General features: G+C 70.9%; 199 protein-coding genes, 6 tRNA genes and 16 pseudogenes (1 of these 221 running past the window's edge). 102 read left to right on the top strand and 119 right to left on the bottom strand.

The annotated features are described in order from the left end of the window. Together ACWZEH_RS18460 and ACWZEH_RS18455 are read right to left on the bottom strand one after the other, a co-directional pair. Positions 1-98, bottom strand: the beginning of a protein-coding gene (locus tag ACWZEH_RS18460; protein ID WP_456199673.1) for a TIGR03943 family putative permease subunit. It extends 643 nt beyond the left edge of the window; only the first 98 of its 741 coding nucleotides appear in the window; the start codon lies at positions 96-98; its stop codon lies off the left edge, out of view. Between the two features lie 29 nt (positions 99-127). Next, on the bottom strand, positions 128-1,162 hold the full coding sequence (locus ACWZEH_RS18455; RefSeq protein WP_456192282.1) for a permease: 1,035 nt from the start codon (positions 1,160-1,162) through the stop codon (positions 128-130). Between the two features lie 227 nt (positions 1,163-1,389). Between ACWZEH_RS18455 and ACWZEH_RS18450 the strand changes: the two genes are divergently transcribed. Continuing rightward, positions 1,390-3,378 (top strand): potassium channel family protein, encoded by a 1,989-nt coding sequence (locus ACWZEH_RS18450; protein WP_456199672.1) that lies wholly within the window; start codon positions 1,390-1,392, stop codon positions 3,376-3,378. Between the two features lie 54 nt (positions 3,379-3,432). On the opposite strand, the gene ACWZEH_RS18445 is transcribed toward ACWZEH_RS18450, so the two are convergent. Beyond that, entirely contained in the window at positions 3,433-5,337 is a 1,905-nt protein-coding gene (locus tag ACWZEH_RS18445; RefSeq protein WP_456192281.1) for a S9 family peptidase, read from the bottom strand. Between the two features lie 156 nt (positions 5,338-5,493). On the opposite strand from ACWZEH_RS18445, the gene ACWZEH_RS18440 reads away from it, so the two are divergent. Next, on the top strand, positions 5,494-6,306 hold the full coding sequence (locus ACWZEH_RS18440) for an SURF1 family protein (RefSeq protein WP_456192280.1): 813 nt from the start codon (positions 5,494-5,496) through the stop codon (positions 6,304-6,306). 47 nt (positions 6,307-6,353) lie between these two features. Here the strand turns inward: ACWZEH_RS18440 and ACWZEH_RS18435 are convergent, their stop codons facing one another. The 10 genes and pseudogenes from ACWZEH_RS18435 to ACWZEH_RS18390 all read right to left on the bottom strand — a co-directional run bounded on the left by ACWZEH_RS18435 (position 6,354) and on the right by ACWZEH_RS18390 (position 15,519). Continuing rightward, complete coding sequence (locus ACWZEH_RS18435; protein ID WP_456192279.1) at positions 6,354-7,910, bottom strand: hypothetical protein; 1,557 nt, start codon at positions 7,908-7,910, stop codon at positions 6,354-6,356. Next, on the bottom strand, positions 7,907-8,581 hold the full coding sequence (locus ACWZEH_RS18430) for a SigE family RNA polymerase sigma factor (RefSeq protein ID WP_384012879.1): 675 nt from the start codon (positions 8,579-8,581) through the stop codon (positions 7,907-7,909). The genes ACWZEH_RS18435 and ACWZEH_RS18430 overlap by 4 nt, the downstream gene beginning before the upstream one ends. Before the next feature lie 411 nt (positions 8,582-8,992). After that, the gene (locus ACWZEH_RS18425) at positions 8,993-10,054 is read right to left on the bottom strand and encodes an aspartate-semialdehyde dehydrogenase (RefSeq protein WP_456192278.1); all 1,062 of its coding nucleotides are present in this window, start codon (positions 10,052-10,054) and stop codon (positions 8,993-8,995) included. Continuing rightward, positions 10,054-11,331 carry an aspartate kinase gene (locus ACWZEH_RS18420; RefSeq protein ID WP_257850657.1) on the bottom strand — a complete coding sequence of 426 codons (1,278 nt, stop codon included), beginning with the start codon at positions 11,329-11,331 and terminating at the stop codon, positions 10,054-10,056. The genes ACWZEH_RS18425 and ACWZEH_RS18420 overlap by 1 nt, the downstream gene beginning before the upstream one ends. Positions 11,332-11,584: 253 nt before the next feature. Next, a complete protein-coding gene (locus ACWZEH_RS18415) occupies positions 11,585-11,974 on the bottom strand; it encodes a hypothetical protein (RefSeq protein ID WP_456192277.1) in 390 nt (129 codons plus the stop codon). After that, a complete protein-coding gene (locus tag ACWZEH_RS18410) occupies positions 11,971-12,771 on the bottom strand; it encodes a hypothetical protein (protein WP_456192276.1) in 801 nt (266 codons plus the stop codon). Before ACWZEH_RS18410 ends, ACWZEH_RS18415 begins: the two co-directional genes overlap by 4 nt. Before the next feature lie 877 nt (positions 12,772-13,648). Next, positions 13,649-13,863: pseudogene (locus tag ACWZEH_RS18405) on the bottom strand (signal peptidase I); the annotation flags it as partial. 3 nt (positions 13,864-13,866) lie between these two features. Next, positions 13,867-14,526 carry a DUF5063 domain-containing protein gene (locus ACWZEH_RS18400; RefSeq protein WP_456192275.1) on the bottom strand — a complete coding sequence of 220 codons (660 nt, stop codon included), beginning with the start codon at positions 14,524-14,526 and terminating at the stop codon, positions 13,867-13,869. Next, entirely contained in the window at positions 14,519-15,118 is a 600-nt protein-coding gene (gene recR, locus ACWZEH_RS18395) for a recombination mediator RecR (RefSeq protein ID WP_456192274.1), read from the bottom strand. Before recR ends, ACWZEH_RS18400 begins: the two co-directional genes overlap by 8 nt. Before the next feature lie 59 nt (positions 15,119-15,177). After that, positions 15,178-15,519 carry a YbaB/EbfC family nucleoid-associated protein gene (locus ACWZEH_RS18390; RefSeq protein WP_456192273.1) on the bottom strand — a complete coding sequence of 114 codons (342 nt, stop codon included), beginning with the start codon at positions 15,517-15,519 and terminating at the stop codon, positions 15,178-15,180. 345 nt (positions 15,520-15,864) lie between these two features. Between ACWZEH_RS18390 and ACWZEH_RS18385 the strand changes: the two genes are divergently transcribed. Further along, positions 15,865-16,617 (top strand): SLATT domain-containing protein, encoded by a 753-nt coding sequence (locus tag ACWZEH_RS18385; RefSeq protein WP_456192272.1) that lies wholly within the window; start codon positions 15,865-15,867, stop codon positions 16,615-16,617. Positions 16,618-16,663: 46 nt separating this feature from the next. Here the strand turns inward: ACWZEH_RS18385 and ACWZEH_RS18380 are convergent, their stop codons facing one another. From ACWZEH_RS18380 to ACWZEH_RS18365, 4 genes are all read right to left on the bottom strand, one after another. After that, positions 16,664-18,163, bottom strand: coding sequence for a substrate-binding domain-containing protein (locus ACWZEH_RS18380; RefSeq protein WP_456199671.1), 1,500 nt, complete (start codon positions 18,161-18,163; stop codon positions 16,664-16,666). Positions 18,164-18,358: 195 nt separating this feature from the next. Continuing rightward, on the bottom strand, positions 18,359-20,302 hold the full coding sequence (locus tag ACWZEH_RS18375; RefSeq protein WP_456192271.1) for a serine/threonine-protein kinase: 1,944 nt from the start codon (positions 20,300-20,302) through the stop codon (positions 18,359-18,361). A gap of 77 nt (positions 20,303-20,379) precedes the next feature. Then, a complete protein-coding gene (locus ACWZEH_RS18370) occupies positions 20,380-20,871 on the bottom strand; it encodes a MarR family winged helix-turn-helix transcriptional regulator (RefSeq protein ID WP_456192270.1) in 492 nt (163 codons plus the stop codon). Beyond that, complete coding sequence (locus ACWZEH_RS18365; RefSeq protein WP_456192269.1) at positions 20,868-21,473, bottom strand: type 1 glutamine amidotransferase family protein; 606 nt, start codon at positions 21,471-21,473, stop codon at positions 20,868-20,870. The genes ACWZEH_RS18370 and ACWZEH_RS18365 overlap by 4 nt, the downstream gene beginning before the upstream one ends. Positions 21,474-21,635: 162 nt before the next feature. On the opposite strand from ACWZEH_RS18365, the gene ACWZEH_RS18360 reads away from it, so the two are divergent. From ACWZEH_RS18360 to ACWZEH_RS18350, 3 genes are all read left to right on the top strand, one after another. Then, positions 21,636-22,991 carry an aspartate aminotransferase family protein gene (locus ACWZEH_RS18360; protein WP_456192268.1) on the top strand — a complete coding sequence of 452 codons (1,356 nt, stop codon included), beginning with the start codon at positions 21,636-21,638 and terminating at the stop codon, positions 22,989-22,991. 139 nt (positions 22,992-23,130) lie between these two features. Next, the gene (locus ACWZEH_RS18355) at positions 23,131-23,838 is read left to right on the top strand and encodes a GntR family transcriptional regulator (RefSeq protein ID WP_456192267.1); all 708 of its coding nucleotides are present in this window, start codon (positions 23,131-23,133) and stop codon (positions 23,836-23,838) included. A gap of 185 nt (positions 23,839-24,023) precedes the next feature. Next, on the top strand, positions 24,024-24,674 hold the full coding sequence (locus tag ACWZEH_RS18350; RefSeq protein ID WP_456192266.1) for a hypothetical protein: 651 nt from the start codon (positions 24,024-24,026) through the stop codon (positions 24,672-24,674). A 110-nt stretch (positions 24,675-24,784) separates the two neighbouring features. Here ACWZEH_RS18350 and ACWZEH_RS18345 read toward each other — a convergent pair whose 3' ends face one another. Beyond that, complete coding sequence (locus ACWZEH_RS18345) at positions 24,785-26,068, bottom strand: adenylosuccinate synthase (RefSeq protein WP_456192265.1); 1,284 nt, start codon at positions 26,066-26,068, stop codon at positions 24,785-24,787. A 186-nt stretch (positions 26,069-26,254) separates the two neighbouring features. Here ACWZEH_RS18345 and ACWZEH_RS18340 point away from each other — a divergent pair, with 186 nt between their 5' ends. Continuing rightward, positions 26,255-27,142 (top strand): diacylglycerol kinase family protein, encoded by an 888-nt coding sequence (locus tag ACWZEH_RS18340; RefSeq protein WP_456192264.1) that lies wholly within the window; start codon positions 26,255-26,257, stop codon positions 27,140-27,142. 13 nt (positions 27,143-27,155) lie between these two features. Here the strand turns inward: ACWZEH_RS18340 and ACWZEH_RS18335 are convergent. Next, positions 27,156-27,744: pseudogene (locus tag ACWZEH_RS18335) on the bottom strand (Uma2 family endonuclease). Between the two features lie 252 nt (positions 27,745-27,996). After that, complete coding sequence (locus ACWZEH_RS18330) at positions 27,997-28,500, bottom strand: GbsR/MarR family transcriptional regulator (protein ID WP_456192263.1); 504 nt, start codon at positions 28,498-28,500, stop codon at positions 27,997-27,999. Between the two features lie 162 nt (positions 28,501-28,662). On the opposite strand from ACWZEH_RS18330, the gene ACWZEH_RS18325 reads away from it, so the two are divergent. Together ACWZEH_RS18325 and ACWZEH_RS18320 are read left to right on the top strand one after the other, a co-directional pair. Then, complete coding sequence (locus ACWZEH_RS18325) at positions 28,663-29,685, top strand: ABC transporter ATP-binding protein (RefSeq protein WP_456192262.1); 1,023 nt, start codon at positions 28,663-28,665, stop codon at positions 29,683-29,685. Beyond that, the gene (locus ACWZEH_RS18320) at positions 29,682-31,343 is read left to right on the top strand and encodes an ABC transporter permease (protein ID WP_456192261.1); all 1,662 of its coding nucleotides are present in this window, start codon (positions 29,682-29,684) and stop codon (positions 31,341-31,343) included. Before ACWZEH_RS18325 ends, ACWZEH_RS18320 begins: the two co-directional genes overlap by 4 nt. 63 nt (positions 31,344-31,406) lie before the next feature. Here the strand turns inward: ACWZEH_RS18320 and ACWZEH_RS18315 are convergent, their stop codons facing one another. From ACWZEH_RS18315 to ACWZEH_RS18270, 10 genes are all read right to left on the bottom strand, one after another. Then, a complete protein-coding gene (locus tag ACWZEH_RS18315; protein ID WP_456192260.1) occupies positions 31,407-32,627 on the bottom strand; it encodes a cytochrome P450 in 1,221 nt (406 codons plus the stop codon). Positions 32,628-32,724: 97 nt separating this feature from the next. After that, positions 32,725-33,384, bottom strand: a complete 660-nt coding sequence (locus ACWZEH_RS18310; protein ID WP_456199669.1) for a response regulator — start codon at positions 33,382-33,384, stop codon at positions 32,725-32,727. 83 nt (positions 33,385-33,467) lie between these two features. Next, positions 33,468-34,835 (bottom strand): sensor histidine kinase, encoded by a 1,368-nt coding sequence (locus ACWZEH_RS18305; RefSeq protein WP_456192259.1) that lies wholly within the window; start codon positions 34,833-34,835, stop codon positions 33,468-33,470. 166 nt (positions 34,836-35,001) lie between these two features. Beyond that, positions 35,002-35,664, bottom strand: coding sequence for a response regulator (locus ACWZEH_RS18300; protein WP_456192258.1), 663 nt, complete (start codon positions 35,662-35,664; stop codon positions 35,002-35,004). Continuing rightward, entirely contained in the window at positions 35,661-37,031 is a 1,371-nt protein-coding gene (locus tag ACWZEH_RS18295) for a sensor histidine kinase (RefSeq protein WP_456199667.1), read from the bottom strand. Before ACWZEH_RS18295 ends, ACWZEH_RS18300 begins: the two co-directional genes overlap by 4 nt. 10 nt (positions 37,032-37,041) lie before the next feature. Further along, entirely contained in the window at positions 37,042-38,256 is a 1,215-nt protein-coding gene (locus ACWZEH_RS18290) for an acyltransferase family protein (protein WP_456192257.1), read from the bottom strand. Beyond that, positions 38,249-39,229: an alpha/beta hydrolase gene (locus ACWZEH_RS18285; RefSeq protein ID WP_456192256.1), complete on the bottom strand. Its 981-nt coding sequence runs from the start codon at positions 39,227-39,229 to the stop codon at positions 38,249-38,251. Before ACWZEH_RS18285 ends, ACWZEH_RS18290 begins: the two co-directional genes overlap by 8 nt. 175 nt (positions 39,230-39,404) lie before the next feature. After that, positions 39,405-40,313, bottom strand: coding sequence for an alpha/beta hydrolase (locus ACWZEH_RS18280; protein WP_456192255.1), 909 nt, complete (start codon positions 40,311-40,313; stop codon positions 39,405-39,407). Positions 40,314-40,517: 204 nt separating this feature from the next. Continuing rightward, positions 40,518-41,816: a kynureninase gene (gene kynU, locus ACWZEH_RS18275; RefSeq protein WP_456192254.1), complete on the bottom strand. Its 1,299-nt coding sequence runs from the start codon at positions 41,814-41,816 to the stop codon at positions 40,518-40,520. Beyond that, positions 41,809-42,639 (bottom strand): tryptophan 2,3-dioxygenase family protein, encoded by an 831-nt coding sequence (locus ACWZEH_RS18270; RefSeq protein ID WP_456192253.1) that lies wholly within the window; start codon positions 42,637-42,639, stop codon positions 41,809-41,811. Before ACWZEH_RS18270 ends, kynU begins: the two co-directional genes overlap by 8 nt. 314 nt (positions 42,640-42,953) lie before the next feature. On the opposite strand from ACWZEH_RS18270, the gene ACWZEH_RS18265 reads away from it, so the two are divergent. Then, complete coding sequence (locus tag ACWZEH_RS18265; RefSeq protein ID WP_456192252.1) at positions 42,954-44,111, top strand: PP2C family protein-serine/threonine phosphatase; 1,158 nt, start codon at positions 42,954-42,956, stop codon at positions 44,109-44,111. Beyond that, the gene (locus ACWZEH_RS18260; RefSeq protein ID WP_456192251.1) at positions 44,108-44,530 is read left to right on the top strand and encodes a DUF3151 domain-containing protein; all 423 of its coding nucleotides are present in this window, start codon (positions 44,108-44,110) and stop codon (positions 44,528-44,530) included. The genes ACWZEH_RS18265 and ACWZEH_RS18260 overlap by 4 nt, the downstream gene beginning before the upstream one ends. Here ACWZEH_RS18260 and ACWZEH_RS18255 read toward each other — a convergent pair. The 8 genes from ACWZEH_RS18255 to ACWZEH_RS18220 form a co-directional block, all read right to left on the bottom strand. After that, a complete protein-coding gene (locus ACWZEH_RS18255) occupies positions 44,527-46,089 on the bottom strand; it encodes an MFS transporter (RefSeq protein ID WP_456192250.1) in 1,563 nt (520 codons plus the stop codon). The two genes, ACWZEH_RS18260 and ACWZEH_RS18255, sit on opposite strands and share 4 nt — an antisense overlap. Before the next feature lie 69 nt (positions 46,090-46,158). Beyond that, complete coding sequence (gene fbaA, locus ACWZEH_RS18250; RefSeq protein ID WP_456192249.1) at positions 46,159-47,190, bottom strand: class II fructose-bisphosphate aldolase; 1,032 nt, start codon at positions 47,188-47,190, stop codon at positions 46,159-46,161. Between the two features lie 205 nt (positions 47,191-47,395). After that, entirely contained in the window at positions 47,396-47,944 is a 549-nt protein-coding gene (pyrE, locus tag ACWZEH_RS18245; protein ID WP_332429511.1) for an orotate phosphoribosyltransferase, read from the bottom strand. A 58-nt stretch (positions 47,945-48,002) separates the two neighbouring features. Further along, the gene (locus ACWZEH_RS18240; protein WP_456192248.1) at positions 48,003-48,803 is read right to left on the bottom strand and encodes an aldose epimerase family protein; all 801 of its coding nucleotides are present in this window, start codon (positions 48,801-48,803) and stop codon (positions 48,003-48,005) included. A 71-nt stretch (positions 48,804-48,874) separates the two neighbouring features. After that, on the bottom strand, positions 48,875-49,819 hold the full coding sequence (locus tag ACWZEH_RS18235) for an SRPBCC domain-containing protein (RefSeq protein WP_456192247.1): 945 nt from the start codon (positions 49,817-49,819) through the stop codon (positions 48,875-48,877). 112 nt (positions 49,820-49,931) lie between these two features. Further along, positions 49,932-51,659 (bottom strand): polyamine aminopropyltransferase, encoded by a 1,728-nt coding sequence (locus tag ACWZEH_RS18230; protein ID WP_456192246.1) that lies wholly within the window; start codon positions 51,657-51,659, stop codon positions 49,932-49,934. Positions 51,660-51,820: 161 nt separating this feature from the next. Further along, entirely contained in the window at positions 51,821-52,339 is a 519-nt protein-coding gene (locus ACWZEH_RS18225) for a DUF2617 family protein (RefSeq protein ID WP_456192245.1), read from the bottom strand. A 374-nt stretch (positions 52,340-52,713) separates the two neighbouring features. Continuing rightward, the gene (locus ACWZEH_RS18220; RefSeq protein WP_456192244.1) at positions 52,714-52,971 is read right to left on the bottom strand and encodes a hypothetical protein; all 258 of its coding nucleotides are present in this window, start codon (positions 52,969-52,971) and stop codon (positions 52,714-52,716) included. 139 nt (positions 52,972-53,110) lie between these two features. Here ACWZEH_RS18220 and ACWZEH_RS18215 point away from each other — a divergent pair, with 139 nt between their 5' ends. After that, complete coding sequence (locus ACWZEH_RS18215; RefSeq protein ID WP_456192243.1) at positions 53,111-54,301, top strand: pyridoxal phosphate-dependent aminotransferase; 1,191 nt, start codon at positions 53,111-53,113, stop codon at positions 54,299-54,301. 87 nt (positions 54,302-54,388) lie between these two features. Here the strand turns inward: ACWZEH_RS18215 and ACWZEH_RS18210 are convergent, their stop codons facing one another. From ACWZEH_RS18210 to ACWZEH_RS18200, 3 genes are all read right to left on the bottom strand, one after another. Continuing rightward, positions 54,389-55,135, bottom strand: a complete 747-nt coding sequence (locus ACWZEH_RS18210) for a UPF0158 family protein (RefSeq protein WP_456192242.1) — start codon at positions 55,133-55,135, stop codon at positions 54,389-54,391. A gap of 121 nt (positions 55,136-55,256) precedes the next feature. Then, complete coding sequence (locus tag ACWZEH_RS18205; RefSeq protein WP_456192241.1) at positions 55,257-57,350, bottom strand: hypothetical protein; 2,094 nt, start codon at positions 57,348-57,350, stop codon at positions 55,257-55,259. A gap of 321 nt (positions 57,351-57,671) precedes the next feature. Further along, positions 57,672-58,226 (bottom strand): Uma2 family endonuclease, encoded by a 555-nt coding sequence (locus ACWZEH_RS18200; RefSeq protein ID WP_456192240.1) that lies wholly within the window; start codon positions 58,224-58,226, stop codon positions 57,672-57,674. Between the two features lie 172 nt (positions 58,227-58,398). Here ACWZEH_RS18200 and ACWZEH_RS18195 point away from each other — a divergent pair. Together ACWZEH_RS18195 and ACWZEH_RS18190 are read left to right on the top strand one after the other, a co-directional pair. Continuing rightward, positions 58,399-58,836: pseudogene (locus tag ACWZEH_RS18195) on the top strand (aminotransferase class I/II-fold pyridoxal phosphate-dependent enzyme); the annotation flags it as partial. A gap of 421 nt (positions 58,837-59,257) precedes the next feature. Further along, positions 59,258-60,436, top strand: coding sequence for a serine hydrolase domain-containing protein (locus ACWZEH_RS18190; RefSeq protein ID WP_456192239.1), 1,179 nt, complete (start codon positions 59,258-59,260; stop codon positions 60,434-60,436). A gap of 107 nt (positions 60,437-60,543) precedes the next feature. Here ACWZEH_RS18190 and ACWZEH_RS18185 read toward each other — a convergent pair whose 3' ends face one another. From ACWZEH_RS18185 to ACWZEH_RS18170, 4 genes are all read right to left on the bottom strand, one after another. Next, positions 60,544-61,071 carry a YbjN domain-containing protein gene (locus ACWZEH_RS18185; protein ID WP_456192238.1) on the bottom strand — a complete coding sequence of 176 codons (528 nt, stop codon included), beginning with the start codon at positions 61,069-61,071 and terminating at the stop codon, positions 60,544-60,546. A gap of 173 nt (positions 61,072-61,244) precedes the next feature. Continuing rightward, on the bottom strand, positions 61,245-63,842 hold the full coding sequence (gene clpB / locus ACWZEH_RS18180; protein ID WP_456192237.1) for an ATP-dependent chaperone ClpB: 2,598 nt from the start codon (positions 63,840-63,842) through the stop codon (positions 61,245-61,247). 716 nt (positions 63,843-64,558) lie between these two features. Beyond that, on the bottom strand, positions 64,559-64,894 hold the full coding sequence (locus ACWZEH_RS18175) for a Rieske (2Fe-2S) protein (protein ID WP_042163890.1): 336 nt from the start codon (positions 64,892-64,894) through the stop codon (positions 64,559-64,561). 3 nt (positions 64,895-64,897) lie between these two features. After that, positions 64,898-65,044, bottom strand: coding sequence for a hypothetical protein (locus ACWZEH_RS18170; protein WP_456192236.1), 147 nt, complete (start codon positions 65,042-65,044; stop codon positions 64,898-64,900). A gap of 162 nt (positions 65,045-65,206) precedes the next feature. Between ACWZEH_RS18170 and ACWZEH_RS18165 the strand changes: the two genes are divergently transcribed. Together ACWZEH_RS18165 and ACWZEH_RS18160 are read left to right on the top strand one after the other, a co-directional pair. Next, complete coding sequence (locus ACWZEH_RS18165) at positions 65,207-66,208, top strand: helix-turn-helix transcriptional regulator (protein ID WP_456192235.1); 1,002 nt, start codon at positions 65,207-65,209, stop codon at positions 66,206-66,208. Next, the gene (locus ACWZEH_RS18160; protein ID WP_456192234.1) at positions 66,205-67,182 is read left to right on the top strand and encodes a helix-turn-helix transcriptional regulator; all 978 of its coding nucleotides are present in this window, start codon (positions 66,205-66,207) and stop codon (positions 67,180-67,182) included. Before ACWZEH_RS18165 ends, ACWZEH_RS18160 begins: the two co-directional genes overlap by 4 nt. Here the strand turns inward: ACWZEH_RS18160 and ACWZEH_RS18155 are convergent. Next, a complete protein-coding gene (locus ACWZEH_RS18155; protein ID WP_456192233.1) occupies positions 67,145-68,194 on the bottom strand; it encodes a helix-turn-helix transcriptional regulator in 1,050 nt (349 codons plus the stop codon). The two genes, ACWZEH_RS18160 and ACWZEH_RS18155, sit on opposite strands and share 38 nt — an antisense overlap. Positions 68,195-68,478: 284 nt before the next feature. Here ACWZEH_RS18155 and ACWZEH_RS18150 point away from each other — a divergent pair, with 284 nt between their 5' ends. The 6 genes from ACWZEH_RS18150 (at position 68,479) to ACWZEH_RS18125 (ending at position 72,707) form a co-directional block, all read left to right on the top strand. Beyond that, positions 68,479-68,901, top strand: a complete 423-nt coding sequence (locus tag ACWZEH_RS18150) for a helix-turn-helix domain-containing protein (protein WP_456192232.1) — start codon at positions 68,479-68,481, stop codon at positions 68,899-68,901. A gap of 69 nt (positions 68,902-68,970) precedes the next feature. After that, a complete protein-coding gene (locus ACWZEH_RS18145; protein WP_456192231.1) occupies positions 68,971-69,396 on the top strand; it encodes a hypothetical protein in 426 nt (141 codons plus the stop codon). A 63-nt stretch (positions 69,397-69,459) separates the two neighbouring features. Further along, the gene (locus ACWZEH_RS18140) at positions 69,460-69,726 is read left to right on the top strand and encodes a hypothetical protein (RefSeq protein ID WP_456192230.1); all 267 of its coding nucleotides are present in this window, start codon (positions 69,460-69,462) and stop codon (positions 69,724-69,726) included. Next, complete coding sequence (locus ACWZEH_RS18135) at positions 69,719-70,636, top strand: ABC transporter ATP-binding protein (protein WP_456192229.1); 918 nt, start codon at positions 69,719-69,721, stop codon at positions 70,634-70,636. Before ACWZEH_RS18140 ends, ACWZEH_RS18135 begins: the two co-directional genes overlap by 8 nt. Positions 70,637-70,644: 8 nt before the next feature. After that, on the top strand, positions 70,645-71,529 hold the full coding sequence (locus tag ACWZEH_RS18130; protein WP_456192228.1) for a hypothetical protein: 885 nt from the start codon (positions 70,645-70,647) through the stop codon (positions 71,527-71,529). A gap of 14 nt (positions 71,530-71,543) precedes the next feature. Continuing rightward, positions 71,544-72,707 carry a DUF418 domain-containing protein gene (locus tag ACWZEH_RS18125; protein ID WP_456192227.1) on the top strand — a complete coding sequence of 388 codons (1,164 nt, stop codon included), beginning with the start codon at positions 71,544-71,546 and terminating at the stop codon, positions 72,705-72,707. Between the two features lie 91 nt (positions 72,708-72,798). On the opposite strand, the gene ACWZEH_RS18120 is transcribed toward ACWZEH_RS18125, so the two are convergent. The 5 genes from ACWZEH_RS18120 to dnaK form a co-directional block, all read right to left on the bottom strand. Then, positions 72,799-73,905 (bottom strand): sugar ABC transporter substrate-binding protein, encoded by a 1,107-nt coding sequence (locus ACWZEH_RS18120; protein WP_456192226.1) that lies wholly within the window; start codon positions 73,903-73,905, stop codon positions 72,799-72,801. Between the two features lie 421 nt (positions 73,906-74,326). Next, entirely contained in the window at positions 74,327-74,779 is a 453-nt protein-coding gene (locus ACWZEH_RS18115; protein ID WP_384013994.1) for a heat shock protein transcriptional repressor HspR, read from the bottom strand. A gap of 5 nt (positions 74,780-74,784) precedes the next feature. Next, positions 74,785-75,984, bottom strand: coding sequence for a molecular chaperone DnaJ (gene dnaJ / locus ACWZEH_RS18110; protein WP_456192225.1), 1,200 nt, complete (start codon positions 75,982-75,984; stop codon positions 74,785-74,787). Between the two features lie 108 nt (positions 75,985-76,092). After that, positions 76,093-76,764, bottom strand: a complete 672-nt coding sequence (gene grpE / locus ACWZEH_RS18105) for a nucleotide exchange factor GrpE (protein WP_456192224.1) — start codon at positions 76,762-76,764, stop codon at positions 76,093-76,095. Then, positions 76,761-78,614 (bottom strand): molecular chaperone DnaK, encoded by a 1,854-nt coding sequence (dnaK, locus tag ACWZEH_RS18100; RefSeq protein WP_456192223.1) that lies wholly within the window; start codon positions 78,612-78,614, stop codon positions 76,761-76,763. The genes grpE and dnaK overlap by 4 nt, the downstream gene beginning before the upstream one ends. 591 nt (positions 78,615-79,205) lie before the next feature. Between dnaK and ACWZEH_RS18095 the strand changes: the two genes are divergently transcribed. The 3 genes from ACWZEH_RS18095 to ACWZEH_RS18085 all read left to right on the top strand — a co-directional run bounded on the left by ACWZEH_RS18095 (position 79,206) and on the right by ACWZEH_RS18085 (position 84,534). Next, a complete protein-coding gene (locus ACWZEH_RS18095) occupies positions 79,206-81,536 on the top strand; it encodes a (Fe-S)-binding protein (RefSeq protein WP_456192222.1) in 2,331 nt (776 codons plus the stop codon). A gap of 370 nt (positions 81,537-81,906) precedes the next feature. Beyond that, positions 81,907-83,358, top strand: coding sequence for an FG-GAP-like repeat-containing protein (locus tag ACWZEH_RS18090; protein ID WP_456192221.1), 1,452 nt, complete (start codon positions 81,907-81,909; stop codon positions 83,356-83,358). Between the two features lie 93 nt (positions 83,359-83,451). After that, complete coding sequence (locus tag ACWZEH_RS18085) at positions 83,452-84,534, top strand: Yip1 family protein (protein WP_456192219.1); 1,083 nt, start codon at positions 83,452-83,454, stop codon at positions 84,532-84,534. 96 nt (positions 84,535-84,630) lie between these two features. Here ACWZEH_RS18085 and ACWZEH_RS18080 read toward each other — a convergent pair whose 3' ends face one another. Both ACWZEH_RS18080 and dcd read right to left on the bottom strand, forming a co-directional pair. Further along, positions 84,631-85,128 (bottom strand): phosphoribosyltransferase, encoded by a 498-nt coding sequence (locus ACWZEH_RS18080; RefSeq protein WP_456192217.1) that lies wholly within the window; start codon positions 85,126-85,128, stop codon positions 84,631-84,633. Then, positions 85,125-85,700, bottom strand: a complete 576-nt coding sequence (dcd, locus tag ACWZEH_RS18075) for a dCTP deaminase (protein WP_456192216.1) — start codon at positions 85,698-85,700, stop codon at positions 85,125-85,127. Before dcd ends, ACWZEH_RS18080 begins: the two co-directional genes overlap by 4 nt. 568 nt (positions 85,701-86,268) lie before the next feature. Between dcd and ACWZEH_RS18070 the strand changes: the two genes are divergently transcribed. Next, positions 86,269-86,342 (top strand) — tRNA-Gly (locus ACWZEH_RS18070). 146 nt (positions 86,343-86,488) lie between these two features. Here ACWZEH_RS18070 and ACWZEH_RS18065 read toward each other — a convergent pair. After that, positions 86,489-87,049 (bottom strand): hypothetical protein, encoded by a 561-nt coding sequence (locus ACWZEH_RS18065; protein WP_456192215.1) that lies wholly within the window; start codon positions 87,047-87,049, stop codon positions 86,489-86,491. 69 nt (positions 87,050-87,118) lie between these two features. Here ACWZEH_RS18065 and ACWZEH_RS18060 point away from each other — a divergent pair, with 69 nt between their 5' ends. From ACWZEH_RS18060 to ACWZEH_RS18045, 4 genes and pseudogenes are all read left to right on the top strand, one after another. Beyond that, on the top strand, positions 87,119-87,349 hold the full coding sequence (locus ACWZEH_RS18060) for a hypothetical protein (RefSeq protein WP_456192213.1): 231 nt from the start codon (positions 87,119-87,121) through the stop codon (positions 87,347-87,349). A gap of 24 nt (positions 87,350-87,373) precedes the next feature. Beyond that, positions 87,374-88,207 carry an NsdA family TPR-like regulatory protein gene (locus tag ACWZEH_RS18055; protein ID WP_456192212.1) on the top strand — a complete coding sequence of 278 codons (834 nt, stop codon included), beginning with the start codon at positions 87,374-87,376 and terminating at the stop codon, positions 88,205-88,207. 2 nt (positions 88,208-88,209) lie between these two features. Then, positions 88,210-88,530, top strand: coding sequence for a 4a-hydroxytetrahydrobiopterin dehydratase (locus ACWZEH_RS18050; protein ID WP_456192211.1), 321 nt, complete (start codon positions 88,210-88,212; stop codon positions 88,528-88,530). 113 nt (positions 88,531-88,643) lie between these two features. Further along, positions 88,644-89,769, top strand: a pseudogene (locus ACWZEH_RS18045) (IS30 family transposase). A gap of 16 nt (positions 89,770-89,785) precedes the next feature. Here ACWZEH_RS18045 and ACWZEH_RS18040 read toward each other — a convergent pair. The 4 genes and pseudogenes from ACWZEH_RS18040 to ACWZEH_RS18025 all read right to left on the bottom strand — a co-directional run. Then, positions 89,786-90,184 (bottom strand): PIN domain-containing protein, encoded by a 399-nt coding sequence (locus ACWZEH_RS18040; protein ID WP_456192210.1) that lies wholly within the window; start codon positions 90,182-90,184, stop codon positions 89,786-89,788. Next, entirely contained in the window at positions 90,181-90,462 is a 282-nt protein-coding gene (locus ACWZEH_RS18035; protein WP_456192209.1) for a hypothetical protein, read from the bottom strand. Before ACWZEH_RS18035 ends, ACWZEH_RS18040 begins: the two co-directional genes overlap by 4 nt. A 413-nt stretch (positions 90,463-90,875) precedes the next feature. Beyond that, a pseudogene (locus tag ACWZEH_RS18030) lies at positions 90,876-91,688 on the bottom strand (hypothetical protein). 38 nt (positions 91,689-91,726) lie between these two features. Further along, positions 91,727-91,899: pseudogene (locus tag ACWZEH_RS18025) on the bottom strand (excisionase family DNA-binding protein); the annotation flags it as partial. A gap of 512 nt (positions 91,900-92,411) precedes the next feature. Here ACWZEH_RS18025 and ACWZEH_RS18020 point away from each other — a divergent pair. Further along, positions 92,412-93,020 (top strand): hypothetical protein, encoded by a 609-nt coding sequence (locus ACWZEH_RS18020; protein WP_456192208.1) that lies wholly within the window; start codon positions 92,412-92,414, stop codon positions 93,018-93,020. Positions 93,021-93,056: 36 nt separating this feature from the next. Here the strand turns inward: ACWZEH_RS18020 and ACWZEH_RS18015 are convergent, their stop codons facing one another. Together ACWZEH_RS18015 and ACWZEH_RS18010 are read right to left on the bottom strand one after the other, a co-directional pair. Then, the gene (locus ACWZEH_RS18015; RefSeq protein ID WP_456192207.1) at positions 93,057-93,896 is read right to left on the bottom strand and encodes an IS5 family transposase; all 840 of its coding nucleotides are present in this window, start codon (positions 93,894-93,896) and stop codon (positions 93,057-93,059) included. A 351-nt stretch (positions 93,897-94,247) separates the two neighbouring features. After that, positions 94,248-94,847: pseudogene (locus tag ACWZEH_RS18010) on the bottom strand (transposase family protein); the annotation flags it as partial. A gap of 124 nt (positions 94,848-94,971) precedes the next feature. Here ACWZEH_RS18010 and ACWZEH_RS18005 point away from each other — a divergent pair. The 5 genes and pseudogenes from ACWZEH_RS18005 to ACWZEH_RS17985 form a co-directional block, all read left to right on the top strand. Then, positions 94,972-95,112, top strand: a pseudogene (locus ACWZEH_RS18005) (Uma2 family endonuclease); the annotation flags it as partial. A gap of 108 nt (positions 95,113-95,220) precedes the next feature. Then, positions 95,221-95,882 (top strand): annotated as a pseudogene (locus ACWZEH_RS18000) (helix-turn-helix domain-containing protein); the annotation flags it as partial. 98 nt (positions 95,883-95,980) lie between these two features. Then, a complete protein-coding gene (locus ACWZEH_RS17995; RefSeq protein ID WP_456192206.1) occupies positions 95,981-98,194 on the top strand; it encodes an MMPL family transporter in 2,214 nt (737 codons plus the stop codon). A gap of 5 nt (positions 98,195-98,199) precedes the next feature. Continuing rightward, positions 98,200-99,414 (top strand): sensor histidine kinase, encoded by a 1,215-nt coding sequence (locus ACWZEH_RS17990; protein ID WP_456192205.1) that lies wholly within the window; start codon positions 98,200-98,202, stop codon positions 99,412-99,414. Positions 99,415-99,434: 20 nt separating this feature from the next. Further along, the gene (locus tag ACWZEH_RS17985) at positions 99,435-100,094 is read left to right on the top strand and encodes a response regulator (RefSeq protein ID WP_456192204.1); all 660 of its coding nucleotides are present in this window, start codon (positions 99,435-99,437) and stop codon (positions 100,092-100,094) included. A gap of 209 nt (positions 100,095-100,303) precedes the next feature. Here the strand turns inward: ACWZEH_RS17985 and ACWZEH_RS17980 are convergent, their stop codons facing one another. Both ACWZEH_RS17980 and ACWZEH_RS17975 read right to left on the bottom strand, forming a co-directional pair. Then, on the bottom strand, positions 100,304-101,299 hold the full coding sequence (locus ACWZEH_RS17980) for an AfsR/SARP family transcriptional regulator (protein WP_456192203.1): 996 nt from the start codon (positions 101,297-101,299) through the stop codon (positions 100,304-100,306). A 137-nt stretch (positions 101,300-101,436) separates the two neighbouring features. Further along, positions 101,437-101,784: a hypothetical protein gene (locus tag ACWZEH_RS17975; RefSeq protein ID WP_456192202.1), complete on the bottom strand. Its 348-nt coding sequence runs from the start codon at positions 101,782-101,784 to the stop codon at positions 101,437-101,439. 151 nt (positions 101,785-101,935) lie between these two features. On the opposite strand from ACWZEH_RS17975, the pseudogene ACWZEH_RS17970 reads away from it, so the two are divergent. Next, a pseudogene (locus ACWZEH_RS17970) lies at positions 101,936-102,292 on the top strand (PIN domain-containing protein); the annotation flags it as partial. Between the two features lie 897 nt (positions 102,293-103,189). On the opposite strand, the gene ACWZEH_RS17965 reads toward ACWZEH_RS17970, so the two are convergent. The 3 genes from ACWZEH_RS17965 to ACWZEH_RS17955 all read right to left on the bottom strand — a co-directional run bounded on the left by ACWZEH_RS17965 (position 103,190) and on the right by ACWZEH_RS17955 (position 104,563). After that, complete coding sequence (locus ACWZEH_RS17965; RefSeq protein ID WP_456192201.1) at positions 103,190-103,600, bottom strand: PIN domain-containing protein; 411 nt, start codon at positions 103,598-103,600, stop codon at positions 103,190-103,192. Next, on the bottom strand, positions 103,597-103,818 hold the full coding sequence (locus ACWZEH_RS17960; RefSeq protein ID WP_456192200.1) for a type II toxin-antitoxin system VapB family antitoxin: 222 nt from the start codon (positions 103,816-103,818) through the stop codon (positions 103,597-103,599). The genes ACWZEH_RS17965 and ACWZEH_RS17960 overlap by 4 nt, the downstream gene beginning before the upstream one ends. Before the next feature lie 409 nt (positions 103,819-104,227). Next, entirely contained in the window at positions 104,228-104,563 is a 336-nt protein-coding gene (locus tag ACWZEH_RS17955; RefSeq protein ID WP_456192199.1) for a hypothetical protein, read from the bottom strand. A gap of 314 nt (positions 104,564-104,877) precedes the next feature. Here ACWZEH_RS17955 and ACWZEH_RS17950 point away from each other — a divergent pair, with 314 nt between their 5' ends. Continuing rightward, complete coding sequence (locus tag ACWZEH_RS17950) at positions 104,878-105,711, top strand: PIG-L family deacetylase (RefSeq protein ID WP_456192198.1); 834 nt, start codon at positions 104,878-104,880, stop codon at positions 105,709-105,711. Positions 105,712-106,353: 642 nt separating this feature from the next. Here the strand turns inward: ACWZEH_RS17950 and ACWZEH_RS17945 are convergent. Both ACWZEH_RS17945 and ACWZEH_RS17940 read right to left on the bottom strand, forming a co-directional pair. Next, on the bottom strand, positions 106,354-107,163 hold the full coding sequence (locus tag ACWZEH_RS17945) for a formate/nitrite transporter family protein (RefSeq protein ID WP_456192197.1): 810 nt from the start codon (positions 107,161-107,163) through the stop codon (positions 106,354-106,356). A 513-nt stretch (positions 107,164-107,676) separates the two neighbouring features. Further along, positions 107,677-108,555: a sigma-70 family RNA polymerase sigma factor gene (locus ACWZEH_RS17940; protein WP_456192196.1), complete on the bottom strand. Its 879-nt coding sequence runs from the start codon at positions 108,553-108,555 to the stop codon at positions 107,677-107,679. 85 nt (positions 108,556-108,640) lie between these two features. Between ACWZEH_RS17940 and ACWZEH_RS17935 the strand changes: the two genes are divergently transcribed. Further along, positions 108,641-109,090, top strand: a complete 450-nt coding sequence (locus ACWZEH_RS17935) for a carboxymuconolactone decarboxylase family protein (protein ID WP_456192195.1) — start codon at positions 108,641-108,643, stop codon at positions 109,088-109,090. A gap of 328 nt (positions 109,091-109,418) precedes the next feature. Here the strand turns inward: ACWZEH_RS17935 and ACWZEH_RS17930 are convergent, their stop codons facing one another. Then, on the bottom strand, positions 109,419-109,598 hold the full coding sequence (locus tag ACWZEH_RS17930; RefSeq protein WP_456192194.1) for a hypothetical protein: 180 nt from the start codon (positions 109,596-109,598) through the stop codon (positions 109,419-109,421). 12 nt (positions 109,599-109,610) lie between these two features. Here ACWZEH_RS17930 and ACWZEH_RS35955 point away from each other — a divergent pair. Further along, positions 109,611-110,195, top strand: a pseudogene (locus ACWZEH_RS35955) (SCO4651 family lipoprotein); the annotation flags it as partial. Between the two features lie 159 nt (positions 110,196-110,354). On the opposite strand, the pseudogene ACWZEH_RS17925 reads toward ACWZEH_RS35955, so the two are convergent. From ACWZEH_RS17925 to ACWZEH_RS17905, 5 genes and pseudogenes are all read right to left on the bottom strand, one after another. Beyond that, positions 110,355-110,666, bottom strand: a pseudogene (locus ACWZEH_RS17925) (DUF4396 domain-containing protein); the annotation flags it as partial. 287 nt (positions 110,667-110,953) lie between these two features. Beyond that, entirely contained in the window at positions 110,954-111,214 is a 261-nt protein-coding gene (locus tag ACWZEH_RS17920; RefSeq protein ID WP_456192193.1) for a hypothetical protein, read from the bottom strand. Positions 111,215-111,454: 240 nt separating this feature from the next. Next, positions 111,455-112,021 carry a DM13 domain-containing protein gene (locus ACWZEH_RS17915; RefSeq protein ID WP_456192192.1) on the bottom strand — a complete coding sequence of 189 codons (567 nt, stop codon included), beginning with the start codon at positions 112,019-112,021 and terminating at the stop codon, positions 111,455-111,457. Positions 112,022-112,466: 445 nt separating this feature from the next. Then, positions 112,467-113,573 carry an acyltransferase family protein gene (locus ACWZEH_RS17910; RefSeq protein ID WP_456192191.1) on the bottom strand — a complete coding sequence of 369 codons (1,107 nt, stop codon included), beginning with the start codon at positions 113,571-113,573 and terminating at the stop codon, positions 112,467-112,469. Positions 113,574-113,700: 127 nt separating this feature from the next. Next, positions 113,701-113,850 (bottom strand): hypothetical protein, encoded by a 150-nt coding sequence (locus ACWZEH_RS17905; protein WP_456192190.1) that lies wholly within the window; start codon positions 113,848-113,850, stop codon positions 113,701-113,703. 77 nt (positions 113,851-113,927) lie between these two features. Between ACWZEH_RS17905 and ACWZEH_RS17900 the strand changes: the two genes are divergently transcribed. The 4 genes and pseudogenes from ACWZEH_RS17900 (at position 113,928) to ACWZEH_RS17885 (ending at position 116,219) form a co-directional block, all read left to right on the top strand. Continuing rightward, entirely contained in the window at positions 113,928-114,638 is a 711-nt protein-coding gene (locus ACWZEH_RS17900) for a hypothetical protein (RefSeq protein ID WP_456192189.1), read from the top strand. A 31-nt stretch (positions 114,639-114,669) separates the two neighbouring features. Beyond that, on the top strand, positions 114,670-114,834 hold the full coding sequence (locus tag ACWZEH_RS17895) for a hypothetical protein (RefSeq protein ID WP_456192188.1): 165 nt from the start codon (positions 114,670-114,672) through the stop codon (positions 114,832-114,834). Then, positions 114,824-115,747: a YihY/virulence factor BrkB family protein gene (locus ACWZEH_RS17890; RefSeq protein ID WP_456192187.1), complete on the top strand. Its 924-nt coding sequence runs from the start codon at positions 114,824-114,826 to the stop codon at positions 115,745-115,747. The genes ACWZEH_RS17895 and ACWZEH_RS17890 overlap by 11 nt, the downstream gene beginning before the upstream one ends. A 246-nt stretch (positions 115,748-115,993) precedes the next feature. Continuing rightward, positions 115,994-116,219: pseudogene (locus tag ACWZEH_RS17885) on the top strand (hypothetical protein). 53 nt (positions 116,220-116,272) lie between these two features. Here the strand turns inward: ACWZEH_RS17885 and ACWZEH_RS17880 are convergent. Next, positions 116,273-116,674 carry a RidA family protein gene (locus ACWZEH_RS17880; protein WP_456192186.1) on the bottom strand — a complete coding sequence of 134 codons (402 nt, stop codon included), beginning with the start codon at positions 116,672-116,674 and terminating at the stop codon, positions 116,273-116,275. Positions 116,675-116,789: 115 nt separating this feature from the next. Between ACWZEH_RS17880 and ACWZEH_RS17875 the strand changes: the two genes are divergently transcribed. Beyond that, on the top strand, positions 116,790-117,170 hold the full coding sequence (locus ACWZEH_RS17875; RefSeq protein ID WP_456192185.1) for a winged helix-turn-helix transcriptional regulator: 381 nt from the start codon (positions 116,790-116,792) through the stop codon (positions 117,168-117,170). Positions 117,171-117,295: 125 nt separating this feature from the next. Here the strand turns inward: ACWZEH_RS17875 and ACWZEH_RS17870 are convergent, their stop codons facing one another. Genes ACWZEH_RS17870 through ACWZEH_RS17860 form a run of 3 tightly spaced genes read right to left on the bottom strand, consistent with a single transcriptional unit; the run spans position 117,296 to position 120,773 of the window. Further along, positions 117,296-117,646, bottom strand: coding sequence for an SCO4225 family membrane protein (locus ACWZEH_RS17870; RefSeq protein ID WP_456192184.1), 351 nt, complete (start codon positions 117,644-117,646; stop codon positions 117,296-117,298). 38 nt (positions 117,647-117,684) lie between these two features. Next, complete coding sequence (locus ACWZEH_RS17865; protein WP_456192183.1) at positions 117,685-118,368, bottom strand: response regulator; 684 nt, start codon at positions 118,366-118,368, stop codon at positions 117,685-117,687. Continuing rightward, positions 118,365-120,773: a sensor histidine kinase gene (locus tag ACWZEH_RS17860; RefSeq protein WP_456192182.1), complete on the bottom strand. Its 2,409-nt coding sequence runs from the start codon at positions 120,771-120,773 to the stop codon at positions 118,365-118,367. The genes ACWZEH_RS17865 and ACWZEH_RS17860 overlap by 4 nt, the downstream gene beginning before the upstream one ends. 361 nt (positions 120,774-121,134) lie before the next feature. Between ACWZEH_RS17860 and ACWZEH_RS17855 the strand changes: the two genes are divergently transcribed. Then, positions 121,135-121,581, top strand: a complete 447-nt coding sequence (locus ACWZEH_RS17855) for a DUF5707 domain-containing protein (RefSeq protein ID WP_456192180.1) — start codon at positions 121,135-121,137, stop codon at positions 121,579-121,581. A gap of 122 nt (positions 121,582-121,703) precedes the next feature. Here the strand turns inward: ACWZEH_RS17855 and ACWZEH_RS17850 are convergent, their stop codons facing one another. Continuing rightward, positions 121,704-122,417, bottom strand: a complete 714-nt coding sequence (locus ACWZEH_RS17850) for an AAA family ATPase (protein WP_456192178.1) — start codon at positions 122,415-122,417, stop codon at positions 121,704-121,706. Positions 122,418-122,499: 82 nt separating this feature from the next. Here ACWZEH_RS17850 and ACWZEH_RS17845 point away from each other — a divergent pair, with 82 nt between their 5' ends. Then, positions 122,500-122,721: a hypothetical protein gene (locus ACWZEH_RS17845; RefSeq protein ID WP_384014417.1), complete on the top strand. Its 222-nt coding sequence runs from the start codon at positions 122,500-122,502 to the stop codon at positions 122,719-122,721. Positions 122,722-123,229: 508 nt separating this feature from the next. Continuing rightward, a pseudogene (locus ACWZEH_RS17840) lies at positions 123,230-123,881 on the top strand (MMPL family transporter); the annotation flags it as partial. A gap of 67 nt (positions 123,882-123,948) precedes the next feature. Here the strand turns inward: ACWZEH_RS17840 and ACWZEH_RS17835 are convergent. From ACWZEH_RS17835 to ACWZEH_RS17825, 3 genes are all read right to left on the bottom strand, one after another. Next, the gene (locus ACWZEH_RS17835; protein WP_456192177.1) at positions 123,949-125,883 is read right to left on the bottom strand and encodes a copper resistance CopC/CopD family protein; all 1,935 of its coding nucleotides are present in this window, start codon (positions 125,881-125,883) and stop codon (positions 123,949-123,951) included. 218 nt (positions 125,884-126,101) lie between these two features. Beyond that, a complete protein-coding gene (locus ACWZEH_RS17830) occupies positions 126,102-126,740 on the bottom strand; it encodes a GNAT family N-acetyltransferase (RefSeq protein WP_456192176.1) in 639 nt (212 codons plus the stop codon). Further along, positions 126,733-129,033, bottom strand: a complete 2,301-nt coding sequence (locus ACWZEH_RS17825; RefSeq protein WP_456199666.1) for a penicillin acylase family protein — start codon at positions 129,031-129,033, stop codon at positions 126,733-126,735. Before ACWZEH_RS17825 ends, ACWZEH_RS17830 begins: the two co-directional genes overlap by 8 nt. Positions 129,034-129,109: 76 nt before the next feature. On the opposite strand from ACWZEH_RS17825, the gene ACWZEH_RS17820 reads away from it, so the two are divergent. The 3 genes from ACWZEH_RS17820 (at position 129,110) to ACWZEH_RS17810 (ending at position 131,081) form a co-directional block, all read left to right on the top strand. Beyond that, positions 129,110-129,856, top strand: a complete 747-nt coding sequence (locus tag ACWZEH_RS17820; RefSeq protein ID WP_456192175.1) for a siderophore-interacting protein — start codon at positions 129,110-129,112, stop codon at positions 129,854-129,856. A gap of 100 nt (positions 129,857-129,956) precedes the next feature. Then, positions 129,957-130,253 carry a type II toxin-antitoxin system VapB family antitoxin gene (locus ACWZEH_RS17815; RefSeq protein ID WP_042163385.1) on the top strand — a complete coding sequence of 99 codons (297 nt, stop codon included), beginning with the start codon at positions 129,957-129,959 and terminating at the stop codon, positions 130,251-130,253. Between the two features lie 207 nt (positions 130,254-130,460). After that, positions 130,461-131,081 carry a LytR C-terminal domain-containing protein gene (locus ACWZEH_RS17810; RefSeq protein ID WP_456199664.1) on the top strand — a complete coding sequence of 207 codons (621 nt, stop codon included), beginning with the start codon at positions 130,461-130,463 and terminating at the stop codon, positions 131,079-131,081. A 147-nt stretch (positions 131,082-131,228) separates the two neighbouring features. On the opposite strand, the gene upp is transcribed toward ACWZEH_RS17810, so the two are convergent. Next, positions 131,229-131,864: a uracil phosphoribosyltransferase gene (upp, locus tag ACWZEH_RS17805; RefSeq protein ID WP_042163381.1), complete on the bottom strand. Its 636-nt coding sequence runs from the start codon at positions 131,862-131,864 to the stop codon at positions 131,229-131,231. A gap of 136 nt (positions 131,865-132,000) precedes the next feature. Here upp and ACWZEH_RS17800 point away from each other — a divergent pair, with 136 nt between their 5' ends. The 8 genes from ACWZEH_RS17800 (at position 132,001) to ACWZEH_RS17765 (ending at position 136,724) form a co-directional block, all read left to right on the top strand. After that, on the top strand, positions 132,001-132,297 hold the full coding sequence (locus ACWZEH_RS17800; protein WP_456200030.1) for a hypothetical protein: 297 nt from the start codon (positions 132,001-132,003) through the stop codon (positions 132,295-132,297). 375 nt (positions 132,298-132,672) lie between these two features. Beyond that, complete coding sequence (locus ACWZEH_RS17795; RefSeq protein WP_456192174.1) at positions 132,673-133,215, top strand: tRNA adenosine deaminase-associated protein; 543 nt, start codon at positions 132,673-132,675, stop codon at positions 133,213-133,215. A 47-nt stretch (positions 133,216-133,262) separates the two neighbouring features. Further along, positions 133,263-133,694: a tRNA adenosine(34) deaminase TadA gene (tadA, locus tag ACWZEH_RS17790; RefSeq protein ID WP_456199663.1), complete on the top strand. Its 432-nt coding sequence runs from the start codon at positions 133,263-133,265 to the stop codon at positions 133,692-133,694. Between the two features lie 67 nt (positions 133,695-133,761). Further along, positions 133,762-133,846, top strand: a tRNA-Ser gene (locus ACWZEH_RS17785). A 123-nt stretch (positions 133,847-133,969) separates the two neighbouring features. After that, the gene (locus tag ACWZEH_RS17780; RefSeq protein WP_456192173.1) at positions 133,970-134,149 is read left to right on the top strand and encodes a hypothetical protein; all 180 of its coding nucleotides are present in this window, start codon (positions 133,970-133,972) and stop codon (positions 134,147-134,149) included. Then, complete coding sequence (locus ACWZEH_RS17775) at positions 134,146-134,439, top strand: Dabb family protein (protein WP_456192172.1); 294 nt, start codon at positions 134,146-134,148, stop codon at positions 134,437-134,439. Before ACWZEH_RS17780 ends, ACWZEH_RS17775 begins: the two co-directional genes overlap by 4 nt. A 168-nt stretch (positions 134,440-134,607) precedes the next feature. After that, positions 134,608-135,546, top strand: a complete 939-nt coding sequence (locus ACWZEH_RS17770; RefSeq protein ID WP_456192171.1) for an RNA polymerase sigma factor SigF — start codon at positions 134,608-134,610, stop codon at positions 135,544-135,546. Between the two features lie 245 nt (positions 135,547-135,791). Beyond that, the gene (locus ACWZEH_RS17765; protein WP_456192170.1) at positions 135,792-136,724 is read left to right on the top strand and encodes an RNA polymerase sigma factor SigF; all 933 of its coding nucleotides are present in this window, start codon (positions 135,792-135,794) and stop codon (positions 136,722-136,724) included. 169 nt (positions 136,725-136,893) lie between these two features. Here the strand turns inward: ACWZEH_RS17765 and ACWZEH_RS17760 are convergent, their stop codons facing one another. Beyond that, positions 136,894-137,091: a hypothetical protein gene (locus tag ACWZEH_RS17760; RefSeq protein ID WP_456192169.1), complete on the bottom strand. Its 198-nt coding sequence runs from the start codon at positions 137,089-137,091 to the stop codon at positions 136,894-136,896. A gap of 278 nt (positions 137,092-137,369) precedes the next feature. Here ACWZEH_RS17760 and ACWZEH_RS17755 point away from each other — a divergent pair, with 278 nt between their 5' ends. From ACWZEH_RS17755 to ACWZEH_RS17745, 3 genes and pseudogenes are all read left to right on the top strand, one after another. After that, positions 137,370-137,894: a MarR family winged helix-turn-helix transcriptional regulator gene (locus ACWZEH_RS17755; RefSeq protein WP_456192168.1), complete on the top strand. Its 525-nt coding sequence runs from the start codon at positions 137,370-137,372 to the stop codon at positions 137,892-137,894. A 96-nt stretch (positions 137,895-137,990) separates the two neighbouring features. Further along, positions 137,991-139,526, top strand: a pseudogene (locus tag ACWZEH_RS17750) (MDR family MFS transporter); the annotation flags it as partial. 273 nt (positions 139,527-139,799) lie between these two features. Then, positions 139,800-140,270: a PPOX class F420-dependent oxidoreductase gene (locus tag ACWZEH_RS17745; protein ID WP_456192167.1), complete on the top strand. Its 471-nt coding sequence runs from the start codon at positions 139,800-139,802 to the stop codon at positions 140,268-140,270. A 73-nt stretch (positions 140,271-140,343) separates the two neighbouring features. Here ACWZEH_RS17745 and ACWZEH_RS17740 read toward each other — a convergent pair whose 3' ends face one another. The 6 genes from ACWZEH_RS17740 to ACWZEH_RS17715 all read right to left on the bottom strand — a co-directional run bounded on the left by ACWZEH_RS17740 (position 140,344) and on the right by ACWZEH_RS17715 (position 148,694). Continuing rightward, entirely contained in the window at positions 140,344-142,626 is a 2,283-nt protein-coding gene (locus ACWZEH_RS17740; RefSeq protein WP_456192166.1) for an ArnT family glycosyltransferase, read from the bottom strand. Continuing rightward, the gene (locus ACWZEH_RS17735; RefSeq protein ID WP_456192165.1) at positions 142,623-144,113 is read right to left on the bottom strand and encodes a bifunctional glycosyltransferase family 2/GtrA family protein; all 1,491 of its coding nucleotides are present in this window, start codon (positions 144,111-144,113) and stop codon (positions 142,623-142,625) included. The genes ACWZEH_RS17740 and ACWZEH_RS17735 overlap by 4 nt, the downstream gene beginning before the upstream one ends. Before the next feature lie 14 nt (positions 144,114-144,127). Beyond that, entirely contained in the window at positions 144,128-145,807 is a 1,680-nt protein-coding gene (locus tag ACWZEH_RS17730; protein ID WP_456192164.1) for a HAMP domain-containing sensor histidine kinase, read from the bottom strand. Continuing rightward, a complete protein-coding gene (locus ACWZEH_RS17725) occupies positions 145,804-146,544 on the bottom strand; it encodes a response regulator transcription factor (RefSeq protein WP_456192163.1) in 741 nt (246 codons plus the stop codon). The genes ACWZEH_RS17730 and ACWZEH_RS17725 overlap by 4 nt, the downstream gene beginning before the upstream one ends. 90 nt (positions 146,545-146,634) lie before the next feature. Further along, entirely contained in the window at positions 146,635-147,651 is a 1,017-nt protein-coding gene (locus tag ACWZEH_RS17720) for an amidohydrolase family protein (RefSeq protein ID WP_456192162.1), read from the bottom strand. A 116-nt stretch (positions 147,652-147,767) separates the two neighbouring features. Next, positions 147,768-148,694, bottom strand: coding sequence for a DUF2797 domain-containing protein (locus tag ACWZEH_RS17715; protein ID WP_456192161.1), 927 nt, complete (start codon positions 148,692-148,694; stop codon positions 147,768-147,770). A gap of 188 nt (positions 148,695-148,882) precedes the next feature. Between ACWZEH_RS17715 and ACWZEH_RS17710 the strand changes: the two genes are divergently transcribed. Further along, positions 148,883-149,317, top strand: coding sequence for a DUF7144 family membrane protein (locus ACWZEH_RS17710; protein ID WP_456192160.1), 435 nt, complete (start codon positions 148,883-148,885; stop codon positions 149,315-149,317). Between the two features lie 30 nt (positions 149,318-149,347). Next, positions 149,348-149,893 (top strand): potassium channel family protein, encoded by a 546-nt coding sequence (locus ACWZEH_RS17705; protein ID WP_456192159.1) that lies wholly within the window; start codon positions 149,348-149,350, stop codon positions 149,891-149,893. 67 nt (positions 149,894-149,960) lie between these two features. Here ACWZEH_RS17705 and ACWZEH_RS17700 read toward each other — a convergent pair. Then, positions 149,961-150,033, bottom strand: a tRNA-Arg gene (locus ACWZEH_RS17700). Between the two features lie 188 nt (positions 150,034-150,221). Beyond that, positions 150,222-150,312: transfer RNA gene (locus tag ACWZEH_RS17695), tRNA-Ser, on the bottom strand. A 394-nt stretch (positions 150,313-150,706) separates the two neighbouring features. Here ACWZEH_RS17695 and ACWZEH_RS17690 point away from each other — a divergent pair. Next, on the top strand, positions 150,707-155,332 hold the full coding sequence (locus ACWZEH_RS17690) for a PAS domain-containing protein (RefSeq protein ID WP_456192158.1): 4,626 nt from the start codon (positions 150,707-150,709) through the stop codon (positions 155,330-155,332). Between the two features lie 136 nt (positions 155,333-155,468). Here ACWZEH_RS17690 and ACWZEH_RS17685 read toward each other — a convergent pair whose 3' ends face one another. The 3 genes from ACWZEH_RS17685 to ACWZEH_RS17675 form a co-directional block, all read right to left on the bottom strand. Then, a complete protein-coding gene (locus ACWZEH_RS17685; protein ID WP_456199661.1) occupies positions 155,469-157,124 on the bottom strand; it encodes a long-chain fatty acid--CoA ligase in 1,656 nt (551 codons plus the stop codon). A 136-nt stretch (positions 157,125-157,260) separates the two neighbouring features. After that, positions 157,261-157,821, bottom strand: coding sequence for a SigE family RNA polymerase sigma factor (locus ACWZEH_RS17680; protein WP_456192157.1), 561 nt, complete (start codon positions 157,819-157,821; stop codon positions 157,261-157,263). Positions 157,822-158,497: 676 nt separating this feature from the next. Further along, a complete protein-coding gene (locus tag ACWZEH_RS17675) occupies positions 158,498-158,821 on the bottom strand; it encodes a hypothetical protein (RefSeq protein WP_456192156.1) in 324 nt (107 codons plus the stop codon). Between the two features lie 359 nt (positions 158,822-159,180). Here ACWZEH_RS17675 and ACWZEH_RS17670 point away from each other — a divergent pair, with 359 nt between their 5' ends. From ACWZEH_RS17670 to ACWZEH_RS17650, 5 genes are all read left to right on the top strand, one after another. Then, positions 159,181-160,071, top strand: a complete 891-nt coding sequence (locus tag ACWZEH_RS17670; RefSeq protein WP_456192155.1) for a bifunctional DNA primase/polymerase — start codon at positions 159,181-159,183, stop codon at positions 160,069-160,071. A 555-nt stretch (positions 160,072-160,626) separates the two neighbouring features. Continuing rightward, on the top strand, positions 160,627-161,178 hold the full coding sequence (locus ACWZEH_RS17665) for a DinB family protein (protein ID WP_456199659.1): 552 nt from the start codon (positions 160,627-160,629) through the stop codon (positions 161,176-161,178). 336 nt (positions 161,179-161,514) lie between these two features. Beyond that, the gene (locus tag ACWZEH_RS17660; RefSeq protein WP_456192153.1) at positions 161,515-161,715 is read left to right on the top strand and encodes a hypothetical protein; all 201 of its coding nucleotides are present in this window, start codon (positions 161,515-161,517) and stop codon (positions 161,713-161,715) included. A gap of 189 nt (positions 161,716-161,904) precedes the next feature. Further along, the gene (locus tag ACWZEH_RS17655; protein ID WP_456199657.1) at positions 161,905-162,336 is read left to right on the top strand and encodes an NUDIX hydrolase; all 432 of its coding nucleotides are present in this window, start codon (positions 161,905-161,907) and stop codon (positions 162,334-162,336) included. An 11-nt stretch (positions 162,337-162,347) separates the two neighbouring features. Continuing rightward, on the top strand, positions 162,348-162,770 hold the full coding sequence (locus ACWZEH_RS17650) for a hypothetical protein (RefSeq protein WP_456192152.1): 423 nt from the start codon (positions 162,348-162,350) through the stop codon (positions 162,768-162,770). Between the two features lie 1,256 nt (positions 162,771-164,026). On the opposite strand, the gene ACWZEH_RS17645 is transcribed toward ACWZEH_RS17650, so the two are convergent. Continuing rightward, positions 164,027-164,113 (bottom strand) — tRNA-Ser (locus ACWZEH_RS17645). Between the two features lie 65 nt (positions 164,114-164,178). Then, a complete protein-coding gene (locus ACWZEH_RS17640; protein ID WP_456192151.1) occupies positions 164,179-165,750 on the bottom strand; it encodes a S1C family serine protease in 1,572 nt (523 codons plus the stop codon). Between the two features lie 297 nt (positions 165,751-166,047). Here ACWZEH_RS17640 and ACWZEH_RS17635 point away from each other — a divergent pair, with 297 nt between their 5' ends. The 3 genes from ACWZEH_RS17635 (at position 166,048) to ACWZEH_RS17625 (ending at position 168,930) form a co-directional block, all read left to right on the top strand. Next, complete coding sequence (locus ACWZEH_RS17635; RefSeq protein ID WP_456192150.1) at positions 166,048-166,875, top strand: glycerophosphodiester phosphodiesterase; 828 nt, start codon at positions 166,048-166,050, stop codon at positions 166,873-166,875. Positions 166,876-167,057: 182 nt separating this feature from the next. Then, positions 167,058-167,705, top strand: a complete 648-nt coding sequence (locus ACWZEH_RS17630; RefSeq protein ID WP_456192149.1) for an ATP-binding protein — start codon at positions 167,058-167,060, stop codon at positions 167,703-167,705. Between the two features lie 235 nt (positions 167,706-167,940). Next, positions 167,941-168,930 carry a DUF5926 family protein gene (locus ACWZEH_RS17625; RefSeq protein ID WP_456192148.1) on the top strand — a complete coding sequence of 330 codons (990 nt, stop codon included), beginning with the start codon at positions 167,941-167,943 and terminating at the stop codon, positions 168,928-168,930. Between the two features lie 471 nt (positions 168,931-169,401). On the opposite strand, the gene ACWZEH_RS17620 is transcribed toward ACWZEH_RS17625, so the two are convergent. Then, positions 169,402-170,067 (bottom strand): bifunctional DNA primase/polymerase, encoded by a 666-nt coding sequence (locus ACWZEH_RS17620; RefSeq protein WP_456192147.1) that lies wholly within the window; start codon positions 170,065-170,067, stop codon positions 169,402-169,404. Positions 170,068-170,595: 528 nt separating this feature from the next. Between ACWZEH_RS17620 and ACWZEH_RS17615 the strand changes: the two genes are divergently transcribed. Both ACWZEH_RS17615 and ACWZEH_RS17610 read left to right on the top strand, forming a co-directional pair. Further along, positions 170,596-172,146, top strand: a complete 1,551-nt coding sequence (locus ACWZEH_RS17615) for a PP2C family protein-serine/threonine phosphatase (RefSeq protein ID WP_456192146.1) — start codon at positions 170,596-170,598, stop codon at positions 172,144-172,146. Positions 172,147-172,471: 325 nt separating this feature from the next. Beyond that, a complete protein-coding gene (locus ACWZEH_RS17610) occupies positions 172,472-173,983 on the top strand; it encodes an aminopeptidase P family protein (RefSeq protein WP_456192144.1) in 1,512 nt (503 codons plus the stop codon). 166 nt (positions 173,984-174,149) lie between these two features. On the opposite strand, the gene ACWZEH_RS17605 is transcribed toward ACWZEH_RS17610, so the two are convergent. Further along, positions 174,150-174,614, bottom strand: a complete 465-nt coding sequence (locus tag ACWZEH_RS17605) for an ATP-binding protein (RefSeq protein WP_456192142.1) — start codon at positions 174,612-174,614, stop codon at positions 174,150-174,152. 220 nt (positions 174,615-174,834) lie between these two features. On the opposite strand from ACWZEH_RS17605, the gene ACWZEH_RS17600 reads away from it, so the two are divergent. From ACWZEH_RS17600 to ACWZEH_RS17560, 9 genes are all read left to right on the top strand, one after another. Continuing rightward, complete coding sequence (locus ACWZEH_RS17600; RefSeq protein ID WP_456192141.1) at positions 174,835-175,719, top strand: hypothetical protein; 885 nt, start codon at positions 174,835-174,837, stop codon at positions 175,717-175,719. Positions 175,720-175,966: 247 nt separating this feature from the next. Next, positions 175,967-176,719, top strand: a complete 753-nt coding sequence (locus ACWZEH_RS17595; protein WP_456192140.1) for a YcnI family copper-binding membrane protein — start codon at positions 175,967-175,969, stop codon at positions 176,717-176,719. A gap of 92 nt (positions 176,720-176,811) precedes the next feature. Next, entirely contained in the window at positions 176,812-177,468 is a 657-nt protein-coding gene (locus tag ACWZEH_RS17590) for an SCO family protein (protein WP_456192139.1), read from the top strand. Between the two features lie 80 nt (positions 177,469-177,548). After that, on the top strand, positions 177,549-177,992 hold the full coding sequence (locus tag ACWZEH_RS17585) for a copper chaperone PCu(A)C (protein ID WP_456192138.1): 444 nt from the start codon (positions 177,549-177,551) through the stop codon (positions 177,990-177,992). A gap of 13 nt (positions 177,993-178,005) precedes the next feature. Continuing rightward, a complete protein-coding gene (locus tag ACWZEH_RS17580; protein ID WP_456192137.1) occupies positions 178,006-180,084 on the top strand; it encodes a copper resistance CopC/CopD family protein in 2,079 nt (692 codons plus the stop codon). Positions 180,085-180,090: 6 nt separating this feature from the next. Continuing rightward, complete coding sequence (gene efeB / locus ACWZEH_RS17575; RefSeq protein ID WP_456192136.1) at positions 180,091-181,395, top strand: iron uptake transporter deferrochelatase/peroxidase subunit; 1,305 nt, start codon at positions 180,091-180,093, stop codon at positions 181,393-181,395. A gap of 93 nt (positions 181,396-181,488) precedes the next feature. Next, positions 181,489-182,421, top strand: coding sequence for a prephenate dehydratase (pheA, locus tag ACWZEH_RS17570; RefSeq protein WP_456192135.1), 933 nt, complete (start codon positions 181,489-181,491; stop codon positions 182,419-182,421). Between the two features lie 646 nt (positions 182,422-183,067). Beyond that, positions 183,068-184,345: a serine--tRNA ligase gene (gene serS, locus ACWZEH_RS17565; protein ID WP_456192134.1), complete on the top strand. Its 1,278-nt coding sequence runs from the start codon at positions 183,068-183,070 to the stop codon at positions 184,343-184,345. Then, positions 184,342-185,154: an HAD family hydrolase gene (locus ACWZEH_RS17560; protein ID WP_456192133.1), complete on the top strand. Its 813-nt coding sequence runs from the start codon at positions 184,342-184,344 to the stop codon at positions 185,152-185,154. The genes serS and ACWZEH_RS17560 overlap by 4 nt, the downstream gene beginning before the upstream one ends. Positions 185,155-185,200: 46 nt before the next feature. Here ACWZEH_RS17560 and ACWZEH_RS17555 read toward each other — a convergent pair. The 6 genes from ACWZEH_RS17555 to ACWZEH_RS17530 all read right to left on the bottom strand — a co-directional run bounded on the left by ACWZEH_RS17555 (position 185,201) and on the right by ACWZEH_RS17530 (position 189,651). Beyond that, positions 185,201-185,285, bottom strand: a tRNA-Ser gene (locus ACWZEH_RS17555). A gap of 320 nt (positions 185,286-185,605) precedes the next feature. Next, the gene (locus ACWZEH_RS17550; protein WP_456192132.1) at positions 185,606-185,938 is read right to left on the bottom strand and encodes an SGM_3592 family protein; all 333 of its coding nucleotides are present in this window, start codon (positions 185,936-185,938) and stop codon (positions 185,606-185,608) included. A 96-nt stretch (positions 185,939-186,034) separates the two neighbouring features. Further along, complete coding sequence (locus ACWZEH_RS17545) at positions 186,035-186,754, bottom strand: ABC transporter permease subunit (RefSeq protein WP_456192131.1); 720 nt, start codon at positions 186,752-186,754, stop codon at positions 186,035-186,037. Positions 186,755-186,765: 11 nt separating this feature from the next. Next, positions 186,766-187,677 carry an ABC transporter ATP-binding protein gene (locus ACWZEH_RS17540; protein WP_456192130.1) on the bottom strand — a complete coding sequence of 304 codons (912 nt, stop codon included), beginning with the start codon at positions 187,675-187,677 and terminating at the stop codon, positions 186,766-186,768. Next, on the bottom strand, positions 187,674-188,591 hold the full coding sequence (locus ACWZEH_RS17535) for an ABC transporter permease (protein ID WP_456192129.1): 918 nt from the start codon (positions 188,589-188,591) through the stop codon (positions 187,674-187,676). Before ACWZEH_RS17535 ends, ACWZEH_RS17540 begins: the two co-directional genes overlap by 4 nt. Beyond that, positions 188,581-189,651 (bottom strand): ABC transporter ATP-binding protein, encoded by a 1,071-nt coding sequence (locus ACWZEH_RS17530; protein WP_456199655.1) that lies wholly within the window; start codon positions 189,649-189,651, stop codon positions 188,581-188,583. Before ACWZEH_RS17530 ends, ACWZEH_RS17535 begins: the two co-directional genes overlap by 11 nt. Positions 189,652-189,928: 277 nt before the next feature. Here ACWZEH_RS17530 and ACWZEH_RS17525 point away from each other — a divergent pair, with 277 nt between their 5' ends. The 6 genes from ACWZEH_RS17525 (at position 189,929) to ACWZEH_RS17500 (ending at position 196,250) form a co-directional block, all read left to right on the top strand. Next, positions 189,929-191,698 (top strand): SDR family oxidoreductase, encoded by a 1,770-nt coding sequence (locus ACWZEH_RS17525; protein WP_456199653.1) that lies wholly within the window; start codon positions 189,929-189,931, stop codon positions 191,696-191,698. A 200-nt stretch (positions 191,699-191,898) separates the two neighbouring features. After that, on the top strand, positions 191,899-192,483 hold the full coding sequence (locus ACWZEH_RS17520) for an RNA 2'-phosphotransferase (protein WP_456192128.1): 585 nt from the start codon (positions 191,899-191,901) through the stop codon (positions 192,481-192,483). A gap of 8 nt (positions 192,484-192,491) precedes the next feature. Further along, a complete protein-coding gene (locus ACWZEH_RS17515; protein WP_456192127.1) occupies positions 192,492-192,938 on the top strand; it encodes a hypothetical protein in 447 nt (148 codons plus the stop codon). Positions 192,939-193,478: 540 nt separating this feature from the next. Continuing rightward, entirely contained in the window at positions 193,479-194,351 is an 873-nt protein-coding gene (locus ACWZEH_RS17510) for a DUF72 domain-containing protein (RefSeq protein ID WP_456192126.1), read from the top strand. Positions 194,352-194,361: 10 nt separating this feature from the next. After that, a complete protein-coding gene (locus ACWZEH_RS17505) occupies positions 194,362-195,258 on the top strand; it encodes an LLM class flavin-dependent oxidoreductase (protein ID WP_456192125.1) in 897 nt (298 codons plus the stop codon). A gap of 65 nt (positions 195,259-195,323) precedes the next feature. Then, the gene (locus ACWZEH_RS17500; protein WP_456199651.1) at positions 195,324-196,250 is read left to right on the top strand and encodes an HAD family hydrolase; all 927 of its coding nucleotides are present in this window, start codon (positions 195,324-195,326) and stop codon (positions 196,248-196,250) included. 88 nt (positions 196,251-196,338) lie between these two features. Here the strand turns inward: ACWZEH_RS17500 and ACWZEH_RS17495 are convergent, their stop codons facing one another. The 5 genes from ACWZEH_RS17495 to hisC form a co-directional block, all read right to left on the bottom strand. Beyond that, positions 196,339-197,403 (bottom strand): M23 family metallopeptidase, encoded by a 1,065-nt coding sequence (locus tag ACWZEH_RS17495; protein WP_456192124.1) that lies wholly within the window; start codon positions 197,401-197,403, stop codon positions 196,339-196,341. Between the two features lie 202 nt (positions 197,404-197,605). Then, positions 197,606-201,157: a thiol reductant ABC exporter subunit CydD gene (gene cydD, locus ACWZEH_RS17490; RefSeq protein ID WP_456192123.1), complete on the bottom strand. Its 3,552-nt coding sequence runs from the start codon at positions 201,155-201,157 to the stop codon at positions 197,606-197,608. Between the two features lie 12 nt (positions 201,158-201,169). Continuing rightward, entirely contained in the window at positions 201,170-202,174 is a 1,005-nt protein-coding gene (gene cydB / locus ACWZEH_RS17485) for a cytochrome d ubiquinol oxidase subunit II (RefSeq protein WP_456192122.1), read from the bottom strand. 21 nt (positions 202,175-202,195) lie between these two features. Further along, positions 202,196-203,701, bottom strand: a complete 1,506-nt coding sequence (locus tag ACWZEH_RS17480) for a cytochrome ubiquinol oxidase subunit I (RefSeq protein WP_456192121.1) — start codon at positions 203,699-203,701, stop codon at positions 202,196-202,198. Positions 203,702-203,962: 261 nt separating this feature from the next. After that, entirely contained in the window at positions 203,963-205,042 is a 1,080-nt protein-coding gene (gene hisC, locus ACWZEH_RS17475) for a histidinol-phosphate transaminase (RefSeq protein ID WP_456192120.1), read from the bottom strand. A 571-nt stretch (positions 205,043-205,613) separates the two neighbouring features. Between hisC and ACWZEH_RS17470 the strand changes: the two genes are divergently transcribed. The 3 genes from ACWZEH_RS17470 to ACWZEH_RS17460 all read left to right on the top strand — a co-directional run bounded on the left by ACWZEH_RS17470 (position 205,614) and on the right by ACWZEH_RS17460 (position 209,260). Beyond that, positions 205,614-206,726, top strand: coding sequence for a LacI family DNA-binding transcriptional regulator (locus ACWZEH_RS17470; protein ID WP_456192119.1), 1,113 nt, complete (start codon positions 205,614-205,616; stop codon positions 206,724-206,726). 404 nt (positions 206,727-207,130) lie between these two features. Further along, positions 207,131-208,222 carry a metallophosphoesterase gene (locus ACWZEH_RS17465; RefSeq protein WP_456199650.1) on the top strand — a complete coding sequence of 364 codons (1,092 nt, stop codon included), beginning with the start codon at positions 207,131-207,133 and terminating at the stop codon, positions 208,220-208,222. A gap of 183 nt (positions 208,223-208,405) precedes the next feature. Further along, a complete protein-coding gene (locus tag ACWZEH_RS17460; protein ID WP_456192118.1) occupies positions 208,406-209,260 on the top strand; it encodes a hypothetical protein in 855 nt (284 codons plus the stop codon). Between the two features lie 228 nt (positions 209,261-209,488). Here ACWZEH_RS17460 and ACWZEH_RS17455 read toward each other — a convergent pair whose 3' ends face one another. Both ACWZEH_RS17455 and thiC read right to left on the bottom strand, forming a co-directional pair. Continuing rightward, positions 209,489-211,000 carry a VWA domain-containing protein gene (locus ACWZEH_RS17455; RefSeq protein ID WP_456192117.1) on the bottom strand — a complete coding sequence of 504 codons (1,512 nt, stop codon included), beginning with the start codon at positions 210,998-211,000 and terminating at the stop codon, positions 209,489-209,491. A 130-nt stretch (positions 211,001-211,130) separates the two neighbouring features. After that, positions 211,131-212,945, bottom strand: coding sequence for a phosphomethylpyrimidine synthase ThiC (thiC, locus tag ACWZEH_RS17450; protein WP_456192116.1), 1,815 nt, complete (start codon positions 212,943-212,945; stop codon positions 211,131-211,133). Between the two features lie 256 nt (positions 212,946-213,201). On the opposite strand from thiC, the gene ACWZEH_RS17445 reads away from it, so the two are divergent. After that, a complete protein-coding gene (locus tag ACWZEH_RS17445) occupies positions 213,202-214,956 on the top strand; it encodes a YibE/F family protein (RefSeq protein WP_456192115.1) in 1,755 nt (584 codons plus the stop codon). Between the two features lie 129 nt (positions 214,957-215,085). On the opposite strand, the gene ACWZEH_RS17440 is transcribed toward ACWZEH_RS17445, so the two are convergent. The 4 genes from ACWZEH_RS17440 to ACWZEH_RS17425 form a co-directional block, all read right to left on the bottom strand. Then, positions 215,086-215,520: an SsgA family sporulation/cell division regulator gene (locus ACWZEH_RS17440; RefSeq protein ID WP_042163260.1), complete on the bottom strand. Its 435-nt coding sequence runs from the start codon at positions 215,518-215,520 to the stop codon at positions 215,086-215,088. Positions 215,521-215,618: 98 nt separating this feature from the next. Beyond that, on the bottom strand, positions 215,619-216,344 hold the full coding sequence (locus ACWZEH_RS17435; protein WP_456199648.1) for an IclR family transcriptional regulator: 726 nt from the start codon (positions 216,342-216,344) through the stop codon (positions 215,619-215,621). Positions 216,345-216,646: 302 nt separating this feature from the next. Next, positions 216,647-216,859 (bottom strand): DUF5326 family protein, encoded by a 213-nt coding sequence (locus ACWZEH_RS17430; RefSeq protein ID WP_456192114.1) that lies wholly within the window; start codon positions 216,857-216,859, stop codon positions 216,647-216,649. A 150-nt stretch (positions 216,860-217,009) separates the two neighbouring features. Then, positions 217,010-217,327, bottom strand: coding sequence for a cupin domain-containing protein (locus ACWZEH_RS17425; protein ID WP_042163256.1), 318 nt, complete (start codon positions 217,325-217,327; stop codon positions 217,010-217,012). Between the two features lie 59 nt (positions 217,328-217,386). On the opposite strand from ACWZEH_RS17425, the gene ACWZEH_RS17420 reads away from it, so the two are divergent. From ACWZEH_RS17420 to ACWZEH_RS17395, 6 genes are all read left to right on the top strand, one after another. Next, the gene (locus tag ACWZEH_RS17420) at positions 217,387-217,764 is read left to right on the top strand and encodes a phage holin family protein (protein WP_456192113.1); all 378 of its coding nucleotides are present in this window, start codon (positions 217,387-217,389) and stop codon (positions 217,762-217,764) included. Between the two features lie 5 nt (positions 217,765-217,769). Further along, complete coding sequence (locus ACWZEH_RS17415) at positions 217,770-218,261, top strand: low molecular weight protein-tyrosine-phosphatase (RefSeq protein ID WP_456192112.1); 492 nt, start codon at positions 217,770-217,772, stop codon at positions 218,259-218,261. After that, the gene (locus ACWZEH_RS17410) at positions 218,258-219,430 is read left to right on the top strand and encodes a cystathionine gamma-lyase (RefSeq protein ID WP_456192111.1); all 1,173 of its coding nucleotides are present in this window, start codon (positions 218,258-218,260) and stop codon (positions 219,428-219,430) included. Before ACWZEH_RS17415 ends, ACWZEH_RS17410 begins: the two co-directional genes overlap by 4 nt. 224 nt (positions 219,431-219,654) lie before the next feature. Further along, positions 219,655-220,560, top strand: a complete 906-nt coding sequence (locus tag ACWZEH_RS17405; RefSeq protein ID WP_456192110.1) for a LysR family transcriptional regulator — start codon at positions 219,655-219,657, stop codon at positions 220,558-220,560. Positions 220,561-220,647: 87 nt separating this feature from the next. Further along, entirely contained in the window at positions 220,648-221,130 is a 483-nt protein-coding gene (locus ACWZEH_RS17400; protein ID WP_456192109.1) for an NUDIX domain-containing protein, read from the top strand. 153 nt (positions 221,131-221,283) lie between these two features. Further along, on the top strand, positions 221,284-222,156 hold the full coding sequence (locus ACWZEH_RS17395) for a GNAT family N-acetyltransferase (RefSeq protein WP_456192108.1): 873 nt from the start codon (positions 221,284-221,286) through the stop codon (positions 222,154-222,156). A 71-nt stretch (positions 222,157-222,227) separates the two neighbouring features. On the opposite strand, the pseudogene ACWZEH_RS17390 reads toward ACWZEH_RS17395, so the two are convergent. Together ACWZEH_RS17390 and ACWZEH_RS17385 are read right to left on the bottom strand one after the other, a co-directional pair. Then, positions 222,228-222,592: pseudogene (locus ACWZEH_RS17390) on the bottom strand (GlcG/HbpS family heme-binding protein). A 223-nt stretch (positions 222,593-222,815) separates the two neighbouring features. Beyond that, positions 222,816-224,024, bottom strand: a complete 1,209-nt coding sequence (locus ACWZEH_RS17385; protein WP_456192107.1) for an MFS transporter — start codon at positions 224,022-224,024, stop codon at positions 222,816-222,818. A 142-nt stretch (positions 224,025-224,166) separates the two neighbouring features. On the opposite strand from ACWZEH_RS17385, the gene ACWZEH_RS17380 reads away from it, so the two are divergent. Both ACWZEH_RS17380 and ACWZEH_RS17375 read left to right on the top strand, forming a co-directional pair. Beyond that, complete coding sequence (locus ACWZEH_RS17380; protein WP_456192106.1) at positions 224,167-224,631, top strand: MarR family winged helix-turn-helix transcriptional regulator; 465 nt, start codon at positions 224,167-224,169, stop codon at positions 224,629-224,631. Positions 224,632-224,676: 45 nt separating this feature from the next. Then, the gene (locus ACWZEH_RS17375; protein WP_456192105.1) at positions 224,677-225,129 is read left to right on the top strand and encodes a GNAT family N-acetyltransferase; all 453 of its coding nucleotides are present in this window, start codon (positions 224,677-224,679) and stop codon (positions 225,127-225,129) included. Between the two features lie 100 nt (positions 225,130-225,229). Here the strand turns inward: ACWZEH_RS17375 and ACWZEH_RS17370 are convergent, their stop codons facing one another. Continuing rightward, positions 225,230-226,615 carry a serine hydrolase domain-containing protein gene (locus ACWZEH_RS17370; RefSeq protein ID WP_456192104.1) on the bottom strand — a complete coding sequence of 462 codons (1,386 nt, stop codon included), beginning with the start codon at positions 226,613-226,615 and terminating at the stop codon, positions 225,230-225,232. Positions 226,616-226,706: 91 nt separating this feature from the next. Continuing rightward, a complete protein-coding gene (locus tag ACWZEH_RS17365; RefSeq protein ID WP_456192103.1) occupies positions 226,707-227,477 on the bottom strand; it encodes a methyltransferase domain-containing protein in 771 nt (256 codons plus the stop codon). Between the last annotated feature and the right edge of the window lie 20 nt (positions 227,478-227,497).

The raw sequence follows: 227,497 nt of genomic DNA, 5'->3' as shown, positions 1-227,497 counted from the left end.
CCCGCCTTCACGTAGCGCAGATGGAGGTCGGTCAGCCCGGCGTGCAGCACGGTCGCGCCCAGGAGGAACAGCAGGGCCGCCTGCGCCTGCCGGTTCAGGTTCAGGTTCGGGTGGTGACGCCACCGGTTCACAGCAGCACCGCTCCCGTCAGGACCGAGACCGCGATCGCCAGGACGAGGGTCGCCGGGGCGAAGCGCAGGGCGAAGCCGCGGCCGAACGTGCCGGCCTGCATGGCGAAGAGTTTGAGGTCGACCATGGGGCCCACCACGAGGAAGGTGAGCCGGGCCGTCAGCGAGAACTGGGTCAGGGACGCGGCGACGAACGCGTCCGCCTCCGAGCAGATCGACAGCAGGACGGCCAGCGCGGCCAGGACCAGTACCGACAGCACGGGGTGGTCGGCCGCCCGTTGCAGCCAGGCGGCCGGGACGACCGCCTTCAGGGTCGCCGCGGCCATCGCGCCGACCACCAGGAAGCCGCCGGCGTGCATCACGTCGTGCCGGACCGACCCCCAGAACGCCGCGCCCCGGCTCTGCCCCTCGTAGGACGAACGGGACGGCGGGCGCAGCCAGTCCGCGCGGCCGTGGCGCTGCCAGAGCCAGCCCATCAGACAGGCCACCAGCAGGCTCGCCACGAACCGGGCGAGGACCATCATGGGATCGTCCGGGAAGGCGACCGCCGTCGCCGTCAGCACGATCGGGTTGATCGCGGGGGCGGACAGCAGGAACGCCAGCGCCGCCGCCGGGGCCACTCCCCTGCGCACCAGCGCCCCCGCCACCGGGACGGACGCGCACTCGCAGCCGGGAAGCACCGCGCCCGCCGCGCCCGCGACCGGGACCGCCAGGGCCGGGCGCTTCGGCAGGGCGCGGGCGAAGAAGGACGGCGGGACGAAGACCGCGATCGCCGCGGACAGCAGGACGCCGAGCACCAGGAAGGGCAGCGCCTGGATCATCACCGCCACGAACACCGTCGTCCAGCTCTGCATCACCGGAGCACCCAGGGCGCGGCGGATCGGGTCCTGGAACATCACGGCACAGAGCAGGAACAGGACGAGGAGGAGAGGGGAGTCGAGGTGCCGGGACTCCTCGGCCGTCCCACCGCCGCCGTCACCGGGCCCCGTGTCGCCGTCGGCCCCCCTGCGGGGAGCCGGCTTGGTCATGGCCACGGGCCGGGTACCTCCGGACTCGCGCGCGGGAGCGGGGACGTCGGCGGGGCGGGGCGCGCGTCCCCCTCCCATGGATACGGAGCGGGGGGCGGGCCCGTTCAGCATCGTCCGGCACGGTTCGGCACCGGTCGTCGTGCGCCCCTGGAACCGCCTGCGTGTATACGGCAGTCTTTCCTCTCGTGGTGATCCTCCCGAATCAGACCCCGCCGGGCGTTCCCCCCGCGCACATGCTGGTGTGCGGTGACGACGGGCTCGCGCACCGGCTCGCCGCCGAGCTCCGGGGCGTCTACGGCGAACAGGTCACCCTCGTCGTACCACCCTCCGGACTCCGGGTACGGGAACCGGTGGTGGGGCGGGCCCGCGCCGCGTCCGCCGCGCTGCTCGACCGGTTCGTGAACGCCACCGTCAACCGCACGGGCACGGGCGGCGGTTCGGACGGCCCGTTTGACGAACGGCTGGTCGAGGCCGCCGAACCCACCGACGCGGTACTCGCCGAAGTGGGCGTCGCACAGGCCGCCGCGCTGGCCCTGGTCTACGACGACGACGAGACCAACATCCGCGCCGCCCTCAACGCCCGCAGGATCAATCCCAGGATCCGCCTCGTCCTGCGCCTGTACAACCGGCGTCTGGGCCGGCACATCGAGGACCTGCTCGACCAGGCCGCGGAGTTGTCCGGCGTCGACACGCAGGGGCGTGGGCACCCCAGGGGCGACGCCTCCACCACCGTGCTGTCCGACGCCGACACGGCCGCTCCCGCCCTGGTCGCCACCGCGCTCGTCGGCACCAGCAAGATCGTCGACACCGACGGGCTGATGCTGCGCGCGGTGGAACGCCGGCCCCCGCGGCCCGGCGAGGTCGCCGACCCCGGCCTGTGCACGCTGGCGTTGCTGTCCGCGACGAGCAACGACCCGGCCGGCTCGGACGGTTCGGAGGACAGCGGCGACCAGGGGCCGCAGATGCTGCCCGACGCGGCGGCCGTCGCGGCGGCGACCGGCCGCGGCACGATGGTGCTGGAGCAGGTCTCGTACTCCGGGCCGCCGCTGCCCGCCGTACGGGCCGGGGTGCCGCCGTTCGCCTCGCTGTTCTCGCAGCGGCTGCGGTGGTCGCTGGCGGGGCTCGCGGCGGCCGTGGTGGTCCTGGCGGTCGTGCTGGCCCTGGTCACGGGCGACCACCCGCTGCACGCCACCTACGTCACCCTGCTCGACCTCTTCGCGATCAACGAGCCCGCGCACAACCAGTCCATGGGCCGGCAGGTACTGCAGCTGCTCACCGGACTGGTCGGGTTGCTGCTGCTGCCGGTGATGCTGGCGGCCGTCCTGGAGGCGCTGGGCACCTTCCGCATCGTGTCGGCGCTGCGGAAGCCGCCGCGCGGGCTGAGCCGGCACGTGGTGCTGCTCGGCCTCGGCAAGATCGGTACGCGGGTGCTGACCCGGCTGCGCGAACTGCACATCCCCGTCGTGTGCGTCGAGGCCGACCCGGAGGCGCGGGGGATGGCCACGGCACGGCGGCTGGGCGTGCCGGTGGTGCTCGGGGACGTCACGCAGGAGGGCGTGCTGGAGGCCGCGAAGATCCACCGGGCCGACGCGTTCCTCGCGCTCACCAGCGTCGGCACCACCAACCTGGAGGCCGTGCTGTACGCGCGGGCCGTGCGCGCCGACCTGCGGGTCGTCCTGCGGCTGTACGACGACGAGTTCGCGACGGCCGTGTACCGCACGCTGCGGGCCGCGCACCCCGACGCGGTGACCCGCAGCCGCAGCGTCTCCCACCTGGCCGCACCCGCCTTCGCCGGGGCGATGATGGGCCGGCAGATCCTGGGGGCCATCCCGGTCGAGCGGCGGGTGCTGCTGTTCGCCGCGCTGACCGTGGGCGGGCATCCGCAGCTGGAGGGGAAGACGGTCGGCGAGGCGTTCCGGGCCGGGGCGTGGCGGGTGCTGGCCCTGGACACGGCGGCGACCCGGTCGGCGCCGGGCGCGGGCGGGAACGGCGCCGGCCATGGCCCCGGGAACGCGGCGGGCCCCGGAGCCGGGACCGGGAACGCGACCGGCGGCACCCCGGCGGCCGGTGAGCCGTCGGGGCCGTCGGGGCCGTCGGGACTGGTGTGGGACCTGCCCGACACGTACGTCCTGCGGAACGAGGACCGGGTGGTGCTGGGCGCCACCCGGCGGGGGCTGGCGGAACTGCTCGGGCGCAGGGGGAGGGAACGGTCGGGAAGGTGACCCGCCGGTGCTCCGGGCGGCCGGAGCACCGGGACACACCGGCGCCGGAATCCCTCAGCCCTGCTTCCCCTCCCCCTTCGCCGTCCCCGTCCCCGTCCCCGTCCCCGTCCCCAAGTGCCTTTCCGCGAAGTCCAGTTCCATGCGGACCTGCTTGATCCGCTCGTCGACCACCAGGGAGCCGTGTCCCGCGTCGTAGCGGTAGACCTCGTGGGGGGCCTCGCGGGACTGGAGGCGGTGGACGTAGTTCTCGATCTGCCGGATCGGGCAGCGCGGGTCGTTCACCCCGGCCGAGATGTAGACCGGCGCCTTCACCCGGTCGACGTAGGTGATCGGGGAGGACGCCTCGAACCGCTCGGGCACCTCCTCGGGCGTGCCGCCGAGCAGCGTGCGGTCCATCGCCTTCAGCGCCTCCATCTCGTCGTGGTACGCCGTGACGTAGTCGGCGACCGGGACCACCGCGATGCCCAGCGTCCACGCGTCGGGCTGGACGCCCAGGCCGAGCAGGGTGAGGTAGCCGCCCCAGGATCCGCCGGTGAGGATCAGGCGGTCCGGGTCCGCGAGGCCCGAGCCGATCGCCCACTCGCGGACCGCGGCGATGTCCTCCAGCTCGATCAGTCCGACCCGGTGCTTCAGCGCGTCGGTCCAGGCACGGCCGTAACCCGTGGAGCCCCGGTAGTTGACGCGGACCACCGCGTACCCGTGGTCGACCCAGGCGGCGGGGCCGGCGGCGAAGGAGTCGCTGTCGTGCCAGGTGGGACCGCCGTGGATGTCGAAGACGGTGGGCAGCGGGCCGGTCGTGCCCCCGGGCTTCTGGACCAGGGCGTGGATCCGGCCGCCGGGGCCCTCCACCCAGACGTCCTGGACCGGCACCGATCCGGGCGAGCGCATCCCCGGCGGGTCCAGGACGGTCCCGCCGCTGGTGGAGCGGACCGCCGACGGCTGGGCCGACGACGACCACAGGTACTCCACGCTGCCGTCCGGCCGGGCCGTCGCGCCCGAGACGGTGCCGGGCGGGGTGTCGATCTCCACCAGCTCCGGGCCCGCCAGGTCGTAGCGGAACAGCTCGCTGCGGGCCTCGAAGCTGTGCGCGACGAGCAGACCCGTACCGTCCGGGAACCACTCGGCACTCACGTCGCCCGGCAGCTCCAGGGAGAGGTCCGTCTCCTCCCCCGTGGCCACGTCCCACACCAGGGGCTCCCAGCGGCCGCGCCGCTGATGACCGATGAGCAGACGCGTGTCACCGTCGACGGGGGCGAAGCCCAGCACCTCCAGACCCAGCTCCTCGGTACCACCCCTGGTGTCGTCCAGTTCGGCGACCGTGGTGCCGTCGGGGCGCAGCACACGCAGCGCGGAGTGCATCGCGTCGCCGTGCTCGGTGTGCTCGACGGCGATCAGCGAACCGTCGTGCGAGAGGTCCCCGACGCCCGCCGACTCACGGTGCCGGTAGATCTCCACCGGCGCCGCGGCCGCGTCACCCGCCCGCACCAGGTGGATCGTCGTACCGTCCTCGTCCGTGGAACGGCCCACGACGGCCGTGCTCCCGTCCCGGCCGAGAGCGAGACCGGCCGGGTAGGAGGCGTCCAGCCCCGGAGCGGCGAGCTCGTCCGGACCGCCCGCGAACGGCTGGCGGCGCCAGACGCCGAACTCGTCGCCGTCCTTGTCGTCGAACCACCAGATCCACTCGCCGTCCGGCGAGAGCACGCCGTCCGTGGTGCCGTTGGGCCGGTCCGTCACCTGGCGCTGCCCGCCGGTCGACCGGTCCCAGGCATACAGCTCGTACGTCCCCGTCGCGTTCGACACGAACAGGGAACGGTCGGGGGCGTCCTCCGCCCAGTCGGGCAGGGACACCCGCGGCGCCCGGAAGCGCTTCTCCCAGTCGGGCATCCGCTCGCCCTGATGTACTTGCTCGGTCCGGTCCGTCCGCCGCGCCGGTGCGCCGGACCCGTTGCTCTCAGTCATGGCCCCATACTGCCCGCCCCGGCGGGGTTCGCGCCGCCGAGGCCCCCGACCTGTGGACAACCGGGATCCCCAGCCTGTGGACAACCGGCGCGACCACGGGCCTGTGAGGCGGCCCCCGCGGGCCGGTTCCCGGGCGCGGCACCGTACGGTGGGGGTGTGTACCGGTTTCTGCTGACGCCCCGATGGTGGGGGATCAACGTCTTCGTGCTGCTCGCCGTCCCCTTCTGCATTTTCATGGGGTCATGGCAGCTGGGCCGGTTCGAGGACCGCGTCGAGAACCACCGCGGCGCCGAGGAACAGGTCGCCTCCAGCCGGCAGGAGGAGGCCCGGCGGCTGGACACGCTGCTGCCGGTGACCAAGGTGACCTCCGGCAAGCAGGCCACCGCGAGCGGCCGCTACGAGGAACAGCTCCTCGTGCCCGACCGCGACCTCGACGGCGAGCCCGGCCACTACGTCCTGACGCTGCTGCACACCGACACCGGCAAGGTGCTGCCCGTCGTGCGGGGCTGGCTGCCCGGCGACCCGGACCCGGCCGGCACGCCCGCGCCGCCGGACGGCGAGGTCACCGTCACCGGGGCGCTCCAGGCGTCCGAGACACCCGGCAGCAACGGCGTGGGCGCCCTCGGCGGACTTCCCGAGGGACAGACCGGCGCGATCAGCTCCGCGTCCCTGGTGAACCTGGTGCCCCACGACGTGTACGACGCGTGGATCACCCTCAACGAGGGCGACTCGGGGATGCGCGCGGTGCCCGCGGTCGCGCCCGGCGGTACCGGGCTGGACCTCAAGGCCTTCCAGAACCTCGGTTACACCGCCGAGTGGTTCGCCTTCGTGGGCTTCGTGATCTTCATGTGGTTCCGTCTGGTGCGCCGCGAGGCGGAACTGGTCCGGGACACGGAACTGGGCCTGGTCCCGGACGAGCAGCCCGCGCAGGACCAGAAGCAGGACCAGCCGAGCCCGTCAGGGGTGTGACGGGCCGGCCTCGTCGGCCCGCCGTCGCCGTCGGCCCGCCGTCGCCGTCAGCCCGCCGTGGTCGGGAGCAGTCCCGTCCAGTAGACGGTTCCCGCGCAGGCGTTGGCCACCGTGGCGCTCCCCGTGCCCGCTCCGCCCGCCGGGGTGTACGTCACGGTCACGCTGCCCTCGGTCGTGCCGTCCTCCGTGAGGAGCTGGGTCTCGGTACCCGTGTCGCCGCCCGTGGACGTGCTGGCGCCGGCCGTCGGGTTCCCGGACGGGCTGGGGTCGGGCGAGGGGCCGCCGCTGCCGCCGTTGTCGCCGCCCCCGCCGTTGGTGGGGCAGGGTTCGGAGGGCACCCAGGCGAACTTCACGTCGTACGCCCCACCCGGCTCGAGCACCAGCCGCCCGGCCTCCAGGGACGGGTCCGGCAGGCCCGCCGCCGCGTCCCCGGCCGTGTGCCGGGCCGGGCCCACCTTGGCGGCGTCGGCCGCGCCCAGCGGCGTCACGCTCAGGCTTCCCGGACCGACGACCGTACAGCCGGCGGTGGACACGTTGGCCACCCGGAAGGAGCCGTAGACCGCGCCGGTGGAGTCGGGGGCGTCGCTGCTCGCGACGGCCGGGCCGAGCTGCGCGTCCGTGCAGGCGGGTGACCCCGCGGCGGTGCTCGCCGAGGGGCCGGCCCCCTCCGTCACGCCCGTACTCGCCCGGGGGCCGGTGTCCTTCTCCTCGTCCTTCTCGTCGTCCTTCCGGTCACCCTCGACCCGGTCCGAGGTGCCACCCGCGGTGGTCTCGCCCCCGCCGGGGCCCTCGCCCTCGCCGGTACCGCCCTGTGTCTGCGAGGCATGGCCCACGGCGGACGGGTTGGCGTCGGGGCCGGTGGAGCTGGAGATGTGCACGAGAGCCGGTACCGCCGTGCCGACGAAGAGGGCGGCGGCCGCCGCGCCGACGAGGATCTGCCGCTTGCGCGCCCGGCGGGCCGGGACCGCGCGCCGCAGGTAGTCCAGCGAGCCCTCGCTCGGCTCCACCACGCGCACCGAGCTGTGCAGCAGGCTGCGCAGCTCCAGCTCGTCCGGGCCGAGCCGGTCGAGGCCCTGCTCGTCCGGGCCGGCGTTGGCGTCGTTCACAGTTCCGTTCCCCGTGTGCGATTGCTTCGACTGCCGCCCGGGCGGCGACACCGGCCCACGCAGCACGCGCGGACCGTCCCCGCCGGACGAACCCGGGCCGTCGGCTCCGCTCACGCCCCCGGCCGGGGACGCGCCCCGGGAGCCAAACGCACCGCCGGAACCGGACGCACCGTCGGGCCGGGAGGTGTCCTCGGCCGCGGGCGCCCCAGCCGCAGGTGCCTCGGACGCACCCTCCTCGGGCTCGCGCTCCCCGGCCGTACGCACGTCGGTCTCCCTGCCCCCGGTCCGCCCTTCCCGAGGTTCCCGTTCCTCGGGTTCCCGTTCCTCGGGTTCCCGTTCCTCGGGTTCCCGTTCCTCGGGTTCCCTCTCGTCGCCCTCGGGCTCGCGCTGCCCGTCCCCGGGGGCGCGCTCGGGCGTACCTTCCTCCGCCCCACGCCCCTGCGGCTCGCGCTCCTCACCCCGCACGTCCTCGCCGCGGGCGTCCTTCCCGCCGCTCATACCGGCGTCTCCATGGCCACCCGCAGCGCCGCGATCCCGCGCGAGCCGTACGCCTTCACCGAGCCCAGCGAGATGCCGAGCGTCGCCGCGACCTGAGCCTCGGTCATGTCGGCGAAGTAGCGCAGCACCAGCACCTCGCGCTGACGGCGCTGGAGCCCCTTCATCGCCTTGATGAGGGAGTCGCGTTCCAGCAGGTCGTACGCTCCCTCCTCCGCACTCGCCATGTCGGGCATGGGCTTGGAGAGCAGCTTCAGGCCGAGGATGCGGCGGCGCAGCGCGGAACGGGAGAGGTTGACGACCGTCTGACGCAGATACGCCAGGGTCTTCTCCGGGTCCCGGACGCGTTTGCGGGCGGAATGGACGCGGATGAACGCCTCCTGGACGACGTCCTCGCAGGAGGCGGTGTCGTCGAGGAGGAGCGCGGCGAGGCCCAGCAGCGAGCGGTAGTGCGCGCGGTAGGTCTCGGTGAGATGGTCGACGGTCGTGCCGGCCGCCACTACGTCGTCGGCACCGCCGTCACGCTGACTGGGTATGCGGGCGGGCCGCGCTGCGGGCATCGGCGCGATCACCGGCATGCCACCGGACGCACCGGCCCTACGGGGTCGGAGTGCCTGGCGGGGCGGGCGTAGAGCCGGGCCGCGCGGCGTTGCGAAGTCGAGTACCTCAGCCACGCCAGTTGGACACACGTCCCCCCATGAGGGTTGTACGCGCCGGACGTCACGTTTGTCGCGGCGTTTGGAATCCGCCGTCCCCCGTCCACGCCGGGCAGCACCACCGACAGCACACCGAATGCCCTCATGCGTCCCGCTCTTCCCCTATGCATCATATGAACGGACGTCCCCACGCCCGGTTCCGGACGTCCCCACGTCCGGAAAAGACCGCCTCGTCCCCCCGCGCGCCCGGAAAAGGAGTGCCCGCAAAGACGCTTTCCGCCCGGCACGCGGTTGCGTGGGGCGAAAGGTAAATCCTTGACTGCCTGCCGGTCAGGATCAAGAGATCAGGGCACCATGACCGGTTCACATCACTTGCACGGATCCTACAAAGCAAATGCCGTGGCCAAGCATTATTTACGGTGCGGGCGTTCAGGACCGGCCCGGCACCGCCACCAGCTCGGCGATCTGCGCGGTGTTCAGGGCGGCGCCCTTGCGGAGGTTGTCGCCGCAGACGAAGAGCTCGAGCGCCGTCGGGTCGTCCAGGGCCCGGCGGACCCGACCCACCCAGGTCGGGTCGGTGCCGACGACGTCGGCGGGCGTGGGGAACTCACCCGCGGCGGGATTGTCGTACAGCACGACGCCGGGCGCGGTGGCGAGGATCTCGCGGGCCGCGTCGACGGTGATCTCGTGCTCGAACCGGGCGTGCACGGTGAGCGAGTGCGTGGTGATCACCGGCACGCGGACACAGGTCACGGCGACCGGGAGGCGGGACAGGCCGAGGATCTTGCGGGACTCGTCGCGGACCTTCATCTCCTCGGAGGACCAGCCGTCCTCGCGCAGCGACCCGGCCCACGGCACGACGTTCAGCGCGACCGGATCCGCGAACGGCCCGGTGCCGTCCCCCACGGCCCGGCGTACGTCACCGGGGCCCGTCCCCAGCTCCGTGCCCGCGACCAGGGAGAGCTGGTCGCGCAGGGTCCGCACACCGGCCTGCCCGGCGCCGCTGACCGCCTGGTACGAGGAGACGACCAGCTCGCGCAGCCCGAACTCGGCGTGCAGCGCGCCCACGGCGACGATCATCGACAGGGTGGTGCAGTTCGGGTTGGCGACGATCCCGCGCGGGCGCATCCGCACGGTGTGCGGGTTGACCTCGGGGACGACGAGGGGCACCTCGGGGTCCATGCGGAAGGCGCCGGAGTTGTCGACCACCACCGCGCCCCGCGCGACGGCGACGGGCGCCCACCGCGCGGCGACCTCGTCGGGGACGTCGAACAGCGCGACGTCGATCCCGTCGAAGGCCTCCTCCGTGAGCGCCACGACCTCGGTCTCCTCGCCGCGCACGGCCAGCTTGCGGCCGGCCGAGCGCGGGGAGGCAATCAGTCTGATCTCACCCCAGATGTCCGCCCGCTGGGACAGGATCTGGAGCAGCACCGTGCCGACTGCTCCGGTCGCTCCCACGACCGCGAGCGCCGGTCGCCCGGACCGCGTCATCAGCGGCCGGTACCCCCGTAGACGACGGCCTCGTCGCTGTCGGAGTCCAGCCCGAAGGCGGTGTGCACGGCGCGGACGGCCTCGTCCACTTCGTCCTTGCGGGTGACGACCGAGATGCGGATCTCGGAGGTCGAGATCAGCTCGATGTTCACGCCCGCGTCGGACAGCGCCGTGAAGAAGTCCGCGGTGACTCCGGGGTGGGTCTTCATGCCGGCACCGACCAGGGAGATCTTGCCGATCTGGTCGTCGTAGCGCAGGGACTCGAAGCCGATGGCGCCCTTGTTCTTCTCCAGGGCGTCGATGGCCTTGCGGCCGTCGGTCTTCGGCAGCGTGAACGAGATGTCCGTGAGGCCGGTGGAGGCCGCGGACACGTTCTGCACGACCATGTCGATGTTGATCTCGGCGTCGGCGATCGTGCGGAAGATCGAGGCCGCCTCGCCCGGCTTGTCCGGCACACCGACGACCGTGATCTTGGCCTCGGAGGTGTCGTGCGCGACACCGGAGATGAGCGCCTGCTCCACCTTCTTGTCCCCTCGCTGAATCGGCTCACTGCTGACCCACGTGCCCCGCAGTCCGCTGAAGGACGAGCGGACATGGATCGGGATGTTGTACCGGCGGGCGTACTCCACACAGCGGTGGAGGAGCACCTTGGACCCGGAGGCCGCCAGTTCGAGCATGTCCTCGGTCGAGATCCAGTCGATCTTCCGGGCCTTCTTCACCACGCGCGGGTCGGCGGTGAACACGCCGTCGACGTCGGTGTAGATCTCGCACACCTCGGCGCCCAGGGCGGCCGCCAGGGCCACCGCGGTGGTGTCGGAGCCGCCGCGGCCGAGCGTGGTGATGTTCTTGCCCTGCTGGCTGACGCCCTGGAAACCGGCCACGATGGCGATGTTGCCGTCGTCCACCGAGGCCTGGATCCGGCCGGGCGTGACGTCGATGATGCGGGCTTTGTTGTGGACCGAGTCGGTGATGACACCCGCCTGGCTGCCGGTGAAGCTCTGGGCGTTGTGGCCCAGGTTTTTGATCGCCATGGCCAGCAGTGCCATGGAGATCCGCTCTCCCGCGGTCAGCAGCATGTCGAGCTCGCGCCCGGCAGGCATCGGGGATACCTGCTCGGCGAGATCGATCAGCTCGTCCGTCGTGTCGCCCATCGCGGAAACCACGACGACCACCTGGTGGCCGTTCTGCTTGGCTTCCACGACCCTCTTGGCGACGCGCTTGATGCCCTCGGCATCGGCTACGGAGGAGCCTCCGTACTTCTGCACGACAAGGCCCACGTGCGCTCCTCGCTCATTCCGTCGTTGTCCCACGTTTTGTGCACATGTGTGCACAGTGTGGTCGGCTCATTCTATCGAGCACCCGGAAATCGCCTCCGCGATATCGCATCGTGAGACTTCCGGGCACCCGCGCAGGAGGGCTCATGCCCAGGGCGACGCGGACCACTCGGAAAAGTGCCCCGCGTCACATACTCCCCCGTTCACGCCCTCACGGCTCACGGTTCACGGCAACGGCAACGGCAACGGCAACGGCTCACGGTCGCTCGACGCGAATGCCCTCCCGGCCGGCGCAGGCGGCCAGCGCCCTGATGCCCCCCAGGTCGTCGGTGAGGATCGGTGCCTCGTCGTAGGCGATGGAGGCGAGGACGACGCTCGCGTCGATGACGTCGGACGTCTTGTTCTTCTGACAGAGCACGGCGGCCGCCTTGGCCAAAGCAGCGGTCAGCGGCAGCACCTCGCACCCGTGCAGTACGCGGTGCAGGCCCGCCGCCTTGGGACGCGAGTCCCAGCCCCGCGCCAGGACGCCCGCCGGGACGACGGGGGTCTTTCCCCTGCCGAGCGCCCGGTAGTGCTGGTGGAGGAACGCGCGGTCGTTCTTCACCGCGGCGATCAGCGCGCCGGCATCGTAGATGATGTGGCTCATGCGCTTCGACGCTCCTGCGGCGTCTCTCCGAAGAGGGCGTCGAGTCGCGCATCCGCCTCGGCCGTCTCCTCGGGTGTCGGCCACCCGTACTCGTCGAAGTACTCCTCCATCGCACGCTGGCCCTCACGGAGGAGCCGACGGTTGCTGAGGTACTGCTCCAGTGCCCGGCTGATCACTGCCGAGATCTGCTCGTCCTCGGCTGCGGCGCATTCCCGCAGCGCCGTTCCGAGCGCGGCATCGATACTCACGCTGAACTTCGCCTTCTCTGCCATATTACGAACGTAATCCAGTGTCTTCGTCGGCGCCACGGGCGCGCGGAGGTGCGCGGGCGCGGGTTCGACCCCGGGCGCGAGTTCGACCCCGGGCTCGCGGGCAGCCGGCGCGCCGGCCGTCTCGAGCTCGTCCTCGATCCGGGCGAGACCGGGCTGGTGGTTCAGGGTCACGTCCTTGCCGTGGCGCTCCCGCGCGAACCGCGCCCACCACTTCGGCGACCTGCGGGTGCGCGACCAGTACGTACGCGTGACCCACCGCATGGTGTTGTCCTCGACGGTGACGTGTTCCTTGATCCAGCGCAGGTGGCCGGCCTCGGTGATGCGGGTCAGCGACGTGCGCACCGCCTGCTGTCCGTAGCGCGGGTGCTCCGCCGCGATGACCTTGTGGGCCATGGAGTGGCCGGTGTCGAGGTGGTCGATGAAGACGGCGACCTCGGCGTCGCGCGCGAGCAGATGTGCGAAGGCCGTGTCCGCGTACGGGTCTTCGTCACCGGCAGGACGTTTTCCGTACCCCGTTTCGGCCATGGGGTGGGACGCGGAAGGCAGGGCGGGACTAGGGTGGGCGTAAGCCACGGTCGAACTCCGAGTTCTTCGATCCGTAGGTCAGGCCCCGTTCGGTGTTGCTAGCGCCGACCGGGGCCGATCTGTTTGCTCGTTCGCCGCGAACCTAGAGCGCCCTCACGTTCCGCCGCAAGCCGGTCACGGAACGTCACTCATTCGAGTGCGGCACCTCAACTCAGCTGCGGACTTGGTTGGTTGGGTATTTCAACCACACCGGAGAAAACCAGAAGAACCAGGGGAAGAGCCCGGGTCCCGGGGCTCAAGCTCCGGGCTGAACTGCGGCGATGAACGCCGGCCGGGCGGAGGCGGAGAAGCGGAGCCCGGGGCCCGCGGGGGTCACCGTGGAGTCCCGGACGTGGAGTCGCGGACGTGGAGGGCGGGGCGACCGAGGAGGACGCCGGGCCGATCGTGGCCGGGGCGGCGCGGGCGCGGTGGGTGTACTTCCTGCTTCCACCGGGGGCCGGGCAGCGGTACGACTGGCCGCCCGGGGCGCAGCGGCTCGGCAGGCGGGGCGACCGTACGGTCCACCTGCATCGGCGTCCCGGCGCCGGTCGGCACCACGCGGCCGCTCCGCTCCTCCAGCACGCCGCCACCGACCGCACCCCACGTGGCCCCCGGGGCGCCGCTCCCGCTGCTCCGCACCCCGGCCGGGGCGCACCCGCCGCTCGGGGATCCGGCCCCGTAGGCCTCGGTCGCCGTACGTGCGGCCTGCTTGCGGGACTCCCCCTCGGCGCCGGTCACCTCGGGCCGGCTCTCGCGGAGCCCGCGCTTCCCCTCTGTCAGGTGCTGTACCGGCTCATCGGCTGCCCCCGTCCGCTGTCACCGCGCAGCCGGGCACGGAGGGTCGGCGGACGCTGGAACGGCCGCTGACGAGGACCGGGAGAGAGCTGTGCATTCCTCGCCCTTCACCCACTGCGATCGCTGTCCGCCACGGGGGTGGGCACCCCGTTTGATCTCCACTGCCCCGCTGCGGTGCGGATCACCGGCGTCCTTGAAGTGCCCGAGGACCCAGCCCCGGTCCGGCGCCGCGTCCTTGCCCGCGTTGCCGACGTACACCCGTCACGTGACCGGGCGCAGGCCCAGCGGGACGCCGATCTCCTCGGCCATGACCCTGCCCGCCTCGATCTCCAGGGCGTCGTCACCCATGTCCTGGTCGGTGTCGAGGCCGTCCAGGGCGGCCAGGGGCTGGTTGAGGCGGACGTGGGCCACCACCGACTGGAGTGCCCGCAGGGCCGCGGACGCGGTGGAGCCCCAGTTGGAGAAGTAGGAGAACTGCCACCACCACATCGCCTCCGTGGTGCGGCCGGCGCGGTAGTGGACCATGCCGTGGCGGAGGTCGGAGATGACGTCGGTGAGGTCGTCGGAGATCCGGGCCGGGACGGGCGCCTTACGGGGCTCGTAGGGGTCGAAGACCTCGGAGTAGACGTCGACCGGCTCCAGGAGACGGGCGAGGTTCTCACGGAGTGTGTCCACGTCGGCCTCCGGGCCCGGATCGGGCTCGTAGCGCTCGTCGGGGAGGATGTCCTCGTGCGCGCCCAGCCGGCCGCCGGCCAGCAGGAGCTGGGAGACCTCCAGCAGGAGGAAGGGGACCGCCGAGTCCGGCTCGTCGCCCTTGGCGACCTCCGTGACGGCGACCAGGAAGCTCTCGATCTGATCCGCGATCTGGACCGAGAAGTCGCCCGGATCCCGGTCGGTCGCGTGCAGCGTGGCATCAGACATCTAGGAGTCGTCTCCCCTCGAAGGCGCGGCCGAGGGTGACCTCGTCCGCGTATTCCAGGTCTCCGCCCACCGGGAGGCCGCTGGCCAGGCGGGTGACCTTCAGGCCCATGGGCTTGATCATGCGGGCGAGGTACGTGGCCGTGGCCTCGCCCTCCAGGTTCGGGTCCGTGGCGAGGATCAGCTCGGTGACCGCGCCGTCGGCCAGCCGGGCCAGCAGTTCCCGGATGCGCAGGTCGTCGGGGCCCACCCCGTCGATCGGACTGATCGCGCCACCCAGGACGTGGTAGCGGCCCCGGAACTCGCGCGTGCGCTCGATGGCGACGACGTCCTTGGGTTCCTCCACGACACAGATGACGGCGATGTCGCGGCGGGCGTCACGGCAGATGTTGCACAGCTCCTCCTGCGCCACGTTGCCGCAGACCGCGCAGAAGCGGACCTTCGCCTTGACCTCCATCAGGGCGTGGGCGAGCCGCCGTACGTCCGTCGGCTCCGCCTGCAGGACGTGGAAGGCGATCCGCTGGGCGCTCTTCGGACCGACGCCGGGCAGCCGCCCGAGTTCGTCGATGAGGTCCTGCACCACGCCTTCGTACAACGGACTGCCGTCCTTCCTGGGGTTCCTTCAGTACGTACCGTAGAGGCCCGCGGGCCGTCTTAGAAGGGCAGGCCGGGGATGCCGCCGCCGCCCAGGCCCTGGGCCAGCGGGCCGAGCTTCTGCTGCTGGAGGGTCTGCGCGTTCTCGTTGGCCGCCTGGACGGCCGCGACGACGAGGTCCGCGAGGGTCTCGGTGTCCTCGGGGTCCACCGCCTTCGGGTCGATCTTCAGGGCGCGGAGCTCGCCGGAGCCGGTGACGGTGGCCGTCACCAGACCGCCGCCCGCCCGGCCGTCGACCTCCATGTGCGCGAGTTCCTCCTGCGCCTGGGCCAGGTCCTGCTGCATCTTCTGGGCCTGCTGGAGCAGCTGCTGCATGTTGGGCTGGCCACCACCGGGGATCACGATTCAGCTCCTTGGTCGGTCCGTCCGTACGGGATTTTCCCGTTCGGCACGAGCCTACGTGGTCCGGGCGGCCGTCGCCCCAGCACTCTTTCGAGTGAGTCACTCTCGTGCCCTATACCTGATCACAGCCCCCTTCCGGGCGGAAGCGGCGCCCGAACCCCCGACGCGGCCACCCGTTGGGCGGTAGGAAGGGGCGGCACGTACGTGCCCACGTCCGCGCCGATGGCCGCGTCCGGCGCCGGGCCGGGCGTCACGCAGGGACCCGCAGAGGTCCGTGGAAGTCCAGTAGGGGTCAGGGCGGCGTCGGGTTCGGGGTCAGGTTCCGAGGTCAGTAGGGAGTACCGGGTGGTTCAGCCGGAGATGCAGCCCGAGGACCGTCCGCAGGACGGGCTCGGCAAGGGGGCGGCCGGGCTGCGGCCGGGCGATCTGGCCGGGCGGGTGTTCCCGCTCGGGGACTGGGGCGAACCCGCCCCCCGGCTGGACGAGCTGTACCGGTGGGTGGAGCGCGGGGCGCTGGAGACCGCCGCGTGGTATCTCGCGGTCCGGGTCTGGAAGCGGCGGTGCGCGCGGGCGCTGCGTACGGGGGCCGTGGCGGGGGCGGCCACCGGGGCGGCGCTGCCGCTGCTGGACCTGACCGGAGCGACCGCCGGAGCCGCCCCCTGGGGGTACACGGCGCTGCTGCTGGCGGCGGTCTGTGTGGCCGCGGACCGGTTCTTCGGGGTGACGTCCGGCTGGATGCGGGACGTGGCGACCGCGCAGGCCGTGCAGCGGCGGCTCCAGGCGTTCCAGTACGACTGGGCCTCGGAGTGCGTCCGCGAGGTGCTGGGTCCGGCCGAGGGCACCGCGAGCGAGGCGGCCGAGCGGTGCCTGTCGGTGCTGCGGCGGTTCTCGGAGGACGTGGACGAACTGGTGCGGGCCGAGACGGCGGACTGGATGATGGACTTCCGTACGGGCACGAGCGCGCCGCCCGCCGTCCAGGGGGCGCCGGCGGGCACGGGCCGCCCCGAATCGCCCGGACAGCCCCACGGCCGCTTCGCGACCGCGCCCGGGACCACCCGCCCGAACATGCCCCGCCAGCGGCCGCCGGAGCCGAGGTGACATGGGCCCGGGTGACGTGAGCGCTTCCCCGGTGCGCCGGGGCGGCTCAGAGTTCGGGATCGGCGCACAGGCGCTGGACTCCCGGATTCAGGCACGGGAGGTGGCCATGGGTGTGGATCACGTCCTGGCCGATGCCGCGGGTGAGGTACGTCAGGAAGCTCGACGCCAGTGAGTTCGACGGCGGCCGCCCGTACGTGTAGGCGTACTCGATCTCGCGGAACGGGTAGGAGTAGTCCCCCTGCTCCAGGGCGTCGACGGACGGGGCGTTGCCGTCCAGGCTCAGCCGGTCCACGTCCTTCGCGCCGGCGGCCCGGTTGAACTCGGTGTACCCGATGGAGCCGGAGAGGTCGGCGACGGTCCGCAACACCAGTTCCGTCGAGTCGAGTTCGCAGCGCAGCACCGGCGCCGTGGGGTCGTCCCCGGTCCGGCAGTCGAGGGACGAGTTGGCGATCTCGCCCCGGCCCAGTACCCGGTGCTGCAACACCTGCCGCGTGCCCGAGCCGGCGTCCCGGCTGACCAGGCGCACGGCGACATCGTTTCCGCCGAGTTCGCGCCAGTTCGTGATCTCGCCCCGGTACAACCGCCGTACGTCCGCCGTGGACAGGTCCTCGACCCCCACGTCCTGGTGCGCCACCAGGCTGAAGAGCGACACCGCCACCCGGTTCTCACGCAGTTCGGGGAGCCCCTCGGGCTTGCGGCCGTCCGACAGTGCCACCATCGGCGGCGAGCCCTTCCCCGCCTCCTGGCCGGCCGCCATCAACTCCCTCACCCCCGCTGTGGATCCGTGTGGGTCCACGATGATGTCGGGTTCGCTGTCCGCGCAGTCCCGCTCGTATTTCCCGGCCGCTTCCTGGAGTACGGACTTGAAGGCCGTCGAGCCGGTGAGGGTCAGGGTGCCGCCCTCGCAGCCCATGGGGCCCCGGTGGTCGTCCCGGACGACGACGATCGTCGCCAGCGTCAGCACGCTCACCGTGAGCATGACGGTGATCATGCGGGCGGCCCGGCTGAACAGCGGTGGCTTGTCGTCCGGGGTGGCACTGCGGTTGGGGTGCACCTCGCCGTCGCGCAGCCCGCCGGTCAGCCGGATCTCCTCGCCGACGTCACCGCCGGAGAGCAGCACCAACAGCTTGAAGTAGTCGCCGTGGTTGAGTGGCACGCGGGGGATGCGCAGGGTGTTTCCCTCGTAGGCGAAGCCCCGTGGCGCGGTGAAGTGGGCCATCAGGTGCTCGGCGTCCGACGGCTGGGTGACCGAGACGCCGAGGATGGTGCGGTTGCCGAACATCGCTGTCAAGCCGTGGAGTTCGGGACCGGTGTAGTCGTCACGGTCGATGCTCTGCGAGCCGTCGTTCTCGATGCGGATCAGCACCAGCGTGGCGTCGATCATGCCGGGTGCCTCGTCGAACAGGCCGAGCCGGCGGTTGGTCCGGCCGGACCGCGCGTCGTCGCCGATGGAACTCTCCAACTGCACGCGGTATCCGATGCGTTTGCGGCGCGGTACCCGGCGTTCGTACCAGACCATGACGCCCGAGGCGGCGATGCCGAGCATCGCCGTCGCCAACGCCACCAGGTTTTCCGCGCTCAGCCACTCGTCCACTGCGTCGCCCCCGCTGCCGCACGTTCGATGCAGTGGTCACCGTACGGCCGCGTGGAGGGGGCGGGCGAGCTTCGTGGAGCGAAGTTCGCCGAACGTTCAACAGCGTTGCGCGAGTGCGTGGTTGGCGCGTTGTGCCGCTCCCGTCGGTCAGTGCCCGGTGTCCACCCGCGTGTAGGTGAGCTGGTCGCCGTTGCCGGTGTTCACGCGCTGGAGGGTGCCGTCGGGCAGGAGGGTGATGTCGGTGGCGGCGCCCGGGGTGCAGGCACTGCGCGGCTGCCCGACCGTCACGGTGGTCGGGCCGATCTCCAGCCGGCCTCCGGGGCCCGGGGCGCCGGCGAGGTCGCCCTCGAACACGCAGTGGTAGGTGCCGTTCCCGGTGGGGCCGTCGGCGACGAGGGACATGACCGTGTCACCGGCCTCGCCCTGCCGGATGGTCAGCGTGCGGGTGTGCAGCCCGCTCGCGTTGTCGATGGTCGTCGACCACGTGCCGAGGTATCCGGCCGGGACCGTCCCGTCGGCGGCCGGTGAGGGGGTCGGCTGATCCGTCCCGGCGGTACCGCCCGCCGCGTCCGTCCCGGCCGAGGACCTTCCGTCGGGCGACGGGTTGCTGCCGTCGGTGCCCTGGGACGTGCCCTCGTCCGGCGTACCCGAAGGGCTGCCGCCGACGGTGTTGCCGTCGCCGCCGCTCATCAGCGCGTACACCGTGCCGCCCGCGGCGAGCGCGACGACCAGCGCGATCACGACGAGCAGCACGGTGGAACGGTTGTCGCGCGGGGACTGTGCCGGGCCGCCGTACGGCGGCGGGGCGGCGGCCCCGAAGGGCGGCGGGCCGTAGGCAGGGGTGGCGCCGGCGGCCCCGTAGCCGTTGTAGGGGTAGCCGTAGCCGGGGGGCTGGGGGTGCGGCTGGGCGTACTGCTGGGGGTGACCGTACGTGACGGGAGGCTGTCCGGCCGCCGGGACGCCCGGGGCGGGGGGCGCGGCGGGGCCGTTCGGGCCGGTGACCAGGGTGGGCAGGTGGTTCACCGCCGCACCGTCACCCGGCGCGCCCGGCGCGCCCGGCGCGGGCGGCGCGGAGTCGTCGGCGGCGGGGGCGTGTTCGGGGGTGGCGGCGGGGGCGGGGCCGTCCGGCGCCGACGGCGGCGCCTGGGGGTCCTCCGCGTCCAGGAGCCGTACGGCGTGCCGGCCGAGCTGGGCGACCAGGGCGCCCGGCAGCCAGGGCTCGCGGGAGCGGCCGTCGGCGACGGTGTCCTCGGCGCCGATGCGCAGCAGGATCTGGTCGAGGGTGGGCCGCTGGGCGGGGTCCTTCCTGAGGCAGTCCTTCACCAGGTCGGCGAAGCTCTCGGGGATCCGGCCGAGGTCGGGTTCCTCCTCGGCGATGCGGAACATCAGGGCGTGCACCCCGCTGTTGGCGGTGCCGAAGGGCAGCTTGCCGGTGGCGGCGTAGGCGAGCACCGAGCCGAGGCAGAAGACGTCGCAGGCGGGGGTGATGCGGTCGCCGCGCACCTGCTCCGGCGCCATGAACCCGGGCGAGCCGACCAGCGCCCCGGTCCGGGTGAGGCCGCCGTCGGTCACGGTCTCCAGGGCCCGCGCGATCCCGAAGTCGATGACGCGCGGACCGTCGATGGTGACGAGCACGTTGGACGGCTTGAGGTCGCGGTGCACGATGCCGGCGGCGTGGATGTCCTTCAGCGCGTGCGCGAGACCGGCGGCGAGGATGCGCACCGAACGCTCGGGCAGCGCGCCGTGGTCGTGTCCGACGACCTGCTGGAGGCTGGGCCCGGCGACGTACCCGGTGGCGACCCAGGGCACCGGGGCCTCGGTGTCCGCGTCCAGCACCGGCGCGGTCCAGTCGCCGCCGACCTGCCGGGCGTTCTGCACCTCCTGGCGGAACCGGGCCCGGAACTCCTCCTGCCGGGCCAGCTCCTCGCGCACCAGCTTGACGGCGACGGTGCGTCCCCGGTCGGAACGGGCGAGGTAGACCTCGCCCATACCGCCGGCGCCGAGCCGCGCGAGCAGCCGGTACGCGCCGATCCTGCCCGGGTGCCGAGCGCCCTGGTCCCCCGCCGCGTCCCCCGGTCCGTGCTTCTCCATCGCTCTGCCGCCTTCCCCCGCCGTGAGCAACAGCCCGAGGATAAACCGGGCAGGGTCCGGGGTGAGCTGGGCATTGTCTACGGTTGCGTAACAGGCCGCACAACGGGTGACACTCCGGGCGACCCAGGCGGGCCGAGGTCGTCGAGCACGGCGCACAGGCGTTCCATCGTCTGGACCGCCTGTGCGAGTTCGGCCTCGCCGAACGCCTCCGCGAGCCGTTTCGCGAAGGCCGCGTGGCCGGGGCCGATCTCCGCGACGGCCGCGTACCCCCGCTCGGTGGCGGCGAGGAGCTTGGCGCGGCGGTGCACCGGGTTGGGCCGGTACTCGGCGAGACCGCGATCGACCAGCAGGTCGGCGATGCGCTGCACGCTCTGCCGGGTGATGCCCATGACGCGGGCGACGCCGGAGACCGGCAGGGGTTCGCGGAGGACCGCACCGAGCACCTGCCACCAGGCGGCGGTGAGTCCGGCGGGCCTGGCCAGTTCCTCGGCGGCCGCGAGGAACTCGCCGTTCAGCCGGAAGGCGGCGAGCGCACCGCGGCTGAGCAGTTCCTGCTGTTCCCTGCTCACCGCCCCAGGGCCTCCTCGAACTCGGCGTACGCCTGGGGGTCGGAGTCGTGGAAGAGCCGGTACCAGGCGTCGGTCGCCGGTTCGTCGTAGGCGCCGAGCAGCCGGAAGATCTCGCGGGCGAAGGCGACGGGCTCGGTGGGGCCGGCGGTGACCAGTCTGCCGTCGGTGACGGCGTCGGCCTCGGCATACCGCTCTCCGCCCGCGTAACCGGTCGCGGCCAGGTGGAAGGAGGCGGCGCCGGTGTGCGCCCGCTCGTCGAGCAGGCCCTCGCGGGCGAGTCCGGCGGTGGCGCCGCAGATGGCGGCGACGGGCACACCGGCGTCGAGGAAGGCGCGGGCGGTGCGGGCGAAGGGGGCGAGGTCGTCGCCCTCGTCCCAGAGGCCGGCGCCGGTGAGGATCAGCAGCGCGCTGTCCTCGGGCCGCAGCTCGTCGAGCGCCAGGTCGGGCAGTACGCGCAGCCCGCCGATGCTGGTGACGGGCGCCCCGGTGGGGGCGACGGTACGGACCTCGTACCCGGCGAGGGCGAGGTGCGCGGTGGCGTGACCGGTCTCCCAGTCGGCGAAGGTGTCGTAGACGGCGAGATGGACGGGCTTACTGGGCATGACCGCTCCCTGGAGTGCGCCGATGGATACCGACGGGTACCGATGGATGCCGGCGGACGCCGCTGAATGTCGGCCGCATACCAACGAACACCATTTGACAGCATGGTGACACGAATGCAGCATGCTGTCAAACAACCGGAGGTGCGGCTTACGCTCGCCCGTATGACTGCTCAGCCGAACGCCGAGGCCGGGGCCACCGTGAAGGCCGCCGACCGCGCCCACGTCTTCCACTCCTGGTCCGCGCAGGAGCTGATCGACCCGCTCGCCGTCGCCGGGGCCCAGGGGTCGTACTTCTGGGACTACGAGGGCCGGCGCTACCTCGACTTCACCAGCGGGCTCGTCTTCACCAACATCGGCTACCAGCACCCCAAGGTCGTCGCCGCGATCCAGGAGCAGGCCGGACGGATGACGACGTTCGCGCCCGCTTTCGCCGTCGAGGCGCGGTCGAAGGCGGCGCGGCTGATCGCCGAGCGGACGCCGGGCGACCTGGACAAGGTCTTCTTCACCAACGGGGGCGCGGACGCCGTCGAGCACGCCCTGCGCATGGCGCGGCTGCACACCGGGCGGCCCAAGGTGCTCTCCGCGTACCGCTCGTACCACGGCGGCACCCAGCAGGCCGTGAACCTCACCGGCGACCCGCGCCGCTGGGCCTCCGACAGTGGCACGGCCGGGGTCGTGCACTTCTGGGCGCCTTTCCTGTACCGCTCCCGCTTCTACGCGCAGAGCCAGGAACAGGAGTGCGCGCGGGCGCTCGAGCACCTGGAGACGACGATCGCCTTCGAGGGGCCGTCGACGATCGCGGCGATCGTCCTGGAGACCATCCCGGGGACGGCGGGCGTCATGCCGCCCCCGCCCGGTTACCTCGCCGGGGTGCGGGAGCTGTGCGACCGGCACGGGATCGTCTTCGTGCTGGACGAGGTGATGGCCGGGTTCGGCCGGACCGGCACCTGGTTCGCGGCGGACCTCTACGACGTCGTGCCGGACCTGATGACCTTCGCGAAGGGCGTGAACTCCGGGTACGTGCCGCTCGGCGGCGTCGCGATCTCCGGCGCGATCGCGGACACGTTCGGGAAGCGGCCGTACCCGGGCGGGCTCACCTACTCCGGGCATCCGCTGGCCTGCGCCGCGGCCGTCGCGACGATCGACGCCATGGCCGAGGAGGGCGTCGTCGAGAACGCGGCGCTGCTCGGGGAGTCCGTCGTCGGGCCGGCGCTGCGCGAGCTGGCGCGGCGGCACCCGAGTGTGGGCGAGGTCCGCGGGGTCGGCATGTTCTGGGCGCTGGAACTGGTGCGGAACCGGGAGACCCGGGAGCCGCTGGTCCCCTACAACGCGGCCGGCGAGGCGAACGCCCCCATGGCCGCCTTCGCCGCCGCCGCGAAGGCGAACGGGCTGTGGCCCTTCGTGAACATGAACCGCACCCACGTCGTCCCGCCGTGCACCGTGAGCGAGGCCGAGCTGAAGGAGGGCCTGGCCGCGCTGGACTCGGCGCTGTCGGCGGCGGACGACTTCGTGGAGTGACCCGGGCACCCCGGGAAATCGAACAGACTCGGGTCACTCGAACGCGTAAAGTGGCGTGACCGTGGACGGACGCGCCGCACGGTCACGCGACGAGAACGCACGAGAACGCACGAGAACGCGACGAGGGAGACCCCCGGCCATGCCCGGCATCAGCGGCAACGGCGCGGTGACGCGCAGCACGCTGCGGCAGCAGATCGCCGACGCGCTCCGTGACGAGGTGCTGGCCGGACGGATGGAGCCGGGGCAGGAGTTCACCGTCAAGGAGATCGCCGACCAGTACGGGGTGTCCGCGACCCCCGTACGGGAGGCACTGGTCGACCTGTCGGCGCAGGGACTGCTCGACGCCGACCAGCACCGGGGGTTCCGGGTGCACGAGTACTCCGTCGACGACTTCCGCGGCATGATCGAGGCCCGCACGCTGGTGATCGACGGGATGTTCCGGGCCCTGACCGACGCCGACGGCCGCCTGGCGCACCTCCGCCCGGAGGAACCGCGGGTCGCCGCCGCGCTCGCCGGGGTCCGGCGGCGCGGCGAGGAGGCCCAGCGTTCGGCCCTCGCCGGGGAGCTCACCGTACTGATCGGCTACGACCTGCGCTTCTGGCGCGAGCTCGGGGCCCTGTTCGGCAACCCCCACCTCACCGCCTTCCTGCACCGGCTCCGCGTCCGGACCTGGGTGTGCGTGGTGCAGCATCTGCGGCGGCTGCCCGATCTGCGGGGGCGGCTGTGGTGCGAACACACCGATCTGGTCGACGCGCTGGTGCGCCGTGACACCGACTCCGCCCGCGCGGTCGTCGCGTCGTACGACGCCCACTCCCTCGCCCTCGTCGAACAGCCCCCCGCGGACTGAACGGCCGGGGTGCGTGCGGCGAGGCGGAGCCCGGGGGCCGGGTCCCGCGTCGTCTGTGTTCGTATGGGTAGAGGACCTGCACGAGGGGAGCCACCCTCGCGCCGCGCCGATACCCTTCCCTGACCGCCGCACCGGACGCAGTGGACGTACCGGATGCGGGGGACGTGCTATGCGAGGAGCCCTCTTTGGCCTGTGACCTGTGGCTGGTACCGCTCGTCGACGTGTTGTGCCACACCCCCGACAATCCGTTCGCCGAGGAACTCGCGCAGTACAACAAGGTGCTCGCCGAGGCCGGGCTGCCGCCGGTGCCGGTGTACCAGTACATGCCGGGTCTGTCCGGCGAGGTCGCCCCGGTCGCGGGCTTCGACTACGACGCGCTGCACTTCCTGCGGCGCACCTACCTGCTCCAGGTGTGCGGGCTGCCGGTCACCCCGGTGGGCGAGCTGGGCGGCGACTACGAGCAGTTGCTGGAGATGTTCGAGACGACGGCCCGGCAGTCGCACCTGGTCTGGCACTACGACCACGCCGGGGCCTACGTCCCCGTGGACTTCCCGCACCCGCTCTCCGACGACGAACTCCTCGCCGGCGGCGGCCCACTGGGCTCCTCCCACGCGCTGCTGCGGGAACTGGAGGTCGTCGCCCCGGCCCTCGGCATCGACCCGGCGAACCCCCCGGCCGCGCCGGAGCCCCCGCCGGGGCCGACCGAGCTGGAGGAACCCGCCGGCCCCGCCCCGTACGACCCCAGCCCCTTCGCCCGCGAACGCCACGTCTGGCTCGGCCTGCACGCGGCGGCCACCCGCAGCCTGGCCCAGGGCTCGATGATCGTCTTCAGCTGAGCCCGGGACGGCGGCCGGTTCACCCCGGACGCGAGAACGTCCCGGTGACCCTGGACGGGCCACCGGGACGTCGGTGCGGCGGGGCGCGGCGGGGGTGCCGCGGGGCCGGACTACAGGAACGAGTTGATCTGGATCGTCTCGTCGCGGCCCGGTCCCACGCCGATCGCGGAGATCGGGGCGCCGGACATCTCCTCCAGGGCCTTGACGTACGCCTGGGCGTTCTTCGGCAGGTCGGAGAAGGACTTCGCGCCGGTGATGTCCTCGGACCAGCCCGGGAGCATCTCGTAGACCGGCTTCGCGTGGTGGAAGTCCGACTGGGAGTAGGGGAGTTCCTCGACGCGCCTGCCGTCGATCTCGTAGGCCACGCAGACCGGGATCTGCTCCCAGCCGGTGAGGACGTCGAGCTTGGTGAGGAAGAAGTCAGTCAGGCCGTTCACGCGGGTCGCGTAGCGGGCGATGACCGCGTCGAACCAGCCGCAGCGGCGGTCGCGGCCGGTGGTGACGCCCCGCTCGCCGCCGATGCGGCGCAGCGCCTCGCCGTCCTCGTCGAACAGCTCCGTCGGGAACGGGCCGGCGCCGACGCGGGTCGTGTACGCCTTGAGGATGCCGATGACCCGGCTGATCTTCGTCGGGCCCACGCCGGAGCCCGTGCAGGCGCCGCCCGCGGTCGGGTTCGACGAGGTGACGAAGGGGTACGTGCCGTGGTCGATGTCGAGCAGGGTGCCCTGGCCGCCCTCGAAGAGGACCACCTTGTCCTGCTCCAGCGCCTGGTTGAGGACCAGGACGGTGTCGGCGACGTAGGGCGCCAGCTTGTCGGCGTAGCCCAGCAGTTCCTCGACCACCTGCTCGACGGCGATCGCGCGCCGGTTGTAGAGCTTGGTGAGCATCTGGTTCTTGGCGTCGAGGGCCGCCTCGACCTTCTGGGTGAGGATCGACTCGTCGTAGAGGTCCTGGACCCGGATGCCGACGCGGTTGATCTTGTCGGCGTAGGTCGGGCCGATGCCGCGGCCGGTGGTGCCGATCTTGCGCTTGCCGAGGAAACGCTCCGTCACCTTGTCGACGGTCACGTTGTACGGCGTGATGATGTGCGCGTTGCCGCTGATCAGGAGCTTGGACGTGTCGACGCCCCGCTCGTTCAGCCCGCTCAGCTCGGAGAACAGGACGGAGGGGTCGACGACGACGCCGTTGCCGATGACCGGAGTGCAACCGGGGGACAGGATTCCGGAAGGGAGCAGGTGGAGGGCGTACTTCTGGTCGCCCACGACCACCGTGTGACCGGCGTTGTTACCGCCTTGGTAACGCACCACGTAGTCGACGGATCCGCCGAGCAGGTCCGTCGCCTTTCCCTTGCCTTCGTCACCCCACTGAGCACCGAGCAGCACAAGTGCGGGCACGCGCGTACACCCCTTCCGGGCGGGGCATGTCCAGGGTCAGGGGCGTACGCGGAGGATCTCCGCCGCGCACACACCGCGACCACCGTTGGCCGCCAACCGTCGGACCGGATGCCCCGGAATAGACGAAGCCCCTGCGCAACAGCGCAAGGGGCTCTTGCACAAAGATGCTACCCGAGGAAGCGAGGCATGGCCGAGGTGGCGACTTCCCCGACGTCCGATCAGCTCCTGGTGGTCATCGATCCGGTCGCCCGCCGCAGGGACGGTGAGTCCGTACGCATCGCGAAAGACGTGCTCAGCGGGGGTGCGACGACGAAGGTGTGCCTGCCGGACGGGCCGGAGGAATTCGCCCGCGCCCTCGCCCGGCGGGGCTCGAGGCGCCCGGTGCTGGTCGGCGACGACCGGGCCCTGATCCGGGCGGTGGGGCTGCTGCACCGGCAGCGGGAGCTGACCGGCTGCGCGCTGGCCCTGGTGCCGGTCGGGGGCGCGCTGTCGCTCGCCCGGTCGCTGGGGGTGCCCACGGGGGCGGTGGCCGCGTCGCGCGCCGTGCTGGAGGGCACCGAGCGGCGGATGAACCTGCTGGTGGACGACAGCGACGGCGTGGTGCTCGGCGCGGTACGGATTCCGCCCGCCGGTGCCGCGCAGGGGCGGAACGAGGACGCCGAAGCGGCCGAGGACGATGACGGGGACACCGGAGCGGGGCAGCATCCGTGGTTGCGGACCTGCCGGTCCCTGGTGCGGACCCTGGTGCCGGCCCGGCCGTCCCGGGTCGCCCCCGCCCCCGAGGGCGGACCGGTGCGGCTGCGGGTGGAGGTCGACGGGGTGACACTCGTCGACCTGCGCCAGCCTGTGGAGTCCGTCTCCGTCGTCCCCGGCCCCGGCGGGATCGCCCGGGTCGAGGTGCGGCCGGTGTCCGTCGGCGCGGACGCGTCGCCGCTGCTCGCCGAGGGGCGCACGGTGACGGTGTCGGGAGCGCACTTCCGCTATCGGGCGGACGCGGTCGTATCGGGGCCGGTGGGCACCCGGACGTGGGTGGCCCGGGAGGACGCCTGGGGGCTGACGCTGCCGGCACCGTAGCCGCGACGGCACGTCAGGGGGCTGTGAACCCGGTCGTGTCCAGCTTGCAGTCGAACGGGCCGGGCATGAGCAACTGCTCGCCGAACGGCCGGGTGCACCGTGACTCGTACCCCTTGGCCGAGGGCGTCCAGAAAACCGTGGCCTGCTCCTCCTGCATGTCGAGGAGCAGGTGGACGGGGACGCCCGCCTTCCCGTACGTCTCGACCTTGTCGGTCAGGTCGTCGTCCCGGGTGGAGGTGGAGGTCGGTTCGGCGACGAAGGAAAGGGCTTCGCCATCCAGATGGCTACTGGTCGTCTCGAAGACACGTTCGGGTGCGGCATGGATATCCGGTCCGTACGCGCGCCGTCCCCGGAAAGACATGCAGGAACGGGCCGTAACTGATGGAGTGCCCTGCGGGAAGATGCGGCTCCAGCTGCCCGCACACCAGGTGCATCACACGGTGGCAGTACCCCTTGGACCACGGCGACACGACGATGTTCCCCCTGACGATCTCGGCCTTGTAGCCGTCGGGCACGTCCAGCTCGTCGAGGACGCCCAGCAGGTCCTCGAAGCCGTCGGGCTCGGTGCCGCTTGTCGTCGGTCGCTCTGCCATGACTGTCATGATGCGCCCTCCCCTTGAAACGGACCAGCCATGACTTGGGGGTCCTTGCACTATGAGCGCCCGATGAGGTCGCGTGGTCCGGTGCCGTGCGTCGCAAGGCGCCGGAGAGCCCTTGTAGCGGAGCTACCAGGGCTTTTCGGCAACGCGGCGAGGTGCGGTGCCGGGCCGCGCGACCCGGGCGGGCATAGTGCAAGGACCCCCTTGGCGCAGCGGACCGCTCACGGACGCCCGACCGGCTTCGGGGATCGCCCCTCACCCCCGACCGAAGGTCTCGTCCCGGTGGGCGCGCCAGCGGTCCATGAGCGTCTCGATCTCCTTCTCGGCGAACTCGAAGAAGGCCAGCGTCTCCGCCAGCCGGAGGCCCGCCGGGGTGTCGGGGCCCACGCTGGCGACGCCCTCGCGCAGTGCGTCCTGCCAGCGCCGGAGGACGGCCTCGCGGCTGGTGAGGGCCTCGTACCACTGGTCGCCGCGCACCCGGTAGCGCTCACGGCGAGAGCCGGGCTCCCGCTCGCGGGAGACCAGGTGCTGCTGGTCGAGGTAGCGCACCGCCCCGGAGACCGCGGCGGGCGAGATCCGCAGCATCTCCCCCAGTTCGGCGGAGGTGCCGACGCCGGTGTCCGAGACCAGCAGGGCCGCGAAGACCCTGGCCGGCATGCGCGGCACTCCGGCCGCCACCAGCTGCGCGGCGAAGTGCTCGACGAACCGGGAGACCGCCTCGGGGTCCCGCTCGGGCCGCCCGGCCCCTTTCTCCGTCATGACCCGCCCATCTCCGCCCTCGGCCCTTACGCGTCCCGTCCGCCCCTCCGCGTGCCCGTATCCGTACCCGTATCCGCAGCTCAGCGACGTCGGCCAGTCTAGCCCGGCATTTATACACTTCCTTAACTTCACAAATTTGTGAAACCAGCGTACGTTCCGGACATGACGAAGGCCATCACCGTGTCCGGACTCCACAAGTCGTTCGGCCGCACCCACGCACTCGACGGTCTCGACCTGGAGGTCGAGTCCGGCGAGGTCCACGGATTCCTGGGCCCGAACGGCTCCGGCAAGTCCACCTCCATCCGCGTCCTGCTCGGTCTGCTGCGTGCCGACTCGGGCACCGCCCGGGTGCTCGGCCGCGATCCGTGGGCGGACGCCGTGGAGCTCCACCGCCGCCTCGCCTACGTCCCCGGCGACGTCGAACTGTGGCCGAACCTCACCGGCGGCGAAGCCATCGACCTGCTGGCACGGCTGCGCGGGGGCCTGGACAGGAAGCGGCGCGCCGAGCTCGTCGAGCGCTTCGACCTGGACCCGACCAAGAAGGGCCGCGCCTACTCCAAGGGCAACCGGCAGAAGGTCGCCATCGTCGCCGCGCTCGCCTCCGACGCCGAGCTGCTGCTGCTCGACGAGCCGACCGCGGGACTGGACCCGCTCATGGAGGTCGTCTTCCAGGACGTCATCGGCGAGGCCAAGACGGCCGGCAGGACCGTCCTGCTCTCCAGCCACATCCTGGCCCAGGTGGAGAAGCTCGCCGACCGCGTGAGCATCATCCGGCTGGGGCGCACCGTCCAGTCCGGCACCCTCGGCGAGCTGCGCCACCTGACCCGCACCACCGTCGAGGTGGAGACCGAGCGGCCCGCCACCGGCCTCGACGAGCTGCCCGGCGTCCACGACCTGCGGACCATCGACGAGGCCACCGGCCGGGTCCGGTTCGCCGTCGACGGCGGCCAGGTCGGCGCAGCGGTCCGCAAGCTCACCGAGTTCGGCATCCGCAGTCTCGTCAGCCACCCGCCGACCCTGGAGGAGCTGATGCTCCGCCACTACGGCAGCGAGCTCGCCGCCAACGGACACGGTACGGACGGACACGGTACGAACGGGCACGGTACGAACGGGCACGGTACGAACGGGCACGAGACAACCGGGCAGCGTACGAACGGGCAGCGCACGGACGGAGACCTGCGATGACCACCGCGACCGCCGCCCCCGAGGCTCCGGCACCCGCCGGGCCGGCCGCGGGCGGCAACGCGCTGGCCGGGACCCGGACGCTGATCCGCTTCGCCCTGCGCCGGGACCGGATCCGGCTCCCGGTGTGGATCCTGGCCCTGCTCCTCGGCACCCTCATGACGGCGAACAGCTTCAGGACGCTGTACAGCGACCCGCAGGACCGGGCCAACGCCGTCAGGAGCGTGGACAGCCCGGCCGGCCTCGCCATGTCCGGCCCCCGCCACTACCTCGACGACGACAGCTTCGGCTCCATACTGAGCCACCAGATGCTCGGTTTCATGGCCGTCCTCGTCGGGCTCATGAGCGTGCTGATCATCACCCGGCACACCCGCGCCGAGGAGGAGACCGGCCGCGCCGAACTGGTGCGCTCGACCGTCGTGGGCCGCCACGCCCACCTCACCGCCGCCCTGTCCGTCGCGGCCCTGGCCAACCTCGCCCTGGCCCTGTTGCTGGCCGTCGGCCTGGCCGGCCTGGGGATGGAGGGCATCGACACCGCGGGCTCGCTGCTCTACGGTTTCGGCCACGCCGCCGTCGGCCTCGTCTTCGCCGCCGTCGCCGCGGTCACCGTCCAGTTCACCGCGCACACGCGCGGCGCGTCCGGCATGGCGCTCGCGGTCATCGGCGTCGCCTACGTACTGCGCGCGGCCGGCGACAGCGGCGAGAACGGCGCCCTGTCCTGGCTGTCCCCGATCGGCTGGGTGCAGCGCAGCTACCCGTACGTCGACAACCGCTGGTGGCCGCTGCTGCTCTGCCTGATGTTCGCGGCGGCGTGTGCGGCGGCGGGGTTCGTGCTCTCCACCCGGCGGGACGTGGGCGCGGGCCTGCGTCCGGGGAAGCCGGGCAGCCCCACGGCCTCCGACGCGCTCGCCACACCGGTCGGCTTCGCCCTGCGCCTGCACCGCGGCATGCTGATCGGCTTCGGCACCGGCCTGTTCCTGATGGGCGCGATGTACGGATCGATCCTCGGGGACGCCGAGGACATGCTGGAGGGCATCGACGAGATCCAGGAGGCCCTGGACCGCATCGGCGGTGCAGGCGTCGTCGAGTCCTTCGCCTCCATGGTCATGGTCGTGCTCACGGTCGTGGCGGCGGTGTACGTCGTCATGGCGGCCCTGCGGCCCCGCTCCGAGGAGACGGCGGGCCGCGCCGAACCCCTCCTCGCCACCGGCCTCTCGCGCACCCGCTGGGTCGGCGGCCACCTGGCCGTGGCCATGGGCGGCGGTACGCTCGTGCTGCTGCTGGCCGGGCTCGGCTTCGGCATCGCGGGCGCGGCCTCGACCGGCGACGCCGGGCTGTTGCCGGACCTGGTGGGTGCGGCCGTGGCGTACGCGCCCGCCCTGTGGGTCACGGTCGGCGTGGCCGTGGTGCTCTTCGGCTGGTTCCCGCGGGCGAGTTCGGCGGCCTGGATCGTGCCGGTGTACGCCTTCGTGGTCGGCTACCTCGGCCAGATCCTGCAGTTCCCGGCCTGGACGAACAACCTCTCCCCGTTCGGCCACGTCCCCCGGCTCCCCGCCGCGGACATGGAATGGACCCCGCTGCTCCTGCTGTCCCTCGTCGCCGCCGGCCTGGTGTGGCTGGGCCTGGCGGGCTTCCGGCGGCGGGACCTCGAGACGAAGTAGCCGGGTGGGGCCGCGGGACGAGGCAACCGTCCCGCGGTCCCGTCCGGCGCGGGCCTGCGGCGGTCAGACCTCGACCGCCAGCCCCTCCAACCCCCGGATCACGAAGTTCGGCTTGCGCTTCGGTTCCTCCACCGGGGCGAGGGCCGGGGCCCGCTCCAGCAGCGCCCTCATGGACGCCGCGAGTTCGATGCGGGCCAGGGGCGCCCCGATGCAGTAGTGGATACCGGCACTGAAGGAGATGTGCGGGTTGTCCGCGCGGGTGAGGTCGAGGCGGGCGGGGTCGGCGAAGACGGCCGGGTCGTGGTTGGCGGAGCCGAAGAGCATGGCGATCTCCGCGCCCCGGGGGACCACCGTGCCGTCGATCTCGATGTCGTCCAGGACCCAGCGCTCGAAGAGCTGGAGCGGGGTGTCGTAGCGCATCAGCTCCTCCACGGCGGAGGGGACCAGGGAGTGGTCCGCGCGGAGGGCGGCCAGCTGGCCGGGGTTGTGGAACAGCGCCGCCCAGCCGTTGACCGTGGAGTTCACCGTCGCCTCGTGGCCCGCGTTCAGCAGGAGCACGCAGGTGGAGATCATCTCCTGCTCGGTGAGGCGGTCGTCGTCCTCGTCGTGGGCGGCGATCAGCCCCGAGACCAGGTCGTCGCCGGGGTGGGCGCGACGGTGCGCGATCAGCTCGCGCAGGTACTCGGTGAACTCGACCGAGGCGCGCACCGCCCGCTTCGCCGTCACCTGCGACGGGTTCAGCTCGTACATCCCGCAGATGTCCGCCGACCAGGGCCGCAGCGGGGCCCGGTCGGACTCGGGGATGCCCAGCATCTCGGCGATCACCGCGACCGGGAGCGGTTCGGCGACGTCCCGCAGCAGGTCACCCCCGCCGGCGTCGACCAGCGCGGCCACCAGGTCCCCCGCCAGTCCTTCAACGTACGGCTTCAGGCGCTCCACCGTGCGCGGGGTGAACGCCTTCGACACCAGGCGCCGGATGCGGGTGTGGTCCGGCGGCTCGAGGTCGAGCATGCCGTGGTCGTTGAGGGTGTGGAACGGCTCCTGCTCGGGCGGCGGGGCGGTCCGGCCGAACTCCTCGTGGGTGAAACGGTGCTGGTACGTCCGTCCCAGACGCCTCTCGCGCAGCAGCGCGGAGACGTCCGCGTGGTGCGGGACCAGCCACTGGTTCGTCGGCTCGAACCAGTGCACCCGCCCGCGTTCCCGCAGCTCGGCGTAGGCGGGGTACGGGTCGGCGAGGAACGCCGGGTCCCACGGGTCGAACGCGAGGTCGCCAGGAGGTGCCATGGACGGACGGTAGCCCGGCGGACCCGCGCTGACCAGAGACGTCCGTCACTCCGGCCGTGCCCCGCCCGTCACCTCACCCGGGTGACCACCCGGCTGGTCACCCGGGGGTCACCAGCCGCGCCTCGTAGGCGAAGACCGCGGCCTGGGTGCGGTCGCGGAGGCCCAGTTTCACCAGGATGCGGCTCACATGCGTCTTGATCGTCGACTCGGCGACCACCAGACGCCCGGCGATCTCCACGTTCGACAGGCCCTGTGCGATGAGCACCAGGACCTCCGTCTCGCGTTCGGTCAGGTCGCCGTACGCCGCGTGTGCGGACGGCATCAGGCGCGGGGTCTCGGACAGCTTGGAGAACTCGGTGATCAGCCGCCGGGTCACCGAGGGGGCGAGCAGCGCGTCGCCGGCCGCGACCACCCGTACCCCGTCGGCGAGGCGGCGGGCCGAGGCGTCCTTGAGGAGGAAGCCGGAGGCGCCCGCGCGCAGCGCCTGGTAGACGTACTCGTCGAGGTCGAAGGTGGTCAGCACCAGCACCTTCGCGGCACCGTCGGCGGCGATGATCTCGCGGGTCGCCTCGATGCCGTTCATCTCGGGCATGCGGATGTCCATCAGCACGACGTCGGGGGCGAGTTCACGGACCCGCCGCACCGCCTGCCGGCCGTTGACGGCCTCGCCGACGACCTCGATGCCCGGCATCGCGTTCAGCAGGACCGAGAAGCCCTCGCGCACCATCATCTGGTCGTCCGCGACGAGGACGCGGATGTTGTCCTCGTCGCTGGTCCCGAGTCCTGTTCCGGGGCCTCCTCCGGGCCCTGCTCCGAGGCCGCCCGCCCCGCCCGTCCCGCTCACGCCTCGTCCTCGTCCACCGCGCCGACCGGCAGGAACACCGCGATCTCGTAGCCGCCGTCGTCCGCCGGGCCTGCCGTCATCTCGCCGTTGAACATCGTGACCCGCTCACGCATGCCGGTGATGCCGTGCCCGGCTCCCGGTGAGGGTTTGACCAGGCTGGGCTGGGGCGCCGGGCCGTTGACGACGCGCAGGCCGAGGCCGCCGAGGACGTACCCGATCTCGACGCGGGCACTCGCCCCGGGCGCGTGGCGCAGGCTGTTGCTGAGCGCCTCCTGCACGATCCGGTACGCCGACAGCTCCACGCCGGGCGGCAGCTCGCGCACCGCCCCGGTCACCACCTTCTCCACGCCCAGACCGGCGTCCCGCACGTTGGCGAGCAGGGAGTCGAGGTCGGCGAGGGTGGGCTGGGGGGCGTCGGGGGCTGTGTAGTCACCGGCCTCCTCGGCGCGGACCACACCGAGGACCCGGCGCAGTTCGGTGAGGGCGGCCACCGCGTTCTCGCGGATGGTAGCGAAGGCGCGCTCCAGCTCGGGCGGCGGGTTCTCCACCCGGTAGGGCGCGGCCTCGGCCTGGATGGCGACGACCGACATGTGGTGGGCGACCACGTCGTGCAGCTCGCGGGCGATGGTGGTGCGTTCCTCGAGGAGCGTGCGCCGGGAGCGTTCGTGCGCGGTGACCGTCTGCTGGGCGGTCACCTCCTGCTGGGCGGTGTGACGGACGTGCCGGAAGGAGACCACGAGCAGGGCGAAGGCGGACGTCACCATCATGGGCCCGCTGTTCGTGTAGTAGTACGACCCGCCGAAAACGATGTCCGAGAGGAAGGCGTACACGGCGGTCAGGACCCACATCCAGGCGGCGGTGCGGGGCCGGGTGCGCAGCGCCACGACGATCAGCACCGCCAGGTGGCAGATGAACGCGCCGGGCATCCACGGCCATTCGCCTCCGCTGCCGTTGAGCACCGCGACCACCGGGGCCGCCGCCAGCGACAGCCAGAACGCGCCGACCGGCCGGACCAGCGTGGCGAGCACCGGGAACGCGCACAGCAGGCCGGCCAGCAGAGCCAGTACGTTCCCGCCGGGCAGGCCGCCCCCCAACGCGCCGGCACACAGGGCGAGCAGTGCGACCACTCCCACCAGTGCGTGCGGGAGATGGTCCGCGGAGGACCTCAGCCGGCCGGGCAGCCGCCGGACGAACGGGCCGTCCGTGCGCCGGCGCGGCAGCGGCCGGTAGGCGAAGGCGTCCTCGAACAGGTCGTGGCGCAGTCCGCGCAGGGCGTTCTGGGCCAGCCGGTACTCCGGGCTGCGGGTCTTGGCCCCGTCTCCGGGCGGCGGGGCCGCGGAGTGGGCGTGGGTCGTCTCGGTCACGGTCACACGTTAGGCCGACCGGGGGACCGGGGGCGTCCCCGGTGAGAGGGGTTCCCGGGCGTCCGTCTCAGGTACTACGAGGGGTCGAGGAGGTCGTACGGGGGAAGGCGGCCGACGGTCCCTGACGCCCCGGCCCACGTGACACCCGGGCGGGCCGCCCCTCGCGTCAGTACCCCGACGGCCGGACCAGCCCCGACTCGTACGCGAAGACCGCCGCCTGGGTGCGGTCCCGCAGGCCCAGTTTCACCAGGATGCGGCCCACATGGGTCTTCACGGTCTGCTCGGCGACCACCAGCCGCACCGCGATCTCCGCGTTGGACAGGCCCTGCGCTATCAGCCCGAGCACCTCCGTCTCCCGCTCGGTGAGGTCGCCGACACGTTCTCTGAGCGGGGGGCGGGGCCTGCCCTCGAGGCGCGCGAACTCGGCGATCAGCCGCCGGGTGACACCCGGCGCGAGCAGCGCGTCGCCGGCCGCCACCACCCGTACCGCCTCGGCGAGCTGGTCGCTGGAGGCGTCCTTGAGAAGGAACCCGGAGGCGCCCGCGCGCAGCGCCTCGTACACGTACTCGTCGAGGTCGAAGGTGGTCAGCACCAGCACCCGGATGTGCGGGGTGGCGGCGGTGATGCGGCGGGTGGCCTCGATGCCGCCGAGTTCGGGCATGCGGATGTCCATCAGCACGACGTCCGGGACGAGATCGGCGACCTGCGCGACCGCGTCCAGCCCGTCGACCGCCTGACCGATCACCTCGATGTCGGGCTGGGTGTTCAGCAGCACGGTGAAACCCTGCCGGACCATCTGCTGGTCGTCGACGACGAGTACGCGGATCATGGGGTGTCGTCCTTGTGCTGAGAGGCGGAGGGAGCGGCCGCGGTGGTCCCGGCAGGGAGGTCGGCCGGAAGGTGGGCCAGGACCCGGTAGCCGTCGTCGGACCAGGCGCCGGCCGTGAGACCGCCGCCGAGCATCGCGGCGCGTTCGCGCATGCCGAGCAGCCCGTGCCCGGCACCGGAGGACGGCGGTGCCGCCCGCGTGGGCCGGGTGTTGGTCACCTCCACCCGCAGCCCGTGCGGTTCGTGGGCGAGGGCGACATGGGCGGTGGCGCCGGGGGCGTGACGCAGTACGTTGCTCAGCGCCTCCTGCACGATCCGGTATGCCGACAGCTCGACGCCGGGCGGCAACGGCCGCCGCGCACCAGTGACTTCGGTGGTCACGGCGAGTCCGGCGGCCCGGGTGTTCTCCACCAGTGCCCCGAGCCGGTCCAGGGTGGGCTGCGGGGCGTGCGGGGCGGTGCCGGAACCGTCCTCGCGCACGGGGGAGGCATGGTGTTCGGAACGCAGTACGCCCAGAACACGGCGTAGTTCGGTGAGTGCGTCGACGGCGTTCTGCCGGATGCCGGCCAGGTTCTCCTTCAACTCCTCGGAGGGGTTCTCGACCAGGTGCGGGGCGACCTGGGCCTGGATGGAGATGACCGACATGTGGTGGGCCACCACGTCGTGCAACTCCCTTGCGATCCGGCTGCGTTCCTCCAGCAGAGTGCGCCGGGCACGCTCCTCGGCGGTGAGCGTGGTCTGCTGCACGAGTTCCGCGCGGGCCTCGTGGCGGCCGCGCAGGGCCATGCCCAGCATGACGACGACCGCGAACAGGACGACGGCGAGCTCGCCGGTCGGCTGGTAGTTCTGCCCGCCGATCAGGCCTTGGACGACGTAGGTGGCGAGCACGGTCAGGCCCAGGGTCTCCGAGGACACCCGGGTACGGACGCGCAGAGCGAGCAGCAGCAGAACGAGTCCGTGCGCAATGATGCCGGCCGCTGTCCAGGGCCAGGTGAACCTGTGCCCGTCGGGGACCATCAGGGCCCGTACCGCGTACTGCCCCACCACCATGGCCGCCATCGACAGCCACCACGCCGGGATCGGCCGCCACAGCGCGAGCACCATCGCAGCGGCCTTGGCGAGAGCAATCAGGAAGGCGGGTCCGCCGCCGAGTCCGCCGTTGTCGTCGAGCTGAGCCGTGTCACCGAGCAACACCCCGAGAGCGGCCAGGCAGACGACCCCGTGCGGAACCCATCGCAGCCATACCGACGGTGGCAGCGGGTCCACCCGTGCGGTCCACAAGTCGTCGCGCAGCACGCGCAGCCAGCGTCCCGCCCAGCCCGCCACCGCCCGTTCGAACACCCGCGTAGCGCCCCCCGACTCCGTCATCCGCGTCAGCCTAGACATGTCGTACTCCCTCCGCCGCATCCCGGTCCGGCGGCGACGGCCGGTGGGCGTGCACCACTTGGGGCGGCCGACGCCGCCCGTCGCCCCGCTCCCAGGACCGGAACGCGGCCCAGCAGACCCCGAGGGCGAGGACCAGCACCGGCAGCCAGACGATCCGGGCGGCGACCCAGCCGAGGCCGTCGGGGACGGTGTGCAGGCCGGGGAGACGGCCGAGGAGGAGCGCGGTGGCGGTGGTCGCCATGAGGGCCGTCTGGTGCCAGAGGAAGACCGTCATCGCGGAGAGGTTGACCAGCGCCACCGCCGCCCAGGCGACGGGCCGGCGCATCGCGCTCCGCAGCCGTTCGCGCAGCAGCAGCGCCAGCCCGCACTGGGCCAGGCCGAAGGTGACGGCGGCCAGCGTCGGCGGGTCGAGGTTGGAGAGCCCGGCGCCCGGGACGCCGACCATGGAGGCCGGGTAGCCGGCCCAGGCGACGAGCGCGGCCGTGGCCGCCGTGCCGGAGACGAGGAGGATCAGGCCCGAACGGCGGTGCTCCAGCTCGCCCCGGGTCCAGGCCGCGCCCAGGGTGTAGGGGACCAGCCAGCCGGCCGCGAGGTTGATCCAGCCGAGCCATGTGGGGCCGCCGAGACCGAAGCGCACCACGTCCACGTGCAGGACGACGGCGAGCGGCCACAGCGGATGGAGCCGGGTCAGCAGCGGGGTCGCGGCGGTGAGGGCGGCGAAGACCAGCAGGAACCAGAGCGGGGACAGGGCGAGTTTCACCAGCGTGCGGGTGGTCGCGAGGTCGGTACCGGCAAGCAGCAGCACGACCGTGACGGTTGTCCACAGGGTGAGGACGGCGGTGACCGGTTTGAACATCCGGGCGAGCCGGCCGCGCAGCCAGCGGTGGTACGGGACGCCCCGGGCTCGGGCCGAGACGTGGCCGCGCGTCGCCACATGGCCGCCGACCAGGAAGAACACGGCGAGCGTCTGGAACAGCCAGGAGACGGGCGCCAGCCAGGGCATGTGCTGCAACGGGCTGGCCGTGTGCAGGGTGCGGCCGTCCGCGACGAGCGCGGTGACCAGCCAGTGGCCGAGGACGACACCGAGGATCGCGCCGGTGCGCAGGGCGTCCACGGCACGGTCGCGGTGGGCGGGGGTGGCTGCGTCGAGACGGTGGGCGGCCTGCCGTATGCCGTCGCGTACGGCGTTCGGGGTCGGGTCAGTCATGGGTCACCGCCGTGGTCTCGCCCAGGACGATCCGGGCCAGGTTGGTCAGGGAGGGTGAACCGGGTGCGAAGTAGTCGCTGTGGCCGCCGTCGCCGGCCGCGAAGACCCGGGCGCCGAACGCCGGGGAGACGGGATCGGTGCCGAAGCCGACGCCGGTGCCGAACAGGTCGACGCCGAGGTGCGGCACGTGTCTCACCCAGTCGCCGGCGCCGCGGGCCGCCCAGATCCGGGCGCGGGTGCGCAGACCGGCGGCGGTGTCGGCGCCGGTGCCCGGACTGCCGACGACGGCGATGTCGTCGACGCCGGCGGCGTCCAGACCGGGGGCGGCACGGGCGCAGACGACGGAGCCGTAGGAGTGGCAGAGCAGGGAGAGGCGCGGGCGCGGACCGGTGAGCGTCCGCACGTCCGCCATGAAGGAACGCAGTTCGGGTGCGGCCCGGTCCGCGAGGTCGGTGGTGGCGACCGCGACGCCGGCCGTGGCGGGCGTCTCGTAACCGAGCCAGGCGACGACCGCCGTGCGGGTGCCCGCCGGGGCCTCACGGGTGAGCCGCGCGTGCAGGGCCTGGGCGGCGGCGCGGAACCGGCCGTAGGTGTCGAGGCCGGTGTCGGAACCGGGGACGAGGATGGCGACGCGGTCGGCGTGCGCGAGGTCGCCCAGGACCTCGGTGACCAGTCCGGGGCCGCGCCCGTCGAAGGCGAGCAGCTGCCGGGCGGGATCGGCCAGGGCACGGTCGGCCGCCGCACGCCGCCGGTCGCCGTGATCCGCGGCCATCCGGGCAGCCTTCCCGGCGCCCGCCCGGTGGGCGGCGTAGGTGGCGTCGAGGGTGGCCGCGGTCGGCGCGGCGAGCGTGACCGGTGGCGGGGCGGGGGCCGGGGACCGGGCCGCCCCGACCACGGGCAGCGCCACCGCCGATGCGACCAGCACGGCGAGTGCGGCGCGGCGCCACCGAGTCCCTCTTGCTGCCGGACCCACGGCCGGTCCCCTCCCTGTCCGTCCGCCCGCTCATCGGGCCGGTCAGGTAAGGAAGTTACGGATCGGCGCAGGTAGTCCGCGTCCCACCGGGGAGCTCACCTGCGGGGTGGCTCTCAGGTATGACGGGTATGACCGGAGGCACTTGGGGGTGAGCCGGGGCATCCCAAAAAAATGGTCACCAGGCGAGTTGGGCGATCTCCTCCGCCACCACCGCGCAGGCGTCCGCCGCGGGGTCGATCAGCGGGAAGTGGCCGACGTCCTCCAGCAGCGTCACCCCCACCACCTCGCCGGCCTTGGCCGCCGCGTCGGCGTACGACTCGGCGACCGCCTGCGGGACATCGGCGTCGCAGCGGCCCTGGACGATGGCGGTGGCGATGCCGGTGGGCAGCAGCAGCGCGGGGTCGGCGTACGGCTGCCGTTCGGCGAACCGCTCGTCACTGCCGAGGAGCTGGCGTACCGCGCCGCCGCAGGCGTCCAGCTTGTCGGCGACCGCGAGGTCGGCGATCGGGGCGAGGGCGACCACGCCGCGCAGGGGTGCGGGGCGGTCGATGTGCCAGGGGGCGTCGGCGGGGAGGAGGTGCCGGGCGGCGGCCCACAGCGCCAGATGGCCGCCCGCCGAGTGACCGGTGACCACGGTGCGGCGCGGGTCGGCGCCGGGCAGGTGACGACGGGCCAGCCCGGGCAGCGCGTCGAGCGCGGCGGCGATGTCGTCGAAGGTGTCGGGCCACCGCCCCGCGACCGGGCCCCCGCCACCCGGCTCCCCCGCCCCACGCCGGTACTCGACACTGGCCACGGCGAATCCCCGGCGGGCCAGGAAACCGGCGAACGGGCTGATGTGCCGCCGGTCGTAGGGCGCCCGCCAGGCACCACCGTGCAGGACGACGACCAGAGGGGCGGGCCCTGCGGGCCGGGCGGCACCGGCCGCGCCACCGGGACCGCCGCTCGCACCCCGCGGGGCGTAGAGGTCGACCACCTGGTCCGGGCCGTCACCGTAGGCCGCCGTGGCGTCGGGCCCGACCGGCGGACGGGAGAAGAGCGACTTCTCCTCGGCGGCGGACCGGGCGGCTGCGACGTCGTCCCTCATGCTCAACCTCTCAGCGATCGAACGTACTTGACGGACGAGAGAAGAATTCGGCCGTTGGCCGGGACGGTATCAGCACGATGACGGGCGCGGACATGGGGATATCACGCTCGGTGAACCTCTCCCGAGGGCGGCCGGGGCGGCCGGGGCGGAGAACACCTCCTGGCCCCGGCCGCCCCCTTCCAGCCGCCCTCTTCCGGCCGTCGGTCAGGCCTCGCCGTCGGCTCCCGCCTCCGCCGGTGCCTCCGCCGATGTCTCCCTCAGCACCTCCGCCAGCACCCGGGCCGCCCGCTCCACGTCCGCGAAGCCGACGTACAGCGGGGTGAAGCCGAAGCGGAGGACGTCCGGGTGGCGGAAGTCGCCCACCACCCCTCGCTCGATCAGCCGCCGCATGACGTCACCGGCGTCCCGGCAGCGCAGGGCGATCTGGCTGCCCCGCTCCCGGTGCGCACGCGGGGTCACGCACTCCACCCTGCCCTCGGGGACGTACGCCTCGACGCACTCCAGGAAGAAGTCGGTCAGGGCGAGGGACTTGGCCCGTACCGCCTCGACCGTGACACCGTCGTCCCAGACGTCCAGCGCCGCCTCCAGGGCGAGCATGGACAGGATGTCCGGGGTGCCGACCCGCCCGCGCAGCGCGCCCGGCGCCGGCGCGTACTCCGGGCGCATGCCGAAGGGCTCCGCGTGGGAGTTCCAGCCGGGCAGCGGGGAGTCGAAGCGGTCCTGCAACTCCGCGCGTACGTAGAGGTACGCCGGTGAACCGGGGCCTCCGTTCAGGTACTTGTAGGTGCAGCCGACCGCCAGGTCCACGCCGTACTCGTCCAGCCCGACCGGCAGCGCGCCCGCGCTGTGGCACAGGTCCCAGACGACGTACGCCCCCGCCGCGTGCACGGCGGCCGTGAGCGAGGGCAGGTCGTGCAGCCGGCCGGTGCGGTAGTCGACGTGGTTGAGCAGCACGGCGGCCGTACGGTCGCCGAGCGCGCCCGGGACCTCGGACGGCGGCACCGGACGCAGGGTGCAGCCGGTCATCCGGGCCGCCGACTCGGCGATGTAGCCGTCCGTGGGGAACGTGGTCGCGTCCACCACGATCTCGTCACGCACGGACCCGGCGGGTCCGGGGGCACCGTACGTCAGCCGGGCCAGGCGCACCGCGCCCACCACCGCCTTGAAGAGGTTGACACTCGTGGAGTCGCCGACGACGATCTGCCCGGCCGCCGCGCCGACCAGCGGGGCGATCCGGTCGCCGATCCGCTCGGGCGCCGTCCACCAGCCGCTCTCCGTCCAGGACCGGATGCGCAGCTCGCCCCACTGCCTGCGGACGACGTCCTCGACCCGGCCGGGGACGGAGACGGGCAGCGCGCCCAGCGAATTGCCGTCGAGGTAGACCGCGTCGCCGTTCTCCCCGCCGTCCGCGTCGAGCACGAACTCGGCGCGTTTGGCGGCCAGCCCGTCGGCCGCGTCCAGCTCCTTCGCCCTGAGCCTCGGTTCAGACATCGGTTCAGACATACGACCGCGCCGTCCACAGCTCGGGGAACACGTTGTTCCGTGCCCGCTTCTCCAGCCAGGCCACTCCGGCCGAGCCGCCCGTACCGGTCTTGGCACCCATCGCGCGGCGGGTGGCGACCAGATGGTCGTTGCGCCAGCGCCACACCAGCTCGGCGACATCGGTGAGCGCCTCACCCAGCCGGGCGACGTCGCCGCGCTCGTCACCCGAGTAGACGGCCGTCCAGACCTCCTCCACCCGCGGCGACGGCTCGTACCGCCGGGACACGTCGCGGCGCAGCACCTCGCCGGGGACGGCGTGCCCGCGGCGCGCGAGGAGGCGCAGTACCTCGTCGTACAGGCTCGGCTCGTGCAGCGCCTTCTCCAGCTCGGCGTGCACCCGCGGCGCGCCCCGGTGCGGGACGAGCATGGACGCGGACTTGTCGCCGAGCAGGAACTCCATGCGCCGGTACATCGCCGACTGGAAGCCGGATCCCTCGCCGAGCGCGCCTCGGTAGGCGTTGAACTGCGCCGGGGTGAGCTGTCCGAGTGGTTTCCAGGAGGCGTTCAGCGCCTCCAGTTCCCGGACGGACCGCTTCAGCGCGTCGATCGCGGTGGGGATGTCGTCGCCGCGCAGCGCGTTCGCCGCCGTCTCCCACTCGTGCACGATCACGGTGAACCACAGCTCCATCACCTGGGTGGTGACCAGGAAGACCATCTCTCCGGGATCGTCGGAGAGGGTGTGCTGGAGGTGGGTGAGGACGTCGGCCTTGACGTAGTCCTCGTAGGGGGTCGTGCCCTCGAAGTCGAGATGCGGGGTCTCCGGCTCAAAAGCCTCGTGGGACATCGCTGTCTCCTGTTTTTGTGCTCCGGGTAGCGGTCCGCCCCTGCCGTTACCGACACGGGGGCCCCGGTCCCCGTACGGCATCCTCCGCAATCGTCCCCCGGCATCGCAAGGTCCGCCTGATCACGGACGGGCCACAGGGGTGCACCACAGGGGTGCGCCGCAGGGGTGCGCCGCAGGAACGCGCCGCACAACGCTCCGGCCGCCGGAGCCGGCCCGTGCCCGCGGAGATCTTCCGGTAGCCGTCGCCAGGGGCGTGTCGGAGACTGGGTGCCGGCCGCACCGACGGGACGACCACCTCAGGAACGCTGGATCGCATGCGAAACGGGCGCAAGGAAGTGAGGGGGCGCGAGCGGTGGCTCCGGTGGCTGCCCGCCGCGCTGCTCGTGGGCGCCTTCGTCCTCGACCTTGTCCTCCTGAACAACTTCAGCACGTTCCCCCTGCTCGCGGCCGCCCCCGTCGTGGCCGCGCCGGTGCTCTCCCTGCACGGGACGATCGCCACCGGTGTGGCAGCGAATGTCGTGGGACTCCTCCTGGTGGGCCTGGAAAGAGAGCCGACCCGCGCCGACGGCACCGCGTTCAGCAGCCTGATCCTGCTCACCGTCATCGCGGCGGGCCTCAACGTTCAGCTGACACGCGACCGGCAACAGCTGAGGACGAGCCGCGAGGTGGCGGCGGTGGTACAGCGCGCGGTGCTGCCGGACCCGCCGCACCGGGTGGGACGGCTGACCGTGGCAGCCCGGTACGAGGTCGCCCACACGGAGGCCGCCATCGGCGGTGACCTCTTCGCGATCCACGAGACGCCGCACGGCATCCGCATGCTCATCGCCGATGTGCGCGGCAAGGGGCTGGAGGCGGTCCGTGCGGTGAACTCCCTGCTCGGATCGTTCCACGAGGCCTGCCTCTACCGGTCGGACCTGCGGGGTGTGGTCCAGCAGCTGGAGGAGCGGATGCGGGAGGCCATCGATCAGGCGAGCGGGGCGGAGGCCGAGTCGTTCGCCACGGCCGTCGTCGCGGAGCTCGCACCCGACTGCTCCGAACTCCGTGTCGCCGTCCGGGGCCACGCGGCACCCCTGCTGGTGCACGACGGCCGGGCGGTCCCGCTGGAACCCGCCGTACCGTCGCTTCCCCTGGGCCTGGGCGTTCTCGGCGACGGTCGTCCCGGTGACGCTCCCGACGGCGACGAGGTCCCGGTCGACCGGTTCGAGCTACCGGCCGGGGCCACGCTGGTGCTCTACACCGACGGCATCAACGAGGCCCGCGACGCGGACGGTGCCTTCTTCGACCTCGTTCCGACGCTGTCCCGGCACTTCCCACCGGACCCGGACGTGGTGCTCGACGCCGTGCTCGACGCCGTCTTCCGGCACACCGGGGGCGCGCTGCAGGACGACGCCGCGCTCTTCGCCGTCACCCTGGACGCCGACACCGCCGTCCCGTCGGAACGGCCCCCGGCAGGTGGCAGACTGGCGTCATGACCACTCAGAAGAACCTGCTCGGCGGCCCGGACCCGACCCATCTGCCGGAGAACGAGGAGGCGTACCGCCTGCTCGGCGAGAAGTCCCTGTCGCCCGCCGAGGTGGTGGCGAAGTTCCCGACGTTCTCGCTTGCCTGGGCCATGCTCGCCGACGACGCCTTCGAGGCGGGGCGAGTGGTCGAGTCGTACGCGTACGCCCGGACGGGCTACCACCGTGGGCTCGACTCCCTGCGCCGGTCCGGCTGGAAGGGTCACGGCCCGATCCCGTGGAGCCACCGCCCCAACCGCGGCTTCCTGCGTTGCCTCGCCGCCCTCGCCCGTGCCGCCGAGGCGATCGACGAGAAGGACGAGGCGGAGCGCTGCAAGCAGTTCCTCCAGGACAGCAGCGCCGAGGCGTACGAGGAGCTGAAGCGCGCCTAGAGCCTCTCGGACCCGGGCGGTGGTGGTGTTTCACGTGAAACACCACCACCTTTCCGCCCCGCATCGGCTCCGGGGCCGGATTCGGCCTCGGATCCGAATTCGGTCTCGGGTTCCAGTGGAGGTACCGCCACGCTGCCGTGTGTACGGCATTCGGGGTGGCGGCAGCCCGGTGCGGGACGCCGTACGGTCGCGAAGGCGATGACCGAGCCGACCACCAGAACCGCGGCACACAGGACCATCGCCCGGCCGAACGCGTCGTCGAAGGCGTCCGGCTCCCGGTACGCCTCCGGCCCCATCCCGACCAGCAGCGGCAGCGCGGCCACCGCCACCAGGCCGGCCGCGCGGGCCGCCGCGTTGTTGACGCCGCTGGCCAGGCCCGCCCGCCCGGTGTCCACGGCGGCGAGAACGGTAGCGGTCAGCGGCGCCACCAGGGTGACCATGCCGAGCCCCAGCACCAGCAGCGCGGGCAGGACGTCGGGGAGGTACGAGGCGCCCGGCCCCACCCGCGTCATCAACAGCATCCCGGCCGCGCACAACAGCGGTCCGACGGTGAGCGGGATCCGCGGCCCGATCCGGTCGGCGAGCTCGCCGGACCGTGCTGAGAGCAGCAGCATCAGCACGGTCGTGGGCAGCAGCGCCGCACCGGCGGCGAGCGCGGACCAGCCGACGGCGACCTGGAGCTGGAGCGCGGCGAGGAAGAAGAAGCCGCCGAAGGCCGCGTACACGCACAGCGTGACGACGTTGACCACCGTGAACAGGCGGGAGCCGAAGACGTCCAGCGGCATCATCGGGCGCGGGCCGCGCTTCTCGACGGCCACGAAGGCGACGGCGACGGCCAGTCCGGCGACCGCGGTGACCGCGACCAGGAGGGAGCCCCCACCGGCCTCGCCCGCCTCGATCAGCGCGTACGTCACCAGGCCCAGGGCGAGCGCGCCGAGCACCGCGCCGAGCACGTCGAAGCGGCCGTGGGCCTGCTCCCCGCTGTCCGACTCCGGTACGTGACGGACGGCGATCAAGACGCACAGCACGGCCGGCGGCACGTTGATCAGGAACACCCAGCGCCAGCCCGGCCCGTCCACCAGCCAGCCGCCGAGGAACGGGCCGACCGCCGCGCCGATCCCGCCGAAGCCGGACCACAGGCCCACCGCCCGGCCCCGGTCGTCGGGGTGGAAGGACGCCTGGATCAGGGCGAGCGAGCCGGGCGTGAGCAGCGCGCCGCCGATCCCCTGCAGGGCACGGGCGGCGATCAGCACACCGGCGTTCGGCGCGAGGCCGCACAGCAGGGAGGCCGCCGCGAACCACAGCACCCCGACCACGAACACCTTCCGGCGCCCGAACCGGTCGCCCAGCGCCCCGCCCAGCAGGATCAGCCCGGCCAGCGTGACCATGTACGCGTTGACCGTCCACTGCAGGACGGCGAGGTCCGCGTCGAGGTCACGGCCGATGCGTGGGAGGGCGACGTTGACGACGGTGGAGTCCAGCAGGGCCATGCTGGAACCGAGCACCGTGGTGAGCAGGACCCACTTGCCCTGCGGGGAGGCCAGCCGGACACCGGGCATGCTCGGAGCATACGGAAACGAGCCGGGCCCGGCACCACTGGCGCCGGGCCCGACAACGCGTACGAGCGGTTACTTGATCCTCGTCCCCGTGGAGCGCAGGTTCTGGCAGGCCTCCAGGACGCGGGCGGACATCGACGCCTCGGCCAGCTTGCCCCAGGTGCGCGGGTCGTACGTCTTCTTGGAGCCGACCTCGCCGTCGACCTTCAGGACGCCGTCGTAGTTCCTGAACATGTGGTCGACGACCGGACGCGTGAAGGCGTACTGCGTGTCCGTGTCGATGTTCATCTTCACGACGCCGTTCTCCAGCGCGGTGAGGATCTCCTCCGGCGAGGAGCCCGAGCCGCCGTGGAAGACGAAGTCGAACGGCTGCGAGCCGGCCGGCTTGCCGTACTTGGCGGCGGTGCCCTCGTTCAGCTCCTTGAGCAGATCCGGGCGCAGGACGACGTTGCCCGGCTTGTACACGCCGTGCACGTTGCCGAACGACGCGGCCAGCAGGTAGCGGCCCTTGTCGCCGAGGCCGAGCGCCTCCGCGGTGCGGATCGCGTCGTCGACCGTGGTGTAGAGGGAGTCGTTGATCTCGTGCGAGACACCGTCCTCCTCACCGCCGGTCGGGGTGATCTCGACCTCGAGGATGATCTTCGCGGCGCGGGCGCGCTCCAGGAGCTCCTGGGCGATGCTCAGGTTGTCGGCAAGGGTCTCCGCGGAGCCGTCCCACATGTGGGACTGGAACAGCGGGTTGCGGCCGCCCTTGACGCGCTCCTCCGAGATCGCGAGCAGCGGACGGACGTAGCCGTCGAGCTTGTCCTTCGGGCAGTGGTCCGTGTGCAGGGCGATGTTGACGTCGTACTTCTCGGCGACGATGTGCGCGAACTCGGCCAGGGCGACCGATCCGGTCACCATCTCCTTCTTGTGCTGACCGCCCAGGAACTCGGCGCCGCCCGTGGAGATCTGCACGATGCCGTCGCTCTCCGCCTCGGCGAAGCCGCGCAGAGCCGCGTGCAGGGTCTGGGACGAGGTGACGTTGATGGCCGGGTAGGCGAACTTTCCTGCCTTCGCCCGGTCCAGCATCTCGTTGTAGACCTCGGGAGTTGCGATGGGCATCTGTCCGCTCCTTATGCATGCGCGTGCGGGTTGGCGTACTGCGTACTGTCGGCCCTGACCTGGAACCTTGGATGCGACGTCGTTGTCGGGCCCATCCTCCCAGACTCGCCCCGCCCGTCGACGGTGCCGGTCGAGTCGTTATGCGGGGTGATACCGGGGGGCCGGTCCCGTGAGGCCTGCCCGCCGGTCCCGTGGTGCCTGCCCGTCAGTCCAGGCCGAGCTCGTCCTTGCCGAAGGCGAACAGGTACGGCACCCCGGCGCCCTCCTGGATCTTCTCGGCGGCGCCGGTCGCCCGGTCGACGATGGTCGCGACGGCCACGACCTCGCCGCCGGCCTCGCGCACGGCCTCGACGGCGGTGAGCGGGGATCCGCCGGTGGTGGAGGTGTCCTCGACGACCAGGACCCGGCGGCCCCTGATGTCCGGTCCCTCCACCCGCCGCTGCATGCCGTGCGCCTTGGCCGCCTTGCGGACCACGAACGCGTCCAGCCGCCGCCCGCGCGCCGCGGCGGCGTGCAGCATGGCGCCGGCCACCGGGTCCGCGCCCATGGTGAGGCCGCCGACCGCGTCGAAGTCCAGCTCGGCGGTGAGGTCCAGCAGCACCTGGCCGACGAGCGGGGCGGCCTCTCCGTCGAGGGTGACGCGGCGCAGATCGACGTAGTAGTCGGCCTCGAGCCCCGAGGAGAGGGTCACCTTGCCGTGCACCACGGCCTTGTCCTTGATCTGCTGCAGCAGCGCGCCGCGTACGTCACTCATGGCAGCCAGGGTAGACGGCGCCGGGGTGCGCCCCGCAGGGCGTGCCGCGGAGCGGGCCCTAGAGCCGCCGCCAGGTCCAGGTGGTCGTGGCCTCCAGCGGCTCCAGCGGGGTGACCAGGCGCGGGTGGGTGTTCAGTCCGTTGGGCGGCCCGGTCTGCGGTTCCACACAGACGGCCTCGCGCTGCTCGTCGTAGACCACCACCCACTCCTCGCGGCTGGTCACCCTCAGTTCCAGCCGCCCCGGCCAGGTGAGGGTGACGTCGACCCCGTCGGGCATGCCGAAGCAGTCGTCCCAGGGACCGGGACGGGGGGCGATCCGGTTGCCGGTGGGCAGGTGGTCGTCGCCGCGCTCCTCCTGCCAGGCGGCGGTGAAGTCGAGGCGTACGTCCTGGGCGTCGTCCGGGCCGCCGAGGGTGCGGTTGAACCAGGGGTGCCAGCCGATCTGCGCCGGGAAGGACGACTCGTACGTCTCCACGGCCATGGTCAGCGTCAGCGCGTCCTCGCCGAGCGTGAACTGCTGCGTCACCCGCCCGGAGTACGGCCACGGCTCCACGAGGTCGTACGTGAGCACGGCCTCGTCGGCGCTCTTGCGGGCGGTACGCCAGGCGGCGTCACGGGCGGTGCCGTGGATGGCGTTGGGCGGGGCGTTCAACGGCAGCTGGTGGACGGTCGCCCCGTCCCGGAACCGGCCGTCCCTGGTCCGTCCGCACCAGGGGACCATCGGGAAGCACCCGAAACGGTCGCCCTGCCGCAGCAGCTCGACGCCTCCGACCCTCAGCCCTGAGACCCGCCCGCCGTTTCCCGGCCGTACGGTCACCTCCGCGTCGCCCGCGGTCAGCGTGATGTCTTCGTCACTCACGGGACGACCCTACTGGGGTGATCAAGAGTGCCTCCGCCGGCCGGGCCGGCCCCGTCCCTCGGCCACGGGTTTCAGCGGCGCCTGCGAAGGGCCCGCACCGCGACGATCGCCGAGGCCACCGCCAGGGCCGCCGCCGGGGCGGCCCAGCGCAGGGGGGCGGCCCCGGAGACGGTCTGAGGTGCGGGGACCGGCGCGTAGCGGCCCCGGGGCGGGGCGTGGTCCACCTCTTCGGCGCTGCGGCCGATCATGGTGCGGCGCGCGTGCGCGGCTTCGGCGACGGCGTCCTCGTCCGCGTCGACGGAGTCATCGGCCCCGCCCCCGCCGTCCGCCGGATCCGCTGCCCCGCCCGCCGTCTCGTCCGCCGTCTCGTCCGCGTCGTCCTGGAGCCCGGGTTCGAGGGCCGGAAGGGGATTCTCCGCGTCGAAGACGGAGGGGGCCGGGGAAGCCGAGGACGGCTCCGGGGCGGAGGGCTCCGCCGCGGGCGTCCCCTCCGCGGGCGTCCCCTCCCCGGGCGTCTCCTCCGAGGTCGTCTCCTCCGAGGTCGTGGCCGTCGTTGTCTCCGCCGTCGTCCCCGTCCCCGTCTCCGTCTCCATCCCCGTCTCCGTCCCCAGATTTGCCGCGAAGCGGTTCAGGAGGCGGGCCACCGCCGAGGTCACCGTCTCCGGCGGCAGCTCCACGACCCGGCCGCCGGCCGTCGCCGTGCCGTGGACGGTGAGCGTGGCACCGCCCTCCGCGGCCCGCGGGGTCAGCCGCAGCGAAAGTTTCACCGTGCCGGTGCCGCGCGCCTCGGCGCCCTCGCCCTCGACGGCGTAGGAACCGTCGTCCCGCCGGGAGACCCGGACGGCGCCCCGGTAGGTGATGGAGTGGCTGCCGATGCGGACCTTCAGCCGGCCGGTGACCGGCTCGGCACCGGCGTCGTGCTGGAGCCCCGGCACCGCGCGGGCGACCCGTGCGGGATCGTCCAGCGCCTTCCTGAGCCGCTCCACCGGAACCGGAACGAACACCTCGTGCTCCATGACTGCGGAGCCTACCCACGCGAACGCCGGACTGTATCCCCGTCGGCGCGAAAGGACCATCGGACGCGGCCCGGTGGACCTGCCTCAGCGGTCTCGGGTCGGCGGTCGTGGCTCACCGCGCGTACCGGGGATGGATCAGCGTCGACGGCGGGAGACCGGGGACACGGGTGCGTTCGGCGGCCCGCGCGCCGGCGGCGAGGGAGCTGTCCGTGAGGGTGCGCGGGCGGGGGCCGGACGGGTCCAGGCGCAGCTCGGGGGCGGCGGTACGGGCGGCGAGGACGAAGCCCCGGTCGCGCAGGGCGCGGGTGGTGTCCGCCGGGGTGCGGCCGGGCCCGGCGGCGAGACCGGCCGGCCGGCCGTCCGTGCCGTACGGGGCGGTGTGGAGGCCGGCCGAGCGGACCGTGGACTCCACCGTCCAGAACGCCTCGGGCCGGGACGCCACCGGCCCGGCGTGCACCACGAGCCGCCCGCCCGGGGCGAGGACGCGCCGGGCCAGGCCGTAGAACTCCCGCGAGTACAGCTTGGTGCTCGCGGTGATCTCCGGGTGCGGCAGATCGGAGACCACCACGTCGTACGCGGCCGGGGGCGCTCCGCGCAGCCAGTCGAAGGCGTCCTCGGTGGTGACGCGTACGCGCGGGTCGTCGAGGGAGTGGCCGTTCAGCGCGGACAGGGCGGGGTCGTGGCGGGCCAGCCGCACCACGCCCGCGTCGAGGTCGACGACGTCGACCCGCCGCGCGCCGGGATGGCGCAGCACCTCGCGGGCGGCCAGCCCGTCGCCGCCGCCGAGGACGAGCACACGCGCGTGCGGACCGGTCATCGCGGGGTGTACCAGTGCCTCGTGGTGGCGGAGTTCGTCCCGGCTGTCGACCCGCAGCCGGCCGTCGAGGAACAGGCCGAGGGACCGGCCGGCCCGGTCACCGGTGAGCACCACTTCCTGTACGTCGGTCCGCAGGGCCACCCGGGCGTCCGAGCCGTACATGGCGTGGCGGGCGGCCCGTTCGAAGTCGTCGACGAGGACGGTGGCCGAGGCGAGGACGGCCAGCACGCAGAGGTTGCCGATGATCAGCAGGCGGCGGGCGCGGCGGGTGAGATCCTGCCGGAACAGACCGAGCACCAGCGCGCCACCGACCACCGTGTTGACCGCGCCGGTGATCAGGGTCCCCGTCAACTGGCCGAGGAACGGCAGGAGAAGGAACGGGAAGGCGAGCCCGCCGACGAGGGCGCCCACGTAGTCCGCGGCGAACAGGTCGGCCACCGCGCATCCCGCGTCCTGGCGTCGGATCCGCTGGATCAGCTCCATCAGGAGTGGCACCTCGGCCCCGATCAGCAGGCCGACGGCCAGCGAGAACACGACCAGCAGGACAGGGGGCCCGTACGCCCACGGACCGCCCCAGTCGCCGGTCCAGGCGAAGACGGCGTACAGAGCCATCGCGCTGCATCCGCCGACCAGGGCGAGGGCGGCCTCGACGGCTCCGAAACCGGCCGCCGCGTGCCGCCGCAGCCGCTTGGCGCCCAGCGAACCGATGCCCATGGCGAAGACCATGACGGACAGCACGACGGATGCCTGGGTGACCGAGTCGCCCATCAGGTACGTGGCGAGTGCGACGAGTTCGAGTTCGTACACGAGCCCGCAGGCCGCGCAGACGAACACGCCCGCGAGCACCAGGAACCGCCCGGTGTCCGGCCGCACGGGCAACCGCGGAGAACCGCCCGGACCATCCCCTCCGCCGCCCCCGTCACCGCTTCCGCCCTCGCCCCCGCGACTGCCGCTGCTACTGCCGCGCGGCCTGCCCGGGGACTGCGTGGAGCCGGGCGGAGCGAGGGCCTGCGATTCGATCACCCTGGCGACGTTACGTTACGCCTCAGCCGCGGACCGTAACCCACGCGTGTGATGTTTATTCACCCTTGACCGATTTCAGTACGAACGGAAAAGGTCTTACACGTCACCACACGACACCGCGTGACATCACGTGCCACCGCACTCGACGCGCACGGCACCGCTCACACGGCCGCCCTCACCCGTACGCCCACCCTTGTCCGGGTCGCCACCAGCCGGCCGTCCTGCGGGTAGGCGTGCCAGGTCCGCCAGTGGACCTGGCTCTCCCGGCGCTGGGCGAGCATCGCGGTGAACGCGTGCGGGCTCCCCGGAAACACGCCCGCGAGACCGTTCGGATGGTCGGAGACCAGGGCGAGCAGCTCCTGGGCGCGGCCCGCGAAGGAGTCCGGGGAGAGCGTCTCCACGCGGGCGGCGAACTCGTACTCCCAGTCGCCCACCCGGGTGGCGACGCCCAGGGGAAGGGGCGTTCTGCTGCCCGGGATGCACGCCACCGTCTCCGAACAGACCCCTTGCTCCTCCTCCAGCAGCACCTGGTGGGAGGCGCCGAGGAGCCGCAACTGGACTTTGGCTCCCGTCAGTTCGAGGTCGAGTGTGGCCAGCGCGGGCAGTGGCTCGCGCCCCAGGGCCCAGGCGAGGTCGGCCGCGTGCGTGTCGGTGTAGGCGGTGGTCAGGGTCGTGAGCATGGATCGGCTCCGCAAGCGCACATGGAGAGGGAGTGGGAGGGGGAGATACGGGCGTCCGTCGCACCCCGGTCATGCCGGAGGGTTCGGCTCGCCAGCCCGGTCGGCCGGTCGGACGAGGTCCGCAGGAAGTCCGGGGGCCGTGTTGGTAAAGAAGAGGGAATCACGAACTATGGTGCCGCACAGCGTTTTTACCCAACTTCGTGCGGTTTCCATCCCCTCGAGGGCCCCTCGGATCACCTGTTCAAGGTGTCGGGCCTGACGCATGCCTGGCGCGCGCCCTGGCGCACATCCGGCGCACAACGCGGCAGTGGGGCCCGCCAGGCGCGGACCCCACTGTCTCCCGGGGCGGACCGCCCCGGCCCCCACCGGCTCCGTCAGCTGCCGCCCCCGCCGCATCCGCCGCCGCCACCGCAGGACGACCCGCCGGAGCTTCCCCCGCCTCCGTCACCGCCGCTGTCACCGTGCGACGAGCCGCAGGATGCGGCGACAGCCCCGCCGCCCGCCCACCAGCTGCCGCCGCTGTCACTGCCTCCGCCGCGGCGCGGCCGGCTCGCGGGGCGACGGCGTCCCGCCGCCACCGCGAACACGACGACCAGCGCGAAGACCAGGGTCAGGATGATTGCGATGACCATGACGTCACCGTCCTTTCGTCCCCCGTGATTCCCCCGAAGCGACCCCCCGTGGGTGCCTCGCTCACGTGTGTGGACGGGAGATGCCCGATGCCCGCACGGCCCAAGCCGGAGTTGAGCAACTCCAGAGGTTCGGCGCAGGATGACCGGCATGACCTCCAGCGCGCGTCCCCTCCTGAACCGCCGGCTCGCCGGGTTCGGGACCACGATCTTCGCCGAGATGTCCGCCCTGGCCCTGCGCACCGGCGCCATCAACCTGGGCCAGGGCTTCCCGGACACCGACGGCCCGAAGGAGGTCAGGGAGGCGGCGGTGAAGGCACTGCGGGACGGCCGCGGCAACCAGTACCCGCCCGGCCCCGGCGTCCCCGAACTGCGCACCGCGATCGCCGCACACCAGCAACGCCTCTACGGCCTCTCCCCCGACCCCGACACGGAGGTCCTCGTCACCGCGGGCGCCACCGAGGCGATCGCCGCGTCGATGCTCGCCCTGCTGGAGCCGGGCGACGAGGTGGTCGCCCTGGAGCCGTACTACGACTCGTACGCGGCCTGCGTCGCGCTGGCGGGCGCCACCCGCGTACCGGTCACCCTGCGCCCGCGCGAGGGCCGCTTCCACCTCGACCTCGACGAACTGCGCGACGCCGTCACCGACCGCACCCGCCTGCTGCTGATCAACACCCCGCACAACCCGACCGGCACCGTCCTCACCCGCGAGGAACTGTCGGTGATCGCCGCGCTGGCGGTGGAACGCGACCTGCTGGTGGTCACGGACGAGGTGTACGAGCACCTGGTCTACGACGACGCCGAACACGTCCCCCTGTCGACCTTCCCGGGCATGCGCGACCGCACGGTCACCATCTCGAGCGCCGGCAAGACCTTCTCCTTCACCGGCTGGAAGGTCGGCTGGGTGACGGGGAGCCCCGAGCTGGTGACGGCGGTCCGCTCGGCGAAGCAGTACCTGACGTACGTCTCCGCGGGCCCGTTCCAGTACGCGGTCGCCGAGGCCCTGCGCCTGCCCGACCCGTACTTCGCGGACCTCCGCGCGGACATGCAGGCCAAACGGGACCTGCTCGCGGGCGGCCTGGAGCGGGCGGGCCTCAAGGTCTTCCGCCCGGCCGGCACGTACTTCGTCACCGCCGACATCCGGCCCCTTGGTGAGAGCGACGGTTTCACCTTCTGCCGTGCGCTGCCGGAGCGCTGCGGGGTGGTCGCGATCCCCAACGCGGTCTTCTACGACCACCGTGAGCAGGGCGCACCCTTTGTCCGCTTCGCGTTCTGCAAGCGGCCAGGCGTGCTGAAGGAGGCGGCCTCCCGGCTCAAGACGCCGGCCGCCTGACAGCCACAGACGTACCAGCAGATGTACCGGCGCCGCCAGGCCCGGTGACAGCGCCCCCGGCTCATGCAGGACAGGGGCAGCAAAGAGTCACACCGGCCCCGAAGGACACGAACCCGAGCTGGGCCCCACGAAGAAGGTGATGTGCGGGCGGTAGCCCTCCTCTGCCAGCCAGGCGCGGGCCCGGCCGCGCTGTCGCTCATCGCGGAACCGGTGGTACCGGCTCCAGGAGCGCTCGTCACCAGCGAGGATGTCCTTGAAGCGCCGGAAGGCGCCCCGCCCACCGATGGCGATCCGCAGCCTGTCGGCAAGGGCGGTGTCCTCGACCTCTTCGATGAACAGCTCCATGTCCCGGTAACCGGCCCGGGACCCCAGAGCCGGCGCGTACAGCCATCGCTCGGGATCGTCGTCCTCCTCGGCCTCGGGCCCAGGCCCCAGCTCATCGGTGAACGCAGGCCAGCACTCCCCGGTGGACAGATCGATCCGGCCACCGGACTCGGTCGGGTCGCCCTCCAGCAGCATGGCGAGCATCTCCAGATCGACCGCGAGCGGGCACAGGAGGGGGACCGCCGCGTCTCCCGTGGCCGCGCGCAACCGGTCCGCCAGCTCCTCATCGCCCCAAAAGCCGCGCTCCTGGAGCGCGCCGAGAAACAAGGCCGCCATCTCCGCAGCCCCCGGCAGGCCCTGCGCCGCGGCCACCGCCACACCATCGCCGGCCAGTTGCAGCACCTCGCGCACGGGGCCACGGTGCAACGCGGCAAGCAGCGCCACGCCGTCCTGCGCGTGGAGCGCGCCACACAGGGCCCGCAGCCCGTCCTCGTCCCATCCCTCAGCCACGACCCCGACGGTAACGCGCCCCCGAGGACGTACGACGCCGGGACCCATCGGTTTCCCTCCGCCCGGCTCCGTGCCGGTGCCGGCGCACCCGGCGCCTGGGGGGCCAGGCGGTGTTGCCCGGTCAGCGGCGCCGCTTGCGGCCGCTCTTGCCTGAGGAGCGCCGAGCCTTCCGGGCGCGGCCGAGGCGGGCGCCGTGGGTACCCAGTGCCCGGGCCGCCAGCTGCCTGAGCTCGTCGAGTCCGGCCCGGTCCGGGTGCGCGGAGTCCAACGCGGCGGCAACCGCGTCCCTGGCCTGGAGGCCCTGGGCGCGCAGCGTCTCCTCGGCGCCGTCCCCGCCGCCCGCCGACTCCACGAGCTGAAGCAGGCTCTCGGCGAGCACCAGCAGAGACTCCGCATCGCTCATGTCCTCTGGGGACAGCAACTCACGGTGTGCCAGCGTGTTCAGCGCCGGCGGCGCCAGCTGTGTGTCTCGCCGCAGCGTGCGCAGCAGCCGCTCGCCCTCACCGTCCGGCAACGCCGTCAGCAGCACGTCGAGCATCGCCTGCGCACGCGTGCGGAAGGTCATGGTCCTTACGGCGTCGGTCAGTTGCCGCAGGGCACCTTCCCGCTCGCCGCGGGCCGTGATCCAGCCGGCCAACTCCGTGCGGGCGGCGTCCGGGTCGTAGTCCTCGGCCAGCACCCCCAGCAGGCCGGCCGCCGGCGCCTGCGCCAGTTCACCGACCAGCGGTGCGTCCCTGCCGGCCTCCAGCAACCGCTGCCGTACGGCCCGGGTACCGAGCTCGGTGAGACGGATGAGCTCGACCGGCCCGGCGGTCAGCTCCTCTCGCCGGGCATCGGCACGCTCCCGCGCCACCGGGTCCGTTGCCGCCCCCGCGACGCCCAGCAGCTCCGCGACTTCCGCCGGCATGTCCGCGAGCAGCTCGGGACCGGCATCGGAGAGGTCGATGTCGAGGAACACCGGATCGGCCATCCCACGGTCACGCTCGATCACGCCCAGGTCGTCCAGCAGGTCGAGCACCGCGCGCAGGTCCCGGTCGGCGTGCTCGAACCACATCCGGTGCTGAAGGTCCGACCCGCCATCGAGCTGGAAGGAGGTCCGATAGGCCAGGTGTACCGTGTCGCGCAGCCGCGGCCAGGGCATCGGGTACGGCAGGCTGTAGAGCGTGTTCAGCACGTCGTCCAGGACGTCCTCGTAGACGTCGAAGAGCATCGACTCGACATGCCGGCCGCTGCGTGCCCCGATCAGGGCCTGCCGCAGCTCGAAGCACGCGTCGAAGGCGCGCAGCCACAGCCGAAGCGGGTCGGCCAGCACCGGCCGGGCCTTGGCCACCGCATACAGACGCCCCTTGACCACCCGGACCAGGCGCGCCTTCTTCGCCCACTCCACCAGCAGTCCCAGCCGCGGCAGGTCGGCCGAAGAGCGCACCCCCTCAATCCTGTCGCCGGTGCCGAGTCCGTCCACCAGCTCGCGGGCCTCCACCATCCGCAGCCGCCCCGCCGCCGTCACCGGGCGGCCGCCCTGCCCCGCCCATCCGGCGAGTCCGCGCAACTGCGCCACGGTCGTCGACGCCTCGGCCCGTCTGCGCAGTTCGTCGTCCGGAGGAAGCATCACGGGCAGTTGCGGCTCGGCCCGGGCCACGCCGGACAGCGAACGGCCGGTCAGCCGCCGTTCCATGATCGCGGCGAGAGCCTGCTGATCGTAGACGACCTCCCCGCGCCGCGCCCGGTCCGCGAAGCGCTGCAACGCCGCCCCGTCCTGGACGTCCACGCCCTGCTCCGCGGCCGTCACCGCCCAGAACTTCGCCAATCCCCAGCGAGTGCGGTCCGTCATCGCCGCCAGATGCTGTTCCGCGACCCTGTCGACCACGGCGAGGGAATCCTGGAGTGAGGGGCCGCGCGGGTCCGCCAACTGCGCGGCGTGCAGATAGCGCAGTAGCGTGCGCAGTGTGCCCGGGGCGTCGGCGCGTTCCTCCCCGGGAAGCTCCGTGACCTGCTCGGGAAGCCAGGAGAGCAGCAGTTCCTCCACATGGCGCGGCTCCCACAGCCCCAGCCGGCCGTCGGCAGTCGCCCGGTGTCGGTAGTCCAGGGCCGCCTCGGCAGTGAATCCGTCCACCGGCAGCCCCTGCTCCCCGGCCCACCGAACCACGCGGTCGACCAACAGCCCGCACGCCGCCTCGAACTCCTCTTCGGCCTCGGGTTCGAACCGCATCCGCATGAAATCTCGTCCACCTGTCTGCAGCAGTCGTTGCCGTGCCACGCTATCGCCGAACCGGGGCCGGCAACTCGGCCGAGGACGAGCGGCCCGCTACCTCAGCGCAGTACGTGGTGGTCGCCACCCGCAGCAAACGCGGCTTCGAACCTCATTGCGGCGAAACGGACTTCGTCGCACGGCCTCACTGCACAGAACGGCACGCCCCCTGGCCGATCCCGATCGACGAAAGGCCAGGCCATCCCAGCCGGCTGCCCCGGCCAGGAACGACCACGCCCGACGACAACGGTGCCAACGACACGGGCCTGGCCGGCGGGGAGTCCCTCGTCAGCGGGCGTCCGCCTCGGACTCCGGGCGCGGGAGTTCGTCGAGGTCGAGGGTGAAGGTGCGACCGTCGGCCAGAGGGATGGGGAGCTTGCCCGTGCCGTACTTGTGGGTGTGTGCGGCGATGTAACCGGTGGCGGTCGGCTGGGTGTGAAGGACGACTTCCCGGGCGTAGGGGTCCACGACCAGGTAGATCGGGATTCCGTAGCGGCCGTACTTCGCGGTGCAGTCGTCGTAGTCCTTGCGTGCGGAAGAGGTCGAGACGACCTCGGAGATCAGCAGGACGTCCTCGAAGCTGTAGCGCTTGCCTTCCTTGCGTGCGTCCTCGCGCAGGATCGCGAGGTCGGGGGCGGAGTTCTCGTCGGCGGGGAAGTCGATGTAGACGTCGGAGGTGACCTTCGCGTGACGGCCGAGGGCGAGAGCGGAGTCGATCTGCATCGACCTGATGGTGCTGGAGTGCTCTTCGCTCTGCGGGGTCATGATCACCTTTCCGTCGGCCCCGAACAGGACCGTGTACCCCTTGGGGAACTCGGTGTGCACGATCGCATCGACGCTCATGGACGGCTCCTTCCCGTGTGTGGTCAGGATACGGCGGACAGTGCCGCGTCACCGAGCCCGTCGGTACGGCCGGCAGACCGGTCCGGACGGGTATGCGGCCCGCTCGCCGCCGGTGCCGGAGATCCGCGGCGGGGCCTGTCGCACGACATAGGAATAGGTAGGCCAACGAGGTGTCGGCTGGGTGACGGGGAGCCCCGAGCTGGTGACGGCGGTCCGCTCGGCGAAGCAGTACCTGACGTACGTCTCCGCGGGCCCGTTCCGGTACGCGGTCGCCGAGGCACTCGCGCTGCCCGAGTCGTACTACACCGCGCTCCGCGCGGACCCGCGCGCCAAACGGGACCTGCCGGCGACGGGCCTGACGGAGGCGGGCTTCGACGTCCTCCGGCCGGCCGGCACCTACTTCATCACCGCCGGCATCCGCCCCCTCGGCGAAACCGACGGCGAAACCTTCTGCCGCGCCCTCCCGGAACGCGCCGGCGTCGTCGCCATCCCCACCTCGGCCTTCTACGACCACCGGGAGGCAGGCGCCCCGTACGTCCGCTTCACCCTCTGCAAGAGGGACGACGTTCTCCACGAAGCCGCCGGCCGACTACGAGGCCCGGCACCCTGAGCGCACGAACCGCGCAGTGCTTGCCCGGCGTCGGCCCGGCCGCTCCGAAAGTCCGCGGCGGGGGGTGTCCAGCTGAGTGAAGAGCGAGCGGGCCCTGGCGCAGGAGTGCTGGGTCGAGCCGGTCGGGGCAGTCGGTGTTGACACGGATCGTTGTCCACCATCGGACAACCGCTCGGCGCGCAGCCTTCCTGGCACCCGGCTCAGGGATGGGGCGGGCCGTGGCTGCTCGGCAGCGCAAACGCATCAGCCGTCAGGGGGCGCCGCGAAGCCGAAAGCATCGAAGCTGTGGTCGAGGCCCCCAGGGACGACCGCGTGAGCACGCCTCAGCTTCCTTCGGGCGCGTGTCCATCCTGATAACCCCCGAGATGTCGGGGGGTGGTTCGGATAGCCGGTGGAAGGAGGTCGTTCCTAGCCTCGGGCCATGACTCCTCGCCGCTTGTCGTTGTCCGCCGCCGTTCTGGCGCTGGCCGTGGCGGTTTCCCCGTCCGCGGCGGCCTCACCACCCGTGCCGCGGCCTTCTCCCGTGGACCAGTCCCTGCAGCACGACGCCGACGTGCTGCGCGACGCCGGAGTCACGGGGGTCTCGGTCCGCCTGGAGACCCCCCGTGGGGCCGTCACCGCCCGCTCCGGGGTGGGTGACCTGGTCAGTGGCCGCCCGGTTCCCGAGGACGGCCATCTGCGTCTGGGCAGTGTCACCAAGACGTTCGTCGCGACCGTGTTGCTGCAACTGGTGGACGAGGAGCGGCTGGCGCTCGACCAGACGGTGGAGCAGTTACTGCCCGGGGTGGTGACCGGCGCCGGAAACGACGGTCGTGCCATCACGCTCCGCGACCTGCTGCAGCACACCAGCGGACTGTACGACTACACGGCCGACGTGTTCCCCGACCCGAGCGCCGAAACGTACTACGCCCCTCGGTGGCATGCCTACCGGCCGGCCCAACTGGTCGCCATGGCCATGCGCCACGAGCCCGTCTTCCCTCCAGGAACGGGCTGGGAGTACTCCAACACGAACTACGTCGTCGCCGGCATGGTCATCGAGAGCGTCACCGGCCGCTCCTGGGAGCAACAGGTCCGCGACCGCATCCTGCGCCCTCTCGGAATGCGTCACACGGACGTCCCCGGTACCCGGCCCTTCCTGCCGCAGCCGCACGCGGCCAACTACCAGCAGTTCGCCCCGGACGGTCCGACGGTCGACACCACGATCCCCTACCGTCCCTTCGACGCCGGGGCCGATGGATCGCTGACGGGCACGGCCCGTGACCTCAACCGCTTCTTCACCGCCCTGAACCGGGGACGGCTGCTGGAACCCGCCACCCTCGCCGCCATGCGGACCACCGTCCCCATGCCCGAGGACAGTGGCCATCCCGTGGACACCCGGAGCGGTCTGGGGCTGTTCCTCACGCCCTTGTCCTGCGGTGGCGGTTATCTCGGTCACGGGGGGAGCGGTTTCGGTTATCTCGTCCGGGCCGCCACCACGACGGACGGCCGCCGTAGCATCACCGTCTCCGCGCACAGCCGTCCGGGAGATCCGGACACGGCGGCCCGCCAGGAGAACGTGCTGCGCGATCTCGTCGACCGCGCCCTCTGCCGTACCGCGTGAGACGGATCGGGCAGCGGGCCTGTGCGGAGACCGAGGGAGCCCGGCTCCGGGACGACCTCCGGGGGTCGGTCCCGGACCGGGCTCCGTCGCACCTGCGGGGCGAGTGGCTACTCGTCCTCGGGCTTCTCCGCCTCGTTGACTTCCTGCTCCAGGCCGAGCTGCTCGACGAGCCACTTGTCGAACTCGATCGCGGCACGCACCCAGCTGACCGTCGAGGAGACGAAGTGCTCCAGGCTGACGCCCGTGCCGATCAGCATCTGGGCCTCGCCGATCAGGCGGACCGTGCCGTCGTCATGGGTGTGGGTGTAGACCTTGGGCCACAGGGTGCGGCGGTTCCAGTCGTCGATCGACTCGAGGAGCTGCTGCTTCTCCTCGATGCCGTGCGGCCGGTCGTAGAAGGTCCGCACGGAGAAGATCTGCTGGTCGCCCTCCCCGCGGAACATGAAGTAGGTACGGAACTGCTCCCACGGCGCCGCGAGGTCTCCCTCGTCGTCGACGACGTACTTGAGCTCCATCTGGTCGAGGAGCTGCTTCACGAGGTCCTGATCCGGGACGACGGGGCCTGCGGGGCCCTGGGGCTGCGGCTCCGGCTGCTGGCCCCCGAAGCTGGGAATCGAGGACGGGTCGATGGACATGCTGGGACACTCCTGCGGTCGTCTGGCGTCCGGCCGTGGATGGGACCAGACGTACGTCCCACCCTCTCTCTCTTGGCACGTGCCGGGCAACCTGCCTGGCCGAGGGGTCTCCCCGCGCGCCGGTCTCCATGATCACATTCCGATGACCATGGAGACCGTACCCCTGAGGGGTATTACAACGTCTTGCCCGTGGCCGGACCCACCAGGAGGCCCTCGCCGGCGCGGTCCACGCGGACCGTGTCGCCGTCCTTGATCTCGCCGGACAGGATCTCCTTGGCGAGCCGGTCGCCGATGGCGGTCTGCACCAGGCGGCGCAGCGGGCGGGCGCCGTAGGCCGGGTCCATGCCCTCCTCCGCCAGCCAGGCCAGCGCCTCGGGGGTGACGTCCAGGGTGAGCCGGCGTTCGGCGAGGCGCCGGCCCAGGCGGTCGAGCTGCAGCGCGGCGATACGTGCCAGCTCGGGCTTGGTCAGCGCGGAGAAGACGACCAGGTCGTCGAGGCGGTTGACGAACTCCGGCTTGAAGGAGGACCGGACCACTTCCAGGACCTGTTCCTTCTTCTGCTCCTCGGTGGTCAGCGGGTCGACCAGGAACTGGCTGCCCAGGTTCGAGGTGAGGACCAGGATGGTGTTGCGGAAGTCGACCGTGCGGCCCTGGCCGTCGGTCAGCCGGCCGTCGTCGAGCACCTGGAGCAGGATGTCGAAGACCTCCGGGTGCGCCTTCTCCACCTCGTCGAGCAGCACCACGCTGTACGGGCGGCGGCGCACGGACTCGGTGAGCTGGCCGCCCTCCTCGTAGCCGACGTAGCCGGGCGGGGCGCCGACCAGGCGGGCCACGCTGTGCTTCTCGCTGTACTCCGACATGTCGATGCGGACCATCGCCCGCTCGTCGTCGAAGAGGAAGTCGGCGAGCGCCTTGGCCAGTTCGGTCTTGCCGACGCCGGTGGGGCCGAGGAAGAGGAAGGAGCCGGTGGGGCGGTCGGGGTCCGCGATCCCGGCGCGGCTGCGGCGTACGGCGTCGGAGACCGCCCGTACGGCCTCGCTCTGGCCGATGAGCCGCCTGCCCAGCTCGTCCTCCATACGCAGCAGCTTCTGCGTCTCGCCCTCCAGCAGGCGGCCGGCGGGGATGCCGGTCCAGGAAGCGACGACGTCCGCGATGTCGTCGGAGCCGACCTCCTCCTTGACCATGGTGTCCCTGGCGACCTCCTCCTCGGCCTCGGAGGCTGCCTCCAGGTCGCGTTCCAGGCCGGGGATCTCGCCGTAGAGCAGCTTGGAGGCGGTGTCGAAGTCACCCTCGCGCTGGGCACGTTCGGCCTGTCCGCGCAGTTCGTCGAGCTTCTCCTTCAGCTCGCCGACCCGGTTCAGGGACTGCTTCTCCTTCTCCCAGCGGGCGTTGAGGCCGCGCAGTTCCTCCTCCTTGTCGGCGAGATCGCGGCGCAGCTTCTCCAGACGCTCGAGGGAGGCGGCGTCGGTCTCCTTGCCGATCGCCAGCTCCTCCATCTTCAACCGGTCCACGGCACGCTGGAGTTCGTCGATCTCGAGGGGCGATGAGTCGATCTCCATGCGGAGCCGGGAAGCCGCCTCGTCGACGAGGTCGATGGCCTTGTCGGGCAGGAAGCGGGAGGTGATGTAGCGGTCGGAGAGGGTCGCGGCCGCCACCAGCGCGCTGTCGGCGATCTGCACCTTGTGGTGGGCCTCGTAGCGGCCCTTCAGACCGCGCAGGATGGCGATGGAGTCCTCGACCGACGGCTCGGCGACCAGCACCTGCTGGAAGCGCCGCTCCAGCGCCGGGTCCTTCTCGATCCGCTCACGGTACTCGTCGAGAGTGGTGGCGCCGACCATGCGCAGCTCGCCGCGGGCGAGCATCGGCTTGAGCATGTTCCCGGCGTCCATGGCGGAGTCGCCACCGGCGCCGGCGCCGACGACCGTGTGCAGCTCGTCGATGAAGGTGATGACCTGCCCGTCGGAGTCCTTGATCTCGGCGAGGACCGTCTTCAGCCGCTCCTCGAACTCGCCGCGGTACTTGGCCCCGGCGACCATCGCCCCCAGGTCGAGCGCGACCAGCCGCTTGTCCTTCAGCGACTCGGGCACGTCGCCCTTGACGATCCGCTGTGCGAGCCCTTCGACGACGGCGGTCTTGCCGACGCCGGGCTCACCGATGAGCACGGGATTGTTCTTGGTGCGGCGGGACAGCACCTGCACGACCCGCCGGATCTCCTGGTCCCGGCCGATCACCGGGTCGAGCTTGCCCTCACGGGCGGCCTCGGTGAAGTCGGTCCCGAACTTCTCCAGGGCCTTGTACTGGCCCTCGGGGTCGGCCGTCGTCACCCGACGCGCTCCTCTCGTCTGCTGGAAGGCTGCCTGCAGCTTCTTCGCGGTGGCGCCCTGCCGGGACAGTACCTCGCCGGCGGCGCCCCCCTTCGCGGCGACGCCGAGGAGCAGGTGCTCGGTGGAGAGGTACTCGTCGCCCAGGTCACGGGCGCGGGACTGGGCGTCCGCGATGACGGCGAGCAGCTCACGGTTGGGCTGGGGCGGGGCGACGGTGGATCCGGCGACGCTCGGCAGCCCGGCGAGGGCGCGCTCGGCCCCGGAGCGTACGGCGGCCTGGTCGGCGTCGACCGCGGCGAGCAGGTCGGTGATGTTCTCGTTGTCCTGCCCTTCGAGCAGGGCGAGCAGCAGATGGGCAGGGGTGAGGTCGGGGTGTCCCCCGGCCAGGGCCCGATTGCCGGCTGCGTTGATCGCGTCCCGGCTCCGGTTGGTCAGCTCGGCGTCCACGTTCGCGTTCTCCTCCTTGCGATGACCCTCGTTCAGCGGCCTTCACTGCTGACTCGGCTTGGCTGACTCAATCAGCGTACACAAACTTGAGTCTATTCCACTCAAGGTGAGGACGGGAGGTTCGGACGGCCCCCAACCCCGGGATTCCACTTCCGGCGCGGTCGACTCCCGCGCACGCGGACATGGACGCGGATGCGGATGCGGATGCGGATGCGGATGCGGATGCGGATGCGGATGCGGATCAGGCACGGATACGGATACGGACACGGTCGATGCCATGATGTGAGGCGAGCGCGGAGGAAGCGTGAAGACACAAGGCCGACGTGAAGACGCGGGGCCGACGTGAAAGGCGCGCGACGGACCCGCACGCGGGGGACGACAACCGCCGGTCGTGGGCGACACTGGAGGGGCGACGGTCCGCCGCGCGGACCGGCCGAAAGCGCGCGGCGGAGGTACGGACGGGGCGCCGCGGGCGGGCGCGGCCGACACCGGATCCGGCGCGGGAGACCATGGAAAACGCGCTCACACGCGCGAGGGGCAGGAGTGAGGCCGCGGTGATGGTTCGCACCGTCCAACGACCGGTTCCGGCCATCACCGGACCCTGCCCATACCCGGAAACGTCCCCGAAAACTGCAGTGGCGTCACCGTGTTCAGGTCACGGTGACGCCACTGCCGGGGGAAGCACCTGCGCGATCTTTTACGACGGGGGGATCGCGTCAGGCACTGCGGGGGGTGGCCGAGATGGTCCGGGCGGCGGGGGAGTCGGACTCCACCTGCTCATGGTCCCGTTGGTCCAGGTTCACAAAGATCATTCCGTACCGGATGGCACACCGCACGGGCTGCGGCGCCCCGCGGGGCCGTCGCAGGCACCGGTACGCCCGCACGTCCTGATCCTCGTCGCGCGTGACGACGACCGGTTCACCGAACACGGTCACCATCAGGGAGTCACCGCTGTGGGGGATGGCGGTGACCAGGTCGATGAAGTGCCATCCGGACCGGTAGGCGGTGGCCATCTCACGGCGGAAGGATCGGTCGTCGGGAGGCGTGGTCATCACTCAGGCCCAACTACTGTCGTCCGCGGCTACGGACTGGGCGCCCACCACCGGTCCCCAGCTACTGTCCGCCCGGACGTCGCCCTTCATGCCTGCCAGGCCACTCAGCACCCCGAAGGCCACGACGGCGGAGAATGCGGCGACAAGCACCGAGCGAAGCGTTCTCTTGCGCATAGTCGGCTTCGTCCTCACTCGAAGATCACCCTTTTCCCCCGTCAGGTACGACGATGGCTCATTCAGGCACGTCATGGCCACACGATCGGTGCATCATGTTCCTGCATGTTCAGGACCCTGGGGGGTGGAGATTTACCAATGAATCCGACCAATGAGACACATCCCCACGCGGTCACCGAACTGTGCGAGGCCGGCAGCCGCCTCTACGCCGACGCCCTGCGTGCGGGCCGCATCGCCCGCACGGACGTGGAGCCCGCTCCCTGCCTGATGGAGCTCGCCCTGCTGCACCCCGACCCGGACGACCCCGCCTGGCTGCGTCCCCTCTCCCCGGCGGTGGCCCTGGCCCACCGGCTCAACCCGCTGGAACGGGAGATCACCGAACGCAGGCGGATGTCGATCGAACTGGCCGACGCCTTCGAACCGTTCATGGCCCTCAGCGCCCAGGCGACGATGACCACTCACTCGATCACGGTGCTGGAGGGCTTCGACCGGATAAACGCCGCCCTCGATCTTGCCACCGCGCAGTGCCGGTCCGAGATGCTCACCGTCCAGCCGGGCGGCCGTCGGCTGGAGCACAGCCTCGCCCAAGGGCTGGAGCGCGACCAGCAGCTGACCGAGCGGGGGGTGCGCATCCGGACCCTCTACCAGCACACCGCCCGCCACAGCCCCGAGACGCTGGCGTACGTGGCACGGTTCGACACCGGCAGGGTGGAGTACCGCACCATCGACGAACTCGTGGAGCGGCTCATCATCTGCGACGAGACCGTGGCCTTCATCCCCACCCGTGACGACCGTCAGGTCGCCCTGGAACTGCGCCACCCCGGCCTGGTCCGCTACCTGATCAAGGTCTTCGAGTTCATGTGGACCCGCGCGGTCCCCCTGAGCATGGGCGCCCCGTACGAACCGGCCTCGGACGGCCTCACGGACATCCAGCACTCCATCGCCAAACTCCTCGTGGAGGGCCACGTCGACGAGGCCATCGCCCGGCGCCTGGGGATGAACGTCCGCACCTGCCGCGCCCACATAGCCAAGCTGGCCTCCGCCCTCGGCAGTGGCAGCCGCGCCCAACTGGGCTACCTCATCGCCCAGTCGGGGATCCTAGAGCAGGGCAAGCCAAGCCAGGGAGCAAGCCACGCATGAACGGGAACGCGCACGACGACGCACGGGCGGAGCTGTGTGAGGGGGACCTGGACCTCTACACCCGTGCGCTGCGCCAGGGGCGCGTACCCGCCGACGGGGCCGATGAGGCGGCGTACCTCGCCGGCCTCGGCCTCCTGGACCCCGCCCTCGACGACCCGAGCCGGTGGGAGCCCGTCGCGCCGCACATCGCCCTGCACCGGCTCCTCCGGGCCTCGGCGGACCGAATCGCCCGGGAACGGCAGCGGGAGGAGCGGCTGGTCGAGGCGTTCGAGCCGCTGATGCGGGCGGGCCGCCCCGACGGTGTCCCGACCACGCCCCTGCTCACGCTCCACAGCGACAAGGAGCGCATCGGCCGGGTCATCAACGAGGCGATGGCCGACGCCGGTGAACTCCTCGCCATCCAACCGCACAACAGCTACATACACCCCAAGCCCGACTTCCACGAGGCCGCGATCCGGCGCGACCAGGCCCTGCTCGGCCGCGGTGGCCGCATCCGCGCCCTCTACCAGCACACCCTGCGCCACTTACCCTCGCTGGTTGCCCGCTACGAACGGCTTACGGGTGACGTCGAGGCCCGGACGCTGGACGAGATCACCGAACGCCTCATCATCGTCGATCGCACCGTCGCGTTCGTCCCCGCCAACGCCGACCGCACCTCAGCCCTGGAGGTCCGCCACCCGGCGCTCGTGGGTTACCTCGCCACCGCCTTCGACCGCCTCTGGCGCCTCGCCACGCCGATGCACCCCCAGGCGGTCCGGCAGCCCACGCTGAATGGCGTCACGCCCCGCCAGCGCGCCATCGCCGCGCTCCTCGTCGAAGGCCACACCGACGCCGTCATAGCCGACCGCCTCGGCATGAACGTCCGCACCGCTCGCGTGCACATCGCCAAGATCGCCGTGACACTGGGCAGTCGGAGCCGGGCTCAGCTCGGTTATCTCATCGGGCAGTCCGGGATCCTCGATCAGGAACCGTGACGGAGGCCGCCGATCGCGGCGGGCCGTCCAGGCCGGCCTGGGCTATTTTGACGCCCAGCTGAGTACGGCTGGCCGCGCCCAGCGTCTCCGACAGCCGGGCGATGTGGGCGCGGCAGGTGCGCACGCTGATCCCCAGCCGCTCCGCGATCACCGCGTCCTGGTGGCCCTCCGCCAGCAGCGCCGCGATGGACCGCTCCCGGTGCGAGATGCCCTCGATGCCGGTGTCGGGGAGCGGGGCGGCCAGCGGGAGGGCGAGCCGCCACAGCCGCTCGAAGACCGTGCCCAGGTACTCCACCAGCGCCGGGTGCCGCAGCTCCAACGCCATCGAACGCTCGGCGTTGGCCGGAATGAAGGCGACCGTGCGGTCGAAGAGGATCAGCCGCTCGGTCACCTCGTCCAGCGTTCGCGCCTCCACCGCGTCGCCCATCAGCTCCAGGTACGTGTGCAGTCCCTGGCCGTGCCGGGCCACATGCGTGTAGAGGTCCCGCATCCGCACCCCGCGCCCGCGCAGTGCCGTCGCCCGGTGCAGGCCCTCCGACAGCTCCGCCTCGCGCCGGATGCCTCCGGGCTGGACCGTCAGCACCTCCGTGGTGCACGCCTGCGTCGCCTCGTCCATCGCGGCCTGGATACGGGCCACGCCGTCCAGCACCCGGATGGCGGGGCCCTCCCCTGCCGTGGCGGCCAAGACCGGCGGCGACTGCGCCCCGCGGTCGAGGCCGACGTACCACTCGAAGGCCTCGACGGCCGAACCCACCCGCCGATGACTCGCGCTGACCTCGTCGTACATCCCCCGCAGCAACCGGGTCATGACCTCCTGCGGGGCGGTCGGCACCAGCCAGTCCATGTCGTCGGGGTCGGGATGCAGCAGGGCCAGGTCCAGCAGACAGGGCACCGGCTCCGCGTCCCGGCGCGGTATCCGCCCGCGCCGTACGGCCCGGGAATACACGCGATCCCCGATGTCGCACAGTCGGTCAGCACCATGTGGATGCTCGCCCGTCCCGCGCCCGGCCATTGCCCGTCCCACCCCCGGTTCAGCCACTTTCCGATGCGCAACTATGCGCGGACCCAACCGGCTCCGCAACACGGCCCGACCACACAGACGTACCTTTCCGCCACCTTAATCACTTTATATCAACCCCCTCTGCGTGCCTCACTGCAACAAGATGAGGGTGGTGTCCGGTCACGCAGTGGTGCGATCGTCGGTGATCACTCAGGGATTTCGTCGGGCACTTGACGCCGCCGCGACCACGGTGGCAGTCACCGCATCGACACACCACGGGGAAGGGGAAAACCACCGTGACCAGGTGGGATGTCAACGAGTCGACCGACAAAGCAGGTCTCATAATTCCTTCCGAGGAGGACAACAGGAAGAAGAACACCATCGCGCCGAGTGGCGCCGGAACAACCCAGGACGCGGCAAACCGTCTCCGGATCCCACAGAATTTTGATTTCGATCAACTCACGAACCGAGAGCGACAGGTCCTCGCACTTCTCTCTGACGGACCATCCAATCGTGCGATCGCCAGACGGCTCGGCATAGCGGAACGTACCGTGAAAGCACATCTGACAAGTCTGATGCGGAAACTAGGCATTCAAACGCGACTCGAAGCAGCCTTGCTCTCCAACCTGCACAGCGAAGGCACACCTCCCGGGGAGGTGCCCATAAGGGCTATACCCCAAGGTCCAATGGGCAGAAAGTCCTCCCGTACGGCACCTTGATTTCCGTCAGCCGGAAAATCCGGCCGGGCGACCCACCAGGGGCGCCCAACGGAATCAAGGGGAGGGACTATGCACAAAAAGACACGCGTGATCGCCGCTTCGGTGGTGGCCGCTGTGACGCTGGGTGTGGCTGCACCCGCGGCGTCTGCCGTTTCTGCTCATCGGACCGCTGCCGGTGCCGCGTCGCCTCACGGCGCTGCAGCGTCGCCGACCACGGTGGTGGTGTATCACGAGGTAGAACTCAGCTCCGAGGCCGCGGCCCGTGCAGAGGGGGAGCGGGTCGCACAGGGCAAGCTCGGCGCGCTCAAGAAGCTGCTCAAGAAGAGCCAGCCGGTGTTCAAGGCGGCCGTGAAGGCCGCGAAGAAAGGGAAGGCCGCCTTCGACAGGTGGGTCAACAGCCTTTCGAACTTCAATCCGGTGAAGTGGGCAATCAAGGCGTCGCCGAGCTACGTCGTCAGTGAGCTGATTGCCTGGCTGGCCCAGCAGGTTATCTGATCGAACGGAGCGGGGCCCCTTCCGGCCCTGGGGAGGAGCCCCGCTCCATGAGAGGAAGAACGTATGAAGAAGCCACTCGGACAGGCAGTCGCGGACAACGTGTGGGGAATGGCGGCATTATTCGTCTGCGCTTCTTTCATTTTATTTGTTTCCGTCCACACCGAGAGTGCGAGAACGGCCGGCTGGGTTCTCTACTACTGCGGCTGGATACCGCCCGTGGGCATGAGTCTCTGGTGTCTGGCCCGGCGAGAAAAGCTCGGCATCGGTGCTTTGTTTTCATTCACCCTGCTCATCGTCTCCGGATTTCTCTTCTGGTTGAACCATGGCTGACCCGACAGCCCCGCCACCTTTGGTGGCCGCCCGGGGCCTGACCAAAGACTTCCGCGGCCGCCGAGTACTTTCCGATGTTTCCCTACAACTGTCCCCGCGTCGGGTGACCGGATTCCTCGGGGCGAACGGGGCAGGAAAGACCACGGCCATCCGGATGATGCTCGGCCTGTTGCCGGGGGCTGGTGAAACGCTGTTCATGGGACGCTCCCTCGCACAGTGGCGCGCTCCGGCTGAGGTGGTCGGCGCAGTTCTCGGCGGCGTCGCCGGACACCCCGAGCACTCAGTGCGGACGCACTTGAGGATGGTGGCCGCCGGCATCGGCGTTCCAGAGGAACGTGGGGGAGAGATCCTGAGCCGGGTCGGCATGCAGGAGGCCGCCAGGCTGCGCCTCGGGCGTCTTTCCCTCGGCATGGAGCAGCGCGTGGCGATCGCTCAGGCACTCCTCGGCAATCCCCGCGTCCTGATCCTCGATGAGCCGGCCAACGGACTCGATCCTCACTCCGTGCGTTGGCTGCGTGGCTTCCTCCGGGACTTCGCCGACGATGGTCGCGCCGTTCTGGTGTCAAGCCATCAGCTGACCGAGATGGAGCAGTCGGCTGACGAAGTCGTCGTGCTCGCGAGAGGCCGAGTCGTCGCCGGCACGTCCATGGCAGATCTCTCCAGGATCGCTCACGGGCGAGTCGGCGTTGAGAGCCCCGCTCTGGACAGGTTGACACAACTGGTCGAGCAGCGTGGCGGGGCCCTCGCCGTCACCGGTTCCGGTACCGCCGATATCACAGGGCTGTCGAGATTCCGGGTCGGAGACCTGGCGGCCGAACACTCGGTGCCGTTGCACTGGCTGGACGAACGGGCGACCTCGTTGGAGGAGTTCTATCTGTCCGTTGCCGATCAGGAGTACGAGAGCCAATGAGTCCCCTGGTGACCAACGAGGCGGATACCGCCACCCATGATCGCGCGGTCCCGGTCGTCCCCCTGGCCGGGACCGCGCTCAGACGGGCTTTGAACTTCGAATGGCTGAGGTTGAAGGGCCTGCGCTCGACCTGGGCGGCGCTGGGGTCGCTGACTGTTCTGGCTCTGCTCAACGGCGTGCTGCTCCCGATGGAGGCAGCCGAGCCGGAGAGGGGCGGGCAGCCCTTTGTCGAGTTCGCCCGGTTGGTCGACACACTGCAGTTCAACGCAATCGCCATGCAGCTCCCCCTCAGCGCTTGGCTCTTGCTGTTCGTGTTCGGAACCGGCCCGATCGCCTCGGAGTTCAGGCACCGGACGGCGCGCACGGCCTGGTTGACAGTGGGCAGCCGTGGTCTGTCGTATGCGGCCAAACTCCTCGTGGGAGCGCTGGCCGCGCTGACCGGTGCCGCCGTTGGCCTCGGCCTCAGCATCACCGTAGGCTCGGCAGCCCTCGCCGTGCGAGGGCTGCCACAGCCCGACTGGCCGGCAGCCTTCGGCCCTCTGCTGAGATACCTGGTCGTCATGACGTTCCTGCCGATACTGGCCGGAGGTCTGGCCTCGCTGGTCCGAAGCCGACTGGTGGCGGTACTCTCTCTCACCCTGTGGCCGCTTCTCCTCGAGAGGATATTCGGCCTGGCCGTCGCATCCCTCACAGGTATCGACGAGGTCCGGGCGTGGCTCCCGTTCGCAGCAGCCCGGGCCGCGATGAACGGTGCGGAGCAACCGGACGGGTTCACCAGGGCACTGATCGGCAGTGACCTGGCCCCCCTGACAGGTCTGAGCACATTCTGCTCTTACGCGACCGTTCTCGCGTGCTGTGGATGGCTGGGCTACCGGCGACGGGCGGCCTCGTGAGCCCGAGCACACCGGTGGCCGCCCGCCGCCTGGCCGACGTCGACGCACTCCGGGGATTGGCCCTGCTGGGCATCCTCATGGTCAACAGCGTGCAGATCATGGATCCCTATGCGTCGGAAGGGGTTCGTGAGCCCGGCGCGGCCTTTGTGGACAGTTTCGCCATGTGGCTGGTGACGGCACTGGCCACCACCAAGTTCTACCTGTTGTTCTCGTTCCTGTTCGGCTACAGCTTCACGCTCCAGACGGCCTCGGCCGACCGGGAGAACGCGAACTTCACACCACGCTTCCTGCGCCGGTCCCTGGGCCTGCTGTTGCTGGGCCTGGTGCACGCCGTGCTGCTGTACAACGGCGACATCCTCATGACCTACGGCCTCCTTGGACTGCTCCTCCTGTGCGCCAGGCGGATCACACCGGCCATCGCGGTCAAGACCGCTGTCTGGATCTACGGGATCTTCGGTGTCGTCCTGACGTGTCTTGGCGCACTCGCGGCATTCGACCGACACGGGAGTGGCGCCGACCCAGGGAAGATCGCAGAAGCCGTGAGCGCATACCGCGGCGATGCCGGCACGGTCCTCCAGGCGAATCTGGACCGACTGCCGGATGCCGTCCTCGGTGTTCTCCTTATGGCCCCCGGGGTTTTTGCCGCCTTCCTCCTCGGGCTGGCCGCAGGCAAGCGGGCCCTGCTCTCGCGCGACGGCACATCCCGTTCCCAGTTGGTTCGGTGCGCCACCGTCGGGCTGTTCGTCGGGGCACCGGGAGCGTTCTTCTTCGCATCCGCCTGGCTGGGGCCGCTCGGTGAGCGATGGCAGTACCTGGGACTTGGCGTGGGAATACTGACGGCTCCCGCCTTGACGTGCACCTACGCCTGCCTGCTGCTGCTCATGCTCCGCTCATCGTGGGGAGACGGAACCGGGCGGTGGCTCGCCCCAGCGGGCCGGACGGCGCTGACGAACTATCTGACGCAGTCCGTGATCCTGACCGTCCTCGCCACCGCGTACGGTTTCTCCCTCTACGGGCGCATGGGCACTGCCGCGCTGCTGGTGCTCGTGTGCGCCGTGTACGGCATTCAACTCGCGATCAGCGCGGTGTGGTCGCGGCGATTCCGGCACGGCCCCGCCGAGTGGCTGCTCCGGACCATCACCCTGGCAGGCCCGCCACAAAGACGTGCCGACCGGTGAGAGATCCACGCTCTCCCGAGGGCGGGGCCGAACGCCGACGGCCCTCCCGCGTCACCGGCCGCGGCCGGTGACGCGGGAGGGCCGCCCGATGCTAGTTCAACCCGGCTTCCTCGCACGCCTCCTTGTAGGCGGCCGTGCAGATGTCCGACAGCTTGTAGATCCCGTCGGCGACGACCGTGTCCGCGATGTTCTCCTTGGTCAGGGCGACCACGGGCACGAGCTGCGCCGGAATGTCCTTGTGGGTGGGGCTGTCGACGCGGTCGCCGGCCAGCGCGTCGAACTGGATGCTCTTGCCCTGGACCCGCGCCACCGCGATCTCCGCGGCGTTGTCCGCCTCGGTCGGGTAGGACTTGTACACGCTCATGAACTGGTCGCCCAGGAGGATCCGCTGCACCGCGGCGAGTTCGGCGTCCTGACCGGTGATCGGAGGCAGCTCGCTCACGCCGGCCGCCTCCAGGGCCTTGACGATGCCGCCCGCCATGCCGTCGTTGGCGGAGTAGACCGCGGCGATGTCGTCCGCACCGATCTCGGCGATCGCCTCGGCCATGTTGGCCTCGGCGTTCTCCGGCTTCCAGTCCTTGGTGTCGTAGGACTTGGCGATGGTCACCGTGCCCTTGAGCTCGGACATCGCGCCCGCCTTGAACTGCTTGGCGTTCGGGTCGGTCGGTGAGCCGTTCATCATGACGACCTTGCTGGTGATCCCGCCGTCGCCGCCGAGCGCCTCCAGCAGGGAGCGGCCCTGGACCTCGCCGACCAGCTCGTTGTCGAAGGAGATGTACGCGTCGATCGGGCCCTCGGCCAGCCGGTCGTAGGCGATGACGGGGATGCCCGCGTCCTTGGCCTTCGTCACGTCCTCGGCGATGGCGTGCGCGTCGACCGCGTCCAGCACGATGACGTCCACCTCGTCCTCGATCATCTGCTGCATCTGGCTCGACTGCTTGCCGGCGTCCGCCTCGGCGTTGGCGTAGTCCACCTTGCCCTTGTCGCTGGTGAGCTCCTCCACCTTCTTCTTGAAGATGGGGTAGTCGAACTGCTCGTACCGGGTGTTGGCCTTCTCCGGCAGCAGGAGCCCGATGGTGACGTCGTTCCCCTTGGTGGGGCTCGCTCCGTCACTGCTCCCCGTCGCGTTGAGTGCGCCGCAACCGGCGAGCACGACGGACATCGAGGCGGCGGCGGCTGATATGGCGATACGACGCATACGGGAGCTCACTTCAGTGCGTTTTGGACGTGGGCACAACATTGCGGCCCATGTGACTGAAAAGCCAACGCTCCAGCGACCACTGGCGTCAAGACCAACTACTTAACGAGATGAACACAGCACCGTGCGCTGAAGTCGTGTGGGCTCGGCGAAAGACTCGCACATAACCCCTACACACGCATACACGTGCTGCTCACAGCTGTGCGCGGGGCGTACGCCGGGGCGCACGAACGGAGAGGTGACGAGCCGTCAACCGTCCGTGCACAGGTGATGCCCAAAGGTCCGGGCGAACCTCCGGGCATCACACGCGACCACTTCCGTCGCAGCGCCGCCGCACCGGTCCGGCGCTTTCACGCCACCCGACCGACCACCCGGCCGGCGGCGGCAGAGCGTCCGATGTCCGGCGGCAGGCGCCCGGCCGTCAGTCGGGCTGCTGCTGGCGCTTGGGCCGCCACACCACCAGCGCGCTGGTCTGCTGCACCTCCTGGTACGGCACCAGGTCCCGGCGGTACGACGCGTGCACCGCCGCCTCGCGCTGGCGCATGGTCGCCGCCGCGCCGTCCAGCGCGCCCTCCAGGTCCGCCACCCGGGCCTGGAGCGCGGCGACCTGGTTCTCCAGTTCGATGATGCGCTTGATGCCGGCCAGGTTGATGCCCTCGGTCTGCGACAGCTGCTGCACCTGGCGGAGCAGCTCGATGTCACGGGCCGAGTACCGGCGGCCCCGGCCGGCGGTGCGGTCCGGGGAGACGAGCCCCAGACGGTCGTACTGACGCAGCGTCTGCGGGTGCAGCCCGGAGAGCTGGGCCGCCACCGAAATGACGTAGACCGGGGTCTCCTGCGTCAGTTCGTACGGATTGCGTCGACGACCGTCCATCGCCCTCAAGCTCCCTTCGCGGCCTGGAACAGCTCCGCCCGCGGATCGTCGTCCGCGGTCGCCTCGCGATACGCCTCCAGCGCGTCACGAGCCTTCCCCGGAAGATCCTTGGGAACACTCACCTCGACGGTGACCAGAAGATCACCGCGCGAACCGTCCTTGCGGACGGCTCCCTTGCCCCGCGCCCTCATGGTCCGCCCGTTGGGTGTCCCCGGGGGGAGCTTCAGCGTGACCGGCGGACCGCCGAGCGTCGGGACGCGGATCTCACCGCCGAGCGCCGCCTCCGGATAGGTGACCGGGACGGTGACGGTGAGATTGTCGTCCTTTCGGCCGAACACCGGATGGCTGCCGACGTGCACGACCACGTAGAGGTCGCCCGCCGGGCCGCCGCGCTCGCCCGGAGCGCCCTTGCCGCGCAGCCGGATCCGCTGGCCGTCGCTGACCCCCGCGGGGATGCGCACCTGCATCGTCCGCGAGGACTTGGCCCTGCCGCTGCCCTTGCAGATGTCGCAGGGGCTCTCCGCGATCAGCCCGCGGCCCTTGCAGTCCGGGCACGGGTCGGTGAGCGAGAAGCCGCCGCCGCTGCCCCGGGCGACCTGCCCGGTACCGACGCAGGTCGGGCACACGCGCGGCGTGCCGTTCTTGTCGCCGGTGCCCGAACACGCCTTGCAGGCCTGCTGGGAGGACATCCGCAGCGGGACCGTCGCCCCCTCGATCGCCTCGGTGAAGCTCAGGGTGACCTCGGACTCGATGTCCTGGCCGCGCCGGGGCTGGGTGCGCGTGGTGCCCGTGCCGCCGCCGCGGTTGAACAGGCCGCCGAAGACGTCACCGATCCCGCCGCCGAAGCCACCGGCACCGGCCTGGCCGCCGCCCTGACCACCGCCCGGGCCGCCTCCGAAGAGGTCACCCAGGTCGAAGTTGAACGACCCGGCACCGCCCGCCCCCGGCCCCGCGCGGAAACCTCCGCTGCCGAAGAGCGAGCGCGCCTCGTCGTACTCCTTGCGCTTCTTGGGGTCGCCGAGGATGTCGTTCGCCTCGGAGATCTCCTTGAAACGCTCCTCCGCCTTGACGTTGCCCTTGTTGGCGTCCGGGTGGTACTCGCGGGCGAGCTTCCGGTACGCCTTCTTGATCTCGGCCTCGGTGGCGTCCTGAGGGACGCCGAGAACCTTGTAGTAGTCCTTCTCGATGAAGTCCTTGGTACTCATCCCCGACATCCCTCCTCTCCTGCCCCGCAGGCCGTCCCCGACCTGCCTGCCCTGCCTGCCCTGCCTGTCGTGCCCGCCCGCGCCGGCGTGCTCGCGCCGGCCGAGGCGTCAGCCCTCCTGGGGGCCACCGGTCTCCTTCTCGTCCGCCGCCGCCTCGGTGCCCTCCTCGGCCGGCTTGCCCGGCTGGGCACCCGGCTGCGGCTCGGCGACGGCCACCCGCGCGGGGCGGATGGTGCGCTCGCCGATGCGGTACCCGGGCTGCAGGATCGCCACGCACGTCGTCTCCGTGACGTCCGGGGCGTAGGAGTGCATCAGGGCCTCGTGGATCGTCGGGTCGAAGGGCTCGCCCTCCTTGCCGAACGTCTGCAGGCCCAGCTTCGCCACGGTCGCCTCCAGCGACTCGGCGACGGACTTGAACCCGCCGACCAGCTCGCCGTGCTCCCGCGCGCGGCCGATGTCGTCGAGCACGGGCAGGAAGTCGGTCATGAGGTTCACCGAGGCGAGTTCCTTGACCGCGATCCGGTCGCGCTCGACCCGGCGACGGTAGTTCTGGTACTCGGCCTGGAGCCGCTGAAGGTCGGCGGTGCGCTCACCGAGCGCCGAACGCACCTGGTCCAGCTGGGCCACCAGACCCGCATCGGGACCCGAGTCCCCGGCCGGGGCCGCCGCCTCCTCCTCGGAGGGGCCGGCGGCCTTCGGCTCGGCGTCATCGGCCGGAACGCCTGAGGGGACGTCGGGCTGCTGCGACTGTTCGTCGAAGCCCGGGGTCTCCTCGGTCACGCCGCACCGTCCTTACGTTCGTCGTCCACGATCTCGGCGTCGACCACGTCGTCGTCCGCCTTGGCCCCGCCGGCGCCCGCGTCGGCTCCGGCAGCGCCGCCCGCGGCCTGGGAGGCCTGCGCGTCGGCGTACATGGCCTGGCCCAGCTTCTGGGAGACGGCCGCGACCTTCTCCGTGGCGGTGCGGATCTCGGCGGTGTCGTCGCCCTTGAGCTTCTCCTTCAGCTCGGCGACGGCCGACTCGACCTCGGTCTTGACCTCGCCGGGGACCTTGTCCTCGTTGTCCGTGAGGAACTTCTCGGTCTGGTAGACGAGCTGCTCGCCCTGGTTGCGGGACTCGGCGGCCTCGCGGCGCTGGTGGTCCTCCTCCGCGTACCGCTCGGCCTCCTCACGCATGCGGTCGACCTCGTCCTTCGGGAGCGAGGAGCCGCCGGTGACGGTCATCTTCTGCTCCTTCCCGGTGCCGAGGTCCTTCGCCGTGACGTGCATGATGCCGTTGGCGTCGATGTCGAAGGAGACCTCGATCTGCGGGACGCCGCGCGGCGCCGGCGGCAGACCGGTCAGCTCGAACATTCCGAGCTTCTTGTTGTACGCCGCGATCTCGCGCTCACCCTGGTAGACCTGGATCTGCACCGACGGCTGGTTGTCCTCGGCCGTGGTGAAGATCTCGGAGCGCTTCGTCGGGATCGTGGTGTTGCGCTCGATCAGCTTGGTCATGATGCCGCCCTTGGTCTCGATACCGAGGGACAGCGGGGTGACGTCGAGCAGCAGGACGTCCTTGACCTCGCCCTTGAGGACACCGGCCTGGAGCGAGGCGCCGATGGCGACGACCTCGTCCGGGTTCACACCCTTGTTGGCCTCCTTGCCGCCGGTCAGCTCCTTGACGAGCTGGGCGACGGCGGGCATACGGGTGGAGCCACCGACGAGAACGACGTGGTCGATCTCGGACAGCGCGATACCGGCGTCCTTGACCACGTTGTGGAACGGCGTCTTGCAGCGCTCGAGCAGATCCGCGGTCAGCTGCTGGAACTGGGCGCGGGTCAGCTTCTCGTCGAGGTGCAGGGGGCCCTCGGCGGAGGCGGTGATGTAGGGCAGGTTGATCGTGGTCTCGGTGGACGAGGACAGCTCGATCTTGGCCTTCTCAGCGGCCTCACGCAGGCGCTGGAGCGCCATCTTGTCCTTGCCCAGGTCCACGCCGTGCCCGGACTGGAACTGCTTGACCAGGTAGTCGACGACGCGCTGGTCCCAGTCGTCACCACCGAGGTTGTTGTCACCGTTGGTGGCCTTCACCTCGACGACACCGTCGCCGATCTCGAGCAGCGAGACGTCGAACGTACCGCCACCGAGGTCGAAGACCAGGATGACCTGCTCGTCCTTGTCGAGGCCGTACGCCAGGGCGGCGGCCGTCGGCTCGTTGACGATGCGCAGCACGTTCAGACCGGCGATCTCGCCGGCTTCCTTGGTCGCCTGGCGCTCCGCGTCGTTGAAGTACGCCGGGACGGTGATGACCGCGTCGGTCACCTTCTCGCCCAGGTACGCCTCGGCGTCCCGCTTCAGCTTCTGGAGCACGAAGGCGCTCATCTGCTGCGGGTTGAAGTCCTTGCCGTCCAGGTTGATCTTCCAGTCGGTGCCCATGTGGCGCTTGACCGACCGGATGGTCCTGTCGACGTTGGTCACGGCCTGACGCTTGGCCACCTCACCGACCAGCACCTCGCCGTTCTTCGCGAAGGCGACGACGGAAGGCGTGGTCCTGGCGCCCTCGGCGTTGGTGATGACGGTGGGCTCACCGCCTTCCAGAACGCTGACGACGGAGTTAGTCGTGCCCAGGTCGATGCCGACCGCACGTGCCATTTCGATTCCTCCAGCTGACTTGAGTGGAACAGACTCAAGCATGCCTGACGTCCGGCGCGGGGTCAACAGAGGTGAGTCAGCCGGACTCAACTCTTATCCACTCCTTACGCGCAACCAGGCGCCGACCTGCTGTTCCGTGGAGCTCCACGGGCGGGCGAGGTGGGAACCACCCCTCGGGAGCGAAGGTCGCCGGCGTCGCCAGTGGCGCCATCCGCGACAGCGGGACAAGGATGGCGACGGCACCGGGAGCATGGGCGACACCGCGCGAAGGCGCCGCACGAAGACGCTCACGGGCCACCACCGCGGGCCACCGTGGACCGCCGCGGGTCGCCATCACAGCGGCACGCAAACGCGAGCGTGCGTCACGGATATAGGTTAGTGGCGTATGCCCCGCTTTGGAGGTCGCCATGCGGCCGCATCCGGGGCGCCTGCCAAGGCAAGCCTCAGCGACCCAGATCACCCCGTACCCGGCTACAGTGCGACCGGGGTTGGGGGTAGTCTCAGACGGACCGCATAAGTTACCGCTTAGTAATGTCGGGAATCCCGTGGCAGGAGCCCCCGACCAAACCCTCGCAGGCCCGAGGAGCCCCCATGCAACTCGCCGCGATCATCGTGTCGCTGGTCCTGACCGTGGTCGGCGTTGCCCTGCTCGCACGCGCGATCGGCCAGTTCGTCCGGTACTTCAAGCTGGGCCAGCCGGTCCCGGCCGGCACCCGGACCGACAATCCCTACCAGCGCAGTGTGACCCTGGTGAAGGAGTTCCTCGGCCACACGCGCATGAACCGGTGGGGCATCGTCGGCATCGCCCACTGGTTCGTGGCCGTCGGCTTCCTGACGCTGCCGCCCACCCTCGCCCAGGCCTTCGGCCAGCTCTTCCAGGCCGACTGGGTGCTGCCGGTCATCGGCGGCTTCCTGCCGTTCGAGATGTACATCGAGTTCATCGGCGTGATGACCGTGCTCGGCATCGCCGTGCTCATCGTCGTCCGGCTGCTGAGCCTGCCGTCACGTCCGGGCCGCAAGTCCCGCTTCACCGGTTCCAAGTCGGGCCAGGCGTACTTCGTCGAGTACGTCATCCTCACCATCGGCCTCGCCATCTACGTGCTGCGCGGCCTGGAGGGCGCGCTGCACCACGTGGACGGTTACGAGGCGGCGTACTTCGCCTCGTACCCGCTGGTGCTCGCCTTCGACGGCCTGTCCGTCGAGACGCTGCAGAACCTGGTCTACCTGGTCGCCATGATCAAGATCGGGACCTCGTTCGTGTGGATGATCGTGGTCTCGCTGAACACCAACATGGGTGTGGCCTGGCACCGCTTCCTCGCCTTCCCGAACATCTGGTTCAAGCGCGAGGCCGAGGGCGGCACCGCGCTGGGCGCCCTGCAGCCGATGACGTCGGGCGGCAGGCCGATCGACTTCACCGACCCCGGCGACGACGACGTCTTCGGCGTCTCCCAGGTCGAGCAGTTCTCCTGGAAGGGCCTGCTGGACTTCTCCACCTGCACCGAGTGCGGGCGCTGCCAGTCGCAGTGCCCCGCCTGGAACACCGGCAAGCCGCTCTCCCCCAAGCTGCTGATCATGTCGCTGCGCGACCACGCGCACGCCAAGGCCCCGTACCTGCTGGCCGGCGGCGGCAAGACCATGGAGGGCGAGGAGAAGGCGTCCGCCGAGGCTCTGAAGGACGTGCCGGCGGCGGCGCTGGCCGAGGCCGGGCGCCCGCTGATCGGCACCCTGGAAGCCGCGTCCGACAGCGGCCTCGCCGCGGGCGGCGTCATCGACCCCGACGTCCTGTGGTCCTGCACCACCTGCGGCGCCTGCGTCGAGCAGTGCCCGGTGGACATCGAGCACGTCGACCACATCGTCGACATGCGCCGCTACCAGGTGATGATCGAGAGCTCCTTCCCGTCCGAGGCGGGCACGATGCTCAAGAACCTGGAGAAGAAGGGCAACCCCTGGGGCCTGGCCAAGAAGCAGCGCCTGGAGTGGACCAAGGAGGTCGACTTCGAGGTCCCGGTCGTCGGCAGGGACCTCGAGGACCTGTCCGAGGTCGAGTACCTGTACTGGGTCGGCTGCGCCGGCGCCCTCGAGGACCGGGCCAAGAAGACCACCAAGGCCTTCGCCGAACTGCTGCACATCGCGGGCGTCAAGTTCGCGATCATGGGCGGCGACGAGAAGTGCACCGGTGACTCCGCCCGCCGCCTCGGCAACGAGCCCCTGTTCCAGGAGCTCGGCATGGAGAACGTCATGTCGCTGAACATGGCCTTCGGCGAGGAGACGGACGACGAGGGCAAGGTCACCGAGGAGACGAAGAAGCCCAAGTCGGCCAAGAAGATCGTCGCCACCTGCCCGCACTGCCTCAACACCCTCGGCAACGAGTACCCGCAGCTCGGCGGCGACTACGAGGTCATCCACCACACCCAGCTGCTCCAGCACCTCGTCGACGAGGGCAAGCTGATCCCGGTCACCCCGGTCGAGGGCCTCATCACCTACCACGACCCGTGCTACCTGGGCCGGCACAACAAGATCTACACGCCTCCGCGCGAGATCATCGCCAGTGTCCCGGGCCTGCGCAACGAGGAGATGCACCGCCACAAGGAACGCGGCTTCTGTTGCGGCGCCGGCGGCGCGCGGATGTGGATGGAGGAGCGGATCGGCAAGCGCATCAACGACGAACGCGTCGACGAGGCCCTCGCCCTGAACCCCGACATCGTCTCCACCGCCTGCCCGTTCTGCCTCGTCATGCTGACCGACTCGGTCAACGGCAAGAAGGCTGCGGCCGAAAGCGGCTCCGCCACGGGCGTCAAGCCCAAGGCGTCCATCCAGGTCGTGGACGTCGCCCAGCTCCTGCTGGAGTCCGTCAAGACGCCGCTGGACCCGGCGGGCGAGGCGGAGAGCGAGAACACCCCGGAGCCCGAGCCGGTGAAGTAACCGGCCCCAGGTCACTCCCCCTCGCTCCCTCGCTCCTTCAGCGCCCCGTCCCGGCTCCGGCCGGTGGCGGGGCGCTGTACGTCGTCCCGGGGTGTCCGTCCCGGGACGACCACGTGGTGCGGGACGGCGGCCTCACGCCCGTCGGCACCTGCCTACGCCCGTCACGCCCCCCGCCCACTTTCGCCATGTCCACGTACAACCCTCCCCGCCCCTCACCGGTCTCCTTGTCGGTGATCACCGGGTGATCACCGGGTGATTGCCCAGCGACCGCCCGGTGAACTCGTGCCCCGTCCAGGACGAGCACGGGTGAATCACCGCATCGGCACGGGACGCCGCAGCCGGCGGCCGTCCCGCACAGGGCAGGAGACCCATGCGCAAGAAGCTCAGCATCACCCTGGCGACCGCCACCGCGGCCGCGCTCACCGGCGGCCTGCTCGTCACGGCCGGGCCCGCGGCCGCCGCCACGGGCCTCGACAGCGACTTCAACGGCGACGGCTACCGGGATGTCGCCGTCACCGCCCCCCTCGCCTCCGTCAACGGCAAGTCCAAGGCCGGGGTCGTCACCATCCTGTACGGCTCCCCGGGCGGCGCGGGCGCCAAGAGGATCCAGACCCTCAGCCAGAACAGCGCCGGCGTACCGGGTGCCGCCGAGACGGGCGACCAGTTCGGCGCCCACACCGCCCCCGGCGACTACAACGGCGACGGCTACGCCGACCTGGCCGTGGGCGCGCCGGGCGAGGACGCCGGCTCGGACACCGACGGCGGCACCGTGGTCATCCTGTGGGGCGGTTCCGGCGGCCTGTCCGGCGGCACCACGGTCTCCGACCCGGCCCGCTCCACCCACGACTGGTTCGGCCAGGTGGTCGCGGCCGGCGACTACAACGGCGACGGCCGCGACGACCTCGCGATCGCGTCCGACATCAACAAGGTGGACATCTACCGCGGCGGCTTCACCAAGTCGGGCTCCACCGGCGGCCGCTACAGCGTCACGGCCCCCATCCTCAAGGTGAAGGGCCTGGACATCTTCAACCTCACCCCGGGCGACATCGACGCCGACGGCCGTACCGACCTGGTCGTGGACGGCTACGAGGGCGACAGCGACGGCGAGTACTCGTACAACGCCAACTACTGGCTGCCCGGCTCCTCCTCCGGTGTGAGGACGTCGGGCGCGCAGAAACTGCCCGCCGGGGTCATCTCCGACATCGGCGACGTGGACGGCGACGGCCTCGGCGACATCGTCATCGGCAACCGGTGGGACAGCGGCAGCAACAGCGCGGGCACGTCCAAGGGCGGGGCCGTCGAGATCGTCTACGGGACGTCGTCCGGCCCCGACGGCGCCGCCGAGACCATCAGCCAGAACACGGCCGGCGTGCCCGGCAGCAACGAGACCGGAGACAGCTTCGGCTACGAGGTCTCCCTCGGCGACATCAACGGCGACGGCCACGACGACCTCGTCGTCGGCGCGCCGGGCGAGGACCTGGACGGGGTCGAGGACGCCGGCATGGTCTCCGTGATCTACGGCTGGAGCGGCGGCCTCCGCGACACCGGCTCCCAGGCCCTGGACCAGAACACCCCGGGCGTCCCCGGCGGCGGCGAGGAGGGCGACGGCTTCGGCGGCGAGGTCCTCCTCTCCGACGTCACCGGCGACGGAAAGGCCGACCTCACGGTCGGACTCCCCTGGGAGAACGCGAACAACGGCTACGCCGTCGTCTTCGACTCCGACGGCACGAAGATCGACCCCGCCGGACGCGGCATCGGTCTGACCCCTGCCGGCATCTCCTCGGCCGGCACCCCGCTGTTCGGCTTCCACATCAACGGCTGACGCCGGCTCCGTCCTCGACCGACGGCCGGTCCGTCCTGCGTAGGACCGCACCCCTACGCAGGAGGGAGGGCGAAGCTGACTCCCCCTTAGGGGATGTCACAGCTCGGCAGCAAAGCCGGGCCCGAAACCCCTGGCCCGGCGCACGGCTCGCCGGGACCAGGTACGTTCGACAACGTGGCTGGATTCAGGATCGGACGAGGCCGGGACAACAACGGCGCTCCTCACGCGCGACCGCAACACCCCCCGTACGGACAGCAGACGCCGCCGGGGCCGTCGTACGGCTCCCCGCAGGCGCCTCAGCCGTACCCGCCCCAGCAGCCGTCCTACGGCAGAGGCGGCAACGGGGGTGGCGGCAATGGTGGCGGCAACGGGGGCGGCTGGCCGCAGATGAACCGCGGCCCGGGCGGACCGGGCGGCGGCTACGGCGGCCCGCACGGCCCCGGGCGCGGCGGCGGACACGGCGAGCCCGAATACTTCGGCGACGGCGGCGCGTACCCTCCCGGCTCCCACGCCCCGCACTCCCCCCATGCCCCGCACGACCCGTACGCGGCCAACAATCCGGGCCACACCCAGGCCTTCCAGATCAACGACGACCACTACCACGGCGACGCGGCCCCCCCGCCGGGCCCGGTGGGGCCCCGGCTGCGCTGGAAGGACCTGCTCAAGGGCATCGTCACCGCCCCCGACCGGACCTTCCTGCAGATGCGCGACTACACGGTGTGGGGCCCCGCCCTCGTCGTGACCTTCCTCTACGGCCTGCTCGCGGTCTTCGGCTTCGACGGCGCCCGCGAGGAGGCGATCAACGCCACCATCACCAACGCCATACCCATCGTCCTGATGACGGCCGTGGCGATGGTGATCAGCTTCCTCATCCTGGGCGTGGTCACCCACTCCCTGGCCCGCCAGCTCGGCGGCAACGGGAACTGGCAGCCCACGGTCGGCCTGTCCATGCTGATCGCGTCCCTCACGGACGCCCCGCGCCTGATCCTGGCGATGTTCGCGAGCGGCGACGCCACCTTCGTCCAGATCGTCGGCTGGGCCACCTGGGTCGCGGGCGGCGCGCTCCTCACCCTGATGGTCAGCCGCTCCCACGACCTCCCCTGGCCGAAGGCCCTGGGCGCCTCGGCGATCCAGCTCCTGGCCCTGCTGTCACTGATCAAGCTGGGCACGCTGTAGGGCGGCGAGCAGTACATGAGGAAGGGGGCTCCCGACGGGGAGCCCCTTTCCTGCTTCTCGCTGCTGCCTGCTGCCTGCTGCCTGCTGCCTGCCGGCCTACGCGTCGAGAACCTGCCCGGCCCTCTTGACGACGGGCGGCTGCACGGACCACGGAAAGTCGATCCACTCGTCGGTCCGCTTCCAGACGTACTCGCACTTCACCAGCGACTGCGTCTTCTCGTACACGACGGCGCTGCGCACCTCGGCGACGGTGTCGAGGCAGAAGTCTCGGACGAGCTTGAGCGTCTTGCCGGTGTCGGCGACGTCGTCGGCGATCAGGACCTTCTTGTCGGTGAAGTCGACGAGGTTGGGCACGGGCGCCAGCATGACCGGCATCTCCAGCGTCGTCCCCACGCCGGTGTAGAACTCGACGTTCACGAGATGAAGGTTCTTGCAGTCGAGGGCGTAGGCGAGCCCGCCGGCGACGAAGACACCGCCACGGGCGATGCTCAGCACGACGTCGGGCCGATACCCGTCGTCGGCGATGACCTGCGCGAGCTCACGCACGGCGACACCGAACTGCTCGTACGTGAGCTTCTCCCGCACGCCGCTCACACCTGGGTCCGGTGGAAGTTGAGGAAGGACCGCGAGGCGGTGGGCCCCCGCTGCCCCTGATACCGGGACCCGTACCGCTCACTGCCGTACGGGAACTCGGCGGGCGAGCTGAGCCGGAACAGACACAGCTGGCCGATCTTCATACCGGGCCAGAGCTTGATGGGGAGCGTGGCGAGGTTCGACAGCTCGAGGGTCACGTGCCCGGAGAAGCCGGGGTCGATGAACCCGGCGGTCGAGTGCGTGACGAGCCCCAGCCGCCCCAGCGAACTCTTCCCCTCGAGCCGCGACGCGAGATCGTCGGGGAGTGCGATGACCTCGTACGTGCTGGCCAGCACGAACTCACCGGGATGCAGGATGAACGGCTCGTCCCCCTCCGGCTCGACGAGCCGGGTCAGATCGGCCTGCTCGATGGAGGGGTCGATGTGCGGGTACCGGTGATTCTCGAACACCCGGAAGAAGCGGTCGAGGCGCACGTCGACACTGGACGGCTGCACCATGGATTCGTCGTAGGGATCGATCCGTACCCGCCCGGCGTCGATCTCGGCCCGGATGTCCTTGTCTGAGAGAAGCACTCCCCGAGGATACGCAAGGCGCGCAGGCCGGCCACCATCGCTCCGCCCCACGCGCCCACGCCCCAGGTGTACCGCTCCGGCCCGCCGACCGGTCTCACGACCGGCGGCGGGCCGGACCCGGCCCTGCCGCTCTACCGCTTCTCGTGAACCACCGGTACGACGCTGCGAAGCCGCGCACAGCGCGGACAACGCAGCAACCGACCGGGGCCGAGTCGCTCGGCCTGCTGCATCGGGAACGAGGTGGCGGCGAATACGTGCCCATCGGCACAGCGGACGACGGTGCGCTGCATCAAGTCCAAGAGTCCCTTCCCCAAGTACCGCGTATGGCTTCCTGCCCTGACGACAAATGCCACGTTACGGGATCAAGGAGACGGCCCTGCGGGCGGCACTCCACACCCGCCCACCCTCGCCCAGGGCCCCACCGTACGCCCCAACTTCAGCCCTCCGCACCCGCTTCCACCCCTGAAGCACCATCAGGCCCCCGGGTACGGGAAACACCGGGGACCTGGCATGGGGTAGAGTGGGCGAGCATCCGGACACCGGTCGAGGCCGACGTTCTGGATCACAAGCGGGTGTAGTTTAATGGTAGAACATCAGCTTCCCAAGCTGAGAGCGCGAGTTCGATTCTCGTCACCCGCTCCACGCGAAACCCCCAGGTCACAGGCCCGGGGGTTCTTTGTTGCGCCGTGATCAGTTGCCGTGTGCCACAAGCGCGCCGGATCCGCACCACAACGGCAGCTGCGGCCGAGATCACCGCGAGCTCAGCAAGAAACACCGGCACCATGCGGTCAAGCCTGCCGGAGACCCCCCGCGGCTTCGGCCAGCTGGTGCACTCCGGCCGCGATCAACCGTGCCACGCTCAGCGGTGAACAGAGCGAGGCGGTCGACACCATCGGGACCGACCAGTAGGAGACGGTCCTGTGCTCCGGGACGTCGACGACGTCCAAGCGCGGCACGCCGAGGTAGGTTCCCCGGCCCAGGCAGGCCACGTCATGCGCGCGCCAGTCCTCCGCGGCATCCCGCCACGTCGCAGGGACACCGGCCGGGACCAGCGCGTAGTAGCGGGGGCCGTTCGGGTCACAGATCACCGGGCCGCCACCGAGGGCGTCATCGAGGAAGGCGTCGGCCTCCTTCGGGTCGGCACTGGCCGTCACGGCTTGCACCAGACAACCAGGGATCCGGACTGCCGAGAACAGCGTGCCGAGGGGAAGCAACGCGATCCCCTGCTCCTGCCACTCCACCCGGGTTCGGCTGGGCGCCGAGTGGCGGGACAGCAGCCAGTGCTCGAGGGCCAGCCGATGGTCGGCACCGGGACAGACGAACACGCCCGGGTCCGTTGCAACCGACACAGACGGTCCCTGAGATCCCGGCTCGGGCGTTTGCGCCACTTCTCCTGCACGTTCTGTAGTCACGCGGTCATGATGGGTTCCCTGAAGGAGGCGGGACCAGGCCGCATCCACGACGCACTAGGCCGCTGGCCGGAAGATCTGGGATTCACCACGCCCCCCGGCTGGATCCGCCCCGAGCGCCACGAGGAGGAACACGTGAAACGCCGCGCGTTCGTCTCCGTCACCGCAGCCGCGCTCGTCGCCGGACCCGTCGCTCCACAGCACGTGGACCCCGCCCTCATCGACTACTTCCGGCAATAGCTCGAAGGCCACTATCGCGCGGACATGCTTCTTGGTCCGCACGACCTGATCGGCACGGTCTCCGCCCAGTACCAGCTCATCGACAAGCTGGTCCGCTCCGCGAAGGGCGAGACCCGGCGCGGTCTGCTCCGCATCGGAGCGGCTTACGCGGCCCTGGTCGGCTGGCTGTACCAGGACGCCGGCGACATGGAGGGCGCGGCCTTCTGGCGCGGCGTCACCCAGGAAATCGCCGTACGATCCAGAGAACCGCACCTGATCGGCTACGCCCTGGTCAACCAGGCACAGGTCCGCACCGATCTCGGTGACGGCCACGCGGTCGTCGACCTGTGCGAGGCCGCCCTTGAGAACTCGCAGCGTCTGGTTCCGAAGGTACGCATCATGGCCATGCAGCAGCAGGCCCATGGCGCCAGCCTCACCGGCGATCGGACCGCGGTCGACCGGCTGATCGACCAGGCCGATGGTCTACTCGCACGCGTCGACGACGACCTTCCCTGGGGCAACGCCTGCCGCCGCACACCGGGTTACTTGGAAGTGCAACGCGCGACCTGCTACGGACGCCTCGGCCTCGGTCGAGAGGCCGTCTCCCTCTGGGACGAGGTCCTCGCCGTCATCCCCGAAACCGCCCGGCGGGACCGAGGGGTATACCTCGCACGGCACGCCACCGCTGCTGCCGAGGCAGGCGACCCCGACCGCGCGCTGGAGATCGTCCGGACGGCGGTGGACATCGCCGTGGAGACCGGATCCGCCAGACTGCATCGTGAGTTGGGTGCATTCCAGCGGGCGATGCGGCCATGGCAGGAGGCCGCGGTCGGCCAGAATGTGCGAGAGGTCCTGACGCCTGTGACCGAAGGGAGATGAGAGTGGCAGAAGCACCGGTGCCACTGACCGAGGACGCAATCGAATCCGCCCTGCACAAAGTACCCGGGTGGCACCGCCAAGGCGACGAGATCACCCGCACGTTCGCCATCCGCTATCACGGCGGCGTCGCGATGATCGTCCACGTCGCCGACGTCGAGCGCCTCATCGGCCACCACGCGGACATCGACCTACGGTGGGGACGGGTCCGGTTCGCCATCACCACGCACGACGCCGGTCACAAGCTGACAACCGCCGACTTCGACCTGGCCCACCGAATCGACACCATCGCCCAGGCCCACGGCGCGACCCCACTTGACGGCTGACCACAAGCTCCCCGGATCCCGTGAGTTACAACTTCCTTCACCTTAGATTCAACCGGTCGGAGCAACAGTGCTGGTTGAGGACGGTTTACGTGGCGAGACTGGGTCGGCCGGGGATGTCGGACGAGATGAAGGCCGACTTGTGGCGGCGGTGGAGGTCCGGGGAATCGATCAGCGTCATCTCGAGACAGATCGGCAAGCCGCCCGGCTCGGTGTTCACCGTCCTCAAGCACCACGGAGGAATCGCTCCCATACCCCGTAAGGCGCGCCCCGGAAGCTTGAGCATGGGCGAGCGGGAGGAGATCTCACGCGGGCTTTGTGCCGGAGAGTCCTACCGGGTGATCGCCGGCCTGCTGGGCCGTGCGGTGTCGACGATCAGCCGCGAAGTCAACAACAACGGTGGACGCGACGTTTACCGGGCAATCGCTGCGCAGGAACGGGCGCTTGACCGCGCCCGGCGGCCGAAGCAGTGCCTGCTTGCCCGCAGGCCCGCGCTGAGGGAGATGGTGCTGCGTCTGCTGAGGGAGGAGTGGTCGTCGGAACAGATCGTCGGCCACTTGCGTCGGCGCCATGGTGACGACCCGGGGGTGGAGATCAGCCACGAGACGATCTACCGATCGGTCTACACCACCCGCTGGAAAGTGATCCCTCGAGAATTGTGCAAGCGCCTGCGAACTGGCCGCCCGATCCGGAAGAACAAGCGCCACACGGTGAAGGGACAGTGGCGCTCACAGATCACCGATGCGCGGCCGATCGAGGAGCGGCCCCAGGCGGCGGAGGACCGCAGCGAGTTCGGGCATCTGGAGGGTGATCTGGTGATCGGCTCGAACAACAGCCAGGTCGCCACGCTGGTCGACCGGAAGTCACGGTTCCTCACGGTCGTGAAACTCGCCAGCCGCCACACCACCGTAGTTGTTCCCGCTCTGGCCGAGACCTACGAACGCATGGGCCCGCGACTACGCGGCACGCTGACTTGGGATCGCGGCATGGAACTGGCAGCCCACAAGCGGTTCACCGCCGACACCGGCGTCGACGTGTTCTTCGCAGCCCCGCGCAGCCCCTGGCAACGTGGCACCAACGAGAACACCAACAAGCTGCTCCGGCAGTACCTGCCCAAAGGCACGAACCTGTCGACGTTTCAGTCAAGACGATCTTGACGCCATCGCGATGAAGCTCAACAACCGTCCGCGCAAGTGCCTGGGATTCCGCACACCAGCCGAGAGTGTTGCCTTGACCGGTTGAATCTAAGCGGGGCGGTTCAGACCTTCTCCGCACCCAGGCGCGGATGCTCGGCAGTGAGCAGCCCGATGTCTTCCACGTCCGAAGTCAGGATCGTCACCCGGCCGGGATGCTGCAGGGCGGTCGCGCACAGCATGGCGTCGATGGCGTACTTGTGACCGTGCAGCCCCGCTGCACGCAGCAAAGCGGCAGCGGATTGCGCGAGGGCTTGGGTCACCGGCTCGACGCTCAGGCGGGACAGGGTCCACTTCAGTGCGGCGTCGTTGATCTTCGGGTGGATCACTTCGACCAACACGGCAGCCGAGGTGACCACTGGCAGGTCAGCGTCACGAGCCGCCGTCAGCCACTCATGGATCTCCCGATCCCGCTGTACGGCTTTTGCCAGGCCCTCGCTGTCCAGAACCAGGGCACCGCTCACGCAGCCACCCCGGCGTTCGAGGCGCCTCCGGTCAGCCGGGCGCGTTTGGCCGCCACGGCCGCGGGGTCGGCCGGGCCGTGCACCTCGTCGAAGTCCGCGATCAGCTCGTCCAGGTGGTCGCGCTCGATCTGGCGCTGGGCCGCCTTCTCCAGGTAGGCCGAGACGCCTCGCTTGCCGACCCGCTCACGGATCGCCTGCAGCGTTCCGGCGGTCAGGGTGACGGAGATACCACTGGTGGGGCCATCGCCGGGCGGGAAGTCGATGTCGTCGTCAGTCACACGTCGAGTATGCCATTGAATATGGCATAGCACGCAGCAAGTGCACAGGCCGCTGGGCGGATGACGAGGGAATCCGGCGCGGAGGATGGCGGGCTGTGCAGCAGCAACGCCACCTCAACGGCTGATCTGCGCATGGGGCGGACCGTGCGGAATCGCCTCCGACGGCGCAGACCTCGACCCTTTCCGGAAGTCCGTGCCCTCCGCGTGCCCGTAAGGGCGGGAAACCACGGTCAACAGCGGTGCCATCCGACCCACGCAACCACCTCGAGCTACAGCTATCCATGCTCTTCAGAGCTACGGAGCCCATCCAAGCGCCGTCGCTTCCCAAGCTGAGAGCGCGAGTTCGATTCTCGTCACCCGCTCCATGAAGAAGGCCAGGTCAGAGACCGGGGCCTTTGTGCTGTGCGTGGTCGTCAGTCGTCGCGTGCCAGATCCGTGCCAGAAGGCTCGGCGGGCAGTCTGCCGGTCGCTGCGGCTCTGGCCTTCCGGACGGTGGCGGCGAGGCCGGCGGCGACCTCTTCCTGTCGCTCGCCGTCGGAGTGCCGATAGATGAGCGCGGCCTCCTCGGAGGACTGACCGGCGCGGACCATGGTGTCCTCGAGGGTGGCGCCGGACCGGGTCGAAAGCGTGTGTCCGGTGTGCCGGAGGCCGTAGAAGCGGAAGCCTTCCGGCATGTCGACGGTCTCCCTGGCCTTCCGTCACCGTCGCCCGAAGGTGCTGCACCGGAAGGGGGCGCCCCTCTCACCGACGAAGAGGAGCCCGTCAGGCCCCGGCTCGGCGAACGACTGAAGATGCCATCGCAGCTCTCGGTGGAGGAACGCGGGAAGGATCACAGTCCGGGTTCCGGGTTCCGACTTGGTGTCGCCCTGGACACGTCACCCGTTCATCCGTTCCGGCCCGGCGAGGCGCACGCGGACACGAGGGACGGTGATCTCGTCCGGGTCCAGGTCCACGAAGGCGGTCAGGTGCTTGTCGAGGAGGTACCGGTAAAGGTCCTGAGTGAGCGAGGCCGGTTCCCGTTCCTCCACCCACTTGTCCGCGTAGGCACGGAAGCTCACCGCGCCCGCTTCGGGGTCCCGTCACTCGCCCCGGTGGGTCCCGGTCTGCTTCTCGGCAAGCCAGTCGTCGGCGTCCGCCGTCGTCTCGAAGGTGAAGGGAGCCGGGCGCATGACGCCGTCCGGGCCCGGACAACGGGCCTGGTGCCGGCCGGAGGGAAGCCGCCTGATCGATCCGAAGTGACGCCGCCGCCCCTTGTCGTTCGCCGCGGTTGCACCGTGTGCGAGTCGATGGACTCCATTACGGCGCTCTCGGGGATGCGGACGTGCCGGCCGACCTTCACGTACCGGATGCGCCGCTCCTCGGTGAGTCGCCGGGGAAGCGGAGAGTCGTGCCGAGCAGTTCGGTGACCTGGTCGACGGACAGGTAGAGGTCATTCATGTGGTCGGCTCTCCTTCCGTGCCGGGGGTGGGCTCGGGGTGTCGCCGCCTTCCGGGCCGTCGAGGCGGATGACCGCGTGGAAGTGGACGGCAGAAGGCGCGGCAGTACGAGACTTCCGGTTCGCGCCGCATCCAGATTCTGCCGACGGGAGTCTCCGTTGTCGCGTCGTCGGACCGTCCAGTTGGTTTCCGCTGCGCTCTTCGAGATGCACGACGAATGGAGCGCCCCACCTCTCCGCCCCCGAAGACTATATGGGTGATATCTACCGTAAGCTCTCTTTTAGTTCCTCCGCGCTACCCAACGCACCGAAATGCAACCGTCAGTTGATTCCCCACACCATGACGAGGGACACTATCTGGCAGATGCGTGTTCCCGACCGAGTGGCACTCGCTTCAGTATCCTCCCGTGCACGTAACCGGAGGTCATTTACCCAGGGATTACTGGGCAGTTGACCTCAGGGTTTCGTGATAACGTCATTGTTCGGAGGGACAGTGCAACCTGAAAGGGAAATCGTGAACACGGAGAAGATCACCGCTCGCCGCCTCTCACTGGAAGAGGTGACGAAGCTCGGCGTAAAGGACAGGATCTTCGTCTCCGCCGACACGGCAGAACTCAAGCTTCCCGACTGCTATGCCCCTGCTTTTCTGACCAAGCCCGGCGAGAGTTTCGAGGGCGGCTCGATCACGGCGAGAACCGTATTCCAAGAAGAGGTATCCTGCCTTCCCGACGACGAGAATGAAGCCGGGATTTACTTGGCCGACGAGAACGGCCCGGTGACCATCGAGGTCCTCCAGTCCGCCGGTGTCGTGCTGGACCTGGCACTTTTCGTCCCCAATGGGGACAGGGGGGCCCTCACGGCCCTTTACGCTGCGGCCCGGCAGGCGTTCGGCGCCGACATCGTGCAGATCTGGCGCCAGGGCCTCAAGGAGGTTCCCGACGTGAAGGTCGACATCTTCGAGGAGCAGATTCCCCGGGGGCGCAAGGGGAGCGACAGCCCCAAGCGTGACCGTCGCGCGATCGACACCTACCCCACCCGTGCGGACTTCATCGAGTTCTCCGCGGGATGGAAGCCGGTCGTTGCGATTCACAGGCCGGTTGTTGACGACACCCCGACCATCTGAGAGGGCGTTTGAAGTGGGCAACTTGCCGTTTACGTCCTAGTACGTTCCTCGCCAGGTGGGTGTCGTCTCGTCCGTTATGCGCCTGGTGAGGTTGCCGATCGAGGCGATGTGGATCATGGCCTCGGAGCTGGTGGTGAGGGTCTCGTAGTCGCGGGCGAGGCGGCGGTGCATCATGAGCCAACCGATACTCCGCTCGACCACCCAGCGCCTTTTTACGATCTGAAAGCCGCGGGTCTCCGGGTTCCTGTTGACGACTTCGACATCGATTCCGAGGCGGGCGCCGTGCTCGACGACAGCGTTCTTGAAGCCGGTGTCGACCCAGCTCTTGGAGAGGGTCGGGTACGTCTCCTTCGCCTGGTCGAGGAGACGGATTCCCAGGGCGTTCTCCGACAGGCTGGCGGCGGTGACGGTAACGGCGAGGATGAGGCCGATCGTGTCGGTGAGGATGCCGCGCTTCCGACCGACGATCTTCTTCGCGGCGTCCGTTCCCTGGCTGGTCACGGGCACGTTGGTGGAAGTCTTCACGCTCTGGGTGTCGATCACGGAGGCGGTCGGTTCAGGCTTGCGCCCTTCCTTCACGCGGGCCAGTCCGGTCAGGTCGTAATTGAGCCGGGCGAAGATTCCTTCGTCGCGCCAGGCCGCGTAGTAGGCATAGACGGTGCCGTGGTTCGGGAAGTCATGTGGAAGGTATTTCCAGGGGATTCCCGTGCGGTTCACGTAGAGGATCGCGTTGAAGACGTCGCGTAAATCGACTTTGGCCGGCTGCCCGGTTGGCCTGCGGTCGAGCCGGGCCTTTCTCCAGGCCGTCAACGTCGGCTCGATCAGGGCCCATCGGGCGTCGGACAGGTCGCTGGGGTACGGCTTGCGCTCGCTCACGACGTAGCGTGATCATGAGCGAGGCGGAATGTTCGATTCCGCTGTTCATTGGGCGATTCCACGGCAACTTCAAACCAGACGGACTTCCAGGCATGGAAGCGAACGAGACGGATGGCTGAGCATCCGCCCTGGAGACCGCCATTCGCCACCTACGGGATGAAGGCCCCCAAAGCAGGGCAGGGGCGAGAGCCGCATTTAGGGCTTAACCTGCATAAACGCCCTCTGAGGAGGCGTTACCTCTCGGTTTCGACCGAGAGGTAACGCCGAGACCGCAGCGCCGGACCCGGTCGACCCCTGAGCGGCTCGGGGAGCCGTCGGAAAACAACTCACGAACGCCGAAGCGTCGTTCCAGCGGAGCTTGCGCAGGAGCCGCCGACCTTTCAGGGTTGCCATGGCGCGTTCGCCGAGGCTGCGGATCCTGGCGTGGTCCTGGTTGTGACGCCGGCGCCAGCCGCGCAGATTCCTGCCCCGGAACGGGACGCGGACGGCGGGACTCGCACCCTGGTACGCCTTGTCCGCCCAGCACTTGATGCCGTCGGCGGCCAAAGTGGCCGGGATGTCGTGGGTCCGGGCCGCGGTCAGGTCGTGTGTGGCTCCCGGCAGCGCGTCCGATGCCCAGATCAGGCGTCCGGCCGGGTCGGCGAGCACCTGCACGTTCGTGCCGTGGTGCTTCTTCTTGCCCGAGCAGTACGGGCGGTCGGCGGCGATGCGGTCGATCAGCAGCAGCGTGCCGTCGAGGACGACGTACGCCTTGCTGCGGACCGTGTCCATGGCCTGCTCCAGTGCCGGAGCGAGCGGGGCCAGGAGGTCGGCGGCCTCACGTATGTAGCGGTAGACCGTCGCGATTGCGATGCGGAAACCCGCCGCGAGGCGGGCACAGGCGTCACCGCAGCGCAGGTGCGCGGGGACGGGACGAGCAGGGCTGCCGGCAGTGCGGGAGCGTGATCGCGTCGGTGGAGCTCACGCCCTCGTGGCGGGAGCAATGACAGGCGGCAGGAAGCGTCGGCCGAGCCGTAGACAGTACGCCTGGCTTCAACGGGATCGGGCCCGCCGCACAGTGTCCGGGAGGCGTGTCATGACTGCCGAGATGGTGGCCCCGGCGTGGATGCACGAGCAGATCACGGCGGAGCAGTACGAGTCCTGGTCCGAGGAGCAGTGCGCCGGCATCGAGATCGTGGACGGAATGGTCGTCGTGAGCCCTAGCTGTTCTGTCCGGGGAGGTTGTGGACGGGTGAGGCAGGTCTCGGTTGAGGGATCCTGAACAGGTGAGGGCCTTCCGGGTTCGGTGTGGATTGCGACGTCTGCACCGACCAGAAAGGCCCTCGTGGTCCACCGCAATACACCCCTGACCGAGACCGGCCGGCTGCGTCTGGCCCGCTGCGTGGTCGAGGACCGCTGGCCGTTGCGGCGGGCCGCCGAGCGTTTCCAGGTCTCACCCACCACGGCCCAGCGATGGGCCGAGCGCTACCGGCAGTTCGGCGAAGCCGGGATGTCCGACCGTTCCTCCCGCCCGCACAACAGTCCCGGACGGACACCGACCCGGACCGAACGCCGGATCATCAAGGTCAGGCTCCTGCGCCGCTGGGGACCGGCCCGCATCGCCCACCTGCTGGGCTGGTGCCCTCCACCGTCCACCGGGTCCTCGTCCGCTACCGACTGGCCCGCCTCACGCACCTGGACCGCGCGACCGGCCGGACCATACGCCGCTACGAACGTGACAGGCCCGGCGAGCTGGTGCATGTGGACATCAAGAAGCTCGGCAACATCCCCGGCGGCGGAGGCCACAAGGCCCTGGGCCGGCAGGCCGGTCGCAAGACGCGGTCCGGGGCCGGCTGCAGCTACCTGCACACCGCCGTCGACGACCACTCCCACCTCGCCCACAGCGAGATCCTCACCGACGAGCGCAAAGAGACCGCCGCCGCCTTCTGGATCCGCGCCCACGCCTACTTCACCAGCGCAGGGATCACCGTCGAGCGCGTCCTGACTGGGGTTTCCCCCAGCGTCGCTGTCCACCGAGTAGTGGACAGCAGGTTCAACCGAGTACCTCTGTCCGGTAACCGACCTGGTCAACAAGGCTCTCGGGCATGAAAACATTCTCTGTGAGCATGGCTCGCTGGAGCGCGCGGCACCCCTGGCGGGCGATCGTCGGCTGGCTGGTGTTCGTGGCGTTGTGCCTGGGGGCCGGCAGCGCTGTCGGTACGAACAGCGCGAGCACCGCGGACTACCGGGTCGGTGAGGCCGGCCGCGCCGAGGCCCTGGCCGCCGAAGGACACCTGGAACGCGGATCCACCGAGCAGGTGCTGATCTCCGCCAGGTCGGGCGCTCTCGACCGGGCCGCCGCACAAGCCGCCGCGAAGGACCTCACCGCCCGGATGAAGCGGCTGCCCGATGTCGCGGGCGTGGCCGCCCCGCTGCTCTCCGACGACCGCGCGATCCTCATGGTCGAGGTGGCGCTGAAGGGCGAGGAGCGGGACGCGAAGGACAAGGTCGACGCGCTCGTGGAGCAGACCGCGGCGGTGCAGCGGAGCCATCCCGGCCTTCTCCTCGAGGAGACCGGAAGCCCTTCCATCAGCAAGGGAGTCGGCCAGCAGCGCAGCGACGACCTGGCGCTCTCCGAGGCGATCACCCTTCCGGTCACGCTGATCACGCTGATGGTCGTGTTCGGGTCGGTCACCATGGCCGGGGTGCCGCTGCTGCTGGCGCTGTCGTCGATCGCCGGGGCGATGGGGCTCTCCATGGTCGTCTCACACCTCTCCCCCGACGCCGGGGTCGGCACGAACGTCATCCTGATGATCGGCCTCGCGGTCGGCGTCGACTACACGCTCTTCTACCTCAAGCGTGAGCGCGAGGAGCGGGCCCGCTCCGGCGGCCGGCTCGGCTCGGAGGCACTGGTGGAACTGGCGGCCGCCACCTCGGGCCGGGCGGTCGTGGTCTCCGGGCTCGCGGTCGTCGCCTCCACCGCGACGCTGTACCTGGCCTCCGACGTGATCTTCTCCTCGCTCGCGACCGGCACCATTGTCGTCGTCCTGGTCTCGGTGGCCAGTTCGCTGACGGCCCTGCCCGCGCTCCTCGTCAAGCTCGGGAAGCGGGCGGAACGCAGGGAACTGCGGCGAGCACAGAGCGGGAAGCCCGTCCGCCGGGTGAAGGGGCGGGGAGCCGACGGCCGGATATGGGCCGCGCTGCTGCGGCCCGCCACCCGGCACCCCCTGGCCACCCTGTGCGTCTCGGTCCTCGGTCTGCTGGCGCTCGTCACACCGCTCGCCGGACTGAAGATCACGGAGATGAGCCGGGACACGCACTCCCGCGACATCCCCGCGATGCGCGTGTACGACCGGCTCAACGAGGCGTTCCCCGAGCAGCGGGTCACCCACCAGGTCGTCGTACGCGCCGATGCCTCGCAGACCGCGGAGGTCACCTCGGCCCTGCGCGAGACGGCCCGACTCGCCGACGCCGATCGGTTGTTCGCCGGCGCCTCACGGATACGGACGTCGGCCGACCACCGGACCAGCGCCCTCGAGCTGAAGGTGCCCCACCTAGGCAACTCCGATCAGGCGTACGCCTCCCTGGACCGCCTGCGGGACGACTACCTGCCCGCCACCGTGGGCCGGGTCGACGGAGCCGAGTTCGGTGTGAGCGGCGACGTCGCCCGCTACGCCGACTATCCCGCCCACCAGAACGGCAAGCTCCCGCTGGTCCTCGGCGCGCTGCTCCTGGTGACGTTCGCGATGACCGTGTACGCCTTCCGCTCGGTGGTGCTCGGCCTGATCGGTGTCGTGCTGAACCTGCTGTCCGCGGCGGCGTCGCTGGGACTGCTCGTCCTGGTCTTCCAGGGGACATGGGCCGAGGGGCTGCTGGACTTCCACTCCACCGGATCGGTCGGATCGCGTGTCCCGCTCTTCCTCTTCGTGATCCTGTTCGGGCTCTCGATGGACTACCAGGTGTTCGTGGTGAGCCGGATCAGGGAGGCCGCGCTCGCCGGGGTCCCCACGCGTCAGGCGGTGCTCGACGGGATCCGCAGCTCGGCGAGCGTGGTGACCAGCGCCGCGGTCGTGATGACGACTGTCTTCGCGAGCTTCGTCTTCCTGCACATCATCGAGATGAAGCAGATCGGCTTCGTACTGGCGGCGGCCGTGCTGCTCGACGCCTTCGTCATCCGGATCATGGTGCTGCCGTCGGCGATGCTGCTGCTGGGCGAGGCGAGCTGGTGGCCCTCGCGCGGAGTGCGACGGGCGGCGGCCACCCTGCCGGAAAGCCCCGGAAAATACACCGACCGGCGCTCGGTGGCCGACGTACGTTGATCGGCATGACCGCTCTCGCCGGGCCCACCGCCGACGCCTTCTGGGCCGCATCACTGCGACGCTGGAACGCGGTGTGCTGGCTGCTGTTCGCCATGATGGCCGTCGGGCTCACCACCAACGACCGGCCCGGCGCGAGCAAGTACGCCGCGCTCGCGCTGCTGGGCAGTGTGGTGCTGTGCTACGCGGTCCTCGACCGCTTCCCGGACAACCCCGTCGTACGGCCGTACGTCTACCTCTCGGTGCTGGTGGTGGCGCTGGGCGGGCTCGCGTATCTGCGCGGCAACTACGCGGCGCTGTTCATGGTGACGCTGCCGCACTACTGGATGTTCGGGCGGACGCCGAAGGCGTCGATGGGATTCCTGGGGCTCGCCACGGCCGGCACCCTGATCGGAAGCGTCCTGCGGCAGGACGGCTGGTCGGCCGAGTTCTTCAGCGAGACGCTCGTGTCCACGCTGATCGTCGTCGCCGTGGGGGCGCTCATCGGGTTGTGGGCGCACTCGGTGGTCGCGCAGAGCACGGAACGAGCGCGGCTCATCGGAGAGTTGGAGCGGGCCCAGGCGCAGCTGTCCGAGGCGCACCAGCGCCAGGGCGCGGCGGACGAGCGGGAGCGGATGGCGCGGGAGATCCATGACACGCTCGCGCAGGGCTTCGCCTCGATCGTCGTGCTCGCGGAGGCGGCCCGGGCGGGGCTTCACTCCGACACGGCGCGCAGTGCCCAGCAGCTGCGGTCGATCGAGTCCACCGCGCGGGAGAACCTCGCCGAGGCACGGGAGCTGGTCGGCTCGGCGCAGCAGCCGGGACAGGCCGCCGCCGGTTCGGTGGCGCAGACGCTCCGCCGGACCCTGGACCGCTTCGCGGAGGACACCGGGCTCACCGTCGACGCCGATCTGCAGGAACTGGTGTGCGACCAGCAGACCCGGATCGCGCTGCTGCGCTGCACTCAGGAGTCCCTGGCCAACGTACGCAAGCACGCCCGCGCGTCCACGGTCGGCGTGGTGCTGGCGCGGCAGGCGTACGGGGTGGAACTGGAGATCACCGACGACGGGACCGGATTCGTGGTCGGGGAGTCGGCGGGCTTCGGTCTGGACGGGATGCGCAAACGGCTGGCGGAGCTGGGCGGGAGGCTGACGGTGACGAGTTCGACGGGTGACGGAACGCGGGTACTGGCGTTGATTCCCCTGGCTTCCCAGGCGCCGGGAGAGAGCGGGGCAAAGACGTGACCGGCCGGCGGATTGCGGGAGTGACCGGTGAAGCGATTCGCCTCATCGTGGTGGACGACCACACCGTCATGCGGGCGGGAGTGGTGGCTCTCCTCACCTCCGAGAACACCATCGAGATCGTCGGCGAGGCGGGCGACGGCCGCGCGGCCCTCGAACTCGTCGAGCGGCACGAACCCGACGTCGCCCTGGTCGACCTGCGGATGCCGGTGCTCGACGGAGTGGCCACGACAACCGAGATCGTGGCGCGCTTTCCCCGTACCCGCGTGCTGATCCTCACGACCTACGACACCGACGCGGAGATCGAGCGCGGAGTGGAGGCCGGGGCCATCGGCTACCTCCTCAAGGACACCACCCGCGAGCAGCTGGTCGACGCGATCCACGCGGCGGCCCGCGGTGAGACGGTGCTGGCACCCCGGGTCGCCGAGAGGCTCGTCGCCCGGATGCGGCAGCCCGCCCAGGCCCCGCTCACGGCCCGCGAGGCGGACGTTCTCAACGCGGTGGCGGACGGTCTGACCAACGCGGAGATCGGGCGGCGACTCGTCATCGCCGAGGCGACGGTGAAGACCCACCTGCTCCGCCTGTTCGCCAAGCTCGACGTGAACGACCGGACGAGGGCGGTGGTGGTGGCGATGGAGAGAGGGCTGCTACGGAGGGTTTCCGGCACGGAGGGTTCCCCGTGACGTTCCAGCGTGCCGATTCCGGTCGTCGTACCGGATGCGCATGGGCGTACCGCGGTGTCGGGAGCGCGGTCTCCCGGTCCGCGGACACCCGCCGCACCGTGGCGTCCTTCACGCCTGTCGAGCCCGGCCGCCACCTCGCGCTGCCGCTCGTGTTCGGAGTGCCGGGAGAACAACGCCGCCCGAACGCCTGCGCTTCGGGGCCGACCGTGTCACCCGGCTCGCGTGCAGGGGCCTGCACGCGTCGGTTTCGCACGCGATGCCGTCCGCAGCGCGTCACGGAACCGGCATCCGGTACACGACCCCACGGACGGAACGGTGCCGCCGAGCGGCACGTGCGGCGGCCGTGCCCGATCCGTGCCCGCAAGACCGGACGACCACGGTCGACAGCGGTACGGCCTCGCCCACGCGACAGCGTCAGCACAACGGAACCGCGCAGGTCGGCGACCACCCCGCCGTCCAAGCGCCGTCGCTTCCCAAGCCGAGAGGGCGAGTTCGACTCTCGTCACCCGGTCCATGACGAAGCCCCAGGCCAGTGGCCTGGGGCTGGTTTGCCGCCGAGTCCGATTCCGGGGTTCTCCCCCGGCGATGTGAGCGAGGGATTCCCGGTCCGCGATATTCCCGACGGGTATGCCGTACCCCAGCGCCCGCAACCGCTCCCGCAGCGGATGCTCCACCACCGCCTCGTGGAGTTCCGTTGCCACCGCCGCGTGCCGTCCCAGCTCGGCCTCCGCCAGGTCCTCCTGCACGGCGACCCGCTGCGCGGTCAGCCTGACCGTCTGGGCGGCGGCGAACGGCGCGTCCGCCACATCGGCCAACGCGGGGCCCTGCCACAGTTCGGCCGCCTCGCGCAGCAGTGCCGCCGCATGCGGGAACTCGCCGGATTCCAGAGCCCGCCGCCCCTCCTTGGCCAGCCGCGTGAAGCGGTGCACATCCACCTGCTCGGGGTCGGCCGCCAGCCGGTACCCGGTGGGGTGCATCTCGATCGGCACCGTGACCCCGGCCGCCCGCAACCCGCGGCGTAGCCGGGACACCTGCGACTGGAGGGCGTTCACGACGCCGTCGGGTGGCAGCTCGCCGTACAGGCCGTCGACCAGCGGCTCGAGTCCGACCACCCGGCCCGCATTCAGCGCCAGCAGGGCGAGGAGGGAGCGCGGCCGCGGCCCGCCGACATGCACCGGCACACCGTCGTCGGACCGTACGCGCAAGGGCCCCAGCAGCCTTATCCACATACACCGGATTACTGTCCGGCTGCCGTGGTGGCAGGCGGACTTCAAGGACGCCCCGAACCTCTTGCCGAAGCGGTCGAGTGACGTCCGCTCCCTCGGCCGGACGCGGTGGCCTGTCAAGGGCTCACGCGCCGGTACCTCCGCTTACGTCCGGCGGCAGTGACCAGGAGCAGCAGATGGCTCAGGCCCCACGCATCGAGCACGGCCTGGTCGGAGACAAGGAGGTGCCCGCCGACGCCTGCCACGGCGTGCACACCGTGCGGGCCATGCGGAACTTGGCGATCACCGGGTCGACCATCGTCCGGTTCCCCGACCTGATCGCCGCGCCGGCCGCGGTCAAGCAGGCTGCCGCCCAGGCCGACCGGGACCTCGGCCTGCTGCCCCCGGACATCGCCGGAGCGATCATCGGCGCGTGCGAGGAGATCCGCGCCAGCCGTCCCCGTGACGCTGGTCCAGGAGCTCATCACCTACGCCGTCATGCCCGAGGAGACCGCCAACGCCTGACCGGGGCCGGCGCACTACTGCTGGAGTCCAGCCTCGGCGGCACCGCTATCGGCACCGGCTTCAACGGCCACCCCCGCTACGCCGAACTCGCCTGCGCGTATCTCACCGAGGGACCAGGCGGCGGCAGCCGGGCTCATCGCCACGTGCCCCATCACCGAGCTGGAGTTCTTCTACAGCGCGCGTTCCGCCGCCGACCGTGCCCAAGGCATCGAGGACCTGCGTCTGCTCTTCGGCCGGATGCCGGTCGACGACCGCGCCCACGACCGCGCCCACGACCGCGCCTGGCAGGTTCAGGACATCCTCACCCAGCGCGGACAGCACCGCAGTGCCGGAGCCGTCGACCTCGTGGTGGCGGCCACGGCCGAGTTGTAGGGACTGCCCCTCCTCCACCGCGACCGGGACTTCGAACGCATCGCCGCCGTCACAGGCCAGGCGCTCCAGTGGTACGGGCCAGAACCCGGCAAATGAACCCAGGGGGCCGGACGTTCGGCTGTTCCGTGGAAGCCTCGGCCACCGGCCTGTGGTGGCCGAGGGACCGGGAATCGGCGCATGCGCGAAGATGCCCCCGACCGGATGCCCGCCTCTCCCGGAGATGGGTCCGCTTCACCGCGCCGGTGGCGTCCGCCCGGAGCAGGCCGGCATCGCAGGCGATCGAGGACGCCCACGTCTCCCCGCCGAGCAAGCGGCGCAAGAATCTGCACGACGGTGTGATGTTCGCCCGCAATACGTGGCTGACCCGGCAAGCCTTCGATGCAGTGGGGAGCAGTGAGCCCTTCCGCCTTCTGGAGCTCGAGGACGTGATCCTGGAGCGCGAGGCGATCTGGCCGGGGTGCGACGGGACGTTGGCGGATTTCGGCTGGGGATTCCTGGGGGAGATCAAGAAGCACGTCAAGAGACGCGTCGACACCCTGATGCACTGTGAGGCACAGCTATCCCGCGACGACTTCCTCGCCTTCGCGGCAAGTCCTCAACTCGGCACCCACGATGACTACTTCGGCATGCCGAGATGGCCTATTTGCGTGAAGGCGGCGATGGGGCGACTGCGCAGCGAGGACGAGGAATTCTTCCGTAAGCGCAGCGAGGTGACGCAGCGCATCGGTCCGGCGCCGGACGCAGTCGCCTCAGACCTGGAGACGACAGAGAAGGCGCTGCTGAACGCTCCCTGGGAACTGGGTGCCGGGACTCTCGGCTGGTTCGCCTGGAACCCGATCCTGAGAGTGCCTCGTCCATCGCCCCCGGCATGGATCCGAGGCTCTACGGCGACCAGGGCGCTCGTGATTGTCACGCTGCTGGTCAGCCCGCCGCCGTACAAAGGCCACGTGTTCGCGGAACCCCATACACAACCTGTCAGGCGACAAAGGCGCGTCAGACGACGTCGTGGATGTTGTGCTCGGTCAGGTCGGATGCGTGCCGGGCGACAGTGCTGTAGTCGGCATCGTCGTGGAGGACAGTCAGGCCGTGGTGGGCGGCAGTAGCTGCGATGACAAGGTCTACTGCCGAGGCACTGCGATGCTCCCCGGCCTGGGCCATACGGTGTTGCACCGCGCTGATCCAACGCCCTGCGTTCTTCGGCACCGCCGCATCGGGATAGAGGTCGGAAAACATTTCCGCGATCTCGTCGTACTCGCGACGGTTCCGGGCGTTGTACAGGAACTCGGTGCGTTGCACGTAGCAGGACGCGATGGCCTCGGCATCGATCGCGTCGTGCCAGGCCGATTGCAGTTTCGGATCGCGGAGCAGCCGGACCAGGCCGGACGTGTCGAGCAGGTAGATCACTGGCTGTGCTTCTCCGCCCTGTGCAGACGCTCGGCGTCCTCAACGGCACCCCACTCACGAGCACGCTCGAAGTGACGGCTGATGCGCGCCGCACGCTCCTGCTGCTCGGCGTAGAAGTTCAGAGCGAGATTGACCGCCTCCTTCTTGGTCCGGACGCGGGCCAGAGCCATGGCGCGCTCCAGGGCGTCGTCGTCGATGTCGATCTGGGTCACGGACATACCGCACCTCCCAGGCAATGTTGGTTATGTACATAAAAGAGTACGTCACCAACATTCGCCGGTCCACACGTCGCTCCGGGTGTACGCAGTGGCAACGGACCCTCCAGGCCGGCCCAGGGACTCCTCGGTCCGGTCGGTGCAGGCGTCGCGCTCTACGCGACCCGGCTGCTGGGCACGCTCGTGCCCAGAGCGTGCCCGTAAAGGCGGACAACCACGGTCGACAGCGGTGCCACCAAGCACTCCCACCCACAGCCACCATACGAATCTGTGCAGGTCAGCAGCCATACGGCCGCGCAAGCGCCGTCGCTTCCCAAGCTGAGAGCGCGAGTTCGACTCTCGTCACCCGCTCCACGAAGAAGGCCCAGGGCAGAGACCCGGGCCTTACCTGTCGTCCAGACTTCGGACGCTTTCAGGGGTTCCGCCGCCTCGAGGAACGGATGTCAACGGCATCCTTGGCCGACCAAGCGCGGCGTGGTTGCTTGTCGCTCGCCTGCACTCGGGTTCCTTCGGTCCAGTACTGGTGAAGTCGGGCCACCGCGTCCTCCTCGGTCAGCTCGGCTACCGTCTCCTCTGCAAGGCCGACCCGATGGAGCAGCGGATACACCAGGTCGGCAGGCAGCGCTTCCTTCGGCACCGCCGGGGCTCCCCGGTGCGGGAGCCGGCCGTCAAGCACGCAGTTCCAGAATTCGTCCTCGGAGACGTCGAGGGCCGGCACGAGTTCCGCGGCCGATGTGGCCAGGCCCACCGGGCTGCAGAACTCCGAGTTCCGCAGCCCTTCCCTGGTGCTGGACGACTCCCACACGAGCTGGAATGCGCCAACGCCTGTGTCTGTCGCCCATCTCGTTCGCGTTGAAACGCCGACGTGTGGGCCAAGCGGCCGTGCCGGGAACAGCCGGTCCGGGCGGCGGTGTTGCATCGACCGAGGCACCGGCGCCGCGCGGGCGGGGAACACGGAGACCACAAGGTCGTCCGCCCCACCAGGATCCGGGCCCCGGGATCGCGGCGGTACGCCCGCCGCGCCACTTGGACCAAGACGTATTTCTGCAGGAGGACTGTTTCATGACTGACCGGCCCTTGACCCTCATGGCAGTACACGCCCACCCCGACGACGAGGCCACCGGAACCGGAGGGGTCCTCGCGCGGTACGCGGCGGAAGGCATCCGCACGGTTCTCGTGACGTGTACCGACGGCGGTTGCGGTGACGGACCGGGAGGCGTCAAACCGGGTGATCCCGGTCATGATCCGGCGGCGGTCTCCTTGATGCGCCGTCACGAACTCGAGGCGAGCTGTGCCGTCCTGAAGATCAGCGATCTGGAGATGCTGGACTACGCCGACTCCGGGATGATGGGCTGGCCGAGCAACGACGCCCCCGGAGCCTTCTGGCAGACCCCCGTCGGGGAAGGCGCCGCCCGACTCGCGGAACTCATGCGGCACTACCGACCTGATGTGGTCGTCACCTACGACGAGAACGGCTTCTACGGTCACCCCGACCACATCCAGGCCCACCGCATCACGATGGCGGCGCTGGAGATGACCGCGCTGACACCGAAGGTGTACTGGACCACGATGCCCCGCTCGGGGATGCAGCGGTTCGGCGAGATCATGCGCGAGTTTCATGAGGACATGCCGGAGCCGGATCCTGCCGAGGCCGCCGCGATGGCCGAGATCGGCCTCCCCGACGATGAGATCACCACGTGGGTGGACACCACCGCGTTCAGCGGTCAGAAGTTCGATGCGCTGGCCGCGCACGCCAGTCAGGGCGAGAACATCTTCTTCCTCAAGATGGGCAAGGAGAAGTTCGGTGAGTTGATGGGCACGGAGACCTTCGTACGTGTCAAGGACACCACCGGCGCCGCCGTACCCGAGAACGATCTCTTCGCCGGACTGCGCTGATCCACCCGTCCGGCCGGCGGCCGGGAAAGCTCATCGGCCGCACGGCGCAATCGAGCGGGACACACGGAGTCGCCGTCCGTCGCGAGCTTTCCAGCGCGGTCAGCCTCGGTGACCGAGCTGCCACACGTGGCCTCGGCGACGAACAGTGCCCCGTACGGCTCCTCGCCGAACCACGCGGTCGTCGTGACTTTGCGCGGACACTTCGAGCGTCGTGGGACTTGGACACACTTCTCTGACAGTGCCTCCGCGATACCCCAGCTGGGCCACTCGTATGCAGCTGCAACGTCACATCAACAGCTGGTCTCCGTACGAGGCGGCCCATGCTCGGTTGCACCGTCAGCAACGCCGGCCTCTCCCCTCTCGAGGTTCCGTGCCCTCCGCGTGCCCGTAGAGACGGAAAACCACGGTCGACAACCGTGCGATCCGACCCACACGACCACTTCGAGCACCAGGTATCTGCGCTGGTCAGAGCCATGCAACCCGCCCAAGCGCCGTCGCTTCCCAAGCTGAGAGCGCGAGTTCGATTCTCGTCACCCGCTCCATGGACAAGGTCCAGGTCATCGACTTGGGCCTTCTTGGCCGTCTGGCCCAGTGTGCAGGCCGCGTGCGTGAGCCGGGCGCCTCACGCCCGTCCGGCGACCTTCAGGAGCCGGCTTCGGCCGGTGGCCCATCCTCGTTCAGCACCGGGGCACTGCGCACCAGACGCAGTGCCGTCGTCAGCAGGAGGCCGCCGACGATGTTGCCCAGGACCGCCCAGGCCAGCCACACCAGCCAGTCCGCGTAACCGTATGCCGTCCTGCCGGTGTGCAGGCCGGCGAACGCGATCAGGGAGTCCAGGACCGAGTGCCACAGTCCGAGTCCGGCCAGGACGAACGCGGCGAGGATCGATGCGGTGATCTTCCCGGTCATGGAATCCGTGCCGTGGTGCATACGGGTCATGAGCGTGATGACGCTGCCGCCCAGCACGGTCAGGCAGAAGGTGCTCAGTGTGTACCCCCCGTCGACGAAGTGTGCGCCCGTCGTGGCCGCGGTGCGGTGCAGGCCGGGGAACGCCTGCATGACGATCCAGGTGAAGACCCATCCGCCGATCAGGTTCATCACCAGGACCGTCGCCCACATCCGCGCCAGGTCGAGCCAGGTGGCCGCGCCGGCGATCACGGTGGCGACGGGCACCAGGAAGCCCTCCGTGAAGAGCTCGCTGTGGCCGAGCAGCAGGGCGATGAGCCCCACGGAGAAGGCCAGTCCGGCCAGCAGTTCACTGCCGGTCTCGTGCCGCACGAACAGCAACACCATGATGCCGACACCCACATCGATGCCGCCGAGCAGCGAGGTGGCCACCAGCGACGTCCAGGTGCGGTGCAGCCGCGGCCGGCCCTCGGCCACGATTCGTTCCGCGGCCTCGGCGACTCGTCGTTCCCCGGGGCCCTGCATGATCTGGTCGTCCGGCTGCATGGTGGTTCCTCCGGTCCCGCGTGACCGCGGAAGCGTGTCGTCGGCCGCGTCGTAGAAGCGTTCCGGATGAATCTTCGGTGAGCCCGTCCCCGGATTCCGTCACCCACGCCGTCCCACCCGGCTCAGTTCGTGCAGGACCCGGAAACGGGTGTGCCCTGGCCGGTGAAGGACTGTCCCCGCTCGGGGTGACGCGCGGCAGCCGGCCGGCGGCGCGGCTGAACCCGGGCGCAGCAGGACTGTGGATCCTGGACACCATGAGGAACCCTGAGAGTGCCGTGGGCGGCTGTATCGCCATGTTCCTCTTGGCCCTCGTGGTCCTGGGCGTCGTCGTAGCTTGCAACCGGTGATGTGCCGCGGACGTCGGACGGGGACGGGCGCTGAGCTATGCCGAGTGTGCGATTGGGCGACAGCGCCGACGTACAGCGACGTACAACCCAGAACGAGCCGCTGATGAAACCGGCCAACCGGTCCACCTCGCCCACGCCCACCGGCTGCGTCTGCCTCGGTGGTGACTCACTCGGGACCCGGCAGGTTCGTCGACGCCAGCCTGGCCGGGTCGACCACGACTGCGATGTGGGTGATCCGGCCGTCGGTGACGGTGAAGGCGACGACCGAGAGTGGAGTGCCGTCCTCGCGCCACGACACGATCCCCGGGAGGCCGTTGACAAGCACCGACCGCCCCCGCGCGGCTGCGTCGGCGGACAGCTGCGCACCGGCGGCGACCTCGGTGGCGCCGAGGGTGACGATCACGCCGTCGGGGGTGTCGACGGTCCGCTTCACCTCGGGGTCGAGCACGCGCAGCAGCCCTTCGAAGTCGCCGCGACGAGCCGCCGCCAGGAAGGCTCGAACCACTTCTCGCTGCTCCCGTCCGACGACCGTGGGCCGCTCGGTCGCCCGCACCTTCCCGCGTGCGCGGCTGGCGAGCATCTTGGTGGCGTTGGTGGACTTGCCGAGGATCTGGCCGATCTCGTCGAACGGCACCGCGAACAGGTCGTGCAGCACGAACGCCAGCCGTTCGCTCGGCCCGAGTGCCTCGAGGACGACGAGGAGCGCGAGGCCGACCGAGTCGGCGAGCGCCACGTCGTCCTCGGGCGCAGGGCCCTCGTCGACCGTCACCACGAGCTCGGGCAGCCGGTCGTCGTAGGACGCCTGTGGGTGGGACCGACGCGCACGCAGGACGTCGAGACTGAGCCGGCCGACCACCGTGGTCAGCCAGCCGGCGAGGTTGTGGATGGTCGCCGCGTCCTGGCGGGAGAGCCGCAGCCATGCCTCTTGGACGACGTCCTCGGCGTCGGCATGCGAGCCGAGCATACGGTGGGCGACCGCGCGCAGCCGGTCACGCTGGGCCTCGAACGCCTCGGCCACCGGGTCCGTCGGGCTGGTGTCGGACATGCTGTTACCTTCCTCGGCTCTGCTCCGTCACGGGTGATGACGTACCTGGATGAGCACAGGTAACCGATGCAGAGGAGCAGGACCGATGGAAGCACGTACGAAGAACCCGGCGAATCCCGACGTGATCACCGCGATTCAGCACCTCACCAAGGCGATCCACGCCGGTGGCGTCGACCCGCGCCTGCTGGGGCTGGTCCACCTGCGGGCCAGCCAGATCAACGGCTGCAGCCCGTGCGTCTTCGCCGGCATCGGGGCGGCGAAGAAGCAAGGAGAGACCGAGGAACGGCTGCACAACGTGGTCACGTGGCGCGAGACGCCCTTCTTCACCGAGCAGGAGCGGGCGGCGCTCGAGCTGACCGAGGCCGCCACCCGGCTCCAGGACGGCGCGGCGGGCGTGACCGACGAGATCTGGGACGCCGTCTCCGGCCACTTCAGCGAGGAGCAACTGTCCGCGATCATCCTGGAGATCGCGATGACCAACTTCTTCAACCGGATCAACCGCACCGTCCGGGAGCAGGCCGGCAAGACCTGGTGAGCCGGGGGGAGCGCAGGCCGCCCGGGGCAGGCGACGGAACCCGCTCACCAGTACACCGACGTTCGGCGGCCGACGGCGCCATGGCCGGCGGCGCCCGGCTGCGGATCTCGGACTGGGGGCCGGGCCGGCAGTCCAGGTGCCGTACGGGTTTCGGTGCCGGCGAACGGCCTCGGCGGGCCGGTCGGGCACGCGCGCGTGCCCGCGTGACGCAAGGCGGCGCTTCGACAACCGCCGTCCACAGCCGATGTGTTGCTGCGTCATGGCTGTGTCACGGCGGTGTCCTGAAGGGAGGGCGGGCGTGACCTGCGGGCTCCGGGGCTCCTCATAGTCAGTACAGAGCGGGGAGCCGGCGGAGAGCGCCGCCGGCCCCCCGGCCGGCCCCGCCCCGGAAGGAACCTCCCGTGATGAACCGCCACCTGCGCAGGGCCGCCGTCGCCACCGCCGCGATCACCGCAGGACCGTTGATGACGGCGTGCCAGAACGGCACCGACGACAACTCGTCCGGCAAGGGCTCACCGTCATGCTGCTCGCCGGGGGAACGGTTGCCTGCGGAGGGAACACCGGAAGTGATTCCGCGAATGGCGGCCCGCCCGAGGTGACGCCCACGACGGCGGTGGCGGAGGCGGCGACGAACTCCGCAGACATCACGTCGCTCCACTACCGGGTCACCGGGACCGTGCCGGAGAAAGGCCGCCTGGAGGGCGAGGCATCCATGAACACGGCACCGCTGACCATGAGCATGAAGATGACCGCGGCCGACCAGGGCGGGGACGGCCGGCTGGAGATCCGGTTCGTCGACGAGGCGACGCAAGTCGGCGGGAGTGCGGCCGACACCGAGAAGCTGGACGGCAAGAGCTGGTTCGGAGCAGACCCGGCCGCATGGGGAGGCTGCACGACGGACAACGACACCCACGGTGTACTGCCCCGTCAGATCGAGGGAAGCCCGGTCGTGCAGTCCACACTCCTGACCGGGTCCAAGGACCTGCAAAGGATCGGGACCGAGACGGTCGACGGCACCAGGACCACACACCACAAAGGCACGGCCACCTTCGCCGGTCTGCTCGCCGCCCGTGAAGCCGCCCCGGACGAGGAAACCCGGGAACGTCGGATCGAGAGCCTCGATCGGTTCATGGGGCTGGGCATCTCCGACCCCCTCACCATGGACTGCCCTCCGCCCTCTCTCGTCCGGGCCGCTGTCCACAAGAACAACCGCTGTTCACCCGGGCTGATCGCCTGGGAGCCGGCGCCCTCGGTAGAGGCCGGGTCAGTGGTAGGCGTGGACGACGGCATGACCCCTGCCGCGGCCGATCATCCACTTGTTGATCGGGGTGGTGATCAGGAAGGCGACGGCGAAGCCGCCCAGGAGGGCCGACCAGAACAGCCCGTCGGACAGGTGTGCGTCCATCGCGCCGGGGGTGAGCGCGATGATGCCGTTGTCGACGAGTTCCATCACGGCGATGGACACGGTGTCCGCGGCCAGGGCGACCTTGACGGTGGCCTTGAAGCCCAGGCCAGCCCGGCGGACCGCGAACAGCGTGAACGAGTAGCCGAACACGAAGGCGAGCGGGATCGCCAGGGCCGTGGCTTCCGGTGCCGTCACGGGCCCCCTTGCACGAACTTCCGGATCCGCCCAGAGGGGGCGGCCGACCGGCGCGGAGGAACTCGTGACAGGGCACGAGGACGACATGGAGAGCACCCTGTCACCCCATCTGCGCCGAACGTACCGACGCGCGTGCGCAGGGATCCTTCCGGCGGGCCGGACCGACCGCTCGACCGACGGTGACGCCCTTCGGACATGCGTCGGCCCGGGCGGGGCTCGCGGGACAGAGGAGGGGGGCGGGTCGGGGCGGATTCCGCTACGTGCTATCCACGAGCGGCGAGGTGGGCGAGCAGTGCTGCTCCGGTTCCCAGGACAACCAGCTGCACGATGCCGGGAATCCGCCATCGCAGGGCAAGGAGACCCCCGCCCGTCACCACGGCACCGCCGGCCAGGAGCCACATCCCCCGCAGCGCTTCCCCGGGTGCGGCGGGCGAGTCGCCGTGGTCGTAGCCGTCGGCCCAGCCCGTCATCCCGTACCTGAACACCAACCAGGTGACGGCCATCAGGTCGGCAACGAACAGCATCACGCCGACCCCGGCCTGCGCACCGGTCGACGGCCCGCCACCGGGCCTCAACTCCGCCACCGTCTCGTACGCGGGTGAAAGCCTGCTGATCCCATACCGCCCAGCATGCCGTCGTCGCAGACGCCGCGCATGAGCACACCTACTCAGATGCGCCGTTCCCCAGGGGACGCACGGGTGCGGTCGGCCCGTCACCGGCCGGCTCGACGGAGGACGGCCCGCGCGGGACCTCCGCCGTTCGCGTCAGGTCCTGGCAAGCTCCGCGGCGCCGAAGGAGACGTCGAAGCGGTCGCACCAGATGCTGACGCTGCTGAACCGGGCCGGGTCGACGCCTTCGGGCAGGGCGTAGTTGTGGCTGCCCTTGTTGCCCTTGAGCTCGCCGAGGCTGACGTACTCCCCGTCGTCGAAGACGTGCCAGCCGGCGGTTCCCTCTTTCACCGGCGCGTCGGTCAGCCATACGCGCAGGTCGGGTCCGTTGCTGGTGTCGAGCTGCTCCAGGCGCACCACGTGCGAGCCGTCGGCCAGTCGCACGAGCTTCACCGTGCCGGACGTCGCGTGCTCGTGGCTGGTCAGCTCGCCGCTCGCCAGCGTCGTCGGTCCGGACGGTTCCGGCGGCGCGGAGGACGCACCGGACGGTGCCTCGTCAGGCACCGGCGAGACTGCTGCTGCGGGCAGCGACTCCTGCACCGTCTCGTCCTGCCACAGCTTCCACGGCTGGAACCAGTACAGCCCCAGGCCGACCGCGGCGACCGTCACCACCAGCACACCGACCGTCCACGGCCCGGCCAACGCGCTCCGCACCCGTCCCATACCGCCTCCTTCTGCGAGTCACCCGGCTCTCTCCCCCCATTCAACGGGCTGGACGTCTGTCGGGGACCGCCCGGCGGATGACGAAACCCTTACGTCTGCCGCGGACCGGTCGGCGGTGGCCGGGAAGGACTCGGCGCGTGATCCGGCGAGGGGCCACGCTTCGCGAGAGCCGGCGCGCCGGCTGCCGGCCCGGCCGAAGGCCGCGCCGCACCGGGCCGAGGCACGGGGAGGAAGTCGATGCGGGTGCCGTCGGCGGGCCGGCCGAACCGGGTCGCCTCGTGGTCGGCGTTGCCTCGTCAGCGTGCGGACGGCTGTGCCGGCGGGCGGGCTCCGCACCGGCGACGCGTCCTCGAAGGGGACATCAGGGGCGACGCGCCGGCCCCGGACACCTGTGAGGTCGCAGGGTCCGCCCGCAGAGGTGCGCGGGACCCCGTGCGGTGGCGGTTCAGCCCTTGGCCGGTCGTTCGGCCGGGTCCCGGCGGAGGGCCCAGGACAGGTCCGGCTCGGTCACCGGACGAAGGACACGGCGCACCGGCGGGGTGCACATCAGGGTGACGGCGGCGGCCGCGACGAGGGTGAGGACGATCTTCCCGGCGGGGTCGTGCAGCCAGTCGTGGGCGTCGATGAGGCCCGAGTACTTGGCCCCCTTGGTCAGGAAGCCGTGGAGCAGGTAGCCGCAGATGGTGCCGGCGCCGAGCACCGTGAACCACATGCGACGGCGCGGGACCCAGGCCAGGAAGGCGGCCGTCAGCAGCAGGGAGCAGCCGAACAGCGCGAGGGTCATCACGGCGCCGGTCCACCACGGTTCCCCGATCTCCTGCGCGCTGGAGCGGCGGAAGAACCACTCGTTGCGCATGCGGGTGGCCGCCCAGTACGCGAAGGCGAGCGCACCGGCGAAGACGGGTATCGCCAGCATCCTGATCGCGCGGCGGTCCAGGAGCCGGAAGTGCTCGGGCTTCAGGCACAGACCCAGCACGAAGAACGGGAGGAACTGCAGGACCCGCTGCAGGTTGAGGTCCTCCCCGATGCCGGGGGTGACGGAGGCCAGCACCGCGATGGCCAGGGCGACGGCGAGCGGATGACGCAGCTGCTGCCACAGGGGCGTGGTGATCCGCCAGATGAACAGCGCGGCGAGGAACCAGGTGAGCAGGAAGGGGTCGAGCAGACTGATGGCGAAGTCGGGTTCGTCGGCGGCGTGACGCCGGAAGAGGGAGTAGGCGGTCTCGAAGACCACGTACGGAACCACGATGCCGCTGAGCAGCCGCCCGATCTGGCGGGGGCGGCCGGCGAAGCTGCGCGACAGGTAGCCGGAGATGACGATGAACGCCGGCATGTGGAAGGTGTAGACGAGGATGTACAGCGCCTTGGTGGCGCGAGTGCTCTCCACGAGCTCCCACGCGTGCCCCACGGCCACCAGGACGATCAGCAGGTACTTCGCGTTGTCGAAGAACGCGTCACGTGTGCCACCGCCGGCAGTGGTACCGGCCCCCGACGCCGGCCCCGGGAGCGGGGAACGGGCCTGCGCGACGGCATTCGATACGTCGTTCGACAAGACTCAACCTTCGCGTCGCAGAAGAGGTTCACCGGAGCGTCAGGACACCGAACCGACGGCATGAGCCACCCGGAAGCCATCACCCTCACCATCAGGGCCGGGGCGCACTCTCCCCGGGCGGGAGATATTACATGTGCCCCGGTCGGCCCCTGCCGGGCCGGTGCGGGTGGACGGGCCGGACGAGGCCGGTGACCGTCACGGTCACCTGTGCCGTGGTCCGCCCGGGGAACAGGGCGGCGAGGTACTGCTGGGCACCGGCGCGGACGGCGCGGGCCACGTCCGCCCTCTGGCCCGGCGCAGGCCACGACCCGGACGTCGACGTGCCGGGCGCCGGTGCCGTCCGGACCGGGCGTCATGCGTACCGAGGCGGTCGGCGCCCCGGCCGGATCCGGATCGGGCCGGGAGAGCGCGCGGCGCGGTCCGGCGGCCGGGCCGTGGGGGAAAGCGACGCCCGGCACCGCCGCGGCTCTGCTTCCCCTCACCCCGAGTGCCTGTTTCGACGACAGCGGCGACTCCGCCACGGCCGGCACCTCCTCGGAGTCGTCCGCCTCGGCACCGGCCTCGGACGGCGCCATGAACGGCTCCGACGCCACCCCCGCCGACCAGCCCTTCGGCCCGGCCGTCCCCTCCGTCCCCTCCGTCCCCTCCGTCCCCTCCGTCCCCTCCGTCCCCTCCGTCCCCTCCGTCCCCTCCGTCCCCTCCGTCCCCTCCGTCCCCAAGGACGGTGCCAGTTCCCCCGACGACACGGCCAAGGACCCGGTGGCGACCGCCGCCTCCGGCAGTCCCGCCCCGTCCCCCCTCGTCGGCGCGGTGAAGAAGTCCGGGCCCGCCACCGCCGGCTCCGGCGAGGACCACGCCGTGAACGACTCCGCCGAGGTCCTCTGGGGCAGCGTCAGGAGTGCCAACGCCGAGGGCCGCGTCATCGGCACCGTCCTCGTGCCCGCTGCCCGACGGACGCGGGGGAACGGGGCCGGGCCTCAAGTGCCCCGGCCCCGTCGGTGTTCCGCCGGTGTTTGCGGGCATCCGCGTCACAACCGCGACCGCGGCGGGCCCCACCAGACGTAGGCACGTCATCCGACGCGGAGAGGGACATGCCATGACCACGCAGACCGCAGCCACCACGACCACAGCCGTCACGACCACAGCCATCACGAAGGACCCGAAGGGCCTGTCGGCACCACGCGCCGGCGCCGCTCCGTACCGCGCGCACACCCGCATCCGCATCGGCGCGGCCCCGCACGGCAGACTCCGTGTCCGCTGACCCGTACGCCGGCCGCGCCCGCCGCGCTCTCCGCCGCGCCGCCCGGCCGAAGACACCCGCCGCGTGGGGGCCGGCGCTGCGGCGCACCCCGGTGTCCCTGTGGAACGACGACATCTCCGACTACGCCGCGGCCCTGACGTACTACGCGATCCTGGCGGTGGTGCCGGCGATGCTGGTGACCGTCCTGGCGTTCGGCACGTTCAGCCCGAGCACGGCCGAGGACTTCGTCACCCACGTCACCGCGTACGCCCCCGCCGAGTCCGCCGACGCCCTGCACGCCGTCCTGTCCCGCGTGCTGGACGCGGGCAGGAGCGCCTGGCCGCTCCTGGTGGCCGGTACCGTCAGTGCGTTGTGGTCCGCCTCCAGCTACCTCGCCGTCTTCCGCCGTGCCCTGCACCGCATGCACCGGGTCGAGGACCGGCGTTCGCCCTGGCGCACGGCGCACCGCATCGTGCTCACCGCCCTCGTCCTGCTCGTGCTGCTCCTGGCCGGCTCCCTCGCCCTGCTGCTGACCGGGCCGCTGGCGCAGGCCCTGGGCCGGGTCATCGGCCTGGGCGCCACGGCGGCCTGGGGCTGGAACCTGCTGCGCTGGCCGCTGCTGCTGTGCCTGGTGGTCCTGCTGGTCGTCGTGGTCTTCCACACCGGGCCCGCCCAGGCCCGCCGGCGCGGCCACACCATGCCGGGCGGCATACTGGCCGCCGCGCTCTGGCTGGCCGTCTCCACCGGGTTCACCCTGTACGCCTCCACCCTGAGCACGTACAGCAGGCTCTACGGCTCCCTCGCCGGCGTGGTCGTCTTCCTCGTCTGGCTCTGGCTGTCCAACCTCGCGCTGCTCGCCGGCGCGCAGTTCACGGCGGAACTCGGCAAGGACGGTTCCGCCGACGCGAACACCGGCGCGTCCCCCGTGCCATAGGGCTCGCCCGTGCCGTCGTGCGCGATCCGCGGTGCCGCCGTCACCGTGGCCGGTCCAGGGTGGTGGCGGTAACAGCCGGCCTCCCGCACGGTCACGCCGGGGCGGGTATGGCGAACGCCCGTCGGGAGTGGTGCAGCACCGAGGCGGGTCACGCCGAAGGCACCGGAGCCCGAGCGAGGTCAGGAGGCACCCGTGCCGAAAACACCGGAGCACGAGTACGAGGGCGGGTCCACGTACGAGAAGGCCATGCGGCCCGAGGGCCTCACCCGCCTGTCCGCCGAGCGGTCCGACGCCGGCGACGCGGCCGGAGCAGCCGCTTCCGGCTCCGGTCAGCGGCGACATCGCCCTCACCTCGACGCCGCCGGAGGACGGGGCCGGGACCGGGGCCCGTGCGCAGGTCGTTCGGCGCCGGCCCGACAAAAGCCGGCTGCGCCTGCTCGACCGGCCCGGGTTCGTCCCGCCCGGTCACTGAACCCCTCGGCCGCGTGGGCACCTCGCGCGAGCGCCACGGAAACGGCCCCGGAACTATGCCGTCAGTCCCATGTCGACGATGCAGCTGATCTCGACGGCCTGGCCGGGAAACGTCAGTTCGCCGACCCCGACGACGGTACTGACCGGGCGGTGGCCGCCGAAGTACGCCCGGTTGCCCTCCGCCACCGCATCGGCGTTCCGCAGCAGGTTCACCACGTACAGGGTCTGCGAGACGATCTGGTCGCGGGTGACACCGTAGTGGTCCAGGACCTTGTCGATGTTGGTGTAGGTCAGTCCGAGCTGGGCGGCGAAGTCCTCGGCATGGCGGAACGCTCCCTCCTCGTCGAGCGAGAGCTGCCCGGAGACGTGGATCAGGTCGCCGGACCTGATCGCCTGCGCGTAGCCGAAGTCGCTCTCGGCCGGGACGTCGTGGTGGAAGACGTCGGTGGTGGCCATGCTGCTCGTCCTTCCGGTGAGGGGGCACACACGTGCTCTCTTGTGGTTACTCAGGAACTGTAGGAGAGTGGCCGGCGGCCTGGAAGAACGCACTTTTCGGTGACTGGGGAACCAGATGGGAACCAAGCAGTACACGGGCTCGCCCGAGGATGCGGACCTGAGGCGCGCGGATTCCCTGGCGCGGGAGATCTTCTCGGACGTCGCCAACAAGTGGGCGCTGCTGATCATCGAAGGACTCGGCGACCGGACCCTGCGCTTCAGCGAGTTGCGGGACGCGGTCGAGGGCATCAGCCACAAGATGCTCACCCAGAACCTGCGCATGCTGGAGCGCTACGGCCTGGTCGAGCGCACGGTGCACCCCACCGTGCCGCCGCGGGTCGAGTACACCCTCACCGAGCCGGGCAGGGCCCTGCGCGCCATGGTCGACGGCATGTGCGGCTGGACCCACCAGTACCTCGGCCACATCGACGCCGCCCGCCACCGCTTCGACGCCTGAGGACGCCTGGAGCCGTCCGGGGCGCCCGGGCGCCCGGGACGCCCGGGACACCCGGGAGATCCGGCGGGACCTGCCGGGACCTGCCGGGATTCCGACGGCGGGGTGGGCGCGCGGGCCCCGGCCGCTCAGCCGGCCGGGTCCGGGCGGCCGCCGCGGCGGAGTGCGCGGGCGCACCAGCCGATGACCGCGGCGTTGGCCAGCGCGCCGCCGACGACCGCGGCGACGACCGTCGCGGGACCGCCCGGCAGCAGGAGCAGCACGATGCTCACCGGGGCCGTGGCCAGCAGCGGGATGACGCCCGCGAAGGACGCGTCCGAGCCGTCGCCGGCGGCGGTCACCACGAGCGCCCACACGAGCAGGGCGGCGCAGACCCCGAGGTAGACGAGGGCGAAGACATCACCGAAGAGGTGGCGCAGCCGACGGGAAAGGGAGCCGGCAGGCCGCGCGGGTGCGGCGGGTCGTCCGGAATCGGTCATGGTGGCGGATCTCTCGGTGTCAGGGGTGGTCAGGGGCGTCAGAGATGGGCGCCGGGCGGGTGCGGGTGGGTGAGGCCGACGTCGTAGGCGAGAATCGTCGCCTGTACCCGGTCGCGCAGTCCGAGCTTGCGCAGCAGCGCGTTCACATGGGACTTCACCGTGCCCACGGTGATGCCGAGTTCGGCACCGATCTCCAGGTTGGTGAGTCCGGACGCCACCAGGGTCAGGACGTACCGTTCCCGCGCGGTCAGGCTGTCCAGCTCGGGGGGCGTGCCTCCGGTGTGGATCCGGGTGGGCGCGCCGGACGCGTAGTGGCCGACGAGCCTGCGGGTCGCGGACGGGGAGAGCACGCTCTCGCCGGCGGCCACCACCCGGATGCCCTGGAGCAGTTCGGCGGGGTGCACGTCCTTGAGCAGGAAGCCGGAGGCGCCGGCGCGCAGCGCGTCGAAGACGTACACGTCGAGGTCGAAGGTGGTCAGCACCAGGACACGGGGCGCGTTCTCCTTGCCGGTGATGATCCGGGTGGCGGCGATGCCGTCCAGTTCGGGCATCCGGACGTCCATGACGACGACGTCGGGGGCCAGTTCCTCCGCGAGCCGGACCGCGGCGGCGCCGTCGGCGGCCTCGCCGACGACCGTCATGTCCTCCTCGGCCCCGATCACGGCGGCGAACCCCGCCCGTACGATGCCCTGGTCGTCGACGACCAGCACCTTGAGGCTCATCGTTCCCTCTCCCACTCGTCCCCCTGCCCGGTGGCCGGCGCTCCGGCGGCCCCGGGTGTGCCGTCGGCCTCCGCGCCCGGAGCTTTTGTGCCCGGAGCCAGGGGCAGCCGGAGGTGGACGGTGTCCGCCGGGCCGGTGGTCACCGTACCCTCGAGCGCCGCGACCCTCGCGACGAGCCGTTCCCGCACGATGCCGCGGGCGGCGCCCGGCACCCCGGTGACCGTGAGCGTCAACGTGCCGTCGTGAGCGTCGATTTCCAGGAGCGCCGGTCCCTCGCCGCTCACCGCGAGCGCGGTCTCGGCCGCATGGTACGCGGTCAGGTCCACCGCGGTGGGCAGCCGCTCGGGCACCCGGCCGGTCAGCCGTATCTCCACGTCACGGCCGGTGGCCCGGCACTGGTGGGCGAGCAGGTCGAGGGCCTGGAGGGTGGGCTGCGGCCGCCGCGCGACCTCCGTCCCCCCCTCCCGGACCGTGTCGAGGAGGGCGCGCATCGCGGTCAGGGCCTCGCGGGCGCGTTCCGCGGCCTTGTCGAGCCGGCCCGCCTGCGCCTCCGCGACCATGTCGGCGGTGCGGGCCAGCACGGTGGTCTCCAGCCCGGCGGCGATCCGGCGGCGCTCGGCCCACGCGTCCCGGACGGCCGCCTCGGTCCAGGCGGCGAGACGTTCGTCCCGGGCGCCCCGGGCGGACCGGTCGCGCCGGCCGCGCAGGGCTCCGCCCCACAGGGCCGCGCCGGCCGCCACGGACGCCCCGGCCGTGGCCGACACGGCGACGGTCCAGAGGGGAGCCGCGGTGCCCCGGTCCAGGACGGCGGCGGTCGCGGCCGCCGCGTGCACCACCACAGCCACTGCCACCGCTGCCACCGCGCCAAGCCACCGGAGCAGGTGCGGACGGTTCCCGGCGGGAGACGGGCCGGCGGCGGTACGCGCCGCCTGCGCCGCGTGTGCGGCGAGCGCCCCGCAGGTGGCGAGCATGCTCAGCGCGGGCGGCAGCACGACCGGTCCGGTGTAGTCGCCGACCGCCATCGCCACCGGCCACAGCGGGGCCAGCGCGAGCAGGACACCCGTGGCCGCGCGGGGCGCCCGGCGCAGCCACAGCAGCGCGACCGCCTGGGCCGCGGCCAGCAGCGCGAAGAGCGCGCCGGCGGACACCTGCGACCCGCTCGGCATGTCCTCCGACCTGATGATCAGTACGGGAAGGAGCGGTTGCAGAACGAGGCCGGCCGCGGCCGTCATCTGCGCGAGCCGGTAGCCGCGCGGGACGGACGGCTTCACCGGGGCGGCGGTCCGGCCGGGCAGGACAGCGGACACCTCCCAGCCGCCGTCCGCTGTCGGGCCGCTGCTCAGCGTGCCTCCCGCCTCCCGCGCCCGGGACCGCAGGAAGGCCGTGCCCCGCCCTCCGCCGAGGTCCGCGCCGTGCGCCGTCGCCCCGGCCGGCGGTGCCGAGCTCGTGACCACGACGTCCGTACGCGTGTCGCCGTACCGGCACCGCACCCGCGTGTGCGCGCCGGGGGCGTGCCGGGCCACGTTGGTCAGCGCCTCACGCACGATGCCGAAAGCCGCGTCGGCGACGGAACCGTCCGGCAGGGGGTCCGTCTCGTAGTCCACTTGTTGGCCGAGTCGCCGGAACCCCTCGACCAGGTCCCGCAACCGGTCCTCCGGCGAGGGCAGTTCCTCGCGCGAAGGTGACGGCGCCCGTACCGCGCCGAGCGCGCGGGTCACCTCGTGACCGGTGACGACGGCGAACCGAATTGCCTCGTCGGCCAGTTCGGGACGGGTCTCACGCAGTCCGAGCGCCGCGCCCGCCGTGACCACGACGGCCGTCAGGTGGTGGGCGCTGACATCGTGCAACTCCCGTTCCATGCGACGTCGTTCGACCGACGGAAGACGATGGCGTTCGGACTCGGCGCGCTTCAGCAGCCGCTCGGCTGCCCGCCGTGCGTACCGGGCCCGCCGTACGAACAGACCGGCGCCGCACGCGGCGGCGTACAGCAGGGCGGTGAGGACGAGGTCGAGCCCGTCCTGGTCGCTGAGCCCGTGCATGCTGATCATGTGCAGGAACTGCCAGGCGGCGAGCGCCACCGTGCACGTCACCGAGGTGAAGGCGTCGCGTTCGGTCGCCACGGTGAACAGCGCCAGCGCGACACCCGCGGTCCCGAGTACCGCCATCGCCCCGGTGGGCAGCGGCCCGGCACCCAGCGCACAGGCGGCGGCGACCAGGACGAGGGTGGTCACCGGTCGGGCACGGCGCAGGGCGAGTGCGGCCGTCACCGGTCCGGCGACCAGGATCGCCACGAGGAGGGCGGACGCGGGCGGGACGGCCCCGCGCACCAGTTCCGCCCCCGGCCACACCACGGCCTGGACGCAGATCAGCAGGACCGGGAGCAGCCGGTCGTCGGTTCGCTTCATGAGGCGCCAAGGCTATGTCCGCAGGCAGGCGGCCCGACTCCGGCTGGAGACGGATCCCCTTCTCTTACCTGGGTTGCAGATACGGTGCCACCCGCCCGGTGGAGACGCCGAAGCCCTTCTCCGCCTCCGGTTCCACACGGCAGTCGTCCTTTGGCCCGAGGACCGAGGGGCGCCCCCGGCCATAGTCTCGATCGCATCGGGGAAGCAGCCCACCACCGGCTCCACCAGCGGTTTGGACCAGTGGATTCCACCCGGCGCATCACTTCCCCGCCGCCCGGGCCGGCAGGTGCGACCTCACCTGCTCCCGCACAGCCGACCGAGCGAGTTCCAGCGAATTCGACCGTATTCAGGGGGATTTACCATGTCCAAGCGCGTTCTCATCGGGTCCTTCGCCGGTGCCGTCCTCGTCGGTGGAGTCGCCGCCGGCTTCGCCGTGGCCTCGGCGCCCGAGAAGCCGTCCCTGAAGGACGGCTCGGCCGAATACACCGCTCCGTCCGGCGACAGCGCGGGCACGTTCACCTTCGTCACGGACGTGAGTGACGACTCGGGCGTCAAGAGCCTCGACGTCCTGGCGTGGCCCACGGCTTCGAAGCTGAACCCGACCGAGGCGGAGCTCCGCGAGGTGGACACCGCCACGTGCCGGAGCACCTCGGCCGAGACCTCCCGCTGCACCTACACGCTGAAGGTCACCGAGAAGGAGGCGGCGGCGCTCGACCCGGGCACCTGGCAGGTCTCGGCACTGGTGACGGCCGAGGACGGGGACACCCTGTTCGTCCCCTCCGCCGCCACCGTCGACATCGAGCGCTGACCCACCGCGCCGCGGCCTCTTGGGCCCCGCCGAACGGGATCGGCGTACCGGACGGCAACGCGGCGAGGTGCGGTGCCGGGCCGCGCGACCCGGGCGGGCATGGTGCAAGGACCCCTGAGCGCTCAGTCCAGGACGTGCCGCAGGTAGGAGCGCGGGTCGGCCAGGTAGCGGCGCCAGTGCTCGACCAGGGCGAGTTCGTCCCAGGCCGTCCGGCGCATGCCGTGGTCGCCGACCTCGATGATGTCCGCGCCGGGCAGGGCGGTCAGCAGCGGGGAGTGTGTGGCGCAGACGACCTGGCCACCGCGCTTCACCAGCTGGTCGATGTGACCGAGCAGCTCCAGGCACGACGTGAACGACAGCGCCGCCTCCGGCTCGTCCATCACGTACAGGCCGGGATGGAGGAACCTTCCCCGGAACGCCGCGAGGAAGCCCTCGCCGTGGCTGACCGAATCCGGTGCGAGCCCTTCCCGGTCCAGCGCGTCCAGTGCCGTCTCGGCACGCAGGAAGAAGCCCTTGCGGGCACGCCAGCTGCCCAGCATGTGGCGTCCGCGCGGCGCCGCGTCGAAGCGGATCCGCTCGCCCAGCACCGACTTCGGGCGGTGGCTGGCATAGCGCCAGTCGTGCGAACCGCCCCAGGAGTCCAGACCGAAGCCTTCGGCGAGGGCCTCGACCAGCGTCGACTTGCCCGAGCCGTTCTCACCGACCAGGTAGGTCACCGACGCGGTCAGGCGCAGACCGTCCGCCACGAGCCCCCGCACACAGGGCACGGACCACGGCCATTCCCCCTCGTCCTCGTCGGGCAAGACACCGGATACGTACGCACGTTCGACAATCACACCCCGAGTTTCCCATGGAGCCGGGAGTAGTGGACTGTGAATGACGGTAGCAAGCGGCGTCCGCAGGCCCATACTGGTGACAATGACAAAGCCACTTGCATCGAAGCGCATTCTGCCCACCAGCCCCTTCAAGGCCCCGGTCGCACCGCCGCCCAAGCACTTCGCCGTGGGCGACCAGGTCACGCACGACATGTACGGTCTCGGCCGGGTGATCGGCATCGAGGACGGAATCGCGGTACTCGTGGATTTCGGTTCGGCGCAGCAGCGGATCCTGAGCCCGTACTCCAAGATGAGCAAGCTGTAGCAGTACCGGTTGCACCTGTAGCCGTATCCGGGGCCGAGGTTGCCGCTGCGACATGCGTCACAGCCGTGACAGCGGCTCCACGACCGCCGGGCCCGGTCACGACGTGCCAGACCCATTCATGGCCCCGCATCGAATCGGAGACCTCTCATCGAACCGACCTCGCTGTTCTCCGCCCCGGAAGGGGCACCGCGCCGGACCACCGCGGCCTCGCCGCCTCCGGCGGCGGACCCCTTCCAGGCCCCGGACTTCGGGGAGGACGAGACCTTCCCGTTCGAGGATGCGGGGACGCCGCCCTTCCCGGACCTGAACACGGGTACGCCCCGCCGCAGGGCGCGCTAGCGCGCAGCCGCGTGAACGGGCACGCCAGGACCCCGGACCGCCGAACGGCCACCGGGGTCCTCGTCCTGCCCCTGTCGCGCGCGGGGCCTCGGTCCGGTCCGGTGGCCGGGACGCGCCGGTGGAGGCCGGCGAGCACGGTGCGCATCGAGGTGCGGAACGGTTCGGCCCGGTGGTCGACTCGAAGGAGTCCCTCGGCAGCCGCCTCCCGCTCGCGCCGGGCCTGGTGACCCTCACCACCCTCGTCCTGCTCTTCCTGTCCACCGGCAGCGTCGTGCAGCCACTCGCGCGCCGGTCCTCGACGTGATCGGCCTGGGCGCCACCCTCGGCGTCATGAGGTGGACCTTCCAGGACGGCAGCCTCTCCTCCCCGCTCGGCTTCACCCCGCAGCCGATGGAGGCGTCGACGACGGTGCTGATGTTCCGCATCGCCTTCGGTCTCTCGGTGGACTACGAGGTGTTCGTCACCAGCCGGATCAAGGAACTCCACGACCTGGGAGAGGACGACGGGTCCGCCGTGGTCGACGGCCTCGGCCGCACCGGGCGGACCGTCGGCGCGGCGGCCTGCCCGCCGGCGGTGAGCTTCTTCGCGTTCGGCACGGCCGAGATCAGCCTCATGCGGATGGCCGGCCTCGGCGGCGGACTCGCCGTCCTCATCGACGCGGTCGCCGTACGCGGCGTCCCCGTCCCCGCGGCGATGCGCCTGCTCGGCCGGCTCCGCCCGGTACGCACCGCGCTTCCCGCGCACGTTCCACCACCGCTACGGGCCTCGGCGAAGGCGGCCCCGCACCCGGGTCCGCGGGCACTCCCGGCCCGGACTCGACGCGGCAGCCGGCACCGCGGCCACGGCCGCCGCACACGAAGAAGCCGACGGGCGTCCGATCCCCGCGGCTCAGGGCTCGATGCGCACGGCATGGGACTCGGTCACCTGGTCCACCTCCGAGACCCTGATCGTCGCCTTCATCGTCCAGGTGCCCGGCAGGGGGAGGGTGAGGTCGCTGGTGGCCCAGTAGCCGCCGCGGTCGGTCAGGCCGGCGTCGATCGGGCCGACGTCCTTCTCGTCGAGGGTGAAGGAGAGGCGGAGTTCCGGGACCGAGTCCAGGGCGCCGGCGGAGTCGAACGCCACCGCCTGGATGCCGTTCTCACCCACCCGGCCCGGGTCCAGGGTGATCTGCACGCCGCCCTTGCCGCCGGGGACGTCGATGGCGTACGGGATCGTGACCACCGTCGCCGCGGGCAGTCCGGCGACCGGGGCCGTCCCGGTCGCCGCCGTCCGGGCCTCGGCCTCGGCCCGGGCCGGGAGGGTGCTGGTCAGCACCGTCGTGACCAGCAGCACCACGACCGCCACCGCCGCTTCCACCAGCACGGAGACGCGCAGGGCGCGGCGGTGGCGGTCGAGGGCCGGGGCGTCGGGGCCGGTCGCCCCGGAGGGGCCCGGGGCGGGTGAGCGGGGGCCCGGGGCGCCGTCGTCCGAGGCGGGCCGGGTGGGGGCGGCGGGCCGGGTGGGAACGCCTGGCGACGGTTCGTCCGGGGTGGCGCAGGCCACCAGTTCCAAAATCCGTTCCCGCACGGCCGCCGTGGCCCTTTCCGCGGACTTCTTCGTACCCGCGTCCGCTTCCGCGGCCGCGGAAGCCGTCGTCGCCAGGCGGAACGTCAGGCGGCGGGACAGCGCAGCCGCCGGCAGCAGTGCGGCCGTCATCACGAGCTTGACGGTCAGGGTCCTCCCGTACGACGAGTCGGCGAGCGCCGACCAGGAGCCGAGGCCCCGCCAGGACTGGTATACGCCGGTGACGACGAGGACCGTCACCGAGAGGAGGGCGAGGCGGGAGAAGCGGGTGACCGTGGCGACGGGCGGCGGGGCGGCGGCGCGGAACAGGGTGATGAGCAGGGCCGTGAGGCCACCGAGCCAGCAGGCCATCGCCAGCAGGTGCAGTACGGACGACGTCATCGCCAGCGGGACCTGGATACCGGCCGAGGCGTGCTCGGCCGTCGCCCACGTCAACGCGAGGGCGACGGCCAGGACGGCGCCCACCGCGAGCCGGGCGGGCGGTGTCCGGTCGTCCGGCCCACCGTGGCCACGTCGCAGCAGAGGCAGGCGGGGCAGGCGCAGGAGGATCGCCGCCGTCAGCACCAGCAGGGCGACCCGGGTCAGCAGCGCGATGCCCGGCCGCTCGGTGAGGACGCCGGTGAAGGCCGCGAGGTCGAACGCGGCCGCCGGGGACGTGCCGTTCTCGTACGGAGCCCGCAGGACGAGGAGGACCACGGTGGACGTCAGCAGCGTCCACCAGCCCGTGACGAGCGGCATCCGCAGCGGGGCGGTGTCCGGCGGCCGGCACAGGGCCGCGAACGCCACCGTGCCGATGAGCAGCGCGGCGGCGATGTACGCGAGATAGCGGCCGGTGTCGTAGAGGCTCGCGGTGACCGGGTGCTCCGCCGGGGGCGCGGGCACCGCTGCCGCGGTGGGCGAGGGTTCGCCGACGGAGAAGGTGAAGGCGCCGGAGACGGGGTGGCTGTCCGCGGAGACCACCCGCCAGGCGACCGTGTAGGTGCCGTCGTCGAGCCCTTCGGGCAGACCGACGCGCGCGGTGTCGGACCTGCCGTCGGCGTGCTCCGGTTCGCCCAGCGGCACCCGGTGGTTGTCGGGGCTGTAGATCCGGAAGGAGTCGTCGAGCAGGGCGACGGACTCCGTGAAGGTCAGGGTGACGTGCCGGGGGGCGGACCGGACGACGCTTCTGTCCTCGGGGTCGGCTCCGCGGAGCGCCGCGTGGGCGTTCGCCGGGCCCGCACTGCCGAGGAGCCACAGGACCAGCACGGTGCCCAGCAGCACCAGCCCCCGAAGACGCCGGGTCCCGGGGCCCGGCGCTCCGCGACCCGTCGTTCCGGGGCCCGCACCTCGTCCGACATCGCCCGCCGCCCCACCGCGCCGTCGCTGCACGTCGTTCCCACCTCCCGGCCATCCGGCAATCCGGCTTCAGGTGGGGTACGGGCGTCAGGCGCGAAATGCTCACCACCCGGCAGGACGACGATCCGCCGGGCCGGTCCGCGTCACCTGTCGCCGAAGGCCGCCTCCCGTGTGAGGAAGGCGAGTTGGGCCTTCTTCTCCGGCAGGTACACGTCCGGCAGATCGATCTCGGGCAGGACGACCTCGGGGCCGGCCGTGAAACCCTGCCGCAGGAAGCGGGCGACCGCCTTCTCGTTGGCCACGTCCGGGTCGACCACCACGCGCCTGCGGTCCAGGCCCAGCAGGACGAACCTCATGAGCGCGGCCACCAGCGCGGCGGTCCACCCGGAACGCGCCCCCTTCGGGCCGGCCGGGGCGAGCAGCAGGTGGACGCCGATGTCGCCGGGCTCGACGGGGTAGCAGTCACCGACCCGGTCGGCCTCCGGCTCGTACGTCTGGAGCAGCGCGGCCGGCTCGCCGTCCTTGACGACGAGGTACGCGTGGTGGGTGTCGAGCGTGTCCATATGGGTGTAGACATCGGCCACCTGCTGCTCGGTGAGGCCGTTCATGCCCCAGAAGAAGGCGCGTTCACCACTCACCCAGGGGTGCAGTACGGACGCGTCCGCCGACGGGTCGAGCGGCAGCACGCGTACGGAGCCGAAGCCGTCGGCCACGTGCTCATGAACGGCCACGCGGGACGCGTACGGGGCGGACGGGGCGGACGGGGCGGACGGGTCAGGCATCGGTCTCCTCCTGGAACTCATCGGTCTCTTCACGCTCTTCACGCTCTTCACGCTCTTCGTGGTCCCCGGTCTCCCCGGTCTCCCCGTGCGGTGCCCGGACCACGTCCTCCCTGCGGAGCACGTCCCAGTCGGTGACGACCGGGACCAGGTCCCCCGCGGCCCACAGCGGCAGCTGGTCGCGTTGGTGGGGCGAGCCGGGGACGCCCGAGGCGCCGAGCGGCACCACCCAGCGGCTGTCCTCGCGGCGGGCCAGGTCCCAGACGTAACGGGCGGCCGGACCGCGCGCCGCGAGGTCGGTGAGACCGGGCACGGAGGAGGTGCACAGCACGCAGTCGTGGTCGCCGGACAACGCGGGTTCGTCGTACGGCGTCGTGGGCGGCAGGGCCCGCCAGGGTGCCAGCCGGTGGGTGTCGCCCCAGGTGCCGTCCGAGGTACCGGCCTGATGCCGGGCGGCCACCTCCTCCAGCGCCGCGCGTACCGCCGACGGCCGGTCGATGCCGTACAACTCCTTCGCCGTCAGCAGGTGTTCGAGCGCGTAGCCGATCCGCGGTACCAGCGCGAGCCAGGGCTGGAACACCTCCGGGCAGGCCGGGGGCGAGGTCAGCCCGGCGAACGCGGGGTGCGCCGCCAACCGCCGTACGAGCGCGCCGCGCACCGCCGCGTAGAGCGCCGCACCGGCGCTGTCCGCGTCCATGTGCCGGTCCCAGGCCAGCAGCCGGCCGCGCAGGCCGGCCGCCGGGCCGGTCAGGCCGTCGAGGGCGGCGACGTGGTCGAGGAGGGCGGCGGCGGAGGCGAGGTGGGTGTCCGTGTGGAGGGCGGACATTCCGGCGGCCGACCAGCGTTCCCGCCGCGCGAGCAGCGCGGCGATACGGTCGGCGCGGTGCGGTGCGGCGAACTCGACGCCGAGCGGGGCCGCCGGGCCGCGCTGGTTGGCCATCACGGCGACACCGTCACTCAGTCCGGCGCGCGGCGACTCGTGCCAGCCGTCCCAGTCGTGGCCGGGTTCCCACGCGGGCACCGGACGGATCCGGTTGGCCTCGGCCCGGACCGGCACCCGGCCGGCCACCCGGTGCAGGGTGGCCCCCTCGGTGTCGGCGGCCTGGACCACGTTGACCGGCTCGGCCCACAGGTCGAGGGCCCGGTCCACGTCGGCGACCCGGCGGGCCCGCAGCAGCGGCAGCAGGGCGCCGAAGCCCAGGTCGCCGGTGACGCGGGGCGGGTAGCGCAGGGCGACGGCGACCGGGGGCGCGCCGGGCTCGGGCACCCCGTCGTCGAGGCCCTCGGGGCCGCCGATGATCACCGGCCCCCGGTCGGTCTCGATCACCTCGACCTCGACCGGGTCCTCGCCGGCGACCTCGATCGTCTCGGTGTGCCGGGCGGCCCGGTGCCAGACGCCGTCCGGGCCGAGCGCCTCCACCCCGTCCCCCGGGCTCCCGGCTCCTCCCCCGCTCCCGGCTTCGCTCGAGCGGGGGGACCCCCATGCGCGGGGGGCGCCCCCACCGGTGCGGCGCAACTGCTCCCGGTAGAGGTCCTGGTAGTCGGCCATGGCGTTGGTGATCGCCCAGGCGACCGTGCCGGTGTGGCCGAAGTGGGCGATGCCGGGGACGCCGGGCACGGCGAGGCCGACGACGTCGAACTCCGGGCAGGACAGGTGGATCTGCTGGTAGACGCCGGGGTCCTCGATGAAGCGGTGCGGGTCCCCCGCGATCACCGCCTGCCCGGTCACCGTCCGCTCCCCGGCGACCAGCCAGCCGTTGCTTCCGGAGGTGCCGGGGCCGTCGGCGGCGAACAGCCCCACGGCGTCCGGCCCGAGCCGCTCCACGGCCTGCTCGCGCCAGAGCTTCGCGGGGAACCCGGCGAACAGGATGTGCGTGGCGAGCCACACCGCGAGCGGCGTCCAGGGCTCCCAGCGGCCGGGCACGAGGGCGGCACGGGCGAACTCGGGGGCCGGGGAGGGGGAAGTGTCCGGAGCCGTCGCCGAGGCCAGCCCTTCGTTGACCCCCTCCACGTACGCCCGGAGCCACCGCCCCGTCTCCGGGTCCCGCCGGTCCAGTTCCGCGAGACAGCGGCGGGCCGTGTCGGCCAGGCGGACACGGCGGGCGAAACGGTCCCAGGGGAGGGCCCCGGGGCCGAGGAAGGACGCCGAGGTGCCCTGCGCCCTGTGCCGTTCGGTCTCCAGCTGCCAGGCCCGGTCGAGGGCGGTGACCCGGCCCTGGACACGGGCGAGTTCGACGGCGTCACCCGCGCGCAGGTGCGGAATGCCCCAGGCGTCCCGGAAGATCTCTCCGGTCACTGTGCCCCCCATTCGCTTTAGGTTAGGCTCCCCTAAGTAAGCCGTGGTGGAATCGTACGCGAAAGGTGAACGGACGATGGGGCAGGGGCGGGGCTGGGAGGGCGCGGTCCTCAGGCTGATGCGTGCCAGGGACTTCGAGTTCACGGTGACGCGCACCGAGGACATCACCCCCGACTACCGGCGGCTGCGCCTCACCGACGGCGGCATGCTCGCCACGACCGGCGTCCACCCGACGATGTGGGTGCGACTGTGGTTCGACAACGCGGGCAAACCGCACCAGCGGGCGTACACCCTCGTCGACCCCGACCCGGCGGCCGGCACCTTCGGTCTGGAGTTCGCCCTGCACGAGGGGTGCGCCAGCGACTGGGCGCGGGCGGCGAAGCCCGGTGACACCATCGAGGCGACCGTGCAGGGCACGGGCTTCGACGCTCCCGGCCCCGCCCCCTCGCACGTCTTCGCGGTGGGCGACCCGGCCTCCCTCCCGGCGATCAACTCCCTGCTGGGCGCCCTGGGATCCGCACCGGCGACCATCTGGTTCGAGGGCTCCCTGGAGGGACTGCCCTGCCTCGCCGACCCGGAGCGGCACGAGGTGCGCGAGGTCCCGCGCCTCGACTCCGGCACCCACCTCGTCGAGCGGGTCCGGGCGGACCTGCCCGGGTTGCTGCGGGCCCACCCCGACCCGTACGTGTGGGTCGCCTGCGACACCGCGACCACCCGGACGCTGTCGGCGTTCCTGCGCAGGGAGCTGGGCGTGCCCAAGCAGCGGATGCACGCCCTGGGGTACTGGCGCGCGAACCGACCGCACCCGAATTCGGACGCATGAACCCCATGTGACTGAAATCAGTCAAGATCTGTACGCACTTGCCCGTGCCGCCGCAGCCAGGAGGCTGCGCCCGGAACGTCCGGGCCGGTAGGCTTCCCGTGTGATCTTCAAGCGCATCGGAAACGGCCGGCCGTACCCCGACCACGGCCGGGAAAGCACCCGGTCGTGGGCGGACGTCGCGCCGCGCCCGGTCCGCCTCGATCAGCTCGTCACGACGAAGCAGCAGCTCGACCTCGAGACCCTCCTCGCCGAGGACTCGACCTTCTACGGCGACCTCTTCGCGCACGTCGTGAAATGGCAGGGCGATCTGTACCTGGAGGACGGGCTGCACCGCGCCGTACGTGCGGCGCTCCAGCAGCGCCAGGTGCTGCACGCCCGCGTCCTCGAACTGGACTGACACCCCCGCCCGCGGTCCTGCGGCCCAAACGCGCGCCGACAGCACTCCGATACGCCGGCGAGGCCCTTCGCTCCCGCCGGACGTGGCCCCGCCGACCCGGGGTTTGACCCTTTCGGGTTGGACTACGCCCTATCGAATGATCATCTAGTAGGCATAGTCGCCGGAGCGCATTACGCTGCGCCCATGAGCATGCTGACTCCTCCGGGCATGGGCGGCCAGTACCGGATCCGGGGTGACAAGTACCCGCGGATGCGCCGGCCCCGACGGCGCGGCAGGCTCGTCGTCCTGGCCGTCACCTCCGTCGCGGCGCTCGGCGTGGCCGGCTGGGGCACGCTGCAGCTCTTCGACGTCTTCACCGGGGGCGGCACCCCCGCCTCCGCGGTCGGCGTCAAGGCGGGCTGCGCCACCAAGGCGAGCCCCTCACCCGGCCCGAGCCCCAGTGCCGCGCTCCCCGGACCCGACCGGATCACGGTCAACGTCCTCAACGCCACGACCAGGTCCGGCCTGGCCAAGAAGACCGCCGACGAGTTGAAGAAGCGCGGCTTCAGGATCGGCGACGTGGGCAACGCGACCAAGGAGTACGACAAGCTGGTCAAGGGCACCGGAGTGCTCCTCGGCCCCGTGTCCGCTCTCAAGACCTCGCTGCCGGTGCTCGGCACCCAGCTCGCCGACGCCGAACGCCGCACCGAGGCATCCCGCAAGGGCGGCGAGATCGACCTGATCATCGGCGACGACTTCACCCGGCTGACGGCCGAGGCGGACGCCGACCGGGCCCTCGCCGCGCTGAACGACCCCGAGCCCGCCCCCACCGTGAAGAAGGGCTGCTGACCCCGAGGCAGAGGGCGGGCAGAAGCACGGGCACGCACAAGCGGCCGCCCCGAAGCTCCGAACCGGAGCTTCTCGGGACGGCCGCTTCGTACCGGCCGTGTATCGCCCGTGTACGGCTGCGTACCGGCGACGGCGGGGCTTGCCCGGCTACTCGGCCGCCCCGTACATCCGGTCCCCCGCGTCGCCGAGGCCCGGCACGATGTAGCCGTGCTCGTTGAGGCGCTCGTCGACCGACGCCGTCACGACGGTCACCGGGGTGCCGGCCAGCTCGCGCTCCATGACCTCGACGCCCTCCGGCGCGGCCAGCAGCACCACGGCGGTCACATCGTCCGCGCCCCGCTTGATCAGCTCCTGGATCGCGGCGACCAGCGTGCCGCCGGTGGCGAGCATCGGGTCCAGCACGTACACCTGACGCCCGGAGAGGTCCTCCGGCATCCGGGTGGCGTACGTCGAGGCCTGCAGCGTCTCCTCGTTGCGGATCATGCCGAGGAAGCCCACCTCCGCGGTCGGCAGCAGCCGGACCATGCCGTCCAGCATGCCGAGGCCGGCCCGCAGGATCGGCACCACCAGCGGGCGCGGGTGGGAGAGCTTGACGCCCGTGGTCCGCTCCACCGGCGTGTGGATGTCGACCTGCTCGGTGCGCACGTCGCGCGTGGCCTCGTAGGCGAGGAGGGTGACCAGTTCGTCGGCGAGACGGCGGAAGGTCGCGGAGTCGGTGCGCTGGTCGCGCAGCGTGGTGAGCTTGTGTGCGACCAGGGGGTGGTCGACGACGTGGAGACGCATGTCCCCACATTAACCGGGCAGGGACGGGCCCGGCTCCCCGCACACGGCAAGCCCCAGGGCCCGCCACTACTCCTTCGGTGGCGTCAAAACGCTCGTCCGGGGGAAAGTGGCAGGGACGGACTGGGGTGATGAAGCAATGTCTGAGCGGAATTCCCGAAACGAGCCGTCGGTACGGGAGACACCCGGCGGCCTGCGCGGCGAGGCCGGCGAGCGCCGCGTCGACCGCGCATCCGAGGTGTCCGGCGTCGCCGGGGTGCCCGGCATGACCGGACCGCCCGGGGCTGACGAGACGGACGCCGAGCGGCGGCGGCGGCGCGCCCGGTTCCTGCGCGAACTCGCCGAGGCCAGAGAACTGCGTGACCGGGTCCAGCCGCGCCGCGCCAAGGCGGCCCGGCTGCGGCACGCGATGCGCATGCGGACCTTCCGCTGGTAGGAGTCCCATGGCGTCCCGGAACGGGGCGCCCCCGGTGAGCGGGGGCGCCGCGGACGCGACGGGAACAGGCCCGGCTGCGGGAAGATCGCGGCCCATGCGGGTGTTTGCCGAGTGGCCGTACGAGGACCGCAGTGCGAGCCGCGTACGATCCGCTGTGACGGCGGCGAGCGCGCCGACGGGTCCCGGGCAGGCTCCGGGGGAATACTCGGCGGCGCGGGGTCAAAACTGCCGGACACAGAGGGCCGAAGACGTCCCCTGTCGGCCTTGTTTCTGCCACGATTCCGAGTGGGCGGGGCTCGTGGAGCACTCCTCGTCCACACACCTCCGCCGGGGGGACCCCCAACCGGCACACCTAAGACCAGTGGGAGAGTCACGGTGTACTTCGCCGCACTGCTCGCGCGCACCGAAGACGGGTGGGAAGCGAGCGACACGGAGCTCGACGATGTGGAGACCCTGTCGGATCTGGCCGACCTGGCCCGGGAAGCCGCCCCCGACGAGGACACGGTGCTCGTGCTGATCGAGCAGGAGGACGGCTGGTTCGGCGTCGTCCGCGTGGACGGCGAGGACGACCCTCGTATCTACGTGTCCGACGCCGCGGCCGCCGCCCGCAGCAGCTACGGCGAGATCCTGCTCACCGACGAGCTGCTCGGCCGGGAACCGGGGGACGACGGCCCCGACCTGGACGCCCTCGACCTCGACGGCACGGAGGACGGCGGGCCGGACGACGACGCCGCCGACGAGGACGTTGCGACGGACACCGGTTCCGTCGATTCCGTACCGCACGGGCCGGTCGGCGACGTCCTGGTCCTGGACGACCTGGGTGTGAGCGAGAAGGACCTGCGCTCGCTGTCCGGGGACGCCCTGGGCGCGATCGCCGAGGTCCTGGGCGCCGCGGAGGTCCTGGAGACCGTCCGCTGACCGGGCCCACCCCATCCGATCCGGTGCGCGACCCCTGGCGGGCCGCGATGCGGCTCGCCCTGACCGAGGCCGAGCGGGCCGCCCGGGGCGGGGACGTCCCCGTCGGCGCCGTCGTCCTGGCGCCGGACGGCAGCACCGTGCTGGCCTCCGGGTACAACGAGCGCGAGGCCGGCCGCGACCCCACCGCGCACGCGGAACTGCTCGCCCTGCGACGGGCCGCCGCGGCGCTCGGACGGTGGCGGCTGAGCGGCTGCACCCTCGTGGTGACGCTGGAACCCTGCACGATGTGCGCGGGCGCCGTCCAGCAGTCCCGGGTCGACCGGCTCGTCTACGGCGCCCGGGACGAGAAGGCGGGCGCGGCCGGCTCCCTGTGGGACGTCGTCCGCGACCGGCGGCTCAACCACCGGCCCGAAGTCGTCGAAGGAGTGCTCTCCGAGGAGTGCGCGCACCTGCTCACAGCGTTCTTCCGGGACCGCTGACGGCAGGGCTGCCGCGTCCCGAATACCGATTTCAAACCACCGTGCCGCGTACTGTAAGGTCTCTCTCGGTAGCGTGTCCGAGCGGCCGAAGGAGCTCGCCTCGAAAGCGAGTGTGGCGCAAGTCACCGAGGGTTCAAATCCCTCCGCTACCGCTGGTGAAGGGCCTCGTCGTCAGACGGGGCCCTTCGTGCGATCATGGGCCCGCTCGGCATACAGGGGTGACGCCGGTGCACGACAGTGACACCGGCGCGCAGCAGTGACAGGGGAGGGCCGCGATGGCGGTGAACGCGAAGAAGGTCGCCGTCTACGTCCTCGTGGTCTTCGTGCTGTATGTGATCATCACGGATCCGGTCAAGGCGACGGACTACGTCAAGATAGCGTTCGAGGGCATATCCGACGCCGCGACCGCCGTCGGGGACTTCATGACATGGCTCGCCGGCGGAGGGGACCGATGATCCGCCACCTGGTCCTGTTCAGGCTGAACGAGGGCGTGGAGCGCGACGACCCGCGCGTCGTCGCGGGCGCGGAGGCGTTCCGTTCGCTCGAGGGCAGGATCCCGGAGATCCGCTTCTGGGAGTGCGCCTGGAACATCAGCGACCGGCCCATCGCCTACGACTTCGCCATCAACTCGGCGTTCGACGACGCCGACGCGCTGCGCCGGTATGTGGCGCACCCGGAGCACCAGGCGGGCGTCGGTCTGTGGCGCGAGTTCGCCACGTGGGTGATCGCCGACTACGAGTTCTGAGCCTTCGCACCAGCAGCCCTCTGTCACGACGACAGGGGGCTTTCACGCATTCCCGGCACTACTCGCCCTCAACACGGAATATGCGGTGCTTGCACACAGTGAGCATGTCTTGTGATGCTATGACCGCTTTTGACGGATGAGTTGACCGATGAAGAGGTGGCGTTGACCGTGTCGGCCAGTACCGCGCCGCCCCAGGACCAGGTGTCCGCCCTGACTCCGGCTCCGGCTCAGTCCCCGGACACCCCGGCCGCACCCGCCGCCCCTCCCATCTCCCTCACCCCTCCTCCCGGCACCCCTCCCCCCCACACCTCACCGTCCGCCGCCGCCCCGTCCCCCGCCAAGCGACGCGGGGCGGACACCCGGGCGCTGACCCAGGTGCTCTTCGGCCAGCTCAAGGACCTTGAGCCGGGCACGCCGGAGCACACCCGCGTACGCGCCGCGCTCATCGAGGCCAACCTGCCGCTCGTGCGCTACGCGGCCGCCCGCTTCCGCTCCCGCAACGAGCCGATGGAGGACGTGGTCCAGGTCGGCACCATCGGGCTCATCAACGCCATCGACCGCTTCGACCCGGAGCGGGGCGTGCAGTTCCCGACGTTCGCGATGCCGACCGTGGTCGGCGAGATCAAGCGGTACTTCCGCGACAACGTCCGCACCGTCCACGTACCGCGCCGGCTGCACGAACTGTGGGTGCAGGTCAACAGCGCGACCGAGGACCTCACGACCGCCTTCGGGCGCTCCCCGACGACCGCCGAGATCGCCGAACGGCTGCGCATCACCGAGGAGGAGGTGCTCTCCTGCATCGAGGCCGGGCGGTCGTACCACGCCACCTCCCTGGAGGCCGCGCAGGAGGGCGACGGGCCCCCCGGGATCCTCGACCGGCTCGGCTACGAGGACCCGGCACTGGACGGCGTCGAGCACCGCGACCTCGTCCGGCATCTGCTCGTCCAACTTCCCGAGCGGGAACAGCGGATCCTGCTGCTGCGGTACTACAGCAACCTCACCCAGTCGCAGATCAGCGCCGAACTGGGCGTCTCCCAGATGCACGTGTCCCGGCTGCTCGCGCGCAGTTTCCAGCGACTGCGGTCCGCAAACAGGATCGACGCATAACCCCTGAGAGCGAATCGCTCACCAGTACCCTTACATGCCTTTCTGGCCTGAAACACCGCCAGACCCCTTGTTTCCAGGGCCGATTCGCAGAATCGATGTCGACATGTCACTACAGCGTGTTGCCGACATGTGACATTCTGCCGGAAGCGCGTTTGCCGAAGCCCCGGCTCCGGTATTCAGGTGAAGGCTGCGTTCCTCGGACGGGAACGCCGGCCGCGACCGTCCCGCGACCCAAAGGGGGTGGCATGTCCGCAGACCAGGGCAGCTCGAAGGTGCTCACGCTCGCGGAGAGCGAGACAGCTCCCAATGCTCTCGACGTACTCGGCCCCATCGACGATGCTCCGGCCCTTGCGGCCGCGCCGGCTCCGGATCTTCCGGAGACGACCCTCCCGGAGACAACCCTTCCGGACACGGCTGCGATCGACACCCGCACCCTGTCCCGCTCCCTGTTCCTGCGGCTCGCCGCACTCGACGAGAACAGTCCGGAGCGCGGCTATGTCCGGGACACCCTGATCGAGCTCAACCTCCCACTGGTGCGGTACGCGGCGGCCCGTTTCCGCTCGCGCAACGAGCCGATGGAGGACATCGTCCAGGTCGGCACCATCGGGCTGATCAAGGCGATCGACCGCTTCGACTGCGAACGGGGCGTGGAGTTCCCGACGTTCGCGATGCCGACGGTGGTCGGCGAGATCAAGCGCTTCTTCCGCGACACGTCGTGGTCGGTGCGGGTGCCGCGCCGGCTGCAGGAACTGCGCCTGGCGCTGACGAAGGCCGGGGACGAGCTCTCCCAGAAGCTCGACCGCTCCCCGACGGTCGCCGAACTCGCCGCGGTACTGGGCGTGTCCGAGGAGGACGTCGTCGACGGGCTCGCGGTCGGCAACGCGTACACGGCGTCCTCGCTGGACTCCCCGGCGCCCGAGGACGACGGCGGCGAGGGCTCGCTCGCGGACCGCCTCGGCTACGAGGACACGGCGCTGGAGGGCGTGGAGTACCGGGAGTCGCTCAAGCCCCTGCTGGCCAAGCTGCCGCCCCGGGAGCGGCAGATCATCATGCTGCGCTTCTTCGCCAACATGACGCAGTCACAGATCGGCGAGGAGGTCGGCATCTCCCAGATGCACGTCTCCCGGCTGCTCACCCGGACCCTGGCCCAGCTGCGCGAGGGCCTCATCGCGGACTGAGACACACCGGCCGGATCAAGGCACACCGACCGCCGGTAGCCACGCTCTCGCCATCGGACATCGGTCCATGGCTCCATCGGCTACCGGTTACCGATTCGGACGCGGACCTGCGGCCGCCGGGGCGCCCCTCACGGGCGCAACGGCGGCCTCCGCGTGTCCTGCCGCCGGGTCAGCCCAGCGCCAGCCAGGCCACGGCCGCGACGATCGCCACGGCGACGACGACGCCGACGATCAGACCGATACGCGGACCGCCACCGCTCGTCGCGGCGGCCTGCTGCCCCTGAGGGGCGTCGTCGACGAACGCGCGGAACATCTGGGTGCTGCCGGCGGGGTCGTGGTTGCCCTGCGGGGCCTGGGAGTTAGCCATGGCCCGAGACACTAGCGAACCGCGCGCGCAGGCCCCAATCGGGGGCGCCTCCCGGGCGCCCGCGCGGAGGGCCCGCACGGAGCGGTCCCGAGGGCGGTCGGAGCGCCCGGCCCGAGCGCCAAGCGGTGGTGCGGGGTGACCGACGATCCTCCCACCAGCGCGTTTACGATTCACCATGCTTGTCTTTGCCAAGTTTTGGGCGCTTGAACCTCATTTTTTATTTGCCTTCAGCAACCATCCACTTCTACCGTTGCCCTAAGCAACGAGTAGGAGGTGTCATGGCCGAGCAGGCGCAGTACGAGGAGCTGGCACGGCAGTTCAGTGCCTTCAGCACGGTGAAGCGGGAGCTGCGCCGGAACATGTCGGCCGACTTCCACAGCGGCTCCGCCGCCGTGTTGACGGCCATCGGCCGCCACGGCGACATGCGTATGAGCAGGCTCGCCGAACTGCTCGCCGTCGATCTGTCGGTCACCAGCCGCCATGTCACCCATGTGGCCGAGCGCGGCTGGATCGAGCGCTCCCCCGACCCGGCCGACAAGCGCTCCCGCATCCTGCGCCTGACCCCCGCGGGCCAAGTCCAGCTCGACGCGTTGTTCCGACAGGCCACCCAGCTGCTCGCCGAGCGCCTGGACGACTGGTCCGACGACGAGATCGGCCTGCTCGCCCAGCTCATGTCCCGGCTCCGGGACAGCTTCAGCGACTGCCGGCCCGCGCCCCGCGCGACACCACCACCGGGCCCCGCACCACCGGCGTCTTTCGCCCCGCAGGGCACCGGGACCACCCCCGCACCCGTACACCCGTAAACGAGCAGGAGAAGGAAGTCCATGGCAACGACCACACCGACCGGTGTGCGGGCTCGGGCCGGGCACGGGGGAGACTCCTCCGGAAGCGGCGCTCCGATGTCCCACCGGCAGATCCTGGAGGCGCTGTCGGGCCTGCTGCTCGGCATGTTCGCAGCGATCCTGTCCTCCACCATCGTCTCCAACGCCCTGCCCGAGATCATCACCGACCTCGGCGGCGGCCAGAGCGCCTACACCTGGGTCGTGACGGCGGCGCTGCTGTCGATGACGGCGTCCACCCCCCTGTGGGGCAAGCTGGCCGACCTGATCAGCAAGAAGACGCTGGTCCAGACGGCCCTGGCCATCTTCATCGTGGGCTCCGTGATCGCCGGCACGGCACAGAACCCCGGCATGCTGATCACGGCCCGGGTCGTCCAGGGGCTCGGCGCCGGCGGTCTGACCGCGCTGGCCCAGATCATCATGGCCGCGATGATCTCCCCCCGGGAGCGCGGCCGCTACTCCGGCTACCTGGGCTCGACCTTCGCCGTCGCGACCGTGGGCGGCCCGCTGATCGGCGGCGTGATCACCGACACCTCGTGGCTCGGCTGGCGCTGGTGCCTGTACGTCGGTGTGCCGTTCGCACTGATCGCCCTGGTCGTGCTGCAGAAGACCCTGAAGCTGCCGGAGACCAGGCGCAAGGTGAAGGTCGACTGGCTCGGCGCCTTCTTCATCACCGCGGCCGTCAGCCTGCTGCTCATCTGGGTCACCTTCGCCGACGACAAGTTCGCCTGGGTGTCCTGGCAGACGTACACGATGGTCGGCGGTGCGCTGCTGCTCACCCTGGTGTTCCTGTTCGTCGAGACGAGGGCCGCCGAGCCGATCATCCCGCTGCGGCTGTTCCGCAACCGGACCATCACGCTGGCCTCGGCCGCCTCGCTGTTCGTCGGTATCGCGATGTTCGCCGGAACCATCTACTTCAGCCAGTTCTTCCAGCTGGCCCGGAACGAGTCCCCGACCATGTCGGGTGTTCTGACCATCCCGATGATCGGCGGACTGTTCGTCTCCTCGACCGTCTCCGGTCTGATCATCACCCGGACCGGCAGGTGGAAGGCCTGGCTCGTCGTCGGCGGCGCGCTGCTGACCGCCGCTCTGGGGCTGCTGAGCTCCATACGTTACGACACCCCGTACTGGCACATCGGCGTCTTCATGGCGATCATGGGCCTCGGCGTCGGCATGATGATGCAGAACCTGGTGCTGTGCACGCAGAACCAGGTCGAACCGAGCGACCTCGGGGCCGCCAGCTCCGTCGTCACCTTCTTCCGGTCGCTCGGCGGCGCGGTGGGCGTCTCGGTGCTCGGCTCGGTCATGTCGACCCGGATCGGCCACTACGCCCAGGACACCATCGGCTCGCTGAGCCCGCAGGAGCAGGCCGCCGCCGCCCAGTCGGCCGGCTCCGGTGAACTGCCGGACATGGACCTGCTGCCCGACGGCATCCGCACCTGGCTGGAGAGCGCCTACGGGCACGGCATCGCCGACATCTTCCTGTACGTCACCCCGATCGCCTTCCTCGCCTTCCTGGTGACGCTGTTCATCAAGGAAGTCCCGCTGCGGACCTCGGGCGCGCTGGCCCAGGCCGCCGAGTCGCTCTCCGCCGCGCCGGTTCCGGTGGCTGCCGGGACGACGGGCGGGACCACCGGCGGGACGGCAGAGGCCGCCGGCGCCGGCGCCGCCGCCGACGCCGCGAACGTCCCGAGCCGGTCCGGCTCCGGCTCCGGCTCCGGCTCCGGCTCCGGCAAGTAATCCGGGACCGTCCGGCCCCTACGGCCCCGGCCCGCGGCGGCCGGCGCGCTCTCGGCGGAGGCGCGCCCCGCCGCGGGCCGGTCTTCTTCGCCGCGGGTGAGAGGGGCCCGTCGGCCCTAGGCTGGCGCCATGGCACCGAACATCGCGACGAACACCCGCGTCTCCCTCGACGAGCTGCTGGACTTCGTACGGCCCCGGCACCGCGCGATCCTGCTGACCCGGCGGGCCGACGGAGGTCCTCAGGGGTCGCCGCTGACCTGCGGGGTCGACGACTCCGGCCGGATCGTGCTCTCCACCTACCCCGAGCGCGCCAAGACCCGCAACGCCAAGAGGGACACCCGCGTGAGCCTGATCGTCCTCAGTGACGACTGGAACGGGCCCTGGGTACAGATCGACGGCACCGCCGAGGTCGTCGACACGCCCGAGTCGGTGGAGCCGCTCGTGGAGTACTACCGGAACATCGCCGGTGAGCACCCCGACTGGGACGAGTACCGGGCGGCCATGGTCAAGCAGGGCAAGTCGATCATCCGGATCACCCCGGAGCGGTGGGGCCCGGTGGCGACGGGCGGCTTCCCGGCGCGGCTGGTCGAAGGGGAGTAGCGGAAGGGCGGTGGCTCCCGGTGCCACCGCCCTTCCACCTGCTTGCCGGCGCCCGCTGAACGGACGTCAGCCGTCAGCCGTCGGCCTTCCGGGTGAGGTCGTAGAAGGTGGCCGAGCCTGCCGTCACCTCCTCGAAGTTCTCCTCCACCCAGGACGTGATCTGTGAAGAGGTGCTGGAGTCACCGGAGTCGTCGCCCTCGCCCGTGCCTCCGCCCATACCGCCGCCCATGCCACCGCCGGCGACGAAGTAGTGGATCCTCCCTTCCGCCACGTACTGCTGGAACTGGGCAAGGGTCGGCGACGGATCGGTGCCGTTGAAGCCGCCGATCGCCATCACGGGCTCGCCGGTCGCGAGTTGATAGCTCGCGGCGTTCTGGGCGCCGATCGCGGCGGCGGCCCAGGTGTAGTCCTCGGCGTCGGTCTCCAGCAGTTCCCCGGCCTCGGGGTCGACACTCGCGCCGCCGAGCAGTCCGCCCGCGCCGCCACCACCGCCGCCCGGCATGCCGTTCTCGGCGCCGCCACCACCGCCGCCCGGCATGCCGTTCTCGGCGCCGCCGCCGGTACCGCCCTGCTGATTCCGGCCCCCTTGGCCTTCCTGGCCGTCCTGGCCCATCGGTCCACCGCCAGGGAGGCCGCCGTTGCCGCCGTTGCCGTCAGTGCCGTCGGTGCCGTCCCCGGGCGGGGTCTGGCCCTGCTGGTTCTGCCGGCCCTGACCACCCCCGCCGGGACCGTCACCTCCGTCGGCGCCACCGCCCGGACCGCCCCTGCTCGCGCCCGCCGGACCCGCCGTGACGATGGAACCGGTGTGCCCTTCCTGCACCGTGCTCAGCGTGTACGCCGTCGGACCGGCCAGCGCCGCCACCAGCGCCAGACCGGCCACCGCGAGCGCCAGGCGGCGGCCGAGCCGGCCCACGAAGACCAGTCCGAGTGCCGCGGCCAGCCCGCCCACCAGAACCAGCCACTTCAGCCAGGGCAGGTACTCGGGCGTGCGGTTGAGCAGGACGTACCCCCAGGCGGCGGTGGCCGTCGCGGCGGCGGCGAGGGCGAGGGCGACGGGAACCGAACGGCGCCTCTCCCACAGGGCGGCCGAGCCCATGCCGACCAGTGCCGCGATGTACGGCGCGAGGGCCACCGTGTAGTACTCGTGGAAAATGCCGGCCATGTAGCTGAAGACGGCAGTCGTCATCAGCAGCGAGCCGCCCCAGACCAGGAACGAGCCGCGCGCCGGGTCGGTCCGTCCGGCCCTGCGGGTGAGAACCAGCCCCGCGACCAGCAGGATCAGCGCGGCGGGCAGCAGCCAGGAGATCTGACCGCCGATCGAGGAGTTGAACATCCGGTCCCAGCCGGTCTCACCCCACTGTCCGCCCCCGGCACCACCGCCGGGCCCACCCGCGCCGCCACCGCCGACACTGCCCGTCTCCTCGCCGTTGAGCCGCCCGAGGCCGTTGTAGCCGAAGGTCAGCTCCAGGAAGCTGTTGTTCTGCGAGCCGCCGACGTACGGACGGGAGGACGCGGGCCACAGTTCGACGACCGCCACCCACCAGCCGCCGGAGACGACCAGCGCGAGGGCCGCCCATGCCAGCTGCACCAGCCGCTTCCTCGGCCTCACCGGGGCGCAGAGGCCGTAGACGAGCGCGAGGGCCGGGAGGATGAGGAAGGCCTGCAGCGTCTTCGCCAGGAACGCGAAGCCGATCGCGGCACCGGCCCACACCAGCCACTTCGTACGGCCGTCCTCCAGTGCCCGGACGACGAGGTAACAGGCGAGGGACATCAGCAGCGCCAGCATGGCGTCGGGGTTGTTGAACCGGAACATCAGCGCGGCGACCGGCGTCAGCGCCAGTACGGTGCCCGCGATCAGACCGGCGGCCGGACCGAAACGGCGGCGCACGGACGCGTACACGACGGTGACCGTGCCGACGCCCATCAGCACCTCGGGCACGAGGATCGCCCAGGAGTTCAGGCCGAAGATCCGCACCGAGAGCTCCATCGGCCACAGTGAGGCCGGGGGCTTGTCCACGGTGATGGCGTTCGCCGCGTCCAGCGAGCCGAAGAAGAACGCCTTCCACGACTCGCTGCCCGCCTGCACGGCAGCCGAGTAGAAGGAGTTGGCGTATCCGGACGCGCTCAGGTTGTACAGGTACAGCAGCCCGGTCGCCAGCAGCAGGCCGAGGAGGGCCGGGCGCGCCCAGCGGGGGTCCTCGGGCCTGCCGCGCCACAGCCTCCGGGCGAGCGGCTGCCGCGGTTCACCCGCCGCGGGGGCAGGAACAGGGCGGGGGGCCGACCGGGGTGGCCCCCAGGCGACGGGGTCCGCCCCGGGGCTCGTGCCGGGACTCGTCTGATCGGACTGCGTGGTCATCGAGGGTTCCTCGGGTCGATGTCGGCCGGGCCGGACGGGTGGGAGGCGTGAGTGGTGTGGGAGGCGTGGGAGGCGTGGGGCACGGCGGGTGGTCGCACCGGCTGGAGCCGCATGGTCTCGTCCCGCCGGGAGCGGTCGGTGGCGAAGGCGTCGAAGGTGTCGGAGGCGTTGAAGGCATCGAAGGCCTGGACCTGCGGCGCGATGACACCGTGGTGGCGGGGGGCATGGGGGTCGCGGTCCGGGAACACCCATGCCCGGAACAGCAGGAACCGCAGCACCGTCGCGGCGAGGTTGGCGGCGACGAGGACCGCCAGTTCGGTGGAGTGGGCGGGATCGCCGGCCGCGGCGTTGAGCGCGGCGAGCGAACCGGCGGTCAGCACGAGGCCGATACCGAAGACGACCAGCCCCTGCGCCTGATGCCGCACCGCGCCGCCGCGCCCCCGCACCCCGAAGGTCAGCCGGCGGTTGGCGGCCGTGTTGGCGACCGCCGAGACCAGCAGGGCGAACCCGTTGGCGGTCTGGGAACCGGTGAAGCTCCGGAAGCCGCTGTAGAGCAGCAGGTAGAACAGGGTGGACAGCACGCCGACGGCGCAGAAGCCGACCAACTGCCGTGCCAGTCCCCTCGGTACGCCCGTCAGCTCGCGGTCGCGCGGGTCGTCGCCGAAGGGCCTGGCCAGCCGGTCCAGCGGCAGCGAACCGGTGGCCAGCGCCCTGCCGACCCGCCACACGCCCTTGAGGTCGTCGGTCGCCGTCCGGACGATGTGCACGGTCGAGTCGGGGTCGTCGACCCAGTCGACCGGCACCTCGTGGATCCGCAGCCCCGCGCGCTCGGCGAGCACCAGCAGTTCGGTGTCGAAGAACCAGCCGCTGTCCTCCACCAGCGGAAGCAGTACCTGGGCGACGTCCCGGCGGATCGCCTTGAACCCGCACTGCGCGTCGGAGAAGCGGGCCTGGAGCGAACCCCGCAGGATCAGGTTGTACGAACGGCTGATGAACTCCCGCTTGGCACCCCGCACGACCCGTGAACTCCGGCTCAGCCGGGAGCCGATGGCGAGGTCCGAGTGGCCGGAGATCAGCGGGGCGACCAGCGGCAGCAGGGCGTTCAAATCGGTGGAGAGGTCCACGTCCATGTAGGCGAGGACGGGGGCGTCCGAGGCCGACCAGACGGTTCGCAGGGCCCGGCCCCGCCCCTTCTGCTCCAGCCGGAAGGACCTCACCTCCGTGATCCGCTCCGCCAGTCCCGCCGCCACCTGTGCGGTGGTGTCCGTGGAGGCGTTGTCCGCGATCGTGATGCGGAACGGGTAGGGGAAGGTGCGGGTGAGGTGCTCGTGCAGTCTGCGGACGCACGGCTGGAGGTCCTTCTCCTCGTTGTAGACGGGGATCACTACGTCCAGGACCGGCGTGGCTGCTCCCTCGACCGGGAGGTGCTCCCGGGCCGGCAGGTGCTCCCACGCCGGCCCGCTGCCGGAGGAAGAGTCGGTTCGCATGCCACCGACTTTCCTCAAGTCCCCTGTTCTGTCCGTGTGTTGAGGCTGTGCTGCACCTGTGAGTACGGAGCCGGGGACGCAGGCGCACGGGGATACGGAGACGTGTAGGACGCGGACGCCGGCTGCGGTGCGAGGGGGGAGAGCGGTGCGCGTGGTGCAAGCGGTGCGAGGGCGGGCAGCCGGAGCGTGAACACCGTCCGCCCCGGCACGCTCCGGACGGTCACCGCGCCGCCGTGCGCGGTCGCGACGGCCTGCACGATGGCCAGCCCCAGACCGGTCGAACCACCGGCCGGGGAGGCCACGGAGGCCGAGCCGCCCGAGCGGGTGCGCGCCGCGTCCCCGCGCGCGAACCGTTCGAAGACGTGCGGAAGCAGCGCCGGCGGGATGCCGGGCCCGTCGTCCTCCACCTCCACGTACAGCCAGGGGCCGTGGAGCCGCACCCTCGCGGTCACGGTGGTGCCAGGCGGCGTGTGGGTGCGGGCGTTGCCGAGCAGGTTGACGAGGACCTGCTGGATGCGGGACGCGTCGGCGTGCGCGGTGGCGGGTTCGCCGGGCAGCTCCAGCCGCCAGTGGTGGTCCGGGCCGGCCGCGCGGGCGTCGCTGACGGTGTCCACGACGAGCGGCACGAGGTCGGTCTCCTCGAGCTGCAGGGGCCGCCCGGCGTCCAGACGTGCGAGCAGCAGCAGGTCCTCGACGAGCAGGGTCATCCGGCCCGCCTCGGACTCGATCCGCCGCAGCGCGTGCCGGGTGTCGGGGCCGAGTTCCTCCCGTCCCCGCCGGGTGAGTTCCGCGTAGCCCCGGATGGAGGCCAGGGGCGTACGCAGCTCATGGCTGGCGTCCGCGACGAACTGCCGTACCCGCGTCTCGCTCGCCTGCCGGGCGTGCAGCGCCCCGTGGACGTGATCGAGCATCCGGTTCAGGGCGGCGCCGACCCGGCCGACCTCGGTGTGCGGATCGCACTCGGCTTCCGGGACCCGTTCCTCGAGGGTCACCTCGCCGTGGTGCAGAGGCAGTTCGGAGACACGGGTGGCGGTGGCGGCGACCCTGCGCAGTGGGCTGGTCGCGACGCCGACGAGGACGAACCCCGCGATCCCGGCTGCCACCAGCCCGGCGCCGGTAACACTCACCTCGACCAGAATGAGGGTGCTGATGGTGTCGTCGGTGTTCTCGGTCGGCAGCGCGACGTAGAACTCGCCGTTCAGGCCGCTCCGGTACTCCACGCGGTACTCGCCCAGCCCGGGGATCTGTGCGGTGTGCGGTTCCTCGTCGCGCGGGACGGCTGCGAGGGCGGCGAGCTGGGCGGCGGTGAGCACCGCGGCCTCGGGCGTCGTGAACCCGTTCTCCTCCCTGGGCTCGCTGACGATCCCGTCGGCCACCCGGCCGTCCTCGACGGTCGCACCGAGGGTGCCGATGCCCTGCGGGCCCTTGACGATGAACTCGAGCGGATCCTGCCCGTCCAGCGGCTGGAGGCGTGGCCCGCTGCCCGCGGGCCCGCCGACGGCACGCATCGCCACCTCGCGCAGCTGCCCGTCCAGCTGCTCGTACAGATGCGAGCGCAGGGCCAGTGTCGTCACCGTGCCGATGACCGTGCACACCACGGCGATCAGCACCACGGACGCGACGACGAGCCGGGTCCGGAGGGTGCGCGGTGTCCCCGCTCTCCGCCGTGGACACGGCCGTCGCCGTCCGCTCACGACACCGCGGGCTTGATCAGGTACCCGGCACCGCGCCGGGTGTGGATCATCGGCTCCCGGCCGGCGTCGATCTTCCGGCGCAGATACGAGATGTACAGCTCGACGACGTTCGCCTGTCCGCCGAAGTCGTAGGACCACACCCGGTCGAGGATCTGCGCCTTGCTGAGCACACGGCGCGGGTTGCGCATCAGATAGCGCAACAGTTCGAACTCGGTGGCGGTGAGATGGATGCCCACCCCGGCCCGGGTCACGTCGTGGCTGTCCTCGTCCAGCGTGAGGTCGCCGACGACCAGCAGGGACTCGGACCGGCGATCGGCAGCGCCGGAGCGCCGGATCAGCCCGCGCAGCCGTGCGACGACCTCCTCCAGGCTGAACGGCTTGGTCACGTAGTCGTCGCCGCCGGCGGTCAGGCCCGCGATACGGTCCTCGACCGCGTCCTTGGCGGTGAGGAACAGGACCGGCACGTCCTGGTGCTCACGGCGCAGCCGCCCGAGCACGGACAGCCCGTCCATGTCCGGCAGCATCATGTCCAGGACGACGGCATCGGGCCGGAACTCGCGCGCGGCCCGGACGGCACCCTGGCCGTCCCCCTCGCTGCGGATCTGCCAGCCCTCGTAGCGCAGGGCCATGGACAGGAGTTCGGTGATCGACTGCTCGTCGTCCACCACCAGCACGCGGACGGGGCTCCCGTCCGGCCTCAGCAGTTCGGTGCGCCCCTGGGGCGAGGTCGTGGTCATGCTCCACACCCTCGCGCGGGCCTCTGAGAGCGCCCTTTCGTAAGTCTGTGTTTTCCCTGAGATTCCCGGTGCGCGGCGGGGGAGCGCGTTTCAGCCGGTGCTGTCGGCGAGGCCGGCACTGTCGCCGGGGCCGGCACTGTCGCCGGGGCCGGCGCTCCCGCTTCCGTCTTCGCTCTCCCGCAGGCCGAAGAGGTGGGCCGCGTTGTCGTGGCAGACCGCCCGCAGCCACGCCGGCCCGAGCCCGAGCCGCTCCAGGGCCTGGAGCTGGTGGAGGTACGGGTACGGGATGTTGGGGAAGTCCGTGCCGAGCAGGATCCGGTCGCCGAGGCCGGCCAGCCGGGGCAGGGCCCGCCGGGGGAACGGCGCCATGCGCTCGGCGAAGTCGGTGAACGCCATCGTGGTGTCCAGCCGCACCTTTGGATAGCGCTCGGCGAGGTCGAGGAAGTCCTCGTACTCGGGCATCCCGAGGTGCGCCACGACCAGGCACAGCCGGGGGTGCCGGGCCAGCACCCGCGCGATCGGCCCGGGGCCGGTGTACGTGCCCGGCGCGGGCCCGGAACCGCAGTGGATCACCACCGGGACACCCGCCTCGGCGAGCACACCCCAGGCGCCGTCGAGCAACGCGTCGGCCGGGTCGTACGCCCCCACCTGCACATGCGCCTTGAAGACCCGTGCCCCCTCTTCGAGGGCGTCCCCGACCAGGCTCTCGGCCCCGGGCTCGGGGAACAGCGTCGAGGTGTGCAGGCAGCCGGGCGTACGGCGGGCGAAGCCGACCGCCCAGCCGTTCAGCCACCGCGCCATGCCGGGCTTGTGCGGGTAGAGCATGGCCGTGAAGGCACGCACCCCGAACCCCCTCAGCATCCCGGCCCGTTCGCTCTCCTGCTGCCGGTAGGTGATCGGCCACTCGACCCCGCCGGTCAGCGGCCCGAGCGCGTCGAAGTAGGCCCACACCTTGCGCAGCACCCGCTCCGGCATGAAGTGCGTGTGCACGTCGACCAGCCCGGGAAGGCCGAGCCCCTCCCAGAACCGCCGCACCTCGACGGATTCCGAGGCAGCGGCCGAGTCCGTTGCCGACGCCGACTCCGCCGCCACGAGGTGATCGCCCATACCTCCACGATCACCCGTGGCCGCACCCCGGGTCCACCCCCCGTACGGCGGGAACGAACGAACGGACCGGAGAACCGATCACGGCCGCCGGGCCCGGCGGCAGGCACCGGCGCGGATCAGAACAACCCGTCCTGCACCCCCTCCCGCTCACCGCCCCCTCTCGCTCCTCCGGCGCCCTTCGCCCCCTTCGGGTGCCTCACCGGCAGATCGAACGCCCGCCCCTCACCCGGCACGAGCCCCCACCCGCCCAGCAACCGCGTGTCAAGCACCACGACGCCGGCCCGCTCCCCGCCCGCTGTCACGACACGCAGATGCAGATCCGGCCCCGCCGCGGCCACCAGCTCCCCGCTCACCGCGCCCCCGGCGACCAGCTCGCTCACCTCCCCCAGCGCTGCCGACGCCCCTGCCAGCCCGAACACCCGCACATGATCGACGGGTTGGAAGGGCTCCCGGGACAGCGACTCGGGCCACCCGGTCAGAGCGACCGCCCGGCCATGCAGCTCAGCAAGCTCGGCCGCGCGCTCCCCCTCCGTATCCGGAAGCACCGCCCGCACCGCACGCTTGGCGGCGTACGGAATCCGGTCGGGCACCCGGAGCGCGGCGCTCAGCAGCGCCTCGGCACGCCGGGCCGCCATCAGCGGCCCGGTCCCCAGCCAGCTGAAGCAGACCGCGCCCTGCTCCAGCAGCCGCGCCGGGCCCCGGGCCACCCCGGTGATCCCGACCTTGACCATCCCCGGTCCGAACCACGCCAGATACACCCGGTACGGCCGCGGATCGTCCGCGACGGTGTCGGCGGCCACGGAGTGTGCCCGGTCCAGCCGCGCACACTCCTCGCAGCGCGCCCCCGTACTCCGTGCCGACACCACCGCGCCGATCGGACACGTGTGCCCCCATGCCCCGACGCATGTCCGTACGCCCCCTTCCCCGACCGCGAAGGCCACCCGTTTCCCCCAGGTCAGCGCGGTATGCCGCCCGCCCTCCCACACCAGCACGGGACCGTCCGCAGACCAGCGCAGCCCCGAGCATCTCCATACCTGTGCCATCTCCGACGAGAGTAGAGGCGGGCACCGACAACGCCCCACGCCCACTCCCTGCCCGTCCGCACCAAGGTGCCGAGCGCCCTCCGTGGTGCAAACCTGGAGGAGGCGCCGTGCACCTCGGCGCCCGCTCGGGGTCCGCTCCGGGCCCGCTCGGGGACACACCGCTCGGGGACAGCCGAAAGGGCGAGCACATGGCGAGCAATGTCGGCGGAACACACCACCGCGCAGGCTGGGAGCCGCGCAGCGCCTGGGCGACGAGCTGGACAGCGGCCGCGGCGGTGCTGATGACCTTCGGCGGGATCATGGCGATCTTCCAGGGGATCGCGGCCATCGCCGAGGACGACGTCTTCGTCACCACCAGCAACTTCACCTACGCGTTCAGCCTGACCGGCTGGGGCTGGGTGCACCTGATCCTCGGCGCCCTCGTCCTGGCCGCGGGGCTCGCCCTGTTCAGCGGGGCGGTCTGGGCCCGCGTCACAGGCGTCGCACTGGCCGGCCTGAGCATGCTCGCCAACTTCGTGTGGCTGCCCTACGCGCCGGTCTGGTCGATCGTCCTCATCGTCATCGACGGCTTCATCATCTGGGCCCTGTGCTCACCACGCAGCGAGACGACGCCCCAGACCTAGGAACACCACCCCGGCCTCCCTCCCCGCCCCATGGAAAACAGCGAGAAGAAGCCCTCCACGGCATCGAGCAACGTGTGGCGCCGGCTCGCCCAGACGGCCGGCGCGACCGTTCTGGTCACCGCCTACTTCCTGCTCCCCCTCGACCACCTGGGCCCCCGCCAGCCCGTTCTGAGCTGGACCCTCTTCGGTCTGGCACTGGGGCTCATCGCCGGCCTGCTGCTCCAGCAGATCGGCCACGTCCTGCTCGACCACCCGCACGCCCGGCCCGGACTGGTCATCCCCCTGCTGATGTGCCTGTCCATCCTGGTCTTCGCGACGGCCTACCAGGCCCTGGCCCAACACCCCGGCGAACTCATCGGCCTCGCCACCCGCCTGGACGCCCTCTACTTCACGCTGGTCACCCTCGCCACCATCGGCTACGGCGACATCACCCCCCACGGCCAGGCGGCCCGCCTGGTCACCATCCTCCAGATCCTCTACACCTTCATCTTCCTCACCGCGGCCGCCACAGCCCTGAGCCGCCAACTCCACACCACGCTCCTCCGCCACAGAACCGACCACCGGCACAGATCCTGATCCCGCCCGACCCCTTTTCCAGCACGCAAGAGCCCCGCCGGTTCAACCGGCGGGGCTCTTGTCTCTGTGCACTCGGCAGGATTCGAACCTGCAACCTTCTGATCCGTAGTCAGATGCTCTATCCGTTAAGCTACGAGTGCGTGTTTTCAGTTTTCTCGCCGCTCCCGGCCCTCTGCGGGCTCGCTCGCGGCGACAGGAAGAACATTACATGACCGCCGCCGCCATGTGAAATCCGTTTGGCCCACCCCTTGTGACCTGGGGGAACAGCGGTTCGGGTCGGACATGCGACGAAGCCCCGGCCGGGTGGGCCGGGGCTTCGCAATCAGTGCGGAGGCGGAGGGATTTGAACCCTCGATGGGCTTTAAGGCCCAAACCGCATTAGCAGTGCGGCGCCATAGACCGGACTAGGCGACGCCTCCGTGCACAACATTCCTCGCGCGAGCGCGGTTCAGTGGTGCGTGCCGATGATGACACAGTCGTGCGTGGTGTCACCAATCGCCCCCTACGGTACTAGGCGCGACGGCCGCAGAGCAAAGCTCTTCCGGCGGGCGCGTGGCGGACGTGTCGTCGCCGTCGGCGGGCAGGCCGGACCACGTGGAGGTCCCGCAACGGTTCGGGGTGCGGCGGGGCGGGGCGTGGCCGGTAACGGGCGGCGGAGGCGTTACATCACCGTCACGTTACGTGCGACCTCGGTCTCATCCGGCGTCGCGAGCGCAACCCCAGCCCTTAGACTCCCTCGCGTGACACGTTGAGGGCCGGTTGGCAAGATGGCCCGAACGGTCGGCACGTAGCGGAACAGGAAGGAAGCGTCTCGTGAGCAGCAGGCCATCCCGAGGCACTGCTCGCCTCGCAGCCATACTGGACGCACTTCCGGATGCCTTGGTGCTGGTCAACGCCAACGGAACGGTCGTCAACGCCAACAGCATCGCCCTCGAGGCCTTCGAGACTCCGGGCACGGCGCTGGTGGGACGCGGGTTGCTCGACCTGCTGCCGGAGTTCGACTCCAAGCTCATCCCCGGCTCCATGCGCCGGCCCGACCACATCGACCCGCGGGCCCGTACCAAGCCGACGCGGATGGTCGCCCGGCGGACCGACGGGACCGAGTTCCCGGTCGAGGTCACCAGTGCGAATCTGGAGACCGGCCAACAGGCCTACGACAATTACGGCTACACCGGCGACGAACTGCTGATGCTCGTCGTACGCGATCTGTCCGGCACCGTGGACACCGAGGCCGAGCTGGCGCGTTCGCAACGGCAGACCGAGATGATCCTGCGGGCCGCCGCCGAGGGAGTCGTCGGCACGGACACCGACGGACGGATCGTCCTCGTCAACCCGGCCGCCGCCCAGATACTGGGCTACCGCGCCAGCGACCTCGGCGGACGTGAGCTGCACACCCTCGTCCTGCACTCCCGCGCCGACGGCTCCCCCTTCCCGTACGACGAGTCCCCGCTCGCCGACACCCTGCGCTCCGGACGCAAGCACCGGGTGCGCGGGCAGGTGCTGTACTCCAAGAGCGGCGACAAGGTGTCGGTCGACCTGACGACCGCGCCGGTACGCGACGGCGACCAGCTCGTCGGCGCCGTCATGACCTTCACCGACCGGCGTCCGTACGACACGCTCCTCAAGGAGAAGGAGGAGACCGAGCGGCAGCACGCCGAGGAACTGGAGCGGCTCGCCGAGGAGCACGCCTCCGAGCTCACCGCCCTGCGCCAGAACCACGTCCGCGCGCTGGAGGAACTGCAGGAGGCGCACACCGAGGAACTCGCCGCGAACGAGGAGCGGTACGCCTCGCTCGGCGAGCGGGAGAAGGACCGCTTCGAGGCCCTCACCGGCCGGCACGAGCAGCTGCTGACGCTGCTCGGGCGGTCGCTCAGGAGTCCGCTGGAGGAACTCCGCCGCGACCTGGCGGCGCTGGCCGCCGACGACGCCGGACAGCTGTGGCCCGAGGCCAACCAGGTGCTCCACCACCTGTCGGCCGGCTACTCCCGGATCACCACCCTCATCGACAACGTCCTCGGCTTCCAGCGGCTCGACTCCGGAACGGAGAAGATCACCCGTACGAAGGTGATGCTCGACGCAGTCGTCGCCGCCGGTGTCGACGGGGCCGTGGAACTCATCGGGCCCGGCCGGGTGCAGTTCGCCGTGCACGCGCCGCCCATCGAGGCCGAGGTCGACGCACAACTGCTCGCCACCGCCCTCGCCCACCTCGTCGCGGATGTCGCGGGCGTCGACGCCACCGGCAACACTTCCGTGTCGGCGGGCGGTTATCTGGACAACACGGTCGTGGTCGCGGCGGCACAGCGCGGCGAGGGCGTACGCATCGAGGTGCGCGGGCCGTACAGCGGCGGCGACCCGGTGCACGAGCCGATCGTGCGCGGGATCGTGCGGGCGCACGGCGGTGTGCTGCAGACGCACGAGGTACCGGGGATGAGCGGCAGCGCGTTCGTCCTCGAGGTGCCCATCGGGGCCGGCGCGGGTGTCGTCGCCGCAGGACAGGCGCCCGCCCAGCTCGCACTGCCCGCCGGAGTGCCGGCGGGCGAGGGACCGGGCGTGGCACCGGTACCGGGGGCTGCGCCGGACGCGGCTCCGGCCGAGGAGGCTGCCGCGGGCGGTCAGCGGGGTTCCGGTGGCGGACGGCGGAGGGCCCGGCGGTCCTCGGTGGACGCGTTCCTGGGCAGCGAGGTGCCGGGAGCCGACGACGACTCCGGTGCCGGTACGGACGCCACGGCGCCCACCGGCCGGCGCAGGCGCCGGGCGGCCGCGGAGGCCGCGGAGGCCGCGGAGGCCCCACAACCCGTACAGGTTCCGGCTCAGGCGTCCGGCGGCACCGGACGGCGACGTGGCCGGCCGGCCGAGGGCTCGGAGGCCGCTGCTGCCGCTGCCGCCCCGGCTACGGGTACGAGTGCGGCCGTCGGCGCGATCGGCTCCGGGGCCGGGGTGTCCGAGGGGGCCGTTGTCACGGCCGCCGAATACGCGGCGGGGTCCGCCGCCTCGAACACCGGGCTGGGCGGGACCGTACCGCCGCAGGGCGTGCCCGTCCCCGCCGGGGGGCAACGTGCCCGGCAGGCCTCCGGTGAGCAGCACGCCCTGCCGCCCGCGTTGCCCGCGCTGGGCAGCGGGGGCGGAACAGCCGGTGCCTCCCAGGGGCAAGGGCAGGAGCCCGGCCAGGGAGAGGGGCAGCAGGCTCAGGCGGCCGGGCGACGTCGGCGTGCGCTGGCGGCGGCGACCGAGCGGGCGGCGGCGCAGGAGGCCGCGCCCCGTACGGTGTTCGCCCTGCCGCCCGCCGAGACGGACCAGGGGGAACAGGCAGGGGAACAGGCAGGGGCCGTCGACGTGGTCGGGCAGAGTCCGGCACAGGGGCCGGCACAGGGCTCGGTTCCCGTGACGGCGCCCGGACCGGTCGCCTCCGGGGACGCGCTGATCGACGGGGGGCGCCATGACGCCGCCCCTCACGACCAGTCCGACGATCACACTCCTCCGCAGCCGCACCCCACCAGCGCCCCGACGGGCCGCCGCCGGCGGGCCGCCGCCCAGCCGGCCGAGCAGGGCACGGCCCCTACGCCGCCGCAGGCCGCTCAGGCGCAGGCCTCGGGGGTTCCGGTCCAGGCCCCGGGGGTCCCGGCCGGAGGTGCCGCTCAGCCGGTCCCCGTACCGGCCGGGCCGGTGCAGGGGGCTGCACCGCAGGGAGCGGCCCTTCCGCCGGCCGCTCCGCCGCAGGGCATCACGGGGCAGGGGCACATGGCCGCGGTCCCGGGACAGCTGCCGCAGGCACAGGTGCCGGCACCGGCATCCCACGATCAGCTCCAGGCGGCTTCCGCCGGGCAGCCGTTGCCCCAGCCGACAGCACTGCCGCCCGCCGCCCGGGGACAGTCCCCGGCACAGGGACAGGCGCAGCCCGTCGTTCCGGCCGCGGAGCAGCCCGCCTCCGTGGCCCAGCCACTGCCCGCCGAGGCCGCGTCCGGTCAGGGGACTCCTCCCCAGGGCGCCCCGTCCGCGCAGCCTCCGTGGCCCGCCCCCGGTGACACCTCCGGCGCAGGAACTCCCGTACCGCCGAACGGCATGCCGACGCCCGCGCCGGCCGCCCCGCTGCCCCCCGAGAGCACGCCGCCCGCGCAACGGGCCGCTCAGCCTCTCCCCGTCGAGACGGCGGCACCGTCGGTGCCGTCGGTGCCGGTGGACCCGAACTCGACCCAGGGGCGTGCGTTCAGTGTGCGCACGCTGGGGCAGGGCGTTCCGTTCACCAGGCAGGCCGCCCAGGTCCAGCAGCCGCTGCCGTCGGCCACGCCTCCCCCGCATCAGCCGGGCGGCTCGGGCCGCCGCCGCAAGCTCGGTACGCGCCCCGACCCGGCCGTGGGCCAGGAGCAGAGCGCGCACCCGCACGCGGCGACCGGGACCGGCTCCGCCCAGCGGCAGGCCCAGGCAGCGGCCCAGGCCCCCGCCCGCGTCCAGGCACCCGCGCAGACACCGCCCCCGCAGCCCCCGTCACAGACCCAGTCGCAGCCCCAGGCCCAGCCGCAGCACTCGATCGCCGGTCAACCGGGGCAGGCGGGTCAGCCGGGCCAGTCGCGGCTCGCGCCCACGACCGAGGGCACGGGACGCTCGTACGCCATAGGAGCGCCGGACGCGGACGCGGCCGAGGGGCCCGAGCCGTTGGACGGCCCGGGCGGGGCCGTCGAGGTGGCGGACCCCCCTCGTCCGCAGCCGATGGACGACGAACTGCCGCCCGAGCCCTTGGACAACCCGCGTCGGCTGCTGGTGTGGCCCGCGCCGGACGTCGCCACACAGCAGGCGCTGAGCGACCGCGGCTACCGGCCGGTGATCGTGCACTCGCGTGAGGAGGTCGACGCCCAGATCGCGGCGTTCCCCGCCGCGCTGTTCGTGGACCCGCTGACCGGGCCGATCACCCGTACGGCGCTCCAGTCGCTGCGGACGGCGGCGGTGGCCGCCGACGTACCGGTGCTCGTCACGGCCGGGCTGGGGCAGGCCTCGCGCGATGCCGCCTACGGCGCCGATCCCGCGGTACTGCTGAAGGCCCTCGCGCCGCGGGACAGCGAGCAGCATCCGCCGCGGGTGCTGCTGATCGAGGAGCACGCGGAGATCGCGCTCGCGCTGACCGGAACCCTGGAACGGCGCGGCATGCAGGTCGCGCGGGCCGCGGGCGACGCGGACGCGGTGGCGCTGGCGGGGCAGTTCCGGCCGAACCTGGTGGTGATGGACCTGATGCAGGTACGCCGTCAGCAGGCCGGGATCGTCGACTGGCTGCGGGCGAACGGGCAGCTCACCCGCACCCCGCTCGTCGTCTACACCGCCGCCGTCGACCAGGGGGACCTGCCGCGGCTGGCCTCCGGCGAGACGGTGCTGTTCCTCGCGGAACGCTCCACGAGCGACGAGGTGCAGGACAGGATCGTCGACCTGCTGGCCCGCATCGGAACCAACTGAGGCGCGCCGAGTCCGTACCGGGGGTGCCGCGCCTTCCCTCCGGGCGTATGCCGACGCGGCCCCGCGCACGTCGGCCCGGACCGGCCGGCGTGTGCGGGGCACTTCACAGTGTGTCCGGCGCGCGCGCCGGAACCCGTCAGAGCCGGGTGATGTCCAGCGTGCCCTCGGCGTACTGCCTGCGCAGCACCTTCTTGTCGAACTTGCCGACGCTCGTCTTCGGCACCGACTCGATCACCGTCCAGCGCTCGGGCAGCTGCCACTTGGCGATCCTGCCCTCGCCGGCGAGGAACTCGCGCAGCGTGGTGAAGTCTGCGGTGGAGCCCTCCTTGAGGACGACGGTGGCCAACGGGCGCTCGCCCCACTTGTCGTCGGGGACGGCGACGACGGCGGCCTCGGCGACGTCCGGGTGGGCCATCAGCGCGTTCTCCAGATCGACGGAGGAGATCCACTCGCCGCCGGACTTGATGACGTCCTTGGCCCGGTCGGTGAGGGTGAGGAAGCCGTCGGGCGAGATCGTGCCGACGTCTCCGGTCTTCAGCCAGCCGTCCTCGCTGAACTTGTCGGCGGGGCGCAGGGGTTCGGCCCCGGCCCCGTTGTAGTAGGCGCCGGCGATCCAGGGGCCGCGCACCTCCAGTTCGCCCGCGGACTCGCCGTCCCAGGGGAGGCGTTCACCGCCGGGGCCGGTGAGCCGGGCCTCGACACCGGTCGGGAAGCGGCCCTGGGTCAGGCGGTAGGTGAACTCCTCGTCGGTGCCCACGGCATGGGCCGGCGGACGGGCGATGGTGCCGAGCGGGGAGGTCTCCGTCATGCCCCAGGCGTGGCAGACCCGCATGCCCAGCTGGTCGAACGCCTCCATCAGGGAGGGCGGACAGGCCGAGCCGCCGATGGTGACCTGGGTGAGGGAGGAGACGTCCCGCGGCTTGGCCAGCAGTTCGGCCAGCAGGCCCTGCCAGATGGTGGGGACGGCGGCGGCGTGGGTCGGACGCTCGCCCTCGATCATCTCGGCGAGTGGCGCGGGCTGCAGGAAGCGGTCCGGCATCAGCATGTTGACGCCGGTCATGAAGGTGGCGTGCGGCAGGCCCCAGGCGTTGACGTGGAACTGGGGGACCACCACCAGCGAGGTGTCCTGGTCGGTCAGACCCATCGACTCGGCCATGTTGACCTGCATCGAGTGCAGGTAGATCGAACGGTGGCTGTAGACCACGCCCTTGGGGTCCCCGGTCGTGCCCGACGTGTAGCACATGGCCGCGGCGGCACGCTCGTCCAGCTCGGGCCAGTCGTAGGCGGTGGGCTTCCCCGCGATCAGGTCCTCGTACTCGTGCACCCGTACCTGCGCCTGCGCCGCGGCGTCCGCCAGCGCGGAACGGTCCCCGGGGCCGGACACGACGACGTGTTCGAGCGACTTCAGGTGCGGCAGCAGCGGAGCGAGCAGCGGGATCAGCGAACCGTTGACCAGGACCACCCGGTCGGCGGCGTGATCGACGATCCACACGAGCTGCTCGGCCGGAAGGCGGAGGTTCAGGGTGTGGAGCACCGCGCCCATGGAGGGGATCGCGAAGTACGCCTCGACATGCTCGGCGTTGTTCCACATGAGGGTCGCGACCCGCTCGTCGCCGGTCACTCCGAGGTCGTCGCGCAGGGCGTGGGCCAGCTGCGCCGCGCGGGTGCCGATCTCGGCGTAGGAACGGCGGTGCGGCTCGCTCTCGCCGGTCCAGGTGGTCACCTGTGACGTGCCGTGGATCGCCGACCCGTGGGTCAGGATTCTCGAGATCAGCAGCGGTACGTCCTGCATGGTGCTCAGCACGGCGTCCTCCCGGGCGACATTGCCTACGCGGCGGTAACGGATGTGCTGATTCTGCGCACATACCGCGCGGTATGTCACTAGAGGAACGAATGATCGATCACGTACCGCGAAACGACATTTCAGGTCAGGATCGAACAAGACCCAGCTCAGCGTCGTCCCGCAGCTTGCCGAGCGCCCGCGAGACGGCCGACTTCACCGTACCCACCGATACGCCGAGCACCTCGGCCGTCTGCACCTCGCTGAGGTCCTCGTAGTACCGCAGAACGACCATGGCGCGCTGCCGCGCGGGCAGCCGCATGATCGCCCGCCACATCGCGTCGCGCAGCGCCTGCCGCTCGGCCGGGTCGTCGGCCGCGGACACCGGGTCCGGCTCGGGCAGCTCCTCGCAGGCGAACTCGTCCACCTTTCGCTTGCGCCACTGCGACGTCCGGGTGTTCAACAGCGCCCGGCGCACATAGCCGTCGAGCGCACGGTGGTCCTCGATACGCTCCCAGGCGACGTACGTCTTGGCGAGCGCGGTCTGCAGCAGGTCCTCCGCGTCACTCGGGTTCCCGGTCAGGGACCGGGCGGTACGCAGGAGCACCGGCTGGCGAGCCCTCATGTACGACGAGAACGACGGGTACGGGAGGGTCTGCGTCACTGGAGCAGCGGCGTTCGAAGCGCTGGTGCAGACGGGTGTGGTCATGGCTCAACGCTATGAGCGGGGTGCGTCCGGCGGATCGGCCGCAAGTCCCGAAGCCGCGTCCCCCTCAGGTTGTAGGGGTAGTACCTGCCGCACCTCCTGAAGGTGGACGAGCGGTGGAGAGCCACTGCGGGTTCACCCCTGGGGGGAGGCACACCGGCACCCCGGGGCCTCACCCGCTCCTCAGGGGCTCCCCGACGCCCCTGGGCGCCCCCGCACCCCCGAGCGCCGAGGCCGGCATGCCTACGCCCTCCGCCACAGAGCCCCCCTCTCGCGACTCCACCACGCCTCGAACGGCAGCGGGCGCTCCGCCCCCGGCGGCTCCCCGGCCCCTGCCCCACCGCCGGCCCCCACTCACGCGGCCCCCTCGCCGTCCCGCACCGCCTCCCCCCGTGCCCTCCATGAGCCACGAGATTCCCGACCGGCCGCCAGATATCACCTCCTGTCAGCTCCACCCCCTCACCCCCTCACCCCCTCACGCGCGCACACGCCCACACGGGCACACGGCACAAGCGCAGACACAGATACAGGCACACGGACCGGCTCCCACCCGATCGGTGACCCCTCCCCCGCGAGACGTGCGCGCCTCGGTGTCTCGGCGCCGCCGCGCACACGTCCCGCACCCCCACGAAGCGCACCCCGCACAAGCCGTCAGGGGACCACCGGCCCCCTCACCCCACTACCACAGCGGGGTGAAACTGATCGCCACATTGTCGTTGCCCTGGTTGACGGCCGTGAAGGCGGAGCCGTTGACCTGTGCGGTGTTGCTCTGGTTCGAGGCACCGGGACCGACGGCCTGCTGCTGCGAAGTGGCCGAGGTGCCGAAGTTGTCCCCGCCGACGCCGCTGCCGACCACCCCCGCCGTGGCACTCGCGGCCGTGGCACTCGAGCCGTCCTCCGCGAGAGCGCCGTTGTCCGCCGCCGCGACGCCGGTGAAGAGGGCTGCCGCCAGCGGAAGGGCGGAGGCGGCGGCGATGACACGGGCGGTACGGATGCTTGCCATGTTGTGTTTCCTCCAGAACCAAGGACACGCCGGCTCATGACCGTGTGTGCCCGATATACGGCTGTCACCAGGGAAGTTGGCCGACCGCCCCGGGCTGTACTCGACGTCGCAAGAGCAGGATTGCCCACCGAACACCCATGAACCACCTCTGAAGCCGTCATTCGCACGCAAGCGTGAGGGCAAGTCGATAAACCCCCACTCGACCCTCAATCCGTCCCCTCCGCCCGACAAGGGAACCTCCGCACCAAGCCCCACAAGAGGTGAAGCGTTCCGGCACATTTCCCGCCAACCATGCGGACCCCGGCGTGTCGCCCTGTCCCCCTCTTCCCTTATTCGAACATGCATACGAAAATAGAGGCATGGCCACCACCGACCGGCAGGCCACGACGCTGGCCCTCGCACACGCCCTGTCCGCCGCCGAGCGCGGACTGGCCGTCATCCCGCTGTCCCGGACGAAACTCCCCGCGCTGCGTTCTCCGCACCGCGACGAACCCGATCCCCGCCCCGGCCCCGGCCCCACCACCCGCTGCCGCGGCGAATGCGGGCGCTTCGGGCACGGTGTGTACGACGCCTCCACCGATCCCGCCCGCATCCGCGCGCTGTTCGCCGCCGCCCCCAGGGCCACCGGCTACGGCATCGCCTGCGGACTGCCCCCGCACCACCTGATCGGCGTCGACCTGGACACGAAGACCAGCACCGACTCCTCCGCCGCCCTGCGCGAACTGGCCCTGCGCCACTTGTTCACGATCCCCGCCACGGTGGTCGTCATGACCCCCAGCGGCGGCCGCCACCTGTGGCTCAGCGGCCCGCCGGACGTCGTCGTCCCCAATTCCGCGAGCCGGCTCGCTCCCGGAATCGACATCCGGGGCGCCGGCGGCTACCTGGTCGGCCCGGGCTCCCGGACGGACCACGGCACGTACACCGCCGCCCCGGGAACCGCGCACCTCATCCCCGCCGCGTGCCCGCCCTCCCTCCTGCGGCTCCTGCTGCCCCCGCCCCGCGCCCACCACCCCACACCCCCGGCGGCCGGCGGTCACGGGCAAGGACTCGTCCAGTTCGTCCTCGCCGCCCACGAGGGCCAGCGCAACACCCGCCTGTTCTGGGCGGCCTGCCGCGCCTACGAGGACGGCATCGGCCCCGCCCTGGTGGGCCCCCTGGTGGAGGCGGCCCTCAACACCGGCCTGTCCGAACGCGAGGCCCGCGCGACGATCGCCTCTGCAGCCCGCATGACAGGCCACCACCACCCCTGACGACAACACACAGACCGCCCCGCCCTCCCCCTCCCTCTTCACCCCACAAAAAACCGAGAGCCCCGGATGCACCACCGCCCTAGAGTGCCGACCATGTCACTCACGGGCGTCGTCCTCGCCCCAGGCCGCTCGGCCGACCTCTCCGAGCTGCGGATGCCGGCGGCGCTCGGGGGCTGTCCCTGCGAGCCCCTCGACGACCGGAAGATCACCCCGGCGCTGCGGTCCGCCGAAGACGCCTTCCCCGGGACCCCGCTCCACCTGGTTCCACCGCCGCGCGAACACCCCGACCAGTACGCAGGCGCTTTCGGTCCCGTGGAGGTCGTTCCCGCCGCGACCGGCCCGGGCCACTTCCGCTCCGAGGCCCTCGACCCGGCCCACGACCGCGCCCTGCACCGCTCCCGCCTCACCGTCATCCGGTTCCGGCCGGCCTCGCACGTGCCATCGGGCACGACACGGAGCCCGTACCGCGGGAGGTCTCCCGGGAACAACCGGCCGAGGACGAGGAGATCCGACCGCGCGCCCCGCACACCCCGCACACCCCTGGAAGGCCCTCGAATGAGCACCCCCGCCCCCGCCCCTGTCCCCGTCTCCCGAACGGAACTACTGCGCTGGCAGTTCGAACTGACCTGGTCCCTGTTCGAATACCACCTGGAGCGACTGGAGCCGGACGACTTCCTGTGGGAGCCCACCGCCCACTGCTGGACGATGCACCGTTCCGCCGACGGCATCTGGGCCCCGGACTGGGCGGAGACCGAGCCCGACCCCGTCCCCGTCCCCACCATCGCCTGGATCAGCTGGCACATCGGCTGGTGGTGGAGCGTGACCCTGGACCACACGCGCGGGCACCCGCCCCGGGAACGGACCGACATCACCTGGCCCGGCGAAGGGCCGGCGACCGTCCAGTGGCTGCGCGACCTGCGGACGGAGTGGCTCACGACCCTGAACGGCCTCACCGACACCGACCTGGACACCAAGGCGCCCTTCCCATGGCCGGGGCCGGACGACCCGGCGTACACCCTGGCCCACACGATTGCCTGGGTGAACACCGAGCTCCTGAAGAACGCAACAGAAATCGGCCAGCTCCGCCTGCTACGAGCGGCCTCCTGACCGCATGTCCGCACACGCCGGCCGGAAAGTGGGCGGAGCTGCCGGTATGACGCCTGCGTCTTTCGCTTGGGCCGCGGTGCGATGGAGGCGGGTCGGCCAGTACCCTCCGTCGACGAACGTGGCCCTCCCCGGCTCAGGGGTGGGCCACCGGCCCTCTTCGATCTCGACGCGCTTTCCGGCCGGCCGGACACAGACGTCACCGACCTTGAATGCGCGATGTCGTCAGGGCGGTTCACACAGGACGGTGGCGACGAAACCCTTTGAGGCTTTCCCGTTTCCAGCACGCAGGCTGATACGATCCGTCATCAATTCGTCACCCAACGTAAGGAGATGAAAATGATTCGTCGCATCGCCATCGTCCTCACCGGCCTTGTCACCGCGGGATTCTTCGCCGTGGGTACCGCGACCGCCGCACCCACTGACTCAGGGCCTCAGCCTCAGGAGGCCTCGCAGGAAAAGGCCGGTCTCGACTCCACGGGTAACGTTCTCGGCTCCCTCATCGGCGGCATCAAGGAGACATTGGGGCAAGGCCTCTGACATCACCTCGGCAGCGCCGGAAAAGGCGGCCGAAAAACTCCCCGATCCCGCGCACACGCATTGCCTCACCCGCGCGCCTCGTGGCGTTCTTCGGCCGCCTCTGCTCGAGCTGCCAATAGGCCCCCTTTCACGCCTCCGCACCGGCTCCACGACCGCATCGAAGTACTGCCATCCATCCACTTCGATCACCTGCTCGGACGCGAAGAGGTCCAAGGTCGGCACAGCCGCATCCAGAAGACGCCGGGCGGTTCCTGGTTCACAGAGACTGGGACAGCTCCGGTCCAAGAGGCGCACCGCGGCTCCGGACTCGAACTCGACGAGACCCCCGAGGCCGGCGCAGTCCGCGAGATCCTGGAGAAGACAGGTATCCACGTCGAGGTGGACGAACTCACCGGCGTCTACAAGAACACGACCCGAGGCATCGTGGTCCTGGTCTTCCGCTGCAAGCCCTCCGGCGGCACCGAACGCACCTCTGACGAGTCGGCAGCCGTCTCCTGGCTCACACCCGACGAGGTCAGCGAGCGCATGGCGGAGGTCTACGCGATCAGGCTCCTGGACGCCCTGGACGGCAACGGTCCCCACGTACGAAGCCACGACGTCAAGCAACTGCTTCGCCCGTGATAGAAGGTCACATGACAGCGGAAAACACGGCGCGCAGAAAACTACGGCCGCTCGCGGAACTCACGAACATCCATGAGTTCCTGGACGAGGTGCGACAACGCCCTTCGATGTGGATCCACGGCAACTCCCTCCACCATTTGGAGTCGATGCTGGCCGGCTACCGGATCGCCATGGAGATCCATGGTGTCCACGAGGAGGAGTACGACTTCTGGAGCCCTGGCAGTCAGGGGCCGTTCACAGACTGGTTGCGGGGACGCCTCGGCCGAGAGAGCGCGCTCAGGTGGGCAACAGAGATCGAACGCGAGGCCGAAGCCGCCGGCGTACCTGCGGTTGAGCTGTTCTTCAGCCTCCTCGACGAGTACCGAGCCGCGCGAAGCGCGGGCCGGCCCATGGGGCCGCAGCGAAGCAACGGCCCGGAAGTAGAGCCCGCATAGCGCAGTGACGGTCAAGGCAGTGCCTCCGGCGGGGGATCGGCCGGCACCGGGATGGGGAGGGGGCGCCGTCGCCGACCGCGGGCCCGCAGTGGCGTGCGGGGGTCCCATCCCGTCCACCGCCGCCCCAGGCAGAGCCGAGCAGACGCGGCCCCTGGCGACTGGGGGAGGGCGCTGGTGGAGCAGTAGTGGCCCGGAAGGGTCGCACGCCGATCCTGGTGCGGCGAGAGACCGCTACAACGCGGGCATGCGGGCATCACATGGTTCGATGCGAAATCCGTTTCGCGTGGAATTGCCCGTTGCGCACATGGGCTTGGTGCTTGTGATCATCACAAGTGTGTTCGTGGGAGTGGTCTGGTCACCCAGGACGGGCGCGATCATCGGAGGAGCCTTTGCCGCGCTGTTCGTTGTCGCTCTGTGCGTGGTGCTTCTGGCAGGTAGCCGAGGGCGGGACGCAGTGCGCGCCGCATACAAGTTCACGTTTGGCTGGGCGGACTGGATCACGCCCTGGAGGCACATCATGCCGCCTGTCAGGAGCGCTCCGGGTGCCTGACATCAATGCTTGACACCAACAGCCGCGCACACCCCGATCAACGCCGAGCCTCAATGGACGGCCGATGCAGGTCCACGACCGATCAGCCGACATTGACGAGCCGTTGTGATCGACCTGATAAGGATGAGGATCGAACCTGTCCCAGGCGGGGCGCCGCTCTCAAACGATGGGCGGCGCCCCGCCGGCTCGACTCGGCCATTGAGACTCCACGACCGCGTTCGCCGGCCGCTCCACTCAAGTGCAAGCAATGCACACGGCGAGGTCGGCCGAGAGGAGCACGGTGCGCGCTCGATCGGGACCCGAGATGCTCGCAAGGTGAATCTGTGCATCACCTGCGTCCCGTAGGCGGTCGACCGCTTCGGGAAGCCCTGTCCGCGGCGTGCCACCTGCCTCCCTCAGACCTTCCAGACGCCAAGACCACAGGTCCCAAAGCTCCAGTGCGGACACCGTGCTACGCCCTTCTGTGAGCCAAGCGAAGTCGGCACCGGCAAGGAGTACCGCGCGGGCTTCATGTGCTCAGGCGCCGTTGTTCGAAGCCAAGGCTGCGGCCAACTGCTCACGAGTCATGGCACCAGGATCTCGTTCTCCTTGCGTGCCCGATCCAGCGGGGAGCCTCGGCGAATGACGGCATTCAGCGGGGAGCAAGCACAAAAACGACCCCCGACCATTCTTACCTGGTCAGGGGCCGTTCTCACTGCTCTCAACGCGGAGGCGGTGGGATTTGAACCCACGGTGACATCGCTGCCACGACGGTTTTCAAGACCGTTCCCTTAGGCCGCTCGGGCACACCTCCCCGCACTCGCCGGGTGATCGGCGGCGCGGGGACAAGGGTAACGGGTCCGTGCGGGCGGGGTGGGATCAGCTGTCGCCGACGCGGGAGCCCAGGGTGAGTTCCGTGGTCTGCTCCTTGCCGTCGCGCTCGTAGGTGAGGGTGACCTCGTCACCCGGCTTGTGGGTCCAGATCTCGCCGATCAGGGTCGGCCCGGAGTCGATGACGCGATCATCGAGCTTGGTGATGACGTCACCGGGCCGCAGACCGGCCTGGTCGGCGGGCCCGTCGGGGTCGACCGCCTCGGAGCCGGCGGCGCCCTGTTCTGTGATCTTCGCCCCGCCCGTGCCTTCCTCCAGGGAGACCGACGCGCCGATCTTGGCGTACACCGGCTTGCCCGTCTTGATCAGTTCCTGGGCGACGTACTTGGCCTGGTTGATCGGAATGGCGAAGCCCAGACCGATGGAGCCGGCCTGGCCGGTGCCGAAGCCGCCGTTGCTGGTGGACTGGATGGCGGAGTTGATGCCGATGACGTTGCCCTGGGCGTCCAGCAGAGGTCCGCCGGAGTTGCCCGGGTTGATCGAGGCGTCGGTCTGCAGGGCGCTCATGTACGAAGCCTGGCTGCCGGCGCCGTCGCTGGAGGCCACCGGGCGGTTCTTCGCGCTGATGATGCCGGTCGTCACCGTGTTGGACAGGCCGAACGGGGCACCGATGGCGATCGTCGAGTCGCCGACGGCGACCTTGTCGGAGTCACCCAGGGTGAGGGGCTTCAGGTCCGAGGGGGCGTTCCGCAATTTGATGACCGCGACGTCGTAACCCTGGGCGTTGCCGACCACCTCGCCGCCGTACTTCTTGCCGTCCGGGAAGGTCACCGCGACCTTGCCGCCGTCCACGGCGTCCGCCACCACGTGGTTGTTGGTGACGATGTGCCCCTGGGTGTCGAACACGAATCCCGTGCCGGTCCCGCCCTCACCGCTGCTGCTCTCCGCCTCGATGGTGACCGTGCTCGGCAGTGCCTGGGCTGCCACGCCCGCGACCGTACCCGGGTCGCGCTTGACGTTGCCGCCGCTGGTCGACGACGAGACGGTCGTCGAGCCGTTGCTGTCGTTGTTCTTGGCCAGCGTGTAGCCGAGGCCGCCGCCCAGGCCGCCCGCGACCAGCGCGGCCAGCAGGACCGTGGCGATCAGGCCGCCACGCCTGCCGCCCTTCTTCGGTGCCGGCGGCTGCTGGTACGAAGAGCCCCAGCCGTCCGCGCCGTGACCGGCGCCGCCGTCGTACGACGGGGTGCCCGGCGCCGGGGGCGGGGGCCAGGAGGCGGCGGGCGGGGAGGAGGCTCCCGACGGAGGGCCTGCTTGGGGCTGGTTCTGGGCGCCGTGGCCTTCCTGGCCGGTGTGGGCAGCCTGAGCGGTATGTCCGGCCGGCTCGCCGTATCCGCCGCGGTCACCGCCGCCGTATGCCGGGTACTGCCACGAGCCGTGGCCCTGTGCCGCCCCCGGCGCGTTCGGCGGGACGGGGGGCAGGGGGGTCGTCGGGCCGCCCCCGTCCGGAGCCTCACGCTCCGGACGCGCCTGAGCAGCGGGAGCGTCCACCGGCGTGGGCGGTACGGGCGGGGCCGGGGGTACCGATGCGCCCTCGCTTGTGCCCTCGTTCTCGGTGCTCACGGCTCTCTCCTCGATCCACGGCTGTTGTTCCAGGTCGCACTCGGTCACGCTCGTTCACGCATGTCGACGAGTCCGGCGCGCTTCAGCTGTGCGTATCTCTTTGTATGACGTCAGCTTTTCCCATGGGCCGTCAGGGCACCATAAGCCGTTCCTGTGGGTGCGAGGCCCTTCCTTATACAGGGCATTACTCACTAAGGGTGCACCATTCCCATGCCTCCGATCAGACCTCCGCGTCGACCTGACCATCGACACCCGAGCGACCGCGCAGGTACCCCCATGCGATGGCACCATGACGCGGTGACCCACGCACGTCAACGTCCGATCCAAGTCGTCGCCCACCGCGGAGCCTCCGAGGACGCCCCCGAACACACCCTGGCCGCTTATCGCAAGGCGATCGAGGACGGTGCGGACGCGCTCGAATGCGATGTACGCCTGACCGCGGACGGTCATCTCGTCTGCGTTCACGACCGCCGCGTCAACCGTACGTCCAACGGTCGCGGTGCGGTGTCCGCACTGGAGCTCTCCGATCTGTCCACCCTGGACTTCGGCTCCTGGAAGACGCGTGACCCACTCGGGGGGCGGATCGAGGAGCCCGACTGGGAGCACAGGCCGGAGGACAGGGAGGCGACCTCCGTCCTCACCCTGGAGCGGCTGCTGGAGCTTGTCGCCGATGCCGACCGCCGGGTGGAGCTGGCGATCGAGACCAAGCACCCCACGCGGTGGGCGGGACAGGTGGAGGAGAGGCTGCTGCTCCTGCTGAAGAGGTTCGGCCTGGACAGCCCCGGCTCCCCCGAGGAGTCACCGGTACGCGTGATGAGCTTCTCCGCGCGGTCGCTGCACCGTGTGCGCGCCGTCTCACCCACCCTGCCGACGGTCCACCTCATGCAGTTCGTCTCGCCCCGGCTGCGCGAGGGGCGGCTGCCGGAAGGGGTGCCGATCGCGGGCCCCTCGATCCGGATCGTCCGCAGCCACCCCGCGTACATCGAGCGCCTGAAGCAGTCCGGTCACCAGGTGCACGTGTGGACCGTGAACGATCCCCAGGACGTGGACGCCTGCGTCGGCCTCGGGGTCGACGCCATCATCACCAACCGCCCCCGCGCGGTGCTCGACCAACTCGGCCGCTGAGCGGCACAGGACGGCTCGGCCAAGAGCCCCGCGCGCTCCGTGCAGTCCGCGCAGTCCGCGCAGGGCTCTTGACCGCGGGCCCCCTCTCACCTCATGCTCACATCTCGGCCACATCGACGAAATCCAGCCACCTGGTTACGGGGAGTGCTCCGGCGCATTCGGTAAGTGCTCGGTTGTTTCGAGTGCGTCACCGCACATGGATGGGCCGGTTTCCGGTTCAGGCCCATGGGGCATTCACACCGTGGCGTGGGGCGAAGGAGGTCTCGGGGGTGGCGTTGGTGGTGGCACAGGAGGTGCCCACGTCGTCGAGCATGGCCGTATCCCATGGCCCTGCGGACGTGGGGAAAGCAAGGCGCCGCATGCGCCTGCAGTTGCGCGACGGCGGCGTGGCGGACACGGTCATCGACGATGCCGTACTGATCCTTTCCGAACTACTGAGCAACGCGTGCAAACACGGCAGACCCCTGGGTGGCGCCCTGGCCGGGGAAGGCGACATCCGCGCAGCCTGGCAGGTGGATCACCGCGGCCGGCTCATCGTGGAGGTCACAGACGGTGGAGGCCCGACCCGGCCCGCGCCGGCGACCCCGTCGGTCACCGCGCACGGCGGCCGGGGGCTGAACATCATCACGGCCCTGGCCGACGACTGGGGCGTACGCGACGAGGTGCCCGGCGAGGTCACGGTATGGGTCGTCGTCCACGACGACGTGTACGACCCGGACGCCGGACACCGGCGCGACGACTTCGCCGCGCGGGTAACGGCTCCAACGGTGTCCGAGATGCCCGAGATTTCCGACCTGGAGTTCGCGGACGTCTTCGACCGCCTCGACTGACCGGCGCACCCGCGCGGCGGTCCCACGGCCACCCCGCGCGGTCGTCCACCGTCGACCACGTCGGCCCCCGTCAGCCGTCTCGCGGCGCCCTCGCGGCCACCTCGCGCGGCCCCGGCCCCGTACCGCTTGCGCGTTGCCCACAGGCGGCACGTCGTCCACAGGGTCCCTCCGGTCGCGTCGTGAACGACTAGGCTCCCGCCCGTACGAGACGAGCCGTAACCGGGAGACACCCACGATGGCCAAGAAGCGCCCCCAGACCAAGGCCAAGCGCCCGCAGCCTACGGACGGAGCCCGCGCCGCAGGCGCTGACGGGGACTTTCCGGTCGTCGGCGCCCGCGAGCCCTGCCCCTGCGGCAGCGGCCGCCGCTACAAGGCCTGCCACGGCCGTGCCGCCGCACACGCCGTGACCGAACTGGTGCAGCGCCCGTTCGAGGGAGTGCCGGGCGAGTGCGACTGGGTGGCGCTGCGCGAGCTGGTGCCGGCGGCCACCGTCGAACTGCCCCTCAAGGACGGCCTGCCCGACGGCGTCCCGTCGGTCACCCTGGCCACCGTGCTGCCGATGGCCTGGCCCGCGCTGCGCCGTGACGACGGCTCGGTCCTCCTCGGCCTGCAGAACGACACCTCGTCCGGTGACATCAGCCGCGACCTCGCCGACACCCTCCAGCGGGCGCTCACCGCCGCTCCGGGCACCCCGGTGCAGGCCCGCCGCGCTCCGGCCGAGGGGCCCCGGCTGCAGGATCTCCTCGACCCCGAGGGCACGTTCGAACCGGTGGTGCACAGCGGCTTCGAGTTCTGGGTCCCCGACCCGGAGAACGCCACTCCGGACGTGACCGCCTCCCTGGAGCGGGCCAACGCGGCGGCCATCCCGACCGTCAAGCTCTCGGGCGTGGACTCCGCGTACTGGTGCGAGACGCCCGAGAAGAACCATCTGCGGTGGGTCATGCCGCACCCCGAGGAGCAACTTCTGGACGCCTTGGCGCGGCTGCACGCGGCAGGCCGCTCCTCCCTCGGCGAGGGGACCCGTCTCGTGGGCTCCTTCCGCGCTCACGGACTCACCGTCCCGGTCTGGGACCTGCCCAGCGGGGTCGGAGCCGAGGACGTGGAGAAGCCGGCGGCCGAGTTCGCCGAGCGCCTCGCCGCGGCCCTGGCCACCGACGCCCCGCTCACCGGCGACGAGCGCCGCGCGCGCGGCGGGCTGACCAACCGCCAGGTCACCCTCAGCTGAGGCACGGGCGCGCTCCCCGGTCGCGCCGACGGCCCGGTCAGTGCGACCGCCCGGTCCACGTGACCGGCTTCGTCCACAACTCCCGGTGAAGACAAGCCAGTCGGTGACCGGAAAAGCTGAGTTCGAATTTGCTAACCGCCGATCTCTTGTTACCGTTCCAGTAGCCCGGTTGCTGGTGCATCCCCCGTCGCCAGCAACCGGGTCTTCGCTTGACCGCGCTTCTTCGCAGAACGCGGTCGCGCCTCAACCACCGGTTCCCCTTGGACGGTTGTTCCCGGAGCGCAGCGCGACAGCGGCCGACGGCCCTCGTGCGGCCTGGTCGGCGAACTCGGTGGTGCGCGCCCAGCGCGCGTGCAGTGCCGCAGGCGGCCGTGCCACTGGGTCTCCGGTGGAAACCCATGGGAACGACGCAGCCGCCGGACGCCGCGCGCGGCGACAGGAAGTACCGGACCCCGCGCGCGTCGGCGGCCACTACATCTCGGGCGCGCTCACACCCGTACCGGTGAGGGCCTCGACCACGGCGTCCACCACGGCCTCGACATCGGGCACCCAGGGCGAGGCCGAGCCGGGCAGCGGCGCGCGCTCCCAGCGGACATCGCCCAGGCCGGTGGCGGACGGGGGCAGGGCGAGGTAGCCGCCCTCGCCGTGGAAGCGGAGCGAGCCGGGGACGAAGTCCTTGGCGTACAGCAGCTCGCCCAGCTGCTCCAGGGAATACGGCTTGACCAGGATCGACCAACGGTCCGCCGCGGCGACGACCGGGCCGAGCCGCATGCCGTGCCGGTCGAGGGCGACCAGGGCGCGGGCGGCCGGCGCGGCGGGCAGGGAGACCGCGCAGGGAGCCCTGCCCCCCGTGGCCAGGACGATGGGCGCCGTGGGCCGGTTGCCCCACCACCAGCGCACCATGCGCGCGTCCGTGGTGGCCGCGAGGAGCCCGGGGTCGAAGGGATGGGCGCCCGGCACTGTGCATTCGGGGTCCGGGCAGCCGCAGCGGGACCCGCCCCGCGGGTCCTTCGCCACACCCGGGAGTACCGGCCACTGCCAGTCCGAGGCGAAGGTCAGGGCCGCTTCGATCAACCGGGGCCCCCTGCCGCCTCGCCGGGACAGGAGGCTGCGTCGCCTTCCGAGGATCTCGCGCATGAGCGCTCGTTCCTTTCCGTTGCACGCCTGGCAACACCGTGGTCCACATCACAACATGTGTCGATCACTGCACTGTGCGTACCTACTGTGCGTACCTGTTGGCGCATCACACCCCTGCACCGGGCAGGGGGAGCCCCTACGGGCCGAACAAGGACTGCCTCCGCGGCCGTACCACCCATACTGCGTCGATCGGAAGCACGGGGGTGGCGCGGGGGTGGCGAAGTCTGGCGTTTACCGTCGCACGTGTTTCTCTCCGCCTCCGCCACGGGAGGATGGGGCACGGTCGTCGGTGGTTAAGACGCCCGGGTCCGCCGCCAGGTTCCCGGGTGATTCCCAACCACCCCTGGCCTTCTCCGAGTACGTACCCATCACGACCGCTGTGACGCTCCGTCGAGCGAGCCCAGTCGATCGCAATCAACCTCCCCTTGAGGCAGTTTCAAGCCAAGTTTCCTTTTCGGCAAGGGGGCGGGAGTGGAGTCTTTCCGGGCTCCCTCCAGCCTCACGGACACCAGTAATCCCAGCAGGACAATGCTGGACATCTCCTCACGAGAACGTGTACATGTGGAGACACTGCCGGCGACGCAGAACGACATGGGGGTTTGCGATGCTTTTGAGCAGTTCGTACCGGTGGGAAAGCCGGACGCCATGAACGCCCCGCACCCTGCGAAAGTGGCTGGAATCGATTCAACAGTTCCGGCCCCCGCACACACTGCCGCGTCCGCTGCTACGGGTACCTCTCCGGCTGCCCCGGCAAACCCCCAGAACGCACCGGGCGTGCTCCTGCAGGACCGACTCGCGGGATGGGTCTCCGATCTCACGACCCTCCACGAGCTGACCGAGCACCTGGCCCGCACGAGCTCCCTCGACGAGGCGCTCCGGGAACTGCTGCGCGCCGGTGCCGCCCTGGTGGGCGCCCGACGCGGTCTCGTCGTCCTGGAACCCGCCGACGGCCGCGGACCGGACACCACGATCGGTCTCGGCCTGGCCCGCGCGGATCTCGGCCACATCGAGACGATCCCGCGCGGCGCGGTGCCGTACGGCAGGATCCTCGACGGACTGCCCGGTGCCGACGACGGCATCGCCGTGCCCGACCTGCTCGCCGAGAAAGGGCTCGACCCCCGGCACCGCGAGGTCGCCGCCCGCCTCGGCTACGCCGCGAGCTACACGCTGCCCCTCACCCCCGAGGCCGCGGCGGGCACGGACGCCACGCAGACAGCGGAGGCGGCGCGTCGCCTGGGCGCCGCCGTGTGGCTCTACGACGAACCCGCCGAGCCGTCAAAACGCCAGCGGCACCTCGTCGGCCTCTACGCCCGCTACGCCGCCGAGCATCTCGCCCGCCTCCTGGAGCTCGAGCGCACGCGTGCGTCCATGGCCATCATGGCCGAGGAACTCCTCCCCTCGCGCCTGCCCCGGATCCCCGGCGTCCAGCTCGCCGCCCGGCACCGCGCCTCCCCGCACGGCGGCGGCGACTGGTACGACGCGCTGCCACTGCCGGACGCCGCCCTCGGCCTCGCCGTGGGGTCGGTCACCGGGGCCGGGCCGAGCGCGGTCGCCGCGATGGGACGGTTTCGGGCGTCCCTGCGCGCCTACGCCGTGATGGAGGGCGAGGACCCGGTGGCCGTCCTGTCCGACCTGGAACTGCTGCTGAGGCTCACCGAACCCGCCCGGTCGGCCACCGCACTGTTCGGTTACTGCGAACCCGCTCTGCGCAGGATCACGCTGGCCGGTGCCGGTCACAGTCCGCCGCTGTTGCTCGGCGAGCACCGTACGGAGTTCGTGGAGACGTCGGTCTCGGCCCCCCTGGGCATGCTCGCCTGCTGGGAGGCGCCGAGCGTGGAGGTTCACGCGGAACCGGGAGAGACGGTTCTGCTCTACACCGACGGGCTGCTGCACCGCACCGGTGACCCCACCGACCGCGCCTTCGCCCGGCTGCACGCGGCTGCCGCCGGGGTGCCCCAGGCGCTGCGCCGCGACCCGGGCGCGATCGCCGACCACATCCTGCGCACCGTGCTGCCCGAGGGCGCTCGGACGGCGGACTCCACGGAGGACGTCGTCCTGCTGGCCGCACGGTTCGAGTAGCCACGCCGCGCGGCGCGAGGCAGGACAAGGCAGGAAGGGGCGATGCCGCGCGCGGGCAGGAACCAAAGAGGCGGGAAGGCGCCGGTTCGCAGCACCCGTTCCGCGGCATCGGTTCGCGGCCCGCTCGGTGTCCGCTTCTGTGCTTGTCCCCATTCCCGTACCCGCTCCTGTGCCCGTTTCCATCGCCCTCCGCGCGCCCTTGGTAACAGGTCCTTCCCCCGGGTGACCGTTTCGTCGGTAACCGTACGATGGGGGAGGCCCCCCGGCTCGGACGAAACCGACACCCCTGGGGAGGCCCAGAGCCTTACCGAGGAGGATGACCGCTGTGGCAGAAGAGCTCCCGACCGCGTTCGACGAGGCCGCCGGGACGACAGGCCCCGAAGGCCCGGAAGCCGCGGCGGGCCCCGGGACCGCCGAGGAAGAGCCCGTCAAGCAGCGCAAGAACGGCCTCTACCCCGGCGTGTCCGACGAACTGGCCGAGAACATGAAGAGCGGCTGGGCCGACACCGAGCTGCACGACCTCGAGCCGGTCCCCCAGGCCACGCAGACCGCCGCCCGCCGTGCCGCGCTGTCCGCGCGCTTCCCGGGCGAGCGCCTGGTCGTCCCCGCGGGCAACCTGAAGACGCGGTCCAACGACACCGAATACGCCTTCCGCGCGTCGGTCGAGTACACGTACCTCACCGGCAACCAGACCGAGGACGGCGTCCTCGTCCTGGAACCGACGGCCGACGGCCACCAGGAGACGATCTACCTCCTCCCGCGCTCGAACCGCGAGAACGGCGAGTTCTGGCTGGACGGCCAGGGCGAGCTGTGGGTCGGCCGCCGCCACTCCCTCACCGAGGCCGAGAAGCGGTACGGCATCCCCGCCTCCGACGTGCGCGAGCTGGCCGGTGCCCTGCGCGAGGCCACCGGCCCGGTGCGCGTCGTGCGGGGCCACGACGCCGGCATCGAGGCGGCGCTGACCGACAAGGTCACCGCCGAGCGCGACGAGGAGCTGCGGGTCTTCCTCTCCGAGGCCCGGCTGGTCAAGGACGCCTTCGAGATCGGCGAGCTGCAGAAGGCCGTCGACTCCACCGTGCGCGGTTTCGAGGACGTCGTGAAGGTCCTCGACAAGGCCGAGGCCACCAGCGAGCGCTACATCGAGGGCACGTTCTTCCTGCGCGCGCGGGTCGAGGGCAACGACGTCGGCTACGGCTCCATCTGCGCCGCCGGCCCGCACGCCACCACCCTGCACTGGGTGCGCAACGACGGCCCGGTCCGCTCCGGCGACCTGCTGCTGCTCGACGCCGGCGTGGAGACGCACACGTACTACACGGCGGACGTCACGCGCACGCTGCCGATCGACGGCACGTACAGCACGCTGCAGAAGAAGATCTACGACGCCGTGTACGACGCCCAGGAGGCCGGTATCGCGGCCGTGAAGCCCGGCGCCAAGTACCGCGACTTCCACGACGCCGCCCAGCGGGTCCTGGCCGAGCGGCTCGTCGAGTGGGGTCTGGTCGAGGGCCCGGTGGAGCGGGTGCTGGAGCTGGGTCTGCAGCGCCGTTGGACACTGCACGGCACCGGCCACATGCTCGGCCTGGACGTCCACGACTGCGCCGCCGCGCGCACCGAGACGTACGTCGACGGCACCCTGGAGCCGGGCATGGTGCTCACGGTCGAACCGGGCCTGTACTTCCAGGCCGACGACCTGACCGTCCCCGAGGAGTACCGGGGCATCGGCGTCCGCATCGAGGACGACATCCTGGTGACCGAGAACGGCAACCGGAACCTCTCCGCCGCGCTGCCCCGGCGCTCGGCCGAGGTCGAGGCGTGGATGGCGGCTCTCAAGGACTGACCACGGCTCGAGGGGCTCTCCAGGGATTCTCGAGGGACTCTCCAGGGCTCAGGAACCGCTCGAGCGGTCGATCGATGAACTGATGCGCGCACGCGCACCGCGGCCGGGCACCCCTCAGGGGTGCCCGGCCGCGGTGCGCCGGGGGTTCGGTGCGAGCGGGTGGTGGTCACACCGCCATCAGCGGCGCGCCCTTCCGCCATTTGAGGATCTTGTCGAAACTCACCACGGCGCCACCCCTGTCGGGCTTGTTGCCGATGTGGACGTGGTCGGCGAGCTCCTGGATGAGGCAGAGGCCGCGGCCGTGCTCCGCGTCGTACGGCGCGGGGCGGGCCGGCGGATGGGCGCGGCGGCCGGCCACGGCGGGAAAGCCGGGGCCCGCGTCGGCGACCTCGATACGGCACTTCTCACCCTCGAGATAGGCGGTCACCCGGTACGCCTCCGCAAACCCGCCCCGGACGGTGCCCCCACCGTGCTCGACGGCGTTCGCACAGGCCTCGGTGAGGGCGACGGAGAGGTCGTAGGAGATGTCGGGGTCGACGCCCGCGGTCTCCATCGCGCCGAGAAGAAGGCGACGCGCGAGCGGCACGCTCGCAGCATCCCGGCGCAGATGGAGTGACCACCAGATGCTCATGCTCCAGCCTCCCGGCCGCGGCTCGACATACCGTTACCTATTGCCCTGCGTACACGCTTGTAAGCGTCCCGCTGACGTGATAACCCCCATATGGCGGGTGCGCCATGGGGGCGACCGGTGTATATAGGACGTCCTGCCGCAGAGGTGATCTTCCGGTTGTAGCTCTCCTTGCGGACCTGCCGTACGGGGGCCGGAGGCCCAGTGCGATGATGAGCCCGCCATGACTGCCCCCCACCCGCACACGATGCGCTCCGGACCCGGGCTCCGGATGCCGCGGGCCGCGGTGTTCGCCGCGGTCTGTGTCGTGCTGGCCGGGGCAGGTCACACACTCGCCTCCCACTCCCCCGTTCCGCTGTGGACGCTGGGTGTCGGATTCCTCGGAATGTTCGTGGCCGTGCTGCCGCTCGCCGGACGCGCACGGTCCCTGCCCGGTATCGCCGCCCTGCTGGCGGTCGGCCAGGTGGTGCTGCACACCGTGTTCGGCATCGGCCAGCACGGCGCCACGGCCACCGCGAACGTGTCGTCGGGCGCGTCGTCCTCCGTGCCCGGGTCCGTGTCCGACGCCTCGCTGATCGAGCAGGCGGCCCGGCTGATGTGCGGCGCCGGCACGACGGCCATCACCCCCGCACGGGCTCAGCGCATCCTCGCCGACGCCCGGATCCACCCCGGGGCGACCGGCACGGAGAGCACGGCCGGCGGGACCCGCACCGGGCACGCCCAGGAGGGCGTCCTGTCCCTGGCCGCGGACCCTTCGGCCACGGGCTCGGCGGTGCCGCTGCTGCCGTCCCTGCCGATGCTGCTCGTGCACGTCCTCGCGGCGCTCGCCACCGGCTGGCTGCTGCGCCGCGGCGACCTGGCACTGCTGCGGCTCACCGAGCTGTCGGCGCACGGCGTCGCCGAGGGCGCCCTCGTACGGTCCCTTCGCGCGGCGCTCGCTCTGGTACTCGCCCTGCGCGCGGGGCTCCCGGGGGCCCCGCGGGTGGCCCCGCGCCGGCTGCGCTCCGTACCGCCCGTGCCGCCCACGCCACGGGGCACCGCACTCCAGCACACGGTGATCCGCCGGGGCCCGCCTCCGGCGGGCCCCGCACTCGCCCTCGCCGCCTGACGCGACCGGGCCACCACTCCGCACCGCCGGGTCTCCGGACGGGAGAGGGGCGCCGGCGTGCGGGGCGGCACGCGCGTGTGCGTCCGCTTTCCCCGTGTTTCCCGCGCACTTCCCGCTTGCTTCGCTCGTACTCCTTTCGCACGAGCGAGCCGGCTGCGGCCCGGCCGCCGGCAACCGGCGGGGACGTACGCCCGTACGCGGATCCCTCACCGTCAGCGAAACCCAACTGAAGCGGAGTGCTTCTGCCATGAAGGCTTCCCGTATCGCCGCCGTCGGCGCTGTCGCCGGTGTCGCCGTCCTCACCTTGTCCGCCCCCGCCTTCGCGCACGTCAGCGTGCAGCCCGAGGGCGAGGCGGCCAAGGGCGGTTACGCGGTCGTGGACTTCAAGGTCCCCAACGAACGCGACAACGCCTCGACGACCAAGCTCGAGGTGACGTTCCCCACCGACCACCCGCTGGCCTCCGTGATGCCGCAGCCGGTCGACGGCTGGGACATCAAGGTCACCGAGTCCAAGCTGGACGAGCCGCTGGAGATGCACGGCAAGAAGATCGACAAGGCCGTCACCAAGGTCACCTGGACCGCCGACGACGACGGCATCGAGCCGGGCTTCTTCCAGAAGTTCCCGGTGTCCGTCGGCACCTTGCCCGAGGACGCCGACGAGCTGGTCTTCAAGGCGCTGCAGACGTACTCCAACAAGGAGGTCGTCCGCTGGATCGAGGTGCCTCAGGAGGGTCAGGAGGAACCCGACTTCCCGGCCCCCGTGCTCGCCCTGGCCGAGGCCTCCGCCGACGGTCACGCGCACGGTGCGCCGGAGGGCGAGGCCGACGCCAAGGCCGACGAGACCACCGAGAACGCCGCCGCGGAAAGCACCGCGGCGGCCGGCTCCGACGCGGGCGGCACGGACACCACCGCCCGGGTCCTGGGCATCGTCGGCATCGTGGTCGGCGCCGCGGGCGTCGCCTACGGCGTACTCGCCGGACGCCGGCGCGCCGACGCCTGAGCCCTCCCCCTGTTCAACGGCGCGCACCGGGGCCGCCCACGGCCCCGTGGCACCCCGGTGCGCGCCGGAACACCTACCTTCTGGACCTCATCATGCGCAAGAAGACCCTCACGGCGGCGGCCCTGCTCGCCGCCGCCACCCTGACCCTCTCCGCCTGCGGCGGCAGCGACAGCGCCGGCGACAGCCCCATCGCCATGGTCTCCGAGGAGGCCGGCGCGGAGAAGGCCGCCACAGCCCTCGACAATCCGTTCGAGAAGCCTGACCTCGTCCTCACCGACACGCAGGGCGAGGAGTACGACTTCCGCGCGGAGACCGCCGGCAAGCCCACCCTGGTCTACTTCGGTTACACGCACTGCCCCGACGTCTGCCCGCTGACCATGAACAACCTCGCGGTGGCCAAGAAGCAGCTGCCCCAGGACCAGCAGGACGAACTGCGGATCGTGTTCGTCACCACCGACCCCGAGCGGGACACCTCCGCCGCGCTCGGCAAGTGGCTCAAGGGCATCGACTCCCAGGTCGTCGGTCTGACCGGCGACTTCGACACGATCCAGGCCGGCGCCCGCACCCTGGGCATCTCGATCGACGCGCCGCGCGAGGACGACAAGGGCCAGGTCGTCTCCGACCACGGCACCCAGGTCATCGCCTTCTCCCCGAAGACCGACGGCGGCTACCTCCTCTACGGCGAGGACGCCACCGTCGAGGACTACACCGCGGACCTCCCCAAGATCATCAAGGGGGAGAACCCGTGAAACGGCTTGCGCAAAAGCGGCTCGCGGAAAGGCAGCCGCCTGGGATACGGCTTCTCGGGAGGCCGCACGGCCTCGCGGCGGTGGCCCTCACCGGAGTGCTGGCCCTGACCGGCTGCGGCGGCCCGGACCCGGGCAGCTCGGGCTCGGCCGGCGAGGCGGACCTGTCCGTCGGCTCCGCTTACATGCCGCAGCCGGTGTCGGACATGGCGGCCGGCTTCCTCGTCATCAGCAACAAGGGCGGCGCGGCCGACCAGCTGACCTCGGTCAGCAGTGACGCCGCCGACCACGTCACCGTGCACGAGACCGTCGACGGGGCCATGCAGGAGGCCGACGCGCTCGACATCCCGGCCCACGGCAGCCTCGTACTCGAGAGCGGCGGCAACCATCTGATGTTCGAGCAGCTGAAACAGCGGCCGAAGCAGGGTCAGAAGGTCTCCGTCGAGCTGCGCTTCGCCCACTCCGACCCCGTCACGGTCGAGATTCCGGTGAAGCCCGCCACCTACATCCCGAAGCACGGACACTGAGGGAGAAACCCCTGTGACCCAGACCATCGCCCCCCGCGCCCGGATCCTGGTGCTGCTGTTCCTGGCCGTCACCGGCGCGCTCCTCGCCGGGGCCGCTCCCGCCTCCGCGCACGCCGCGCTGACCGGCAGTGATCCCCGGCAGGGGACGGTGGTCGACCAGGCCCCCGCCCAGGTCTCGCTCACCTTCTCCGAACCGGTCGCGGTGAGCGACGACGCCCTGCGCGTCCTCGACCCCAAGGGCGTGCGGGTCGACAAGGGCGACCCGGCCGACGCGAGCGGCACCACGTACACCGTGCGGCTGCTCGGCGGGTTGCCCGACGGCACCTACACCGTCACCTACCAGGTGGTGTCCGCGGACAGCCATCCCGTCGCCGGCGCCTTCACCTTCTCCGTCGGGGCCCCCTCGGAGACCTCCGTCGAAGCCACCGCCCAGGCCTCCGACGACGGACTGGTCGGCTCGCTGTACGGCATCGGGCGGTATCTGTCGTACGCCGGGTTCGTGGTCATGGTCGGCGGGGCCGCTTTCGTGCTCGCCTGCTGGCGGCACGGCTCCGGCGTACGGGCGGTACAGCGGCTGGTCGTCTCCGGGTGGCTCACGCTCACCGCGGCCACCCTCGCACTGCTGCTCCTGCGCGGTTCCTACACGAGTTCCGGGAAGGTCGCCGACGTCTTCGACCTGACGCTGCTCAGCGAGGTGCTGCAGACCAAGACCGGCGCGGCTCTCGTGTCACGGCTGCTGCTGCTCGCCGCGGCGGCGCTGTTCATCGCGGTGCTCTTCGGCGCCGCCCAGTACCAGCGGAGCGACGAGGAGAAGCGGGACCTGTCCTTCGGGCTCGCGATCGGCGGGACGGTCGTGTCGGCCGGGCTCGCCGCGAGCTGGGCCATGTCCGAGCACGCGTCCCAAGGGCTCCAGCCGGGCATCGCGATGCCGGTCGACGTCGTCCACCTGCTGGCCGTCGCCGCCTGGCTCGGCGGACTCACCGCCCTGCTCGTCGCGCTCTACCGGGCCCCTGCCGACACCGCGGTCGACGCGGCCGCCGTCCGGCGGTTCTCTCGGCTCGCGTTCGGCAGTGTGGTCGCACTGGTCGTCACCGGGACCTACCAGAGCTGGCGGCAGCTCGGCTCCTGGTCGGCATTCACCGACACCCGGTACGGACAGTTGCTGCTCGCCAAGATCGGACTCGTGGTGGTCATGGTCGGGATCGCGTACGCCTCCCGGCGGTGGACGGCGCGACTGGCGGAGCCCGGTGCGCCGGTGTCACTCCGGGAGGAGCCGAAGGAAACCATGGTGGGGGTGTCGGCCGCGAAGAACGGGGCGAACGGCACGGAAAAGGCCGGAGCCGGTACGGGGAAGGGCGTCCCTGTCTCCGAGACCGACACCGACACCGACACCGACACCGACACCGAGGTGGAACGGGAGAAGGCCGCGGACGGCACGGGGCCTGCAGAGGTTCGTTCGGAGGAGTCCGGTGCCGGGTCGAAGGCCGGTGGGGACTCCGTGCGGGCCGCGCAACTCGCCCGGCAGCGGGCCGCCGTGGCGACCGCCCGGCAGAAGCGGCTGCGGGACTCCGACCCGAACCGCTTCGGGCTGCGTCGCTCCGTGCTCGCCGAGGCCGGTATCGCCGTCGTCCTGCTCGCGATCACCACCGTGCTCACGCAGACCGAGCCGGGGCGCACGGAGCAGGAGGCCGCGTCGTCGTCCTCGGCCACGTCGTCGTCCTCGTCCTCGTCCTCGTCCGCCCAGGGAACCGGTGCGGTGACCCTGAACATGCCCTTCGACACCGGCGGCAAGGACGGCAAGGGCGTCGTCACCATCGACCTGGACCCCGCACGCGTGGGCGGCAACGACATGCACGTCTATGTGGAGCGGACCGACGGCAAGGCCTTCGACGTCCCCGAGCTCAAAGTCGCCTTCACTCTCGACGCGAAGGACGTCGGACCGCTGCCCGTCGTCCCCGACCACCTCGACACCGGTCACTGGTCGGCGAGCGGGGTGCAGATCCCCATGGCAGGAGACTGGACGGTCGAGGTGACCGTACGGACCTCCGACATCGACCAGGTGACCGTCTCCAAGAACGCACAGATCGGCTGAACCACCATGGCTGACCAGTCCATTCCGGAGGCCCGCACCCCTGCGGCGCCAGAACCCCGGGAAGGCACCGCCGCGCCCGCCGACCGGGAGGGCATCTCTCGGCGCCGTCTGCTCGGCACCGCCGGGGCCACCGGAATCGTGCTCGGTGCCGCAGGCGGTGCGATGGGTTACGCCGCCGCCGCGCCCGCCGCGTCCGCCGAAGTCGCCCCGCTGACTTCCCTGGGCGAGGGCCGGGCAATGTTTCACGGGAAACATCAGCCCGGCATCACCGACGGGCTCCCGGCCCGCGGCCATCTCATCGCCTTCGACCTCGCGCCGGGTGCCGGGCGCAAGGAAGCGGCTGCACTGCTGCGCCGCTGGTCGGACACGGCCCGACGGCTCATGGCAGGCGAACCGAGCGCCGATGGGGACACCGGTGTGGCCCAGGATGCCGGACCCTCCTCACTGACCCTCACCTTCGGCTTCGGCCACAGCTTCTTCGCGCGTACCGGACTGGAGAAACAGCGTCCGGTGGCCCTGGACCCGCTGCCCGACTTCTCCTCCGACCACCTCGACAAGGCTCGCAGCAACGGTGACCTGTGGGTGCAGGTCGGCGCCCATGACGCCCTGGTCGCCTTCCACGCACTGCGCGCCGTGCAGAAGGACGCCGGTTCTGCGGCCAGGGTGCGCTGGCAGATGAACGGGTTCAACCGCTCACCCGGCGCCACCGCCCGCCCGATGACCGCACGCAACCTGATGGGCCAGATCGACGGCACCCGTAACCCCAAACCGTCCGAATCCGACTTCGACCAGCGGATCTTCGTACCGGCGAACGGTGACCCCGTCTGGATGGCACACGGCTCCTACGTGGTCGTTCGCCGTATCCGCATGCTGCTCGACGACTGGGAGAAGCTCGCGGTCAAGGAGCAGGAGGCCGTCGTCGGGCGCCGCAGGTCCGACGGAGCGCCGCTGTCCGGAGGCACCGAGACGTCCGAGATGGACCTGGAGAAGACCGACTCCGCGGGCAATCTGGTGGTTCCCGTCAACGCCCACGCCCGGATCACCCGCCCCGACCAGAACGGCGGCGCGGCGATGCTGCGGCGCCCCCTCTCGTACCACGACGGCACGGGCCCGGACGGCGTGCCCGACGCGGGTCTGCTGTTCGTCTGCTGGCAGGCCGACCCGCTGCGCGGCTTCGTGCCGGTGCAGCGCAAGCTCGACCGGGGCGACGCGCTGACGCCGTTCCTCCGGCACGAGGCGAGCGGACTGTTCGCGGTGCCGGGCGGCGTGGCGGAGGGCGAGTATGTGGGGCAACGACTGCTGGAGGGATGAGGCCGCCCGTGTCACGTGCATGCCACTTCGTGGGGTCACTCCCGGGCGTGCGTCCGGGGACGCCCCCCGGCGCGGGCCCATTAGGGTGAGGTCATGCCAGCGAGCTACGCGTATCTCGGCCCCGAGGGCACCTTCACCGAAGTCGCCCTGCGCACTCTCCCGGAGGCGGCCACCCGGGAACTGATCCCGTACGTGTCCGTGCAGTCCGCGCTCGACGCGGTACGCGCCGGGGAGGCCGAGGCCGCTTTCGTCCCCATCGAGAACTCCGTCGAGGGCGGCATCACCACCACCCTCGACGAACTGGTCGCGGGTACCCCGCTGACCATCTACCGCGAGGTGCTGCTGTCGATCACCTTCGCGCTGCTCGTCCGCCCCGGCACCGGGTTGTCGGAGATCAAGACCGTCACCGCCCACCCTGCCGCCCAGCCGCAGGTCCGCAACTGGCTGAAGAAGCACCTCCCGGACGTCGTCTGGGAATCGGCCGCCTCCAACGCGGACGGGGCCCGGCTGGTGCAGGAGGGCCGGTACGACGCGGCCTTCGCCGGCGAGTTCGCGGCGGCCCGGTACGGGCTGGAGGCCCTGGAGACCGGAATCCACGACGCGGAGAACGCCCAGACCCGCTTCGTCCTGGTCGGACGGCCCGCACGGCCCGCCGCGCCCACCGGTGCGGACAAGACGTCCATCGTGCTGTGGCAACGCGACGACCACCCCGGTGGCCTGCGCGATCTGCTGGGTGAATTCGCCACGCGCGGCGTCAACCTCATGCTGCTCCAGTCCCGTCCCACCGGTGCCGGTATCGGCAATTACTGCTTCTGCATCGACGCCGAGGGTCATATCTCGGACCGCAGGGTGGCCGAGACCCTGATGGGTCTCAAGCGGATCTGCCTTCAGGTGCGCTTCCTCGGCTCGTACCCGCGTGCGGATGCAGGGCCGACGAAGGTGCGGGATCTCCGGCCCGGGACCTCTGACGACGAATTCGCATCCGCGGCGGACTGGGTGGCCCGCTGCCAGGACGGCCGGTTCTGAGGGCCCGAGGCCGGGTGGGAGATCGGCCGTGGGCGGCCGTGGGCCGCTTGCGACCAGCCCTATCAGTCTTATCTTCTGATTTTCGTTATCCACAGAAGTTATCCACAGGCCCACTTCTCGACCTGGGGACAAGTCGACAGCGTTGCACGGTTTCATCGACAAATCACCCTACTGTTCATGATCACGTCCACTCGTCCGGGGATCGCCCTTCGTTCGCCCTTTCCCTTTCGTCAATCCTTCGGGGTGACCCTTTCCGTACAAAAGTGGAGGTAAGGGGAGTTCACGACGGGAATCCCCGCCTCCGCCCGCGCGTTTCGGGGTGGTCGATTTCGAAGTCCACAGATTCTCTTCACACCCTGTGGATAACTTTCGGAAGTCCGTGAGCGCCTGTGGACAACCGGGTGTCACGCCCCGCCCCTCGCGAGGAATTACAGTCAACGGACAGCCTGCGGACCGCCCCCTTTCCGGGAAGGGGACCGCTCCCGTCGACCTCGAGCCGACCCCGGGGCGCTTCGTGAAGACCTCGAATCAACCCTTACGGACACAGGGGTCAATTCACCTATAACGGTCGGTGAGTGACTCGGCGAGCGACTCCGGTGGAATAGTGAGTCGTGGGGCGTCACCCCGCACCGGTAGCCTTGACCGCGTGATTGACCTTCGCCTGCTCCGTGAGGACCCCGACCGTGTGCGCGCTTCGCAGCGCGCCCGTGGAGAGGACGTCGCGCTCGTCGACTCCCTCCTCTCCGCCGACGAGCGGCGCAGGTCGTCCGGCGTCCGCTTCGACGAGCTGCGCGCCGAACAGAAGGCGCTCGGCAAGCTCATCCCCAAGGCGGCCGGCGACGAGAAGGCCGAGCTGCTGAAAAAGGCCGGCACACTCGCGGCCGACGTCAAGGCGGCCGACGCGGAACGGGACACGGCGGCGGCCGAGACGCAGGAGCTTCTGGGCAGGCTGAGCAACCTCGTCCACCCCGACGTCCCGGTCGGCGGCGAGGAGGACTTCGTCACACTGGAAACGCACGGCACCGCCCGTGACTTCGGCGCCGAGGGCTTCGAGCCCAGGGACCACCTGGAGCTCGGCCAGATCCTCGGCGCCATCGACGTGGAGCGCGGCGCCAAGGTCTCCGGGTCGCGCTTCTACTTCCTGACCGGCGTCGGCGCCCTGCTCGAGCTGGCGCTGGTGAACGCCGCGATCGCCCAGGCGACCGCGGCCGGCTTCACCCCGATGCTGACCCCGGCCCTGGTCCGGCCCCAGTCCATGGCGGGCACCGGCTTCCTCGGCCAGGCGGCCCAGGACGTCTACCACCTCGAGAAGGACGACCTCTATCTGGTGGGCACGTCCGAGGTGCCGCTCGCCGCGTACCACATGGACGAGATCATCGACGCCGACCGGCTGCCGCTCCGGTACGCGGGCTTCTCACCCTGCTTCAGGCGCGAGGCCGGCTCTCACGGCAAGGACACCCGCGGCATCTTCCGTGTACACCAGTTCGACAAGGTCGAGATGTTCTCCTACGTCACTCCGGAGGAGTCGCAGGAGGAGCACCAGCGGCTGCTGGAGTGGGAGAAGCAGTGGCTGACGTCGCTGGAGCTGCCGTTCCGCGTGATCGACGTCGCCTCGGGCGACCTGGGTTCCTCCGCCGCGCGGAAGTACGACTGCGAGGCGTGGATCCCGACCCAGGGCAAGTACCGCGAGCTGACCTCGACCTCGGACTGCACCGAGTACCAGTCCCGTCGGCTCCAGATCCGCGTGCGGGACGGCAAGCAGGTGCGTCCGCTGGCAACGCTCAACGGCACCCTGTGCGCCGTACCGCGCACGATCGTGGCCATCCTGGAGAACCACCAGCAGGCCGACGGTTCGGTGCGGGTCCCTGAAGTGCTGCGCCCGTACCTGGGTGGCCGGGAGCTCCTGGAACCGGTCACCAAGTGAGCGCGTCGTTCCCCTACCGGCTTGTCGCCACCGACCTCGACGGCACACTGCTGCGTGAGGACCACTCGGTCTCCGAGCGCACCCGGGACGCGCTCGCCGCCGTCACCGCGGCGGGCGCCGCCCACATCGTCGTCACCGGCCGCGCGGTTCCCTGGACCCGGCCCATCCTCGACGACCTCGGCTACCAAGGGCTCGCTGTCTGCGGTCAGGGCGCCCAGGTGTACGACGCCGGGGCGCACCGGCTGCTCACGTCGGTGACCCTGGACCGACAGCTGGCCTCAGTGGCGCTGGCCAAGATCGAGGCGGAGGTCGGTCCGCTGCACCTGGCCGCGAGCCGCGACGGGCTGGACGGCGAGGTGCTGGTCGGCCCCGGCTACGAGGTGACGGGCAGGCTGCCCTCGACGCCGCTCACGGACGCGGCGGACCTGTGGGCGGCTCCCCTGAACAAGCTGTACATCCAGCATCCGGCACTCACCGACGACGAACTCACCGAGGTGGCCACCCGTACCGCGGGCGGTTTCGTCACCGTCGCCATGGCGGGCGAAGGCATCGTCGAACTGCTTCCCCTCGGCCTGTCCAAGGCCACCGGGCTGTCCCTGGCCGCTCGCCGGCTCGGGGCGAAGGCCGCGGGCACGATCGCCTTCGGCGACATGCCCAACGACATCCCGATGTTCGCCTGGTCCGCGTACGGCATCGCCATGGCCAACGCCCACCAGGAACTGCGGGCGGTGGCCGACGAGGTGACGTCCTCCAACGAGGAGGACGGCATCGCGGTGGTGCTGGAGCGGTTGCTGGGCCGAGAAGCCTGAACCCGCGAGGCCCGCGCCCAGCGGGCCTCGCGGGTCCAGCGTCGTGCGGAGGATGCACGGATCGAACGTGCGCGGACTTTCGCCCGACCACGGCTCAGCAGGCCGGTGCCTTACCTCTCGGCCAATCCTCCGGGTGGGCGGCCCACGCGGCTGATGCGCGTGCTCGAAGCGGCCGCCCCGGGCAGCTCCCCGCGGGGCGGACTCTGCAACGGAGCAGGAACTACTCCGGAGCCCGCCGTCGGCTGCCCTGGCAGGAGCTGGACGTACTGCCGTGCATGGACATCGTCCCGCTCCTCTCCCGGATCACGACACCGGACGTTCCCGGCGATGCGGACACGACCACTCTGCCCGTCGGGCGGGTTGGATGCCACTCGTTTACGGCCCGGCCCGGCCGACGGGGTGTGCCGAAGACGTGGGGCCGAGGGCCCGGAGCCGCGGGGGCCCGCCGCGTTCACCCCCGCCTGCGCCGCCACCCGCGTCGGCGTGCCTTGCTGAAGAACCATCCCGTCGGTGGCTCGTCGGAGCGCCAGGGCTGCGGCTCCGGCTCCTCGTGCCGCCAGCGTTCGGTCAGCATGCGGGCGCGGGCGGACGGCTCGGCGGTCTCCGCGGCACGGATGAAGGCGTCGTCCAGGACCACGTCGTCCGGGGTGGCGGAGTCACTGCCCCCGCCCCCGGTGCCCCCGCCCCCGGCCCGGTCGCCGGGCCGGGGGCGGGGCGGGTCACCGGGCCGGTCGTCGCTCTCGTGCTTCGGTCGTTCGTCGCGCCCGAACGTCCCGTCCGCCATCGCGATCGGTCCTTCCGTCGGATCAGGAGCCGTAGCCCTCGGTGTCCCCCTGTGCCCGGTGGGCCGGAGTGGAACAGGGTGCGGAACGAGGTGAGGTCACTCCTCCCCGGCGAGTGTCAGCGTGCGCAGCTTCTGACCGGCGTACCAGGTGGCCAGGACGGTGACGACGACCAGCAGGACCGTCGCGGTCGTCAGACCGACGTCCGAGGTGACCAGGTCGCCCCCGGAGACCTTCTGGGCCACCGCGAGCGACCACTGCTGGACGCTCAGCGTGCGGGCGCCGGGCACCAGGGAGCCGAACAGGGCCTCCCAGACCAGCGCGTAGACCAGCCCGAACACCACCGCGTGCCGGGAGACCGTACCGAGCAGAAGGAAGAGCGCCGCGTACGCGATGGAGGCGACCAGCGCGGCCACCGTGTAGGCGACGGCGACCTGCTGGCCGTTGCCGTTGAGGATGAAGCCGGCGATCAGGGTGGGCACCGCCGAGAAGACCATCGTCACGGCGATCGCCACGATCAGCTTGGTGAAGATGATCGTGGACCGCTTGACCGGCTTGGACAGCAGGTACATCACCGAGCCGTCGTCGATCTCTGGACCCATGGCGCCGGTGCCGGCGATGACACCGATGATCGGCACCATGGTGGCGAGTGCCAGCCCGCCGAGCACGTCGGCCGCGGTCTGGTCGTCGGCACCGGCGAGGGCGCGCACCGCCAGGGAGATCGCGATCAGCAACAGGGGCAGGGCGCCCAGGATGAGGGCCCTGCGACGGCCGAGCAGGGCCCGGTAGGTGAGTCGGGCGACTGTGGGGTCGTACATGGTTCGGCCTCCTACGCCGCGACGAGATACGAGAAGACGGACTCGAGGGACTCGTCGGACGGCGAGACCGTGAGCAGGCGGATGCCGTGTTCCTTCGCGACCCTGGGCAGCAGGGACGTGAAACGGGGGAAGTCGACGGCCTGGATACGCAGGACGCCCTCGCTGTGGTCGACCTCGATGCCGGACGTGGACGGGTCGGCGATCAGCGCGGCCGCGAGGGCACGGTCGTCGCTGGAGCGCACCAGGTAGCGGTGCGGGCGGTCCGTCATCAGGCGGCGGATCTTGCGGAAGTCGCCGCTGGCCGCGTGCCGGCCGGCGACGACGACCTCGATGTGCCAGGCGAGCTGCTCGACCTCTTCGAGGATGTGGGACGAGAACAGCACGGTGCGGCCCTCGTCGCCCATGCGCCGCAGCAGGTCCATCAGCTGCATGCGCTGGCGCGGGTCCATGCCGTTGAACGGTTCGTCCAACAGGAGCAGGGACGGCTCGTGGACGAGCGCGGAGGCCATCTTCACTCGCTGCCGCATGCCCTTGGAGTACGTGGCGATCTTGCGATCCTGCGCGTACTCCATCTCGACCGTCGCCAGGGCCCGCTGGGCCGCCTTGGCGCCCAGTCCGTGCAGTTCGGCGTTGGCGACGACGAACTCGCGGCCGGTGAGGAAGTCGTACATCCCCTCGCGCTCGGGAACGATGCCGATGTGCCGGTAGATCTTCTCGTTGCGCCACACGGCCTCGCCGTCGAGGGTGACGGTACCGGTGGAGGGGGCGAGGAAGCCGCCCATCATGTTGATCAGGGTGGACTTTCCGGCGCCGTTGGGGCCGAGGAGGCCGGTGACACCGGGGCCGATGGTCATGGTGATGTCGTTGACGGCGACCACGTTGCCGAACCAGCGGGAGACATGGTCGATGGAGAGCGTGGTCACAGGCCCACCTTCCGGTAGCGGCGCGTCAGAAGGCCGTAGCAGGCCGCGATCAGGCCGAGGGTGAGGAGGACGTACACCACGCCCTCGCCGTTCGACGGTCCGGTTCCGCCCGGGAAGGTGGTGCTCGCTCCCAGGAAGGCGGACTGCACACCGTCGATGAGGGTGATCGGTGAGAACAGCCCGATCCAGGCGATCGAACCGGAGCTGTCCTGGACGTCCGCGATCGCCTGGAGGGTGGAGACCGCGCCGTAGGAGATGGTCAGGACGGCGATCACGGCGGCGATGCCGAAGCCGCGGCGCGGGGTGACCGCCGCGATGACGAGGCCGATGCCGGCGAAGAGCAGTGAGAGCAGTGCCACGGAGACGAGCCCCTGCGCGAATCCCTTGGTCTGGTCGGTGAAATCGAGCTCGGCCAGCAACGCGCCCGCGTAGAGCACGAGCAGGGGAGCGGCGGTCAGGATGAACAGGGCCGAGGCCAGTGCCGCGAACTTGGCGCGCACGTAGTCCGTGGTCTCGATGGGCCGCGAGAAGTACAGGGGAACCGTCTTGAAGCGCAGGTCGCGCGAGACGGACTGGGGCGCCTGTGCGGCGACGTACAGGCTGATGACGGCCTGCATGATGATCGCGTAGCGCGTGTAGTCGACGGGCAGTTCCTTGGCGTTCGTGGCGACCGCGACGGCGACCATGATGGCGGCGGGCACGCACATCACCACGAACAGCAGCATCGGCAGCACCTTGGACTTCGCCGAACGTCCGAGTCCGTAGGAGCCGCGCAGGGACTGCGAGTACAGCGAGAGCCTGGCGTAGGAGCGTCCGAGACGGGGTCCGTCGTAGGAGCGGTAGCCGATGTTGTGGATCCGGGTCTGGTCACCCGGCGTCGGTGCGGGTGTCCGCAGGGGCTGCTCAACCGCCATGGCCGACCGCCTCCTTCCGCTGCTCGCCGTTGCCGCCGTCGGCCCCGGTGCCTTTACCTGTTCCTGTGTCCGTGCCTGCGTCGGTGTCCGTGTCGTTCGTGAAGACCTCGGAGATGTGGTGGCGGCGCTGTTCCATGCGCACCAGGCCGAGTCCGAGGTCGACGATCACGTCCCGCACCAGGTCGTAGGTCTCCTCACCCTGGGTGGTGAGAAGGAGGACGTGTCCGGAGCCCGGCAGCCCGCTGCCGTCCTGGACCGTCACCCCGCGCGCGTGGAGCGCGTCGCGCACCGCGCGGGTGCCGTCGGGGTGCTCGTCGGTGTCGGTGACCTCGATCGCGAGGGTCGTCGTGATCTGGGTGAAGTCCGTGGTGGAGCTGGAGCGCAGCAGCTTGCCGCCGTCCACGACGACCACGTGGTCGCAGGTGCGCTCGAGTTCGCCCAGAAGGTGGGAGGTGACCAGGACCGAGATACCGAAGTCGGTATGGATACGGCGGATCAGGCCGAGCATCTCGTCGCGGCCGACGGGGTCGAGACCGTTGGTCGGTTCGTCCAGGAAGACCAGGTCCGGGTCGTGCACCAGGGCCTGCGCGAGCTTCACGCGCTGCTTCATGCCCGTCGAGTAACCCCCCATGGGGCGGTAGCGCTCCTCGTACAGGCCGACGTGGCGCAGGGTGTCCGCGGTGCGCTCCCGCGCGGCGGTGGGTGGCAGACCGGACATCCGTGCCATGTGGACCACGAACTCGGTGGCCGAGACGTCAGGCGGCAGGCAGTCGTGCTCCGGCATGTAGCCGACCCGCTCCCGGATGGCGGCGCCCTTGGTCGCGACGTCGAGACCGAGCACTTCGGCGCGGCCCTCCGTCGCGGGGGACAGACCCAGAAGGATCTTGATCAACGTGGACTTGCCGGCTCCGTTGGCCCCGACGAGCCCGGTCACACCGGGTCCGACATCCATGGAGAGCCGGTCAAGCGCGGTCACCCTGGGGAACCGCTTGCTCAGGCTTTCGGTCGCGATCACAGTCACATCCCCGACGTTAGTGACCCGCGCCACGCGGGTCGTCAGACCGGAGAGCTGTCTTCGCGTCCGTCTGGAGTTGTACAGGCCCGTAGGGGATCCCCCGCCAGGGGCTGTCCCCGCCCTCGGGGCCCCTCTTGACCCGGTCTCCGGCGAGCTGCGAGATTCACGGGTGTCACGCTACGGACACGTAGCGCAGTCGGCGGTCCGGGCCCACGGCACGCCGCGGTGTGGTGTCCGCCGGCGGGAACGGTGTGAGAGGGCCGCTCGGACCCGGCGCCCGGCGGCGCGGGGTGGAGGGGGAGTGAGGGGCTTGTCCGAAGCTGTGCTGCGGGGCGCGCGTGAGCGCCGGGTGCGTACGGGTGGCGTCGAGTTGTGTGTGGCGGAGCTGGGCGACCCCAAGCAACCGACCGTCGTCCTGGTGCACGGTTACCCAGACAGCAAGGAGGTGTGGTCCGAGGTCGCGCCGCGCCTCGCCGAGCACTTCCACGTCGTGGCGTACGACGTCCGCGGTCACGGGCGGTCCACCGCTCCACGCCCGCTGCGGGGCGGGTTCACCCTCGAGAAACTGACCGACGACTTCCTGGCCGTCGCGGACGCGGTCAGCCCGGACGAGCCGGTGCATCTGGTGGGGCACGACTGGGGCTCGGTGCAGGCGTGGGAGTTCGTCACCGTCGGACGTGCCGAGGGGCGGGCGGCTTCGTTCACCTCGATGTCCGGGCCCTCGCTCGACCACTTCGGTCACTGGATCAACCGCAGGTTGCGGCGGCCCACCCCGCGCCGGATCGGCCAGCTGCTCGGCCAGGGCGCCAAGTCCTGGTACGTGTACCTGCTGCACACGCCGGTACTGCCCGAACCGGCCTGGCGCGGCCCGCTCGGCAGGCACTGGCCGCGCGTCCTGGGGCGGTTCGAGAACGTCCCCGACGGGAGCAAGAGGGACAGCGGGGACTATCCGACATCGTCCCTGCCGTCGGACGCGGCGCACGGGGCATGGCTGTACCGGGACAACGTCCGGGCCCGGCTGCGCGATCCCCGGACGGACGCCCACGCACACGTGCCCGTGCAGCTCGTCACGCCGCTGGGGGACGCGTTCCTGTCGGAGCGGCTCCACGACGAACTCGATGTGTGGGCACCGCGGCTGACCCGCCGGGTGCTCCCGGCGAAGCACTGGGCACTACGGACCCACCCCGGCCAGCTCACGACATGGATCACCGACTTCGTGACCTCCGTGGAGGACGGCCGGACGGAGGTCACCTCCCCGGGCCGGCACGCGGACCGGTTCGGCGGGCGGCTCGTCCTGGTCACCGGGGCGGGCAACGGCATCGGGCGGGCGACGGCGCTCGCGTTCGCCGGGGCGGGGGCGCGCGTGGTGGCCGTCGACCGGGACGCGGAGGCGGCGGCCCGCACCGCTGAGGAAGCCCGTTCGGCCGGAGCGTCGGCGGCCTGGGCCAGGACCGTGGACGTGTCCGACGCGCGGGCCATGGAGGAACTCGCCGAGGAGATCACCACGGAGTACGGCGTGGTGGACGTCCTGGTGAACAACGCGGATACCGGCCTGGGCGGCTCCTTCTTCGACATCACCCCGGAGGACTGGAAACAGGTCCTCGACGTCGATCTGTGGGGCGTGATCCACGGTTGCCGGCTCTTCGGAGCGCGTATGGCCGAGCGCGGGCAGGGCGGTCACATCGTCAATGTGGCGTCCGCCGCGGCGTACCGGCCCTGCCGGGCACTGCCCGCCCGCAGCACCTCCAAGGCGGCGGTACTGATGCTCAGCGAGTGCCTGCGTGCGGAGCTCGCGGAACGCGGGATCGGCGTGACGGCCGTCTGCCCCGGTGTCGTCGACACCGGTACCGCCTCCAGCGCGCGCTTCGCGGGTGCGGACGCCGAGGAGGAACAGCGCCGCCGACGGCGGGCGGCCCGCCTCCACGGGCTGCGCAGCCATCCTCCGCAGAAGGTCGCCGCCGCGATTCTGCGCGCGGTGGTGCGGGACGACCCGGTGGTGCCGATGACCCCACAGTCGCGCGGTGCGTACGCGTTGGCGCGGTGGATGCCGGGGGCGCTGCGCAGGATCGCGCGGGTGAAGCCGCCGGTGTGAGCCGACCGGTGTGAGGTCATGGCGAGGACGGACCCGAGGCACCGGGCCCGTGCCGGCCCCGGGCGGGGCGAATCGGGAGACGCAGCGGAGGGGCCCGCAGGGCCGTCCCCTCCGCTGCGGGTGAACAGTCCTGGCTGTGGATCACACGTTCCGGGCATATTCGATCGCATGATGCACGTCTCTTTCGGCAGGCTGAGCGGATGGACGAAAGACGCACCGTGAAGGTGTCGAAGTACTTGGCCGGACATCTGCGCCATCGGCCCGAGGCGATCGGGCTCACCCTCGACGATGCCGGCTGGGTCGAGATCGACACGCTGATCGCCGCGGCGGCCGCACACGGCTTCCGGTTCACCCGGGCGGAACTGGACCACGTCGTCACCGCGAACGACAAGCAGCGCTTCGCGACCGAGGGCACCCGGATCCGCGCCAGCCAGGGGCACAGCATCGAGGTCGACCTCGGGCTGCCACCGGCCACCCCGCCACCGTGTCTCTTCCACGGCACCGTTGTCCGGCACCTGGCCGCCATCCGTGCCGAGGGTCTGCGGCCCATGAACCGGCACGACGTGCACCTCTCCGCCGACCGCGCGGCGGCGACCCGCGTGGGCGCCCGCAGAGGCCGCCCCGTGGTCCTCTCCGTGGACGCGGCCGCCATGGACCGCGACGGCCATGTCCTGCGGGTCAGCGCGAACGGCGTGTGGCTGACCGGCACCGTTCCCCCTGGGTATCTGCGGTTCCCCTCGAGCCACCGACCCGGTGGTTCCCCGGGGGCCGGCAACGGCGCATGATCGGCGGTATGGAGCATCTGCCCACCACAGAGGCCGCCGTCAACGCCCTCCGGGAGCTCGCGGACGTGTACGAGCGCGAGATCGAGGTGACCCATGACATCGGCGCCGACCAGACATCTCGCCGCACCGCGGCGGGCGTGGGTGTGACCACCGACCCGGACGGCTCCCTCCCTCACGAGGCCTACGTCGAGTTCGGTGGCCTGCCCCGGGTTCACGTGCGGCTCTACCCCGAGGACGACGCCCTGATCGACGTGGAAGGCGTGGAGTGCCCCGACATCGCCCGCGACGACGTGCCCGCCTTCCTCCGCTCCGTCTTCGACGGCCTCGCCCACGTCCGAGGCCGGCGCTTCCCTCCGGGCCACTTCCTGGTCGTACCGCTGCCCGGGGGCCGGACGCACAAGGAGTTCATCCCGATGATCGTCCTCACGCCTTGGCTGAGTGCCCGCGTGCGGTGATCGCCGAAGCCGGTGATCGCCGAAGCCGGTGATCGCCGGACGTGCAGTATTCGCCGGAGGCGCAGTGATCGTTTCACGTGAAACACCTGCATTTCGGCAGGCCGGTCAGGACCTGGGTTCGAGAGCACGAGTCTGCGACTGGCCGGTGTGATCCCCCCGTACCGCCGCCGGGACGAGGGCAGCCGTTCGACCTGGGATCGCGCCGAGGAACTCGGTTTCCACACGGGGAACACCTATGACCCCACAAAAATCACGGCGTGTGGCACGGCGCGGAATGAGGTCAGATGTCGTACCGAGTCGTCGACGCCGACGGACCCGTCCATGTGAAGGGACGGTTCTTCCCGCCCGGTGGCTGGTCGCCCCTCCGGTGACGAGACGTACGAGGAACCCGTGCCCGGCGCCTCGCTCATGCCCAGGAGGAACGGCAAGGTCCGCCGACCGGCGACTCCGGCGGAACCACCGGGGTCCGTTGCGGGCCGTCGGGCGGATGACCCCACGTGCCGGACGAATCCGTCACCGCGTCCGGGGAAGACGGGCGGGATGGGAGAGATCCGGGTCGGAACCTGCTCGTGGACGGACAAGGCGCTGGTGTCCAGCGGCTGGTATCCGACAGGTCGCCGCGACGCGGAGGGCAGACTGCGGCACTACGCCACACAGTTCCCGGTGGCAGAGGTGGACTCCACCTATTACGGGCTGCCCAGCACCCGTAACAGCCTTCTGTGGACCGACCGCACCCCCGAGGGCTTCCGGTTCGACGTGAAGGCGTTCTCCCTGCTCACCGGGCACCCGACACGGCCGGAAGCGCTGCCCGCCGAACTGCGCCCGGCCCTCGCACGGCAGCGAGGGCGGGCAGGCATCGATCCCGGACTGCTCGACGAGGTGTGGGACCGGTACAGCGCGGCCCTCGAACCGCTGCGCGCGTCCGGCCGTCTGGGAACGCTGGTTTTCCAGTTCCCGCACCGGCTCGTACCGGGGAGGCCGGCGGTGGAGTTCCTGCGCCGGTGCCGTGAGCGTGCCGCGGGATGGCCTATGGCCGTGGAGTTCCGACACCCCGGCTGGTGGCGCGAGGAACACGTCGATGCGACGACCGCCCTGCTGACAGAGCTGGACACGGCCGCCGTGGCCGTGGACATGGTGCAGACGCTTCCCGTTTCCGTACCACCGGTCGTACGGGTGACCACCCCGGAACTCGCCCTGGTGCGCTTCCACGGTCGCAACAGCGCGTGGGGGACCGGAACCAAGGAAGAGAGGTTCCGCCACTCGTACACACCCGAAGAACTCTCCGAGTGGACACCGCGCGTCCGCGAGATGGCCGAGCAGGCGCGGGAGGTCCACGTCCTGTTCAACAACTGCTGCGGTGACGCCGCCGTCCGCGCCGCGCAGTCGATGCAACACCTGCTCGGTCTCTCGTAGGGTCGTCCCCATGCGACTGAGCACTGTGATTCTGCCGATCGACCGCTGGCGCGAGGGAGGCCGCGACAAGTGGCGGCGCGCCGAGGAGCTGGGCTTCCACTCCGCCTACACCTATGACCACCTGTCCTGGCGGACCTTCCGGGACGGCCCCTGGTTCGGCGCGGTACCCACGCTCACCGCCGCCGCGGCGGTCACCGAACGGCTCCGGCTCGGCACGCTCGTCACCTCGCCGAACTTCCGGCACCCGGTGACCCTGGCCAAGGAGCTGATCTCCCTCGACGACATCTCGGGCGGGCGCGTCACCCTCGGTATCGGCGCGGGCGGCACCGGTTTCGACGCCACTGCGCTCGGCCAGGAGCCGTGGACCCCGCGCCAGCGGGCGGACCGCTTCGGCGAGTTCGTCCCGCTGCTCGACCGGCTGCTCACCGAGGACGCGGTGTCGTACGAGGGCGACTTCTACGCGGCACACGAGGCCCGCGGCATCCCGGGCTGTGTGCAGCGGCCCCGGCTGCCGTTCGCCGTGGCCGCCACCGGACCGCGCGGGCTGCGGCTTGCCGCCCGGTACGGGCAGGCGTGGGTGACCACGGGCGACCCCAAGCTGTACGAGAACGGCACACCCGAGCAGTCGGCGCGCGCCCTTCGAGGCCAGGTGGAGAGGCTGGCCGAGGCCTGCGCCGAGATCGGACGGGACGTGGCCGGGCCGGAAAGGATCCTGCTCACGGGATTCACCCCGGACCGGGGCCGCCCGCTGGAATCCCTGGACGCGTTCGTCGACTTCGCGGGCCGCCACGCGGAGCTGGGCTTCACCGAGCTCGTGCTCCACTGGCCCATCCCCGAATCGGACTTCGCGGCGGACCAGAAGACCTTCGAGCGGATCGCCATGGAGGCGCCGGCCCAGCTGGGGTGAGCGGGCCGCTCACCAAGAGCGGTCATCACTCACATGTGCGGAGTGCCGCACGCTCGTGCGGACTCATACGGGACAATGGCCTGGTGACCTCAGCGACCGCACAGCCCGACACCCCGGGCTCCCCCCAGTTCTCGACCTCGCTCGAGCGGGGGGGCAGCCCTCTCACCCCACCGCGGCTCATCGCCACCGACCTTGACGGCACCCTGCTGCGCGACGACAAATCGGTGTCCCCCCGCACGGTCGCCGCACTGGCCGCCGCCGAGAAGGCGGGCATCGAGGTCTTCTTCGTCACCGGCCGCCCGGCCCGCTGGATGGACGTCGTCAGCGACCACGTCCACGGCCACGGGCTCGCGATCTGCGGCAACGGTGCCGCCGTCGTCGACCTGCACGGCGGGCCCGGTGCCCACCGCTTCGTGAAGGTGCGCGAGCTGGCCCGGCAGAACGCGCTGGACGCGGTGCGCCTGCTGCGCCAGGCGGCGCCGGGCACCGTGTACGCCGTCGAGCAGACCTACGGCTTCCACCAGGAGCCGGCGTACCCGAAGCTGCACATGGAGATCCCGGACGTCCGCGCCCAGGCCGAGGACCTGCTGGCACCGGACGGCGCCGCCGCCGCCGAGCCGGTGCTCAAGATCCTCGCACACCACCCCGAGCTCGACCCCGACGCGTTCCTCACGCTGGCCCGGCTGGCCATCGGCACCTGCGCCAACGTCACCCGCTCCAGCCCCAGCGCCCTGCTGGAGATCAGCGGACCCGACGTGTCGAAGGCCAGCACGCTCGCCCTGTGCTGTGCCGAGCGCGGGATCTCCCATGAGGAGGTCGTGGCGTTCGGGGACATGCCCAACGACATCGAGATGCTGACCTGGGCGGGCCGTTCCTACGCGATGGGCAACGCCCACCCGGACGTCCTGGCCGCCGCCTCGGGGCACACGGTCGCCAACAACGAGGACGGCGTGGCCGTGGTGATCGAACAGATGCTGGCCCGACTGCCCTGACCGGATCCGAGCGCCCGATCGGCCCCCCTGCCCACCCCCTCGGCTGGGCCAGGCACGAACGGCGGAGCGGACCGGGCCCGGTGCTCGCTCAGAGGGTCACCCCTCGTTGCGCCAGCCACGACACCGGGTTCACCGCCGAGCCCATCTCGGGCGTGACCCGCACCTCGAAATGCAGGTGTGGCCCGGTGGAGTTGCCGCTGGTCCCGGACTGACCGATCCACTGGCCGGGCGAGACCCGCTCGCCCTGGTCCACGGCGACGGCGGCCAAGTGGGCGTACTGCGTGTAGTAACCGCCCGCGTGCTCGACCACGATCTCGATACCGAACGCCCCTCCGCAGGACACCTTCACCACCTTGCCCACGCCCACGGACCGCACCGGCGTGCCGATCGGCACCGCGAAGTCCTGGCCGGTGTGCCGGCTCGCCCAGCGTGCACCACCGCTCCCGTAGGACGCGGACAGCGCGTAGGTCTCCACCGGTGCCACCCAGGAGTCGGTGAACACGGTCTCCGGCTGATCGAGCCGCACCGCACCGCGGCAGGAACCGGCCGTCACCGAGGCGTCCGCCTGGCCCTGGAGCTGCCACCGAGCCGTCTCCAGCTTCTGCCCGATGTCGCTCTTGAGGTCGGCGAGTTCCTTGTTCCGCTTCTCCAGCGCCTTCCACGCCCCCGCCGCCTTCGCCTCGTCGCGGGCGAGCCGGGCCTCGGCCCGCGCGTTCTTCCCGATCGCCCTGTCGAGAGCCAGGTTCGCCTTCCACAGGGCACGCTGACCACGCATCACCTCCTCCGGGTCGTCCGCGAGAATCATGTGCGCGGTCAGCGGCAGTCCGCCGCCACTGCGGTACTGGGACCGTGCGATACGACCGAGGTCGTCGCGCAGGACCTCCGCCTCCTGACGCTCCCGGTCGAGCAGCTTCTCCAGCCGTCGCACCTCGGTCCGCTGCAGGTCGGCCTCGCGCCGGCCCGCCTCGTACTTCAGTGTCGCCGCGGCCGCGTCCTCGTAGAGCCGCGCCACCTGTGCGCTGACCCCGGACTCCGGGCCGTGACCCGGAGCATGCGGGCCGTCGCCCTCACCGTCGGTGGGCCGGGCGGCGAGCACCGCGAGCGCACACAACGGCACGGCGGAGAGCAACGGATGACGGCGGGTGAGACGCATGACAGCGATCCTGGCCCCCGTCCCGTCCCATGGCCCTGTTCTCGTCGTACGCCTGGGGGACCGGACGACCCGGATGGACCAGCGATACCGCCGAACAGAGGTACACGGGGCCGTGATTGACAGGACGTCAAGCGTTCTTCCGTCACGTACGCCCGTACCGGGTGTACGCGCCTCGTGCCGCATGCCCGCCCCTCGTGCCCGGTCAGCCCACCTTCACCAGCTCCACCAGCCGGTCCGACTCGGCCTCGCGCCGCGCCATCCGCCGCAACGGCCCGGCTGCGGCGGCCAGTTCCTCGTACGCACCGCGTTGCACCACACGCCCCTCATCCAGCACGATCACCTCGTCCACCGCCTCGAGCCCGGACAGCCGGTGGGTGATCAGCAGCGTCGTACGGCCCTCGGTGGCGGCCAGCAGGTCTGCGGTGAGGGCGTCGGCGGTCGGCAGGTCGAGGTGCTCCGCAGGCTCGTCCAGTACCAGGACGGGGAAGTCCGCGAGCAGCGCCCTGGCCAGCGCCAGCCGCTGCCGCTGACCACCGGAGAGCCGCGCCCCGTGCTCGCCGACGAGTGTGTCCAGGCCGTCGGGCAGGCTGTCGGCCCACTCCAGCAGCCGGGCACGGGCGAGCGCGTCGCGCAGCTCTTCCTCTGTGGCTTCACGCTTGGCGAGCAGCAGGTTCTCGCGTACGGAGCTGTCGAAGAGGTGGGCGTCCTGCGCGCACAGCCCGACCAGCCCTCGTACGTCGTCGCCGTCCAGGGCGTACGCGTCCACGCCGGCCAACGTGTACGAACCGGCGCCTGGATCCAGGAACCGCAGCAACACCTGTGCGAGCGTCGTCTTGCCGGAGCCGGACGAACCGACCACCGCGATCCTGCGGCCCTGCTCCAGCCTCAGGTCCAGCCCGGCGAGCGCGTCCCGTCCCTGCCCGGCGTGCCGGGCCTCCAGGCCCTTGACCACGAGCGGGAACGGCGACGCGGGCGCCTGCCGGGGCTGCTCCGGCTCCTGTACGGGCACCGGGGCATCCAGCACCTCGTACACACGCTCGGCGCTCTTGCGCACCCTCTGCCGGTACTGCACGGCGAGTGGCAGTCCGAGTACGGCCTCGAAGGCCGCGAGCGGGGTGAGGACGACGACGGCCAGTGCCACTCCGTCCAGCCGGCCGGCGGCCACCGCCTGGATGCCGACGACGGCCGCGGCCGTGACGGTCAGACCCGAGACGAGTGCGATGAGGCCGTCACCGAGAGCGGTGGCGGTGGCGGCGCGCGAGGCGATCCGGGTGAGTACGCCGTCGGCCCGCCGGGTCTCGGCGGTCCGCGCGGGCAGGGCCCCGGCGACCGTCAGCTCCCCGGTCCCGGTGAGCAGGTCGGTGACCTGGGTCGCGAGGACTCCGCGGGCGGGGGCCAGTCTGCGCTCCGCACGCCGGGCCACCGCGCCCGTGAGGAGTGGCAGACCCGCCCCCGCCACGAGCAGCCCGACCGCGAGAACGGCACCGGCCTCGGGCAGCAGCCAGGCCGTGAAGCCGACGGACAGGGCCGAGACGGCCACCGCCGTACCGGCCGGCAGCAGCCAGCGCAGCCAGTAGTCCTGGAGTTCGTCCACATCGGCGACCAACCGGGAGAGCAGATCGCCCCTGCGGACCCCGCGCAGTCCGGCGGGCGCCAGCCGCTCCAGCCGCCGGTACACCGCGACCCTGGTGTCGGCCAGCATCCGCAGCACCGCTTCGTGCGACACGAGCCGCTCGGCGTACCGGAACACGGCCCGCCCGATGCCGAAGGCCCGGGTCGCCGTGACGGCGAGCATCAGGTACATCACGGGCGGCTGCTGCGAGGCCCGGGAGATGAGATACCCGGATGTCGCCATGAGGCCCACGGCGCTGCCCAGCGCAAGGCTGCCGAGCAGCAGCGCGAGCGTGAGCCGCCCCCGGTGGGCACCGGACATGGCCCGGACGCGGGCCAGCGCGCCCCCCGCTCCGGCCGACGCGACCGGCCCGGTCGGCGCCGGGCTCCCGGAGTCGACGGGCTCGGCCCTCTCCGCCTGTTCCCAGTCGAGTGCGGGCTGTACATCCGCCCGTTCCCGGCCGGTACCGGGGACGGTGTCACCGTGCTCGGGCTGCGGCCGGTCACCGGGCGCGGGTCCGGTCAGCCGCACCACGCGGTCCGCCACCGCGAGCAGCGCCGGACGGTGCACCACCAGCAGTACCGTCCGTCCGGCCGCCAGGCGCCGTACCGCCGTCACGACCTCGGCCTCGGTGGCACCGTCCAGTGCGGCCGTCGGCTCGTCCAGCAGCAGCACGGGCCGGTCCGCGAGGAACGCACGGGCGAGCGCGAGCCGTTGCCGCTGCCCCGCGGACAGCCCCGCCCCGTCCTCGCCCAGCACCGTTTCGGTGCCCTCGGGCAGCGCGTCCACGAACTCCAGGGCACCCGCGTCCCGCAGAGCCCGGCGGACGGCCTCGCCGTCCGCGTCGGGCCGGGCCAGGCGCACGTTCTCGGCGACCGTCCGGGCGTACAGGTGCGGCCGCTGCGGCACCCAGGCCACCTGGCTGTGCCACTGGGCCGGATCGATACCGGTGAGATCGGCTCCCCCGATCCGGGCCCGCCCCTCGGTCGGCCGCACGAAGCCCAGCAGCACGTTCAGCAGCGTCGACTTGCCCGTCCCGCTCGGCCCGACGAGCGCGACCGTCTCCCCGGGTTCGACGGAGAACGACACGTCCGACACGGCGTCCGACGACCGTCCGGGATAACGGACGGTCACACCCTCGAAGGACAGGGCACCCGACGGCACCGCCGCGGCTCCCGGGGCCGGAACGGGTGTCTCCAGGACCTCGAAGATCTCCTCTGCGGCGGCCAGTCCCTCCGCCGCCGCGTGGTACTGCGTGCCGACCTGACGCAGGGGCAGATAGGCCTCGGGCGCGAGGATCAGGATGAGCAGGCCGATGTACAGGTCCATGTCGCCGTACACGAGTCGCATGCCGACCGTCACGGCGACCAGTGCCACCGAGACGGTGGCGAGGAGTTCCAGCGCGAAGGAGGAGATGAAGGCGATCCGCAGGGTCCGCATGGTCGCCCTGCGGTACTCGGCGGTGATCCGCCGGATCGACTCCGCCTGCGCCTTGGCCCGCCCGAACACCTTCAGCGTCGGCAGCCCGGCCACGACGTCCAGAAAGTGGCCGGACAGCCGGGACAGCAGCTCCCACTGTTGGTCCATCCGGGACTGGGTGACCCAGCCGATCAGCATCATGAAGGCCGGGATGAGCGGCAGGGTGACGACGATGATCGCCGCCGAGACCCAGTCCTCGGTGACGATCCGCGCCAGCACCGCGACCGGAACGACCACCGCGAGCCCCAACTGGGGCAGGTAGCGCGAGAAGTAGCCGTCGAGGGCATCGACCCCGCGGGTCGCCAGGGCCACCAGAGAGCCGGTCCGCTGCCCGGTCAGCCACCCCGGGCCGAGCGTCGTCGCCCGCTCCAGCAGCCGGCCTCGGAGCTCCGACTTGACCGCCGCACTCGCCCGGTGCGCGGCCAGCTCGGTGAGCCAGCCGACCAGGGCACGGCCGACCGCGACACAGGCCAGAAGCACGAGGGGAGTGCCGAGGTCCGCCACGTCCATGCCGTGCTGGAAGGAACCCACCACCACCTCGGCGATGAGCATGGCCTGAGCGATCACCAGCACCGCGCCGACGACACCCAGGGCGACCACCGCCACCAGGAAGAGCCGTGTGGCCCGGGCGTAGCGGAGCAGTCGCGGATCGATTGGTTTCACGTGAAACACACCTCAGTGCACGGGATCGGCGATGTGCTGGGTACCGATCCGCTTGCGGAAGACCCAGTACGTCCAGCCCTGGTAGACCATGACGAGCGGCGCAGCAATCACCGTGAGCCAGGTCATGATCGTCAATGTGTAGTCGCTGGAGGAGGCGTTGGTGACGGTGAGACTCCAGTCCGCGTCCAGCGTGGACGGCATGACGTTCGGGAAGAGCGTCAGGAAGAGCATCGTCACGGCGGCCACGATGGTGACACCGGACAGGGCGAACGACCACCCCTCGCGCTCTGCCTGGTTCGCCACCAGCGCGGTGACCAGGGCAGCCACCGTGACGACCATCGCGACCAGGCTCGCGCCGTCACCGCGCTCGATCTGCGTCCACACCAGGAAGACCAACGCGAGGACAGCGGTGATCAGCCCCATTCGCAGGGCCGTCTGCCGGGCCCTGCCCCGGATGTCACCGACGGTCTTGAGCGCGGCGAACACGGCGCCGTGGAAGGTGAAGAGCGTCAGCGTAACCAGACCGCCCAGCAGCGCGTACGGGTTGAGCAGGTCCCAGACGTTGCCCACGTACTCGAACTCGGCGTCGAGCTTCACTCCACGCACGATGTTGCCGAACGCCACGCCCCAGAGGAACGCGGGGAGGAGCGAGGTCCAGAAGATCGCCGTCTCCCAGTTGCGCTGCCAGCGTTCCTCGGGCCGCTTGACCCGGTACTCGAAGGCGACACCGCGGATGATCAGGCAGACCAGGATGACCAGCAGCGGCAGGTAGAAGCCGGAGAAGAGCGTGGCGTACCACTCTGGGAAGGCCGCGAAGGTCGCACCACCGGCCGTGAGCAGCCACACCTCGTTGCCGTCCCAGACGGGGCCGATGGTGTTGATCAGCACCCGTTTCTCGGCGCGGTCACGGGCGAGCAGCCGGGTCAGGATCCCGATCCCGAAGTCGAAGCCCTCCAGGAAGAAGTAGCCGATCCACAGGAAGGCGATCAGAACGAACCAGACGTTGTGCAGTTCCATGACTCTGTGGCTCCCTCGGGCCTAGTACGAGAAGGCCATCGGCTTGTCGGCGTCCCGGAGGTCGCCACCGATCTTCGTGGGCGGGTTGAGATCGGCCTCGGTGAGTTCGGGCGGGCCCGCCTTGACGTACTTGGCGAGCAGCTTGACCTCCACCACGGCCAGAGCGGCGTACAGCAGGGTGAAGACGGTCATCGAGATGATGACCTCGGCCTGGGAGACTCCGGGGGAGACCGCGTGCCGGGTCTGCATCACGCCGTAGACGACCCAGGGCTGCCGGCCCATCTCGGTGAATATCCAGCCCCAGGCATTGGCTATCAGGGGGAAGGCCATGGTCCAGAGCGCCAGGAGCCAGTACAGCCGGGTGAACCTCGCGCCCAGCGGCTTCTTCAGCAGCACCAAGTGCGGCACCTCGTCCTCCCCGGTGCGCAGGGCCGGAGGCACCAGGAACCTCTTCCTCGTGAGCCAGAGTCCCAGCAGCGCGAGCGAGAAGGAGGCCATGCCGAAGCCGATCATCCAGCGGAAGCCCCAGTAGGCGACCGGCACGATGGGCTTGTAGTCACCGGGGCCGAACTGCTCTCGCAGGGCTTCATTGGTGTCGTGGATGCCGGGCACGTACGAATCGAAGTCGCCGTGGGCGAGGAAGGACAGCAGCCCGGGTATCTCCAGGGCGACCTCGTTGTGCCCCTCGTCGACGTCGCCGTACGCGAACACGGAGAACGGAGCCGGGCTCTCGCCCTCCCACAGCGCCTCGGCGGCGGCCATCTTCATGGGCTGCTGCTCGTACATGACCTTGCCGAGGGTGTCTCCGCTGATCGCGGTGAACATGCCTCCGACCGCCATGGTGACCAGCCCGAGCCGGAGCGACGTCCGCATCACAGAGATGTGCTTCTTGCGCATCAGATGGAAGGCGGCGATGCCGACCATGAAGGCGCCGCCGGTCAGCGCGGACGCCGAGAAGCTGTGGAAGACCTGGTTGAGCGTGGTGTTCTGGGTGAGCACCAGCCAGAAGTCGGTGAGTTCCGCCCGCCCCTTCTCCTCGTTGATCCGGTAGCCGACCGGGTGCTGCATCCAGGAGTTGGCCGCCAGGATGAAGTACGCCGACAGCAGCGTGCCGAGAGAGACCATCCAGATACAGGCCAGGTGGATCTTCTTGGGCAACTTGTCCCAGCCGAAGATCCACAGGCCGATGAAGGTGGACTCGAAGAAGAAGGCGACCAGGGCCTCGAAGGCGAGCGGGGCACCGAAGACGTCACCGACGAACCGCGAGTAGTCGGACCAGTTCATGCCGAACTGGAACTCCTGCACGATGCCGGTGACCACCCCCATCGCGATGTTGATCAGGAAGAGCTTCCCCCAGAACTTCGTCGCCCTGAGGTACTTCTCCTTCCCGGTGCGCACCCAGGCGGTCTCCAGCCCGGCCGTGAGAGCGGCCAGCGAGATCGTCAGAGGAACGAAGAGGAAGTGATAGACGGTGGTGATACCGAACTGCCATCGAGCCAGTGTCTCCGGCGCCAGAGCCAGGTCCACGTCGCCGCTCCTTACATCGCCGTGGTCACAACGACCTTTTGACCCTGTTCGCCCCCCGCATCTCGGAGGAAACAGGATGCGCTTGTGAACGCGTTCACATTCACAAGCAATTATGACCTACCGCTTTTCGTATCTGGAAGGGGGGTCCCCTGTGACGTCAACCCCTTCTCGGCGACGGCGGAAACACGGGAGTGCCGGGCGACGGCCGCCCCGTCGCCCGGCACTCCCGAACCTGCTCCTGACCGTGTGCGGCTACGGCCGCTACAGCTCCTTGCGGAAGGTTTCCGTCACCTTCAGGAAGATGTCGTTCGCCTCGGTCTCGCCGACCGTCACCCGCACGCCCTCACCGGGGAAGGGCCTGACGACCACCCCTGCCTGCTCGCACGCCTGCGCGAACGCCGTCGTGCGCTCTCCCAGCCGCAACCACACGAAGTTGGCCTGGGTCTCGGGAACCTCCCAGTCCTGGGAGCGCAGTGCTTCCACGACACGGTTGCGCTCACACACCAGCGAGCCGACCCGTCCGATGAGCTCGTCCTCGGCACGCAGCGAGGCGATCGCGGCGTCCTGTGCGACCTGGCTCACACCGAACGGCACCGCCGTCTTGCGCAGCGCCGCGGCCACCGGCTCATGGGCGATCGCGAAGCCGACCCGCAGCCCCGCCAGACCGTAGGCCTTGGAGAAGGTCCGCAGGACGCAGACGTTGGGCCGATCCCGGTAGAACTCCACACCGTCCGGGACCTCGGCGTCACGGATGAACTCGCGGTACGCCTCGTCGATCACCACCAGGACATCACGGGGCACCCGGTCGAGGAAACGCTCCAGCTCCGCCCGTCGTACCACCGTGCCGGTCGGGTTGTTGGGGTTGCAGACGAAGATCAGCCGGGTCCGTTCGGTGATCGCCCCGGCCATCGCGTCCAGATCGTGCACATCGCCCGGTGTCAGCGGCACCTGCACGGCGGTGGCACCGCTGATCCTGGTGATGATCGGATACGCCTCGAACGAACGCCACGCGTAGATCACCTCGTCGCCGGGGCCCGAGGTGGCCTGCAGCAGCTGCTGGGCGACGCCGACCGAGCCGGTGCCGGTGGCCAGGTGGGAGGCCGGGACGGCGAAGCGCTCGGACAGCTCAGCCATCAGAGACGTACAGGCCATGTCGGGGTAGCGGTTGAAGGCGGACGCCGCGGACGTCACGGCCTCCATCACCCCCGGCAGCGGTGGATAGGGGTTCTCGTTGGAGGACAGCTTGTAGGCCACCGGGCCCCCGGCCGCCGCCGGCCTGCCCGGCTTGTACGTGGGAATACCCTCCAGCTCGGCGCGCAGCTTGGGGCTCGTCTCGCTCACCGCAGTCCTCCTCCGAAGACCGGCGGCCCTAGACCGCCGCCGACATCCAATACTGCTCACCTTAAGAGGATTCGGCGTCACTGCGTAGACGCGTACAGCAGCGGCACGGACGGGCCCGCCCACCGGGGCCCGGGTCACGGGTGCGGTCCGGCGTGCGTGTCGGCGGGCACGCCGTGGCCCGCGTCGGCGTGGACACCGAGGGACGGGGCGGCCTCACGAGAAGCGTCGAAACGATCAGCTCCTGAGCGCATCGGTTCCTTCGACAACACGGGCATCGCCCTACGAAGGCGCACAAAGGGCGTCCGCACAGGGGGCGCGCCTCACATATATCTACGCGCCGGTGGCTCGCGCCGTGGCGCGCATCCCTCATGCAGGTGAGTTGAGACCTCTTCGCAACATCGCCCCCTCGACAGGCCCGCATGCGCCGACACGCCAGGTCTCGGCGTTGGAACGTTCAACCTCCTTGTTTTCCAAGGAGGTCAATCCTTAATGATCATGCAGAAACGTGCCTGTCAATGCGTGCATATGCGTCCGCCCTACCCCACCGTATGAGCCCTACTATCGGCTCGCCATGACAGCAGCAGGGAAGCACCAGGTGAGCCGCGCGGAAACCTCACGCCGAAGCAGCAGGCCGGGTCGGGCGGGCATCAGGGACGTGGCCGCCGCAGCCGGAGTATCCATCACGACCGTCTCCGATGCCCTCAACGGCAAGGGCAGACTCCCGGACGCCACCCGGCGCCACGTCCGCGAGGTCGCCGACAGACTGGGCTACCGTCCCTCGGCCGCCGCCCGTACGCTCCGTACCGGCAAGTCGGGGCTCATCGGCCTGACCGTGACCACGTACGGGGAAGAACCTTTCACCTTCACCGAGTTCGCGTACTTCGCGGAGATGGCGCGCGCCGCCACCTCCGCCGCACTGGCCCGCGGCTACGCCCTCGTGATCCTCCCCGCGACCTCCCGCCACGACGTGTGGTCCAACGTCGCTCTGGACGGCACGGTCGTCATCGACCCCTCGGACCAGGACCCGGTCGTCAGCGAACTGGTCCGGCAGGGGCTACCGGTCGTCTCCGACGGCCGCCCGGCCGGCTCGCTCCCGGTCACCGCCTGGGTGGACAACGACCACGAAGCGGCGGTCCTCGGGATCCTCGACCACCTGGCCGACGCCGGCGCCCGCCGCATCGGCCTGCTGACCGGGACCACGACCGACACATACACCCACCTGTCGACCACCGCGTATCTGCACTGGTGCGAACGCGTCGGCCAGGAGCCGGTGTACGAGGCCTACCCGGCGCACGATCCGTGCGCGGGCGCCGTCGCCGCCGACCGGCTGCTCGCCCGTCCCGACCGCCCTGACGCCGTCTACGGCCTCTTCGATCCGAACGGCACCGATCTGCTCGCCGCCGCACGCCGCTACGGCCTGCGCGTCCCGGACGACCTGCTGCTGGTCTGCTGCAGCGAGTCGACCGTATACGCCAACACCGAGCCGCCCCTCACCACGCTCTCACTCAAACCGCGCCGCATCGGCACGGCGGTGATCCAGTTACTCATCGACGCGATCGAGGGCGTCGACTCCGAACACACGGTGGCGCAGGTCATACCCACCGAGCTGATCGTGCGCACCTCGTCTCAGCGCCGCCCGCCGCGCACGACGGTCAGCCCGCCGCGGTCACCGGAGCGGACGTGACGGAGCGCGGGACCCGACAGCGGGCGGAGCGGAAGGCGGTGGCAGCGGCGGCTCCCGGAAGGGTGGGGCCCTTGCCTCCGCGGGAGTGCGGCGCCGTACTCCCGCGGCCTTCCCACGGTTTTCCTCAGCCGCTCCTCCGGTCTTCCCCGGAGCCCTGCTCCGCGGGAAACGGGCCGGCCTTCCCAAGGCAGCGGCCGGGATCGACTGGGGAGCCCGCACCGCCGGACGGCTTCCGGGCGGGCCGAATACCTGACCAATCAGGAAAAAAGCCGCGGTGAACTGGAGTCGTGCTCCGATTCACCACCCCTGGGTCATCACACGGCGCGATCCACATTCCTATGATGGGCCCACGACACCGCGGGCCGCTGCGACCAGGCAGTCCGACGCGGTGCAGTTGCGGCTTGATGGTGGAGGGGTCGATGACTCAGGGGGCCGGTCAGGGACCCGGGACGAAGCGCACAGCGACGGTGCGTGACTTCCGGGTACCCGCTTACGTCCACGAGACCGGTCCGTACGCCCACAGCATGCACCCCGGCGACGTGGTCCCGCCCTCCGAGGCGAGCCATCCGGAGGGATACACGCCCACGCAACGGGACCTCCCGGTCATCAATCGGGGTGACACTGTGCAGGTGACCGTCGACCCCGCGTCCGTACCCGCGCCACAGCCCGCCACCGGGCCCGGCCCGCTCTACGTGGTCGGTGACGTCCACGGCTACCTCGACGAGCTGGTGGCCGCCCTCCAGGAGCAGGGCCTCGTCGACTCCGCGGGCCAGTGGTGCGCCGGCCCCGCGCGGCTGTGGTTCCTCGGCGACTTCACCGACCGCGGCCCGGACGGCATCGGCGTCATCGACCTCGTGATGCGGCTGTCCGCCGAGGCCGCCGCGGCCGGTGGTTACTGCAAGGCCCTGATGGGCAATCACGAACTGCTGCTGCTCGGCGCCAAGCGGTTCGGCGACACCCCCGTCAACTCCGGTGCGGGCACCGCCACCTTCCAGGCCGCCTGGCTGCTCAACGGTGGGCAGAAGACCGACATGGACCGCCTCCAGGACCACCACCTGCAGTGGATGGCCCGCCTCGACGCCGTCGAATCCGTCGACGACCACCTGCTGCTGCATTCCGACACCACCGCCTATCTCGACTACGGCCGTTCCATCGAGGAAGTCAACGACACCGTCCGCGAGACGATCACCCGGAACGACGCCGACGAGGTCTGGGACCTGTTCCGCAAGTTCACCAAGCGGTTCTCCTTCCGCGACGAGGGCGGTGCCGAAGCGGTGCGTTCCCTGTTGGATACGTACGGCGGCACCCGGGTCGTTCACGGTCACAGCCCCATTCCGTATCTGCTGGGCGAAGTGGGCCCCGAGGACGGCGAGGACGACAACGGTCCCGTCGTCGAGGGCCCGCACGTTTACGCCGAGGGACTGGCCATCGCGATGGACGGTGGCGTGACGATGGCCGGAAAGCTGCTGGTCCAGCAACTGCCTCTCGCGAAGTGAACGGTTGCCGGGCCCGGTCTCCCCGGCCCGGTCCGGCACCGAACCGAGGCCAATTTCGGTAAACCCCCTGTCACGGCGCACCGTCGGCGCTCTACCATCGGCGTATCCGTAGCAGGCTCCCCTCCGTTTCTGCCCAACGGCTCGTCAGCATGCCGAGCCACAAGCCCTACGGAGCATCGGGGGATGCACATGAACAGCGTTCCGCAGCATCTGTTGACCGAGGACCGCCAGGATTACGTGCGTATTCTCGATGAGGCGCTGCGCTCCGCACCACAACGCCCGGAACTGACCACTGTCGGACAGCGGCTCACCTCCGAACAACTACGCACGATGGCGCTCAACGCCACCGCGATCATCACGGCGGCCGCGGCGACCGAGTACCAGCACTACACCAAGGTCCGCGAGGAACTGCGCCGGCCACCGGCATCGTCCACCCCGCCCACGCGCGCGTCCGAGCCGGAGCCGGGCACGGCGGGGATCGCCACGACCGTGGGAGAGGCCGTCGAGACCGCCGGCGCGGGTGCCGTCGTCGCCGTTCTGGCACCTGTTCTGGCCGGAACCGCGGCCGCGATATTCCTGCTGGTCGGTTACGTCCTGCGCATGCTCGATCCCAGCGCGGCCTTCGCCCGGACCATGCTCACCACGGGCTGGACATTCGGCGCCGTGACCGCGGTCGCCATCCTGGTCGCCGCGGTGGGTCTCCTGCTCACCGCACTGCGCAACAAGCCCTCGGCCCGAAGCGGGCCGTACGGCGAAGCCGACAAGGAGATGACCCTGGCCAGGGAAGCCTGGCACGAGGCACTGCTGGAGCAGGGGATCGTCCCGTTCCTGCGGGACGCACTCGCCGACCCGGGTACGGCGGCCGCACTGCACTGTGCGGCACCGGCCGAACCGGCCGGCCGTATCCCGCATCTCGGCTACGACCGGCCGGGGTTCACCAGCCCCGGTGAGGGTACGAACCGCGGACGACGGCCGAGCTACTCGAGCCCCGACTACACCAGTCCGGACTTCGGAGGGCCGGAACACAAGCCGGAATAGCCGGAACAACCGAATGAGCCGGCCCCACCGGAGCCGGCCGAACCGGATGAGCCGGCCGAACCGGATGAGCCGGATGGGCCTGCCGGATGGACCACGGTATTCGGACGGTCCGGCCGTCGGCTCGCGCTCCCTCGCCGGCGGAGCCCGTTCCCGAGGCTCTGCGCCGAGGGGCGTGAGCCGGGTACCCGGCGTGGCGCCCTGTGCCCTTACCGGTCCGGGCCGCGGCTGTCAGGAACGGAGAATGCCCGCCCGGACCGCTGCGGTGATCCACTGAGGGAACTCGGACAGCAAGCGGTCGTACAACTCCGGGTCCGGCACGGTGCCGATGTCGTCGACGGCAAAGAACCCGACGTTGTCGACAAGGCGCCCTGGCAGCGTGTCGAACCGCTCCAGCACACCGTAGTTCGCCCGGCCGAGGCCCACGAACTGCCAGAAGATCGGCTCCTCCACCGCTTCGCGGAGCTCCCGCTCGATCTCTGCGTTCCGGTAGACACCGCCGTCGGAGAAGAACAGCACGAGCGTCGGGGCCGCCGCGGGGCTGTGCCTGACGAACGAGCGGACCTCGGCGATGACCTTCTGCTCCTCGTTCTGGATACCGACCCCCCGCATGTCGACCTGGCTCGGGTCCAGCCCTTTCTTCCGCCCGCGCCGGAAGAGGCTCATCTCCCCCACCCGTACGTGCAGCCGGAGCCATTCGGGCAGCTCGCCCAGGAGCAGGTCCGGCAGCCGCGCCGGATTCGAGGCGAACGTCCAGGCCTGCATCTCACCGTCGTCGTCCAGTTGCGCGGCGACCGCGGCCATACGTTCGACGACGTCCGCCACAACTCCCTTGGAATACAGGAAGGACATGGAACCGGAGGCGTCCAGTACGAGGATGACGCGTGCGGTGACCCCGGTGGCCCCGTGCTTACGCAGACTGACTGCCACCTGTTCCTTGCGCAGTGACAGCCGCTTGCGCATGTCCACCGGCAGCCGCTCCTCGCCCTTGGTGAGCCGCGGAGCGGCCGACGGGACGGCCGATTGCGCGGAGGGCGGCCCAGGGGGCCCCGGGGCGGAGGCGGCGGGCGCGGCCGAGGGCTGGGGCGGGAGCGGGGTGGTGGGTACCGCGGGTGGGACCGGCGACACCGCGGGCGCGACAGGGGGCGTCGTCGCGCCGGGTGCCGTGGTGGAGCCGTCAGCCGTCGTGGAGGCCGCTGCCGCCGGGGAAGCGTCGTCCACGGTGATACCGAAGTCGGTGGCCAGCCCGGCGAGCCCCGAGGCGTACCCCTGCCCCACCGCGCGGAACTTCCACTTTCCCTGCCGCCGGTACAGCTCGCCGCCGATGAACGCGGTCTCCGTTCCGGCCACCATGTCGAACCGCGCGATCTCGGCCCCCGTACCGGCGTCGAGCAGCCTGAGCACCAGTCCCGGCACCTGACCGAACGTCCCGCCGTCGGACGACGCGCACAGCACGATCCGCTCGACGGCCGGTTCCAGCAGGCGCAGGTCCACCTCGATCGTGTCGGTCACGGCGCCGGCGGCGCTCCGCTTCCCCAGGTGCGTCACGGCGTCGGAGGTGTGCCGCGGCTGGTTGTAGAAGACGAAGTCGCCGTCGTCCCGCACCCGCCCGGCCTCCGTGAGCAGGAGAGCCGACGCGTCGATGTCGGGTACACCGGCTCCGGCCGCCCAAGCGAGCTCGACGTGCACCGCCTGGGCGTCGACGGGAAGGTTGGACCCTTTGCTCATTGCTCTCGCTGTCATGGGATCCAGTCTGCCGACCTGTCCTCCCAGGAGGGGAGGGGGGCGGGCCCGAACGGCCCGCCCCCCTCGTCCTTCCGGTTCGCTTGTTCGTTTTGTTCGTTCAGTCCGTCTCAGTCCGTCTCAGTCCGTCTCAGTCCGTCAACGGCAGATACACGCGGTTGCCTGCCTCTGCGAACTCCTTCGACTTCCGCAGCATCCCCTCGGAGATCTCCTCGGCCGACGCGCCCTCCGCCGAAGTCCCGCCGAACCGCTCCGTGATGCTCCGGCTGATCTTCATGGAGCAGAACTTCGGTCCGCACATCGAGCAGAAGTGCGCCGTCTTCGCGGGTTCCGCCGGAAGGGTCGCGTCGTGGAACTCGCGTGCCGTGTCCGGGTCGAGGGCCAGGTTGAACTGGTCCTCCCACCGGAACTCGAAGCGCGCGTCGGACAGGGCGTCGTCCCACTCCTGCGCCCCCGGATGCCCCTTGGCGAGGTCGGCGGCATGGGCGGCGATCTTGTAGGTGATGACGCCGGTCTTGACGTCGTCACGGTCGGGCAGGCCCAGGTGCTCCTTGGGCGTGACGTAGCAGAGCATCGCCGTACCCCACCAGGCGATCATCGCCGCACCGATACCGGAGGTGATGTGGTCGTACGCGGGCGCGACGTCCGTCGTCAGCGGGCCGAGCGTATAGAACGGGGCTTCATCGCAGATCTCCTGCTGAAGTTCGATGTTCTCCTTGATCTTGTGCATCGGGACATGTCCCGGTCCCTCGATCATGGTCTGCACATTCAAACGCCTGGCGACCCGGTTGAGCTCCCCGAGCGTGCGCAGCTCCGCGAACTGGGCCTCGTCGTTGGCGTCGGCGATCGAGCCCGGCCGGAGACCGTCACCGAGCGAGTAGGTGACGTCGTACGCCGCGAGGATCTCGCAGAGTTCCTCGAAGTTCTCGTACAGGAACGACTCCTCGTGGTGCGCCAGACACCATGCCGCCATGATCGAGCCGCCGCGCGAGACGATGCCCGTCTTGCGGTGGGCGGTGAGCGGCACATACGCCAGCCGTACGCCCGCGTGGACCGTCATGTAGTCCACACCCTGTTCGGCCTGTTCGACGACCGTGTCCTTGTAGATCTCCCAGGTCAGTTCCTCGGCCCTGCCGTCCACCTTCTCCAGCGCCTGGTAAAGCGGCACTGTGCCGATGGGGACGGGGGAGTTGCGCAGCACCCACTCCCGGGTGGTGTGGATGTTGCGGCCGGTGGACAGGTCCATGACCGTGTCGGCACCCCATCGGGTCGCCCAGGTCATTTTCTCCACCTCCTCCTCGATGGAGGAGGTCACCGCGGAGTTGCCGATGTTGGCGTTGACCTTCACCAGGAACCGCTTGCCGATGATCATCGGCTCGATCTCCGGATGGTTGACATTGGCGGGCAGCACCGCGCGGCCTGCCGCGATCTCCTCCCGCACGACCTCAGGCGAGACGTTCTCCCGGAGGGCCACGTACTCCATCTCGGGCGTGATCTCGCCACGGCGTGCGTACGCCAACTGTGTGACCGCCCCGCCCGCGCGGCCCCGGCGCGGCTGACGGGGCCGGCCGGGGAACACCGCGTCGAGATTACGCAGCCCACCGCGCGGCGAGGTGTGCTTGATCCCGTCGTCCTCGGGGCGGACCGGACGCCCCGCGTACTCCTCTGTGTCACCGCGCGCAATGATCCAGTTCTCCCGCAGCGGCGCCAGCCCTCTGCGCACATCGGTGTCCACCAGGGGGTCGGTGTACGGGCCCGATGTGTCGTACAGCGTGACCGACTGCCCGTTGGTGAGGTGCACCTGACGGACCGGCACCCGCAGATCGGGGCGTGTGCCCTCGACGTACGCCTTGTGCCAGCCGATGGACTTCCCGGCCTCCTCCCGCACCGACGCTTCCGTCGGATCCTGGGTGGAGGCAGGCGTGCGTGCGTCCTTGTTGGTCATGAGACCTACTCCCTACGCCGGCATTACCCGGTAACAGGTTCAGCGGTCGACGCAGCGGCTTCCGTCCGTCGGCGTTCCGTGTGAAACATCACTCGGACAACGGTGATGTTTCATGTGAAACGTCGTTGGGACGGAGGTCAGCGTCCTCTCAGCCCGGTGCTCCGAGCTCCCGCGTGTACAAAAAGGTGCCTCCACGCTAGCGGGAATTGTGGCGCGGTGAACAGAGGGCCCTCGTTGTTCTTGCGATGATCGGGCGGTGACCTCGACGCAGCCTCCCCCGTACCCGCCGCCCGAACCACCCCGCGGCTCCGGCGCCCGAATCGGCGGCGACCGTGGCAGAGGGCCCGCACCCGACCACGGCCTGGACCCTGAGGACGGCCGGGGGGACGGTCCCGGCTCCGGAACCTGGTTCGGGCCTGGGCACGGTCCCGGCGAAGCGCCGGCGGCGCAGAACCACCTGCCCGGCCGGAGCCCGGGTCACGGACCGAGACAGGGACAAGAAGGGCAGGGCGGGCAGGGCGGGCAGGGCGGGCAGGGCCAGGGTCGAGTCCGCGGCCAGGATCACGGGCCTGGTCATGACCACAGCCCGGACCCCGGTGGCGGGGGCCGCGGGCGTAACCCGAACTCCGGTGGAGGCCCGAACTCGGGCGGCGGGCGCGGCGGCCCGCCCCCGGGCGACGGCGGGCACCAGCGCAGTCCGGGCTCCGACGGCGGGCACGGGCACAGTCACAGCCATGGCCCGGCCGCCCCTGTCTCGAAGCACCTGCGCAGGGTCATCGCGGCAGTCCTCATCCCGTTCGGCGCTGCGGTGCTGATCGGTCTCGCGGTGCTGTGGCCGGGTGGCGCACCCGGCCACGAACGCACCGGCGTCGGCTTCGACCGGCAGACGCAGCAGGCCACCGTCACCACGGTGGACGAGGTGAGCTGTTCGTCCGTCAACGCGTCCGGAGGCGTCCCGACCGGCGACACCTCGACGGCCGAGGGGTCCTCCGCACAGCAGCAGGCGGACGGCACGTGCAAGAAGGCTACGATCCGGGTCGACACCGGTGACGACGCGGGCCGCACCTTCACCGAGATCGTGCAGCCGGACCAGTCACGGCAGCTGAGCGAGGGTCAGGAGGTCGTGGTCGCCTACGAGCCCTCCGCGCCCGAAGACCTCCAGTACTCGGTCGCCGATGTGAACCGGCGCGTGCCGCTGGCCCTGCTCGCCGGCATCTTCGCGGTCGCCGTCGTGGTCGTCGGACGGCTGCGCGGCGTGATGGCACTGATCGCGCTGGCGGTCAGCTTCCTGGTGCTGAACTTCTTCATCCTGCCCGCGATCCTGCAGGGATCGAACCCGCTGGCCGTGGCGGTGGTGGGGGCGAGTGCCATCATGCTGCAAGCCCTGTATCTCTGCCACGGACTGTCGGCACGCACCTCCGTGGCGGTGCTCGGCACCCTGATCTCGCTGCTGCTGATCGGCGTTCTGGGCTCGGTCTTCATCAGCTGGGCAGCGCTGACCGGCGACACCGACGACAACACCGGGCTGATCCACGGCCTTTACCCCGACATCGACATGAGCGGTCTGCTGCTGGCCGGCATCATCATCGGATCGCTCGGTGTCCTTGACGACGTGACGGTCACACAGACGTCGGCCGTCTGGGAACTGCACGAGGCCAACCCGTCGATGGGCCGGCGCGGGCTGTATCGCGCGGGCATCCGCATCGGACGTGACCACATCGCGTCCGTCGTCAACACCCTGGTCCTCGCCTACGCGGGCGCCGCACTGCCCCTGCTGCTGCTGTTCTCCATCGCACAGAGCAGTGTGGGGACGGTCGCCAACAGCGAGCTGGTGGCGGAGGAGATCGTGCGTACGCTGATCGGCTCGATCGGTCTGGTCGCCTCGGTGCCGGTCACCACGGCGCTGGCCGCCCTGGTGGTCTCGGCCGACCGTCCGACGGCACAGGCGGCCGAGGAGGGCGTCCGGGTGGCTCCGGCACGCGGCGGGCGGGGCAGACGCCGCAAGCGCTGACCCGCTGCGCCGGACCGCGCCGCCGACCTGTGACCGTCCGTCTTCCCTCCCCGGCGAGCAGCCCTCCGACAGCCGGTCACCGGCTACGGGCCGGCCGGACCGCCGCCGGCTACCCGGTGGGGGAACGCTTCACCCGGCGCTCTGCTCCGCCAGAATGCGGTCCAGCGCGTCGTCGAGGTGGGCGTCGAAGTCGGCGAGCGCCCCCTCCTGGCCCAGCGGCACCAATTTGTCTGTGCGGTCGAGGAAGGCCACGAGCGGCGCCGTCGACGAGCGGAACAGCGCGTGGTCACCGCCGACCTGAAGGCGGATCAGCACCTCGCCCAGGGCGTCGGGATCGACCGGCGATACGCGTACGTCACCCTCGCCGCACGGTCTGCCCACGCCGTCGATCAGCAGCTCCCTGCCGAACGCCCAGGTCACCGGCGCGTCACCGGGAAGATGGAAGGTCAGCCGTACGGCATAGGGATCACAGGTGTCGTAGCGCAGCTCCACCGGGATACGGAAGGACAGCTCCTCCGACACGAGAAAGCTCATCATGACCTCTGCCTGCACGGACTCGCGCATCGCCTACCCCGTCATTCGCTACGGACCGGCCGGGAATGGACCCCTGACACTAGGTGAATCTTGCTCAACGTACACGATGGATCACAAGGAGTGAGTTTTCAGATACTGATAGAGAGTGCCAGTGGCCCCAGCAGACGGCCCACTTCCGTCTGCAACTGCTGGGCGGCAGGATGCAGCCGGTGGACCTGATGCACCGGTAGGGAGACGGCGACCGTCGCGGCCGTGGCACCGGCTGTGATGGGAACGGCCGCACAGACCGTGCCCAGCGCGTACTCCTGCCGCGCGAACACCGGCGCCATGCGACGCGTCCGCTCCAGGCGCCGGAGCAGGCTGTGCCCGTCGCGCACGGTGTACGGCGTGACGGGCTGCACGGGGTAGCGGTCGAGGTGGTCCCGGCGGGCGGCCTCGTCGAGCTGGGAGAGCAGGCACTGTCCGATGGCGTGCGCGTGACCGGTCGCCCGGAAGTCGGCCCGTTCCTGGACCGCGGGATGACCCGGGGTTTCGGAGACGCACACCAGGTCGATCTCGCCCTCGCGGTACACCGCGTAGTACACGGGAGCCCCGATGGCATCACGCCAGCGCGCGAGCGCGTCGACGACCGTGCTGCGACGTTTCTGCGGGGCTCCGGTACTGGTCAGCCGCTCGGCCGCGTCGCCGAGGAAGAACAGCCCCTTGTCGCGGCGCAGATAGCCCTCGTGCACCAGGGTGCGCAGCAGGTGGTAGGCCGTGGGAAGCGCCAGCCCCGTCTCGCGGGCCAGTTGTTTGGCCGGGGCCCCGTACTCGTGTCCCGCGACGGACTCCAGCAGGCGCATCGCGCGCTGCACCGAGCCGATGAGGGTCACGGTGGGCGCCGGCTCGGAGGCCGCCCTCGCACGGGGCTGGCAGGGAACGGCGGACAGATGTGCGGGGACGGTGGCAGCCGTGGCCAAGGGTCACTCCCGGAGCGAGGGGGCAGCCCGTGCGGGGGAACACGGGTGGGGGTGTACGCCGCTCGCGGGGATCGTCCCCGCATGGCTTTCCGGACTCTAACCGCCTGTCACCGCAGACAGACGGTCCGTCCGGGAAACTTCCCCCGCCCGAGGGAACCGGCGTCGGCTGTTACCGCTTCACCGGCTTCCCGCGGGGCTCACCAGTCGCCGCGCGACGTCGAACTCGACGTGAACTTCCGTACCACGTAGATGAGTCCGCCGACCAGGGCGACGAAGACCAGCACCTTGAAGAGCAGTCCGATCACGAAGCCGACCACGCTGGCTATCAGGCCGCCGAACACGACCAGGGCGATGACGGGCACCGCGATCCACTTCATCCACCACGGCAGTCCCATGAAGATCTCTCGCATCGCCTTCGTCCTTACCTGCTCCGCCCGTCTCATACCGGGTCGCGTGAATGATGTCCTGCACTCGATGCTAGGGCGGCAGGAGCCCTGCCGGGGGCCTCGGACCCCTTGTCCTCCCCTGAGCGGTCCCCTAGGGAACCCGAAGACCGCAGCTCAGCTCTCGGGCGGAGAGAACACCACCAGGACCCTCAGATCCTCACTGATGTGGTGGAACTTGTGCGCGACCCCGGCCGGCACGTACACGACGCTGCCGCGGGCCACCTGCGTGGTCTCCATGCCGACGGTGATGGCCGCCCTGCCGCTGACGACGAAGTACACCTCGTCCTGGCCGTGCGGCTGCTGCGGATCCTGCCCGCCCGCATCCAGGGCGTACAGACCGACCGACATGTTCCGCTCACGCAGGAACTGGAGGTAGGCGCCCTCGTTGGCGGCGCGTTCGGCCTCCAGTTCGTCCAGCCGGAATGCCTTCATAGCCTTGTCCGCCCCTGCCTCACTGCTCATGCCCGGTCCTGTCTGCCACGATCAGACACATGAAGAATTTCGTAGTCAAGACGATCGCCAACGCCGCGGCCCTCGCGGTCGCGGTGTGGCTGATCGACAAGATCTCCCTGTCCGGCGACAGCACGGGCAAGGAGATCGGTACCCTCATACTCGTCGCGTTGATCTTCGGCGTGGTGAACTCCCTGGTCAAGCCAATCGTGCAGCTCCTCAGTCTCCCGCTGCTCATCCTGACGCTCGGGCTGTTCACGCTGGTGGTGAACGCTCTGATGCTGCTGCTCACCTCCTGGCTCGCCGACGTGGTCGACCTGAGCTTCCACGTGGAGGGCTTCTGGACGGCCGTGCTGGGCGGTCTGGTCATCTCGGTCGTCTCCTGGGCCCTCAGCGTCGTCCTGCCCGACGGAGACTGAGCAGCATGGCCTACCGCGTCTGTTTCGTCTGCACCGGCAACATCTGCCGATCCCCGATGGCCGAATCCGTCTTTCGCGCGCGCATCGTCGAAGCGGGCCTCGACGGTGTGGCCGAGGCCGACAGCGCCGGCACCGACGGCTGGCACGCGGGTGAGGGCGCCGATCCCCGAGCGGTGGCCGTCCTCGAGGAGAACGGCTACACCGCCGACCACACCGCCCGGCGGTTCGACCCGTCCTGGTTCGCCCGCCTCGATCTGGTCATCGCCCTCGACGCGAGCCATCTCAGGACCCTGCGCCGCCTGGCTCCCACCCAGCGGGACGCGGGCAAGGTACGCCTGCTGCGCTCGTACGACCCCGGAGCGGGCGACGATCTCGACGTACCCGACCCTTACTACGGGGAGACGGACGGCTTCTACACGTGTCTTGAGATGGTGGAGGCGGCGAGCACCGGGCTGCTCTCCTCGATACGTGAGCAAGCGGAAGGACAGGCGGCATGAGCGATCCGACAAAGGACAGCGGCTACGGAGCGGGGGCGGGAGAAGCCTCTCCCGGTGACGGCACGCGCGTGGTGCGGGCCGGGCTGCCCGAGCCGGTCAAGCACGAGCCGACCCTGCCCGGTCCCGTCTTCGCCGCCCACTTCCACCTGCCCGGCGACCCCGCCGGCCCCTACACCTACGGCAGGGACGAGAACCCGACCTGGACACTGCTGGAGCAGGCCATCGGGGAGCTGGAGGCGCCGGGACAGGACGGCGTCGAAACCCTGGTGTTCCCCTCGGGCATGGCCGCGATCTCCTCGGTGCTTTTCTCCCAGCTCCGCGCCGGGGACGTTGCCGTCCTGCCGAACGACGGCTATCAGGCACTGCCTCTGGTACGCACCCAGCTGGAGGCGTACGGCATCGAGGTGCGCACCGCTGCGACCGGCGGCGACGCCCAACTCGACCTTCTCGACGGCGCGAGGCTGCTGTGGATCGAGACCCCCTCCAACCCCGGGCTCGACGTGTGCGACGTACGGCGGCTCGCCGAGGCGGCACACGCGCGCGGCGCGCTGGTCGCCGTCGACAACACCCTCGCGACGCCGCTCGGCCAGCGCCCCCTGGAGCTCGGTGCCGACTTCACCGTGGCCAGCGGTACCAAGCAGCTCACCGGGCACGGCGACATCCTCCTGGGATACGTCGCCGGCCGCGACGCCGAGGCGATGGCCTCGGTACGCCGCTGGCGCAAGATCGCCGGTGCCATTACCGGCCCCATGGAGGCCTGGCTCGCACACCGTTCGATCGCCACGCTCCAGTTGCGGGTCGACCGGCAGAACGCCACGGCGCTGACGCTGGCCCGGGCTCTGCGGGAACGGCCCGAGGTGACGGGGTTGCGCTATCCGGGGCTCCCGGACGATCCCTCGCACAGGATCGCCTCGCAGCAGATGCGGCGCTACGGATGCGTGGTGTCCTTCACACTGCCCTCACGCGCGCGTGCGGACCGGTTCCTCGACGAGCTGCGTCTCGTGGACGACGCGACGAGCTTCGGCGGTGTACGGTCCACAGCCGAACGACGGGGTCGTTGGGGCGGAGACGCGGTGCCCGAGGGCTTCGTCCGCTTGTCCGTCGGCGCCGAGGACCCTGCCGATCTGGTGGCGGACGTGCTGCGCGCACTCGCCGAGTCGGCCGGCTGACCGGTCCGTCCGGGCGGGACGCCAGGAACCCGGCTCGGACGACGGACGGTCCGAGTCTCCCCCCTCGTGGCTCGGACCGCCCCGGTTCTGCGCACGCGAAGAACCGCGCGACCAAGGCTAGTTGACTCTATGTCAGTGTCCAATCACTGTAGCGACAGCAACCTATCGACATATTTATAGTTGTGCCGAATCAGCAGCGGGTCCGACAAACGGGAGGGTGTGCTGTGGATCTGGCCTTGCTGCGGACCTTCGTGACCGTGCACCGAGCCGGGTCCTTCACCCGTGCCGCCGCCCTGCTCGGCCTCTCCCAGCCGGCTGTGACCTCACAGATCCGGACCCTGGAGCGGCAGTTGGGGCGGCCGTTGTTCCTGCGGCAGGCCCGTGGCGTGACACCCACGACCATCGGGGACGAACTCGCCCACAAGGCCGCACCTCATCTCGACGCCCTGGTGGAGATCACCGAAACCGGGCTCGACGAGGACTCCTCCTCGCGGACGCTGCACCTGGCGGGGCCCCTGGAGTTCACGTCCGAACGCGCGGTGCCCGTGCTCACCGCGCTGCCCCGCGGGAGCGGCCGGGCCCTCGCCCTGCGCGCATCCTTCGGAACCGCCGAGGAGACGCTGGAAGGGCTGGCTGCCGGGCGACACGATCTGGCCATCAGTACGGTCCGGCCACGCGGCGCACTGCTCTCGGCGACTCCGCTCTGCGACGAGGAGCACGTCCTCGTGGCCGCGCCCCGCTGGACCGAGCGGATCGGCTCCGGCAGCGTTCACTCCACAGGGGTATCCGCTCTGGAACAGATCCCGGTGATCGAGGTGCATGAGTCGCTTCCCCTCGTCTCCCGTTACTGGGCCTCCGTCTTCGACTCCCGGCCTGCCGCCGCGGGCACTGTCGTCGTCCCGGATCTACGCGCGGTGCTGGCCTGCGCCGCCGCGGGGGCCGGGCTGGCCGTGCTGCCCCGGTATCTGTGCGCGGCCGCACTCGAACGGGAGGAAGTGACCGCCCTGCACGAGCCCGCGGTGCCACCGTTGCGTACGTACTTCCTGGTGGTCCGGAACGGCACCCTGGCCATGCCGCATGTCGCACGCGCCCATGAGGCACTGCAGCAGGCGGCCACCGACTGGTGCTGACCCTCCGGCCGTGCGGCCCATGCCGGAAATCAGGCCGGTGATGTGTCGTGATGTTTCACGTGGAACGAGCTGGGCCAGATTCCCTCCATGACCGTCCGACCCGTGGTCAAGCGCACCGCTCGAGCCGTTCTGCTGGACGACGACCACCTGATCCTGATCAAGCGCACCAAGCCCGGCATGGATTCCTACTGGGTCACCCCGGGCGGTGGTGTGGAGCCGGAGGATTCGACCGTCGTCGGCGCTCTCCACCGAGAGGTGTACGAGGAACTCGGCGCCAAGATCAGCGATGTGGTGCCCTGTTTCGTCGACACGGTGGAGCACATCGGTGCGGACGGCGGCGCCACCGGCGTGAAAGTGCAGCACTTCTTCGTCTGCCACCTCGACTCCATGGACCCGTCGTTGCGGCACGGTCCGGAGGTCGACGAGCCCGCCGGCGAGTACCAGATCGTCCGCGTGCCGTTCACTCGCGTGGGCATCGCTTCCGTCCACCTCGTCCCGCTCTCGTTGCGGCACTACCTGGACGGCAACATCGAGGGTGTGCGCGCCCTGCACGCTCCCGACCTGGGCTGACCTCTCTGGCGAATTCACCGGTTCCAAGCGTTTCACGTGAAACATCCCCGGTTGACGACCGCATCCCGTATCGGCCTCGGCGTAACCGAAAGGCCGCATCGGTCTTCGGAAACAAGTGGACGCCGACAGTCGACGTCGGACAGCCTGACCTGCGTGCCGACACCTCCCCCTGTTTCCCTGTCCATCCGCCGCCTGACGCTCCGCGATCTCTCGGCCTGCGCCGACTTGTCCGAGGACCGGGGGTGGCCACGCGAAGAGCACAAGTGGGGATTCCTCCTCTCCGCCGGGAGGGGTTACGGCATCGACGATCCCGCCGGCGGGCTGGTCACCGCCTGCGTCGTCACCGGGTACGGACCCCAGGAACGGCCCACACTCGGCGCCATAGGCATGGTTCTGGTCGCGGAACGGCATGCCCGGCAGGGTGTCGGACGCCGGCTGATGCGCCACGTGATCTCGGCGATGGGCTCCACGCCGCTGACACTGCACGCGACGTCGAACGGCCTCCCGCTCTACGAGGAACTGGGTTTCAAGGTCACCGGCCGGGCGGAGATGCTCCGCGGACACTTCGTCCCGGGCGCGGGCGAACCGGGAACCGGGATCTCCACTCGAACCGCGACCGCCGGGGACCTGCCCACTCTCCTCCGGCTCGACGAGGACGTGTTCGGAGCGGACCGCACACACATCGTCGCCCGGCTGCCCGCGTTCGCCGACCAACTGCGTGTGGCCGAGGAGGACGGCCGGATCGTCGGCTACGCCGCTGCGTGGCCCAACATGGACACTCATGTCGTGGGCCCTCTGATCGCCCGCGACACCCCCACGGCCAAGGCGCTCATCGCTTCGCTCGCCGTCCACACCGACCGGCCGCTGCGCACCGACATCGACGTGCGACACGAAGAGCTGCTCGCCTGGGCGAAGGACCACGGTCTGGCATCCATCACCTTCAACGCGGTGATGACGTACGGGAGCACGGACCTGCCCGGCGACTGGACCAGACGGTTCGCCCCCGTGACGGTCGCGGCCGGCTGACGCCGTCCGGACACGACGACGCCGGTTGCCGCGGGTGCCGGGAACCGGCGTACGTGCCCGGGGCCCACTGTTCAGACGAGAGCGTCCACGGCGGTCGCGGCGAAGGAGTGATCCTGCTCCGGCGTGCCGCCGCCGACGCCGATCGCGCCGATCGGACGGCCGCCACGCTGGACGGGCACCCCCCGGCGATGAACAGCAACGGCCTGTCCAGTGCGGTGGGCAGGGTGTGGAAGAGCCCTCCGGGCTGTACGGCGTCGACGAGACGGGCTGTGGGCGCGTTCAGTTGAAGAGCGGTGTACGCCTTGCGGGTGCTGGTCTCGCCGGGGATCAGCACGGCGCGGTCGTCCCGCCGGAAGGCGAGCAGATGCCCGCCCGCGTCCAGGACGGTCACGCTGACCGTGACCCCGGCGGCATCGGCGGCCCGTTGTGCGGCCATGACGAGGGCTTCGGCGTCGGCGGTGGTGAGTGGGGCGACGGCGGTGCTGGTGTCCATGAAGAGGCACTCCCCGGTGTGCGGTGTGTAGTGGTGATGCCGCTTGAAGCGGTGAGATCCGTAGTGGAAGTGGTGCTGGGAGTGAGGGCAGTACCGACTGTGGCGGCAAAGGGGCCCGACGGAGGGGATGAGGTGGCCCCGGCCTATGTGCCCACAGGCGTCCCGGTCAGTGGGGGACCGCGGTCTGCCGCTCGGCAGGCGCCTGGTCGACTGTCACGATGCCCAAGGCCTTGCCGCGACGGTCGAGCAAGGCGGAGACGAAGGCCAGCACCAGGGCGCTCGCGGCAAGAACGGCACCGACCCAGTTGGGCGCGGTGTAACCGAGGCCGGCCCCGATCACCAGGCCACCGAGCCAAGCGGACAGGGCGTTGCCGAGGTTGAAGGCGCCGATGTTCACGGCCGAGGCCAGCGTGGGAGCGCCGTGGGCCTGGTCGAGAACACGCTTCTGCAGAGGCGGAACGGTGGCGAAGCCCAGGCCGCCGATCAGGACGATCGTGACGGCTGCCAGGACCTTGTGGTGCGCGGTCAGGGTGAAGAGCGCGAGGACGACGGCGAGAGCGCCCAGGGACACGTACAGCAAGGGCATCAGGGCGCGGTCCGCGTACCTGCCGCCGACGAGGTTGCCCCCGACCATGCCGAGGCCGAAGAGGACCAGCAGCCAGGTGACCGATCCGTCCGCGAAGCCGGCGACCTGCGTCATCATCGGCGCGATGTAGGTGATGGCCGCGAAGACACCGCCGAATCCAAGAACGGTCATCGCCATGGCGAGCAGTACCTGGACGTTCTTGAAGGCAGCCAGTTCGTGACGCAGCCGTACGCCCTCGGGTGCGGGAAGGTCGGGAACGAGCCCGGCGATACCGGCCAGTCCGATGACACCGAGCGCGGCGACGAGCCCGAACGTGATCCGCCAGCCGATCGACTGGCCGATGAGGGTGCCCAGGGGGACACCGACGACATTGGCCACGGTCAGTCCGGTGAACATCAGGGCGATGGCTCCGGCTTTCTTGTGCGGGGCGACCAGGCCGGCCGCGACCACCGAGCCGATCCCGAAGAAGGCACCGTGAGCGAGGGAGGAGATCACCCTCCCGAGCAGCATGACGCCGAAGACCGGGGCCAGGGCCGACAGCAGGTTCCCGGCGATGAACAGGCCCATCAGCAGCATCAGCATCCGCTTGCGGGAGATCTTGGTGCCGAGCACGGTCATCAGCGGGGCGCCGAGCATGACACCCAGGGCGTAGCCGGTCACCAGATGACCGGCCGTGGGGACGGAAACCCCGAAGTCGTCGGCGACCTCGGGCAGCAAGCCCATGATCACGAACTCGGTCGTTCCGATCCCGAAGGCCCCGATCGCGAGGGCCAGAAGCGCGAGAGGCATGAGGAGACAGCCCTTCCCGAAGATTGCAGTATCACTTTGTGCGCTAAGACAATAATTGCAAGCGCGGGATAAATGCAAGCGCGGTCTATTTCGATGTTGCTCTACCCTGGTTCCAGCAGCTCCTGGACGGAAGGAAACGCCAATGACAGCCACGGACCCCGCACTCACCGCCCTTGCGCAGGGCTGGTGCGCGCTCTCCCTGCTGCACGGGAGAATCGAGGCCCACATCGAGCGGGCCCTCCAGGCCCGGCACGATCTGAGTGTGCGGGAGTACTCCCTGCTCGACGTGCTGAGCCGACAGCACGACGGCGACGGGGGGCATCTGCAGATGAAACAGGTGGCAGACGCTGTCGTACTCAGCCAGAGCGCCACCACTCGCCTGGTGACCCGGCTCGAGGACCGTGGCCTGCTGGAGCGCTACCTCTGTCCTACGGACCGGCGCGGCATCTACACCGACGTCACGCCCGCCGGCCTCACTCTTCTTGAGGAGGCACGGCCGACCAACGACTCCGCATTGCGCGAGGCGCTCGACGCGGCGGCGGAGAACCCTGACCTGGCCCCGCTGGTCCGCACGGTGGAGACGCTGAAGGCGTCCGTACCGGCATGAGCCGACCGCGCCGGAGCATGCCTGCTGTCCGCGTGAGGTACCGCCATGGAAGATCTTGAGATACGCGCCGCGGCCGCGGACGACATCCCCGCGATCGTCGGCATGCTCGCGGACGACGCCCTGGGGGCGCAGCGCGAGTCTCCGGACGACCTCGCTCCGTACCTGGCCGCGCTGGAGCGTCTCGGCGCCGATCCGAACCAGCATCCGGTCGTCGCAGTCCGCAAGAACCGTGTGGTCGGCACACTCCAGCTCACGATCGTTCCCGGGCTGTCCCGGCGCGGCTCCACAAGATCGATCATCGAGGGCGTCCGTGTTCACGCCGACGAGCGCGGCAGCGGTCTGGGAACCCTGCTCATCGAGTGGGCCATCGCCGAATCCCGCCGCCAGGGGTGCCAATTGGTGCAGCTGACCTCCGACAACACCCGTACCGATGCCCACCGCTTCTACGAACGGCTCGGCTTCTCGGCTTCCCACCTGGGCTTCAAGCTGGCGCTGTAAGGACAATCCGCAGGGGCTGTTCCACGTGAAACAGCCCCAGACCTCCAGAGGCTCCAAGCCTTCAGAACCCCTGAGGCAGGCCGGGTGGGCATGTCGGACCCTAGCCGACTCCCTGCCATCCCTCAGAGTCCACTCCGCCGGGCACAGAAGCCCCCTCCTCGTACGGCTGACGGCTGAACACGAAGGAACCGAGGTCCAGGTGACTCACCGATCCGTCCGGCCGTCGTACGGGCCTCAGGAGCTCTCCGGCGTAGTAGCCCTCCAGTCCGGTCCAGGTTCCGTCGCCGTTCGAGTGGAAGCGGGCACGACGGCCCGTACCGGAGAGCGGCTCCAACGACAGCAGCCCGTCGGCCGACAGCCGCAGAGCGAATCCTTGCGTCCCCCAGTACCACTGCCCCACCAGCGCCAGCACCGTGGAATCAACCTCGCGCAACGGCCGCCAGGGAGCTGGGATACGCGGTTCCGCCTCGGCGACGATCCGGACGAGATCGGCGGCGACCGGAAACAGCAACGGCCCCGACGTGCAGTTGGCCAGAACCACCGCGGCCACGTCGTCCTCCACGCCGATCGCCAGACAGGCGAGGAAGCCCGGCAGGGATCCGGTGTGCCCGACGAGAGCCCGCCCTCCCCCGTGACGCAACTCCAGACCCAGGCCGTAGGCATAGCCGCTCGCCACGTCCGTCGCCTCCGCCGGCGCCGCGGGCCTCCTCATCTCCCGCAATGACTCGATACTCAGTACGCGTTCGTCCCCGTCGGCCAGGAAGGCCGCGAAGCGTGCCAAGTCACCCGTGGTGGACCAGAGCTGTCCCGCCGGCGCCATCCGCCCGAGGTCCTCGGCCGGCTCGCGCAGCATCACGTCGGCCCACGGATGCACGGCCCAGCCACCCGCATGCGGCGCCTGCGGAAGCACACCCGTCCGGCACAGACTCAGGGGCTCGAGCACGTCACGCCGGAGCACCTCCTCCCACGAGGCACCACGCAGCTTCTCCACGAGAGCGCCGAGCAGCGCGTATCCGGGGTTCGAGTAGTGAAACCGTCGGCCGACCGGGTGCACCATGGGCCGCTCGCCCAGGACGTCGGCCAGGTCGGGCCGCAGCGCACCGGGGGTGCGCTCCCACCAGGGCCCCGGCGTCTCGGCCGCCAGGCCGCTCGAGTGCGACAGCAGTTCGGCAAGGGTCGCCTCTCCCACGCCCGTACCCGGCAGATGCTTCTCCAGCGGGTCCCCGAGGTCGATCACTCCCTCGTCGCGCAGCTGGAGAACGAGAACGGCGGTGAACGTCTTGGTGATGGAGCCGATCCGGTACTGCACGTCCTCGTCCGGCGCATGTCCCTCCACCGATGTCCGCGCCCCTGTCCACACTGCCTCACCGCTCCGTACCACGGTGGCGACGAGCGAGGGAGCACGCTCCTCCGCCTGGGCGACGGCGATCCGGTGCAGCAACGCCCGACGCGTGCCGGCCAGCAGTTCTTCCTGATGTGTCGTCATGTCCCCAGTTCACCAGGTGCGGGTTCCGCCCGAACGAAGCCGACGACCGGGGTGCCGGAACGTCCGTCGCCGCGTCCGTCCTGGGTGCTCGTCAGCGGGAGCAGATCACGCTGACGAGCGTGAAAGAAGCGAAGAAGGCCCCCTCGGAAAGAGAGGCGAACCAGCGAAGGCCACGTTCTTCGCCGATGTGACCGTCCTGAATGGCCTGTTGCATGTTGCGGCCCAGTCCCAGAGTGTGGTCCGCGTCCTGGAAATCGAGGAAGACCGGAGTCGCGGCGGTCACCGCCTCAACAGTGAAACCGGCTTGTTCGGCGTGGCGGGCGAGGCTGCGGCCGATGGTGGCGTGGCGGACCACTTCCGAGGTGGTGTAGCGCGTGAAGGAGCGGCTTGTGTCGAGATCTTCCGCGTCGACGATCAATGTGTCCCAATCGGGTTCGACGAGACCGATCCGCGCACCTGGCCGGGTGACCAGGTGGAGCTGTGCCAGGACATCGGCGGGCTCGGCGACATGCATGAGAACCCGATCGATCTTGGCCCGGTCCACTGCCCCCGGCGCGACGGGCAGGCAGTGGGCGTCCCCCTCCCGGATCTCCACTGCCGACAGGTCACTCGTGCGCCGGCGTGCCTCGGTGAGCATGGCCGGATCACGGTCGACTCCGATCACCGTGCCGCTGACGCCCACGCGTTCGGCCAGTGCCGGCAGGTCGGCACCCGGACCACAGCCCACGTCGAGTGCCGTCTGCCCCGCCTGTACGTCCAGCCGATCCACCAGCTCCCGCTTGTAGCCGCGGCCGGCGCCGGCCGCCGCTCGCAGCATGTAGTCAGCCTGATCAGGTCGGGGCGCACCGAGAGTCGTCGACATACGGGAGAGTCGAACACAGC

It is taken from the genome of Streptomyces yamdrokensis, assembly GCF_053890455.1.
Note: the sequence above shows the minus strand (reverse complement) of the source record. Positions and strands in the feature narration are given on the sequence as shown.

Excerpts from the sequence above, each read along its gene's own strand:
- ACWZEH_RS18450 (WP_456199672.1), top strand. The coding sequence starts at position 1,390 with ATGCTGGTGTGCGGTGACGACGGGCTCGCGCACCGGCTCGCCGCCGAG.
- ACWZEH_RS18445 (WP_456192281.1), bottom strand. The coding sequence starts at position 5,337 with ATGACTGAGAGCAACGGGTCCGGCGCACCGGCGCGGCGGACGGACCGG.
- ACWZEH_RS18435 (WP_456192279.1), bottom strand. The coding sequence starts at position 7,910 with ATGAGCGGCGGGAAGGACGCCCGCGGCGAGGACGTGCGGGGTGAGGAG.
- ACWZEH_RS18425 (WP_456192278.1), bottom strand. The coding sequence starts at position 10,054 with ATGACGCGGTCCGGGCGACCGGCGCTCGCGGTCGTGGGAGCGACCGGA.
- ACWZEH_RS18415 (WP_456192277.1), bottom strand. The coding sequence starts at position 11,974 with ATGAGCCACATCATCTACGATGCCGGCGCGCTGATCGCCGCGGTGAAG.
- ACWZEH_RS18410 (WP_456192276.1), bottom strand. The coding sequence starts at position 12,771 with ATGGCCGAAACGGGGTACGGAAAACGTCCTGCCGGTGACGAAGACCCG.
- ACWZEH_RS18400 (WP_456192275.1), bottom strand. The coding sequence starts at position 14,526 with ATGTCTGATGCCACGCTGCACGCGACCGACCGGGATCCGGGCGACTTC.
- ACWZEH_RS18380 (WP_456199671.1), bottom strand. The coding sequence starts at position 18,163 with ATGCTCGGCATCGCCGCCTCGGGCGTCATGGTCTGGTACGAACGCCGG.
- ACWZEH_RS18375 (WP_456192271.1), bottom strand. The coding sequence starts at position 20,302 with ATGGAGAAGCACGGACCGGGGGACGCGGCGGGGGACCAGGGCGCTCGG.
- ACWZEH_RS18365 (WP_456192269.1), bottom strand. The coding sequence starts at position 21,473 with ATGCCCAGTAAGCCCGTCCATCTCGCCGTCTACGACACCTTCGCCGAC.
- ACWZEH_RS18360 (WP_456192268.1), top strand. The coding sequence starts at position 21,636 with ATGACTGCTCAGCCGAACGCCGAGGCCGGGGCCACCGTGAAGGCCGCC.
- ACWZEH_RS18355 (WP_456192267.1), top strand. The coding sequence starts at position 23,131 with ATGCCCGGCATCAGCGGCAACGGCGCGGTGACGCGCAGCACGCTGCGG.
- ACWZEH_RS18340 (WP_456192264.1), top strand. The coding sequence starts at position 26,255 with ATGGCCGAGGTGGCGACTTCCCCGACGTCCGATCAGCTCCTGGTGGTC.
- ACWZEH_RS18330 (WP_456192263.1), bottom strand. The coding sequence starts at position 28,500 with ATGACGGAGAAAGGGGCCGGGCGGCCCGAGCGGGACCCCGAGGCGGTC.
- ACWZEH_RS18325 (WP_456192262.1), top strand. The coding sequence starts at position 28,663 with ATGACGAAGGCCATCACCGTGTCCGGACTCCACAAGTCGTTCGGCCGC.
- ACWZEH_RS18320 (WP_456192261.1), top strand. The coding sequence starts at position 29,682 with ATGACCACCGCGACCGCCGCCCCCGAGGCTCCGGCACCCGCCGGGCCG.
- ACWZEH_RS18315 (WP_456192260.1), bottom strand. The coding sequence starts at position 32,627 with ATGGCACCTCCTGGCGACCTCGCGTTCGACCCGTGGGACCCGGCGTTC.
- ACWZEH_RS18300 (WP_456192258.1), bottom strand. The coding sequence starts at position 35,664 with ATGATCCGCGTACTCGTCGTCGACGACCAGCAGATGGTCCGGCAGGGT.
- ACWZEH_RS18295 (WP_456199667.1), bottom strand. The coding sequence starts at position 37,031 with ATGACGGAGTCGGGGGGCGCTACGCGGGTGTTCGAACGGGCGGTGGCG.
- ACWZEH_RS18290 (WP_456192257.1), bottom strand. The coding sequence starts at position 38,256 with ATGACTGACCCGACCCCGAACGCCGTACGCGACGGCATACGGCAGGCC.
- ACWZEH_RS18280 (WP_456192255.1), bottom strand. The coding sequence starts at position 40,313 with ATGAGGGACGACGTCGCAGCCGCCCGGTCCGCCGCCGAGGAGAAGTCG.
- kynU (WP_456192254.1), bottom strand. The coding sequence starts at position 41,816 with ATGTCTGAACCGATGTCTGAACCGAGGCTCAGGGCGAAGGAGCTGGAC.
- ACWZEH_RS18270 (WP_456192253.1), bottom strand. The coding sequence starts at position 42,639 with ATGTCCCACGAGGCTTTTGAGCCGGAGACCCCGCATCTCGACTTCGAG.
- ACWZEH_RS18265 (WP_456192252.1), top strand. The coding sequence starts at position 42,954 with ATGCGAAACGGGCGCAAGGAAGTGAGGGGGCGCGAGCGGTGGCTCCGG.
- ACWZEH_RS18260 (WP_456192251.1), top strand. The coding sequence starts at position 44,108 with ATGACCACTCAGAAGAACCTGCTCGGCGGCCCGGACCCGACCCATCTG.
- ACWZEH_RS18255 (WP_456192250.1), bottom strand. The coding sequence starts at position 46,089 with ATGCCCGGTGTCCGGCTGGCCTCCCCGCAGGGCAAGTGGGTCCTGCTC.
- fbaA (WP_456192249.1), bottom strand. The coding sequence starts at position 47,190 with ATGCCCATCGCAACTCCCGAGGTCTACAACGAGATGCTGGACCGGGCG.
- pyrE (WP_332429511.1), bottom strand. The coding sequence starts at position 47,944 with ATGAGTGACGTACGCGGCGCGCTGCTGCAGCAGATCAAGGACAAGGCC.
- ACWZEH_RS18235 (WP_456192247.1), bottom strand. The coding sequence starts at position 49,819 with ATGGAGCACGAGGTGTTCGTTCCGGTTCCGGTGGAGCGGCTCAGGAAG.
- ACWZEH_RS18225 (WP_456192245.1), bottom strand. The coding sequence starts at position 52,339 with ATGCTCACGACCCTGACCACCGCCTACACCGACACGCACGCGGCCGAC.
- ACWZEH_RS18220 (WP_456192244.1), bottom strand. The coding sequence starts at position 52,971 with ATGGTCATCGCAATCATCCTGACCCTGGTCTTCGCGCTGGTCGTCGTG.
- ACWZEH_RS18215 (WP_456192243.1), top strand. The coding sequence starts at position 53,111 with ATGACCGGCATGACCTCCAGCGCGCGTCCCCTCCTGAACCGCCGGCTC.
- ACWZEH_RS18205 (WP_456192241.1), bottom strand. The coding sequence starts at position 57,350 with ATGCGGATGCGGTTCGAACCCGAGGCCGAAGAGGAGTTCGAGGCGGCG.
- ACWZEH_RS18200 (WP_456192240.1), bottom strand. The coding sequence starts at position 58,226 with ATGAGCGTCGATGCGATCGTGCACACCGAGTTCCCCAAGGGGTACACG.
- ACWZEH_RS18190 (WP_456192239.1), top strand. The coding sequence starts at position 59,258 with ATGACTCCTCGCCGCTTGTCGTTGTCCGCCGCCGTTCTGGCGCTGGCC.
- ACWZEH_RS18185 (WP_456192238.1), bottom strand. The coding sequence starts at position 61,071 with ATGTCCATCGACCCGTCCTCGATTCCCAGCTTCGGGGGCCAGCAGCCG.
- ACWZEH_RS18175 (WP_042163890.1), bottom strand. The coding sequence starts at position 64,894 with ATGACCACGCCTCCCGACGACCGATCCTTCCGCCGTGAGATGGCCACC.
- ACWZEH_RS18165 (WP_456192235.1), top strand. The coding sequence starts at position 65,207 with ATGAATCCGACCAATGAGACACATCCCCACGCGGTCACCGAACTGTGC.
- ACWZEH_RS18160 (WP_456192234.1), top strand. The coding sequence starts at position 66,205 with ATGAACGGGAACGCGCACGACGACGCACGGGCGGAGCTGTGTGAGGGG.
- ACWZEH_RS18155 (WP_456192233.1), bottom strand. The coding sequence starts at position 68,194 with ATGGCCGGGCGCGGGACGGGCGAGCATCCACATGGTGCTGACCGACTG.
- ACWZEH_RS18145 (WP_456192231.1), top strand. The coding sequence starts at position 68,971 with ATGCACAAAAAGACACGCGTGATCGCCGCTTCGGTGGTGGCCGCTGTG.
- ACWZEH_RS18140 (WP_456192230.1), top strand. The coding sequence starts at position 69,460 with ATGAAGAAGCCACTCGGACAGGCAGTCGCGGACAACGTGTGGGGAATG.
- ACWZEH_RS18135 (WP_456192229.1), top strand. The coding sequence starts at position 69,719 with ATGGCTGACCCGACAGCCCCGCCACCTTTGGTGGCCGCCCGGGGCCTG.
- ACWZEH_RS18120 (WP_456192226.1), bottom strand. The coding sequence starts at position 73,905 with ATGCGTCGTATCGCCATATCAGCCGCCGCCGCCTCGATGTCCGTCGTG.
- ACWZEH_RS18115 (WP_384013994.1), bottom strand. The coding sequence starts at position 74,779 with ATGGACGGTCGTCGACGCAATCCGTACGAACTGACGCAGGAGACCCCG.
- dnaJ (WP_456192225.1), bottom strand. The coding sequence starts at position 75,984 with ATGAGTACCAAGGACTTCATCGAGAAGGACTACTACAAGGTTCTCGGC.
- dnaK (WP_456192223.1), bottom strand. The coding sequence starts at position 78,614 with ATGGCACGTGCGGTCGGCATCGACCTGGGCACGACTAACTCCGTCGTC.
- ACWZEH_RS18095 (WP_456192222.1), top strand. The coding sequence starts at position 79,206 with ATGCAACTCGCCGCGATCATCGTGTCGCTGGTCCTGACCGTGGTCGGC.
- ACWZEH_RS18090 (WP_456192221.1), top strand. The coding sequence starts at position 81,907 with ATGCGCAAGAAGCTCAGCATCACCCTGGCGACCGCCACCGCGGCCGCG.
- ACWZEH_RS18085 (WP_456192219.1), top strand. The coding sequence starts at position 83,452 with ATGTCACAGCTCGGCAGCAAAGCCGGGCCCGAAACCCCTGGCCCGGCG.
- ACWZEH_RS18060 (WP_456192213.1), top strand. The coding sequence starts at position 87,119 with ATGATGGGTTCCCTGAAGGAGGCGGGACCAGGCCGCATCCACGACGCA.
- ACWZEH_RS18055 (WP_456192212.1), top strand. The coding sequence starts at position 87,374 with ATGCTTCTTGGTCCGCACGACCTGATCGGCACGGTCTCCGCCCAGTAC.
- ACWZEH_RS17995 (WP_456192206.1), top strand. The coding sequence starts at position 95,981 with ATGAAAACATTCTCTGTGAGCATGGCTCGCTGGAGCGCGCGGCACCCC.
- ACWZEH_RS17990 (WP_456192205.1), top strand. The coding sequence starts at position 98,200 with ATGACCGCTCTCGCCGGGCCCACCGCCGACGCCTTCTGGGCCGCATCA.
- ACWZEH_RS17975 (WP_456192202.1), bottom strand. The coding sequence starts at position 101,784 with ATGAGCTCCTGGACCAGCGTCACGGGGACGGCTGGCGCGGATCTCCTC.
- ACWZEH_RS17960 (WP_456192200.1), bottom strand. The coding sequence starts at position 103,818 with ATGTCCGTGACCCAGATCGACATCGACGACGACGCCCTGGAGCGCGCC.
- ACWZEH_RS17950 (WP_456192198.1), top strand. The coding sequence starts at position 104,878 with ATGACTGACCGGCCCTTGACCCTCATGGCAGTACACGCCCACCCCGAC.
- ACWZEH_RS17945 (WP_456192197.1), bottom strand. The coding sequence starts at position 107,163 with ATGCAGCCGGACGACCAGATCATGCAGGGCCCCGGGGAACGACGAGTC.
- ACWZEH_RS17940 (WP_456192196.1), bottom strand. The coding sequence starts at position 108,555 with ATGTCCGACACCAGCCCGACGGACCCGGTGGCCGAGGCGTTCGAGGCC.
- ACWZEH_RS17935 (WP_456192195.1), top strand. The coding sequence starts at position 108,641 with ATGGAAGCACGTACGAAGAACCCGGCGAATCCCGACGTGATCACCGCG.
- ACWZEH_RS17920 (WP_456192193.1), bottom strand. The coding sequence starts at position 111,214 with ATGCTGTTCGTTGCCGACCTGATGGCCGTCACCTGGTTGGTGTTCAGG.
- ACWZEH_RS17915 (WP_456192192.1), bottom strand. The coding sequence starts at position 112,021 with ATGGGACGGGTGCGGAGCGCGTTGGCCGGGCCGTGGACGGTCGGTGTG.
- ACWZEH_RS17900 (WP_456192189.1), top strand. The coding sequence starts at position 113,928 with ATGCGTACCGAGGCGGTCGGCGCCCCGGCCGGATCCGGATCGGGCCGG.
- ACWZEH_RS17895 (WP_456192188.1), top strand. The coding sequence starts at position 114,670 with ATGACCACGCAGACCGCAGCCACCACGACCACAGCCGTCACGACCACA.
- ACWZEH_RS17880 (WP_456192186.1), bottom strand. The coding sequence starts at position 116,674 with ATGGCCACCACCGACGTCTTCCACCACGACGTCCCGGCCGAGAGCGAC.
- ACWZEH_RS17875 (WP_456192185.1), top strand. The coding sequence starts at position 116,790 with ATGGGAACCAAGCAGTACACGGGCTCGCCCGAGGATGCGGACCTGAGG.
- ACWZEH_RS17870 (WP_456192184.1), bottom strand. The coding sequence starts at position 117,646 with ATGACCGATTCCGGACGACCCGCCGCACCCGCGCGGCCTGCCGGCTCC.
- ACWZEH_RS17865 (WP_456192183.1), bottom strand. The coding sequence starts at position 118,368 with ATGAGCCTCAAGGTGCTGGTCGTCGACGACCAGGGCATCGTACGGGCG.
- ACWZEH_RS17860 (WP_456192182.1), bottom strand. The coding sequence starts at position 120,773 with ATGAAGCGAACCGACGACCGGCTGCTCCCGGTCCTGCTGATCTGCGTC.
- ACWZEH_RS17855 (WP_456192180.1), top strand. The coding sequence starts at position 121,135 with ATGTCCAAGCGCGTTCTCATCGGGTCCTTCGCCGGTGCCGTCCTCGTC.
- ACWZEH_RS17845 (WP_384014417.1), top strand. The coding sequence starts at position 122,500 with ATGACAAAGCCACTTGCATCGAAGCGCATTCTGCCCACCAGCCCCTTC.
- ACWZEH_RS17830 (WP_456192176.1), bottom strand. The coding sequence starts at position 126,740 with ATGCCTGACCCGTCCGCCCCGTCCGCCCCGTCCGCCCCGTACGCGTCC.
- ACWZEH_RS17820 (WP_456192175.1), top strand. The coding sequence starts at position 129,110 with ATGGGGCAGGGGCGGGGCTGGGAGGGCGCGGTCCTCAGGCTGATGCGT.
- ACWZEH_RS17810 (WP_456199664.1), top strand. The coding sequence starts at position 130,461 with ATGGGCGGCCAGTACCGGATCCGGGGTGACAAGTACCCGCGGATGCGC.
- upp (WP_042163381.1), bottom strand. The coding sequence starts at position 131,864 with ATGCGTCTCCACGTCGTCGACCACCCCCTGGTCGCACACAAGCTCACC.
- ACWZEH_RS17800 (WP_456200030.1), top strand. The coding sequence starts at position 132,001 with ATGTCTGAGCGGAATTCCCGAAACGAGCCGTCGGTACGGGAGACACCC.
- tadA (WP_456199663.1), top strand. The coding sequence starts at position 133,263 with ATGCGGCTCGCCCTGACCGAGGCCGAGCGGGCCGCCCGGGGCGGGGAC.
- ACWZEH_RS17780 (WP_456192173.1), top strand. The coding sequence starts at position 133,970 with ATGGCGGTGAACGCGAAGAAGGTCGCCGTCTACGTCCTCGTGGTCTTC.
- ACWZEH_RS17775 (WP_456192172.1), top strand. The coding sequence starts at position 134,146 with ATGATCCGCCACCTGGTCCTGTTCAGGCTGAACGAGGGCGTGGAGCGC.
- ACWZEH_RS17765 (WP_456192170.1), top strand. The coding sequence starts at position 135,792 with ATGTCCGCAGACCAGGGCAGCTCGAAGGTGCTCACGCTCGCGGAGAGC.
- ACWZEH_RS17760 (WP_456192169.1), bottom strand. The coding sequence starts at position 137,091 with ATGGCTAACTCCCAGGCCCCGCAGGGCAACCACGACCCCGCCGGCAGC.
- ACWZEH_RS17755 (WP_456192168.1), top strand. The coding sequence starts at position 137,370 with ATGGCCGAGCAGGCGCAGTACGAGGAGCTGGCACGGCAGTTCAGTGCC.
- ACWZEH_RS17745 (WP_456192167.1), top strand. The coding sequence starts at position 139,800 with ATGGCACCGAACATCGCGACGAACACCCGCGTCTCCCTCGACGAGCTG.
- ACWZEH_RS17740 (WP_456192166.1), bottom strand. The coding sequence starts at position 142,626 with ATGACCACGCAGTCCGATCAGACGAGTCCCGGCACGAGCCCCGGGGCG.
- ACWZEH_RS17735 (WP_456192165.1), bottom strand. The coding sequence starts at position 144,113 with ATGCGAACCGACTCTTCCTCCGGCAGCGGGCCGGCGTGGGAGCACCTG.
- ACWZEH_RS17725 (WP_456192163.1), bottom strand. The coding sequence starts at position 146,544 with ATGACCACGACCTCGCCCCAGGGGCGCACCGAACTGCTGAGGCCGGAC.
- ACWZEH_RS17720 (WP_456192162.1), bottom strand. The coding sequence starts at position 147,651 with ATGGGCGATCACCTCGTGGCGGCGGAGTCGGCGTCGGCAACGGACTCG.
- ACWZEH_RS17715 (WP_456192161.1), bottom strand. The coding sequence starts at position 148,694 with ATGGCACAGGTATGGAGATGCTCGGGGCTGCGCTGGTCTGCGGACGGT.
- ACWZEH_RS17710 (WP_456192160.1), top strand. The coding sequence starts at position 148,883 with ATGGCGAGCAATGTCGGCGGAACACACCACCGCGCAGGCTGGGAGCCG.
- ACWZEH_RS17705 (WP_456192159.1), top strand. The coding sequence starts at position 149,348 with ATGGAAAACAGCGAGAAGAAGCCCTCCACGGCATCGAGCAACGTGTGG.
- ACWZEH_RS17685 (WP_456199661.1), bottom strand. The coding sequence starts at position 157,124 with ATGCAGGACGTACCGCTGCTGATCTCGAGAATCCTGACCCACGGGTCG.
- ACWZEH_RS17680 (WP_456192157.1), bottom strand. The coding sequence starts at position 157,821 with ATGACCACACCCGTCTGCACCAGCGCTTCGAACGCCGCTGCTCCAGTG.
- ACWZEH_RS17675 (WP_456192156.1), bottom strand. The coding sequence starts at position 158,821 with ATGGCAAGCATCCGTACCGCCCGTGTCATCGCCGCCGCCTCCGCCCTT.
- ACWZEH_RS17670 (WP_456192155.1), top strand. The coding sequence starts at position 159,181 with ATGGCCACCACCGACCGGCAGGCCACGACGCTGGCCCTCGCACACGCC.
- ACWZEH_RS17665 (WP_456199659.1), top strand. The coding sequence starts at position 160,627 with ATGAGCACCCCCGCCCCCGCCCCTGTCCCCGTCTCCCGAACGGAACTA.
- ACWZEH_RS17660 (WP_456192153.1), top strand. The coding sequence starts at position 161,515 with ATGATTCGTCGCATCGCCATCGTCCTCACCGGCCTTGTCACCGCGGGA.
- ACWZEH_RS17650 (WP_456192152.1), top strand. The coding sequence starts at position 162,348 with ATGACAGCGGAAAACACGGCGCGCAGAAAACTACGGCCGCTCGCGGAA.
- ACWZEH_RS17625 (WP_456192148.1), top strand. The coding sequence starts at position 167,941 with ATGGCCAAGAAGCGCCCCCAGACCAAGGCCAAGCGCCCGCAGCCTACG.
- ACWZEH_RS17620 (WP_456192147.1), bottom strand. The coding sequence starts at position 170,067 with ATGCGCGAGATCCTCGGAAGGCGACGCAGCCTCCTGTCCCGGCGAGGC.
- ACWZEH_RS17615 (WP_456192146.1), top strand. The coding sequence starts at position 170,596 with ATGCTGGACATCTCCTCACGAGAACGTGTACATGTGGAGACACTGCCG.
- ACWZEH_RS17605 (WP_456192142.1), bottom strand. The coding sequence starts at position 174,614 with ATGAGCATCTGGTGGTCACTCCATCTGCGCCGGGATGCTGCGAGCGTG.
- ACWZEH_RS17600 (WP_456192141.1), top strand. The coding sequence starts at position 174,835 with ATGACTGCCCCCCACCCGCACACGATGCGCTCCGGACCCGGGCTCCGG.
- ACWZEH_RS17595 (WP_456192140.1), top strand. The coding sequence starts at position 175,967 with ATGAAGGCTTCCCGTATCGCCGCCGTCGGCGCTGTCGCCGGTGTCGCC.
- ACWZEH_RS17590 (WP_456192139.1), top strand. The coding sequence starts at position 176,812 with ATGCGCAAGAAGACCCTCACGGCGGCGGCCCTGCTCGCCGCCGCCACC.
- efeB (WP_456192136.1), top strand. The coding sequence starts at position 180,091 with ATGGCTGACCAGTCCATTCCGGAGGCCCGCACCCCTGCGGCGCCAGAA.
- pheA (WP_456192135.1), top strand. The coding sequence starts at position 181,489 with ATGCCAGCGAGCTACGCGTATCTCGGCCCCGAGGGCACCTTCACCGAA.
- ACWZEH_RS17550 (WP_456192132.1), bottom strand. The coding sequence starts at position 185,938 with ATGGCGGACGGGACGTTCGGGCGCGACGAACGACCGAAGCACGAGAGC.
- ACWZEH_RS17545 (WP_456192131.1), bottom strand. The coding sequence starts at position 186,754 with ATGTACGACCCCACAGTCGCCCGACTCACCTACCGGGCCCTGCTCGGC.
- ACWZEH_RS17535 (WP_456192129.1), bottom strand. The coding sequence starts at position 188,591 with ATGGCGGTTGAGCAGCCCCTGCGGACACCCGCACCGACGCCGGGTGAC.
- ACWZEH_RS17520 (WP_456192128.1), top strand. The coding sequence starts at position 191,899 with ATGGACGAAAGACGCACCGTGAAGGTGTCGAAGTACTTGGCCGGACAT.
- ACWZEH_RS17515 (WP_456192127.1), top strand. The coding sequence starts at position 192,492 with ATGGAGCATCTGCCCACCACAGAGGCCGCCGTCAACGCCCTCCGGGAG.
- ACWZEH_RS17510 (WP_456192126.1), top strand. The coding sequence starts at position 193,479 with ATGGGAGAGATCCGGGTCGGAACCTGCTCGTGGACGGACAAGGCGCTG.
- ACWZEH_RS17505 (WP_456192125.1), top strand. The coding sequence starts at position 194,362 with ATGCGACTGAGCACTGTGATTCTGCCGATCGACCGCTGGCGCGAGGGA.
- ACWZEH_RS17495 (WP_456192124.1), bottom strand. The coding sequence starts at position 197,403 with ATGCGTCTCACCCGCCGTCATCCGTTGCTCTCCGCCGTGCCGTTGTGT.
- cydB (WP_456192122.1), bottom strand. The coding sequence starts at position 202,174 with ATGGAACTGCACAACGTCTGGTTCGTTCTGATCGCCTTCCTGTGGATC.
- ACWZEH_RS17470 (WP_456192119.1), top strand. The coding sequence starts at position 205,614 with ATGACAGCAGCAGGGAAGCACCAGGTGAGCCGCGCGGAAACCTCACGC.
- ACWZEH_RS17465 (WP_456199650.1), top strand. The coding sequence starts at position 207,131 with ATGGTGGAGGGGTCGATGACTCAGGGGGCCGGTCAGGGACCCGGGACG.
- ACWZEH_RS17460 (WP_456192118.1), top strand. The coding sequence starts at position 208,406 with ATGCACATGAACAGCGTTCCGCAGCATCTGTTGACCGAGGACCGCCAG.
- ACWZEH_RS17455 (WP_456192117.1), bottom strand. The coding sequence starts at position 211,000 with ATGACAGCGAGAGCAATGAGCAAAGGGTCCAACCTTCCCGTCGACGCC.
- thiC (WP_456192116.1), bottom strand. The coding sequence starts at position 212,945 with ATGACCAACAAGGACGCACGCACGCCTGCCTCCACCCAGGATCCGACG.
- ACWZEH_RS17440 (WP_042163260.1), bottom strand. The coding sequence starts at position 215,520 with ATGCGCGAGTCCGTGCAGGCAGAGGTCATGATGAGCTTTCTCGTGTCG.
- ACWZEH_RS17430 (WP_456192114.1), bottom strand. The coding sequence starts at position 216,859 with ATGCGAGAGATCTTCATGGGACTGCCGTGGTGGATGAAGTGGATCGCG.
- ACWZEH_RS17425 (WP_042163256.1), bottom strand. The coding sequence starts at position 217,327 with ATGAAGGCATTCCGGCTGGACGAACTGGAGGCCGAACGCGCCGCCAAC.
- ACWZEH_RS17420 (WP_456192113.1), top strand. The coding sequence starts at position 217,387 with ATGAAGAATTTCGTAGTCAAGACGATCGCCAACGCCGCGGCCCTCGCG.
- ACWZEH_RS17415 (WP_456192112.1), top strand. The coding sequence starts at position 217,770 with ATGGCCTACCGCGTCTGTTTCGTCTGCACCGGCAACATCTGCCGATCC.
- ACWZEH_RS17410 (WP_456192111.1), top strand. The coding sequence starts at position 218,258 with ATGAGCGATCCGACAAAGGACAGCGGCTACGGAGCGGGGGCGGGAGAA.
- ACWZEH_RS17400 (WP_456192109.1), top strand. The coding sequence starts at position 220,648 with ATGACCGTCCGACCCGTGGTCAAGCGCACCGCTCGAGCCGTTCTGCTG.
- ACWZEH_RS17385 (WP_456192107.1), bottom strand. The coding sequence starts at position 224,024 with ATGCCTCTCGCGCTTCTGGCCCTCGCGATCGGGGCCTTCGGGATCGGA.
- ACWZEH_RS17380 (WP_456192106.1), top strand. The coding sequence starts at position 224,167 with ATGACAGCCACGGACCCCGCACTCACCGCCCTTGCGCAGGGCTGGTGC.
- ACWZEH_RS17375 (WP_456192105.1), top strand. The coding sequence starts at position 224,677 with ATGGAAGATCTTGAGATACGCGCCGCGGCCGCGGACGACATCCCCGCG.
- ACWZEH_RS17370 (WP_456192104.1), bottom strand. The coding sequence starts at position 226,615 with ATGACGACACATCAGGAAGAACTGCTGGCCGGCACGCGTCGGGCGTTG.
- ACWZEH_RS17365 (WP_456192103.1), bottom strand. The coding sequence starts at position 227,477 with ATGTCGACGACTCTCGGTGCGCCCCGACCTGATCAGGCTGACTACATG.